This is a genomic window from Streptomyces sp. NPDC093546 (genome assembly GCF_044765045.1).
Classification (GTDB): domain Bacteria; phylum Actinomycetota; class Actinomycetes; order Streptomycetales; family Streptomycetaceae; genus Streptomyces.
In genome coordinates, this window is sequence record NZ_JBIWJG010000003.1 from 386,002 (window position 1) to 613,024 (window position 227,023).

At 71.9% G+C, this 227,023-nt stretch carries 208 protein-coding genes, 1 pseudogene and 1 riboswitch (2 of these 210 running past the window's edge); of the genes and pseudogenes, 137 read left to right on the top strand and 72 right to left on the bottom strand.

All coding sequences use genetic code 11. The annotated features are described in order from the left end of the window. Positions 1-1,124, top strand: partial view of an MMPL family transporter gene (locus tag ACIRNI_RS08245; RefSeq protein WP_403549433.1) — the 3' portion only. The gene continues 1,045 nt to the left of window position 1, outside the view; only the last 1,124 of its 2,169 coding nucleotides appear in the window; its start codon lies off the left edge, out of view; the stop codon is at positions 1,122-1,124. Between the two features lie 36 nt (positions 1,125-1,160). Here ACIRNI_RS08245 and ACIRNI_RS08250 read toward each other — a convergent pair whose 3' ends face one another. After that, on the bottom strand, positions 1,161-1,511 hold the full coding sequence (locus ACIRNI_RS08250) for an SsgA family sporulation/cell division regulator (protein ID WP_403549435.1): 351 nt from the start codon (positions 1,509-1,511) through the stop codon (positions 1,161-1,163). Positions 1,512-1,724: 213 nt separating this feature from the next. Between ACIRNI_RS08250 and ACIRNI_RS08255 the strand changes: the two genes are divergently transcribed. The 5 genes from ACIRNI_RS08255 to ACIRNI_RS08275 are packed head-to-tail and all read left to right on the top strand — an operon-like array spanning position 1,725 to position 6,051. Next, positions 1,725-2,792 (top strand): energy-coupling factor ABC transporter permease, encoded by a 1,068-nt coding sequence (locus ACIRNI_RS08255; protein ID WP_403549437.1) that lies wholly within the window; start codon positions 1,725-1,727, stop codon positions 2,790-2,792. A gap of 1 nt (position 2,793) precedes the next feature. Then, positions 2,794-3,555, top strand: coding sequence for a cobalt ECF transporter T component CbiQ (cbiQ, locus tag ACIRNI_RS08260; RefSeq protein WP_403549438.1), 762 nt, complete (start codon positions 2,794-2,796; stop codon positions 3,553-3,555). Continuing rightward, the gene (locus ACIRNI_RS08265; RefSeq protein WP_403549440.1) at positions 3,552-4,334 is read left to right on the top strand and encodes an energy-coupling factor ABC transporter ATP-binding protein; all 783 of its coding nucleotides are present in this window, start codon (positions 3,552-3,554) and stop codon (positions 4,332-4,334) included. The genes cbiQ and ACIRNI_RS08265 overlap by 4 nt, the downstream gene beginning before the upstream one ends. A 36-nt stretch (positions 4,335-4,370) precedes the next feature. After that, complete coding sequence (locus tag ACIRNI_RS08270) at positions 4,371-5,543, top strand: serine hydrolase domain-containing protein (protein ID WP_403549442.1); 1,173 nt, start codon at positions 4,371-4,373, stop codon at positions 5,541-5,543. Positions 5,544-5,553: 10 nt separating this feature from the next. Continuing rightward, positions 5,554-6,051, top strand: coding sequence for a peptidylprolyl isomerase (locus ACIRNI_RS08275; RefSeq protein WP_403549444.1), 498 nt, complete (start codon positions 5,554-5,556; stop codon positions 6,049-6,051). A gap of 53 nt (positions 6,052-6,104) precedes the next feature. On the opposite strand, the gene ACIRNI_RS08280 is transcribed toward ACIRNI_RS08275, so the two are convergent. Both ACIRNI_RS08280 and ACIRNI_RS08285 read right to left on the bottom strand, forming a co-directional pair. Further along, a complete protein-coding gene (locus tag ACIRNI_RS08280) occupies positions 6,105-6,971 on the bottom strand; it encodes a helix-turn-helix domain-containing protein (protein WP_403549446.1) in 867 nt (288 codons plus the stop codon). A gap of 204 nt (positions 6,972-7,175) precedes the next feature. After that, complete coding sequence (locus ACIRNI_RS08285) at positions 7,176-7,646, bottom strand: ATP-binding protein (protein ID WP_403549447.1); 471 nt, start codon at positions 7,644-7,646, stop codon at positions 7,176-7,178. 141 nt (positions 7,647-7,787) lie between these two features. Here ACIRNI_RS08285 and ACIRNI_RS08290 point away from each other — a divergent pair, with 141 nt between their 5' ends. Genes ACIRNI_RS08290 through ACIRNI_RS08300 form a run of 3 tightly spaced genes read left to right on the top strand, consistent with a single transcriptional unit; the run spans position 7,788 to position 10,144 of the window. Further along, positions 7,788-8,657: a helix-turn-helix domain-containing protein gene (locus ACIRNI_RS08290; RefSeq protein ID WP_403549449.1), complete on the top strand. Its 870-nt coding sequence runs from the start codon at positions 7,788-7,790 to the stop codon at positions 8,655-8,657. Then, a complete protein-coding gene (locus ACIRNI_RS08295) occupies positions 8,654-8,863 on the top strand; it encodes a DUF397 domain-containing protein (protein WP_403549451.1) in 210 nt (69 codons plus the stop codon). Before ACIRNI_RS08290 ends, ACIRNI_RS08295 begins: the two co-directional genes overlap by 4 nt. A 57-nt stretch (positions 8,864-8,920) precedes the next feature. Next, positions 8,921-10,144, top strand: a complete 1,224-nt coding sequence (locus tag ACIRNI_RS08300; RefSeq protein WP_403549452.1) for a PQQ-binding-like beta-propeller repeat protein — start codon at positions 8,921-8,923, stop codon at positions 10,142-10,144. A gap of 9 nt (positions 10,145-10,153) precedes the next feature. Here ACIRNI_RS08300 and ACIRNI_RS08305 read toward each other — a convergent pair whose 3' ends face one another. Then, entirely contained in the window at positions 10,154-10,750 is a 597-nt protein-coding gene (locus ACIRNI_RS08305) for a 2'-5' RNA ligase family protein (protein ID WP_403549454.1), read from the bottom strand. 43 nt (positions 10,751-10,793) lie between these two features. Between ACIRNI_RS08305 and ACIRNI_RS08310 the strand changes: the two genes are divergently transcribed. Together ACIRNI_RS08310 and ACIRNI_RS08315 are read left to right on the top strand one after the other, a co-directional pair. Further along, the gene (locus ACIRNI_RS08310) at positions 10,794-11,420 is read left to right on the top strand and encodes a hypothetical protein (RefSeq protein ID WP_403549455.1); all 627 of its coding nucleotides are present in this window, start codon (positions 10,794-10,796) and stop codon (positions 11,418-11,420) included. A 129-nt stretch (positions 11,421-11,549) separates the two neighbouring features. Continuing rightward, complete coding sequence (locus ACIRNI_RS08315) at positions 11,550-12,047, top strand: phospholipase (RefSeq protein ID WP_403549457.1); 498 nt, start codon at positions 11,550-11,552, stop codon at positions 12,045-12,047. Here the strand turns inward: ACIRNI_RS08315 and ACIRNI_RS08320 are convergent. Continuing rightward, positions 12,022-13,149: an FAD-dependent monooxygenase gene (locus ACIRNI_RS08320; RefSeq protein ID WP_403549459.1), complete on the bottom strand. Its 1,128-nt coding sequence runs from the start codon at positions 13,147-13,149 to the stop codon at positions 12,022-12,024. The two genes, ACIRNI_RS08315 and ACIRNI_RS08320, sit on opposite strands and share 26 nt — an antisense overlap. Before the next feature lie 180 nt (positions 13,150-13,329). Between ACIRNI_RS08320 and ACIRNI_RS08325 the strand changes: the two genes are divergently transcribed. The 3 genes from ACIRNI_RS08325 (at position 13,330) to ACIRNI_RS08335 (ending at position 16,174) form a co-directional block, all read left to right on the top strand. After that, positions 13,330-14,295 carry a TetR/AcrR family transcriptional regulator C-terminal domain-containing protein gene (locus ACIRNI_RS08325; RefSeq protein WP_403549460.1) on the top strand — a complete coding sequence of 322 codons (966 nt, stop codon included), beginning with the start codon at positions 13,330-13,332 and terminating at the stop codon, positions 14,293-14,295. Between the two features lie 39 nt (positions 14,296-14,334). Continuing rightward, a complete protein-coding gene (locus tag ACIRNI_RS08330) occupies positions 14,335-15,477 on the top strand; it encodes a hypothetical protein (protein WP_403549462.1) in 1,143 nt (380 codons plus the stop codon). 85 nt (positions 15,478-15,562) lie between these two features. Further along, complete coding sequence (locus ACIRNI_RS08335; protein WP_403549464.1) at positions 15,563-16,174, top strand: hypothetical protein; 612 nt, start codon at positions 15,563-15,565, stop codon at positions 16,172-16,174. Positions 16,175-16,178: 4 nt separating this feature from the next. Here the strand turns inward: ACIRNI_RS08335 and ACIRNI_RS08340 are convergent, their stop codons facing one another. From ACIRNI_RS08340 to ACIRNI_RS08350, 3 genes are all read right to left on the bottom strand, one after another. Then, complete coding sequence (locus tag ACIRNI_RS08340; protein WP_403549466.1) at positions 16,179-18,968, bottom strand: poly(A) polymerase; 2,790 nt, start codon at positions 18,966-18,968, stop codon at positions 16,179-16,181. Between the two features lie 10 nt (positions 18,969-18,978). Beyond that, positions 18,979-20,661, bottom strand: a complete 1,683-nt coding sequence (locus ACIRNI_RS08345; protein WP_403549468.1) for an RNA ligase family protein — start codon at positions 20,659-20,661, stop codon at positions 18,979-18,981. 233 nt (positions 20,662-20,894) lie between these two features. Further along, entirely contained in the window at positions 20,895-21,347 is a 453-nt protein-coding gene (locus ACIRNI_RS08350) for a hypothetical protein (protein WP_403549470.1), read from the bottom strand. Positions 21,348-21,887: 540 nt separating this feature from the next. Here ACIRNI_RS08350 and rpsJ point away from each other — a divergent pair. The 31 genes from rpsJ to truA all read left to right on the top strand — a co-directional run bounded on the left by rpsJ (position 21,888) and on the right by truA (position 39,117). Continuing rightward, the gene (rpsJ, locus tag ACIRNI_RS08355) at positions 21,888-22,196 is read left to right on the top strand and encodes a 30S ribosomal protein S10 (protein ID WP_003948644.1); all 309 of its coding nucleotides are present in this window, start codon (positions 21,888-21,890) and stop codon (positions 22,194-22,196) included. A gap of 13 nt (positions 22,197-22,209) precedes the next feature. Further along, positions 22,210-22,854: a 50S ribosomal protein L3 gene (gene rplC, locus ACIRNI_RS08360; RefSeq protein WP_315876824.1), complete on the top strand. Its 645-nt coding sequence runs from the start codon at positions 22,210-22,212 to the stop codon at positions 22,852-22,854. A gap of 7 nt (positions 22,855-22,861) precedes the next feature. Further along, complete coding sequence (gene rplD, locus ACIRNI_RS08365) at positions 22,862-23,512, top strand: 50S ribosomal protein L4 (protein WP_355353904.1); 651 nt, start codon at positions 22,862-22,864, stop codon at positions 23,510-23,512. Next, positions 23,512-23,826 (top strand): 50S ribosomal protein L23, encoded by a 315-nt coding sequence (gene rplW / locus ACIRNI_RS08370; protein WP_355353907.1) that lies wholly within the window; start codon positions 23,512-23,514, stop codon positions 23,824-23,826. Before rplD ends, rplW begins: the two co-directional genes overlap by 1 nt. 39 nt (positions 23,827-23,865) lie before the next feature. Next, complete coding sequence (rplB, locus tag ACIRNI_RS08375; protein WP_355353910.1) at positions 23,866-24,702, top strand: 50S ribosomal protein L2; 837 nt, start codon at positions 23,866-23,868, stop codon at positions 24,700-24,702. 12 nt (positions 24,703-24,714) lie between these two features. Next, positions 24,715-24,996: a 30S ribosomal protein S19 gene (rpsS, locus tag ACIRNI_RS08380; RefSeq protein ID WP_041665437.1), complete on the top strand. Its 282-nt coding sequence runs from the start codon at positions 24,715-24,717 to the stop codon at positions 24,994-24,996. Between the two features lie 50 nt (positions 24,997-25,046). Further along, complete coding sequence (gene rplV / locus ACIRNI_RS08385; protein ID WP_030685471.1) at positions 25,047-25,394, top strand: 50S ribosomal protein L22; 348 nt, start codon at positions 25,047-25,049, stop codon at positions 25,392-25,394. Continuing rightward, a complete protein-coding gene (rpsC, locus tag ACIRNI_RS08390) occupies positions 25,394-26,224 on the top strand; it encodes a 30S ribosomal protein S3 (protein WP_355353915.1) in 831 nt (276 codons plus the stop codon). Before rplV ends, rpsC begins: the two co-directional genes overlap by 1 nt. 5 nt (positions 26,225-26,229) lie before the next feature. Continuing rightward, complete coding sequence (rplP, locus tag ACIRNI_RS08395) at positions 26,230-26,649, top strand: 50S ribosomal protein L16 (RefSeq protein ID WP_030494257.1); 420 nt, start codon at positions 26,230-26,232, stop codon at positions 26,647-26,649. Continuing rightward, on the top strand, positions 26,649-26,873 hold the full coding sequence (gene rpmC / locus ACIRNI_RS08400) for a 50S ribosomal protein L29 (RefSeq protein WP_015035581.1): 225 nt from the start codon (positions 26,649-26,651) through the stop codon (positions 26,871-26,873). Before rplP ends, rpmC begins: the two co-directional genes overlap by 1 nt. Beyond that, positions 26,873-27,157 (top strand): 30S ribosomal protein S17, encoded by a 285-nt coding sequence (rpsQ, locus tag ACIRNI_RS08405; RefSeq protein ID WP_039656223.1) that lies wholly within the window; start codon positions 26,873-26,875, stop codon positions 27,155-27,157. Before rpmC ends, rpsQ begins: the two co-directional genes overlap by 1 nt. 143 nt (positions 27,158-27,300) lie before the next feature. Beyond that, the gene (gene rplN / locus ACIRNI_RS08410; RefSeq protein ID WP_003956455.1) at positions 27,301-27,669 is read left to right on the top strand and encodes a 50S ribosomal protein L14; all 369 of its coding nucleotides are present in this window, start codon (positions 27,301-27,303) and stop codon (positions 27,667-27,669) included. Between the two features lie 2 nt (positions 27,670-27,671). After that, positions 27,672-27,995, top strand: a complete 324-nt coding sequence (rplX, locus tag ACIRNI_RS08415) for a 50S ribosomal protein L24 (RefSeq protein WP_031076675.1) — start codon at positions 27,672-27,674, stop codon at positions 27,993-27,995. After that, positions 27,995-28,552, top strand: coding sequence for a 50S ribosomal protein L5 (gene rplE, locus ACIRNI_RS08420; RefSeq protein WP_004984522.1), 558 nt, complete (start codon positions 27,995-27,997; stop codon positions 28,550-28,552). The genes rplX and rplE overlap by 1 nt, the downstream gene beginning before the upstream one ends. A gap of 5 nt (positions 28,553-28,557) precedes the next feature. Continuing rightward, a complete protein-coding gene (locus tag ACIRNI_RS08425) occupies positions 28,558-28,743 on the top strand; it encodes a type Z 30S ribosomal protein S14 (protein ID WP_003956452.1) in 186 nt (61 codons plus the stop codon). A gap of 209 nt (positions 28,744-28,952) precedes the next feature. After that, complete coding sequence (rpsH, locus tag ACIRNI_RS08430; protein ID WP_031076677.1) at positions 28,953-29,351, top strand: 30S ribosomal protein S8; 399 nt, start codon at positions 28,953-28,955, stop codon at positions 29,349-29,351. Positions 29,352-29,372: 21 nt separating this feature from the next. Beyond that, positions 29,373-29,912 (top strand): 50S ribosomal protein L6, encoded by a 540-nt coding sequence (rplF, locus tag ACIRNI_RS08435; RefSeq protein WP_010473939.1) that lies wholly within the window; start codon positions 29,373-29,375, stop codon positions 29,910-29,912. Positions 29,913-29,915: 3 nt separating this feature from the next. Next, entirely contained in the window at positions 29,916-30,299 is a 384-nt protein-coding gene (gene rplR, locus ACIRNI_RS08440; protein ID WP_403549473.1) for a 50S ribosomal protein L18, read from the top strand. Between the two features lie 39 nt (positions 30,300-30,338). Then, the gene (gene rpsE, locus ACIRNI_RS08445; protein WP_355353929.1) at positions 30,339-30,944 is read left to right on the top strand and encodes a 30S ribosomal protein S5; all 606 of its coding nucleotides are present in this window, start codon (positions 30,339-30,341) and stop codon (positions 30,942-30,944) included. Then, positions 30,944-31,126: a 50S ribosomal protein L30 gene (gene rpmD / locus ACIRNI_RS08450; protein ID WP_010473936.1), complete on the top strand. Its 183-nt coding sequence runs from the start codon at positions 30,944-30,946 to the stop codon at positions 31,124-31,126. The genes rpsE and rpmD overlap by 1 nt, the downstream gene beginning before the upstream one ends. 1 nt (position 31,127) lies before the next feature. After that, entirely contained in the window at positions 31,128-31,583 is a 456-nt protein-coding gene (gene rplO, locus ACIRNI_RS08455; protein ID WP_355353932.1) for a 50S ribosomal protein L15, read from the top strand. A gap of 259 nt (positions 31,584-31,842) precedes the next feature. Then, positions 31,843-33,162 (top strand): preprotein translocase subunit SecY, encoded by a 1,320-nt coding sequence (gene secY / locus ACIRNI_RS08460; protein WP_403549475.1) that lies wholly within the window; start codon positions 31,843-31,845, stop codon positions 33,160-33,162. Beyond that, entirely contained in the window at positions 33,162-33,827 is a 666-nt protein-coding gene (locus ACIRNI_RS08465) for an adenylate kinase (RefSeq protein ID WP_403549477.1), read from the top strand. The genes secY and ACIRNI_RS08465 overlap by 1 nt, the downstream gene beginning before the upstream one ends. A 128-nt stretch (positions 33,828-33,955) precedes the next feature. Next, a complete protein-coding gene (gene map / locus ACIRNI_RS08470) occupies positions 33,956-34,792 on the top strand; it encodes a type I methionyl aminopeptidase (RefSeq protein WP_355353941.1) in 837 nt (278 codons plus the stop codon). A 159-nt stretch (positions 34,793-34,951) separates the two neighbouring features. Continuing rightward, the gene (gene infA / locus ACIRNI_RS08475) at positions 34,952-35,173 is read left to right on the top strand and encodes a translation initiation factor IF-1 (RefSeq protein WP_003956442.1); all 222 of its coding nucleotides are present in this window, start codon (positions 34,952-34,954) and stop codon (positions 35,171-35,173) included. A gap of 69 nt (positions 35,174-35,242) precedes the next feature. Beyond that, on the top strand, positions 35,243-35,356 hold the full coding sequence (gene rpmJ / locus ACIRNI_RS08480) for a 50S ribosomal protein L36 (RefSeq protein ID WP_003956441.1): 114 nt from the start codon (positions 35,243-35,245) through the stop codon (positions 35,354-35,356). Positions 35,357-35,567: 211 nt separating this feature from the next. Further along, positions 35,568-35,948, top strand: a complete 381-nt coding sequence (rpsM, locus tag ACIRNI_RS08485) for a 30S ribosomal protein S13 (protein ID WP_064069941.1) — start codon at positions 35,568-35,570, stop codon at positions 35,946-35,948. Between the two features lie 64 nt (positions 35,949-36,012). Beyond that, on the top strand, positions 36,013-36,417 hold the full coding sequence (rpsK, locus tag ACIRNI_RS08490; RefSeq protein ID WP_003956432.1) for a 30S ribosomal protein S11: 405 nt from the start codon (positions 36,013-36,015) through the stop codon (positions 36,415-36,417). Positions 36,418-36,541: 124 nt separating this feature from the next. After that, entirely contained in the window at positions 36,542-37,564 is a 1,023-nt protein-coding gene (locus ACIRNI_RS08495; protein ID WP_023587013.1) for a DNA-directed RNA polymerase subunit alpha, read from the top strand. An 84-nt stretch (positions 37,565-37,648) separates the two neighbouring features. Beyond that, positions 37,649-38,161 (top strand): 50S ribosomal protein L17, encoded by a 513-nt coding sequence (gene rplQ, locus ACIRNI_RS08500; RefSeq protein WP_355353946.1) that lies wholly within the window; start codon positions 37,649-37,651, stop codon positions 38,159-38,161. A gap of 74 nt (positions 38,162-38,235) precedes the next feature. Further along, entirely contained in the window at positions 38,236-39,117 is an 882-nt protein-coding gene (gene truA / locus ACIRNI_RS08505; RefSeq protein WP_403549480.1) for a tRNA pseudouridine(38-40) synthase TruA, read from the top strand. On the opposite strand, the gene ACIRNI_RS08510 is transcribed toward truA, so the two are convergent. Beyond that, positions 39,082-39,996, bottom strand: a complete 915-nt coding sequence (locus tag ACIRNI_RS08510; RefSeq protein WP_403549482.1) for a hypothetical protein — start codon at positions 39,994-39,996, stop codon at positions 39,082-39,084. The two genes, truA and ACIRNI_RS08510, sit on opposite strands and share 36 nt — an antisense overlap. Positions 39,997-40,043: 47 nt before the next feature. Between ACIRNI_RS08510 and ACIRNI_RS08515 the strand changes: the two genes are divergently transcribed. Further along, the gene (locus ACIRNI_RS08515) at positions 40,044-41,672 is read left to right on the top strand and encodes an ATP-binding cassette domain-containing protein (protein WP_403549484.1); all 1,629 of its coding nucleotides are present in this window, start codon (positions 40,044-40,046) and stop codon (positions 41,670-41,672) included. A 36-nt stretch (positions 41,673-41,708) separates the two neighbouring features. Here the strand turns inward: ACIRNI_RS08515 and ACIRNI_RS08520 are convergent, their stop codons facing one another. From ACIRNI_RS08520 to ACIRNI_RS08565, 10 genes are all read right to left on the bottom strand, one after another. After that, complete coding sequence (locus ACIRNI_RS08520; protein ID WP_403549486.1) at positions 41,709-42,563, bottom strand: FAH family protein; 855 nt, start codon at positions 42,561-42,563, stop codon at positions 41,709-41,711. After that, a complete protein-coding gene (locus tag ACIRNI_RS08525) occupies positions 42,560-43,789 on the bottom strand; it encodes an enolase C-terminal domain-like protein (protein ID WP_403549488.1) in 1,230 nt (409 codons plus the stop codon). The genes ACIRNI_RS08520 and ACIRNI_RS08525 overlap by 4 nt, the downstream gene beginning before the upstream one ends. After that, complete coding sequence (locus ACIRNI_RS08530; RefSeq protein WP_403549490.1) at positions 43,782-44,678, bottom strand: alpha/beta hydrolase; 897 nt, start codon at positions 44,676-44,678, stop codon at positions 43,782-43,784. The genes ACIRNI_RS08525 and ACIRNI_RS08530 overlap by 8 nt, the downstream gene beginning before the upstream one ends. Next, complete coding sequence (locus ACIRNI_RS08535; protein WP_403549492.1) at positions 44,675-46,363, bottom strand: GH3 auxin-responsive promoter family protein; 1,689 nt, start codon at positions 46,361-46,363, stop codon at positions 44,675-44,677. The genes ACIRNI_RS08530 and ACIRNI_RS08535 overlap by 4 nt, the downstream gene beginning before the upstream one ends. Before the next feature lie 73 nt (positions 46,364-46,436). Next, a complete protein-coding gene (locus ACIRNI_RS08540) occupies positions 46,437-46,940 on the bottom strand; it encodes a flavin reductase family protein (RefSeq protein WP_403549494.1) in 504 nt (167 codons plus the stop codon). A gap of 122 nt (positions 46,941-47,062) precedes the next feature. Continuing rightward, positions 47,063-48,175 carry an LLM class flavin-dependent oxidoreductase gene (locus ACIRNI_RS08545; RefSeq protein ID WP_355353973.1) on the bottom strand — a complete coding sequence of 371 codons (1,113 nt, stop codon included), beginning with the start codon at positions 48,173-48,175 and terminating at the stop codon, positions 47,063-47,065. Between the two features lie 51 nt (positions 48,176-48,226). Next, positions 48,227-49,510: an ATP-grasp domain-containing protein gene (locus tag ACIRNI_RS08550; RefSeq protein ID WP_403549496.1), complete on the bottom strand. Its 1,284-nt coding sequence runs from the start codon at positions 49,508-49,510 to the stop codon at positions 48,227-48,229. After that, positions 49,507-50,817 (bottom strand): PLP-dependent aminotransferase family protein, encoded by a 1,311-nt coding sequence (locus ACIRNI_RS08555; RefSeq protein ID WP_403549498.1) that lies wholly within the window; start codon positions 50,815-50,817, stop codon positions 49,507-49,509. The genes ACIRNI_RS08550 and ACIRNI_RS08555 overlap by 4 nt, the downstream gene beginning before the upstream one ends. Before the next feature lie 2 nt (positions 50,818-50,819). Further along, the gene (locus ACIRNI_RS08560; RefSeq protein WP_355353982.1) at positions 50,820-51,146 is read right to left on the bottom strand and encodes a YciI family protein; all 327 of its coding nucleotides are present in this window, start codon (positions 51,144-51,146) and stop codon (positions 50,820-50,822) included. A gap of 44 nt (positions 51,147-51,190) precedes the next feature. After that, a complete protein-coding gene (locus tag ACIRNI_RS08565) occupies positions 51,191-51,937 on the bottom strand; it encodes an SDR family NAD(P)-dependent oxidoreductase (protein ID WP_403549501.1) in 747 nt (248 codons plus the stop codon). A gap of 549 nt (positions 51,938-52,486) precedes the next feature. Here ACIRNI_RS08565 and ACIRNI_RS08570 point away from each other — a divergent pair. The 9 genes from ACIRNI_RS08570 (at position 52,487) to glmM (ending at position 62,161) form a co-directional block, all read left to right on the top strand. Beyond that, positions 52,487-53,752, top strand: a complete 1,266-nt coding sequence (locus ACIRNI_RS08570) for an MFS transporter (RefSeq protein WP_403549503.1) — start codon at positions 52,487-52,489, stop codon at positions 53,750-53,752. Between the two features lie 384 nt (positions 53,753-54,136). Further along, positions 54,137-55,162 (top strand): fatty acid desaturase, encoded by a 1,026-nt coding sequence (locus tag ACIRNI_RS08575; RefSeq protein ID WP_403549505.1) that lies wholly within the window; start codon positions 54,137-54,139, stop codon positions 55,160-55,162. Between the two features lie 68 nt (positions 55,163-55,230). After that, positions 55,231-55,692: a cobalamin-dependent protein gene (locus tag ACIRNI_RS08580; RefSeq protein ID WP_355353994.1), complete on the top strand. Its 462-nt coding sequence runs from the start codon at positions 55,231-55,233 to the stop codon at positions 55,690-55,692. Then, positions 55,689-57,065: a methylaspartate mutase gene (locus tag ACIRNI_RS08585; protein WP_403549507.1), complete on the top strand. Its 1,377-nt coding sequence runs from the start codon at positions 55,689-55,691 to the stop codon at positions 57,063-57,065. The genes ACIRNI_RS08580 and ACIRNI_RS08585 overlap by 4 nt, the downstream gene beginning before the upstream one ends. 54 nt (positions 57,066-57,119) lie before the next feature. Then, a complete protein-coding gene (locus ACIRNI_RS08590; protein ID WP_403549509.1) occupies positions 57,120-58,082 on the top strand; it encodes a quinone oxidoreductase family protein in 963 nt (320 codons plus the stop codon). Between the two features lie 21 nt (positions 58,083-58,103). Further along, complete coding sequence (locus ACIRNI_RS08595) at positions 58,104-59,447, top strand: ATP-grasp domain-containing protein (protein ID WP_403549511.1); 1,344 nt, start codon at positions 58,104-58,106, stop codon at positions 59,445-59,447. A gap of 238 nt (positions 59,448-59,685) precedes the next feature. Then, positions 59,686-60,129 (top strand): 50S ribosomal protein L13, encoded by a 444-nt coding sequence (gene rplM, locus ACIRNI_RS08600; protein ID WP_064069935.1) that lies wholly within the window; start codon positions 59,686-59,688, stop codon positions 60,127-60,129. Positions 60,130-60,171: 42 nt separating this feature from the next. Beyond that, positions 60,172-60,690 carry a 30S ribosomal protein S9 gene (gene rpsI / locus ACIRNI_RS08605; RefSeq protein WP_031076704.1) on the top strand — a complete coding sequence of 173 codons (519 nt, stop codon included), beginning with the start codon at positions 60,172-60,174 and terminating at the stop codon, positions 60,688-60,690. A 112-nt stretch (positions 60,691-60,802) separates the two neighbouring features. Next, positions 60,803-62,161 carry a phosphoglucosamine mutase gene (glmM, locus tag ACIRNI_RS08610; RefSeq protein WP_403549514.1) on the top strand — a complete coding sequence of 453 codons (1,359 nt, stop codon included), beginning with the start codon at positions 60,803-60,805 and terminating at the stop codon, positions 62,159-62,161. Positions 62,162-62,224: 63 nt separating this feature from the next. Here glmM and ACIRNI_RS08615 read toward each other — a convergent pair whose 3' ends face one another. Together ACIRNI_RS08615 and coaA are read right to left on the bottom strand one after the other, a co-directional pair. Continuing rightward, positions 62,225-63,163, bottom strand: a complete 939-nt coding sequence (locus tag ACIRNI_RS08615) for a DUF389 domain-containing protein (RefSeq protein ID WP_403549516.1) — start codon at positions 63,161-63,163, stop codon at positions 62,225-62,227. 43 nt (positions 63,164-63,206) lie between these two features. Next, complete coding sequence (gene coaA / locus ACIRNI_RS08620) at positions 63,207-64,217, bottom strand: type I pantothenate kinase (RefSeq protein ID WP_403549518.1); 1,011 nt, start codon at positions 64,215-64,217, stop codon at positions 63,207-63,209. Positions 64,218-64,555: 338 nt separating this feature from the next. Between coaA and ACIRNI_RS08625 the strand changes: the two genes are divergently transcribed. Further along, complete coding sequence (locus ACIRNI_RS08625; RefSeq protein WP_403549520.1) at positions 64,556-71,800, top strand: hypothetical protein; 7,245 nt, start codon at positions 64,556-64,558, stop codon at positions 71,798-71,800. Beyond that, positions 71,797-72,165, top strand: a complete 369-nt coding sequence (locus ACIRNI_RS08630; RefSeq protein WP_403549522.1) for a DUF6086 family protein — start codon at positions 71,797-71,799, stop codon at positions 72,163-72,165. The genes ACIRNI_RS08625 and ACIRNI_RS08630 overlap by 4 nt, the downstream gene beginning before the upstream one ends. Positions 72,166-72,233: 68 nt before the next feature. On the opposite strand, the gene ACIRNI_RS08635 is transcribed toward ACIRNI_RS08630, so the two are convergent. Continuing rightward, complete coding sequence (locus ACIRNI_RS08635; RefSeq protein ID WP_403549524.1) at positions 72,234-72,968, bottom strand: hypothetical protein; 735 nt, start codon at positions 72,966-72,968, stop codon at positions 72,234-72,236. A gap of 201 nt (positions 72,969-73,169) precedes the next feature. On the opposite strand from ACIRNI_RS08635, the gene ACIRNI_RS08640 reads away from it, so the two are divergent. The 9 genes from ACIRNI_RS08640 to ACIRNI_RS08680 all read left to right on the top strand — a co-directional run bounded on the left by ACIRNI_RS08640 (position 73,170) and on the right by ACIRNI_RS08680 (position 82,101). Beyond that, entirely contained in the window at positions 73,170-74,195 is a 1,026-nt protein-coding gene (locus ACIRNI_RS08640) for an ATP-binding cassette domain-containing protein (RefSeq protein WP_403549526.1), read from the top strand. Further along, complete coding sequence (locus ACIRNI_RS08645) at positions 74,192-75,010, top strand: ABC transporter permease (protein WP_403549528.1); 819 nt, start codon at positions 74,192-74,194, stop codon at positions 75,008-75,010. Before ACIRNI_RS08640 ends, ACIRNI_RS08645 begins: the two co-directional genes overlap by 4 nt. A 50-nt stretch (positions 75,011-75,060) precedes the next feature. After that, a complete protein-coding gene (glmS, locus tag ACIRNI_RS08650; protein WP_403549530.1) occupies positions 75,061-76,908 on the top strand; it encodes a glutamine--fructose-6-phosphate transaminase (isomerizing) in 1,848 nt (615 codons plus the stop codon). 12 nt (positions 76,909-76,920) lie between these two features. Then, on the top strand, positions 76,921-77,289 hold the full coding sequence (locus tag ACIRNI_RS08655) for a holo-ACP synthase (RefSeq protein ID WP_403549534.1): 369 nt from the start codon (positions 76,921-76,923) through the stop codon (positions 77,287-77,289). 38 nt (positions 77,290-77,327) lie between these two features. Further along, positions 77,328-78,764: an NAD(P)H-hydrate dehydratase gene (locus tag ACIRNI_RS08660; protein ID WP_403549536.1), complete on the top strand. Its 1,437-nt coding sequence runs from the start codon at positions 77,328-77,330 to the stop codon at positions 78,762-78,764. 57 nt (positions 78,765-78,821) lie between these two features. Continuing rightward, on the top strand, positions 78,822-79,973 hold the full coding sequence (gene alr / locus ACIRNI_RS08665) for an alanine racemase (RefSeq protein ID WP_403549538.1): 1,152 nt from the start codon (positions 78,822-78,824) through the stop codon (positions 79,971-79,973). Between the two features lie 48 nt (positions 79,974-80,021). Next, positions 80,022-81,248, top strand: coding sequence for an alpha/beta hydrolase (locus tag ACIRNI_RS08670; protein WP_355354043.1), 1,227 nt, complete (start codon positions 80,022-80,024; stop codon positions 81,246-81,248). Continuing rightward, entirely contained in the window at positions 81,220-81,774 is a 555-nt protein-coding gene (gene tsaE, locus ACIRNI_RS08675; RefSeq protein ID WP_403549540.1) for a tRNA (adenosine(37)-N6)-threonylcarbamoyltransferase complex ATPase subunit type 1 TsaE, read from the top strand. The genes ACIRNI_RS08670 and tsaE overlap by 29 nt, the downstream gene beginning before the upstream one ends. Positions 81,775-81,936: 162 nt before the next feature. Further along, positions 81,937-82,101 (top strand): hypothetical protein, encoded by a 165-nt coding sequence (locus ACIRNI_RS08680; RefSeq protein WP_403549542.1) that lies wholly within the window; start codon positions 81,937-81,939, stop codon positions 82,099-82,101. Between the two features lie 12 nt (positions 82,102-82,113). On the opposite strand, the gene ACIRNI_RS08685 is transcribed toward ACIRNI_RS08680, so the two are convergent. Next, complete coding sequence (locus ACIRNI_RS08685; RefSeq protein WP_403549544.1) at positions 82,114-82,656, bottom strand: hypothetical protein; 543 nt, start codon at positions 82,654-82,656, stop codon at positions 82,114-82,116. 134 nt (positions 82,657-82,790) lie between these two features. Here ACIRNI_RS08685 and tsaB point away from each other — a divergent pair, with 134 nt between their 5' ends. From tsaB to ACIRNI_RS08715, 6 genes are all read left to right on the top strand, one after another. Beyond that, positions 82,791-83,447 (top strand): tRNA (adenosine(37)-N6)-threonylcarbamoyltransferase complex dimerization subunit type 1 TsaB, encoded by a 657-nt coding sequence (gene tsaB, locus ACIRNI_RS08690; RefSeq protein WP_355354055.1) that lies wholly within the window; start codon positions 82,791-82,793, stop codon positions 83,445-83,447. Positions 83,448-83,476: 29 nt separating this feature from the next. Then, entirely contained in the window at positions 83,477-83,938 is a 462-nt protein-coding gene (rimI, locus tag ACIRNI_RS08695) for a ribosomal protein S18-alanine N-acetyltransferase (protein WP_355354123.1), read from the top strand. Beyond that, positions 83,931-85,028 (top strand): tRNA (adenosine(37)-N6)-threonylcarbamoyltransferase complex transferase subunit TsaD, encoded by a 1,098-nt coding sequence (gene tsaD, locus ACIRNI_RS08700; RefSeq protein ID WP_355354058.1) that lies wholly within the window; start codon positions 83,931-83,933, stop codon positions 85,026-85,028. The genes rimI and tsaD overlap by 8 nt, the downstream gene beginning before the upstream one ends. Continuing rightward, complete coding sequence (locus ACIRNI_RS08705; protein WP_403549548.1) at positions 85,025-85,285, top strand: hypothetical protein; 261 nt, start codon at positions 85,025-85,027, stop codon at positions 85,283-85,285. The genes tsaD and ACIRNI_RS08705 overlap by 4 nt, the downstream gene beginning before the upstream one ends. Before the next feature lie 90 nt (positions 85,286-85,375). Further along, positions 85,376-86,221, top strand: a complete 846-nt coding sequence (locus ACIRNI_RS08710; RefSeq protein ID WP_403549550.1) for a polysaccharide deacetylase family protein — start codon at positions 85,376-85,378, stop codon at positions 86,219-86,221. A 48-nt stretch (positions 86,222-86,269) separates the two neighbouring features. Next, entirely contained in the window at positions 86,270-86,908 is a 639-nt protein-coding gene (locus ACIRNI_RS08715; protein WP_403549552.1) for a hypothetical protein, read from the top strand. A gap of 32 nt (positions 86,909-86,940) precedes the next feature. Here the strand turns inward: ACIRNI_RS08715 and ACIRNI_RS08720 are convergent, their stop codons facing one another. After that, complete coding sequence (locus tag ACIRNI_RS08720; protein ID WP_403549883.1) at positions 86,941-88,119, bottom strand: methyltransferase domain-containing protein; 1,179 nt, start codon at positions 88,117-88,119, stop codon at positions 86,941-86,943. A gap of 109 nt (positions 88,120-88,228) precedes the next feature. Here ACIRNI_RS08720 and ACIRNI_RS08725 point away from each other — a divergent pair, with 109 nt between their 5' ends. From ACIRNI_RS08725 to groL, 3 genes are all read left to right on the top strand, one after another. Then, a complete protein-coding gene (locus tag ACIRNI_RS08725) occupies positions 88,229-89,161 on the top strand; it encodes a polysaccharide deacetylase family protein (RefSeq protein ID WP_403549554.1) in 933 nt (310 codons plus the stop codon). A gap of 225 nt (positions 89,162-89,386) precedes the next feature. Then, the gene (gene groES, locus ACIRNI_RS08730; protein WP_355354073.1) at positions 89,387-89,695 is read left to right on the top strand and encodes a co-chaperone GroES; all 309 of its coding nucleotides are present in this window, start codon (positions 89,387-89,389) and stop codon (positions 89,693-89,695) included. 116 nt (positions 89,696-89,811) lie between these two features. Continuing rightward, positions 89,812-91,440, top strand: coding sequence for a chaperonin GroEL (gene groL / locus ACIRNI_RS08735; protein ID WP_403549556.1), 1,629 nt, complete (start codon positions 89,812-89,814; stop codon positions 91,438-91,440). Between the two features lie 94 nt (positions 91,441-91,534). On the opposite strand, the gene ACIRNI_RS08740 is transcribed toward groL, so the two are convergent. From ACIRNI_RS08740 to ACIRNI_RS08770, 7 genes are all read right to left on the bottom strand, one after another. Further along, entirely contained in the window at positions 91,535-92,593 is a 1,059-nt protein-coding gene (locus ACIRNI_RS08740) for a hydroxyacid dehydrogenase (protein WP_403549558.1), read from the bottom strand. A 17-nt stretch (positions 92,594-92,610) separates the two neighbouring features. Next, positions 92,611-93,474: a carbohydrate ABC transporter permease gene (locus tag ACIRNI_RS08745; protein ID WP_403549560.1), complete on the bottom strand. Its 864-nt coding sequence runs from the start codon at positions 93,472-93,474 to the stop codon at positions 92,611-92,613. Beyond that, positions 93,471-94,394, bottom strand: coding sequence for a carbohydrate ABC transporter permease (locus ACIRNI_RS08750; protein ID WP_403549562.1), 924 nt, complete (start codon positions 94,392-94,394; stop codon positions 93,471-93,473). The genes ACIRNI_RS08745 and ACIRNI_RS08750 overlap by 4 nt, the downstream gene beginning before the upstream one ends. A 4-nt stretch (positions 94,395-94,398) precedes the next feature. Then, positions 94,399-95,724, bottom strand: a complete 1,326-nt coding sequence (locus ACIRNI_RS08755; RefSeq protein WP_403549564.1) for an ABC transporter substrate-binding protein — start codon at positions 95,722-95,724, stop codon at positions 94,399-94,401. A 111-nt stretch (positions 95,725-95,835) separates the two neighbouring features. Next, positions 95,836-96,960 (bottom strand): substrate-binding domain-containing protein, encoded by a 1,125-nt coding sequence (locus ACIRNI_RS08760; RefSeq protein ID WP_403549566.1) that lies wholly within the window; start codon positions 96,958-96,960, stop codon positions 95,836-95,838. Between the two features lie 172 nt (positions 96,961-97,132). After that, on the bottom strand, positions 97,133-97,906 hold the full coding sequence (locus ACIRNI_RS08765; protein WP_403549568.1) for an SDR family NAD(P)-dependent oxidoreductase: 774 nt from the start codon (positions 97,904-97,906) through the stop codon (positions 97,133-97,135). Next, the gene (locus ACIRNI_RS08770; RefSeq protein ID WP_403549570.1) at positions 97,903-98,595 is read right to left on the bottom strand and encodes an MOSC domain-containing protein; all 693 of its coding nucleotides are present in this window, start codon (positions 98,593-98,595) and stop codon (positions 97,903-97,905) included. Before ACIRNI_RS08770 ends, ACIRNI_RS08765 begins: the two co-directional genes overlap by 4 nt. 81 nt (positions 98,596-98,676) lie before the next feature. On the opposite strand from ACIRNI_RS08770, the gene ACIRNI_RS08775 reads away from it, so the two are divergent. Beyond that, complete coding sequence (locus ACIRNI_RS08775) at positions 98,677-99,570, top strand: LysR family transcriptional regulator (protein ID WP_355365990.1); 894 nt, start codon at positions 98,677-98,679, stop codon at positions 99,568-99,570. 87 nt (positions 99,571-99,657) lie between these two features. Here the strand turns inward: ACIRNI_RS08775 and ACIRNI_RS08780 are convergent, their stop codons facing one another. Then, on the bottom strand, positions 99,658-100,014 hold the full coding sequence (locus tag ACIRNI_RS08780) for a WhiB family transcriptional regulator (protein WP_403549573.1): 357 nt from the start codon (positions 100,012-100,014) through the stop codon (positions 99,658-99,660). Between the two features lie 402 nt (positions 100,015-100,416). Between ACIRNI_RS08780 and ACIRNI_RS08785 the strand changes: the two genes are divergently transcribed. From ACIRNI_RS08785 to ACIRNI_RS08800, 4 genes are all read left to right on the top strand, one after another. Then, positions 100,417-101,028 (top strand): response regulator transcription factor, encoded by a 612-nt coding sequence (locus tag ACIRNI_RS08785; protein ID WP_003948568.1) that lies wholly within the window; start codon positions 100,417-100,419, stop codon positions 101,026-101,028. A 233-nt stretch (positions 101,029-101,261) separates the two neighbouring features. Further along, positions 101,262-101,864: a sigma-70 family RNA polymerase sigma factor gene (locus ACIRNI_RS08790; protein WP_403549575.1), complete on the top strand. Its 603-nt coding sequence runs from the start codon at positions 101,262-101,264 to the stop codon at positions 101,862-101,864. Positions 101,865-102,013: 149 nt separating this feature from the next. After that, a complete protein-coding gene (gene guaB, locus ACIRNI_RS08795) occupies positions 102,014-103,516 on the top strand; it encodes an IMP dehydrogenase (RefSeq protein WP_403549577.1) in 1,503 nt (500 codons plus the stop codon). Positions 103,517-103,633: 117 nt separating this feature from the next. Beyond that, entirely contained in the window at positions 103,634-104,758 is a 1,125-nt protein-coding gene (locus tag ACIRNI_RS08800; protein WP_403549579.1) for a GuaB3 family IMP dehydrogenase-related protein, read from the top strand. A gap of 175 nt (positions 104,759-104,933) precedes the next feature. Here ACIRNI_RS08800 and ACIRNI_RS08805 read toward each other — a convergent pair whose 3' ends face one another. Then, on the bottom strand, positions 104,934-106,175 hold the full coding sequence (locus tag ACIRNI_RS08805; RefSeq protein WP_403549581.1) for a nucleotide sugar dehydrogenase: 1,242 nt from the start codon (positions 106,173-106,175) through the stop codon (positions 104,934-104,936). Positions 106,176-106,400: 225 nt separating this feature from the next. Here ACIRNI_RS08805 and ACIRNI_RS08810 point away from each other — a divergent pair, with 225 nt between their 5' ends. Continuing rightward, positions 106,401-108,107 carry a glycerol-3-phosphate dehydrogenase/oxidase gene (locus tag ACIRNI_RS08810; RefSeq protein ID WP_403549583.1) on the top strand — a complete coding sequence of 569 codons (1,707 nt, stop codon included), beginning with the start codon at positions 106,401-106,403 and terminating at the stop codon, positions 108,105-108,107. Between the two features lie 28 nt (positions 108,108-108,135). Here the strand turns inward: ACIRNI_RS08810 and ACIRNI_RS08815 are convergent, their stop codons facing one another. Continuing rightward, positions 108,136-109,188, bottom strand: coding sequence for a serine hydrolase domain-containing protein (locus ACIRNI_RS08815; RefSeq protein ID WP_403549585.1), 1,053 nt, complete (start codon positions 109,186-109,188; stop codon positions 108,136-108,138). Positions 109,189-109,347: 159 nt separating this feature from the next. Here ACIRNI_RS08815 and ACIRNI_RS08820 point away from each other — a divergent pair, with 159 nt between their 5' ends. From ACIRNI_RS08820 to ACIRNI_RS08845, 6 genes are all read left to right on the top strand, one after another. Continuing rightward, a complete protein-coding gene (locus tag ACIRNI_RS08820; RefSeq protein ID WP_403549587.1) occupies positions 109,348-111,771 on the top strand; it encodes a serine/threonine-protein kinase in 2,424 nt (807 codons plus the stop codon). A gap of 134 nt (positions 111,772-111,905) precedes the next feature. Then, entirely contained in the window at positions 111,906-114,428 is a 2,523-nt protein-coding gene (locus ACIRNI_RS08825; protein WP_403549589.1) for a protein kinase, read from the top strand. Between the two features lie 145 nt (positions 114,429-114,573). Next, a complete protein-coding gene (locus ACIRNI_RS08830; RefSeq protein ID WP_403549591.1) occupies positions 114,574-116,211 on the top strand; it encodes a serine/threonine-protein kinase in 1,638 nt (545 codons plus the stop codon). A gap of 27 nt (positions 116,212-116,238) precedes the next feature. Then, positions 116,239-118,368 carry a protein kinase gene (locus ACIRNI_RS08835; protein WP_403549593.1) on the top strand — a complete coding sequence of 710 codons (2,130 nt, stop codon included), beginning with the start codon at positions 116,239-116,241 and terminating at the stop codon, positions 118,366-118,368. A 146-nt stretch (positions 118,369-118,514) separates the two neighbouring features. Beyond that, positions 118,515-120,164: a succinic semialdehyde dehydrogenase gene (locus tag ACIRNI_RS08840; RefSeq protein ID WP_403549595.1), complete on the top strand. Its 1,650-nt coding sequence runs from the start codon at positions 118,515-118,517 to the stop codon at positions 120,162-120,164. 29 nt (positions 120,165-120,193) lie between these two features. Then, positions 120,194-122,002, top strand: a complete 1,809-nt coding sequence (locus tag ACIRNI_RS08845; RefSeq protein ID WP_403549597.1) for a GMC oxidoreductase — start codon at positions 120,194-120,196, stop codon at positions 122,000-122,002. A 69-nt stretch (positions 122,003-122,071) separates the two neighbouring features. On the opposite strand, the gene ACIRNI_RS08850 is transcribed toward ACIRNI_RS08845, so the two are convergent. From ACIRNI_RS08850 to ACIRNI_RS08860, 3 genes are all read right to left on the bottom strand, one after another. After that, on the bottom strand, positions 122,072-123,211 hold the full coding sequence (locus ACIRNI_RS08850) for an LAETG motif-containing sortase-dependent surface protein (RefSeq protein WP_403549599.1): 1,140 nt from the start codon (positions 123,209-123,211) through the stop codon (positions 122,072-122,074). 641 nt (positions 123,212-123,852) lie between these two features. Continuing rightward, positions 123,853-124,569: a hypothetical protein gene (locus tag ACIRNI_RS08855; RefSeq protein ID WP_403549601.1), complete on the bottom strand. Its 717-nt coding sequence runs from the start codon at positions 124,567-124,569 to the stop codon at positions 123,853-123,855. An 88-nt stretch (positions 124,570-124,657) separates the two neighbouring features. Further along, positions 124,658-131,698 (bottom strand): polymorphic toxin-type HINT domain-containing protein, encoded by a 7,041-nt coding sequence (locus ACIRNI_RS08860; protein ID WP_403549603.1) that lies wholly within the window; start codon positions 131,696-131,698, stop codon positions 124,658-124,660. Between the two features lie 433 nt (positions 131,699-132,131). Here ACIRNI_RS08860 and ACIRNI_RS08865 point away from each other — a divergent pair, with 433 nt between their 5' ends. Beyond that, positions 132,132-136,922 (top strand): FG-GAP-like repeat-containing protein, encoded by a 4,791-nt coding sequence (locus ACIRNI_RS08865; protein WP_403549605.1) that lies wholly within the window; start codon positions 132,132-132,134, stop codon positions 136,920-136,922. A gap of 416 nt (positions 136,923-137,338) precedes the next feature. Here the strand turns inward: ACIRNI_RS08865 and ACIRNI_RS08870 are convergent, their stop codons facing one another. Continuing rightward, entirely contained in the window at positions 137,339-137,629 is a 291-nt protein-coding gene (locus ACIRNI_RS08870) for a chorismate mutase (RefSeq protein WP_403549607.1), read from the bottom strand. Between the two features lie 311 nt (positions 137,630-137,940). Here ACIRNI_RS08870 and guaA point away from each other — a divergent pair, with 311 nt between their 5' ends. Both guaA and ACIRNI_RS08880 read left to right on the top strand, forming a co-directional pair. Next, positions 137,941-139,524, top strand: coding sequence for a glutamine-hydrolyzing GMP synthase (gene guaA, locus ACIRNI_RS08875; protein WP_355366035.1), 1,584 nt, complete (start codon positions 137,941-137,943; stop codon positions 139,522-139,524). A 162-nt stretch (positions 139,525-139,686) separates the two neighbouring features. Next, the gene (locus ACIRNI_RS08880; protein WP_403549610.1) at positions 139,687-140,196 is read left to right on the top strand and encodes a DoxX family membrane protein; all 510 of its coding nucleotides are present in this window, start codon (positions 139,687-139,689) and stop codon (positions 140,194-140,196) included. Here ACIRNI_RS08880 and ACIRNI_RS08885 read toward each other — a convergent pair. Continuing rightward, positions 140,103-140,366: a hypothetical protein gene (locus ACIRNI_RS08885; protein WP_403549612.1), complete on the bottom strand. Its 264-nt coding sequence runs from the start codon at positions 140,364-140,366 to the stop codon at positions 140,103-140,105. The genes ACIRNI_RS08880 and ACIRNI_RS08885 overlap by 94 nt on opposite strands. Beyond that, positions 140,353-141,687: a PspC domain-containing protein gene (locus ACIRNI_RS08890; protein ID WP_403549614.1), complete on the bottom strand. Its 1,335-nt coding sequence runs from the start codon at positions 141,685-141,687 to the stop codon at positions 140,353-140,355. Before ACIRNI_RS08890 ends, ACIRNI_RS08885 begins: the two co-directional genes overlap by 14 nt. Before the next feature lie 222 nt (positions 141,688-141,909). Between ACIRNI_RS08890 and ACIRNI_RS08895 the strand changes: the two genes are divergently transcribed. The 3 genes from ACIRNI_RS08895 (at position 141,910) to ACIRNI_RS08905 (ending at position 145,202) form a co-directional block, all read left to right on the top strand. Continuing rightward, positions 141,910-143,184: a PspC domain-containing protein gene (locus ACIRNI_RS08895; protein WP_356646921.1), complete on the top strand. Its 1,275-nt coding sequence runs from the start codon at positions 141,910-141,912 to the stop codon at positions 143,182-143,184. Continuing rightward, on the top strand, positions 143,181-143,879 hold the full coding sequence (locus tag ACIRNI_RS08900) for a LuxR C-terminal-related transcriptional regulator (RefSeq protein WP_403549616.1): 699 nt from the start codon (positions 143,181-143,183) through the stop codon (positions 143,877-143,879). Before ACIRNI_RS08895 ends, ACIRNI_RS08900 begins: the two co-directional genes overlap by 4 nt. A 102-nt stretch (positions 143,880-143,981) precedes the next feature. Then, entirely contained in the window at positions 143,982-145,202 is a 1,221-nt protein-coding gene (locus tag ACIRNI_RS08905; protein WP_403549618.1) for an alpha/beta hydrolase, read from the top strand. Here ACIRNI_RS08905 and ACIRNI_RS08910 read toward each other — a convergent pair. Together ACIRNI_RS08910 and ACIRNI_RS08915 are read right to left on the bottom strand one after the other, a co-directional pair. Next, complete coding sequence (locus ACIRNI_RS08910; protein ID WP_403549885.1) at positions 145,157-145,975, bottom strand: GNAT family N-acetyltransferase; 819 nt, start codon at positions 145,973-145,975, stop codon at positions 145,157-145,159. The genes ACIRNI_RS08905 and ACIRNI_RS08910 overlap by 46 nt on opposite strands. 18 nt (positions 145,976-145,993) lie before the next feature. Further along, complete coding sequence (locus tag ACIRNI_RS08915; protein WP_403549620.1) at positions 145,994-147,085, bottom strand: NlpC/P60 family protein; 1,092 nt, start codon at positions 147,083-147,085, stop codon at positions 145,994-145,996. Between the two features lie 291 nt (positions 147,086-147,376). Here ACIRNI_RS08915 and ACIRNI_RS08920 point away from each other — a divergent pair, with 291 nt between their 5' ends. Next, positions 147,377-147,730: a hypothetical protein gene (locus ACIRNI_RS08920; protein ID WP_403549622.1), complete on the top strand. Its 354-nt coding sequence runs from the start codon at positions 147,377-147,379 to the stop codon at positions 147,728-147,730. Between the two features lie 45 nt (positions 147,731-147,775). Here the strand turns inward: ACIRNI_RS08920 and ACIRNI_RS08925 are convergent, their stop codons facing one another. Continuing rightward, positions 147,776-148,699 carry a C40 family peptidase gene (locus ACIRNI_RS08925; RefSeq protein WP_403549624.1) on the bottom strand — a complete coding sequence of 308 codons (924 nt, stop codon included), beginning with the start codon at positions 148,697-148,699 and terminating at the stop codon, positions 147,776-147,778. Next, positions 148,698-148,855: riboswitch (cyclic di-AMP (ydaO/yuaA leader) on the bottom strand. It overlaps the preceding gene by 2 nt. A gap of 198 nt (positions 148,856-149,053) precedes the next feature. Here ACIRNI_RS08925 and pcrA point away from each other — a divergent pair. Beyond that, on the top strand, positions 149,054-151,537 hold the full coding sequence (gene pcrA / locus ACIRNI_RS08930; protein WP_403549625.1) for a DNA helicase PcrA: 2,484 nt from the start codon (positions 149,054-149,056) through the stop codon (positions 151,535-151,537). Positions 151,538-151,567: 30 nt separating this feature from the next. Here pcrA and ACIRNI_RS08935 read toward each other — a convergent pair whose 3' ends face one another. Continuing rightward, complete coding sequence (locus tag ACIRNI_RS08935) at positions 151,568-152,938, bottom strand: M23 family metallopeptidase (RefSeq protein WP_403549627.1); 1,371 nt, start codon at positions 152,936-152,938, stop codon at positions 151,568-151,570. 228 nt (positions 152,939-153,166) lie between these two features. Next, on the bottom strand, positions 153,167-153,937 hold the full coding sequence (locus ACIRNI_RS08940; RefSeq protein WP_403549629.1) for an esterase/lipase family protein: 771 nt from the start codon (positions 153,935-153,937) through the stop codon (positions 153,167-153,169). Positions 153,938-154,135: 198 nt separating this feature from the next. On the opposite strand from ACIRNI_RS08940, the gene ACIRNI_RS08945 reads away from it, so the two are divergent. After that, the gene (locus ACIRNI_RS08945) at positions 154,136-154,543 is read left to right on the top strand and encodes a cobalamin B12-binding domain-containing protein (protein ID WP_403549631.1); all 408 of its coding nucleotides are present in this window, start codon (positions 154,136-154,138) and stop codon (positions 154,541-154,543) included. Between the two features lie 136 nt (positions 154,544-154,679). On the opposite strand, the gene ACIRNI_RS08950 is transcribed toward ACIRNI_RS08945, so the two are convergent. Both ACIRNI_RS08950 and ACIRNI_RS08955 read right to left on the bottom strand, forming a co-directional pair. Further along, positions 154,680-156,272 carry a DUF5691 domain-containing protein gene (locus tag ACIRNI_RS08950; protein WP_403549633.1) on the bottom strand — a complete coding sequence of 531 codons (1,593 nt, stop codon included), beginning with the start codon at positions 156,270-156,272 and terminating at the stop codon, positions 154,680-154,682. Between the two features lie 24 nt (positions 156,273-156,296). Next, positions 156,297-157,697, bottom strand: coding sequence for an SWIM zinc finger family protein (locus ACIRNI_RS08955; RefSeq protein ID WP_403549635.1), 1,401 nt, complete (start codon positions 157,695-157,697; stop codon positions 156,297-156,299). Positions 157,698-157,816: 119 nt separating this feature from the next. On the opposite strand from ACIRNI_RS08955, the gene ACIRNI_RS08960 reads away from it, so the two are divergent. The 7 genes from ACIRNI_RS08960 (at position 157,817) to sucD (ending at position 166,933) form a co-directional block, all read left to right on the top strand. Continuing rightward, the gene (locus ACIRNI_RS08960) at positions 157,817-158,962 is read left to right on the top strand and encodes an AAA family ATPase (protein ID WP_403549638.1); all 1,146 of its coding nucleotides are present in this window, start codon (positions 157,817-157,819) and stop codon (positions 158,960-158,962) included. After that, positions 158,959-161,358 (top strand): DUF5682 family protein, encoded by a 2,400-nt coding sequence (locus ACIRNI_RS08965; protein WP_403549640.1) that lies wholly within the window; start codon positions 158,959-158,961, stop codon positions 161,356-161,358. The genes ACIRNI_RS08960 and ACIRNI_RS08965 overlap by 4 nt, the downstream gene beginning before the upstream one ends. Beyond that, a complete protein-coding gene (locus tag ACIRNI_RS08970; protein WP_403549642.1) occupies positions 161,355-162,518 on the top strand; it encodes a VWA domain-containing protein in 1,164 nt (387 codons plus the stop codon). Before ACIRNI_RS08965 ends, ACIRNI_RS08970 begins: the two co-directional genes overlap by 4 nt. A 101-nt stretch (positions 162,519-162,619) precedes the next feature. Further along, positions 162,620-163,525 carry a hypothetical protein gene (locus ACIRNI_RS08975; RefSeq protein WP_403549644.1) on the top strand — a complete coding sequence of 302 codons (906 nt, stop codon included), beginning with the start codon at positions 162,620-162,622 and terminating at the stop codon, positions 163,523-163,525. A gap of 115 nt (positions 163,526-163,640) precedes the next feature. Beyond that, positions 163,641-164,555 carry a hypothetical protein gene (locus ACIRNI_RS08980; protein WP_403549646.1) on the top strand — a complete coding sequence of 305 codons (915 nt, stop codon included), beginning with the start codon at positions 163,641-163,643 and terminating at the stop codon, positions 164,553-164,555. 290 nt (positions 164,556-164,845) lie between these two features. Beyond that, a complete protein-coding gene (gene sucC / locus ACIRNI_RS08985; RefSeq protein ID WP_361421118.1) occupies positions 164,846-166,024 on the top strand; it encodes an ADP-forming succinate--CoA ligase subunit beta in 1,179 nt (392 codons plus the stop codon). 24 nt (positions 166,025-166,048) lie between these two features. Next, entirely contained in the window at positions 166,049-166,933 is an 885-nt protein-coding gene (gene sucD, locus ACIRNI_RS08990) for a succinate--CoA ligase subunit alpha (protein ID WP_403549648.1), read from the top strand. A gap of 77 nt (positions 166,934-167,010) precedes the next feature. Here the strand turns inward: sucD and ACIRNI_RS08995 are convergent, their stop codons facing one another. Then, positions 167,011-168,354: a helix-turn-helix domain-containing protein gene (locus ACIRNI_RS08995; RefSeq protein WP_403549650.1), complete on the bottom strand. Its 1,344-nt coding sequence runs from the start codon at positions 168,352-168,354 to the stop codon at positions 167,011-167,013. Positions 168,355-168,470: 116 nt separating this feature from the next. Here ACIRNI_RS08995 and ACIRNI_RS09000 point away from each other — a divergent pair, with 116 nt between their 5' ends. Then, positions 168,471-169,952, top strand: a complete 1,482-nt coding sequence (locus ACIRNI_RS09000) for a DUF6350 family protein (protein ID WP_403549652.1) — start codon at positions 168,471-168,473, stop codon at positions 169,950-169,952. Between the two features lie 7 nt (positions 169,953-169,959). On the opposite strand, the gene ACIRNI_RS09005 is transcribed toward ACIRNI_RS09000, so the two are convergent. Further along, the gene (locus ACIRNI_RS09005; RefSeq protein WP_403549654.1) at positions 169,960-170,751 is read right to left on the bottom strand and encodes a hypothetical protein; all 792 of its coding nucleotides are present in this window, start codon (positions 170,749-170,751) and stop codon (positions 169,960-169,962) included. Between the two features lie 228 nt (positions 170,752-170,979). Between ACIRNI_RS09005 and purN the strand changes: the two genes are divergently transcribed. Together purN and purH are read left to right on the top strand one after the other, a co-directional pair. Beyond that, complete coding sequence (purN, locus tag ACIRNI_RS09010) at positions 170,980-171,606, top strand: phosphoribosylglycinamide formyltransferase (protein WP_403549656.1); 627 nt, start codon at positions 170,980-170,982, stop codon at positions 171,604-171,606. Continuing rightward, complete coding sequence (gene purH / locus ACIRNI_RS09015; protein ID WP_403549658.1) at positions 171,593-173,146, top strand: bifunctional phosphoribosylaminoimidazolecarboxamide formyltransferase/IMP cyclohydrolase; 1,554 nt, start codon at positions 171,593-171,595, stop codon at positions 173,144-173,146. The genes purN and purH overlap by 14 nt, the downstream gene beginning before the upstream one ends. 78 nt (positions 173,147-173,224) lie before the next feature. Here the strand turns inward: purH and ACIRNI_RS09020 are convergent, their stop codons facing one another. After that, positions 173,225-173,809, bottom strand: a complete 585-nt coding sequence (locus tag ACIRNI_RS09020) for a hypothetical protein (RefSeq protein ID WP_403549660.1) — start codon at positions 173,807-173,809, stop codon at positions 173,225-173,227. 239 nt (positions 173,810-174,048) lie between these two features. On the opposite strand from ACIRNI_RS09020, the gene ACIRNI_RS09025 reads away from it, so the two are divergent. From ACIRNI_RS09025 to ACIRNI_RS09045, 5 genes are all read left to right on the top strand, one after another. Then, the gene (locus tag ACIRNI_RS09025; RefSeq protein WP_403549662.1) at positions 174,049-174,909 is read left to right on the top strand and encodes a bifunctional methylenetetrahydrofolate dehydrogenase/methenyltetrahydrofolate cyclohydrolase; all 861 of its coding nucleotides are present in this window, start codon (positions 174,049-174,051) and stop codon (positions 174,907-174,909) included. Positions 174,910-174,932: 23 nt separating this feature from the next. Next, positions 174,933-175,568, top strand: a complete 636-nt coding sequence (locus tag ACIRNI_RS09030; protein WP_403549664.1) for a DUF3017 domain-containing protein — start codon at positions 174,933-174,935, stop codon at positions 175,566-175,568. Between the two features lie 74 nt (positions 175,569-175,642). Then, the gene (locus tag ACIRNI_RS09035) at positions 175,643-176,875 is read left to right on the top strand and encodes an NADP-dependent isocitrate dehydrogenase (protein ID WP_403549666.1); all 1,233 of its coding nucleotides are present in this window, start codon (positions 175,643-175,645) and stop codon (positions 176,873-176,875) included. A 356-nt stretch (positions 176,876-177,231) separates the two neighbouring features. After that, the gene (locus ACIRNI_RS09040; protein WP_403549667.1) at positions 177,232-178,320 is read left to right on the top strand and encodes a DUF2690 domain-containing protein; all 1,089 of its coding nucleotides are present in this window, start codon (positions 177,232-177,234) and stop codon (positions 178,318-178,320) included. Positions 178,321-178,536: 216 nt separating this feature from the next. Then, positions 178,537-179,526: a malate dehydrogenase gene (locus ACIRNI_RS09045; RefSeq protein ID WP_403549669.1), complete on the top strand. Its 990-nt coding sequence runs from the start codon at positions 178,537-178,539 to the stop codon at positions 179,524-179,526. 17 nt (positions 179,527-179,543) lie between these two features. Here ACIRNI_RS09045 and ACIRNI_RS09050 read toward each other — a convergent pair whose 3' ends face one another. Further along, a complete protein-coding gene (locus ACIRNI_RS09050; RefSeq protein WP_403549671.1) occupies positions 179,544-180,704 on the bottom strand; it encodes an acyltransferase family protein in 1,161 nt (386 codons plus the stop codon). Between the two features lie 105 nt (positions 180,705-180,809). Between ACIRNI_RS09050 and ACIRNI_RS09055 the strand changes: the two genes are divergently transcribed. The 7 genes from ACIRNI_RS09055 (at position 180,810) to ACIRNI_RS09085 (ending at position 188,828) form a co-directional block, all read left to right on the top strand. Further along, positions 180,810-181,064 carry a helix-turn-helix transcriptional regulator gene (locus tag ACIRNI_RS09055; protein WP_355363919.1) on the top strand — a complete coding sequence of 85 codons (255 nt, stop codon included), beginning with the start codon at positions 180,810-180,812 and terminating at the stop codon, positions 181,062-181,064. 2 nt (positions 181,065-181,066) lie between these two features. Continuing rightward, positions 181,067-181,633, top strand: coding sequence for a hypothetical protein (locus ACIRNI_RS09060; RefSeq protein ID WP_403549673.1), 567 nt, complete (start codon positions 181,067-181,069; stop codon positions 181,631-181,633). 127 nt (positions 181,634-181,760) lie between these two features. After that, positions 181,761-183,251 carry an aldehyde dehydrogenase family protein gene (locus ACIRNI_RS09065; RefSeq protein WP_403549675.1) on the top strand — a complete coding sequence of 497 codons (1,491 nt, stop codon included), beginning with the start codon at positions 181,761-181,763 and terminating at the stop codon, positions 183,249-183,251. Positions 183,252-183,267: 16 nt separating this feature from the next. Then, complete coding sequence (locus ACIRNI_RS09070) at positions 183,268-184,794, top strand: GMC family oxidoreductase (RefSeq protein ID WP_403549677.1); 1,527 nt, start codon at positions 183,268-183,270, stop codon at positions 184,792-184,794. Further along, a complete protein-coding gene (locus tag ACIRNI_RS09075) occupies positions 184,791-185,948 on the top strand; it encodes a glycine betaine/L-proline ABC transporter ATP-binding protein (RefSeq protein ID WP_403549679.1) in 1,158 nt (385 codons plus the stop codon). Before ACIRNI_RS09070 ends, ACIRNI_RS09075 begins: the two co-directional genes overlap by 4 nt. Continuing rightward, positions 185,945-187,870 carry an ABC transporter permease subunit gene (locus ACIRNI_RS09080; RefSeq protein WP_403549681.1) on the top strand — a complete coding sequence of 642 codons (1,926 nt, stop codon included), beginning with the start codon at positions 185,945-185,947 and terminating at the stop codon, positions 187,868-187,870. The genes ACIRNI_RS09075 and ACIRNI_RS09080 overlap by 4 nt, the downstream gene beginning before the upstream one ends. A gap of 1 nt (position 187,871) precedes the next feature. Beyond that, entirely contained in the window at positions 187,872-188,828 is a 957-nt protein-coding gene (locus tag ACIRNI_RS09085; RefSeq protein ID WP_403549683.1) for an ABC transporter substrate-binding protein, read from the top strand. A 15-nt stretch (positions 188,829-188,843) separates the two neighbouring features. Here ACIRNI_RS09085 and ACIRNI_RS09090 read toward each other — a convergent pair whose 3' ends face one another. Together ACIRNI_RS09090 and ACIRNI_RS09095 are read right to left on the bottom strand one after the other, a co-directional pair. Continuing rightward, positions 188,844-189,371: a DUF1203 domain-containing protein gene (locus ACIRNI_RS09090; protein ID WP_403549685.1), complete on the bottom strand. Its 528-nt coding sequence runs from the start codon at positions 189,369-189,371 to the stop codon at positions 188,844-188,846. Positions 189,372-189,450: 79 nt separating this feature from the next. Further along, positions 189,451-189,763, bottom strand: a pseudogene (locus ACIRNI_RS09095) (pyridoxamine 5'-phosphate oxidase family protein). 364 nt (positions 189,764-190,127) lie between these two features. Between ACIRNI_RS09095 and ACIRNI_RS09100 the strand changes: the two are divergent. The 3 genes from ACIRNI_RS09100 (at position 190,128) to ACIRNI_RS09110 (ending at position 191,829) form a co-directional block, all read left to right on the top strand. Next, positions 190,128-190,631: a DUF3291 domain-containing protein gene (locus ACIRNI_RS09100; RefSeq protein WP_403549687.1), complete on the top strand. Its 504-nt coding sequence runs from the start codon at positions 190,128-190,130 to the stop codon at positions 190,629-190,631. 74 nt (positions 190,632-190,705) lie between these two features. Next, the gene (locus ACIRNI_RS09105) at positions 190,706-191,062 is read left to right on the top strand and encodes a hypothetical protein (protein WP_403549689.1); all 357 of its coding nucleotides are present in this window, start codon (positions 190,706-190,708) and stop codon (positions 191,060-191,062) included. 260 nt (positions 191,063-191,322) lie between these two features. Then, on the top strand, positions 191,323-191,829 hold the full coding sequence (locus ACIRNI_RS09110; RefSeq protein ID WP_403549691.1) for a DUF6624 domain-containing protein: 507 nt from the start codon (positions 191,323-191,325) through the stop codon (positions 191,827-191,829). 30 nt (positions 191,830-191,859) lie between these two features. Here ACIRNI_RS09110 and ACIRNI_RS09115 read toward each other — a convergent pair whose 3' ends face one another. Beyond that, a complete protein-coding gene (locus tag ACIRNI_RS09115; protein WP_403549693.1) occupies positions 191,860-192,702 on the bottom strand; it encodes a nucleotidyltransferase domain-containing protein in 843 nt (280 codons plus the stop codon). Positions 192,703-193,001: 299 nt separating this feature from the next. Between ACIRNI_RS09115 and ACIRNI_RS09120 the strand changes: the two genes are divergently transcribed. Next, positions 193,002-194,396, top strand: coding sequence for a cellulase family glycosylhydrolase (locus ACIRNI_RS09120; RefSeq protein ID WP_403549694.1), 1,395 nt, complete (start codon positions 193,002-193,004; stop codon positions 194,394-194,396). A gap of 55 nt (positions 194,397-194,451) precedes the next feature. On the opposite strand, the gene ACIRNI_RS09125 is transcribed toward ACIRNI_RS09120, so the two are convergent. Then, on the bottom strand, positions 194,452-196,641 hold the full coding sequence (locus ACIRNI_RS09125; RefSeq protein ID WP_403549887.1) for a SpoIIE family protein phosphatase: 2,190 nt from the start codon (positions 196,639-196,641) through the stop codon (positions 194,452-194,454). A gap of 93 nt (positions 196,642-196,734) precedes the next feature. Beyond that, complete coding sequence (locus ACIRNI_RS09130) at positions 196,735-199,665, bottom strand: SpoIIE family protein phosphatase (RefSeq protein WP_403549696.1); 2,931 nt, start codon at positions 199,663-199,665, stop codon at positions 196,735-196,737. A 71-nt stretch (positions 199,666-199,736) separates the two neighbouring features. On the opposite strand from ACIRNI_RS09130, the gene ACIRNI_RS09135 reads away from it, so the two are divergent. Further along, positions 199,737-200,483, top strand: a complete 747-nt coding sequence (locus ACIRNI_RS09135) for an SDR family NAD(P)-dependent oxidoreductase (RefSeq protein WP_403549698.1) — start codon at positions 199,737-199,739, stop codon at positions 200,481-200,483. A 34-nt stretch (positions 200,484-200,517) separates the two neighbouring features. Here ACIRNI_RS09135 and ACIRNI_RS09140 read toward each other — a convergent pair whose 3' ends face one another. After that, entirely contained in the window at positions 200,518-201,036 is a 519-nt protein-coding gene (locus ACIRNI_RS09140) for a carboxymuconolactone decarboxylase family protein (RefSeq protein ID WP_403549700.1), read from the bottom strand. Positions 201,037-201,083: 47 nt separating this feature from the next. On the opposite strand from ACIRNI_RS09140, the gene ACIRNI_RS09145 reads away from it, so the two are divergent. The 3 genes from ACIRNI_RS09145 to ACIRNI_RS09155 all read left to right on the top strand — a co-directional run bounded on the left by ACIRNI_RS09145 (position 201,084) and on the right by ACIRNI_RS09155 (position 204,118). Further along, on the top strand, positions 201,084-202,493 hold the full coding sequence (locus tag ACIRNI_RS09145; RefSeq protein ID WP_403549702.1) for a PLP-dependent aminotransferase family protein: 1,410 nt from the start codon (positions 201,084-201,086) through the stop codon (positions 202,491-202,493). 99 nt (positions 202,494-202,592) lie between these two features. After that, on the top strand, positions 202,593-202,910 hold the full coding sequence (locus tag ACIRNI_RS09150) for a hypothetical protein (protein WP_403549704.1): 318 nt from the start codon (positions 202,593-202,595) through the stop codon (positions 202,908-202,910). A gap of 20 nt (positions 202,911-202,930) precedes the next feature. Further along, positions 202,931-204,118, top strand: coding sequence for a glutathionylspermidine synthase family protein (locus ACIRNI_RS09155; RefSeq protein WP_403549706.1), 1,188 nt, complete (start codon positions 202,931-202,933; stop codon positions 204,116-204,118). Between the two features lie 8 nt (positions 204,119-204,126). On the opposite strand, the gene rocD is transcribed toward ACIRNI_RS09155, so the two are convergent. Then, positions 204,127-205,344, bottom strand: coding sequence for an ornithine--oxo-acid transaminase (gene rocD / locus ACIRNI_RS09160; protein WP_403549708.1), 1,218 nt, complete (start codon positions 205,342-205,344; stop codon positions 204,127-204,129). Positions 205,345-205,576: 232 nt separating this feature from the next. Between rocD and glyA the strand changes: the two genes are divergently transcribed. From glyA to ACIRNI_RS09175, 3 genes are all read left to right on the top strand, one after another. Continuing rightward, positions 205,577-206,854, top strand: coding sequence for a serine hydroxymethyltransferase (gene glyA, locus ACIRNI_RS09165; protein ID WP_403549710.1), 1,278 nt, complete (start codon positions 205,577-205,579; stop codon positions 206,852-206,854). A 103-nt stretch (positions 206,855-206,957) separates the two neighbouring features. Continuing rightward, positions 206,958-207,971 (top strand): tryptophan--tRNA ligase, encoded by a 1,014-nt coding sequence (trpS, locus tag ACIRNI_RS09170; RefSeq protein WP_403549712.1) that lies wholly within the window; start codon positions 206,958-206,960, stop codon positions 207,969-207,971. 141 nt (positions 207,972-208,112) lie between these two features. Beyond that, on the top strand, positions 208,113-208,706 hold the full coding sequence (locus ACIRNI_RS09175; RefSeq protein ID WP_403549715.1) for a 2'-5' RNA ligase family protein: 594 nt from the start codon (positions 208,113-208,115) through the stop codon (positions 208,704-208,706). 15 nt (positions 208,707-208,721) lie between these two features. Here ACIRNI_RS09175 and ACIRNI_RS09180 read toward each other — a convergent pair whose 3' ends face one another. Together ACIRNI_RS09180 and ACIRNI_RS09185 are read right to left on the bottom strand one after the other, a co-directional pair. Then, positions 208,722-209,477, bottom strand: a complete 756-nt coding sequence (locus ACIRNI_RS09180) for a decaprenylphospho-beta-D-erythro-pentofuranosid-2-ulose 2-reductase (RefSeq protein WP_403549717.1) — start codon at positions 209,475-209,477, stop codon at positions 208,722-208,724. Between the two features lie 37 nt (positions 209,478-209,514). Further along, positions 209,515-210,888, bottom strand: coding sequence for an FAD-binding protein (locus tag ACIRNI_RS09185; RefSeq protein ID WP_403549719.1), 1,374 nt, complete (start codon positions 210,886-210,888; stop codon positions 209,515-209,517). Between the two features lie 178 nt (positions 210,889-211,066). On the opposite strand from ACIRNI_RS09185, the gene ACIRNI_RS09190 reads away from it, so the two are divergent. From ACIRNI_RS09190 to ACIRNI_RS09205, 4 genes are read left to right on the top strand one after another with little or no spacing between them, the layout of a single operon-like run. Then, positions 211,067-211,588 carry a phosphatase PAP2 family protein gene (locus ACIRNI_RS09190; RefSeq protein WP_403549721.1) on the top strand — a complete coding sequence of 174 codons (522 nt, stop codon included), beginning with the start codon at positions 211,067-211,069 and terminating at the stop codon, positions 211,586-211,588. Then, a complete protein-coding gene (locus tag ACIRNI_RS09195; protein WP_403549723.1) occupies positions 211,581-212,564 on the top strand; it encodes a decaprenyl-phosphate phosphoribosyltransferase in 984 nt (327 codons plus the stop codon). The genes ACIRNI_RS09190 and ACIRNI_RS09195 overlap by 8 nt, the downstream gene beginning before the upstream one ends. Beyond that, the gene (locus ACIRNI_RS09200) at positions 212,561-212,974 is read left to right on the top strand and encodes a GtrA family protein (RefSeq protein ID WP_403549725.1); all 414 of its coding nucleotides are present in this window, start codon (positions 212,561-212,563) and stop codon (positions 212,972-212,974) included. Before ACIRNI_RS09195 ends, ACIRNI_RS09200 begins: the two co-directional genes overlap by 4 nt. Positions 212,975-212,983: 9 nt before the next feature. Beyond that, positions 212,984-213,904: a YihY/virulence factor BrkB family protein gene (locus ACIRNI_RS09205; protein WP_403549727.1), complete on the top strand. Its 921-nt coding sequence runs from the start codon at positions 212,984-212,986 to the stop codon at positions 213,902-213,904. On the opposite strand, the gene ACIRNI_RS09210 is transcribed toward ACIRNI_RS09205, so the two are convergent. Next, positions 213,837-215,084 (bottom strand): D-alanyl-D-alanine carboxypeptidase family protein, encoded by a 1,248-nt coding sequence (locus tag ACIRNI_RS09210; protein ID WP_403549729.1) that lies wholly within the window; start codon positions 215,082-215,084, stop codon positions 213,837-213,839. The genes ACIRNI_RS09205 and ACIRNI_RS09210 overlap by 68 nt on opposite strands. Positions 215,085-215,178: 94 nt before the next feature. On the opposite strand from ACIRNI_RS09210, the gene ACIRNI_RS09215 reads away from it, so the two are divergent. Continuing rightward, positions 215,179-215,430: an SCO4848 family membrane protein gene (locus ACIRNI_RS09215; protein ID WP_403549731.1), complete on the top strand. Its 252-nt coding sequence runs from the start codon at positions 215,179-215,181 to the stop codon at positions 215,428-215,430. A 17-nt stretch (positions 215,431-215,447) separates the two neighbouring features. Continuing rightward, on the top strand, positions 215,448-216,788 hold the full coding sequence (locus ACIRNI_RS09220) for a metallophosphoesterase (protein WP_403549888.1): 1,341 nt from the start codon (positions 215,448-215,450) through the stop codon (positions 216,786-216,788). Here the strand turns inward: ACIRNI_RS09220 and ACIRNI_RS09225 are convergent. The 4 genes from ACIRNI_RS09225 to ACIRNI_RS09240 all read right to left on the bottom strand — a co-directional run bounded on the left by ACIRNI_RS09225 (position 216,754) and on the right by ACIRNI_RS09240 (position 219,717). After that, on the bottom strand, positions 216,754-217,461 hold the full coding sequence (locus ACIRNI_RS09225; RefSeq protein WP_403549890.1) for a TetR family transcriptional regulator: 708 nt from the start codon (positions 217,459-217,461) through the stop codon (positions 216,754-216,756). The two genes, ACIRNI_RS09220 and ACIRNI_RS09225, sit on opposite strands and share 35 nt — an antisense overlap. 125 nt (positions 217,462-217,586) lie before the next feature. After that, positions 217,587-218,012, bottom strand: coding sequence for a thiol-disulfide oxidoreductase DCC family protein (locus ACIRNI_RS09230; RefSeq protein ID WP_403549733.1), 426 nt, complete (start codon positions 218,010-218,012; stop codon positions 217,587-217,589). Between the two features lie 7 nt (positions 218,013-218,019). Next, on the bottom strand, positions 218,020-218,427 hold the full coding sequence (locus tag ACIRNI_RS09235) for a hypothetical protein (RefSeq protein WP_403549735.1): 408 nt from the start codon (positions 218,425-218,427) through the stop codon (positions 218,020-218,022). 45 nt (positions 218,428-218,472) lie between these two features. Then, positions 218,473-219,717 carry an MFS transporter gene (locus ACIRNI_RS09240; RefSeq protein ID WP_403549737.1) on the bottom strand — a complete coding sequence of 415 codons (1,245 nt, stop codon included), beginning with the start codon at positions 219,715-219,717 and terminating at the stop codon, positions 218,473-218,475. Between the two features lie 70 nt (positions 219,718-219,787). Between ACIRNI_RS09240 and ACIRNI_RS09245 the strand changes: the two genes are divergently transcribed. Beyond that, positions 219,788-220,375 carry a MarR family winged helix-turn-helix transcriptional regulator gene (locus tag ACIRNI_RS09245; RefSeq protein WP_403549739.1) on the top strand — a complete coding sequence of 196 codons (588 nt, stop codon included), beginning with the start codon at positions 219,788-219,790 and terminating at the stop codon, positions 220,373-220,375. Positions 220,376-220,380: 5 nt separating this feature from the next. On the opposite strand, the gene ACIRNI_RS09250 is transcribed toward ACIRNI_RS09245, so the two are convergent. The 7 genes from ACIRNI_RS09250 to ACIRNI_RS09280 form a co-directional block, all read right to left on the bottom strand. Next, positions 220,381-220,572, bottom strand: coding sequence for a ferredoxin (locus ACIRNI_RS09250; protein ID WP_355363816.1), 192 nt, complete (start codon positions 220,570-220,572; stop codon positions 220,381-220,383). A gap of 13 nt (positions 220,573-220,585) precedes the next feature. Next, positions 220,586-221,776: a cytochrome P450 gene (locus tag ACIRNI_RS09255; protein WP_403549741.1), complete on the bottom strand. Its 1,191-nt coding sequence runs from the start codon at positions 221,774-221,776 to the stop codon at positions 220,586-220,588. A 183-nt stretch (positions 221,777-221,959) separates the two neighbouring features. Next, positions 221,960-222,724 (bottom strand): succinate dehydrogenase iron-sulfur subunit, encoded by a 765-nt coding sequence (locus ACIRNI_RS09260; protein ID WP_403549743.1) that lies wholly within the window; start codon positions 222,722-222,724, stop codon positions 221,960-221,962. Continuing rightward, on the bottom strand, positions 222,724-224,478 hold the full coding sequence (gene sdhA / locus ACIRNI_RS09265) for a succinate dehydrogenase flavoprotein subunit (protein WP_403549745.1): 1,755 nt from the start codon (positions 224,476-224,478) through the stop codon (positions 222,724-222,726). Before sdhA ends, ACIRNI_RS09260 begins: the two co-directional genes overlap by 1 nt. Before the next feature lie 22 nt (positions 224,479-224,500). Continuing rightward, positions 224,501-224,980, bottom strand: coding sequence for a succinate dehydrogenase hydrophobic membrane anchor subunit (locus ACIRNI_RS09270; RefSeq protein WP_355363804.1), 480 nt, complete (start codon positions 224,978-224,980; stop codon positions 224,501-224,503). Between the two features lie 8 nt (positions 224,981-224,988). Next, the gene (gene sdhC / locus ACIRNI_RS09275; RefSeq protein WP_355363801.1) at positions 224,989-225,369 is read right to left on the bottom strand and encodes a succinate dehydrogenase, cytochrome b556 subunit; all 381 of its coding nucleotides are present in this window, start codon (positions 225,367-225,369) and stop codon (positions 224,989-224,991) included. Positions 225,370-225,515: 146 nt separating this feature from the next. Next, on the bottom strand, positions 225,516-226,073 hold the full coding sequence (locus ACIRNI_RS09280; protein ID WP_403549748.1) for a 2-oxo-4-hydroxy-4-carboxy-5-ureidoimidazoline decarboxylase: 558 nt from the start codon (positions 226,071-226,073) through the stop codon (positions 225,516-225,518). A 333-nt stretch (positions 226,074-226,406) separates the two neighbouring features. Between ACIRNI_RS09280 and ACIRNI_RS09285 the strand changes: the two genes are divergently transcribed. Beyond that, positions 226,407-227,023, top strand: partial view of a glycoside hydrolase family 20 protein gene (locus ACIRNI_RS09285; protein WP_403549891.1) — the 5' end (the start) only. 970 nt of this gene lie beyond the right edge of the window; only the first 617 of its 1,587 coding nucleotides appear in the window; the start codon lies at positions 226,407-226,409; the stop codon falls past the right edge of the window.

The window sequence follows — 227,023 nt, forward strand, 5'->3', positions numbered from 1 at the left end:
ACGACAAGCCCAACCTGGGCACCCGCTGGGCCCGCTTCGTCCTGCGCCGCCCGCTCGTCGTGCTGCTGGTCGGTGTCGTCGGCCTCGGCGCGGTCGCGCTGCCCGCCGCCTCGCTGGAGATGGGCCTGCCCGACGACGGCTCGCAGCCCACCTCCACCAGCCAGCGCCGCGCGTACGACCTGCTCTCCGACGGCTTCGGCCCCGGCTTCAACGGGCCGCTCATGGTCGTGGTCGACGGCGACAAGGCCGCGGCCGACCGTACGGCCAAGGCCATCCAGGGCCTGGACGGTGTCGCGGCCGTCACCCCCGCCACCCCCAACAAGGCGGGCGACACCGCGATCATCACCGTCGTCCCGAAGGACCGCCCCTCCTCCACGGAGACCGAGGAGCTGGTCCGCTCCATCCGGGACACCACCGGCGACGACGTCCTGGTCACCGGCGCCACCGCGATGAACATCGACTTCTCGCAGAAGATGAACGACGCGCTGCTGCCCTATCTGGCGCTGGTCGTCGGCCTCGCCTTCCTGCTCCTGATGGTGGTCTTCCGCTCGGTGCTGGTGCCGCTGAAGGCGGCCCTCGGCTTCCTGCTGTCGGTCGTCGCCGCGCTCGGCGCGGTCGTGGCGGTCTTCCAGTGGGGCTGGCTCGGTTCGCTCTTCGGCGTCGAGCAGACCGGCCCGATCATGAGCATGATGCCGATCTTCATGGTGGGCGTCGTCTTCGGCCTCGCCATGGACTACGAGGTCTTCCTCGTGACCCGGATGCGTGAGGCGTACGTGCACGGCGAGCGGCCCGGCCAGGCCGTCGTGACCGGCTTCCGGCACGGTGCCCGGGTGGTCACCGCCGCCGCGGTGATCATGATCGCGGTCTTCGCCGGCTTCATCGGCTCCAGCGAGCAGATGGTGAAGATGATCGGCTTCGGCCTCGCCGTCGCCGTCTTCTTCGACGCGTTCATCGTGCGCATGGCGATCGTCCCGGCCGTCCTGGCCCTGCTCGGCCGCGCCGCCTGGTGGCTGCCGCGCTGGCTCGACCGGCTCCTGCCGAACGTCGACGTGGAGGGCGAGGGCCTGCGCGAGGAGCTCGCGTCCGCGCCGGAGGAGGGGGAGCGGGAACTCGTCCGCGCCTGAGCCCCGAGGGGGCTACGGCCCGAGGGGACTACGCCGTCACCGTGTCACGTGCGACGCGGTGACGGCGTACGTGCGCCGCAGGAAGCGCAGCAGCGCCGAGGAGTCGAACTGCACCATGGCGACGTCGCCGGAGGTGTGCAGCTCCACCACGGTCTGCACCCGCCCGCAGGGCCAGACTCCGATGTCGCCGTGGCGGGCGGGGGCGCGCAGGCCCCGTTCCAGTACGGCGCGGGGGAAGGTCCAGGTGGTGCCTTCGGGGAAGACGAGCCGGACGGTGGCGGACCCGTCGTCCTCGGAGTCGGAGGGATCGCAGCGCAGGGCGACGGGAACGGGGCGTGAGAGGGGGCCGTCGTCGACGATCAACCCCTTGGCATGGATTTCGACCATGGGGATCGTGTTCCCCTCAAGAGGGGGTTCCTCGGCGGAGACCATCGTGCGACTCCTCACACTCGCCAGACCTATACCTTATGTCCTATTTGTCTAGCGCGTGCGCCCCGGCTCGTTTCTGTGACGGGTACGCTCTTGCAACTTGTTCGCAAGAAGCCCCATCATCGAACGGTCCACACCGGGCCCCCACCCTGTCCGAAAGCGGTCCCCGCCATGCATGTCCCCGACGGTTTCATCAACGCGCCCGTCTCCGCGGCCGCGGGCCTCGTCGCCGCGGGCGCGGTCGCCGTCAGCCTGCGCGGGGCCCGGCGGGAATTGGACGACAGGACGGCGCCGCTCGCGGGGCTCGTCGCGGCGTTCGTCTTCGCCGTGCAGATGCTGAACTTCCCCGTCGCCGCCGGCACCAGCGGACACCTGCTCGGCGGCGCGCTCGCCGCGATACTCGTCGGCCCCTACACCGGCGTGCTCGTCATCGCCGTCGTCCTGCTGATGCAGGGCATCCTCTTCGCGGACGGCGGCCTGACCGCGCTCGGCGTCAACATCACCGTCATGGGCGCCGTCACCGTCCTCACCGCGTACGTCCTCTTCCGCGGCCTCGTCCGCGTCCTGCCGCGCACCCGCCGCTCCGTGACCGTCGCCTCCTTCGTCGCCGCGCTCGTCTCCGTCCCGGCCGCGGCCGCCGCCTTCACGCTGATCTACGCCGTCGGCGGCACCACCGACGTCCCGGTCGACAAGGTCGTCACCGCCATGGTCGGCGTCCACACCCTCATCGGCATCGGCGAGGCGGCCATCACCACCGCGACCGTCGGCGCCGTCATCGCCGTACGCCCCGACCTGGTGTACGGCGCCCGGGGGCTGTCCGCACCGCTCAAGCTGCGCGTGGGCGGGGAGCTCGTCGACGCCGCCCCGGCCGCGGCCTCGGCCGCCACCGCGCCCCGCTCCACCACGAAGGTGTGGGCCACCGGCCTGGTCACCGCCCTCGCGCTCGCCGGAGTCGTGTCCTTCTACGCCTCCGCCAGCCCCGACGGCCTGGAGAAGGTCGCCGCCGACCAGGGCATCGACCAGAAGGTCGAGGACCACGCCGCCAAGGATTCGCCGCTCGCCGACTACGGCGTCAGCGGCGTCACGAACGCCCGCCTGTCCGGGGGGCTGGCGGGCACCATCGGCGTGGGCGCGACGGTCGCCGTCGGCACAGGCGTGTTCTGGGCCGTACGGCGCCGTCGCGCGGAGGCGACGGCTCCGGCCTCCGGGCCGACCACCGCCGCGCGGGAAACCGTCTGACGTGGGCGCGGGCCACTCGCACAAGCTCTACCGGCACGGGCACTCGCCCGTGCACCGGCTGCCGCCGCACTGCAAGCTCGCCGCCGTCTTCTGCTTCGTCGTGGTCGTGGTCTCCACGCCCCGCGAGGCGGTGTGGGCGTTCGGCCTGTACGCGGTGCTGCTCGGGGCGGTCGCGGCCGCCGCCCGCGTCCCGGCGGGCTTCGTGCTGCGGCGGCTGGTGATCGAGGTGCCGTTCGTCGCCTTCGCGTTCCTGATGCCGTTCGTGGTGCCGGGGCCCCAGACGGAGCTGCTCGGCCTCTCCGTCTCCGTACCCGGCCTCTGGGACGCCTTCAACGTCCTCGCCAAGGGCACCCTCGGCGTCGCCGCGTCCGTCCTCCTCGCCGCCACCACCGAGCTGCGTGCCCTGCTGCTGGGCCTCCAGCGGCTGAAGCTGCCCCCGCTGCTCGTACAGATCGCCTCCTTCATGATCCGGTACGGCGACGTCATCACCGACGAGATGCGGCGCATGTCCGTCGCGCGCCGCTCGCGCGGCTTCGAGGCCAGGGGCGTACGCCACTGGGGCGTGCTCGCGAAGTCCGCCGGTGCCCTCTTCATCCGCTCGTACGAGCGCGGCGAACGCGTCCACCTGGCGATGGTCAGCCGCGGCTACGCGGGCACCATGCCCGTCATCGACCAGGTGACCGCCTCCCGGGCGCAGTGGTCTGCGGCCGCGGCCCTTCCGCTCACGGCCCTGGCCGTCTGTCTGCTGGGATGGACGCTATGAGTCTCAGTTTCGTCCCGTCGCTTCAGGTGCGCGGCCTCGCGTACGCCTACCCCGACGGCCACCAGGCGCTCTTCGGCGTGGACCTGACCGTCGAGCGCGGCGAGCGCGTCGCGCTGCTCGGCCCGAACGGCGCCGGGAAGACCACCCTGGTCCTGCACCTCAACGGTATCCTCGGCGGCGGCGTCGGCACGGTGACGGTGGCCGGGCTGCCCGTCGAGAAGGCGAACCTCGCCGAGATCCGCCGCAAGGTCGGCATCGTCTTCCAGGACCCGGACGACCAGCTCTTCATGCCGACCGTCCGCGAGGACGTCGCCTTCGGCCCGGCGGCGGCCGGGCTGCGCGGCCCCGAGCTGGAGGCCGTCGTCATGAAGGCCCTCGGCCGGGTCGGCATGGAGGCCTACGCCGACCGGCCCCCGCACCACCTGTCCTTCGGGCAGCGGCGGCGCGTCGCCGTCGCGACCGTCCTCGCCATGGAGCCGGAGATCCTCGTCCTCGACGAGCCGTCCTCCAACCTGGACCCGGCCTCCCGCCGCGAACTCGCCGACATCCTGCGCTCCTTGGACGTCACCGTCCTGATGGTCACGCACGACCTGCCGTACGCCCTGGAGCTGTGCCCCCGCTCGGTCATCCTCAGCGAGGGCGTCATCGCGGCGGACGCCCCGACGCGGGACCTGCTGTGCGACGAGGAGCTCATGCGCCGCCACCGCCTGGAGCTTCCGTTCGGCTTCGACCCCACTGCCACCCCCGCCACCCCCACCCGGAATCCGGGATCCCGCTAGCCCGTTGCACCATGGGTGCGAGCGAAAGGGGTGGGCGTGGACGTCCAGGGCACAGTGCAGGCGGGTTTTGAGCCGGTCAGGGACGCTTTCGTACGCAATTTCGAACAGCGTGGCGAACGCGGCGCGGCCGTCGCCGTCTACCGCGACGGCCGCAAGGTCGTCGACCTGTGGGCAGGCACCAAAGACGTGGACGGCACCGCCCCCTGGGCCGTCGACACCGCGCAGATCGTCCGCTCCGCGACCAAGGGCGTGGCCGCCGCCGTCCCGCTGCTGCTGCACCAGCGCGGGCAGCTGGACCTGGACGCGCCGGTCGGCACGTACTGGCCGGAGTTCAAGGCGGCGGGCAAGGAGCGGGCCCTGGTCAGGCACCTGCTGGCGCACCAGGCGGGCGTCCCGGCCGTCGACCGGCCGCTGACCTTCGCCGAAGCCGCCGACCCGGACACCGCAGCGGCCGCCGTCGCCGCGCAGGCACCCGCGTGGGAGCCGGGCACTGCCCACGGCTACCACGCCCAGACGTACGGCTGGCTGCTCGCCGCCCTCGTCCAGCGGGTCACCGGCCGCACCATCGGCCGCTGGGTCGCCGAGGAGATAGCCCGGCCCCTGGGCCTGGACCTGTGGATCGGCCTCCCCGCCGACGAGGCGCACCGCGTCGGCCGCGTCGGCCCGGTCGAGGAGCCCGTCCAGGGCGGTGGAGCGCTCAAACTGCGGCCCAAGCGGTCGGTCGCCGACGCCTACGCCGACCCCGCCTCGCTCACCCGCCGCGCCTTCGGGGCGATCGACCCGGCGCCCGACGAGAACGACCCCGCGTACCGCGCCGTCGAACTCCCCGCCTCGGCGGGCATCTCCACCGCCCGCGCCCTGGCCCGCTTCTACGCCGCCACTCTCGGCCCCGTCGACGGCCACCGCCTCTTCGCCCCGGCGACCCTCGCCATGGCCCGCACGGAGGAGGCCGTGGGCCCGGACCACGTCCTCGTCGTGAACACCCGCTTCGGCCTCGGCTACATGCTGCACGGCCCCGCCTCGCCGCTGCTGTCGCCCGGCTCCTTCGGCCACCCCGGCCGCGGCGGCTCCCTCGGCTTCGCCGACCCGGCGTCGGGCATCGCCCTCGGCTACGTCACGAACGGCATGCGCAAGGGCGTCACGGCCGACCCGCGCGCCCAGGCGCTGATACGGGCGGTCCGTGCGGCGATCGCCGGAGACGTCACCTAGGGTGATTCCCATGACTGACAACAGCAACGTCTTCTTCGACATCACGATCGACGGCAAGGAGGCCGGCCGGATCGTCTTCAAGCTGTACGACGACGTCGTGCCGAAGACGGCCCGCAACTTCCGCGAGCTCGTCACCGGCGAGCACGGCTTCGGCTACGAGGGCTCCAGCTTCCACCGCATCATCCCGAACTTCATGCTCCAGGGCGGCGACTTCACCGCCGGTAACGGCACCGGCGGCAAGTCGATCTACGGCGAGAAGTTCGCCGACGAGAACTTCCAGCTCAAGCACACCCGCCCGGGCCTGCTGAGCATGGCCAACGCCGGCCGCAACACCAACGGCTCGCAGTTCTTCATCACGACGATCGTCACCGACTGGCTCGACGGCAAGCACGTCGTCTTCGGTGAGGTCGTCGAGGGCATGGACCTGGTCAAGAAGATCGAGGCCCTCGGCTCCCAGTCCGGCGCGCCGAAGGCGAAGGTCACCATCGCCAAGTCCGGCACGGTCTGAGCCCCAGACCCCACAGGACCGGCCGCCCGGCGGCCGGTCCGTGCGACTGCCCCTTACGTGGCCTCGGTGGCCCGGCAGTCACGGCACGTGCCCGGTTCCGGGGCACGGAAGCCCCGTCCGCAGCCGTCGCAGCACTGGAGCGGATGAGGGCGCGGCGGACGGGCGGCGCGGAACGTCGGGGGCGGCGGGAGCTGGGTCGTCAGCCGGTGGGCGAGCAGGGCCGCCGGGCGGTGCAGTGGCCCGGTCGGCAGGCACGCGGTCAGGGCGGCCCGTACGAGCTCGGGGCCGACCTCCCGCTCCAGCCACGCGACGACCCCTGGGGCCAGGACCTCCGCGTCCCGCTCCGACAGCAGCAGACGAGGGTCGTGGTGGCGCAGCCCGGCCAGCAGGTCGAGGGCCTGCCGCAGCAGTTCCGCGTTCGAGTGGCCCGGCTGCGGTACGGAGAGGGGCCTCGGCTCGCGGCGGGGGCCAGGCACGGTCTGCGGCTCGGACATCGGCTCCGGAGGGGCCTCCGCAGGGTCCCGCAGAGCGGCCTCGCGGCGCGCGGCGGCAGGCATGTTGCAGGAGATCGTCCGGGTGATGATCTGCCCCTCGGGCGTGCGCTCACGTTCCCGCCGGATGTACCCGTGCTGCTCCAGCTCCCGCAGCGCCGCCGCGATCCGCTCCCTGCCCTCCGGGAAGCGGGCTGCCAGGGTCCTGATGTCCACCGGGGCGCCCGTGGGCAAGGACTGGATGTGCGCCGAGAGCCCGATCGCGACGAGGGACAACTCCCTGTGCTGGGCGAGATGGTTGCCGATGACCGTGTACCGGGCGTGCTCCCGGTTGTTGTCGTGAATGACGCCGCCTCGTGAGTGGTGCGTACGGGTGCGGACGTTCCCGCGCCGGGCGCGTGAGCGCGCGCTAAGGTGCTTCGTATCCATCAGGAAGGGCCTTTGCTTCCTCGGTGGTCAGGCCCTCGCCCGGGATTGCCCGTCCCGGCGGGGGCCGTCGCATGTCTGCGGTTGTGTGTCGCCGTGAGCGTAAGACACCCAACCGCCCGTTATGCCACTCCACTTGTCATATTCACTCGCGTGAGTGAGGCGGCTCGACGGGAGGGAGGGGTGGGGTTTGGTGGGGGTTCTTTCTCATGGGTTCTTTGGATTGGTAAGAGCTCCCGACGCCCCGGAGCCAGGGTTCCCGGGACCCGGTACGAGCCCGATCTCCGCCCACACCGTCTTGCGCGGAACCGGCCCTTCCACCACCCCCCAGCGGTCGGCCAGCGCTTCGACGAGGAGGAGGCCGCGCCCCGTCTCGCTCCGGCACGGAAGCCGGTTCCCGCGCGTGTCCGTCACCTCGACACGGAGCGCCTTGTCGCCCTCCGTCGTCCGCAGTTCGAGGAGGAAGTCCCGGCCCGGCACCTTGCCGTGGGTGACGGCGTTCGCGGCCAGCTCGGCGACGACCTGCGCGGCCGTTTCGGCCACCCCGTACGGCAGGTCCCACGCGTGCAGCCGCTCGGTGGCGAGCAGGCGGGCGAGGCGGGCGCCGCGTGGGGTGGGGGACAGCTGGATGCTGAAGTGGCAGGTGGACGGGGCCAGTTCAGTGGCTTTGTGGTTCACGTCATAAAGCCTGGCGGCGGCGGACGGGCTCGCGCCAGTCACGTTATGCATGCGTACGGTGACTGTCCGGAGCTTGTCCGGTGCTGTCCGGCCTGTCCGGAATGGCGTACGGGCAGGGAGGTACGTCGGAGGTGGGCGCGCATGAGCGTGGACGAGAACAGCAGTAAGAGTGAGGCCGACGAGCCGGGTTGGGAGGTGGACCCGGACGACGAGTCCGGCGCGGCGGTCGTCGCGACGGTGGGGCGCCAGCTGAAGCTCTGGCGCGAGGCGGCGGGCATGCGGGCCGGCGAGTTCGGCCTCGCGATCGGGTACGGCGAGGACCTCGTCTACAAGGTGGAGGCGGGGAAGCGGATCCCGAGGCCCGAGTACCTGGACAAGGCGGACGAGGTGCTGCGGGCGGGCGGGCGGATCTCCGCGATGAAGAAGGACGTTGCGGAGGCCCGCTATCCGAAAAAGGTGAGGGACCTGGCGCGGATGGAGGCGCAGGCAGTTGAGGTGCTGGCGTACGGCAACCACAACTTGCACGGGCTGTTGCAGACGGAGGAGTACGCGCGGGCGCTGCTGGGGACGCGGAGGCCCGCGTACTCCACGGACGAGCTCGATCGGATGCTGGGAGCTCGGATGGCACGGCAAACCATCTTCCAGCGAACGCCCGCCCCGGACTTCAGCTTTGTCTTGGAAGAAGTGACGCTGCGCCGCCCTATCGGAGGGAGAATGGTGCAGCGCCGACAGCTCGAACGCCTGTTGGAGGTGGGCGAAATGCGGAACGTCGACATTCAAGTGATGCCAACGGACCGCTGGAGCCATCCCGGAACGGGTGGACGGGTCCAGCTGCTCAAGTTCGGCGACGGCTCCGCAGTGGGCCGGACCGACGCGGAGTACGGAGGCCGCCCGGTCTCCGATCCGAAACAGCTCCGGGTCCTTGAGCTGCGCTATGGCATCATCCGGGCTCAGGCTCTCACGCCAGGGGAGTCGCTGGCCTTCATTGAGCACGTGCTGGGAGAGACATGATCCGCAAGACCTCCGCCGGGGAGCCCGGCATGCTCGTCTGGTTCAAGAGCAGCTACAGCGACAGCAGTGACGGCAACGACTGCGTCGAGGTCGCCACCACCCCCGGCATCGTCCACGTCCGCGACTCCAAGGACCCCGACGGCCCCCACCTCGCCCTCACGCCCGGCGCGTGGGCCGGATTCATCGCGGACACGACAGCGCGCTGATCACGGATCCCCTACCCTCGGGGCGTTCGACGACTGTCGCAAGGGGTGGGGATCCGCATGGCAACTGGCACGTCCACGTCATCACCAGGAAGCTGGTGGCAGACACTGCTCGCCCTTCTGGTGGTCCTCGCCGTCGGGCTCGCCGTCTTCGTCGGCCTCCCCTACGTCTTCCTGGGCAGCACCGGCTACATGCCCTTCATCTCCATGAAGCAGGCCTGGGAGACCCCGGTCGACCGCGCGGCGGGCGAGTACGGCAACGGCGCCTGGGTCGCAGGAGACACCGTCGTACGGAGCCGCTACGACGCCGTCACCGGCTTCGACGCGGGGTCGGGGAAGGAGCGCTGGGAGTATCTCCCGCCCCGCCGGGCCGAGATCTGTACGGTCAGCTCCCGCGCCGACGACTCCGTCGCGCTGATCGTGTACAGCGAAAAGGACAAGGACTGCGTCAACGTTGCCGCGATCGACCTCACGGACGGCCGGGAACTGTGGCGCACCGTCACCGCCCAACCCGCTGCCGTGGCCACCGGCGGAGGGCTCGCCGTTGTGGAGGAGGGCACCAAGGCCGTGCGCGTCTTCGACCTGCGCAGCGGTGCCGCGCGCTGGAAGGCGGCCGTGCCCAAGGGCTGCACGCCCGACACGGCCACTGCCGCCAAGAAGCAGGTCCTCGCCGTCCTCACCTGCGGCGACGAACTGAAGCTCGCCGCGTTCGACCCGGCCGACGGCGCGGCGCGGTGGACCGTGCCCCTCGACGAGCGGCAGGGCATGCCCGCCGGGGCGTACGCGGGCTTCGCGTCCGCCGATCCGATCGTGCTGAGGGTCATGAACGGTCAGGAAGGCTCCACTCTCTCCTTCACAGCGGACGGCCGCCCGCAGGGGCGGATCGAGCGCGTGGGCGACTACGGCACGATCAAGGACGTGGCCGTCGCCGGCGGGCGGCTCTTCGCGGTCGCCACCTACCAGGGCAGCCAGAGCACGTTGGATCAGATCGTCGCCTTCGACCTCGCGAGCGGGGACGAACTGTGGCGGGAGGACGGCGGGGGCGGCGGGACGACCCCCGGCGCGTTCCACGCGGAAGGCGACCGGGTGATGTACACGGTCAACTCCCGGAAGTACGGAGACCGGCTGATGGTCTTCGACGCCGCCACGGGCGACGAGGAGGAGGACCGCGAATTCCGCGAGGAGCCGGTCGAGGCCGATGACCTGCTCACCTACAAGGACCTGGTCATCGCCGTCCGCTCGGGCGTGGGGGTACGGCCCTTCACGGCGTACGAGCGCTGGTGACGATACGGCCTACTCGGCACCTGAGCCGGCCGACCACCGCAGCTCTCCCGCCCCCAGCGCCACCGTCGCCCGCGCCCGCATCGGGCCGTCGGCGCGGCGGGAGAGGAGCGTCAGCTCGGCGACCCGGGTCGTCGCGGTGCCGAGCAGGGCGGCGCAGTGGGCCGCGAGCTCGTGCGGGGCGCGGCTGCGGCCGAGGGAGAGGTGCGGGGTGAAGCGCTCGTGGCGGCCCGAGCAGAGGGGGAAGCGGAGCTCCAGCGCGTCGTACAGCCGCGTCCAGGGCTCGTCACCTCCCGCCGCCGGATCCAGCCAGACCGTGGCGTCGTGGCGGTGGCGGAACCAGCGCACGCCTTCCAGCCGCGCCGGGAAGGGCGGCACCTCCGAGGCGGCCGCCGCCAGGAGCGGGGCGGCCCGCTCGAAGTCGGTCTCCGGTACGAAGCCGAAGAGGACGTTCACATGCGGAGGCCAGCGGTGGAACTGGCGGTCGTGCTCGCGCCGGATGTGCTGGATCGGCGGCCACAGCTCGGGCGGCGGGAGCCAGGCCACCGCCGTACGGGCCGTCGGCGGCACGGCCAGGAGGCGCTTGTCGTCGTCGGTCGTGTCTCTCATGCCCATGGACGTACCACCCCGTGATCAGGAAGGAGACCTGTCAGTGGTCCTCGCTCCCTACCGGCTCGTCTGGCTGGCCCTGTGGGCCCAGGCCCCGCCCGAGGAGAGCGCGGCGCTCGCCGCACACCTCCGCGCGGCCCTCGCGCCCCACGGCGAGGTGGTCGCGCATGCTCGTGGGCCCTTTCCCCGTACCCCGGACACGCTGCACTTCGACGTCGAGCTGACGCCGCACGGAACCACCTCCGCGTGCCTGCACGCGCTGGGGTTCTCGTGGCGCGAGGACTTCGGGTGGAGCGACTGGGAGCGGCCGGTCGACGGCGGGGTGTTCCTCCACCCCGCCGTGTACGGGGCTCGGGCGGGGGAGTTGGAGGCGGCGGCCGCGCCCCTCTTCGGCACGGGAGACGTCGTAAGGGTCCGGGACTCCGGGGAGGCCCGCGCGCTCGGCCTCGTCGGCGCGGAGGTGATCGTCGGGCACCCGGCGTACGACACGGACACGGACATCGGCCCCGCGTACCGGACATGGCGCTACAGCGTCCACGTCGAAGCGCGGGACGAGACGGAGGACCTCCACGAGCGGGACCTGGAACCGGTCGGCCGGCGCGTAGAGCTGTACGGGGCGAGTCTCAGGGTCGGCCCGGACGGTGTCGTACGGGGCACGGCGGAGACCTGAGCGCTCACGCCGGGCCCGGCGGCGCGAACAGGTTCACTCTTCGGCACGCGCGTCGCTGACGGCCCCCGGCGGGCCGCGAGCGGAGGCTATGGGCGCCCGTGATCGCTCGCGCCCTTCCGGAGACCCCGTATGCGCCGTCGCCGTCTCGCCCTGCCGCTCGCGTCCGCCCTGCTCGCCCTCGCCTCGCCCGCCTACGCCGTCGCCGTACCGGCCGTGCCCGCCGACAAGCCGCTGTTGCTCAGCGCCTGGACCCAGCCCAGCGCCGCCAGCTACAACACCTGGTGGGCGGCGCGCCAGAACCAGTCCGCGTGGAGCTCCTACGCCTTCGACTGGTCCACGGACTACTGCTCCGGCGCGCCCGACAACCCCCTCGGCTTCCCCTTCCAGTACTCCTGCGCGCGGCACGACTTCGGGTACCGCAACTACAAGGCGGCCGGGCAGTTCGAGGCGAACAAGGCGCGGCTCGACACGGCGTTCCACGAGGACATGAAGCGCGTGTGCGCGCGGTACGCCGGCGATGCCGTACGCCTCTCGTGCCACACGATGGCCTGGACGTACTACCAGGGCGTGTCGGCGTTCGGTACGCCGGCCAAGGACGCGGTCACCGGGGCGCGTGCGGCAGTGTGATCGCGTTCTTGGCCCGGGTCATCGACTCCTCGGACGCCGGGCCACCCGGGTTCTCGGTGGCCAGGGCCTGGTTCGCCTCGACGAAGGGCCGCATGGCCGACTCGTAGCGGGCGAAGGCGGTGCGGTGGTCGTCGCCCGGCGCCGCCCGACCGGCCAGCGCGTCGGCGAGGACGTACGCGCCGACCAGCGCGAGGCTCGTGCCCTGCCCGGAGAACGGCGAGGCGCAGTAACCGGCGTCGCCGAGGAGGACGACCCGGCCGTGTGACCAGCGGTCCATCCGGATCTGGGCCAGGGCGTCGCAGTAGAAGTCGGGCGCTTCCAGCGCGGCCTTCGTCAGCCGGTCGGACTCCCAGCGCAGGGCGGAGAGGCGGTCGACCACGAGCCGCCGCAGCCACTCCGTGTCCCGGTGGTCGCCGTCCAGCGGCGCGGACTCGAAACCGAAGGCGATCCGCAGCTCCCTGTTGTCGCGGACCGGCATGATGCCGAAGCCCGCGTCGCCGTCGCGCAGCCAGACCTGCCAGTTGTCCAGGTCCAGGAAGTTCTCGGCGCTGAAGACCGAGAGGTAGCTGCCGAGGTGGTGGGTGTGGTCCTCGGCGGGGCCGAAGGCGAGGCGCCGGACCGCCGAGTGCTGGCCGTCGGCGCCGACGACGAGGTCGACGTCCCGCGCCGGGCCGTGCGCGAAGCCCACCCGGACTCCGGCCTCGTGCTCCTCCAGCGACACGATGCTGTCGCCGAAGACGTACTCCACTTCCTCATGTGTGTGCGTGTGGAGCAGGCGTACGAGGTCCTCGCGCAGGATCTCGATGTCGTCGCCGTCGAGCCGCCCGCTGCTGAGCGCGTACTCCGTCGTCCGCTCGACCTCCGTGCCGTCGGCGTCGAGCATCGACATGCCGCGCATCCGGGTGCGCATGCGCCGCGCCTCCGTCAGCAGGCCCATCCGGTCCATGACCTCCAGGGCGACGCCCCGGATGTCGACGGCCTGGCCGCCCGCGCGCACGCCCGGCGCCCGCTCGACGACCACCGGCGCGAAGCCGCGGCGGCGCAGCAGGAGCGCGAGTGCGGCGCCCGCGATGCCGCCGCCGGAGATGAGGACGGTCTTCATGTGGTTCCCCCTTCGGTACGGTGTACGCCGCTGAATGTATGGCGTACGCACATGGTGTGCCAACAGGCATTTTCGGCTGTCTGTACTAGGTCAGTGGGCAGTTGGGCGGTGTCGTCGCTGGTAGCGTCTGCCCTAGTACAGGCGTACGCGCAGTGGAAAAAAGTCGAAGGGAGTCCGCGCATGGCCGAGGCCACCGCCCCGCCCCCCTACCAGCGCATCGCGGCCGACATCCGCCGCCGGATCGCGAGCGGGGAGCTCGGCCCGGGCGACCGGGTGCCGTCGACCCGCCGTATCGCCCAGGAGTGGGGCGTCGCCCTCGCCACCGCCACGAAGGCCCTCACCACCCTGCGGCTGGAGGGTCACGTGGAGGCCAGGCCCCGCGTCGGCACGGTCGTCGCCGCCGCGTCACGGGACACGGCAGCCCAGGCTCCGTCGAAACCGCCCGCGCCCTCGCCCGAGCGCGAGCTCACGCGGGAGCGCATCGTGCGTACCGCCATCGAGATCGCCGACGCCGAGGGGCTCGCCGCCCTCTCCATGCGCTCGATCGCCGCCCGCCTCGGGGTTGCGGCGATGTCCCCGTACCGCCATGTCGGCAGCAAGGACGACCTCGTCGCGCTGATGGCCGACACCGTCTACGGCGAGGCGCCGGCCTACCCCGCCGTACCGCCCGAGGGCTGGCGCGCCCGCCTGGAGCTGGGCGCGCACACCCTGTGGCAGGTGTGCCGCCGCCACCCGTGGGTCGCCCACATCGGCCCGCTCGGCCGGCCTCTCGTCCTGCCGAACCTGATGGCGCACGGCGACTGGCTGCTCGGCGCCCTCGAAGGCCACGGCCTCGACGCCGAGACCAGGTTCGACATCCACCTGCTGATCTACAGCCACGTACAGGGCCTGGCCGTCAACCTGGAGCGCGAGGTGCAGGCGCGGGCCTCGACCGGCCTGACCGACGAGGAGTGGATGGACCGGCAGGGCGAGGCGCTGCGCGAGGTCGTCTCCTCGGGGCGCTTCCCCGCCGTCTCCCGCACACTCACCGGCTTCCCGAACGGCGCGTACGACCTCGACCTGGACGCCCTCTTCTCCTTCGGGCTGCGCGCGCTGCTCGACGGCATCACCGGGCTGGTGGAGGGACGAGCCGACCCGAACGCGTGATCCAATGTCCATGGCAGACGCACGACTTGGGGTGGGGCAATGGGCAAGCGCGGCGACGAGCCGTCGGTGTCGGACGAGGAATGGGCGGAGTTCCTCCGCACCGCGCAGGAGGACGGCGGGCGCGGCGCGCCCAAGGAGCCGTCCGCCGCCGACCGGCGCGCGGGACAGCGCGCCGGGAAGCCCGCGGGGCAGCGGGCAGGGGAGCCGGAGGGGTGGCGCACCGGCCCCGCGTGGCGGGAGATGAACGGCGGCGGCCGCACGCGACGGCGGCGCTGGGCCGCGCCGCTCGGCGTGCTGCTGGCGCTCGGCCTCGCGGTCGTCGCCGTACGGCCCGAGCTGGTCACGGACCGGCTGCCGGGCCGGGACACCGGCAGCGAGGCGGGGGCGCTGCCCGCCGAGACCGCACGGCCCACCGGCGCGCCGCCGGAGGAGCCCTTCCCGGACCAGCCGACGCTTGAGGAGCCGTTCCGGGGCTCGCCCGCGGCGGCGTGGGAGGACGGCGCCGCCGGGATCCACGTGCCCGAGGCCAAGGCCGTCGGCGGCATGAGCAAGGAGCAGGTCGCCCACGCCCTGACCAGCACCAGGCAACTGCTCATCACCGCCAACCTCGACCCCGCCACGCTGCGGGGCGAGCGGCCGAAGGCCGCGCTGGAGCTGCTGGACCCGCTCCAGACGGACGGGCGCCGGCTGATCGAGAAGGCACTGTCCGCGCCCAGCGCCGAGCAGAACCCGCTGTGGGCCTTCAGCCGCTTCGACCCGTCCGAGGTGCGGCCGGCGGGCACGATCGTCAAGACGCGCGGACGCATGACGTACGAGAAGGGCGAGCGCGACGGCCAGGTGCTGGTCCACGCCGACTACACCTTCGTCTACCCCGTGGTGCGGGCGAGGCCGGGCGCCACGGAGGTCGCGCGGACCGTCGTACGCCGTGAGATGACGTTCGCCCTCTACGACCCCGCCAAGATCCAAACGACGCCCGGAAAGCTGTACGTCCTGCGCTGGCTGGAGTCCGCAGGCAACGACGACTGCACGCGCGACGCCGACGGTTTCCTCCACCCGCAGTTCGCCTCCGAGCTCCCGCACACCGACGGCGCCGGCCCCGAGGTCGACCCCTACGACCGCAGCACGCCCCTCGCCGACCAGTCCGACCAGTCCGAGGAGTGCGGGACCGTGACGAGGACGTGAGCAGGCGGCCCGTGCGTTGTGTTGCGTACGTTCATGAGTACGGCTACTCACGCGCGCGGGCCCGGCCGCTCGTAGCGTCGGCTCCATGAAGAAGAAGCGCGTGGGGCTGACGATCCTGGCGGCCGTGGGGGCCCTGGCCCTCCTGGCCGTCGGTGTGGACGCCGGGGCCAAGAAGGTGTCCGAGCTCTGGAACGGGAAGCCGTACCCCTCGGCCGACCCGGCGGCCGTCGCGCAGCTGCTCCAGGAGCGGTCCCAGTGGGCGTACGACGGCCTCGGCCTGCCACCGGCCACCGCCGGCGCGGTCCACTCGTCCGGCATGGACACCGGCGCCTGCTACTACCGCGGGCTGCGGGGCTTCGGGCACATCGACGACGCGCGCCTCGACGTCGTCGACTTCTCCCTGCGCTGGGAGGTGCCCGGGACCCCGGAGAACACGGCCCGCGAGGCCGAGCAGCGGCTGCGGCAGCGGCTGGAGCGGGCGGGCTGGAAGCTCACCCACGACGGGAACCGCACGATCGAGGACTTCGTCGAGCTCGGCTACCGCTACCGGCAGCCCGGCGCCGAGGACCACATCGACGTGCGGTGGAACAACCGGACGACGACCCTGGTCGTCAGCGTCTACGCCCCCTGCGGCCAGGTCCGGCCCGGGTCCCTCGACACCGATGCGGCGAAGGCCGGCTGGACCCCGGCCGCCTGACGGCTCAACGCAGAGTCGGTACGTCGCCGCCGTCCGCACGCGTCAGCGTGACACCGGCGAGGCCCCGCAGCCGGTGCTCGGCGACACGGGCCAGGGCCGCCTCGTCCGGCGGGGTGGCGCCCAGGCCGATCGCGTAGCGGCCGGGGGCGAACGGGCGCGGCCACGCGTGGGCGTCCGGGGCGCCCGCGGCCTCCAGGTCGGACAGCAGGGCGCGCATCCGCCCCCGAGTCCGGCCCAGTTCGGCGTCCGGCACGGTGAGGACCGCCCACGCCGCGTGGCGGCGGTGCAGGGGCGGCGGGGCCGGCAGCTCGGACCACGCGGCGGACGCGGTGGGGGAGGCCTCCAGGATCTCCCAGGCGCGGAAGAGCTCCTGCGTCAGCAGGTCACGGCCGCCCGGGCTCACCTGCTCCGTGCAGGGCCGCACCGGCGCGGTCGGCGTGAGGACCACCACCGGCGGTCGCGGGGCCGTGACCGGGCCGTCGCCCACCGGCTCGCGCCAGTCCCAGGCCGCCCACGTGGCGAAGAAGCGCCGGAGCAGATCCTCCGGTGACAGGCCGTCGTCCCCTGCCTCCCGTACCGTACGGGCCGCCAGGACGCACCACGCCAGGCCCGGCAGGCCGCCGAAGGGCGCCGCGTCCAGACCGCGCGCCCGCGCCCACGCCTTCACCTCGCGGGCGAGGCGTACGAAGGCCTCCCGGCGCGGTCCCGGTGCCGGGAGCAGCGCGTCCGCGTCGCTCACCGCGCTCAGCGCGACCGCGGCCGCTTCCGAGGGCCGAGCCGTGTCCACGAGCACCAGGTCGACACCCAGGTCCCCGACCCGCAGCCGCAGGCCCGGCACCCGGGCGCCGACCACCTCCCGTACGCCGTCGGCCTCGGGGAACGCCGCCACCAGTCGGTCGCGTACGTCCCGTGCGTCCCGTACGCCGGTGAGCCCCGGCGCCGCCGCCACCAGGTCCAGGTCGGCGCCCTCCAGGGCGCAGCCCATCCGCCGCGAGCCGACGACGTGCACCGCGGCCTCGGGCAGCGCCTCCGACACGCGGGCCGCGACCTCGCGGGCGTGCTCGGCGCGGCGCGGGTCCTCCGGCCGCGGGACACCCGGGCCGGGGTCCTCGGCCCAGCGCACCTCGCCCGTGCCCAGCGCGACCGTCGCCCGTACCCGCATCGGCTCGTCGCCGCGCCGGGACAGCAGCACCAGCTCGCCCACGCGCGCGGTCAGCGGCCCGGGCAGGCGGCGCGCGCACGCGGCGGCGACGGCCTGCGGGTCGGCGGTCCTGCCCAGAGTGAGATGGGGCGTGAAACCGGACCGGCGATCCCGGCAGCGCGGGAAGCGCCGCTCCAGTTCGCTCCGCAGCCTCGCCCACGGCTCCTCGCCCGCCGCGGCCGGGTCCAGCCACACGGTGGCGTCCTCCCGGTGCCCGAAGGTGTGCACGCCCTCCAGCCGGGCCTCGAAGGGCGGCACGGCGGCCGCCGCCTCGGCGAGCAGGGGTACCGCGCGCTCGAAGGCGTACTCCGGTACGAACCCGAAGAGCAGGTTGACGTGCGGTGGCCGGCGGTCGATGTGCGGGTCGTGGTCCTCGCGCACGGCCTGGACCGGCGGCCACAGCTCGCGGGGCGGCAGCCAGGCCACCGCCGTGCGGGCCGTCGGCCGCGCGTCGAGGACACCCGAGACGGCCGGTCCGTCGAAGCCTCCGTCGAAGCCGAGGTCGGCCTGGACGGCGTAGTGGTCGGAGACGTACAGCCCGTCCGCCGTGGGGGAGTCGCCGCGCAGCACCGCCGCGTCCACCCGCAGCCCGTCGGCGCGCAGCAGTACGCGGTCCAGCCGGGAGGCGCGGCCGGTGAGCGACGAGACGGCCGCCAGGGGGTTGACCCCGGGGTCGAACGTCGGCGTACCGTCCGCCGCGCCGTGCACCTCGCTCCAGGCGTCGCGCATGCCGAGCGTGCGGGCGGGGGTCTCGCCGCCGTCGTTGAAGTCGCCCACCAGGACCACCGGGGCCTCGGTGCCCGCGAGCCCCTCGGCGATCCGGGCCAGCTCCGCGTCCCGCCGCGCCGCGCCGTCGGGCGAGTGGTCGCTGCTGAGGTGCGTCGCGGCCACGACCAGCGGACCCGTGGCCGTCTCCACGACGACGGCCGCGACCGCCTTGTGCGGCCCCAGCACGTGCAGGCCCGCCTCCCGCACGGGCAGCCGGCTGAGCAGCAGCAGCCCGCACTCGGCGACGTCCGGCCCCGCCGGGTCGGTGCCCAGCGTGTACGCCTCCCGCACCCACGGCGCGTCCAGCAGCAGGCGCAACAGCCCGGCCTCGACCTCCTGGAGGGCGATGACGTCGGCGTCCGCCTCCTCCAGCGCCGCGAGCAGCAGCGGGCGGCGCCGGGCGCTGTCGATGCGGTCGCTGTCGTACCGGTCCCACAGGGTGTTCCAGGTCAGCACGCGCAGCCCGGCCGCGGCGGGCGTGCCGCGCGGCGCCGTGGCGGACCAGTCGCCGTCGTCGCCGTCGTACGCGTACGGCGTCCGCGCCGCGAAGAACGGCGCCCGCAGCAGCCGCGGATCGCGCACCCGCCCGGCCTCGGTCGCGTCGATGCGGTCCACGCCCGTGGAGCGGTCCCAGACGATCTCGCCGTCGGCCTCGAAGAACAGCACCCGGTGCCACGGGATGTCCCCGCCGGGGACGAACGCGGACAGCGGCATCCGCTTCGGGCCCACCCCGGGGTCCCGCCGCCGCACGCCCACCACGAACCGTGCCGGGTCGAACCGCGCGTCCCACAGCACCCGGTGGTAGATCTCCTCGCTCGTACGCATGCCTCTTGCCTCACGCCTCGTCTTCCACTGTGCCGCTCGCCCCGACGTACCAGGTGCGGTGCGCCTGGCCCGGGTACGGCGGCACGAACCGGCGCAGCTGGCCGGCGAGCACCTCAGCCGGCACCGCGTGCGTCCGGTGCGCGTTGCGGCGCGCGAGCTCGGCCTCGTCGACCAGCGCCACCACGTGCGTGACGAGCGCGTCGCGGCGGTGCGCGACCGCGTGCACCAGGGACCGCTGGTGCGGGTTGAGGGACGTGGCGTCCCACACCACGGTGCCTCCGGCGGCGAGGGCCGTGTCGAGCCGGTCGAGGCCCTCGCGCAGGACGGCGCCGTTGTCCCGCTGGTCCGCGCGGGAGCCGCGCGCCGCGCGCAGTTCGTCGAGCGACACGTACGCGCCCGGGGCCACGCCCGGCAGCCGGTGTCCGAAGGTGCTCTTCCCGCTGCCCGACGGCCCGACCAGGTGCACCAGCCTCGGGAAGTCCCCGGACCGCCACCGCCAGGTCGCCGCGACCGCCTCCTCGACGGTCGCGATCCGCCCCAGCGCGTACGCCTCACGGGCCTGCGCCACGCAGCGGTCGGCCGCGTCGGGGTCGGCCAGGTCGGCGAAGGCCTCCCGCAGCCCGTCGAGCGGCTTGGCCTCTTCGGAGTGGAGCGCGGACCACTCCACCTGCTCGCGCGCCTCGGCGGTGTCCGCGAGCGCCCCGGCCACGGCGTGCAGGACGCCGAGGTCGGCGGCGTACGACAGCCGCAGGAGCCCGGCGCGCCGCTCCTCGTCCGGGTACGGCCGCTGCAGCCCCGGGTACAGCCCGACCAGATCGCCGACGCGCCGCGCCAGCGGCATGCCCAGCGGCGCGACCAGCCCCGCCGCGAGCCGCGCCCTCGGATGCCGGTGCAGCAGCGCGGCGAGCACCCCGGCGAGCCGGTCGTCGCCCGACCGGCCGAGCCCGTCGAGCCGCGCGGCCGCCTCCGAGGCGGCCCGGCCGTCCGCGCCCTCCGGAAGGCCGACCGCGGCCGCGAGCGCCTCGCCGTCGGGCGCCGCCCCCGACCGGACGTCCCACAGCGCGGCGCGCGGACCGAGCCCGTTCTCCACGACGGCGGCGTACATCCAGTGCGCGTCGGTCGTCACGTGCCGGGGCCGCACCCACTTCGCCACCCGCCGCGCGAACTCCCCGTACCCGAAGCCCTCGACCGTCCGCACGACGTACCCCTCCTGGCGGCCGGTGTCGAGGCTCCGGCTCAGCGCGCGCAGCGCCCGCTCGTCGAAGGTGCCCCGCCACAGAACCGGCGGCGCGGGAACCCCCAGCCGCCGCAGGAACGCCACGGTCCGGTCCCAGTCCAGACACCGGTCCCGGTCGTCCCACACCGAGAATCCGTAGAACCAGCTCTCCAGATCGCCGTACGCGATCGAGTGCCGCGCGTACGTGTTCTCCCCGCACACCCGCCACCCCGCAGGGATGCGGGCGGCGATCCGCCCCTGCAGGCCCTTGACCCAGGCCCGCGACGGATGGTGCGCCGAGTCGAGGGAGCGGGCGTGCAGCCCGTCGGCGTACAGGGTCGTGTTCTCGCCGTCGAGCTTCTCGGTGACGACGACCTCCCGGCCCACCAGCCCGGCGAGGTCCCCAGCCCGCACATCGTCGGCGGCGGCGCCGGGGGACCAGGGCAGGTGGGGCGTGCGGGGGTACGACGTACGCACGCTTCCCCCCGGTTTCCTCGCTTGATCGCCGACTCCGTACCGTAAGCGCCCTCTCCGGCGCCGCGCACGCGGATATCGGCGGCCACCGTCAGCGTTCGCGCTCCCACGTGGGCCCCGAGGGCTCCCCGAGGGCTCCGCGCGGTGTCCACCTCGAGCGGTCGACGCCTCGCGCCCCGCGCTCGGCAGGGACCGGGCGCGGGGCGCGAGGGGTGGTGCCGTGGAGTGCGGGCGGGCTACTTCAGCTTGTACGAGCAGGGCTTGGCGATCTTGCCGCCCCCGTTGTCCGCGACCTGCTTGCCGTCCACCGTGATCGTGCACGCCGCGGCCGTCAGCGTCCCGTCCTCGCCCTGCGAGTGGCCCGGCGTGACGATCACCAGCCGGCCGACCTGCTTCTCCGCGCCCTCGGGCGTGATGGTGGCGGTCTTCTTCCAGGGCAGCGTCACCGTCTCGGTCTTCGACTCGTCGAGGGTGTACATGATCATCGTCTGACCCTTGCCGGTCACCTCGATGGTCACCTCGTGCGACGCGCCGCCCTGCTCGGCCGGCTTCTCGGCCGGCTGCCCCGCCGGCTGCGACGCCGCCGGGTCCTTCCCGGCGTCCGTGCCGCCCTTGCCGCTGCCGCCGCAGCCCGTCAGCAGTGCCGCCGCCAGGGCGAGCGCGACCGCCGTCGTCGTCTTGCGCACCATTTCCCCCATGATCCGGTTTCGGGTTTCCGGGCGGTGACCCCGCCCGGGACGGCCAGCGATCATAGTGGGAGCTCCGTACGAGGCCGGCCCCGGCCGCCCCGGCCGGACCGCGGGGTTCCGCGTGCCGCGGTTTGACACGCAACCCCCGCGGGGTAATCTCTTCGGCTCGATTGGCGTCGGCCAGGCCCGGTGTGGCAGACTGTCCGGGTTGCTCGGTTGAGTGCCGATGCTGCGCGCCTCCCGCCGGGAGGACCGGAAGCGAGTCCCACAGTACTCGTCGCCTCTGATCAGGGGCGGACGTACGGGAATCTTCCGGGAAGCGTCAGCGGGGCGCCGACCAGGCACCCGGTGGCCAGACGCGTCCATACGTCGATCCCCGGTCTCGCGGTCCACAGGCCCGCACCCCCTCGGTTGGGAAATCCTTCGGGATATCTGCGTAGAGGGAGTGCGACACGCCCGACCGCGTGGGTCGGAGATCAGGACAGGGCGCGGACCCACCAGGTACCAGAGCGTTACGAGAGACAGGACTACTGAGTAGCCATGGCGGGACAGAAGATCCGCATCCGGCTCAAGGCCTACGACCACGAGGTCATCGACTCTTCGGCGAAGAAGATCGTCGAGACGGTGACCCGTACCGGTGCGTCGGTCGCGGGCCCGGTGCCGCTGCCCACTGAGAAGAACGTGTACTGCGTCATCAAGTCGCCGCACAAGTACAAGGACTCGCGCGAGCACTTCGAGATGCGCACGCACAAGCGCCTCATCGACATCCTCGACCCCACGCCGAAGACGGTTGACTCGCTCATGCGCCTCGACCTGCCGGCCGGCGTCGACATCGAGATCAAGCTCTGAGGTGACGCGCGAGATGGCTAAGAACATTAAGGGCGTCCTGGGCGAGAAGCTCGGCATGACCCAGGTCTGGGACGAGAACAACCGGGTTGTCCCGGTGACCGTCGTCAAGGCCGGGCCCTGCGTCGTCACCCAGGTCCGCACGAACGACACTGACGGCTACGAGTCGGTCCAGATCGCCTTCGGCGAGATCGACCCGCGCAAGGTGAACAAGCCCCTCAAGGGTCACTTCGCCAAGGCCGACGTCACCCCGCGCCGCCACCTGGTGGAGATCCGCACCGCTGACGCCTCCGAGTACACGCTCGGCCAGGAGATCACCGCTGAGGTCTTCGAGGCGGGCGTCAAGGTCGACGTCACCGGCAAGAGCAAGGGCAAGGGCTTCGCCGGTGTCATGAAGCGCCACAACTTCCGTGGCCTGGGCGCCGGACACGGCACCCAGCGCAAGCACCGCTCGCCCGGTTCCATCGGTGGCTGCGCCACCCCGGGCCGTGTGTTCAAGGGCCTCCGCATGGCGGGCCGCATGGGCAACGAGCGGGTCACCACCCAGAACCTGACCGTCCACGCCGTTGACGCGGAGAAGGGTCTGCTCCTGATCAAGGGTGCGGTCCCCGGTCCGAACGGCGGCCTCGTCCTGGTCCGTACCGCGGCCAAGGGGGCCTGAGGTAACGATGAGCACCATTGACATCCTTTCGCCGGCAGGCGACAAGGCCGGTACCGTCGAGCTCCCCGCGGAGATCTTCGACGCGAAGACCAGCGTTCCGCTGATCCACCAGGTCGTCGTCGCACAGCTGGCCGCTGCCCGCCAGGGCACGCACAAGACCAAGACCCGTGGCGAAGTCCGCGGTGGCGGCAAGAAGCCGTACCGCCAGAAGGGCACCGGCCGCGCCCGTCAGGGCTCGACCCGCGCCCCGCAGTTCGCCGGCGGTGGCGTCGTCCACGGCCCCGTGCCGCGTGACTACTCGCAGCGCACCCCGAAGAAGATGAAGGCCGCCGCCCTCCGCGGTGCCCTCTCGGACCGGGCGCGTCACTCCCGCATCCACGTCGTCTCCGGCGTGGTCGAGGGCGAGATCTCCACCAAGGCCGCGAAGACGCTGTTCGGCAAGATCTCGGAGCGCAAGAACCTGCTCCTGGTCGCCGAGCGCTCCGACGAGGCCGCGTGGCTGTCCGCCCGCAACCTGCCCCAGGTGCACATCCTGGAGCCGGGCCAGCTGAACACGTACGACGTGCTCGTCTCCGACGACGTGGTCTTCACCAAGGCCGCCTTCGAGTCCTTCGTGTCTGGCCCCAAGGCCGCTGACAACGAGGGGAGCGAGGCCTGATGGCCGAGATCACCAGCAAGACCTTCACGGACCCGCGCGACATTCTCGTCAAGCCGGTTGTCTCCGAGAAGAGCTACGCGCTGCTGGACGAGAACAAGTACACGTTCATCGTCGACCCGCGCGCGAACAAGACCCAGATCAAGCAGGCCGTCGAGGCGGTCTGGTCGGTCAAGGTCGTTGGGGTCAACACGATCAACCGCCAGGGCAAGCGCAAGCGCACCCGCACCGGTTTCGGCAAGCGCGCCGACACCAAGCGCGCCATCGTGACCCTTGCCGAGGGCAGCCGAATCGACATCTTCGGCCAGGCCTCCTAACGGAGTGCCCTGGTCCGAATATCGGACGAGGACTGAGAAATGGGTATCCGCAAGTACAAGCCGACGACTCCGGGCCGTCGTGGCTCCAGCGTCGCCGACTTCGTCGAGATCACGCGGTCCACGCCGGAGAAGTCGCTGGTCCGCCCCCTGCACAGCAAGGGCGGCCGTAACAACACCGGTCGTGTGACCGTCCGTCACCAGGGCGGTGGCCACAAGCGCGCCTACCGCGTGATCGACTTCCGTCGTCACGACAAGGACGGCGTGCCGGCCAAGGTCGCTCACATCGAGTACGACCCCAACCGCACCGCGCGCATCGCTCTGCTCCACTACGCGGACGGCGAGAAGCGCTACATCATCGCTCCGCGTGGCCTGAACCAGGGCGACCGGATCGAGAACGGCCCCGCGGCCGACATCAAGCCGGGCAACAACCTGGCCCTGCGCAACATCCCGGTCGGTACCACGATCCACGCGATCGAGCTCCGTCCCGGTGGCGGCGCCAAGTTCGCCCGCTCCGCCGGTGCCTCCGTGCAGCTGCTCGCGAAGGAGGGCTCGATGGCCCACCTGCGCATGCCGTCCGGTGAGATCCGTCTGGTCGACGTCCGCTGCCGCGCCACCATCGGCGAGGTCGGCAACGCCGAGCAGTCGAACATCAACTGGGGCAAGGCCGGCCGCAAGCGCTGGCTGGGCGTTCGCCCGACCGTCCGTGGTGTCGCCATGAACCCGGTCGACCACCCGCACGGTGGTGGTGAGGGCAAGACCTCCGGTGGTCGCCACCCGGTTTCCCCGTGGGGTCAGAAGGAGGGTCGTACTCGTTCTCCCAAGAAGGCGAGCAACAAGTACATCGTCCGCCGCCGCAAGACGAACAAGAAGCGCTAGGAGCGGGTTTAGATGCCGCGTAGTCTCAAGAAGGGGCCCTTCGTCGACGACCACCTGATCAAGAAGGTGGATTCTCAGAACGAAGCCGGCACCAAGAACGTCATCAAGACCTGGTCCCGTCGCTCGATGATCGTCCCGGCCATGCTCGGCCACACGATCGCGGTGCACAACGGCAAGACCCACATCCCGGTGTTCGTCACCGAGTCGATGGTCGGCCACAAGCTCGGCGAGTTCTCGCCGACGCGCACCTTCCGGGGTCACGTCAAGGAAGACCGGAAGTCGAAGCGCCGCTAGTAGCGGGGTGAAAGACCATGACGAACGTGTCAGACACTGAAGGGACAACCATGGAAGCCAGGGCCCAGGCGCGGTACATCCGCGTCACGCCCATGAAGGCCCGCCGCGTGGTGGACCTCATCCGTGGCATGGACGCCACGGAGGCTCAGGCGGTCCTGCGTTTCGCCCCGCAGGCCGCGAGCGTGCCGGTGGGCAAGGTGCTGGACAGCGCCATTGCCAACGCCGCGCACAACTACGACCACACGGACGCCTCTTCGCTGTACATCAGCGAGGCGTACGTTGACGAGGGCCCGACCCTGAAGCGGTTCCGTCCGCGTGCTCAGGGCCGTGCCTACCGGATCCGCAAGCGGACCAGCCACATCACCGTGGTCGTCAGCAGCAAGGAAGGAACCCGGTAATGGGCCAGAAGGTAAACCCGCACGGGTTCCGGCTCGGCATCACCACCGACTTCAAGTCGCGCTGGTACGCCGACAAGCTGTACAAGGACTACGTCAAGGAAGACGTCGCCATCCGTCGGATGATGACGTCCGGCATGGAGCGCGCCGGCATCTCGAAGGTGGAGATCGAGCGCACCCGTGACCGTGTCCGCGTGGACATCCACACCGCGCGTCCGGGCATCGTCATCGGCCGCCGTGGCGCCGAGGCCGACCGCATCCGCGGTGACCTCGAGAAGCTCACGGGCAAGCAGGTCCAGCTGAACATCCTCGAGGTCAAGAACCCCGAGGTCGACGCTCAGCTCGTGGCCCAGGCCGTTGCCGAGCAGCTGTCCTCCCGCGTCTCCTTCCGCCGCGCCATGCGTAAGAGCATGCAGTCGGCGATGAAGGCGGGCGCCAAGGGCATCAAGATCCAGTGTGGCGGCCGTCTCGGCGGCGCCGAGATGTCCCGCTCGGAGTTCTACCGCGAGGGCCGTGTGCCGCTGCACACGCTCCGCGCGAACGTCGAGTACGGCTTCTTCGAGGCCAAGACGACCTTCGGCCGCATCGGCGTGAAGGTCTGGATCTACAAGGGCGACGTCAAGAACATCGCCGAGGTCCGCGCCGAGAACGCCGCTGCCCGCGCCGGCAACCGCCCGGCCCGTGGTGGCGCTGACCGCCCCGCCGGCCGTGGTGGCCGCGGTGGCGAGCGTGGCGGTCGCGGTCGCAAGCCGCAGCAGAACGCCGGCGCCGAGGCCCCCAAGGCCGAGGCTGCCGCCGCTGCTCCGGCTGAGAGCACCGGAACGGAGGCCTGACCGACATGCTGATCCCCCGTAGGGTCAAGCACCGCAAGCAGCACCACCCGAAGCGCAACGGTATGTCCAAGGGTGGCACGCAGGTTGCGTTCGGCGAGTACGGCATTCAGGCCCTCACCCCGGCCTACGTGACCAACCGCCAGATCGAGGCCGCGCGTATCGCGATGACCCGCCACATCAAGCGTGGCGGCAAGGTCTGGATCAACATCTACCCGGACCGTCCGCTCACGAAGAAGCCTGCCGAGACCCGCATGGGTTCCGGTAAGGGTTCCCCGGAGTGGTGGATCGCGAACGTCAAGCCTGGTCGGGTGATGTTCGAGCTGTCCTACCCGAACGAGAAGATCGCGCGTGAGGCCCTGACTCGTGCCGCCCACAAGCTGCCGATGAAGTGCAAGATCGTCAAGCGCGAGGCAGGTGAGCTGTGATGTCGGCCGGTACCAAGGCGTCCGAGCTGCGCGAGCTGGGCAACGAGGAGCTTCTCAACAAGCTCCGCGAGGCCAAGGAAGAGCTGTTCAACCTCCGCTTCCAGGCGGCGACCGGGCAGCTCGAGAACCACGGTCGGCTCAAGTCCGTCCGTAAGGACATCGCCCGGATCTACACCCTGATGCGCGAGCGCGAGCTGGGCATCGAGACGGTGGAGAGCGCCTGATGAGCGAGAGCAACGTGACTGAGAACAAGGAAGCGCGCGGTTTCCGCAAGACCCGTGAGGGTCTGGTCGTCAGCGACAAGATGGACAAGACCGTCGTCGTCGCCGTCGAGGACCGCGTCAAGCACGCGCTGTACGGCAAGGTCATCCGCCGTACGAACAAGCTCAAGGCGCACGACGAGCAGAACGCCGCGGGTGTCGGCGACCGCGTCCTCCTCATGGAGACCCGGCCGCTGTCCGCGACGAAGCGCTGGCGCGTCGTCGAGATCCTCGAGAAGGCCAAGTAATTTTGCGGGGGACTGACGCCCTCACCGGCTCAGTCCCCGCATGCCCCTCGCTGAGGCGTCACTGCCCCAGCATTTAGTTCCGCCAGGCTCGGCAGGGCCTTCGCAGGCCCTGCCGGGAACCGGCAGACGATCAGGAGATAGACGTGATCCAGCAGGAGTCGCGACTGCGTGTCGCCGACAACACTGGTGCCAAGGAGATCCTTTGCATCCGTGTTCTCGGTGGTTCCGGTCGCCGCTACGCGGGCATCGGTGACGTCATCGTCGCCACCGTCAAGGACGCGATCCCCGGTGGCAACGTGAAGAAGGGTGACGTCGTCAAGGCGGTCATCGTTCGCACCGTCAAGGAGCGCCGCCGCCAGGACGGCTCGTACATCCGCTTCGACGAGAACGCCGCCGTCATTCTGAAGAACGACGGCGACCCTCGCGGCACCCGTATCTTCGGCCCGGTGGGCCGTGAGCTGCGCGAGAAGAAGTTCATGAAGATCATCTCGCTCGCGCCGGAGGTGCTGTAAGCATGAAGATCAAGAAGGGCGACCTGGTCCAGGTCATCACCGGTAAGGACAAGGGCAAGCAGGGCAAGGTCATCGCGGCCTTCCCCCGCGAGGACCGCGTCCTGGTCGAGGGTGTCAACCGGGTCAAGAAGCACACCAAGGCCGGTCAGACCGCTCGCGGTTCGCAGACCGGTGGGATCATCACCACCGAGGCCCCCATTCACGTGAGCAACGTTCAGCTCGTCGTGGAGAAGGACGGCAAGAAGGTCGTGACCCGCGTCGGTTACCGCTTCGACGACGAGGGCAACAAGATCCGCGTTGCCAAGCGGACGGGTGAGGACATCTGATGGCTACCACCACCACTCCGCGTCTGAAGACGAAGTACCGCGAGGAGATCGCGGGCAAGCTGCGTGAGGAGTTCTCGTACGAGAACGTCATGCAGGTCCCGGGCCTCGTCAAGATCGTGGTCAACATGGGTGTGGGCGACGCCGCCCGCGACTCCAAGCTGATCGAGGGCGCCATCCGCGACCTCACCACGATCACCGGTCAGAAGCCGGCCGTCACCAAGGCCCGCAAGTCCATCGCGCAGTTCAAGCTGCGTGAGGGCCAGCCGATCGGTGCCCACGTCACGCTCCGTGGCGACCGCATGTGGGAGTTCCTGGACCGCACCCTGTCGCTCGCGCTCCCGCGCATCCGCGACTTCCGCGGCCTGTCCCCCAAGCAGTTCGACGGCCGTGGCAACTACACCTTCGGTCTCACGGAGCAGGTCATGTTCCACGAGATCGACCAGGACAAGATCGACCGTGTCCGGGGTATGGACATCACCGTGGTGACCACGGCGACCAACGACGAAGAGGGCCGCGCGCTCCTCCGTCACCTCGGCTTCCCCTTCAAGGAGGCGTAAGCGAGATGGCGAAGAAGGCTCTCATCGCGAAGGCTGCCCGCAAGCCCAAGTTCGGCGTGCGCGCGTACACCCGCTGCCAGCGCTGCGGTCGTCCGCACTCCGTCTACCGCAAGTTCGGCCTGTGCCGCGTGTGCCTCCGTGAGATGGCTCACCGTGGCGAGCTGCCGGGCGTGACCAAGAGCTCCTGGTAATCCCTTAGTTGGGATGACCGGAGTCTCTCGGTAAGCATCTGGTCCGGCAGGAGCCCTTCCCCGCATGTCGTAGGCTTGTGGGGTTGGGCGCCTGCCGCCCGTACGACTTACTACGCCGTAGGTCCCCGCGCCGCACCCGTCCCGCCCATGAGTGGGGAGAGGGATGGCGCACATAGGAAACCCCGGCGAGAGAGGCCGAAGGCCAATTCATGACCATGACTGATCCGATCGCAGACATGCTTACGCGTCTGCGGAACGCGAACTCGGCGTACCACGACACCGTGACGATGCCGCACAGCAAGATCAAGTCTCACATCGCGGAGATCCTCCAGCAGGAGGGCTTCATCACGGGCTGGAAGGTCGAGGACGCCGAGGTCGGCAAGAACCTCGTCCTCGAGCTCAAGTTCGGCCCGAACCGTGAGCGCTCCATCGCGGGCATCAAGCGGATCTCGAAGCCCGGTCTCCGGGTCTACGCGAAGTCCACCAACCTGCCGAAGGTCCTCGGCGGCCTGGGCGTGGCGATCATCTCCACGTCCCACGGTCTCCTGACCGGCCAGCAGGCGCAGAAGAAGGGCGTGGGTGGGGAAGTCCTCGCCTACGTCTGGTAGTCGGGAACGGAGGAAAAGCCAATGTCGCGTATCGGCAAGCTCCCCATCACGGTTCCCGCCGGTGTGGACGTCACCATCGATGGCCGTACGGTCGAGGTGAAGGGCCCCAAGGGCACCCTCACCCACACCGTCGCCGCCCCGATCGAGATCGTCAAGGGTGAGGACGGCGTTCTGAACGTCACCCGCCCGAACGATGAGCGTCAGAACAAGGCCCTCCACGGCCTGTCCCGCACGCTGGTGGCCAACATGATCACCGGTGTGACCCAGGGGTACACGAAGGCGCTCGAGATCAGCGGTGTCGGTTACCGCGTCGCCGCGAAGGGCTCCAACCTGGAGTTCCAGCTCGGTTACAGCCACCCGATCCTGGTGGAGGCCCCCGAGGGGATCTCCTTCAAGGTCGAGTCGCCGACCAAGTTCTCGGTCGAGGGCATCGACAAGCAGAAGGTCGGCGAGGTCGCCGCGAACATCCGCAAGCTGCGCAAGCCCGACCCGTACAAGGCCAAGGGCGTGAAGTACGCGGGCGAGGTCATCCGCCGCAAGGTCGGAAAGGCTGGTAAGTAGGCCATGGCATACGGTACGAAGATCGCCAAGGGCGACGCTTACAAGCGCGCTGCTAAGGCGCGTCGCCACATCCGTATCCGCAAGAACGTCTCGGGTACGGCGGAGCGTCCGCGCCTCGTCGTCACCCGGTCCAACCGCGGCATCACCGCTCAGGTCATCGACGACATCGCGGGTCACACCCTGGCGTCGGCGTCCACCCTGGACGCGTCCATCCGCGGCGGCGAAGGCGACAAGTCGGCGAAGGCGAAGCAGGTCGGCCAGCTCGTGGCCGAGCGTGCCAAGGCCGCCGGCGTCGAAGCTGTCGTGTTCGACCGTGGCGGCAACCGCTACGCCGGGCGCATCGCCGCCCTGGCGGATGCCGCCCGTGAAGCCGGCCTGAAGTTCTGAGCCGGTTCCGCACGTAGGAAGACTAGGAAGGAAAGTCCAATGGCTGGACCCCAGCGCCGCGGAAGCGGTGCCGGTGGCGGCGAGCGGCGGGACCGGAAGGGCCGTGACGGCGGCGCTGCTGCCGCCGAGAAGACCGCGTACGTTGAGCGCGTCGTCGCGATCAACCGCGTCGCCAAGGTTGTGAAGGGTGGTCGTCGCTTCAGCTTCACCGCGCTGGTCGTGGTGGGCGACGGTGACGGCACCGTGGGTGTCGGTTACGGCAAGGCCAAGGAGGTGCCGGCCGCCATCGCCAAGGGTGTGGAGGAGGCCAAGAAGCACTTCTTCAAGGTCCCCCGTATCCAGGGCACCATCCCGCACCCCATCCAGGGTGAGAAGGCGGCGGGCGTCGTCATGCTCAAGCCGGCGTCCCCCGGTACCGGCGTTATCGCCGGTGGCCCGGTGCGTGCCGTGCTCGAGTGCGCCGGCGTTCACGACATCCTGTCGAAGTCGCTCGGCTCGTCCAACGCGATCAACATCGTGCACGCGACCGTGGAGGCCCTGAAGGGCCTGCAGCGTCCCGAGGAGATCGCGGCTCGCCGTGGTCTGCCCCTCGAGGACGTCGCTCCCGCGGCTCTCCTCCGTGCGCGTGCCGGGGCGGGTGCGTAATGGCTCGCCTCAAGATCACGCAGACGAAGTCGTACATCGGCAGCAAGCAGAACCACCGCGACACCCTGCGTTCCCTTGGTCTCAAGGGCATCAACACGCAGGTCGTCAAGGAGGACCGCCCCGAGTTCCGCGGCATGGTGCACACCGTCCGCCACCTCGTGACGGTCGAGGAGGTCGACTGACATGGCGGAGCAGAACCCGCTGAAGGTCCACAACCTCCGTCCCGCCCCGGGCGCCAAGACCGCCAAGACCCGTGTGGGTCGTGGTGAGGCGTCGAAGGGTAAGACGGCCGGTCGTGGTACGAAGGGCACGAAGGCCCGTTACCAGGTTCCGGAGAGCTTCGAGGGTGGCCAGATGCCGCTCCACATGCGTCTCCCGAAGCTGAAGGGCTTCAAGAACCCCTTCAAGACCGAGTACCAGGTCGTGAACCTGGACAAGCTGGCCGCGCTCTACCCCGAGGGTGGCGAGGTCACCGTTGCCGACCTGGTCGCCAAGGGTGCCGTGCGCAAGAACCAGCTCGTCAAGGTCCTGGGCCAGGGCGACATCTCCGTGGCGCTGCAGGTGACGGTCGACGCCGTCTCCGGCTCCGCCAAGGAGAAGATCACCGCCGCGGGCGGTACCGTCACCGAGCTCGTCTGAGACGACTCGATGGCTTGAACATCCGACCGGGGATGCCTCTCAAAAGGGGCATCCCCGGTTGGTCGTTCCTAGGGGGGCATGTCCGCCGGTAAGGTGGCGTGCACTGTGTTGCTGTAATGACTTGGGGCCTGTGCCCCGGGCCGCGCGGTCAGTCCTCAGGACTGTCCACGCGGTTTTTACTGACCGTTGACTGATTCGTATTCGTCGATCCTCAAGACCGTCACCTCTGACGCATAGCGCGGGGGTCGCAGGAGGCACCGTGCTCACCGCGTTCGCCCGGGCGTTCAAGACGCCCGACCTGCGCAAGAAGCTGCTCTTCACGCTCGGCATCATCGTGCTGTACCGGCTCGGGGCGCACGTCCCCGTGCCCGGGGTCAGCTACGAGAAGGTCCAGATGTGTGTGGACCAGGCCCAGCAGGGGAACAACAGCCTGTTCGGCCTCGTGAACATGTTCAGTGGCGGGGCGCTGCTGCAGATCACGATCTTCGCGCTCGGCATCATGCCGTACATCACGGCGAGCATCATCCTGCAGCTGCTGACCGTGGTCATCCCACGTCTGGAAGCCCTCAAGAAGGAGGGGCAGTCCGGGCAGGCGAAGATCACGCAGTACACCCGCTACCTCACCGTCGCGCTGGCGATCCTCCAGGGCACCGGCCTCGTGGCCACCGCCCGGACCGGCGCCCTCTTCAGCAACTGCACCGTGGCGAGCGAGGTCGTCCCGGACCAGTCGATCTTCGTCACCATCACCATGGTGATCACCATGACCGCGGGTACGGCGGTCGTGATGTGGCTCGGCGAGCTGATCACCGACCGCGGCATCGGCAACGGCATGTCGATCCTGATGTTCATCTCGATCGCGGCCGGCTTCCCGGGCGCCCTGTGGGCCATCAAGGAGAGCGGCAAGCTCGCCAAGGGCTGGATCGAGTTCGGCACGGTCATCCTGATCGGCTTCGTCATGGTGGCGCTCGTCGTCTTCGTCGAGCAGGCCCAGCGCCGGATCCCCGTGCAGTACGCGAAGAGGATGATCGGTCGGCGGTCGTACGGCGGTACGTCCACGTACATCCCGCTCAAGGTGAACCAGGCGGGTGTGATTCCCGTCATCTTCGCGTCGTCGCTGCTCTACATCCCGGCACTCATCGCGCAGTTCTCGAACTCCACCGCGGGCTGGAAAACCTGGATCGAACAGCACTTCGTCAAGGGTGACCACCCGTACTACATCACCGTGTACTTCCTGTTGATCGTGTTCTTCGCGTTCTTCTACGTGGCCATCTCGTTCAACCCCGAGGAAGTCGCGGACAACATGAAGAAGTATGGTGGCTTCATCCCGGGCATCCGGGCTGGTCGACCTACTGCCGAGTACCTGAGCTACGTGCTCAACCGGATCACCTGGCCGGGCTCGCTGTACCTGGGTCTGATCGCTCTCGTGCCGACGATGGCGTTGGCGGGCTTCGGTGGCGCGAACCAGAACTTCCCGTTCGGCGGGACGAGCATCCTGATCATCGTGGGTGTGGGTCTGGAGACCGTGAAGCAGATCGAGAGCCAGCTCCAGCAGCGCAATTACGAAGGGTTCCTCCGCTGATGCGAATCGTCCTCGTCGGACCGCCCGGTGCCGGGAAGGGAACGCAGGCCGCGTTCCTTGCCGGGAACCTGTCGATTCCGCACATCTCCACGGGCGACCTCTTCCGTGCCAACATCAGCCAGGGCACGGAGCTGGGCCTGAAGGCCAAGTCCTACATGGACGCCGGCGAGCTGGTACCCGACGAGGTCACCATCGGCATGGCCAAGGACCGCATGGAGCAGCCCGACGCGGTGAACGGCTTCCTGCTGGACGGCTTCCCGCGCAACGTGTCGCAGGCGCAGGCGCTGGACGCCACGCTGGTCGCCGAGGGCATGAAGCTTGACGCGGTGCTGGACCTGGAGGTCCCCGAGGACGAGGTCGTCAAGCGGATCGCGGGCCGCCGCATCTGCCGCAACGACAGCGCGCACGTCTTCCACGTGACGTACTCGCAGCCGAAGACCGAGGGCGTCTGCGACGTCTGCGGCGGCGACCTGTACCAGCGCGACGACGACTCCGAGGAGACGGTGCGCAAGCGGCTGGAGGTCTACCACACGCAGACCGAGCCGATCATCGACTACTACAAGGCCCAGGGCCTGGTGGTCACCATCTCCGCGCTCGGCAAGGTCGAGGACGTGACCGCGCGCGCGATGGAGGCGCTGCGGGGCCGCGGCGAGCAGGCCGCCTAGCACCCGTCGTACCTTCCGTACGTGTAGTACACCGGCCGCGGTGCCCCTCGGGGGCGCCGCGGCCGGTGTCGTACCGCCGTATCGTTGTCAGGTCACCCCGTTCTCCGTTTGGAAAGGCGTCAGCCGTCATGGTGCAGATCAAGACTCCCGAGCAGATCGCGAAGATGCGCGAGGCGGGGCTGGTCGTCGCCGCCATCCACGCGGCGACGCGCGAGGCGGCGGTTCCCGGCGCGACGACGAAGGACCTGGACGAGGTGGCCCGCAAGGTGCTCGCCGAGCACGGCGCCAAGTCGAACTTCCTCGGGTACGGCGGGTTCCCCGCGACGATCTGCACCTCGGTGAACGAGGTCGTCGTCCACGGCATCCCCAGCGAGGACGTCGTCCTCAAGGACGGCGACGTCATCTCCATCGACTGCGGCGCGGTCGTCGACGGCTGGCACGGTGACGCGGCGTACACCGCCTTCGTGGGCTCCGGTCACGCCCCGGAGCTGATCGAGCTCTCCCGGGTGACGGAGGAGTCGATGTGGCACGGCATCGCCGCGATGCGGAACGGCAACCGGCTGGTCGACATCTCCCGCGCCATCGAGACGTACATCCGCCGCCAGCCGAAGCCGGGCGGCGGCAAGTACGGGATCATCGAGGAGTACGGCGGCCACGGCATCGGCACCGAGATGCACATGGACCCGCACCTGCTGAACTACGTCTCCCGCAAGCGCGGCAAGGGACCGAAGCTGGTCCCCGGCTTCTGCCTGGCCATCGAGCCGATGGTCTCGCTGGGTACGCCGCGCACGGAGGTGCTGGAGGACGAGTGGACCGTCATCACGACGGACGGCACCTGGTCCTCCCACTGGGAGCACTCGGTCGCCCTCACGGAGGACGGCCCGCTGGTGCTGACCGCTCCCGACGGGGGCAAGGCCAAGCTGGCGGAGCTGGGTGTCACGGCGGCGCCGGATCCGCTGGCATGACCGGATCCTCTTGCATAGTGATCTTCCGGCATGGGCAGACTGGGCCCGATTCGTCTTTTCGAATGCCCTGACGTAGACTGATGCGTCGGCTCTCGTGTACCCGTGTGTCCACACGCGGAGAGGAGAGTCGATCAAGGTAGCCGATTCGAAGGGCGAAGCGTGGCCAAGAAGCAAGGTGCCATCGAGATTGAGGGCACCGTGATCGAGTCCCTGCCGAACGCCATGTTCAAGGTGGAGCTCCAGAACGGTCACAAGGTCCTCGCGCACATCTCCGGCAAGATGCGGATGCACTACATCCGTATCCTCCCGGACGACCGGGTCGTGGTGGAGCTCTCTCCGTACGACCTGACGCGTGGCCGGATCGTCTACCGCTACAAGTAGATCTTGCCCGCACCGGCGCGGCGTTCTTCCGCGCGGGTGGTGGCACCGACCCGGAGAACCTCACATCCCATGAAGGTCAAGCCGAGCGTCAAGAAGATCTGCGACAAGTGCAAGGTGATCCGCCGCCACGGCCGGGTCATGGTCATCTGCGACAACCTGCGCCACAAGCAGCGCCAGGGCTGACGCACGCCAACCTGCACCTCGCAGTATCTTCGCGCGACGCGAGCAAATTCGTACATACGCAGCGCCCGTCCAAGCCCTGACAGGGCTGACGACACCTCCGGCGGGGGCCGGGGACCTGGACGTACCACTTCTTTCGATCCCTTTGATCGCAAGCGGTCGGCGGCCATGGAGCGGTGCTGTGGAAGACCCCCGAACACACAGGAGCCATTGAATGGCACGCGTTTCCGGTGTTGACATCCCGCGCGACAAGCGCGTGGAGGTCGCACTCACCTACGTCTTCGGCATCGGCCGCACCCTGGCGAAGGAGACCCTCGCCTCCACCGGTGTGAACCCGAACACCCGCGTTCGTGACCTGTCCGAAGAGGACCTGGTCAAGATCCGCGAGTACGTGGACGCCAACCTCAAGACCGAGGGTGACCTCCGTCGCGAGATCCAGGCCGACATCCGCCGCAAGGTCGAGATCGGCTGCTACCAGGGTCTGCGCCACCGTCGCGGTCTGCCGGTCCACGGCCAGCGCACCAGCACGAACGCTCGTACCCGCAAGGGCCCGCGTCGCGCCATCGCCGGCAAGAAGAAGCCGGGCAAGAAGTAGTCCGCAGCGGACGACTGTCCACGGTCTTCGCTGTAGGACCGACCACCTCCCGTAGGAGTAAGACATGCCCCCCAAGGGTCGTCAGGGCGCTGCCAAGAAGGTGCGCCGCAAGGAAAAGAAGAACGTCGCTCACGGCCACGCGCACATCAAGAGCACGTTCAACAACACGATCGTGTCCATCACGGACCCGAGCGGCAACGTGATCTCCTGGGCCTCCGCCGGCCACGTCGGCTTCAAGGGCTCGCGCAAGTCCACCCCCTTCGCCGCGCAGATGGCCGCCGAGTCGGCCGCCCGCCGCGCGCAGGAGCACGGCATGCGCAAGGTCGACGTCTTCGTCAAGGGTCCCGGCTCCGGCCGTGAGACCGCGATCCGCTCCCTCCAGGCCACCGGCCTCGAGGTCGGCTCGATCCAGGACGTCACCCCCACCCCGCACAACGGCTGCCGTCCGCCGAAGCGCCGCCGCGTCTGACGCACGGCTGCTGCTTGTCTTGTGAGGTTCCGGGCGGTACGGCTCTTCGGGGGCGTGCCGCCCGTACCCTTGCAGTATCAGAGGACGTCAAATAGCGGGCGTCCACGACTGAAGGAAACACACCATGCTTATCGCTCAGCGTCCCTCGCTGACCGAAGAGGTTGTTGACGAGTACCGCTCGCGGTTCGTCATCGAGCCCCTGGAGCCGGGCTTCGGCTACACGCTCGGCAACTCGCTCCGCCGTACGCTCCTCTCCTCGATCCCGGGTGCGGCCGTCACGTCCATCCGCATCGACGGTGTCCTGCACGAGTTCACCACCGTGCCGGGTGTCAAGGAGGACGTCACCGACCTCATCCTCAACATCAAGCAGCTGGTCGTGTCGAGCGAGCACGACGAGCCGGTCGTGATGTACCTGCGCAAGCAGGGCCCGGGCCTCGTGACCGCGGCCGACATCGCCCCGCCGGCCGGTGTCGAGGTGCACAACCCCGACCTGGTGCTCGCCACGCTGAACGGCAAGGGCAAGCTCGAGATGGAGCTGACCGTCGAGCGCGGTCGCGGCTACGTCTCCGCCGTTCAGAACAAGCAGGCGGGCCAGGAGATCGGCCGCATCCCGGTCGACTCCATCTACTCGCCCGTCCTCAAGGTCACCTACAAGGTCGAGGCGACCCGAGTCGAGCAGCGCACCGACTTCGACAAGCTGATCGTCGACGTCGAGACCAAGCAGGCGATGCGTCCGCGTGACGCCATGGCCTCCGCCGGTAAGACCCTGGTCGAGCTCTTCGGCCTGGCGCGCGAGCTCAACATCGACGCCGAGGGCATCGACATGGGTCCGTCCCCGACGGACGCCGCGCTCGCCGCGGACCTGGCGCTGCCGATCGAGGAGCTGGAGCTCACGGTCCGCTCGTACAACTGCCTCAAGCGTGAGGGCATCCACTCCGTGGGTGAGCTCGTGGCGCGCTCCGAGGCCGACCTGCTCGACATCCGCAACTTCGGTGCGAAGTCGATCGACGAGGTCAAGGCGAAGCTGGCCGGCATGGGCCTGGCCCTCAAGGACAGCCCGCCCGGATTCGACCCGACCGCCGCCGCCGACGCCTTCGGCGCCGACGACGACGCGGACGCGGGCTTCGTCGAGACCGAGCAGTACTGATGGATTGCTGCCCGTAGGCGACCGCCTGCGGGGTCCTGACCCCGGTACCTGATACGGCCGGGGCAGATCACAAGGAGAAACACCATGCCGAAGCCCGCCAAGGGTGCCCGTCTGGGCGGCAGCGCCGCGCACGAGAAGCTGCTTCTCGCGAACCTCGCGAAGTCGCTGTTCGAGCACGGCCGCATCACCACGACCGAGGCCAAGGCCCGCCGCCTGCGTCCGGTCGCCGAGCGCCTGATCACCAAGGCGAAGAAGGGCGACATCCACAACCGTCGCCTGGTGCTGCAGACGATCACGGACAAGGGCATCGTCCACACGCTCTTCACCGAGATCGCCCCGCGCTACGCCGAGCGCCCGGGTGGCTACACCCGCATCACCAAGATCGGCAACCGTCGTGGCGACAACGCCCCGATGGCCGTGATCGAGCTGGTCGAGGGTGAGATCGCGAAGAAGGCGACCGTCGCCGAGGCCGAGGCCGCGACGAAGCGCGCGGTCAAGGAGGCCGACGAGGCCAACGCCAAGGTCGACGAGGCGAAGGCCGACGAGGCCGAGGCCAAGGCTGCCGAGGCTCCGGCCGAGGAGTCGAAGGACGCCTGAACCGCGTTCTGAACGGCTTGCGGGCCCGTCCCCCTCGTGGGGGCGGGCCCGTTCCGCTTGAGAGGATGGATCGCGTGAGCGATGAGGTGAAGCCCGGTTTCGTACGGGTGCGGCTGGACCTGTCGTACGACGGCAAGGACTTCCACGGCTGGGCCAAGCAGGCCGGCGGGCAGCGGACCGTGCAGGGCGAGATCGAGGACGCGCTGCGGACGGTGACGCGCTCCTCGGAGACGTACGAGCTGACCGTGGCCGGGCGGACCGACGCCGGGGTGCACGCGCGCGGGCAGGTCGCGCACGTCGACCTGCCGGATGCGCTGTGGGCCGAGCACCGGGACAAGCTGCTGCGGCGGCTGGCCGGGCGGCTGGCGCACGACGTGCGGATCTGGCGCGTCGAGGAGGCGCCGGCCGGCTTCAACGCGCGGTTCTCGGCGATCTGGCGGCGGTACGCGTACCGGGTCACGGACGACCCGGGCGGCGTGGACCCGCTGCTGCGGGGCCATGTGCTGTGGCACGACTGGGCGCTGGACGTCGACGCCATGAACGCCGCCGCCGAGCGGCTCGTCGGCGAGCACGACTTCGCGGCGTACTGCAAGAAGCGCGACGGGGCGACCACCATCCGCACGCTCCAGGAGCTGCGCTGGGAGCGGCTGCCGTCCGGGGTGCTGGAGGCCACGGTCAGGGCCGACGCCTTCTGCCACAACATGGTGCGCTCGCTGGTGGGCGCGCTGCTCTTCGTCGGCGACGGGCACCGGCCGGTGGAGTGGCCCGGGAAGGTGCTGGCCGCGGGCGTGCGGGACTCGGCCGTCCATGTCGTACGGCCGCACGGGCTCACGCTGGAAGAGGTCGGCTACCCGGCCGACGAGCTGCTGGCCGCCAGGAACCTGGAGGCCCGCAACAAGCGGTCACTGCCGATCTCGGTGTCAGCCGGCGGGCGCGGGGGAGGCGGCTGCTGCTGAGGCCTGGGCGCGGCCGCGGGCGTAGATCTGGTTGAAGGCGAAGGTGCCGACGTCGTCGCTGGTCTTGTAGACGACCGCGTCCGCCTCCGTCACCTTCTTGCCGCTGGTGTACCCGGCCTGGGTGAAGTAGGCGTACCGGCCGAGGGAGTTGGCGCGGCGCAGGCAGACCGTCTTGACCTGGCAGAAGCCGCCGACGCCGGATCCGGCGAGCGGGGTGATGCCGCCCTGGACCTGCTCCTTGGCCTTGAGCGCGGCGGCCTGGGCGTCGAAGAGCGCGACGCCCACGGTGATGGCGACGCCGTCCCTCTCGTACGTGGCGCGGATGACGCGCGTGCAGCCGTGCTTCTGGAGGACCGGGCCGAGGCCCGCCATGGCGGCGGTCGCGCAGTTCGTGGTGGAGCTCGTCGCGCCCTTCTTGTAGACGCGTTCGCCGACCGTGAGCTGTTTGCCAGGGAAGAGGGACTCGGGGGTGAGGGGGGCCTTGTCCTTCTGGACGGTGGAGATGAAGTCCATCGGGTTCGGCGGGGGCGGGGGAGCGACGGAGGAGAAGGACGGCTGCGGCTTGGTGGTGTCGGTGGGCAGCTCGGGGGTGGTGCTGCCGGTGGCGGACGCCTTGTTGTCGTCACCGCCCTTGTTGGCCGAGACGATCGCGACCGCGATGATCGTGCCGATGGCGGCGGTGGCGAGCGCGCCGCCGCCGATGAGCAGCCAGCGCCTGCGCCGGGCCCGGGCCTCGGAGGCTTCGGCGAGCGCGCTCCAGTCCGGGGTGCCGGTGTCGTACGACTGCTCGTACGGCGGCTGCTGCTGGTACGGCTGCTGAAACGGCTGGTGCTGCTGCTGGTGCGGCTCCTGCGGCCACTGGGGTCCCCCAAAGCTCATGCCGCGCATCCTAATCCGGTTGGGGCAAAGCCTCGTCCCCGGAGACAATGCGCTCCATGGGTCATGTAGAGGTCGCGCATCTGGAGTACTACCTGCCGGACGGGCGGATCCTGCTCGGTGACGTGTCGTTCCGGGTGGGCGAGGGCGCGGTGGTGGCCCTGGTGGGGGCCAACGGCGCCGGCAAGTCGACGCTGCTGAAGCTGATCGCGGGGGAGCTCCAGCCGCACGGCGGTGGCGTGACCGTCGGGGGCGGCCTGGGCGTGATGCCGCAGTTCGTCGGGTCCGTACGGGACGAGCGGAGCGTGCGCGACCTGCTGGTGTCGGTGGCGCCCGCGCGGATCAGGGAGGCGGCGGCCGCGGTGGACGCCGCCGAGCACCGGATCATGACGGTTGACGACGAGGCCGCGCAGATGGCGTACGCGCAGGCGCTGAGCGACTGGGCGGAGGCGCGGGGGTACGAGGCCGAGACCGTCTGGGACATGTGCACCATGGCGGCGCTGGGAGTGCCGTACGAGAAGGCGCAGTTCCGCGAGGTGCGCACGCTCAGCGGCGGCGAGCAGAAGCGGCTGGTGCTGGAGGCGCTGCTGCGCGGGCCCGAGGAGGTCCTGCTCCTGGACGAGCCGGACAACTACCTGGACGTGCCGGGCAAGCGGTGGCTGGAGGAGCGCCTCGCCGAGACCCGCAAGACGGTGCTGTTCGTCTCGCACGACCGGGAGCTGCTGGCGCGGGCCGCCGAGAAGATCGTGGCCGTCGAGCCGGGGCCGGGGGGCTCCGACGTGTGGGTGCACGGCGGTGGCTTCGGGACGTTCCACGAGGCGCGGCGGGAGCGGTTCGCGCGCTTCGAGGAGCTGCAGCGGCGCTGGGAGGAGAAGCACGCGCAGCTCAAGCAGCTGGTCAACACCCTGAAGAACAAGGCCGCGTTCAACGACGGGCTGGCCTCCCGCTACCAGGCCGCCCAGACGCGGCTGCGGAAGTTCGAGGAGGCGGGCCCGCCGCCGGAGCCGCCGCGGGAGCAGGACATCCGGATGCGGCTGCGTGGCGGGCGGACCGGGGTGCGGGCGGTGACCTGCTCCGGGCTGGAGCTGACCGGGCTGATGAAGCCCTTCTCGCTGGAGGTCTTCTACGGCGAGCGGGTCGCCGTCCTCGGCTCCAACGGCTCCGGGAAGTCGCACTTCCTGCGGCTGCTGGCGGGGGAGGACGTCGCCCACACCGGCATGTGGAAGCTCGGCGCGCGTGTGGTGCCGGGGCACTTCGCCCAGACCCATGCCCACCCGGAGCTGATGGGCCGGACGCTGGTCGACATCCTGTGGACCGAGCACGCCAAGGACCGGGGTGCGGCGATGTCCGCGCTGCGCCGGTACGAGCTGGAGCGCCAGGGCGACCAGGGCTTCGACCGGCTGTCGGGCGGTCAGCAGGCGCGGTTCCAGATCCTGCTGCTGGAGCTGTCGGGCACGACGGCCCTGCTGCTCGACGAGCCGACGGACAACCTGGACCTGGAGTCGGCGGAGGCCCTGCAAGCGGGCCTCGAGGCGTACGAGGGCACGGTCCTCGCGGTCACGCACGACCGGTGGTTCGCGCGGGCCTTCGACCGCTTCCTGGTGTTCGGCGCGGACGGTGTCGTGCGGGAGGTGCCGGAGCCGGTGTGGGACGAACGGAGGGTGGACCGGGCGCGGTAGCGCTTCCCGGTCCGCCCCGCGCAGGCGTCCAGGTCCTTACGGAGCCGACACCGGGTTCGACAGCCGTACGCCGTGCGTGGTGAACCGCATCTCGACACGGTCGCCGTCGGCCATGGTGAAGCCGCTGTGGAAGCTGCTGCGGTCCGCGCCGAGGTAGACGTAGTGCACCCGGCCGGGGTGGAGCAGGGCCTCGTGGGCGAAGAGGCCGGACATCATGTCCCGCAGGCCGTAGTGGAGGGCCTTGATCCCCGTGGTGAAGGTGCCCTCCCAGGCCGGCACGCCGTCGCGTGCGATGGTGACGTCGCCGGTGACGTGGCGGGGCGGGGTGCCCAGGAACAGCCAGGGGGCGACGCCCGCGTCGCAGAGCTTGGCGTACGACAGGTGGCCGTTGTGGCGCTTGAAGCGGCCGATGTCGGTGAGGTCGTTGCCGAAGGTGTACCCGGCGTACTGCGGGGTGCGCTGCTCGTCGGTGACGTAGACGAGCACGACCTCCGCCTCCTCCGTCAGCGCCACGGAGCCGGCCGGGGCGCGCAGCGGTTCGCCGGGGACCTTCAGGACGTCGCCGAGGCCCTTGAAGAACCAGTTGGGCTGCGTCTGCGTGCTGTCGTCGATCTTGACGTTGTGGGTGGCCATGAAGCCGCTCACCATGGCGTCGCCGACCGACTCCGGCAGCAGCGGGGGCCGGAAGTGTACGTCGGCGGGCGGGACCTCGACCGGTGTGCGGCCCTCGGTCACGGCGGCGATGAACGCCTCCGTGTCGCCGCCCGCCGCGAGCAGGGCGGCCCGCAGGTCGGTGTCGCCCAGCGGGTACAGGCGCAGGACGGTGTCCTCGGGCGCGCCGAGACCGAAGTGCCGCTCGCCCTGGTGGACGCACTCGTACAGGACCGTCATCGTGGGTTCTCCTCGGGGGTGATGGGGGACCAGCGGCCATCGGCCCAGGTCAGGGCCGCCCAGGGCGCGGCCGAGGGGGTCAGGCGCATCCCGAATCCGGGACCGGGGGGCGGAGCGAGGGTGTTGGCCCGGCGGTCCACCAGGGGGCGCGGCGAGACGATCATCTCGGGGCCGGGGAAGAACCGGTCGGACTGGCCCGCCTCGACGGTGAGGGCGTCGGGGCTGCGGAAGGCCAGCGCGCGGCCGGCGTTGATCAGCGGGCCGGTCTCCGCGACCTGCACGCCGATCTGGAAGGCGAGGCCCGCGCTGCGGGCGTACGCGACGAGGCGGGCGGCGTTCAGCAGACCGCCGTTCTTCGCGACACGTACGTTGACGGCGTCGCACGCCTCGGCGGCCACCGCCGCCCGGGCGTCCGCGAGCGTGCAGACCGACTCGTCCAGCATCACGCGGATGCCGGACTCGCGGCGCAGCGTACGCAGGGCGTCCCAGGAGCGGCGGGGCAGGGGCTCCTCCACGAGCTCGGCCCCGGCGTCGCGCAGCCGCCGCGCGTACGGCACGGCGGTGGCGGGGGTCCAGCTCATGTTGGCGTCGACCATGACGGGGACCTTGGGGCCGAGCCGGTCCCGGATGGCGACGACCGTGCGGACGTCGCGGTCGATGTCCTCCGAGGCCTTCACCTTGACGAAGTGGAAGGGGCCCCGGGTGTCCAGGAACGTGTCGACACCGAGGCTGAGGTCGAGGACCTGCGACACGGGCAGGGTGGCGGGCTCCGGGAACCCCGCGTCCGGGAGGAGGTCCGTGGCCGGGACGGAGAGCCGGTGGGCGAGGAGGTCGAGGACCGCCGTCTCCAGCAGGCAGAGGAGGTTGTTGCGCGCGCCCTCCGCGCCCTCCGCGCCCTCCGCCTCGGCCCCGGCGGCCGTCACGTCCAGGCCCAGCGCCGCCTCGAAGCCGTCCGCCCGCAGCCGCGCCAGGAGCTTCTCCGGCGGGACCTCGCGCAGCCGCGCGAACAGCCGGTCCATGGGGACCCGGTGCAGTGCCTCCGTGACGCTCGCGGTCGTCTCGCCGGTGACGTACGCCCGCGGCGCGCACTCCCCGAGGCCGGTGACCCCGTCGACGGTCAGGCTCAGGACGAGGCTGTCGCTGGTGGAGCGGCGGGCCGCCGGGTGGTCGAAGCCGACGCGCATCGGCAGCGCCACCCGGTACAGCCGGGCCTCGGCCTCAGACATCGCGGTCCACGGCCTGGAGCAGGGTGTAGGCCGACGCCCAGTCGACCACGTCGTCGCGGACGTCGGTGTAGAAGAGGTAGTGCCGGTCGGTCGGGAACTTGATGATCATGCCCCGGTCGGAGACCATCCGGTTGAACACCCGGTGGGTGTCGTCGAGGTCGATGATCGGGTCGGTCAGGCCGGACACGAACGTCGCGGGGATCTCCGGCAGTTCGCGCCGGTCCGGGTGGTGCGGGTCCAGGTAGAGGCGCTCCAGGCCGAGCAGGGTGGCGCGGGAGCGGCGGGTGATCTCCCGCAGCGCCAGGTCGTCGTGGTCGATGAAGTGCCGGTACCGGGGGTCGTCGGTGAAGTCCTCGGACTTCAGCCCGGCGTCCCACAGTTCCGTGGAGCGGTCGGCGGCCAGCGCCGCGCGCTCCTCCCCGCCGAGCAGCGAGTGCAGCCGGCCCAGCCAGGTCGAGCAGTAGACGGCGGCGTCGTAGCGGACGTCGAAGGCGGAGTGGTGCAGCAGGGCGGCGAGGAAGGAGCCGCCCAGGCAGTGCCCGAACAGGGTCAGCGGGACGTCGTCGCCGATCAGCTCGCGTACGTGCGCGAGCGCGCCGGTGTAGTCGGAGACCACCGTGTCCACGTCGGGTATCTCGTGGCGCGGTCCGCCGCTGATGCCGCTGCCGCGCCGGTCCAGGACGAAGAACGCGACGTCGTTGTCGGCGAACCGCGGCCCCACCTCCCACAGCCATCCGGCGTGGCTCTGCAGCCCGTGGAAGTAGAAGATCGCGCCCTTGGTGCGCTCCCGGGGCCGCCACAGGTGGAGCGCCAGTTCGGTGCCGTCGTCGGCCGCGAGCGTGATGATCTCCCGGCGGAGGTTCTGCGGCGGCCTCTTGGTCTCGATCACCGGTGCGCTCCCGTCGCTGCCGTGACGCCGAGGAGGTCGGCGGCGAAGTCCGTGTCCTTCTGGAAGGGCTTGTACTTGTACTGGGTGGCGTTGCCCTGCTGGCGGCGCGCTTCGGTGTAGGCGGCGATGGCGCCGTGCGGGACCGTGGCGAAGGAGAGCGGGCCGAGCCGGCCGCTGCTCCGCTTGGACGCGTACTCGATGTTGATGACGCCCAGCGCGCGGTCCACCGCCTCCGACAGCGTCCGGTCCAGGTCCGGTCCGGGCTCGGTGGCCTCGCCGACCACGACGTAGTAGGGCGGTTCGGCCCACTGCGGTCCGCACATGTAGAGCCCGACGGGCATCCCGCGGTCCGCCAGGGCCTGCTCGATGGCCTGGGTGACCTGCACCTCGGTGATCTTCTCGCCGGTGAAGGAGTGGTAGATGTCGTCGCGCTGGACGAAGTGCACCCACGGGGTGCCGTCCACGATCCGGTCGACGCGGTAGACGTCCCCGCTCCACAGCCGGTGCAGGCCGTTGGCCTGCGTCATGATCAGGTGGTAGTCGCGGCCCTCCCGCACCTCGTCGAAGAGCAGCGTGTCGACCCGCTCGCCCGCGTCCAGCAGCGCGCCCAGCTCCACCTCGGCCGGTACGAACTCGAAGAAGGCCTGGTTGACGGCGAGGGGCTGGCTGTCCAGGGAGTCGTCGACCGGGATGGTGGTCACGCCCTCGGTGCCGCAGCTCATGAACGGCATGGCGGCGACGCCCGGCAGCACCGTCTCCAGCCGGGACTGGTAGAGCCCCGCCGAGGACGACAGCCAGCAGCTGTAGAGCCGCAGCGAGGGCCAGACGTCCGTGAGGGCGAACTCGCCGCGTTCCAGGACGCCTTGGAGGTGGCGGGCCGCCTCCGGGTCGGGGTCGGTGTACGGCTTGCCCTCCAGCGTGCCCTCGGCGAGGTCGCGGACCAGGTCGGGGCCGTGCTCGGCGACCAGGTCCCGCAGCGAGATCAGGGTGCTCGGGTTGATCGCCGAGATGAAGTGCAGGTCCTTGCCCACGAGGTGGCGGATCCGGTGGTACATCCGGCCGGCGTGCGAGGACGGCGCCTCGGTGCCGAACCACGGGGCCGCGGACCACGGCGGGTTCCAGTCCCGGCTGTTGATCCTCGGGTGGCGGTTGCTGATCGCCTGGTACTGCACGCCGTACAGGAAGTCGTCGACGTTGTCGTACACGGTCTGGGTGTCGAGCGTGGCGTGCGGGTGGGCGAGGATCTCCGGGTGGTGCTCCATGTACGTGCCCCACATGGCCTGCATCGCCGGGATGCGGTAGGTCAGCAGCCAGTGCAGGGTGTACGGGATCCGCTTGGGGACGTCGGTCGTTCCGCTCGTCTTCAGCCAGCGCAGCACGGGGCTGCACGACAGGACGCCGCCCTTGGTGCGGGTCTCGCGGTCGATGTCCGCGGTGAAGTCGGCGTACCGCATCACCGGGACGACGTCCCGGAAGGCCGCCGGGTCGGCGGCGACGGCGTCGTACCCCCGCTCCTTCCAGCGCAGCGAGTCGGCGCACAGGGCGATGATGTCGTTCAGGACCCGCTGCTGCGCCGCGTAGGGGTCCTTGAGGTCGGCCAGCAGGGTCGCGCGGGCCTGCCGGCACTCCTCGACGAAGGGGCTGCGGCGCGCGTTCCAGTGCTCGTGCCAGTGCGAACTGCCCACGGCTTCGGTATCTCCCTCAACTCGTTCTGACAGTGGTGCCGGTGAGTCATGGCTCCGGTGGCCGCCGGACGGGTCAGGCGACGAGCCCGCGGAACCGGCCCGCGTGGAACACGAGCGGCTCCGCGGTCTCGGCCAGGGCGCCCTCGGCCGCCGACGCGACGACCAGTTCGTGGTCTCCGGTCGGGTGGATCGCGGTGATCTCGCAGTCCAGCCAGGCCAGTCCGTCGGCCGGGATCGGGTGCCCGGCCCTGGTGTACGCCCAGTCGCGGCCGGTGAACCGGTCGGCACCGCGCTCGCTGAACAGGCGGCACAGCTCGGCGTGGCGTTCGCCGAGGATGGTGACCGCGAAGCTCCCCGTCGCCCGGATGTCCGGCCAGGTGGTCGAGGTGTACGCCGCGCACAGCGCGATGAGCGGCGGGTCGAGCGAGACGGAGGTGAACGAGTTGACGGCCATTCCCACGGGGCCGTGCGCCGCCTGTGCGGTCACGAGCACGACTCCGGTGGTGAAACGGCCCAGAATGTCACGGAACGAGCGCTGATCCAGGGGGTGTTGTACCGGCTCGGTCTGTTGCAGCATGCGATGCGTTTCCACTCGGTCCGGCGGACGGTCTTGGTCGGCGGTGAGGGCTTGGGTGACGGCGGCGCGGGCGTCCCGGGATTGCCGGGACGCCGCGCTCGCCGCGAGACGCAAGGGTTCGGCTACCGCGCGGCGCGGCTGGCGATCGCCCAGTCGACGGCCTCCTGGGGGCGGGCCGCGGCGCCGGTGATCTGCGGGGCCACGTGCCGGGCGAGCAGCTCCAGGCTGCGGTTGGTGTTCTCGTACGTGGTCCAGTCCGCCACGTACACCAGGAGGGTGCCGAAGCCGCCGGTGGCCTCCTGCATGCGGCGGATGCCGGCGACCACCTCGTCGACGGAGCCGACCAGGGCGCCGCCCGCCTCCACCCGGGCCTCCAGGAGCTTCTCGCGCGGGGTGCCGGGGGGCTGGACCTCACGGCCGGCGGCCTTGCCGAAGTACTCGAAGAGCCAGCGGTCGTAGCCCTCGCGGACCTCGTCGAACGCCTGCTTGCTGGTCTCGGCGACGTGCACCGGAAGGGCGATGCGCCAGTCCTCGCGGCGGATGGTCTGCCCGAACTCGTCGGCGGCCTCCTCGGCGTGCTTCCACTGCTGGGCCAGCCCGATGTGGTCCGGCGCGCCCGGGGTCATCAGGGCGAACGGCAGCGCGAAGGAGGTCATGCTCAGCCCGTACCGGCCGACGAGGCGGGGGCTGGTCACCGAGGTGCCGGAGGTGGCCATGGCGACCTCGATGGGGCCGGGGCCGAAGCGGGGCAGCTGGAGCTTGGCGTCCTTCAGCTCGTACCAGTCCGTCTTCTGGGTGACGCGCTCCTCGCCGTTGACCAGCTCGAGGACGGTCGGCAGGGCCTCGTCGAGGCGCTTGCGCTGCACCTTCGGGTCGAGGCCGAACATGCCGGCGTCGAAGGGCACGCCCGGGCCCACGCCCAGGATGTAGCGACCCCGGGCGAGGTGGTGCAGGTGCACCGCGCGGCTGGCGACGTGGAAGGGGTGGTGTCCGGAGAGCGGGACCACGCCGTGGGCGAGCTTGATCTGCCGGGTGCGCTGGCTCGCGGCGGCGATCATGGTCTCCGGGGCGCCGACGAGACCCCAGCCCAGGGTGTGGTGCTCACCGAACCACGCCTCGTCGAAGTTCAGGCGGTCGGCGTGCTCCACCAGGTCGAGATTGCGGTGAATCGCCAGATGCGGGTCCTGACCCGTCTCGTGGACGGGTGACAGGAAAAGGCCGATACGGCTGTGCACTGCTGTCCTCCAGCATGGGTGGTGTGGTGAGGAAGGCGAAGGGGGGCGCGGTCACGCCAGGCGGTAGACCGAGTCCTTCAGCTCGCGGGCCGTCTCGTAGTCGGCGGCGAGCTGCCGGTCGTCGTCCGAGGTCAGGTAGATCCTCATGGCGGCCGTCAACAGGTCGATGGTGGGGCGGATGCGGGCGCCGGGCGCGTACTTGACGCTGGTGAGGAACACGCTGGGCAGCGCGTTGATGCGGGCGACGACGTCCTGGTCGACCTCCGCCACGACACCGTCGAGGGTGGTGCCCGGGTTGTAGCTGTACGCGGATCGCAGCTTGCGGTAGATCCGGCCGGCGTACTCCCGGTCGAACTCCTCCGGGCGGGTGTAGGCCAGCGCGGTGAGCCCGGCCTGGTCGTTGCCCAGGCAGAGCTCCTGGAAGCCGGGGTTGAGCTGGCCGTTGAGGCGCGTGGCGATCTCGACCAGGACCGGGCCCCGCTCGGTGACGATGACCTCGGCGTGGGCCGGGCCCCAGCGGACGTCGAGCGCGTCGAGGACGTCGTGGATGTACGCGATCAGCGCGGGGACGGGCTCCTCGTCCTGGGAGACGAGGATGTCGCGGTTGTAGATGTTCTGGCCGGAGGGCAGCAGGATCTTGTCGTACTTCCAGACGCCGGAGACGTACCGCCGGCCGTCGCAGCTGACCGTGTCGACCACGTACTCCTGGCCCCGGAGGTACTCCTGGACGAGGACCTCGGTGTTGGCGGTGCCGAAGATGTCGCGGGTGCCCAGGACGCGGCGGGCGGCGGCGCCCACCTCTTCGGCGCTGTCGCAGACGAACACGCCGTCCGAGGCGGCGGAGCTGATCGGCTTGACCACCACGGGCCAGGTGCCGTGGTCCTGCGCCCACTTGACGATCAGGTCCGCGTCGTCGCTCTTGAACTGCTCCGCGCAGCGCACCCCGGCGCGGCGCAGCGCCTCGATCATCTCGTACTTGTCGCGGCGGGCGGCGGAGAGCGCGGTGCCGTTGGACTTCACGCCGAGCGCCTCGGAGAGGCGGTCCGCCAGCTGCACCGCGGACTCCTGCCCGGGCACGACGGCGACCGGGGCGTACGGGCGGAGCAGCTCGACGAGCCGCTCCTCGTCGGAGCAGACGATGTTCTCGGCGTACGCGGTGAGGTCGGGCGCGAGCATCGTCGGGATGAGCTCCGGCGTGCTCTGTACGTGGATGACGCGGGCGCCGGCGGCGGTGAAGGCCGCGGGGTAGAAGTTGCCGGCCGAGTAGCCGTCCACGACGACGGCGGTCGGCTGCGCGGCGGCCGGCTGCGGGGTGGTCGGCTGTGCGGTGGTCATGCCCGCACCTCCGGGGTCTCGCGCGGGGTCTCCTTGATGAAGCGGGCCAGGCGGGCGATGCCCTCGCGGATCGCCTCAGGTGCCAGGTTGCTGAAGCCGAGCCGCATCTCCCGGTCGCCGCCGCCGTCGAGGTAGAACATGCTCATCGGCGCCCAGCTCACCCGGTAGTCCCTGGCGGAACGTTCCATCGCGGTGAGGTCCGCGGTGAAGGGGACGGTCAGGGTGAGGAAGAAACCGCCGCGCGGGGTGTTCCAGGTGACCCCGTGGTCCTCGCCGGCCGGGAAGTGCTCGGCCAGCGCCTCCAGGGTGGCGTCCAGCCGCTCCAGGTAGACCGCGGCGAGCTCGCGGGTGGCGGAGCGCAGGTCGTAGCCGTTCTCGACGAGGATGCCGCCGATCACCGCCTGGGAGAGGGTGGAGGACCCGACCGTGAACATCGCCTTGGCCTTGGAGAGGCTCTGGGCCAGGGTGCGGGTGGCCCCGGTGGCGTCGGTGACCTCCTGGTCGGCGACCAGGTAGCCGAGCCGGGCGCCCGGGAAGGCCGACTTGGCGAACGAGCCCAGGTAGGCGACCCGGCGCTCGGTGTCCAGGGACTTCAGGGTCGGCATCGACTCGCCGTCGCGGGCGAAGAGCCCGTACGGGTTGTCCTCCAGGATCACGAAGTCCTCTTCGGCCGCCACCTCCAGGAGCCGCTTGCGGGCCTGAAGGGGCAGCACCGTGCCGGAGGGGTTGGAGAAGTCGGGCACCAGGTAGAGGGCGACCGCGCGCTTGCCCTCGGCCCGTACGGCGCGGGCGGCCTCGGCCACGGCCTCCGGGTCGAGCCCGTCGGGGCCCTCGAGGATGCCGCGGACCGGGACGTCCAGCATGCGCGCGGCGCCCCGGATGCCGACGTACGCGGGGGAGACCGACAGCAGGACGTCGTCGGGGGAGGCGCACAGGCCGCGCAGGGCGACCAGGGCCGCCTCCTGGAAGCCGTGCGTGATCATGATCGCCTCGGCCGGGACATCGATGTCCTCGTCGTGCTTCAGCATGCGGGCGACCTCCTCCTGGATCAGGCCGTTGACCGGCCCGTACTGGAAGAGGAGGCGGGTGATGCGCTGCTCCGGCACACCCTTGTCCCGCAGATGCTTGATATAGCGGTCCACGTAATAGGTGAGATTGGCCAGGTCGTGGTTCCCGTCGTACGGCGCGCCCGACGAGAACGACAGCGCGTCCGGGAATCTGAGCGCCGTCTCGCTGAGGATCCGCATGGAATCCATTTCGGGATCGGCGATTCCCCCGTGCAGCGAGTCCTGCTGGAACGAAAGCATGGTCAGCGGTTTCCTTCCGTGCTGGGGGCTTCTTCCGACGGGTTCAGCACGGATATCCAGCTGCCTTTACCCGGGTTCCATTCGCGGATGCGGGTGCTCGCCACGATTCCGCCTTTGACATAGGGCTCGTCGTCCAGAATCCGCTGGAGTTCGTCGCGGTCGGCCGCCTCATAGAGCAGGAGTCCGGCGTTCTCTCCCACGAGCGGGCCACCGAGCAGCAGGACACCGCTGTCGGCCAGCCGGTAGAGGTTCTCGGCATGCGCCGGGTGCAGGCCCTGGCGGCCGGCCCGGTCGACGTTGTACTCGAATTCGACGACAAACTTCGCCACACCAGCTCCTTGTGCGCTTTTTCTTACGAGGGTGGGGATGGCCCTCACATGTAGAGGCCGCCGTTGATGTCGATGACGGAGCCCGTGGAGTAGCCGGCGCTCTCCGAGCACAGGTGCAGCACGCTGCCCACGGCTTCGGCCACCGTGCCGTAGCGGCCCATGGGAAGCCGCGACAGCACGGCCTTCTTGGACTCCTCGTCGCGCCGCTCGAAGGCCCCCGCCACGCGCTCGGTGGCGATGGGGCCGTGGGCCACGACGTTCACGACCACACCGGTTCCGGCCAGTTCGTAGCCCATCTGCTTCGTCATGCCGATGACGGCCGCCTTGGCCCCGACGTAGGCGGCGTTGTTGAAGTGGCTGTACGTACGGCCGCCCGCGGAAGCGAAGTTGACGATGCGTCCGTAGCCGTCCTGGACCATCCGCGGCGCACACACCTTGATCGCGATCCAGGTGCTGACCACGTTCTCCAGGTACGTCTCCTCGAAGTGGGAGCGCTGCAGGTCGGCGTAGCCGATGACGCGGGTGTCGCCCCCGACGCCGTTGACGAGGATGGAGGGGGCGTGCTGCTCGACGACGGAGGTCAGCAGGCGCTCGGCGGCGGGGATGTCGGTGATGTCCCCCACGACCACCTCGACCTTGGTCTGCGGGGCGAGCTCGTCCGCGAGGCGCCGGACGGCCTCCTCGTTCTTGTCGAAGAGGACGAGCGAGTGCCCTTCCTTGGCCAGTCCTCGGGCGGTCTCCGAGAGAATTCCACCGGCGGCACCGATCAGGAGCGCAGTACGTGCGGTCACTCTACTTCTCACCTGGCTTGTCTGGGTTCGTGACCCTGAACGGGCAGTGCAGGGCCCTTTGTGGGGGGTTGGACAGCGCCTCATGCCGGTACGACCGATTTGCCGTCGAGATCACATTGGCGGAATGCAGGCTTCCCGATTTCCGCGCATGGCAGCAGGCCAGGGGAGGGTAAACCGCCCCCCGGTCGGCACCTCCCAGACCATCACACCAACCCCAGTGCATGTCAACGCGTTAAGACGGTTCGTTCGTCCAATGTTCGTAAAGGAGTCAACAACACCGGGCCCGTGACACAGGTCTCTTGCGCAAGACCGAGATATCGTCAATCCTTGCCGACTGACGTGTCCGAGTAACGACGGGACTGGGCAAGGGGGTGGGTGTGGCCGAATCTTTACGGCGCAAATTCAGCCATCCATCCGCTCTTTTCAGCCGCTTCTGTTTTCGGCCATCTTCCGTACCCGAAAAGCCTGGCGAAACGGGGCCCACCCTCCCCGCTCCGATGGAATCTCCGCACAACGGCGGTTCCGGACCAACCACCGGATGAACGGACCATGCGACCCAACTCTCCGTGGCGAATACGTGACTTCCGTACCCTTTTCACCGCGTCCGCGCTCAGCCAGCTCGGCACCAACATCGGCTACGTCGCCGTGCCGCTCGTCGCCGTGGCCGCGCTGGACGCACGCCCCGGCCAAGTGGGTGCGCTGGCCACCCTGAGCACCATCGCCTTCCTGGTCATCGGCCTGCCGGCCGGGGCCTGGGTGGACCGGCTCAGCCACCGGCGCGTACTGATCACGGCCGACCTGTGCCGGGCGCTCCTCTTCGCCACCGTGCCGCTGGCCTGGTGGCTGGATGTGCTCACTCTCGGCCAGCTCTACGCCGTGGTCCTGCTCAACGGCTGCGCCACCGTCTTCTTCGACGTGGGTTCGCAGAGCGTGCTGCCCCAACTCGTCGGGCGGGACAGTCTGGTTCAGGCCAACGCCGACATCAACACGCTGATCGCCGCGGGCAACGTGGCCGGGCGCGGTGCGGGCGGCGGACTGGTCGCCCTGCTCACGGCGCCCGTGGCCGTGCTCGTCACCGCCGGGGCGCATCTGGCCTCGGCGCTGCGGCTCACCGCCATCCGGCAGACCCCGGCGGCCGCCCCGGCCGCCACCCCGCCCGGGCAGAAGGCCGCCGGGCTGCGGACCCAGATCGCGGAGGGCGTACGGCACGTCTTCGGCAACCCGGAGCTGAGGGCGCTCGCGCTCACCGCGGCGCTGGGCAACCTGGGCTCCGCGATCGTGAACACCATGCTTCCGGTCTGGTTCGTCCGCGACCTGGACCTCTCGCCCGGCGCGCTCGGCCTCTTCTGGGCGGCCGGCGGGGCCGGGCTGCTGGTCGGGGCCCGCTGCGCCCGGCCCGTCGCGACCCGCCTCGGCTACGGGCGGACCCTCGGCCTCGCCGGGCTGTGTTTCGCCCCCGCCGGCCTGCTGGTCCCGCTGGTCGACCGGGGGTTCTGGCTGTTTCTCGCCGGGGCCGGATGGTTTCTGGCCATGTTCAAGGTCGGCATGGACAACGTCATCGGCGTCAGCCTGCGCCAGCGGATGACGGCCGATGTCCTGCTCGGCCGGATGAACGCCACCTTCCGGTTCCTGCTGACCGGTGCGCTCGCCGTCGGCGCCGCGATGTCCGGCGCCCTGGGCGAACTGGCCGGCGTACAGGCCACCCTGTGGGTCGGTGGAGTGTTCATGGCCACCGCCTTCCTGCCGGTCTTCCTTTCCCCGGTGCGCTCCCGGCGGGAGCTGCCCGAGCAGCAGACCCATAACACGGCGGCGTGAATTCGCGTCGAATTGATTATGGCGACCCGGTGGGGAGGAATCCAGACCTCTCAATAACGTGTTGACCTTGGCGGCAACCGCCTGCAAAGATCAACGACGCACCCAGTCACAGACTTTATGTGGCGCCGATACCGGACGCGCTGGACAGCGCCCCCTCTCTCCGGCGCCAATTTGATCCTGACCTTGAGGAGTGCGATGGCGGCCATCGAAAGTGGCTTCCGAACCGAAGGCATTGCGGATTACTCGGATCCTCGCGAAACCATGCGTGCCCTGCCTCGGTTCCTTCAGTATCCGCTCACCATATTCACGGGAAAGCCGATAGCAGGACAGCACCCCCTGTCCTGGTGGACTCCCGGATTCCACCTGACCACCGCCGGGCTGTCCATGCTGCTCGGCCTCGCGATCAGCTGCACCGGCATGGGCCTGGGCGGCCCCTGGCTGCTGCTCCTGCTGCCCGGCTGGGCCGTCACCCTGCACGGCATGCGCAACCTGCGCATGATGATCTACCACCAGTGCTCGCACCGGAACATGTACCGCAAGCGCCGTCTGGACGCCGCGATCGGCCGGGCCACCTCCAGCCTGCTGATCATCCAGAACTTCGCCCGCTACAGCCGCGAGCACGTCAGTGACCACCACGCGGCGCACCACATGACGCTGCGCGACCCCACGGTCCAGGCGTTCCTGGTCAGCCTGGACCTGCACCCGGGGATGACGCGCCGGCAGATGTGGCGGCGCGTCCTGGGCAAGATCTTCTCGCCCTGGTTCCACCTCAACTTCGCGGTGGCGCGCGCCCGTTCCTTCTGGCACGACTCGGACACCAGCGAGAAGGCCATCAGCGTCGGTCTCTACGGCACCGCCGTGGCCGCCACCGTCGCCACCGGCACCTGGCCGGTGCTGGTCGTCGCCTGGCTGGTGCCGCTCTTCCCGCTCTTCCAGGTGAGCAACACCCTGCGGCTGTGCGTGAAGCACACCTTCCCCGCGGCGGACGTGACCGAGCGCCGCGGCAAGGAGTACTTCGGCAGCCTGACCAACGCCATCTTCATCGGCGAGGCGGCGCCCTCCCCGGCCCTCCCGCCGGTGCGGCGCATCGCCGCCTGGGGCAGGTGGGCGACGCGGATGCTGTTCGTGCACGCGCCCGCGCGCTACCTCGTGCTGACCGGTGACACCGTCGTCCACGACTTCCACCACCGCTACCCCTCGACGCCGAAGTGGGCGAATTACATCTTCGAGCGCCAGGCGGACGCCGACAAGGGAAGCCCGGGCTGGCCGGAATACCGCCATGCCTGGGGTCTGGTACCCGCGATCAACCTCGTCTTCGACTCGCTGTCCGTCGCCGACCCGGAGGAATACAGCGTCACCCGGCTGCGTGAGGTCAGCAAGCGCGAACTCTTCGCCGCATTCGACGACTGATATCGACCGGTATCCCAGTCCGCCGTTCTGAGAAGCAATTCCGTCCACAAGACTTCCGGGGGTTCTCCATGCGGCACGAAAACACCACCCGCACCGTCATCATCGGTGTGGCGGCCAGCGACGCCCATGTCGTGGCCAACCAGCTCATCGCCCACGCCCTGCGCGCCCAGGGATTCCACGTCGTCAATGTCGGCACCTGCACCTCGGTCGCCGAATTCGCCGCCGCGTACGCCGAGCACCCCGAAGCCGAGGCGGTGATCATCGGCAGTCTCAACGGACACGCCTACGAGGACCTCCAGGACCTGCCCGCGGCCCGCGCCCAGGGCCTCCTGGACTGCCCGGTGATCCTGGGCGGCAACCTCTCCGTGGGCAGCTACAAGGATCCCGCTCACCTCGAACGGTTCTACGGACTCGGCGTCGACGTCATCCTGTCCGACCCGGAGCTCCTGCCGGCGACCCTGGACGAACTCCGGGCCCGTACCCGTACCGCACGGCCGACCGCTGCCTCATCGGTCTCGTCGGCCTCATGAGCGACGCCGTACCACCGGCTGTGCCACCCGAGCTCCCCACGCTCGCCGAGTCCGTCGCCTACGTCCGGCAGCTGGGGAAGCCGACCGCCGCCGAGGTGCTGCACGCGGCCCGCTCCGCCGGGCGGGTCGCGCTGCAGCCCCGCTGCGGCGTCGGCTCGCACGCCCAGATGATGACGCTGCTGCGGGACCTCGAACGGCACGCCAAACCGGACATCCTCACGCTCACCATCGACTCGCACACCCGGCTGAAACGATTCGACAACGCCCGGGCCGCGCTGCTGCGCAACTCGGCGGAGCTCAACGGCTACCCCCTCGTCACCCACGGGTGGCAACGGGGCCGCGAGCTGAACGAAGCCGTGTCCGCACCCCTGGAGGTGCGGCACGGCTCCCCGGACGCCCGCCTGCTGTTCGAGACCTCGGTGGCGTCCGGCATCACCTCCTTCGAGGGCGGCGGGATCTCGTACAACCTGCCGTACTCGAAGGCCGTGCCGCTGAGCGAGTCGCTGTCCGCCTGGCGGGAGGTGGACGCCCTCTGCGGCGACCTCGCCCGGCGCGGACTCGTCATCGACCGGGAGCTGTTCGGCACGCTCACCGCCGTGCTCGTGCCGCCCTCCATCTCGCTCGCCATCAGCGTCCTGGAGGCCGTGGCCGCCGCGCGCGAAGGGGTGCGGTGCATCTCGGTGGCGTACCCGCAGGGCGGCCACTTCGAGCAGGACGTGGCCGCGTTGCGGGCGATCCCCGCCCTCGCGTCCCGCTACCTCCCCGAGGGCGTCGAAGTCCACGCCGTCCTGCACGAGTTCATGGGCGTCTTCCCCAAGGAGCGGTCGCACGCCGAGGACCTCATCCTCTACGGCGCGCTGGTCGCCCGCCTCGGCGGCGCCAGCAAGCTGATCACCAAGACGTACCTGGAGGCGTACGGCATCCCCGACACCCGCGCCAACATCGACGGGCTGCTGCTCGCCTCCCGCGCCAACTCCCCGCTCCTGGACTTCATCGCGCTCGACGAGGACCGGGTGGGCCGCGAACTGGAGTGGATCCTCGAGGAGGTGGCGGAGATCGTGGAGCCGGTCCTCGCAACAGCCTGCATCCACAAGGAGATCGAGGCCGCGTTCGCGGACGGCCGGCTGGACATCCCCTTCAGCGCCAGCCGTTACGCCCGCTCCGAGGTGATCCCCCGCCGCACCGCGGACGGTGCCATACGCTACTTGGATCCGGGGTCACTCCCCTTCTCCGACCGTACGCGCCGACGCAACGAAGCCGACCTCGCCGCCACGGGAAGCGGCACCCGCATCGGCGACATGGTCAAGGGGCTGACGTCGGACATCAACTACTTCCTGAACGTCTTCGGCGAGAGCCCCGCAGCACCGTCCTGAACCGGCGGCGGCCGGCACCCGGCAGCCACAGCACGACCTGGAGCGGATACGAGCATGCAGTCCATCACCGTCACCAGCCCCGGCGGACCCTCCGCACTCACCCTCAGCGAGCGCGAGGTGCCCGTACCGGGCAGGGGCGAGGTCCTGGTCCGCAACACCGCGGCCGGCGTCAACTTCATCGACGTCTACTACCGCAACGGCAGCTACCCCGCCGAGCCCCCCTTCACCCCGGGCCAGGAGGGCGCCGGCGTGGTCGCGGCCCTCGGCGAGGGCGTCACGGCCTTCGAGGAGGGCGCCCGTGTCGCCTACGCCTCCCAGCTGGGCGCGTACGCCGAGTACACCGTGGTCCCCGAGGACAAGCTCATCCCCGTACCCGACGGCGTCGACCTGACCGCGGCGGCCGCCGTCACGCTCCAGGGCCTGGCGGCGTACTACCTCACCCACGAGACCCACCCGGTCGCCGAGGGCGACACGGTGGTCGTGCTGGCGGCGGCCGGCGGGCTCGGGCGCTTCCTGGTCCAGCTGGCGGCGGCCCGCGGGGCGACGGTGATCGCGGTGACCTCCACCCCCGAGAAGGAGAAGGCCGCGCGCGACGCCGGCGCCCACCACGCCATCGGGTACGACGGCTTCGACACCGCCGTACGCGAACTGACCGGCGGCCGCGGCGCCCGGGTGGTGTACGACTCGGTCGGCGCGGCGACGTACCGCACCAGCCTGAGCGCCCTCGCCCGGCGCGGCCTGCTCGCGCTGTGCGGCCTGTCCAGCGGCCCCGTACCGCCCTTCGACATCGAGCTGCTGCGCGCCGCCGGCTCGGCGTTCGTCACCCGCCCCACCATGCGGGACCACGTGTACGACGCCGAGACCCTGCGCGCCGCGGGCGCCGCCGTCTTCGGTCACCTGGCGGACGGCGTCCTCACGCCGCACCTCCACGCGACGCTGCCGCTGCGGGAGGCCGCCGAGGCGCACCGGCTCCTGGAGGGCCGGGCGACGACCGGGAAGCTGCTGCTCGCGCTCTGACCAACCTCCACCGACCTGACCGTGTCCGTACGCATCACCACTCCGGGAGCACAGATGGCCGAGCCGGCCTCCCCCCAGCTTCTCTTCGTCGGCGGCGCCGGGAACGCCACCCTCGCCGTCGACGTCGTCGAGACGGCGATCCGCCAGGCCCGCAAGCGCGGCCTGCGCATACACGTCACCAACCAGGAAGCCACCCTCGCCGCCACCCCGGCGATCACGGCCCTCGCCGACGCCGCGTCGGCCGTCGACTTCGAGGCGCCCGGCGCGACCGCCGCGTGGGCGCGCGAGCGGGCCGCGGCCGGCGAGAGCTTCGACGTCGTCTTCGGCGTACGGGAAATGGCGCAGGAGGCGGTCGCCGAGGCCGCGGACGCGCTCGGACGGCCGGGCAACCCGCCGCACGCCGTCCACCGGGTGCGTACGAAGGACGAGGCGCGCGCGGCCCTGGCCGCCGCCGGCTTCCTCCAGCCCGCTTTCCGGGTCTGCGCGGACGAGGCCGAGGCCCGCGCGTTCCTCGACGGGTCCACCGGGCCGTGGGTGGTCAAGCCGCGCGACGCCATGGGCAGCGAGGGCGTCACCCGGATCGACGGCCCGGACGAGCTCGCCGCGGCGCTGGACTTCCTGCCGGAGGACGGCCGGGGCTCCTTCATCGTCGAGGAGTTCGTGGAAGGGCCCGAGTACAGCGCCGAGGGCGTCTTCGTGGACGGCGTGCCGCGCGTCCTCGCCCTCACCTCGAAGGAGCTGCTGCCGCCGCCGAACTTCTTCGAGATCGAGTACGTCATCCCGGCGATCCTCCCGGAGGACACCGCCCGGGAGATCGAGCGCCAGGTCGTCGCCGCTCTCACCGCGCTGGAGCTGCGCTACGGGCAGTTCCACGTCGAGCTGTGGTGGACCGAGCGGGGCGTCGTCCTCGGCGAGGTCCACGTGCGCAACGCGGGCGGCTGGATCCACCGCATGCTGGCGCACGTGATCCCCGGCCTGGAGTGGTTCGGTCTGGTGTTCGACGACGTCCTCGGCAACCCCGTCGACGCGGAGGCCCTCAAGCCGGTGCGCGGCTCCGCCATCCGCTTCCTCACCCCGCCGCCCGGCCGGCTGGTGGCGGTCGAGGGCTGGGACGAGGTGCTGGCCCACCCGAACCTGATCCACGCGGAGCTGGCCCTCGCCCCGGGCGACGTCATCGCGGAGCACCGCTCGGTCGGCAACCGCGTCGGCCACATCGCGGTCGGCGCGGACACCTCGGAGGAGGCGCAGGCGCTGGCCCGGAAGCTGGAGGCGTCCGTACGCTTCATTACGGAGCCGGTGGCGGCCGAGCCGGCGGGCGACACGGCGGAGGCCGTCGCGGAGCCGGCGGAGGCTGCGGCTCCGTAAGGGGGGAGCGGCCCGGCGGTAGGGGGCGGTTTTGACCCCGGCGGGGGCGCACGAGTATTCTTCTGGTTCGTTATGCGTATTGGCTTCGTCGTTCTCACGCGAAGGGGCCCTACGCAGGTTCCCTGGAGCAGTTACCAGTGGCTCGCATACGGGCGGTGTCCCGGCAGTGTGGGCCCCAGCTGCATGATCGCTTCAGGTGTGTCTGGACTCCATCCACTGAAGAAGCGAAGGCTACGAAGTGCGTACGTACAGCCCCAAGCCCGGCGACGTGACTCGCCAGTGGCACATCATCGACGCGCGGGACGTTGTCCTGGGCCGTCTGGCGACCACGGCTGCGAACCTCCTCCGAGGCAAGCACAAGCCCGTGTACGCCCCCCACATGGACATGGGCGACTTCGTCATCATCATCAACGCTGACAAGGTCCACCTGTCCGGCAACAAGAAGACCCAGAAGATGGCCTACCGCCACTCCGGCTACCCGGGTGGTCTGCGCTCCGTCCGTTACGACGAGCTGCTGGACAAGAACCCGGAGAAGGCCGTCGAGAAGGCCATCAAGGGCATGATTCCCAAGAACTCCCTCGGCCGTCAGATGCTCTCGAAGCTGAAGGTCTACGCGGGCGAGAACCACCCGCACGCTGCCCAGCAGCCGGTCCCGTTCGAGATCACCCAGGTCGCGCAGTAGTTCCGGCCACCCCCTAAGAACGAAAGAAATCTGAGGAGCATCGTGGCCGAGACCACTGTTGAGAACCCCATCGAGGGCGAGGAGACCTACGCGGAGGTCACCACCTTCGAGTCCGAGGTCCCCGTCGAGGGTGAGTACACCTCCGAGTCCCTCGCGTCCCGCTTCGGCGAGCCGCAGCCGGCCGCCGGCCTGGGCCGTCGCAAGAACGCCATCGCCCGCGTCCGGATCGTCCCGGGCACCGGCAAGTGGAAGATCAACGGTCGCACCCTCGAGGACTACTTCCCGAACAAGGTGCACCAGCAGGAAGTCAACGAGCCCTTCAAGGTGCTCGAGCTCGACAACCGCTACGACGTCATCGCCCGCATCTCGGGTGGCGGCGTCTCCGGCCAGGCCGGCGCCCTGCGCCTCGGCGTGGCCCGCGCGCTGAACGAGGCGGACGTGGACAACAACCGCGGCCCGCTGAAGAAGGCCGGCTTCCTGAGCCGCGACGACCGTGCCGTCGAGCGCAAGAAGGCCGGTCTGAAGAAGGCCCGCAAGGCCCCGCAGTACAGCAAGCGTTAATCACGCCTGCTCGGTCTGCTCATTCGTACGCCCCGGCGGCACCTTTTCGTGCTGCCGGGGCGTACGTCTTTACGCTTCACCTTGCTTTTTCGGAGTAACTCGGAGGACAGCTGTGGGACGACTCTTCGGCACGGACGGTGTGCGCGGTGTCGCCAACGCGGACCTGACGGCGGAGCTCGCGCTCGGCCTGTCGGTCGCGGCGGCGCACGTGCTCGCCGAAGCGGGGACGTTTGAAGGACATCGGCCGACCGCCGTGGTCGGTCGGGACCCGCGTGCGTCGGGAGAGTTCCTGGAGGCGGCCGTGGTGGCCGGCCTCGCCAGCGCGGGCGTGGACGTCATGCGGGTCGGCGTGCTGCCGACCCCGGCCGTCGCGTACCTGACCGGTGCGCTCGGCGCCGACCTCGGCGTGATGCTCTCCGCCAGCCACAACGCCATGCCCGACAACGGCATCAAGTTCTTCGCGCGCGGTGGCCACAAGCTGGCCGACGAGCTGGAGGACCGCATCGAGGCCGTGTACGAGCAGCACCGCTCCGGTGAGCCGTGGGACCGCCCGACCGGCGCGGGCGTCGGCCGCGTCGCCGACTACACCGAGGGCTTCGACCAGTACGTGGCCCACCTGCTGTCCGTCCTGCCGAACCGCCTCGACGGGCTGAAGATCGTCCTCGACGAGGCGCACGGCGCCGCGTCCGGCGTCTCCCCGGCGGCGTTCACGCAGGCCGGGGCCGATGTCATCACCATCGGCGCCACGCCGGACGGCCTCAACATCAACGACGGCTGCGGCTCCACGCACCTCGACCTGCTGAAGGCCGCCGTCATCGAGCACGGCGCCGACTTCGGCATCGCGCACGACGGCGACGCCGACCGCTGCCTGGCCGTGGACCACACCGGCGCCGAGGTCGACGGCGACCAGATCCTCGCCGTGCTGGCGCTCGCCATGCGGGAGGCCGGCACGCTGCGCGGCAACACCGTCGTCGCCACCGTCATGTCGAACCTGGGATTCAAGCTCGCCATGGAGCGCGAGGGCCTGCAGCTGGTCCAGACGGCCGTCGGCGACCGCTACGTACTGGAGTCGATGAAGGAGCACGGGTACGCGCTCGGCGGCGAGCAGTCCGGGCACGTCATCGTCCTCGACCACGCCACCACCGGCGACGGCACCCTGACCGGCCTGCTGCTGGCGGCGCGCGTCGCCGCCACCGGGCGGTCGCTCGCCGAGCTGGCCGGGGTCATGGAGCGCCTGCCGCAGGTCCTGATCAATGTGAAGGACGTCGACAAGACGCGCGTGAAGACCTCCGCCGAGCTGGGCACCGCCGTCGCCGAGGCCGAGCGCGCGCTGGGCTCCACCGGGCGCGTCCTGCTGCGTCCCTCGGGCACCGAGCCGCTGGTGCGGGTGATGGTCGAGGCCGCCGACATCGAGCAGGCCCGGACGGTCGCGGGGCAGCTCGCGGACGTGGTGAAGTCCGCGCTCGGCTAGCCAGGTGTGGTGAGGGGCGCTCCGCCGGTACACCGGTGGGGCGCCCCTTCCGCGTGCCCGGCCTCAGGCCCGCTGGGTACGGCGGCGCTCCCGTGTCCAGAAGAACTTCTGCGTCAGCAGCGTCAGCGTCCCGGCGAGCAGGATCGCCAGCAGGTTCAGCAGCAGCTGCTCGACCGAGCCCTTGGTCTGGCCGAAGTCCCCGTAGCCCAGCGCCACCGCCGCGTTCGCCGCCGCCGGGACGGTGGTGACCGAGATGGCCACGCCCACCAGGGCGCCCGACTTGGCCGAGGTGAGCGACAGCGTGCCGGCGGCGCCCGCGAGCAGGCCCACGACGAACGAGAACCAGTCGGGCGCGTAGATGAAGCCGGTGTTGGGGCGCTCGCCGTTCAGCTTGGTCTCGGTGAACAGCCCGAGCGCGTCCATCGCGAGGCTGAAGGCCACCGTCAGCGCCATGGCGACGGCGAATCCCACCACCAGGGCGACCAGCGCCCGCACCGCCAGCTTCGGCCGGCGCCGCACCAGCGCCGTACAGATGCCGGCCAGCGGGCCGAACTCGGGGCCGACGGCCATCGCTCCCACGATGAGGATGGCGTTGTCCAGCACCACACCGCAGGCCGCGATCATGGTGGCGAGGGTCAGGAACGCCACGTAGGTGACGGAGAGCGTGGACTCCTCGTGCGTGGCCTCCTGGAGCTGGTCCCACAGCACGGCGTCCGCGCCCTCGCCCGGCGCGTCCTCCTCCGCCTTCTCGGCGTGCTTCGACAGCGACAGGCCGATGTCCTCGACGGCGATCGAGCCCGTCTTGTCGATGCCGAGCGCGCACAGGTCCGCGATCAGCTCGTCCCCGGCCTCGCGCGCCACGTCGCACAGCACCAGGTCGCCCGCCGGGTCGCGGGCCGCGCCGGGGACGACGGCGAGGTGCGTGGTGCCGACCGTCTTCTCGATGGTGCGCACCACGTCGTCGGTGCGGTCCGTCGGCACGATCAGGCGGAGATGCAGCACGGGTGCGCGTCCCTTTCGGAGCTTGCGGATCTGAGCTTGCGGATCAGAGCTTGCGCAGGGAGAGCCGCTGGACCTTGTGGTCCGGGCCCTTGCGCACGACGAGGGTGGCACGGCCGCGGGTCGGTGCGACGTTCTCGAGGAGGTTCGGCTTGTTGATGGTCCGCCAGGTCGTGCGGGCGTACGCGAGCGCTTCCTCCTCCGACACCTGGGTGTACTTGCGGAAGTACGACGACGGGTTCTGGAAGGCTGTCTCGCGCAGCTTGCGGAAACGATTCAGGTACCAGGACTCGATGTCCTCGGTGCGCGCGTCGACGTACACCGAGAAGTCGAAGTAGTCGGCGAGGGCGACCCGCGTGCGGCCGTCCTTGCCGGGCAGCGCGGGCTGCAGCACGTTGAGGCCCTCGACGATGAGGATGTCGGGGCGCCGGACCGTGAGCCGCTCGCCGGGCACGATGTCGTAGATGAGGTGCGAGTAGACGGGCGCGGTCACCTCGTCCTTGCCCGCCTTGATGTCGGCGACGAAGCGCGTCAGCGCGCGCCGGTCGTACGACTCGGGGAAGCCCTTCCGCGACACCAGGCCCCGCTCCTTGAGCTCCTTCATGGGCAGCAGGAACCCGTCGGTGGTGACCAGCTCGACGCGCGGGTGCTCCGGCCAGCGGGCGAGCAGCGCCTGGAGGAGCCGGGCGACGGTCGACTTGCCGACGGCGACGGAGCCCGCGACCCCTATGACGAAGGGCGTGCCGCGCTGGGAGCCGCGCTCGCCGGCGTCGCCGAGGAAGGTGTTGAGCGCGCCGCGCAGGTTGGCGGTGGCGCCGACGTAGAGGTTGAGCAGCCGCGAGAGCGGCAGGTAGATGTCGCGCACCTCGTCGAGGTCGATGACGTCGCCCAGACCACGCAGCCGCTCGACCTCCGCGGCGGTCAGCGGCAGCGGCGTCTTGTCCCGCAGCGCGCTCCACTCCTCGCGGGTGAGGTCGACGTACGGCGTGGCCTCCGCGCGACGCTGGGCGGAGGCGCTCCGGGGCGCGGTGGCACTTCGGGACGGCGAGGTGATCACCTGGCCATTGTCGGGGCTGGAGGGCCGCTGGGGGGCCTCTGCGGGGGGTGGGGTCGGTCACGCGCGAGCGGGGCACGGCGTCGCGGGGTGCGTGCTTTACGGCGGGTAACAACATGATCAAGAGGCGGTTCCGTTTGTCCGTCGCTAGGACTCCGTGCCCACTTGGTGAAGATTATGTGGCCTTCATTTGCAGGGTCTGTTGTGACATGGTCGCGACGTAAGCGGCAGTGCCGACTCGTGGGAGGGGCGAGCACACCGGCACTGCGCTGTGCCGGGGTGGGCCTGCTGTCATGCCCATGGCTGGGCTGCCGGACGATCGCGAGATTGCAGGGCAGACCATGTCACTGTTCCGAGACGTCGGCAGACGCCGGCGTCGCCTCCGGTCCACACTGGCCGGGGCCATCAGCGCGACGGCGCTGACGACCGCGTCCGCGGTCCTGCTGGGACTGATCCAGGCCGTGCCCGCCGCGGCCGAGACGGTGCCCGAGGAGGACACGGGGTACGAGCGCAACACCATCGGCCAGCAGCGGCGGCTCGACCGCTGTCTGGCCGGAGTCGCGCTGCACGTCGGCGGCCCCCAGATGAAGGCCAAGGCCATCGAGGGCCTGACCGGCACCGATCAGCAGCTCCGCGACGTCGTCGGGAACATCGGCTGGATCGGCTACGGCCCCCTCGGTCAGGCCAAGGACGCCGACGAGGAGGCGGGCAGCGCCTACATCGACGCGGCCACGGCCCGCACCAACGGCCTCAACGCCGCCAACAAGCCCTATGTCGATTCGGCCTGGGCCGACGACGGCATGGAGCTGCACGCGCCGGAGTTCGGCGAGGACGTCGGCCACTTCACCAGCGTCACGCAGAGGGAACTCGCCTGGCGCCTCGGCTGGGACGGCCACAGCAACCCCAGCCCCGAGGCCGTCGCCCGCGCCAAGGCGATCACCGAGGAGAACCGCGGCAAGGACGACTGGCACGACGCCGCCGCGCACTCCATGCTGATGGACAGCGAGGTCAACAACACCCGCTACTCGGGCGGTACGACCTCCAGCGACATCGCGTCCTACCTGCGGCGCGGCGGCTTCGCGGTCGAGGCGCCGGCCAAGGACTCCGCCGCGTACCGCGTCGAGGTCGAGGACCTGAAGCAGGCCTGGGCCGCCTGTGACCACCAGAACCCGGTCGACCCGCGGCGCAAGCTCAACGAGCCGGTCATGGCCGCGATGGTCGAGTGGGAGCTGGAGTACGCCGGACAGGCCGCGCAGCGCGCCACGATCATCCAGGCGGAGGCCGACGCCTACGCCGCGACGCGGGCCGCCGCCGACAACATGGTCGAGGCCATCGGCCAGGCCTGGCTCGTCGAGCAGATCCTGACCTGGCAGAAGTACTGGCAGGACCACCTCGCCCAGGATCCCGACACCATCTTCGAGAAGCCCGACCAGGCGATGTACGACCAGGCCGCGGCCGACCTCGCCCGCTACCGCTCCAACGTGGCGGCCCTGGTCACCTCGGCGAGGGGGCACGCCGCCTCGGCCGCCACCGCGGCCCAGAAGGCCGCGACCGCCCAGCAGGAAGCCTGGGCCGTCGCGGACACCACCCACGTGCCGCGCGGCCGCGGTCTGATGTACGCGCAGCAGTCGGTCCAGGTCGCCCGCGCCTCCAGCGCCGCCGCGGCGGCCGCGGCCAAGGCCACCGAAACCGCGCTCGGTGCCGCCAACGCGACCATCGCCGACGCGGACGCGCTGCTCGCCAAGGCGCAGACCCAGTCGCACGCGATCAGCACGGAGTTCCGCCGCGTCGCCGCGGAGGAGGCCGCCGCTCAGGCGAAGGCCGCCGCCGACAGCGCCGAGGCCAACGCCACGGCCGCCGCCGCGAGCGCGACCACGGCCAAGAACGCGCAGACCACGGCCGAACAGAAGCGCGACAAGGCCAAGACCGCCGCCGCCACCGCCGCCGCCGAGCGCGCCAAGGCCCAGGCGGAGCAGGCCACCGCCGTCGCCTCCCGGGCCAAGGCCGCCGCCGAGCGCGCCAAGGCGCAGGAAGCCGAGCAGCGGGCCGCCACTCAGCAGACGGCGGCCAAGAGCGCCGACACGGCCGCGAAGACCGCGACCACGGACGCGACGGCCAAGCGCAAGGTCGCCGACGAGAAGGCGAAGGCCGCGCAGACCGCGCGCGAGAAGGCGATCGCCGCCCTCCAGGCGCGGCAGGCCACAGCGGCCCGCGCCGCCGCCCTCGAAGCCGCGGCCGCCGCCGCCGAGGGCACCGCAGCCGCCGCCGAGACCCGCGCGGCGGCCACCACCGCCCGTACGGCCGCGAACCAGGCCGCCGAGGCCGCGACCGCCGCCCAGACGGCCGCGGACGAGGCCACCACGGCCGCCGTCGCCGCCCGCGCCGCCGCCACCACGGCGGAGGGCGCCGCCGAGCGCGCCGAGGCCAACGCGAGCAGCGCGTGGTCGGCGTACCACACTTCCCTCAGCGCCGCCTCCGCCGCGCACGCCGCCGCGGCCACCGCCCTGGACGCGTCGCAGGACGCCGCGACCCGCGCGGACCTCGCCGCCACGGCATCGGCGAACGCCACCGAGCTCGCCAAGAAGGCCCAGCAGGAGGCCGTCGCCGCCGGGACCGGCGCCGCGGAGGCGGTGAAGTCGGCCGCGACCGTGGTCGGCCGCGCCTACGCCGCCGGCCAGGCCGCGCTCGCCGCCCGTGACAGCGCCAAGGAGGCGGTCGCCGCCGCCGGTGAGGCCGTCGTCGTCGGCAGCGCGTACCAGGAGAAGGACAGCGCCGCCGCGTTCGCCGTGCTCGTCGGCCAGTCGTCGAAGACGATCGCCGAGCAGCAGGCCGCCGCCGCCGAGGCCAAGGCCGTCGAGGCGGCCGCCGCCGCCGAGGCAGCACAGCAGGCCGCCGCCCAGGCCACCGGCGACGCGAAGCTCGCCGCCGAGGCCGCCGCCCGCGCCGCCGCGGACTCGGTCCGCGCCGTCGAGGCCGTGACCCGCGCCCAGGCGTCCGCGGCCGAGGCCGCCGGCGCCCAGCAGGGCGCCAAGGCCGCCGCCGACACCGCCGCGGACCACGCCCAGCAGGCCGGGAACGACGCCGCCAGCGCCCGCCTCGTCGCGGACGAGACGAACAGCGTCGCCCTCGAGGCGGACCGCGAGGCCACCGACGCCGAGCGGCACGCCGCCGAGGCGAACGAGAAGGCCGGCCGGGCCGGCGAAGCGGCCAAGGACGCGGCCGGGAAGGCGTCCACGGCCGAACAGGAGGCCAAGACCGCCGAGACGAACGCGGGCGACGCACAGGGCCACAGCACCGCCGCCGAGGAGGCCGCGAAGAAGGCCGAGCAGGAGCAGCGCGAGAAGAACGAGGCCGCGCACAAGACAGCGCTCGCCGAGGGCACCACGCCCATCAAGGGCGGCGCGAACAACTGGCCGGTGCTGGGTGAGCGCGAGGAGAAGATCCTCCTCGACGCCTGCGGCCAGACCTGCGTCGACGACTACCGCAAGGGCCTCGCGGCCGTCTCCGTGAACGTCGTCGAGTGGGCCGGCGCCAACGGCGGCCAGATCCTCTTCGAGCAGCTCGACCCCGCCAAGGTCAAGCAGTGCCTGGCCGCGTCGGACGTCGAGGAGTGCCTCTGGGCGCTCGTCGACATCCCTTCGTCCGCCGTGATCGTGGGCCGTATGCCCGCGCTCGCCCAGGCGATCGAGAAGGTCTCCACCGGCATGCGGCAGATCTTCGTCGACGCCGACAACGCCCTGCGCCGGCTCAACGAGCTGACCGCCGTCATCCGTGACGTCCGCAGCACCCCGCGCCTGGAGCGCTGCGTCGCGGGTGTCGCCCTGCACGCGGGCGGCGCGAAGATGAAGGCCAAGGCCATCGAGGGCCTGGGCGGCACCAACGACCAGCTGCACGCCGTCGTCGGTGACATGGGCTGGATCGGGTTCATGCCCCTGGGGCAGGCCAGCGACCAGGACCGCGAGGCGGGTTACGCCTACGTGGACGCCGTCGCGGCGCGCAAGGCCCTCCTGGAGGACGCCAACCGCCCGTACGCGATGAGCTCGTTCGACGACGGGATCACGCTGCACGCACCGGAGTTCGGCGCCGACGTCCTCGGCTTCACCCTCTCCACGCAGGCGAAGCTGGCCTCCCGCCTCGGCTGGGACGCCCACACCAACGCCAGCCCGGAGGCGATCGCCAAGGCCCGCCAGATCACCGAGCAGAACCGGGGCAAGGACGCCTGGCACGATTTCGCGGCGGACTCCATGCTGCGGGACTGGAACCTGAACCAGACCCGGTTCGCCGGCGGCACCACCTCCGCGGACATCGCCACCTATCTGCGGCACGGCGGCTTCCCCGCCGGGAAGGTCACCGAGGGCTCGGCGGCGTTCCGCATCGAGGTCGAGAACCTCAAGCAGGCCTGGGCCTCCTGCAACCACCAGGACCCGGTCGACCCGCGCAACGCCCTGAGCGAGGCCGTCTCCCAGGCCTCCGCCGAATGGGAGGCGGAGTACGCCGGCCAGGCCGCCCCGCGCGCGGTCATCATGCAGGCGGAGGCCGACGCCGCCGCCGCGACCCGCTCCGCCGCGGACACCATGGTCGAGGCCATCGGCCAGGCGTGGCTCGCCGACCAGATCCTGCGCTGGCAGAAGTACTGGCACGACCAGCTCAAGAACGACCCGGGCAGCATCTTCAAGCCGAAGCAGGCCCTCTTCGACCGGGCCAACACGGACTTGGCGAAGGCCCGAGGCAAGGTCCAGGCCCTGCTCACCACCGCCAAGTCGCAGGCCGGTCTGGCCAACGCCGCCGCCCAGCGTGCGGTCACGGCCCAGCAGGAGGCCTGGGCCATCGCGGACGCGGCCGGCGTGCCGCGCGGCCGTGGCCTGATGTACGCCCAGCAGTCGGTCCAGGTCGCCCGCGCCTCGGGCGCGGCCGCCACGGCCGCCGCGAAGGCGACCGAGACGGCGCTGAACGCGACGAACGCCACGGTCGCGACGTCCCAGACCCTGCTGGCCCTGGCGCAGACCCAGGCGCACGCGCTGAACACCGAGTTCCGCAGGATCGCCGCACAGGAGGCCGCCGCCCAGGCGAAGGCCGCGGCGGACAGCGCCGACAAGCAAGCGGCCGAGGCCGAGGCGAACCTGAAGATCGCCCAGCAGGCCCGGACCACCGCGGAGAAGGAGGAGCAGGAGGCCAAGGCGGCCGCGGCCACGGCGCAGAACCAGCGGGCCGTCGCCGAGCTGGAGCGCGCCAAGGCCGCCGCAGCTCGATCGACCGCCGAGTCCGAGCGCAACAAGGCGGGGGCTGCCGAGGGCCGGGCCCAGACCGAACGGACCCGGGCCGGTAACGCGCTGAACGACGCCACCACGGCGGGCGGCACGGCGGCCTCGAAGAGGGCCGTGGCCGAGCGGGCCGAGCTGGACGCCGCGGACGCGCGGGACCGAGCCGTCGAGGCCGAGAAGCACCAGCGCGCCACCGACTCCAGGGCCGCGGCCCTGGAAGCGGCAGCGGCAGCGGCCGAGGGCACAGAAGCCGCCGGGGAGACCCGTGCGGCCGCGACCGAGGCCCGTACGGCGGCGAACGAGGCGGCGGCCGCCGCCACGGCGGCCCGTACGGCGGCGAACGAGGCGTCCCAGGCGGCCATCAACGCGCGAGCGGCGGCCACCGAGGCGAAGGTCGCCGCTGCCAACTCCCAGAAGGCCGCGGACAACGCCTGGTCCGCGTACTACACCGCCCAGGGGTCGGCGGCTGCGGCCCACTCGGCTGCGGCCGTCGCCATCGACGCCTCCGAGGCAGCGGCGCTGAACGCGAAGCAGGCCGAGGAGGACTCCAAGAGGGCGTCCGCCGCGGCGGCCGTCGCGAAGCAGGAGGCGGCCGCGGCCCAGAGCGAGGCGGTCAAGACCGCCCAGTGGGCGGCCAAGACGGCCGGCTACGCCTACGCCACCGCCCAGGCGGCGAGCGCGGCACGTGACACCGCGACCCAGGTCGTCAAGCCGGCACAGGAAGCCATCGCCATCGGAACTCCTTACCAGGAGACCGACGCGTCGGCGGCCTTCGCCGTGCTCACCGGCCAGGGCGCGCTGACCCTGTCGCAGCAGCAGGCGGCGGCGGCCGAGGCCAAGGCGGCCCAAGCGGCCGCGTACTCGGCCGAGGCCCAGCGCCTCGCCGAGCAGGCGGCGGCCGATGCCAAGCTGGCGGCTGAGGCGGCCGCGGCGGCGGCCAAGGACGCGGAGCGCGCGGCACGCGCCGTGCAGCGCGCCCAGGCCGCCGCGGCGGCGGCGGAGGAGGCGGCCAAGGCCGCGCAGGCCGCGGCCAAGCGGGCCGACGGCTACGCCATGCAGGCGGGTACGGACGCCGTCTACGCGTCGTTCGCCGCCAACGAGGCGTCCACCGACGCGGCCGCGGCCGACCGGGAGGCCACCGAGGCGGAGCGGGACGCGGCGAGCGCCCGTACCGCGGCCGACGACGCCCAGACCGACGCCAACGCGGCCGACCGCATTGCGACGGTGTCGGAGAACGACGCCGTCCGCGCGGAGTCCGCGGCGGCCAACGCGCGGGAGTCCGCCACCCAGGCGGACTCCGCGGCCACCCGCGCCGAGGAGGAGGAGCGCAAGCGCCTGGAGGAAGAGCGCAAGCGGGCGATGGAGTCGGGTGACAAGGGCGTTCTCTTCGATCCCGGTATCCCGCTGACCGCCGAGGAGCAGGCCATCCTCCTGGAGGCGTGCGGCCAGCGGTGCGTCGACGACTACAAGGCCGCGTACGCCGCGGTGTCGCAGACCGTCGTCGACTGGATCAAGGCCAACGGCGCCGACGTGCTCCTGGAGCTCATCGGGGTCAACGACCTGAAGCGCTGCTTCGGCGAGGGCGACGTAGAGAGCTGCCTGTGGAGCCTGGTCAACGTCGCCAGCCTGGTCGTGGTCGTGGGCAAGCTGCCCGCGGTGGCCAAGGCGATCGCGACCGTGGTCTCGGGCGTCTCGAAGTTCTTCTCGCGGGCCGAATGGGGCAAGAAGACCATCGACCGGCTCCGGCAGGTCATCGAGAACTTCAAGAAGGAGCCGGAGCCCAAGCCGGACCGCTCACCGGACTGCCTCACCGTCCCGGGCACCAGGTCCTCGGGCACGTCCGGCCTGTCCACGATGGGCTTCTCCTCCGCGACCTCGGCCGGCGATCCGCTCGATTGCGACGAGATCGAGGTCCTCGACGGGTACATGGGGCGCAAGCGCCTCGGCTCCGACATGAGGTACCACCTGAAGGAGGGTGACACCGAGATCCAGATCGACGACCCGAACGACCTCTCCAACACGATCACCGACATCGATCTCGTGCGGGGCGGCGTGCTCTGGGAGAACAAGACCGTGACCGCGCGGAAGCTGACGCAGGAACAGCTGCAGAAGTGGGTGGACAAGCACGTCGGGAAGAAGATCAAGGGCTACAAGACGGCTCGCCCCCTGCTCGCGGGCTACGAGGACGCGCCCATCGGAATCCGGTTCGAGGACCCGGCGATCCTGCAGATCAATCCGGGTCTGAAAGACCTTGTCGCCCAGCGCATGCAGGAACTCAAAGCGATCCATCCGGACGTGGACATCCGCCTAGACTGGCCGTCATGAGCTATACCTTCGACATCGGTGATGACACGATCTGGGGCCCGGCCAATTCCGTCGCGCGCATCTTCCTGGGAACGGTGAAGACGCTTTCGGAGGAATACCGTGTCCCGTCCGGAGTCGGGGACGACCTCATGGGAATGGTCGAAATCGATCCCGGGGAGTTCGCCGCTTTCGTGCAGCGGGTTCTCGCCGAACGGGCGCAGAGCCTGCACATGTACAAGAGCATGATGCTGGACGGGATCCTTCCCATCCTCATCGCCATGGCGGACCGAGGAAATCTGGGAATCACCGCCCGTACGCCGGAGGAGAGCGGTTACCTCGAAGAGGTCAGGGCGCGGAAGCTGCCCATGCTCGCACCGTCGGACTAGCGGAAGCGAAGGAAAGCGCCCGGCCGGGTCTCCCGGCCGGGCGCTTTCACGTGGGTGGCGCAAGGGGTTCAGCCCAGCTGGTCCAGCTGCGCCTTGACGACCGCCTCCGGGATCGCACTGTTCTTCGGGGTCAGCATGTTGACACCGTAGAAGACTGCGACCACGCCGTCCTTGCGGACCACGGTGTACGTCATGGGGACGCTCTGCTTGGCGACGGTGCTGGTGATGCGGTACCCGAGGGACTCGTCACCCAGGGAGGGGGCCTTCACCGGCTCGACCGCCGTGTAGGTCAGGCCCAGGGTCTTGAAGCCGCTTGGGCACTTCTCGAGCGAGGTCCGCAGGTCCGTCATGACCCGCTGGGCGTTCTTCTCCGAGTGGGAAGCGAGCCACATGGAGCCGATGGTGGCGTTCTTCGCCTCGGTGGGTTCGAGGGAGCGGTGTTCCACGCTCACCGCCGGTATGTGGGTGAATCCTCCGGCGACACTCGCGAGGGGCTGGCACTCGGCCTTGTCGGCCTTCATGTCCCGGCCTGCTTCCACCTCGGCCTTGGCGACCTTCTTGACTTCGAAACCGTTCTTCTTTCCGGAGAGCGTCGCTTTTTCGAGGGTCTGCGGATCCACGGCGCCGATGCGCTTGGCCTCGGCGGCCGCCTTTTCGTCCGCTCCCCCGCCCGTCGTGCTTGTCGCGCTTGCTTTCGGCTTCGGCTTCTTATCGCCGGACTCGGCTGATTCTCCGCTGCACGCGGACACCGCGAGCAGGGCCGGCAATACGGCGGCGATCGGGAGGACCCTGCGCAGTCTCATGTTTTTCTTTCCTGGCGTCTCTCGCGGCTGAAGAATGAGCGAAATGATCTTACCGGCGGTAGGGGGCCTTCATTATTACGTTTTGATGTCGGCGGACGCCGGGAATGTCAGTGGCGTGCGTCACAGTTGTGGGAAGGGTGGGCGTCGGCCGGCCGCCGTCCGCCCGCGTCAGCGCGACGACCCCGATCCGAGGGGAAACCCATGACGTACGCGTACGCGATCCAGGCCGAGGGCCTGGCCAAACGCTTCAAGGAGACCCGGGCGCTGGACGGCGTGGACCTCGCCGCGCGGACCGGGACGGTGCTGGGGCTGCTCGGGCCCAACGGTGCCGGGAAGACCACCGCCGTCCGCATCTTCGCCACGCTGCTCCAGCCCGACGCGGGCCGGGCGACCGTGGCCGGGCACGACGTGGTGCGGGAGGCGGGCCTCGTGCGGTCCATGGTGGGCCTGACCGGGCAGTACGCGGCGGTCGACGAGAACCTCACGGGCACGGAGAACCTGCTGCTCATCGGGCGGCTGCTGGGCATACCGCGGCGCGAGGCCCGGGCGCGGGCGGCGGAGCTGCTGGAGCGGTTCCACCTCACCGACGCGGCCGGGCGCGCCGTGAAGACGTACTCCGGCGGCATGCGGCGTCGGCTGGACCTGGCGGCGAGCCTGGTCGGGCGGCCGCGGATCCTGTTCCTCGACGAGCCGACGACCGGGCTCGACCCGCGCAGCCGCGGCGAGCTGTGGGACATGGTGCGCGGCCTGGTCGCCGACGGCGTGACGGCCCTGCTCACCACGCAGTACCTGAACGAGGCGGACATGCTCGCCGACGACATCGTGGTGATCGACAGGGGCCGGGTGATCGCCGAGGGCACCCCCGACGAGCTGAAGTCCCAGGTGGGCGGCCAGGTACTCCAGCTGCGGCCGGTGCGGGAGGCGGACCTCGCCGCGGCGCACGCCCTGGTGGAGCAGGCCGCCGGGGCGCAGACCCAGATCGAGGGCGATGTGATCACCGCACCGGTCAACGACCCGGAGCTCATGCCCGCCGTCGTACGGCGGCTGGACGGGGCGGGCATCGCGGTCGGCGAGCTGACGCTGCGCCGCTCCTCCCTGGACGAGGTGTTCCTCGCGCTGACCGGCCACCGCGCCGAGCCGGAGCCCGGCAAGGAGCCCGGCGAGGAGGGCGAGCGGCCGCCGGAGCCCGACGACAGCGACATCGACAAGGTGGTGAGCTCGGCATGACCGCGACCACCGCCACCACGGTGACCGCCCCGGTGACGGCGAGCGGCCGCGTGCGGCCCGGGGCCGCCGTGCGCCAGACCGCCACCATGGCGTGGCGGAGCCTGGTGGCCGTCAAGCACAACCCGCTGGAGCTGGTGGACTACAGCATCACGCCCATCATGTTCGTGTTCCTCTTCACGTACGTGATGGGCGGCCAGATGGCCGGCTCGCCGGACGCGTACCTGCGCTACGCGCTGCCGGGGATCATCGTCCAGAACACGCTGTTCATGACGATCTACACCGCGATGGCGCTCAACACCGACCTCACCAAGGGCGTCTTCGACCGGCTGCGGAGCCTGCCGATCGCCCGCTCCGCGCCGCTGATCGGCCGGATCGCCGCCGACCTGGCCAAGCACCTGTGGGCGGTGCTGCTGATGATCGCCCTCGGCCTCGCGCTCGGCTTCCGGCTCACCGGCGGGCTCGGCGGCTTCCTCGTGGGGGTGGCGCTGGTGATCGCCTTCGCGGCGGCCGTGTCGTGGTGCGCGGTGCTCATCGGGATGCTGGCGGGCGACGCGGAGAAGGTGCAGGCCTTCGGCTTCACGCTCATCTTCCCGATCACCTTCACCAGCAGCGCCTTCGTCCGCGTCGACACCATGCCCGGCTGGCTCCAGGCCTGGGTGGACATCAACCCCGTGACCCATCTGTCGGACGCCTTCCGCGGGCTGCTGCTGGGTGGCGAGGTGGGGCGGCCGGTGCTGTGGTCGCTGGTCTGGGCGGCGGGCATCGCCCTGGTCTTCTATCCGCTGGCCATGCGGGCGTACCGGGCGAAAGCGTGACGCGTGCGGGTCTACTGCCCGGCGCGGGCGGCCTCCCCTAGGCTGCCGACATGTGCGGAATCGTGGGTTACGTCGGCGGGCAGTCGGCGCTCGATGTGGTGATCGCGGGCCTCAAGCGCCTGGAGTACCGGGGCTACGACTCGGCCGGTGTCGCGGTGCTCGCGGACGGCGGGATGGCCGCCGCGAAGAAGGCGGGCAAGCTCGTCAACCTGGAGAAGGAGCTGGGCTCCCGGCCCCTGCCCACCGGGGCGACGGGCATCGGGCACACCCGGTGGGCCACGCACGGCGCCCCCACCGACGCCAACGCCCACCCCCACCTCGACAACGCCGGGCGCGTGGCCGTCGTCCACAACGGCATCATCGAGAACTTCGCCGCCCTCCGCGCCGAGCTCGCCGAGCGGGGCCACGCGCTGGAGTCGGAGACCGACACCGAGACCGTCGCGCACCTGCTGGCCGAGACGTTCTCGTCCTGCGGCGACCTCGCCGAGGCGATGCGGCTGGTGTGCCGCCGCCTCGAGGGCGCCTTCACGCTGGTCGCGGTGCACGCCGACGAGCCGGACGTGGTCGTCGGCGCGCGGCGCAACTCCCCGCTGGTGGTGGGCGTCGGCGAGGGCGAGGCGTTCCTCGCCTCGGACGTCGCCGCCTTCATCGAGCACACCCGCTCCGCGATCGAGCTCGGCCAGGACCAGGTGGTCGAGGTGCGCCGGGACGCCGTGACGGTGACCGACTTCGACGGGGCACCGGCCGAGGTGCGGGCGTACCACGTCGACTGGGACGCCTCGGCGGCCGAGAAGGGCGGCTACGCCTCCTTCATGCTCAAGGAGATCGCCGAGCAGCCGAAGGCGGTCGCCGACACCCTGCTGGGCCGGATCGACGAGGGCGGCTTCCTGACGCTGGACGAGCTCCGCATCCCGGACGAGGTGCTGCGCGAGGCGCGCAAGGTCGTCATCGTGGCCTGCGGCACCGCCTTCCACGCGGCGCTGATCGCCAAGTACGCCATCGAGCACTGGACCCGCGTCCCGTGCGAGGTGGAGCTGGCGAGCGAGTTCCGCTACCGGGACCCGATCCTCGACGCGCAGTCGCTGGTGGTGGCCATCTCCCAGTCCGGCGAGACCATGGACACCCTCATGGCGCTGCGCCACGCCCGCGAGCAGGGCGCGAAGGTGCTGGCGATCTCCAACACCAACGGCGCGACCATCCCGCGCGAGTCCGACGCCGTGCTGTACACGCACGCCGGGCCCGAGGTGGCGGTCGCCTCCACCAAGGCGTTCCTCACCCAGCTCGTGGCCGTCTACCTGCTGGCGCTCTACCTGGGGCAGGTACGCGGCACCACGTGGGGCGACGAGATCCGGGCCGTGGTCCGCGACCTGGCGAGGATCGGCGAGGACGTCGAGCGGGTCCTGGAGACCATGGAGCCGGTGCGCGAGCTGGCGCGCTCGCTCGCCGACGCGAACACCGTGCTGTTCCTCGGCCGGCACGTTGGCTTCCCGGTGGCGCTCGAAGGCGCGCTGAAGCTGAAGGAACTCGCGTACATGCACGCGGAGGGGTTCGCGGCGGGCGAGCTCAAGCACGGGCCCATCGCGCTGATCGAGAAGGGCCTGCCGGTGGTCGTCGTGGTGCCGTCGCCGCGCGGCCGCTCCGTCCTCCACGACAAGATCGTGTCGAACATCCAGGAGATCCGGGCGCGCGGGGCGCGGACCATCGTGATCGCGGAGGAGGGGGACGAGGCGGTCGTGCCGTACGCGGACCACCTGATCCGCGTCCCGGTGACGCCGGTCCTGCTCCAGCCGATGGTGTCGACGGTGCCGCTCCAGGTCTTCGCCTGCGAGCTGGCGACCGTCCGCGGCAACGACGTCGACCAACCGCGTAACCTCGCCAAGTCCGTGACGGTGGAGTGAGCAGGGAGAGCAATGATCATCGGGGTGGGGATCGACGTCGCGGAGATCGACCGGTTCGCGGCGGCGATGGAACGGACACCGCACCTGGCGGACCGGCTCTTCCTGGAGCGCGAACTGCTCCTGCCGAGCGGCGAGCGGCGGGGCATGGCCTCGCTCGCCGCCCGCTTCGCGGCCAAGGAGGCGATCGCGAAGGCGCTCGGCGCGCCCGGCGGACTGCTGTGGACCGACGCCGAGGTGTACGTCGAGGACAGCGGCCGGCCGCGCCTGCGGGTACGCGGCACGGTCGCGGCCCGCGCGGCCGAGCTGGGCGTACGGCACTGGCACGTGTCGCTCAGCCACGACGCGGGGGTGGCGTCGGCCGTGGTGATCGCGGAGGGTTGACCGCTGAAGTCCACGAGCCGTCGCTGAGGGGTGATCGGATGCGTACCGCTTACCGGGTGGAGACCGTACGGGCCGCCGAGGCCGAGCTGATGGCGCGGCTGCCGCCCGGCGCCCTGATGCAGCGCGCCGCGGCCGGACTGGCGGCCGCCTGCGCCGGGCTGCTGGGCCGGGTCTACGGCGCGCGCGTGGTGCTGCTCGTCGGCAGCGGCGACAACGGCGGCGACGCGCTGTACGCGGGCGCCCGCCTGGCCCGGCGCGGGGCCGGGGTGTCCGCGGTGCTGCTGGGCTCCCGCGCCCACGAGGGCGGGCTGGCCGCGCTGCGCGGCGCGGGCGGGCACGTCGCCGAGGACCCGTACGCGGTCCTCGCCCGCGCCGACCTCGTCCTCGACGGCATCACCGGCATCGGCGGGCGCGGCGGGCTGCGGCCGGACGCGGTACCCGTGGTGCGCGCGGCGCGCGACGCGGGCGCGGCCGTCGTCGCCGTGGACCTGCCCAGCGGAGTGGACGCCGACACCGGCGAGGTCGCGGGCGAGGCGGTGCGCGCGGACGCGACCGTGACCTTCGGGGCGTACAAGCCCGGGCTGCTGATCGACCCGGCGCGCGCGTACGCGGGCGCCGTACGGCTCGTCGGCATCGGGCTCCGCCTGCCGGACGAGCCCGAGCTGGAGGCCCTCCAGCACGCCGACGTGGCCCGGCTGCTGCCGGTCCCGTCCGGCGAGAGCGACAAGTACCGGCGCGGCGTCGTCGGCGTGGTCGCCGGCTCCGCCCGCTACCCCGGCGCGGCGGTGCTCGCGGTCTCCGGCGCGCTGCGCGGCGGGGCCGGGGCCGTGCGGTACGTCGGCCCGGCCGGCGACGCCGTCATCGCGCGTCACCCGGAGACGCTCGTCCACTCCGGGCCCCCGGCCAAGGCGGGCCGCGTCCAGGCGTGGGTCATCGGCCCGGGCCTCGGCGACACGCCCGGCGTCGACGACGTGCTCGCCTCGGACGTGCCGGTCCTGGTCGACGCCGACGGCCTGCGGCACCTCGACCCTGCGGCCGTCCGCGCCCGCCCCGCGCCCACCGTCCTGACCCCGCACGCGGGCGAGGCCGCCGCGCTGCTGGGCGTGGCCCGCGAGGACGTCGAGGCCCGGCGGCTGGACGCGGTCCGGGAGCTCGCGGGCCGGTACGGCGCGACCGTGCTGCTCAAGGGCTCGACGACGCTGGTCGCCGCCCCGGAGGGGCCGGTCCGCGTCAACCCCACGGGTACGGCGTGGCTCGCCACCGCGGGCAGCGGCGACGTCCTGTCGGGCCTCGCGGGCTCCCTGCTCGCGGCCGGCCTCGCGGCCCGGGACGCCGCGTCGGCGGCCGCGTACCTCCACGGCCTGGCGGCCCGCCACGCCGCGCGGGACGCCCCGATCGCGGCGTACGACGTGGCGGAGGCGCTCCCGGCCGCGTGGCGGGGGGTTTCCCCGGACACCGGGCCCGCGCGGGCGTGACGGGTATGACATGAGCGCGCGGCAAGGGCGACGGGCGCACCTGAGAGACTGGGCGCGATGAGTGAGACACCGCAGACCCTTCGCGCCCGCGCCGAGATCGATCTCGGGGCGTTGCGCGCCAATGTGCGTGCCCTGCGGGGGCGCGTGGGGACGGACGTCCAGGTCATGGGCGTCGTGAAGGCCGACGCGTACGGGCACGGGGCCGTGCCCTGTGCCCGGGCGGCGCTGGAGGCGGGAGCCACCTGGCTCGGGACCGCCACGCCGCACGAGGCGCTCGCGCTGCGGGCGGCCGGGATCGACGCGCCCGTCCTGTGCTGGCTGTGGACGCCCGGCGGCCCCTGGGACGAGGCCATCCGGGCCGACGTGGACGTGGCCGTGAGCGGGATGTGGGCCCTGGACGAGGTCATCGAGGCGGCGCGCCGGACCGCACAGCCGGCGCGCGTGCAGCTCAAGGCCGACACGGGCCTCGGCCGCAACGGCTGCCAGCCCGCCGACTGGCCCCGGCTCGTCGGCGAGGCGCTGAAGGCCGAGGCCGACGGCCTGCTCCGGGTCACCGGCATCTGGTCGCACTTCGCGTGCGCCGACGAGCCCGGCCACCCCTCCATCGCCGCCCAGCTGGACGCGTTCCACACCATGCTGGAGTACGCGGAGAAGGCGGGCGTCCGGCCCGAGGTGCGGCACCTGGCCAACTCGCCGGCCACCCTCACCCTGCCCGATACCCACTTCGACCTCGTACGGACCGGCATCGCCATGTACGGCGTCTCGCCGATCCCCGAGGTCGGCGCACCCGCCGACTTCGGGCTGCGGCCCGTGATGCGGCTGCTCGCCAACCTCGCGCTGGTCAAGTCCGTACCGCCCGGGCACGGTGTCAGCTACGGACACCACTACGTCACCGACCGCCCGACCACCCTCGGCCTCATCCCCGTCGGGTACGCCGACGGCATCCCGCGCCACGCGTCCGGCCGCGGCCCCGTGCTGGTCGGGGACCGGGTGCGGACGGTGGCCGGCCGGGTCGCGATGGACCAGTTCGTGGTGGACCTGGAGGGCGACGCCGTCGAGCCGGGCGCGCAGGCCGTGCTGTTCGGCCCCGGCGACCGGGGCGAGCCGACCGCCGAGGACTGGGCACGGGCGGCGGACACGATCGCGTACGAGATCGTGACCCGGATCGGATCGCGGGTACCACGCGTCTATACGAACGTGACCACCTGACGACCGGACACCCCCCTCGTTCCCCACGATCCCGCGAGGAGCAGCCGCGTGAGTGAGACCAGTGCCGTGGAGGCCGCGGCCGCCGGCAATTGGCGACGCGCCGGTTTCGCCGGCGCGGCGATAGGAGTGGTCGCGGCCGGTGCGGCCGCCGGTGTCGCCATAGAGCGCCTCACCGTCGGCCGCGGCATGCGCAGGAAGGCCCGCCTCGCGCTGGACGCGGCGGGCCCGTACGGCGCGCTGCGCGGCACCCCCGGCAAGGCGACGGCGGACGACGGCACGGAGCTGTACTACGAGGTCGACGAGGTGGCCGACCCCGACGAGATGGACGCGGGGGGCGGCGTCCCGCGCCGGCGCCGCCTCTTCGGCTCCAAGGCCCCCGCGCCCGTCACGGTCGTATTCAGCCACGGCTACTGCCTCAACCAGGACTCCTGGCACTTCCAGCGCGCGGCCCTGCGCGGCCTGGTGCGCACCGTCCACTGGGACCAGCGCAGCCACGGCCGCTCCGGGCGCGGTGTCGCCCAGCGGCGCGGCCCGGACGCCGTGCCGGTCTCCATCGACCAGCTCGGCCGCGACCTGAAGGCCGTCATCGACGCGGCCGCGCCCGAGGGGCCGCTCGTGCTGGTCGGGCACTCCATGGGCGGCATGACGGTGATGGCGCTGGCCGACCAGTACCCCGAGCTGATCCGCGAGCGGGTCGTCGGCGTCGCCTTCGTCGGTACGTCGTGCGGCCGGCTCGGCGAGGTGAACTACGGCCTCCCGGTGGCGGGCGTCAACGCCGTACGCCGCGTGCTGCCGGGCGTGCTGCGGGCGCTCGGCTCGCAGGCGGAGCTGGTGGAGCGGGCCCGCGGGGCGACCGCGGACCTCTTCGCGGGGCTCATCAAGCGCTACTCGTTCTCGTCGCGGGACGTGGACCCGGCCGTCGCGCGGTTCGCGGAGCGGATGATCGAGGGCACGCCGATCGACGTGGTCGCGGAGTTCTACCCGGCCTTCACGGACCACGACAAGGCGGCCGCGCTCCGCGTCTTCGCCGAGGTGCCGGTGCTCGCGCTCGCGGGCGACCAGGACCTGGTCACGCCCAGCTCGCACACCGAGGCGATCGCCGACCTCCTCCCCGACGCCGAGCTGGTCATCGTCCCGGACGGCGGGCACCTGGTGATGCTGGAGCACCCGGAGGCGGTGACCGACCGGCTCGCGGACCTGCTGGCGCGCGTGGGAGCGGTGTCCGCAGCGGCTAACGTTGGCGGGTATGGAAGCACCGCACAGCCCGGCGGCTGAGGCCGAGGCCGCCGCCACCACCGCCACCGCCACCGCGCGTTTCACCCTCCACGCGCCCGAGCAGACCCAGGAGCTCGGCCGCGCACTGGCGAAGCTGCTGCGCCCCGGCGACCTGGTCCTGATGACCGGCGAGCTGGGCGCGGGCAAGACGACCATGACCCGCGGGCTCGGCGAGGGGCTCGGCGTGCGGGGGGCGGTCACGTCCCCGACGTTCGTCATCGCCCGCGTCCACCCGTCGCTGACCGGCGGCCCCGCGCTCGTCCACGTCGACGCCTACCGCCTCGGCGGCGGCCTCGACGAGATGGAGGACCTCGACCTCGACGTGTCCCTGCCGGACTCGGTGGTCGTCGTGGAGTGGGGCGAGGGCAAGGTCGAGGAGCTGTCCGAGGACCGGCTGCACGTGGTGATCCACCGCGTGGTCGGCTCGACGGACGACGAGCGGCGCGTGGTGACGCTGTCCGGGTACGGGGCGCGCTGGGCCGACGCCGACCTCGCGGGCCTGGGGCTCGGCCTCGACCTCGGCTGAGCGTCGAGGCGCCGGGGCGCCGGGGCGCCGCCGGGCTCCGTACTTTCCGACAAGGTGTCGGCACGATGTTGCGCCGTACCTCCGGGGCGTGGTCCCATGGATACCCGTACGTGGTTAGGTCTACCTAACCACGCCTGCCCCCGGAGCCCCAGGAGGCAACCGATGCCGACGTCCGAGCAGGATGTCTCGATGCGCGATCTGCTGGCGTCGTGCGCGGCGGCCAACGCCGTGTCCACGCCGCCCCGGGCCGAGGACGAAGCCGCTTCCGACGACGGCGCCGACGCCGCGGCGCCGGACGAAGACGCGGTGTCGTCCGACGCCGCGTGACCGCGTCACGCCTTACGGGACGACGACGACCTTCGAGTTGACCGCCGCGAACGTCCACAGCGCGTCGCCGTCCGCCCGCTTCATCCGGATGCCGCCCGTCTTGCGCGTCGGGTCCGGGCTGGCCATCGAGCCGTCCACCGCCGCGCTGAAGCCGATCGTCACCCCGTCGACCCGGGCGAACCGCACCACGTGCTCGATCCGCACGCCGTCGGAACCGGCCACGCTGCCCGAGCGGGTCGTCACGGCGTACGTGCCCGGCTTCGGGTGCACCGTGCTCGGCATCACCTCGAACGTCCGTGCCACCGTGCCGTTCGCGGCCACCAGCCAGACCCGCCGGGCGCCGAGCGCGTACACCACCCGCATCCCCGTGCCCGACTCCTCCGGCAGGGCCAGCGGGTCCGCGGCCTTGGTTCCGCCGCCCGGCGCGGGGGCCGGGGTCGCGGGGCCGCTCGGCGTCGCCGAGGGCTTCGCCGCGAGGTCGGCCGGGACGTTGGCCGACGCCTGATAGGCGAGGAAACCGACCGCGGCCAGCGCCGCCACGGTGAGCCCGGCCACGAATCCCGAGCTGCTCCTTGCCACCCTGCTGCCCACCTCTCGCGCGTACGCGTACGTATGAGGTGACGGTAGCAGCAGCGCGCGGAGGGACCGGGGCGGCCGTGCGCCCGCCCCCGGAGCCGTAGGCTGTTTGCGTGCTCTTGCTCGCCATGGATACCGCCACACCCGCCGTCACCGTCGCCCTCCACGACGGGGACACCGTCCTCGCCGAGGCCGCCCAGGTCGACGCCCGCCGCCACGGGGAGCTGCTGCTGCCCGCCGTCGACCGGGTGCTCCGGGAGGCCGGCCGGAAGCTGGACGCCGTGACCGGCATCGTCGTGGGCGTCGGACCCGGCCCGTACACCGGGCTGCGGGTCGGCCTGGTCACCGCCGCCACCTTCGCGTCGGCGCTCGGCGGCGTACCGGTGCACGGCGTCTGCACGCTCGACGGGCTCGCGTACGCCTCCGGGATCGACGAGCCGTTCGTCGTGGCGACGGACGCGCGCCGCAAGGAGGTCTACTGGGCCCGGTACGACGACTGCCGTACGCGCGCGACCGGCCCCGCCGTCGACCGCCCCGCCGACATCGCCGACCAGGTCGCCGGCCTCCCGGCCGTCGGCGCCGGAGCGCGCCTGTACGGCGAGGTCTTCCCCGACGCCCGCGACCCCGAGCACCAGTCGGCCGCGGCCCTCGCCGCGCTCGCCGCCGAACGGCTGCGGGAGGGCGGGTCGTTCGAGGACCCGCTGCCGCTGTACCTGCGGCGCCCCGACGCCCAGGTGCCGAAGAACTACAAGGTGGTCACGCCGAAGTGACCACGGTGACCACGGCCGCGCTTCGCGAGATGCGCTGGTGGGACATCGAGCCGGTGCTGGCGCTGGAGCGGGAGCTGTTTCCCGACGACGCCTGGTCGGCCGGCATGTTCTGGTCCGAGCTCGCCCACGCGCGCGGCCCGCACTCCACCCGCCGCTACGTGGTGGCCGAGTCCCCCGACGGCCGGCTCGTCGGATACGCCGGGCTCGCGGCGGCCGGCGGGCTCGGCGACGTACAGACCATCGCCGTCGCCCGCGACCAGTGGGGGACCGGGCTCGGGGCGCGGCTCCTGACCGAACTGCTGCGGCACGCCACCGCCTTCGAGTGCGACGAGGTGCTCCTCGAAGTGCGCGTGGACAACACCCGCGCCCAGAAGCTGTACGAGCGCTTCGGCTTCGAACCGATCGGCTTCCGCCGCGCTTACTACCAGCCGGGCAACATCGACGCGCTGGTGATGCGCCTGACCGTACAAGGAACTGAGAGTGATGGCTGACGAACCCCTCGTCCTCGGCATCGAGACCTCCTGCGACGAGACCGGCGTCGGCATCGTCCGGGGCACGACCCTGCTCGCGGACGCCGTCGCGTCGAGCGTGGACGCGCACGCGCGGTACGGCGGCGTGGTGCCCGAGATCGCCTCCCGCGCCCACCTGGAGGCGATGGTTCCGACCATCGAGCGCGCCCTGGAGCAGGCGGGCGTCTCCGCCCGCGACCTCGACGGCATCGCGGTCACGGCGGGCCCGGGCCTCGCGGGCGCGCTGCTCGTCGGCGTCTCGGCGGCCAAGGCGTACGCGTACGCGCTGGGCAAGCCGCTGTACGGCGTGAACCACCTGGCCTCGCACATCTGCGTCGACCAGCTGGAGCACGGGCCGCTGCCCGAGCCGACGATGGCGCTGCTCGTCTCCGGTGGCCATTCGTCGCTGCTGCTCGCCCCGGACATCACCTCCGACGTCCGCCCGATGGGCGCGACGATCGACGACGCGGCGGGCGAGGCGTTCGACAAGATCGCGCGCGTGCTGGACCTCGGCTTCCCGGGCGGGCCGGTGATCGACCGGCTGGCGAAGGAGGGCGACCCGACGGCGATCGCGTTCCCGCGCGGCCTGAGCGGGCCGCGCGACCCGGCGTACGACTTCTCCTTCTCGGGCCTGAAGACGGCGGTCGCCCGCTGGATCGAGGCCAAGCGCGCCGCGGGCGAGGAGGTGCCGGTCCGGGACGTGGCGGCGTCCTTCCAGGAGGCCGTCGTCGACGTCCTGACCCGCAAGGCCGTACGCGCCTGCAAGGACGAGGGCGTCGACCACCTGATGATCGGCGGCGGTGTGGCGGCCAACTCGCGGCTGCGCGCGCTGGCCGAGGAGCGGTGCGAGCGGGCCGGCATCCGGCTGCGCGTGCCCCGGCCGGGCCTGTGCACGGACAACGGCGCGATGGTCGCGGCGCTCGGCGCCGAGATGGTCGCCCGCAACCGGCCGGCCTCCGACCTGGAGCTGCCCGCCGACTCCTCGCTGCCGGTGACCGAGCCCCACGTGCCCGGGAACGGCCACAGCCATGACCATGTGCACGAGATCAGCAAGGACAACCTCTACTCATGACCGCGGTCACCCTGATGTGGGAGGCCCGCGCCGCCGAGGGCCGGGGCCCAGAGCTCCTGGCGTGGGCGCGGGCGGCCGGGCTCGCCGTCGTACCGCGGCGCCGGGAGACCTTCACGGCGCCGGGTGACCGGGTCCTCGTCCTGACGTGGTGGGACGCGCCGTACGACGCGGACCTGCCCGAACTGCCCGAGCCGCCGGCGGACCTGGTGACGCGGCCGGTGCACCGCTGGCGGTTCACGTCCCACGGGACGGACTGACACGGTCACGGCCTGACGGAACCTCCGGCCTGATTCAGCCGTCAAGCAGGACGCAGCTGACGATCAGGTGTTCGGACGTGAGGTTCCAGGGTGGGGAAGTACATCGCGCGCGCGGCGGCGTTGGCCGCGGCGTTGCTCATATCGGGCTGTACGGCGTCGGATTCCGGTTCCGCCACGGAGCCGGGGCCGGCGCCGAGCACGACCGCCGCCGCGCCGCCGCGCCAGGCTCCGGACGCCTCGAGCTCCTCGGAGGCCGCGTACGCGAAGTGGGGCCTGAAGCCCTTCCCTGCGCCCCCGGCCCCGCCGAAGGTCAAGCCGGTGCGGACGGGCGCGGGCGGCCCCGTACCCGTCATCAGCGAGATACCGACCAACGACAAGGTCGTCTTCCTCACCTTCGACGACGGTGCCGAGAAGGATCCCGAGTTCGTCGAGATGATGCGGGAGCTGAAGGTCCCCTTCACGATGTTCCTGACGGACGCGGCCATACGCGACGACTACGCGTACTTCACGCGCCTGCGCGACCTCGGCGGCGGCACGGGCGTCGCCAACCACACGCTCACCCACCCCAACCTCCGCACCCTCGGCGCCGCCGCGCAGCAGCGCGAGATCTGCGGCCAGCAGGACAAGCTCGAGCGGACCTACGGCACCGCGCCGCGCCTCTTCCGCCCGCCCTACGGCAACTGGAACGAGGACACCCGCGCGGCCGCCGCGCGGTGCGGCGTCGAGGCCATCGTGCTGTGGCGCGAGTCGATGCAGATCACCAACATGCAGTACCAGCGCGGCGACCGGAAGCTCCACCCCGGCGACATCGTCCTCGCCCACTTCCGCGGCCCGCAGGACCTCAAGGGCACCTCGATGACCGAGATGACGGCGAACATGCTGCGCCGCATCCAGGAGCAGGGCTTCACGGTCGCCCGCCTGGAGGACTACGTCTGACGCAGGGTGCCGTGCCGCACGCGTGATCACGGTCGCTAGCCTCGGAGCATGTCTCCACGCCGCCCCTTGCCCCCGCCCCCTCCGCCCGCGCACCTGCGCACCTGGCCCCACCGCGAGGCGCTGCTCGCCGACCGGAACCGGGCCATGGGGGAGCTGACGTGGCGCATCCTGGGCGGCAGGCGGCTGGTGCTGTTCCTGCTGACGCTGGCGGCCCTGCAGGCGGGCTGGCTGGCGGTCGGCGGATCCCTGATGTCGGTGACCGACGGCATGGTGGACCCGCTCACGGCGGTGGCGGGCGCCCTGGGCGTCTGCGTGGGCCTCGCCGTCGTGATCCCGGCGGTCTTCGCCGTGGCCTTCGCCGTCCGCCGTGACCACGCGGCGCGCGAACTGCTCGTCCAGTGGGCCGCCTTGGACACCGACCCGCCGCGCGACGCCGCCTTCCGGGTGCCGGTGCTGAGCCTGGTCTGGTTCCTGCTCGCCTTCGCGCTGTGCGCCCCGGGCCTGTGGCTCTGCTTCGCGGTCCCCGCCTCGGCCCGCCCGGGCACCACGACGTACGCCGAGGTCGCCGCCCTCATGGGCGTCGGCCTCATCCTGTGGGTGCACGGCCTGATCGCCCTGACCAAGGCGGTGGGCCACTACCGCTGGGCGGTACGGCTCGGGGCGCGCCGCCCGGAGCCCGTGCGCTGAAGCGACTTAGGGCCTGATCCGAAAGGCAGGCCCTACGCGGGGCGCCCGATCAGCATCGTCGGCGCTCCCGCGACCCGGGTCAGGAAGACCGTCGCCGCGTTCGGGCCCTTCGGCTTCAGCTTGCGGCGGAGCTCCTCCGGTTCGACCGCCGAGCCGCGCTTCTTGACCGTCAGGTTGCCCACCTCCCGTTCGCGCAGGAGGGACTTGAGCTTCTTGACGTTGAAGGGGAGCCGGTCGGTGATCTCGTACGCGGTGGCGTACGGCGTCGGGCGCAGCTCGTCCGCCGTGATGTAGGCGATCGTCTCGTCGAGCAGCCCGCCGTCGAGCTCCTCGGCGACCTCCGCGACCAGGTGGGCGCGGATGACCGCGCCGTCGGGCTCGTACAGGAAGCGGCCGACCTCGCGGACCGGCGGGTTGGGCAGGCCGCGGCCGGTGAGGGTGTGCGGGCCCGGGAGGAGCGTGGCGGTGACCGCGCCGGGTCGGGTGCCGAACCAGAGGACGGCCTCCTTCACGTCGCCGCCGTCCGAGATCCACTCCGCCTCGGCCTCCGGCGGCACCGTCTCGTGCGGGATGCCGGGGGCGATCTTCAGCGCGGCGCGCGGCGCCTCGAGTGCCGTGCCGACGGCCCAGGACAGGGGCGGCGAGTACGCCTCGGGGTCGAACACGCGGCCCCGGCCGCCGCGCCGGGCCGGGTCCACGAAGACCGCGTCGTACGCGGAGGTGTCGACCTCCGTGACGTCCGCGCAGCGCACCTCGATCAGGTCGGCCAGGTCCAGCGCCTCGGCGTTCGCGCGGGCGGTTTCGGCGGTCAGCGGGTCCCGGTCGACGGCCAGGACCCGGATCCCGGCGCGGGCCAGCGCGATCGCGTCGCCGCCGATGCCGCAGCACAGGTCCGCGACGCCGCGTACGCCCAGCTCCCGGAAGCGCGCCGCGCGGTGGGCGCCGACGGATGCCCGGGTCGACTGCTCGACGCCGTTCGGCGTGAAGTACATCCGGTACGCGTCCGACGCGCCGAACTTCGCCACCGCCCGCTGCCGCAGCCGGGCCTGCGCGAGCGCCGCCGTGACCAGGTCGGCGGGGTGGTCCCGGCGCAGCCGGGAGGCGACGGCGAGCTCCTGGGACGGGTCGTAGTCGCGCAGGGCGGCCAGCAGGGCCTGGCCCTCGTCGGTGAGGAGCGCGGAGAAGGCGGCGAGATCGGTCACCCGCCCCATTGTGGGCCAGGTGGGCGATGGTGCGCGCGGGGCGGCGGTGTCGCCCGGGCGGCGAGGCACGGCGCTGACAGGATGCGGCGCCATGCAGCTAGTACGACAAACAGAACAAATGCCGTCGGCCGCGAGGGGGAGGCGGCCCCGCCGCGCCGCCGCCGTGCTCGCCGCTCTCCTCCTCGCCGCACTCGCCGCCTGCGGTGACGCCGACCCCGGGCGGGACGTCGCCCCCGCCGGCAAGCAGCCCGAGCCGCAGCAGGGTGCCGCCGCCGCGGCCGCCGGTCCGGCCGGCGCGCTGGCCGCGTACGTCGAGAGGGTCAAGCGCGCGCAGGCCGCCCGCGCCGTCGCCGCCCGCAAGTGGGGGCTGAAGCTCACGCCGCTGGCCGCGCCGCCGCCGCCCACGGCCGCCGAGAAGCCGAAGATCACCTTCCGTAAGGGCTTCGGCGTGGGCGACCCCACCCTGCCGCCCGTCTTCACGACCGTCCCCACCAAGGAGCGGATCGTGTTCCTCACCATCGACGACGGCGCCGAGAAGGACCCCGAGCTGGTGCGGATGATGGACGAACTCGACATCCCGTACAGCGCGTTCCTCAGCGACTACCTGGTCAGGGAGGACTACGGCTACTTCGCGAAGATGCAGAGGACCGGCGTCGCCCTGCACAACCACACCCTCAACCACCGCTACATGCCCGCCCTCTCCTACGCGGAGCAGAAGCGCGAGATCTGCGGCCAGCAGGACGTCATCGAGAAGCGCTACGGCACGCGCCCGCCGCTCTTCCGCCCGCCGTACGGCAACTACAACGCCGACACCCTGCGCGCCGCCCGGTCCTGCGGCGTCAAGGCCGTGCCCCTGTGGTCGGCCGAGGCGTTCCCCGACCACATGGAGTGGCGCGAGTGGGACCGGGACCTGCACCCCGGCGACATCATCCTCACGCACTTCCGGGGCCGGGAGGACTGGAAGGGCAGCATGCCGGACATGATCCGGTACGTCATGAACGTCGTGACGGCGAAGGGCTACGCCGTCGCGAAGCTCGAGGACTACGTATGAGGGTCGTCCGGGGGCTTTTGGGGGCGTACGGAAAACGCCGCGCCGTCGTGAATTGGCACTCCGCTTGACCGAGTGCTAACCGCGGTCATAGTCTCGGCTCTGGCACTCCCCACCGGAGAGTGCCAACACAGCGACGGGCAGGTCCGGCACCCGCGACGACGGATCCACCTGGTCGCCACCTCAGACAGTTAACCCCGTGAGATCTCCGAAGGGGGAGGTCGGATCGTGACGACCACCAGCTCCAAGGTTGCCATCAAGCCGCTCGAGGACCGTGTCGTGGTCCAGCCGCTCGACGCCGAGCAGACCACGGCCTCTGGCCTGGTCATCCCGGACACCGCGAAGGAGAAGCCCCAGGAGGGCGTCGTCCTCGCCGTGGGCCCGGGCCGCTTCGAGAACGGCGAGCGCCTGCCGCTCGACGTCAAGACCGGCGACATCGTGCTGTACAGCAAGTACGGCGGCACCGAGGTGAAGTACAACAACGAGGAGTACCTCGTCCTCTCGGCTCGCGACGTGCTCGCGATCGTCGAGAAGTAATTCACCCCGCTTCACCCGAAGCAGAGATGCTTTGAGCTGCGCCCCTGGCCGCCCCACTGACTTCACAGTGCCGGGCGACAAGGGGCGCGGTTCGTTCGAGAGGACTGACTCAGCCCATGGCGAAGATCCTGAAGTTCGACGAGGACGCCCGTCGCGCCCTCGAGCGTGGCGTCAACAAGCTCGCTGACACCGTCAAGGTGACCATCGGCCCCAAGGGCCGCAACGTCGTCATCGACAAGAAGTTCGGCGCGCCCACCATCACCAACGACGGTGTCACGATCGCCCGCGAGGTCGAGCTCGACGACCCGTACGAGAACCTCGGTGCCCAGCTGGTGAAGGAGGTGGCGACCAAGACCAACGACATCGCGGGTGACGGCACCACCACCGCCACCGTGCTGGCCCAGGCGCTGGTCCGCGAGGGCCTGCGCAACGTCGCCGCCGGCGCCTCCCCGGCCGCCCTGAAGAAGGGCATCGACGCCGCGGTCAAGGCCGTCTCCGACGAGCTGCTCGCCACCGCGCGCCCGATCGACGACAAGGCCGACATCGCCGCCGTGGCCGCGCTCTCCGCGCAGGACCAGCAGGTCGGCGAGCTCATCGCCGAGGCGATGGACAAGGTCGGCAAGGACGGTGTCATCACCGTCGAGGAGTCCAACACCTTCGGCCTGGAGCTCGACTTCACCGAGGGCATGGCCTTCGACAAGGGCTACCTGTCCCCGTACATGGTGACCGACCAGGAGCGTATGGAGGCCGTCCTCGACGACCCGTACATCCTGATCCACCAGGGCAAGATCTCCGCGATCGCCGACCTGCTGCCGCTCCTCGAGAAGATCATCCAGGCCGGCTCCTCCAAGCCGCTGCTGATCATCGCCGAGGACGTCGAGGGCGAGGCCCTGTCCACGCTGGTCGTCAACAAGATCCGCGGCACCTTCAACGCGGTCGCGGTCAAGGCCCCCGGCTTCGGCGACCGCCGCAAGGCGATGCTCGGCGACATGGCCGCCCTCACCGGCGCCACCGTCGTCGCCGAGGAGGTCGGCCTCAAGCTCGACCAGGTCGGCCTGGACGTGCTCGGCACCGCTCGCCGCGTGACCGTCACCAAGGACGACACCACCATCGTCGACGGTGGCGGCAAGTCCGAGGACGTCACCGGCCGCGTGGCGCAGATCAAGGCCGAGATCGAGAGCACCGACTCCGACTGGGACCGCGAGAAGCTCCAGGAGCGCCTCGCGAAGCTGGCCGGCGGCGTGTGCGTCATCCGCGTCGGCGCCGCCACCGAGGTGGAGCTGAAGGAGCGCAAGCACCGTCTGGAGGACGCCATCTCCGCGACCCGCGCCGCGGTCGAGGAGGGCATCGTCTCCGGTGGTGGCTCCGCTCTGGTCCACGCCGTCAAGGTGCTCGACGGCAACCTCGACAAGACCGGCGACGAGGCCACCGGTGTCGCGGTCGTCCGCCGCGCCGCGGTCGAGCCGCTGCGCTGGATCGCCGAGAACGCGGGCCTCGAGGGCTACGTCATCACCGCGAAGGTGGCGGAGCTCGACAAGGGCCAGGGCTTCAACGCCGCGACCGGCGAGTACGGCGACCTGGTGAAGGCCGGCGTCATCGACCCGGTCAAGGTCACGCGCTCCGCGCTGGAGAACGCCGCGTCGATCGCCTCCCTCCTCCTGACCACCGAGACGCTCGTGGTCGAGAAGAAGGAAGAGGAGCCGGCGGACGCGGGCCACGGCCACAGCCACGGCCACTCCCACTGAGCCGCTCGTAGCAGTACGCAGTACTGAAGTACGCCAGAGGCCCGGTGCCCCCGTCGCGGGGGCACCGGGCCTCGGTGTTGTGCGCGCTGTTCCGCTACGCCGACCTGGTCAGCTGCGAGGGGCGCACGGGATCGGCGAACGGCGCGCCCGTCGCGTACCGCTCCAGCTCGTCCAGCGCCTGGTCCGCCATCCGGTGCAGCTCGTTGCCGAGCGACCCGGCCACATGGGGTGTGAGCAGGACGTTCTCCAGCTCGTACAGCGGCGAGTCCGGCGGCGGAAGCTCCGGGTCCGTCACGTCCAGGACGGCGCGCAGGCGGCCGGAGCGCAGGTGCGCGAGGAGCGCCTCCTCGTCGACGAGCGAGCCGCGCGAGGTGTTGATCAGCGTCGCCCCGTCCGGCATGGCCGCCAGCTGGCGCGGCCCGATCATCCGGTACGTCGACGGCAACTGCGGCGCGTGGACGGAGACGACCGACGCGCGGGCGCACAACTCGTCCAGCTCCACCGGCTCCACGCCGAGCCCCGCCGCCTCGGCGGCGTTCACGTACGGGTCGTACAGCAGGACCCGCAGGTCGAAGGGGCGCAGCAACTCGATCACGCGGCGGCCGATGCGCGAGGCGCCGACGATGCCGACGGTGCGGCGGTAGTTGCCGGCGGTGGCGAGCTCCTGGTGCCAGTCGTGCGCGGCGCGCAGCTGCGCGTACCGCCGGGCCGAGGGCAGGACGTGCTTGCCGGCGAGGAGGATCGCGGCGAGCGTGTACTCGGCGACGGGCAGCGCGTTGGCCGCGGCGGCCGAGGTGACGGCGATGCCGCGCGCCCAGCACGCGTCGGTGACGTGGTGCTTGACCGAGCCGGCGGCGTGGACGACGGCGCGCAGGCGCGGGGCCCGGTCGAGGACGGCGGCCGTGAGCGGGGTGGCGCCCCAGCAGGTGAGGAGGACTTCGGCCTCGGCGAGCGCGGCCGCGATACGGGGGGTGGGCGCGGTCAGGTCGTGGGCGACGAGGTGCGGGTCGGTGCGCGACAGGGCGGCGAGGCGGGCCCGGTGCGCGTCGGTGAGCAGGCGGTCGGCGATGCCGGGGCCCATCGCGAGGAGGAGGGCGGGCCGGTCGGGGGAGGGGCGGTTGCCCGAGGGCCGATTGTCAGTGGCGTGGTGCATGGTGGAAACCGAGCTCCTCACTTGACGCTGCCGGCGGTCAGACCGGCTTTCCAGTGGCGTTGGAGGGAGACGAACGCAACGACCAGGGGGACGACGGCGAGCAGGGAGCCGGTGACGACGAGGGGGTAGAAGTCCGGTTCGGCATGGGCGTTGCTGTTCCATGCGTACAGGCCGAGGCTCAGCGGGAAGAGCTTCTGGTCCGAGAGCATCACCAGGGGGAGGAAGAAGTTGTTCCAGATGGCGGTGAACTGGAAGAGGAAGACGGTCACGAAGCCCGGCATCACCATGCGCAGCCCGATGGACCAGAAGGCGCGCAGCTCGCCGGCGCCGTCGATACGGGCGGCCTCCAGCGCCTCGCCGGGTATGTAGCCGGCGCTGAAGACGCGCGAGAGGTAGACGCCGAAGGGGTTGACCAGCACCGGGATCAGCACCGCCCAGTAGGTGTTGACGATGCCGGTCTCGCTGGCGAGCAGGTACATGGGCAGGGCGAGCGCGGTGGTGGGGACGAGCACGCCCAGCAGGACGAGGCCGAAGAGCTTCTCCTTGCCCCGGAAGTCGTACTTGTCGAAGGCGTAGCCGGCGGCGACGCAGATCAGCGAGCAGGCGAGGGCCCCGCCGCCCGCGTACAGCAGGCTGTTGAGGTACCAGCGGAAGTAGACGCCGTCGCCGTACGCGGCGAGGCGGGTGAGGTTGCCGGCGAGGTCGAAGCCCTCGAAGGAGAGGGCGTCCCCGCCGAGCAGTCCGCCCGCGTCCTTGGTGGCGGCGGTGACCAGCCAGGCGAGGGGGAAGAGCATGTAGGCGGTGGCCAGCAGCAGGACGCCGTTGACGGCGGTACGGGACAGCCAGCGGTTCGGCGGCCCCGGGCGGGTGGTCGCGGTCATGCGTGCTTCTCCTTGCGGCGACGGCCGGTGAGGCGGGTGACGGCGAAGGACAGCAGCGCGGCGGTGAGCGCGAGGAGGACGGAAGCGGCGGCGGCGAGCCCGTAGTCGTTGCGGTCGAAGGCCGCGGAGTACGCGTACATGTTGGGCGTCCAGGTGGAGGTGACGGCGGAGCCCGTGCCCTTGTTGAGGATCAGCGGCTCGGTGAACAGCTGGAGCGAACCGATGAGGGTGAACAGCGCGACCATGGTCAGCGACGCGCGGATCAGCGGGAGTTTGATGCTGAACGCCACGCGCCAGGCACCGGCGCCGTCGACCGTCGCCGCCTCCAGGACGGAGCGGTCGATGGCCTGGAGGGCCGCGTAGAAGATCACCATGTTGTAGCCGAGCCATTCCCACAGCGCGATGTTGACGACGGAGGGGAGGGCGCCTTCGGGGGAGAAGAAGTCGAAGCCGATCCCGCCGGACTCCATGGCCTTCACGACCGGGCTGAGCTGGGGCGTGTAGAGGTAGACCCAGATCAGCGCGGCGATGATGCCGGGCACGGCGTGCGGCAGGAAGAGCGCGAGCTGGAAGAAGCGGCGGGCGCGGGCGAGCGCCGAGTCGAGCAGCAGGGCGAGGGTGAGGGCGCCGCCGAGCAGCAGCGGAAGGTAGAACAGGCAGTATCCGAGCAGCACGCCGAAGCCCTCCAGGAAGGCCCGGTCGGCGAGCGCGGCGGCGTAGTTGTCGAGCCCGGTGAAGACGGTCTCGGTGCCGCCGAAGCCCAGCCCGGACTGCTTCTCGCTGAACAGGCTCAGCCAGACCGCGTATCCGACCGGCACCACCATCACGGCGGTGAACAGCGTGAAGAAGGGGGCCAGGAGGACGGCCGCGGCACCGTGACGGGCACGGGTTCCGCCGGCGCGCGTGACGCGGGCCTTCATCGGCTCAGCCCTCGACCGTCAGGCCGCGCTTGGTCAGCTCGGCGACCGTCGCGTCGTGCCCGGCCTTCACGGCGTCGGCGAGGGTGACGCCGCCGCTCGCGACCTTGCCGAACCGGTCCTTGATGGCGGTGTTGGTGGTGCCGGTGGCCGGACCCCAGGCCCAGTGCGGGCTGATGGAGGCGCCGGCCTGCTCGAACAGCTGGTAGATGTCCTGGCCGCCGTAGAAACCGGCGTCGAACGACCGCTTGGCGACCGGGCGCAGGGCGGTGGCGGCCGGGAAGGCACTGGAGGTGCCGGAGGAGATCCGGGCCGTGACGCCCTCCTCGGTGGTGGCCATCCACTTCGCGAACTCGACCGCCGCCTCGGTCTTCTTGCTGCCCTTGGTCACGGCGAAGGTCGAGCCGCCGAGCATGCCGCTGGCGGGCTTGCCGTCCCAGCTGGGCATCGGGGCGACGGCCCACTTGCCGCTCTGCTCGGGCAGGGTGCCCTTGAGGACGCCCGCGCCCCAGGAGGCGCCGAGGTAGCCGAGGGTGGTGCCGTTCTTGAGGGAGCCGGTCCACTCGGGGCTGAACGAGGCGTTGTTGTGGACGAGGCCGGCGTCGAGGAGGCCCTGCCAGTAGGCGGTGACCTTGGTGGTGGCCGCGTCACGGGTGTCGATCTTCCAGGTGTCGTCCTCGGCCTTGAACCACTGGGCGCCGGCCTGCCAGGCCATCGCCTGGAAGGTGCTCGGGTCGTCGGGGAAGAAGGTGGCGATCCTGGCCTTGGCGTCGGCCTTCTTGACCTTCTCGGCCGCCGCCTTGAACTCGTCCCACGTCGTGGGCACGGCGACGCCGTACTTCGCGAAGAGGTCCTTGCGGTAGTAGAAGGCCTGCGGCGCGGCGTCGAAGGGCACGGCCCAGGTCCTGCCGCCGAGGGTGGTGAGGTCGACGGCCTGCGGCAGCAGCTTCTTCTTCTCCTCCTCGGAGAAGTGCGCGCCGATGTCCTGGAGCGAGCCCTGGCTGACGAACTCGGGGAGCGAGGGGTACTCGATGGAGACGAGGTCCGGGGCGTTGCCGGCCTTCACCGCGTTGGAGATCTTGGCGTAGCCGCCGGCGTTGCCCGAGGGGATCTCCTCGAACGTCACCTGGATGTCCTTGTGCGAGGCGTTGAAGGCGTCGACGACCTCCTTCGACCCCTTGGCCCAGCCCCAGAAGGTGAGGGTCACGGGCTTGCCGTCGGCCCCCGGGGCCGACGCTTCGTCAGCGCCGCCGCCGCACGCCGTGAGGACGGCGAGGGCGGTGGCGGTGACGGTGGCGGCTATGGCGGCGGACGTTCTCCGGCTGCGGCTCATGGCGGGGCTCCAGCTTCGTACGAAGGGCGACAGGGACGGACCTCGTGGCCGAGATACTTGAGCCCCTCTTGAGCGAAGTCAAGAGCGAAAGATTGTTTGATCGAAAAAAGATCAGATCGGTTTCGGTTCCTCAGCCGCCGCGGACGCACCGCACGAGGCCCGTACGCGCAGTCTCGGCAGCAGCGCCAGATGCCGCCGCGGCTCCTCCTCGCCGTCCCCGGCCCCGGCCGCAGCTCCCGCGAGCCGCTCCAGCAGCAGCTCGGTGGCGAGCCGCCCCACCTGGCGCTTGGGCGGCGCCACGGCGGTCAGCGGCGTATCGGCGAGCGCCGCGACCTCGTCGTCGTACGCGATCAGCGCCAGGTCCTCCGGCACCCGTACGCCCAGCTCCGCGAGGTGCTGCACCATCTGGATGGCGTCCACGTCGTTGTGCACCAGCGCCGCCGTGGCGGCGCCCGACGCCACCGCCTCCGACAGCGCCCGCACCGCCTCCTCGAACCCCTCCGGGTCCAGCTCCGCCGGCACCGAGTCGATCACCGGGCCGGGGCCGGTCAGGCCCAGCGCGCCCAGCGCCTCCGCGTACCCGGCGCGCACCGCGAGCGCCGTCGGGCTGTCCGCCCGGGCCACCAGCAGCGGCGCCCCGTGCCCGAGCCCGACCAGGTGCCGTACGGCGAGCACCACCCCGTGCCGGTGGTCCGACGACACCCGGTCCAGGGCGTCCAGCGGCGAACCCGGCGTGGCCCGCCGCTCCAGCAGCACCGCCGGGACCGGCAGCTCGGCGATCCAGTCGCTGTGCTCGGCCTGGTCGCCCGGCGCCCGCCAGCCCGGCGCGATCAGCAGCCCCTCGGCGCCGGCCGCCAGCAGGCCCTCGGTGCGCGCGCGGTCGTCCTCCGGCCGGTAGTCCGAGATCCGCAGGATCAGCCGCGCCCCGGCCCGGGCGGCCGCCTCGCGCGCCCCGCGGATGATCTCCGCGAAGTAGTACGTCGCCGACGGCGCGAGCAGCCCCAGCACCGGGCCGCCGTCCTGCCCCGGCCCCTCGGGGCCGGACTGCCGCTCGGGCCAGGACACCTGGCCGTGCACCCGGTCCAGCAGCCCCTTGGCCGCCAGCGCCTCCACGTCCCGGCGCGCGGTGACGGGGGAGACGCCCAGCTGCGCGGCCAGGTCCGACACCCGGGCCGTGCCCCGCTCCCGTACCAGGGCCAGCAGCCGGTCATGACGTTCAACAGCACTCTCGCGCACGCGGAAGTCCCCCTTGAGGTGTGGTGGCCCTTCAGACCCTAGTCCAGCTGATCGAAACGCGGGAAGTTTCGATCATTCGGTCAGAAACAGCGCCGTCCGAGCGCAGGCCCCATGACCGGCCGCTCGACACCGACCCCTCGGCCGGGCTCGCGACCGGCTGGGCGACCGCGGCCTACTTCGGCCCGTACTTGCGCCCCGCCCGCGAGCTCACGCCACCGAGCAGGCCGCGCGGCGCCAGCTTCACCACACCCATCAGCGCCTTGTACCGCGGGTCCGGGATGGACAGCGTCTTGCCGCGCGCCAGGTCCGCCAGCGCCTCCCGCACCAGCTTGTCGGCGTCCAGCCACATCCAGCCCGGGATGTTGTCCGTCCCCATCCCGGCCCGCTGGTGGAACTCGGTCCGCACGAACCCCGGGCACAGCGCCATCAACCGCACCCCGCTGCCCGCCAGATCGCGCGCCGCGCCCTGCGTGAACTGCACGACCCACGCCTTCGACGCCCCGTACGTGCCCCGCGGCACGAAGGCGGCCACCGACGCGACGTTCACCACGCCGCCCCGGCCCCGCTCGCGCATCGCCCCGGTCGCCGCCGCCGTGAGCCGCAGTACCGCCTCGCAGTGGACCGTGAGCATCTTCAGCTCGTCGGCCATCGACACCTCGAGGAACCGGCCCTTGTTGCCGAACCCGGCGTTGTTGACCAGCAGGTCCACCGGCCGCTTCGGGTCGGAGAGGCGGGCCTCCACGGCCGCGATGCCCTCCTCCGTCGACAGGTCCGCGGCCAGCACCTCCGCCTCGACACCGTGCCGGTCGTGCAGCTCGGTCGCCTGTTCCCGAAGCCGCTTCACATCGCGCGCCACCAGCACCACGTCGCGGCCATCCGCCGCCAGCCGCCGCGCGAAGGCGGCCCCGATTCCCGCCGTCGCGCCCGTAATCAGTGCAGTCGTCATACGGGCACGTTAGTGCCCGCAGGTGACGTGTTCGTACGCACGTACTTGACCGCCGCCTCGCGGAGCTCCGGGTCGAGCGCGTCCCCGGCCGCCAGGACCCCCGGCAGCAACTCGCGCCGCACGGTGGAGGCCTGGAAGGCGAGCGCCACGGTGACGTCGTGGTCCGGCCGGTGCACCACCTCCACCGGGTCCCCGGCGCGGATCTCGCCCGGCGCGACGACCCGGAGGTACGCGCCCGGAGCGCCCTGCTCCGTGAACCGCTTGACCCAGCCCTTCTCGTCGAGCCAGCTCGCGAACGTACGGCACGGGATGCGCGCCGACGCCACCTCCAGGACCAGGTCGGGACCGATCCGCCAGCGCTCCCCGATCAGCGCGCCGCTCACGTCGAGGCCCGAGGTGGTCAGGTTCTCGCCGAACGCGCCGTTGGCCACGGGGCGGCCCAGCACGCCCTCCCAGTGGTCGAGGTCCTCGCGCGCGAACGCGTACACCGCCTGGTGCGTCCCGCCGTGGTGGCGCAGGTCGCAGACCGCGTCCCCGGCCAGGCCGCTCGCGCCCTCGCCCTTGGGCCCGGGGTCCGACACGCGCACCGGGCCCTCGGCGGGCCGCTTGTCGATCCCGGTGGTCCCGCTCGGGGCGTCGGTGTACTCGACGGCTTTCGGCCGCCCCACGTTCACGGTCAGAATCCTCATGGCCCGGCAGGCTAATCCGCACCCCCCAAAGTGGCCACTCGATATTGCGCCGAATATCCAAGCAAGCCTTATATTCGGAGGGTGATCGAAGCCCGCCATCTCCGCGTCCTGCGTGCCGTGGCCGCCACCGGCTCCTTCTCCGCGGCCGCCCGCGAACTGGGCTGTACGCAGCCCGCCGTGAGCCAGCAGATGAAGGCCCTGGAAGCCTCCGCGGGCACACCGCTGCTGATCCGCACGGGCCGCGAGATGCGCCTCACCCAGGCCGGCGAGGCGCTCGTGCGCCACGCCTCCGGCATCCTCGCCGGGCTCACCGCCGCCGAGGAGGAGATCGCCGCCATCGCGGGCCTGCGGGCCGGCCGGGTCCGGCTGGTCTCCTTCCCCAGCGGCAGCTCCAGCCTGGTCCCCGGTGCCCTCGCCGCCCTGCGCGCCGCGCACCCCGGCACCCGGGTCTCCCTGGTCGAGGCCGAGCCGCCGCGCTCGGTGGAGATGCTGCGCGAGGGCGACTGCGACGTGGCGCTCGCCTTCCGCTACCGCCCGGTCGTCGCCGAGTGGGACGACCTGGTCGTCCGGCCCCTGCTCGCCGACCGCCTGGTCGGCCTGGTCCCCGAGGGCCACCGCCTCGCGGACGCCGGTTCCGTCGCCATCGGCGACCTGGCCGAGGAGTCCTGGATCGCCGGCTGCCCGCGCTGCCGCCGCCAGCTGGTCAGCGTGTGCGAGAGCGCCGGCTTCACCCCGCGCATCGACTTCGCGACCGACGACTACCCGGCGGTGGTGGGCCTGGTCGGCGCCGGTCTGGGCGTCGCCGTCCTGCCGGAGCTGGCCATCGAGTCCGTACGCCCCCGGGGCGCCCGTACGGTCGCGGTCGAGCCCGCCCTGGAGCGGGAGATCGTCGCCCTGACCCTGCCGGACCTGGCGAACGTCCCGGCCGTCGCGGCCACCCTGGACCACCTGGCGCGCACGGCGGCCCGGGTCTGATCACGTCAAAGGGCGGCCCGGTGGGCCGCCCTGAATCCTGCCGCGTGAGGGCCTGGTGAGGTGAAGGTCTGACGAAGAAACGTTCCTTCAGTGGTGTGCCGCCGATGCCGCCGATGCTCCCGAGCCCCCCGTTGCCGCCGATGCCGCCGACGTCGTGACCAGACGGTTGCGAGCCCGCCCCATGAGCTCCTCGCGCTCGTCCTCGGTGAGGCCGCCCCATACGCCGTAGGGCTCCCGCACGGCCAGCGCGTGGGCCGCGCACTGCGCACGGACCGGGCACCGCATGCAGACCTCTTTCGCCGAGTTCTCGCGCGCACTCCGCGCCGCGCCGCGCTCCCCCTCCGGGTGGAAGAAGAGCGAACTGTCGACCCCCCGGCAGGCCGCGAGGAGCTGCCAGTCCCACAGGTCGGCGTTGGGTCCGGGAAGGCGGGAGAAATCTGCCATAGCGCATGTCCCCTTGAAACCGGTGCTGAGCGGATAGCTGGGCTGATGCCTGGGCTGATACAGCCACGACCGTACAACTACTGTCTAAGTAGATGTAAATATGACTCATTGCGAATCTAGCTACAGACACCGACAAAGTGAAGGAAAAGCCGCTAAATGGGGCATAGCTCTGGGTGAAGCAACGGTGACCTGCGCCGCTCTGCTCCGTACGCGCTCCCTCACGTAGAGTGCCGAACCGGGCGGGCGGACCCGTAACTCTTTCGAGTGACCGTCGTTGAGAGTGCGGAAGTGGTTGACAGAACAAGCGCTCGGGCGGACGCCCGGGCGCGTCAACCGCACAGGTGACGATACGTAACCAGCCTGGAGGCCCAAGGTGACGCGCATCAGCTGCGGAGGACGGCCATGACATCCGTCCTCGTCTGCGACGACTCCCCGCTTGCCCGAGAAGCGCTTCGCCGCGCCGTCGCCACAGTGCCCGGCGTCGAGCGCGTGACGACCGCCGCCAACGGCGAGGAAGTCCTCCGCCGCTGGGGCGCGGACCGCTCGGACCTGATTCTGATGGACGTACGCATGCCCGGTCTGGGCGGCGTGGAGACCGTCCGCCGGCTGCTCTCCGCGGACCCCGGCGCCCGCATCATCATGCTCACCGTCGCCGAGGACCTCGACGGCGTCGCGCTCGCCGTCGCCGCCGGCGCCCGGGGCTATCTGCACAAGGACGCCTCGCGTGCCGAACTGCGCGCCACCGTCACGCAGGCGCTCGCCGACCCGACCTGGCGGCTCGCCCCGCGCCGGCTGCGCTCGGCCGAGATGGGCGCCGCGCCCACGCTCACCGCGCGCGAGATCCAGGTCCTCGAAGGCATGAGCCACGGCCGCTCCAACGCGGAGATCGGCCGCGAGCTGTTCCTCTCCGAGGACACGGTCAAGACCCACGCCCGGCGGCTGTTCAAGAAGCTGGGCGCCTCGGACCGGGCGCACGCCGTCGCGCTCGGATTCCGCTGGGGTCTGGTGCGCTAGCACGTGACCGTATCGATCCCCGTCCGCCGCCCGGCGGACGGGGCGGCGGAGGCCCGATGTCTGTTTCCGGCTCGATGCCGCATCCTTGAGATGTGGAGTTCCTCGGGGACGAGTCGATCGAGCGGGAGGGGAGGGCGCAGGAGATGACGTCCGGCGCACCTGCTCATAACGCTTCGGTGCACAAGTACGCACACGGTGCCACCGAGCGGCAGACGTCAAGGCACGATGGACCGATGCGCGATGACGAGACGCAGGGGTCCGCCCTGTCCCCAGGGGCGGGGTCGATCGGCGCGCTGGTCCACCGTGCCGTCGAAGGCGACGAACAGGCCACCCACGACCTCCTGGCGCACGTCCACCCGCTGGCCCTGCGCTACTGCCGTACGCGGCTGAGCAGGCTCCCCGGGGACGCGCGCCACTTCGTCGAGGACCTGGCCCAGGAGGTCTGCGTCGCCGTCCTGATGGCGCTGCCGCGCTACAAGGACACCGGTCGGCCCTTCGAGGCGTTCGTCTTCGCCATCGCGGGCCACAAGGTGGCCGACCTCCAGCGGGCCGCGATGCGGCACCCGGGGTCCACCGCCGTGCCCTCCGACGAGATGCCCGAGCGCCCGGACGACTCGCTCGGACCGGAGGAGCGGGCCCTGCTCAGCGACGACGCCGAATGGGCCAAGAGGCTCCTCGCCAACCTCCCGGAGAACCAGCGCGAGCTGCTGGTCCTGCGGGTCGCCGTCGGCCTCACCGCCGAGGAGACCGGCCAGATGCTCGGCATGTCCCCCGGCGCCGTGCGGGTCGCCCAGCACCGCGCCCTCAGCCGCCTGCGCGCCCTCGCCGAACAGTGATTCCCGCGGGCGCCGTACGGCCCCGTGCGGCCGCGTCCGTCCGTGTGAACGTACAAACCTTCCGGGTGATCTTGCTCGTGGAATGAGACACGCGCTCAGCCCGTTAGCATGGACATCCGCACCGATCAAGGCCATTTGGGGAAGGTGTCATGACTGCCAACGTCGACGGAGTGCCCGAGAAATTCGCGACACTCGGGCTGACCTACGACGACGTGCTGCTGCTGCCGGGCGCGTCGGACATGGCGCCCGACCAGATCGACACTTCCTCGTACATCTCCAAGAACGTGCGGGTGAACATCCCGCTGCTGTCCGCCGCGATGGACAAGGTCACCGAGTCCCGCATGGCCATCGCCATGGCCCGCCAGGGCGGCGTCGGTGTCCTCCACCGCAACCTCTCCATCGCCGACCAGGCCAACCAGGTCGACCTGGTGAAGCGCTCCGAGTCCGGCATGGTCACCGACCCGATCACGGTCCGCCCGGAGGCCACCCTCGCCGAGGCCGACGCCATCTGCGCGAAGTTCCGCATCAGCGGCGTACCGGTCACCGACCCGGCGGGCAAGCTCCTCGGCATCGTCACCAACCGCGACATGGCCTTCGAGACCGACCGCGACCAGCAGGTGCGCGACGTCATGACCCCCATGCCGCTGGTCACGGGCAAGGTCGGCATCTCCGGCGTCGACGCCGTGGAGCTGCTGCGCCGCCACAAGATCGAGAAGCTGCCGCTCGTCGACGACTCCGGCATCCTCAAGGGCCTGATCACGGTCAAGGACTTCGTCAAGGCGGAGAAGTACCCGAACGCCGCGAAGGACAAGGAAGGCCGGCTGATCGTCGGTGCCGCCGTCGGTGTCGCGGGCGACGCGTACGAGCGCGCCCAGGCGCTGATCGAGGCGGGCGTCGACTTCATCGTCGTCGACACCGCGCACGGTCACTCGCGGCTCGTCGGCGACATGGTCGCCAAGATCAAGTCGAACTCCTCGGTGGACGTCATCGGCGGCAACGTCGCCACCCGCGACGGCGCCCAGGCGCTGGTCGACGCCGGTGTGGACGGCATCAAGGTCGGTGTCGGCCCCGGCTCCATCTGCACGACCCGCGTCGTCGCCGGCATCGGCGTCCCGCAGGTCACCGCCATCTACGAGGCCTCCCTCGCCGCCCGCGCGGCCGGCGTCCCGGTCATCGGCGACGGCGGCCTGCAGTACTCCGGCGACATCGCCAAGGCCCTGGTCGCCGGCGCCGACACGGTGATGCTCGGCTCGCTGCTCGCGGGCTGCGAGGAGTCGCCGGGCGAGCTGATGTTCATCAACGGCAAGCAGTTCAAGTCGTACCGCGGCATGGGCTCGCTGGGCGCCATGCAGTCCCGCGGCGAGCAGCGGTCCTTCTCCAAGGACCGGTACTTCCAGGAGGGTGTCGCCTCCGACGAGAAGCTGGTCCCCGAGGGCATCGAGGGCCAGGTGCCCTTCCGCGGCCCGCTCTCCGCGGTCGTCCACCAGCTGGTCGGCGGCCTGCGCCAGTCGATGTTCTACGTCGGCGGGCGCACCGTCCCCGAGCTCCAGGAGCGCGGGAAGTTCGTACGGATCACGTCGGCGGGCCTCAAGGAGAGCCACCCGCACGACATCCAGATGACCGTCGAGGCGCCGAACTACAGCAGGAAGTAACAGCGGGAAGCAGGCGTACGCATGTGAGGGGCGGTTCCGGGATACGGCCGGAACCGCCCCTCACGCGCGTGTCGGGGATACTGGTAGGCGCAGACGTAGAGGGAAAGGCCACACATCGTGACTGAGATCGAGATCGGGCGCGGCAAGCGCGGCCGCAGGGCGTACGCGTTCGACGACATCGCCGTCGTACCGAGCCGGCGCACCCGGGACCCGAAGGAGGTCTCGATCGCCTGGCAGATCGACGCCTACCGCTTCGAGCTGCCGTTCCTGGCCGCCCCCATGGACTCGGTGGTCTCGCCCGAGACCGCCATCCGCATCGGGCAGCTCGGCGGCCTCGGCGTCCTGAACCTCGAGGGCCTGTGGACCCGCTACGAGGACCCGCAGCCGCTGCTCGACGAGATCGCCGAGCTGCCGTCCGAGACCGCGACCCGCCGTCTGCAGGAGATCTACGCGGCCCCCATCCAGGAGGAGCTGATCGGGCGGCGCATCAAGGAGGTGCGCGACTCGGGCGTGGTCACCGCGGCCGCGCTCTCCCCGCAGCGCACGGCGCAGTTCTCCAAGGCCGTCGTGGACGCCGGTGTCGACATCTTCGTCATCCGCGGCACCACCGTCTCCGCCGAGCACGTCTCGGGCGCGGCCGAGCCGCTGAACCTGAAGCAGTTCATCTACGAGCTGGACGTCCCCGTCATCGTCGGCGGCTGCGCCACCTACACCGCCGCCCTGCACCTGATGCGTACGGGCGCGGCGGGCGTCCTGGTGGGCTTCGGCGGCGGCGCCGCGCACACCACGCGCAACGTGCTGGGCATCCAGGTCCCGATGGCGACCGCCGTCGCGGACGTCGCGGCCGCACGCCGCGACTACATGGACGAGTCCGGCGGCCGGTACGTCCACGTCATCGCGGACGGCGGCGTCGGCTGGTCCGGCGACCTGCCCAAGGCGATCGCGTGCGGCGCCGACGCGGTGATGGTGGGCTCCCCGCTGGCGCGCGCGACCGACGCGCCCGGCAAGGGCCACCACTGGGGCATGGAGGCCGTCCACGAGGACGTGCCGCGCGGCAAGCTGGTCGACCTCGGCATGGTCGGGACGACCGAGGAGATCCTCACCGGTCCCTCGCACTCGCCGGACGGGTCGATGAACTTCTTCGGCGCCCTGCGCCGGGCGATGGCGACGACGGGCTACAGCGAGCTCAAGGAGTTCCAGCGCGTCGAGGTGACGGTCGCGGACGCCCAGCACAGCCGCTGACCGCCTTCCGCGTGTCTACGCGAAGGGGCCCGCACCATGCCGGTGCGGGCCCCTTCCGCGTCCTCGGGGACGTGTCCTCGGAGGCGTCTCGGGTGGGTTTCACCCGTCCGGCCTAGGGGGTGTCTTGTCGATCAGGCCAGACCCCGCGAGCCCGGCAAGATCGGCAAGACACCCCCTAGAGGCGGTGCGCCGCTCCGACCGGGGTGACGCCGCGGGTGTCCAGGAGGAGCTGGGCCTTCACGGCCAGTCCCTGGAGGTCGTACGTACGGTGGTGCTGGAGAAGGATCGTCAGGTCGGCCGCGGCCGCCGCCTCGTAGAGCGAGTCCGCGCGCGGGACCGGCAGGTCGCGGACGCGCCAGTCGGCCACGTACGGGTCGTGGTAACTGACCGCGGCCCCCATGTCCATCAGGCGGCGGGCGATCTCGGTGGCGGGGGAGCCCTCCTGGTCGGCCAGATCGGGCTTGTACGTGATGCCCAGCAGCAGCACGCGCGCGCCGCGCGCCGATTTGCCGTGCTCGTTGAGGAGGGTGGCGCAGCGCTGGATGACGTACTGCGGCATCCGCTCGTTGATGCGCGTCGCCAGTTCGACCAGGCGCAGCGGCCGGTGGGGGCCGATGGTGTCGACGGGGGTGCCGTGGCCGCCGACGCCGGGGCCCGGGCGGAAGGCCTGGAAGCCGAAGGGCTTGGTCTCGGCGCACCGGATGACGTCCCACAGGTCGACGCCGAGGTCGTGGCAGAGGACGGCCATCTCGTTGACCAGGGCGATGTTGACGTGGCGGAAGTTGGTCTCCAGCAGCTTGACGGTCTCCGCCTCGCGCGGCCCGCGGGCGCGGACGACCTTGTCGGTGAGGCGCCCGTAGAAGGCGGCGGCCGACTCGGTGCAGGCGGGGGTGAGGCCGCCGATGACCTTCGGGATGTGGGCGAAGTCGTGGGCGCGGTTGCCGGGGTCGAGGCGGCCGGGCGAGTACGCGAGGTGGAAGTCGCGGCCGGCCCGTAGGCCCGAGCCCTCTTCGAGCAGCGGGCGCAGGACGTCCTCGGTGGTGCCGGGGTGGACCGGGGATTCCAGCAGGACGGTGGTGTGCGGGCGCAGCCGGGCGGCCAGGGCGCGGGCGGCGCCGGTGATGGACGTCAGGTCCAGGGACTGGTCGGCACCCAGCGGGGTGGGCGCGCAGATGACGGCGGTGCGGACCCGGCCGAGCTCGGTGGGGTTGGTGGTGGGCCGGAAGCCCCCCGAGAGCATCCGGCGGATCTCGGACGCGGTCAGGGAGCCGTCGACCGGGGGGCGGCCGGCGGCGAGCTCCGCGACGGGGCGGGGGTCGGTGTCGAAGCCGATCGTGCCGATTCCGGCTGCTGTGGCGGCTTGGGCGAGGGGCAGTCCGAGGTGGCCGAGGCCGATGACGGCGAGGTCTGCGGGCATGGGTGATGCCGTCCTTTCCCGGTAGCCGGAGTGGACGCGACGTGCAAGTCCTGTGGACAGAACGAGCGGGAGCAATGTCAGACTAGGCGTAAATATGACCGTTATGTGGCATTGCCAGCGTTTGGACGTCCGAGTGTTGTCCACAGGCGGTGGCTGAAGTCGGAGCCCCGGGACAGAATCGAAGCTGTGAGCCCGACCACACACGGGGGACGACGGGAGGCAGCGGTGAGGACAGCGACACTGGGACCCGCGGAGCGCGCCGAGGCGCTGGCGGGTATGACCGAGGGCGAGCTGGACGTGCTGGTGGTCGGCGGCGGAGTGGTCGGCGCCGGGACCGCCCTCGACGCGGCGACCCGCGGGCTGGCGACCGGGCTGGTGGAGGCGCGCGACTGGGCGTCCGGCACGTCGAGCCGGTCCAGCAAGCTCATCCACGGCGGTCTGCGCTATCTCGAGATGCTGGACTTCGCGCTCGTCCGCGAGGCGCTGAAGGAGCGCGGGCTCCTGCTGGAGCGGCTCGCGCCGCACCTGGTCAAGCCGGTGCCCTTCCTCTACCCGCTGCAGCACAAGGGCTGGGAGCGGCTTTACGCCGGGTCGGGCGTGGCCCTGTACGACGCGATGTCGGTCTCCTCCGGGCACGGGCGCGGGCTGCCCCTGCACCGGCACCTGACGCGGCGGCACGCGCTGCGGGTGGCGCCCGCGCTGCGCAAGGACGCGCTGGTGGGCGCGTTGCAGTACTACGACGCCCAGATGGACGACGCCCGCTTCGTGACCACGCTGGTGCGGACGGCCGCGAGCTACGGCGCCCGGGTCGCCAGCCGGGCCCGGGTCATCGGCTTCCTGCGCGAGGGCGAGCGCGTCGTCGGCGCCCGGGTGCAGGACGTGGAAGCGGGCGGGGAGTACGAGGTCCGTGCCAAGCAGATCGTCAACGCGACGGGCGTGTGGACGGACGACACCCAGGCGCTGATCGGGGAGCGGGGCCAGTTCCATGTGCGGGCGTCGAAGGGCATCCACCTGGTCGTGCCCAAGGACCGGATCCACTCGAACACCGGGCTGATCCTGCGCACGGAGAAGTCCGTGCTCTTCGTCATCCCGTGGGGCCGCCACTGGATCATCGGCACCACCGACACCGGCTGGGACCTCGACAAGGCGCACCCGGCGGCCTCCAGCGCCGACATCGACTACCTGCTGGAGCACGTCAACAGCGTGCTGGCGGTGCCGCTCACCCGGGACGACGTGGAGGGCGTGTACGCCGGTCTGCGACCGCTGCTGGCCGGCGAGTCGGACGCGACGAGCAAGCTGTCGCGCGAGCACACGGTGGCGCACCCGGTGCCGGGCCTGGTCGTCGTGGCGGGCGGCAAGTACACGACGTACCGCGTGATGGCCAAGGACGCCGTCGACGAGGCGGTGCACGCCCTCGACACGCGGGTGGCGGACTGCGTCACCGAGGACGTGCCGCTGCTCGGCGCCGAGGGCTACCGCGCGCTGTGGAACGCGCGGGCGCGCATCGCGGCCCGGACGGGCCTTCACGTGGTGCGGGTGGAGCACCTGTTGAACCGGTACGGCTCGCTCGTGGAGGAGGTGCTGGAGCTGATAGCCGCGGACCCGTCGCTCGGCGAGCCGCTGGCCGCGGCGGACGACTACCTGCGCGCCGAGGTCGTCTACGCGGCGTCGCACGAGGGGGCGCGGCACCTGGACGACGTGCTGACCCGGCGGACCCGGATCTCGATCGAGACCTTCGACCGGGGGACGCGCAGCGCGCGGGAGTGCGCGGAGCTGATGGCACCGGTGCTCGGCTGGGACCGGGACCACATCGACAAGGAGGTCGAGCACTACGACAAGCGGGTGGAGGCGGAGCGCGAGTCCCAGCGCCAGCCGGACGACCTGACGGCGGACGCGGCACGGCTGGGCGCGCCGGACATCGTGCCCATCTGAACCGGCGTCGGCACCATCTGAAGGCCCTTCAGCGGCCCGGTCGGCGCCCGCAGAACTCGGCCTCCAGGAGCGCCGGTTCCAGAACCGGGAGCGTCCCGGCCGCCAAGGTGTCCGTGTTGACCCGGAAGGTGAAGGTGTGCCGCCCGTCGGTGGTGGCGGCGGTGCGGACGTAACTGCCGGTGATGTGTCCGTTGTGGCCCCACACGGTGGTGCCGCAGGACAGGGTGCGCGGGTAGACGCCCATGCCGTACGTGCCGTGGGAGGGGCGGGTGTCGAGTAGTGCGCGCAGCTGGGGCGAGGGGAGCAGGCGGCCGCCGAGGAGGGCGGCGTAGAAACGGTTCAGGTCGTCGAGCGTGCTGATCAGCTCGCCGGCCGCGCCCGCGTGGCGCGGGTCGAGGGCGGTGACGTCACGGCCCCGCGCGTCGTACGCACGGCCGTGCGGGGCGGGGAGGGTGGTCCGGGCGCCGGGGAACGAGGTGCCGGTGAGACGGAGGGGATTGATGATGCGGCGTCGGGTCTCGTCCGCGTAGGAGCGGCCGGTGACCCGCTCGACGACCATGCCCAGCAGGGCGTAGTTGGTGTTGGAGTACGCGTACGAGCCCGGGGGGCGCGGTGGGCGGGTCAGGGCGCTGCGGACGGCGTCCGCCGGGCGGGTCGGCGCGGGGCCCGTGACGGTGGCGTAGTCGGGGATGCCGCTGGTGTGGGTCAGCAGGGCGCGCAGGGTGACGCGGCTGCCCATGGGCCCGGGGAGCACCCCGGGCAGATGGCGCGCCACCGGGTCGTCCAGGCGCAACCGGCTTTCGGCGCCGAGCTGGAGGACCACCGTCGCGATGAACGTCTTGGTGACGCTGCCCGCGCGGAAGTGGTCGGCGCGGTCGATGTCCGGACCGGTGGTCAGGAAACGGGAGGAGAGCGGTGAAGCGGACAGCAGGGCGGCGGCAGGCGCGTGTCCGTCGGACACGAGCCGCTGCAGGACGGGGGAGTCGGGCGCGGGGTCCGGTTCCGGGGACAGGGGCCGCGCACCCAGCGCGAGCAGGACCGCGGCCACGACGACGGCACTGCGCTTCCAGGGCGTTGGCATGGTCCGGGTCCCTTCCTCCGGGGCCATCCTGACGCACGATGGACCCGGAAGAATCGCCGGTCCCGGAGTGAGGGACAATGGACGCTCTTCCAGGGCGGGTTACCGCATCGCGCGGAAGCGGCAGGCGCGGGCGAGGATCAGGGATCGCAGAGGGGACGCATGTCGGAAGCGGAGCAGTCGCGGGGCGCGGCGCGGAAACCTCAGCGGGACGAAGCGAAGCCGGGCGCCGAGGCCGACGTCAAGCCGGACGACGGCCGGGCCGGTGACGCGGTCGACGGCGCGGTCGACGGCGCGGTCGACGGCGCGGTCGGCGGTGCGGGAAAGAGCCGGAACAGCGGGCCGGATGACGGTCCGGGGGCCGGGGCGGAGGACAGGCCGGACGTGAAGCCGGGTGTCGAGACGGGCAAGGGTGCGGCCGTGGAGTCGGGCGTCGGACAGGACGGGAAGCGGAATGGAACCGCCGAAGCGGAAGCCGGAGCGGCAGAGGTGAAGAGCGGTGCCGCATCGGATGCGGCGCGTGCGGCGGTCCCCGCCGCACGGTCGGGCGCGGCGGACGACGACGCCAAGCCCTCCAAGTCCTCGAAGCCTTCGCAGTCCGCGCAGTCCGGGCCGTCCTCGGAGCCCTCGCGGCTCGACAAGCCGTCCGTGCCGGGTGCCCGGCAGCCCGGCGACGCGCACAAGAAGGGTGCGGCGGGCACGGGGGCCAAGACCACCGAGGGCCGCCTCCTGGCGGGCCGGTACCGGCTCGGCGTCGTGCTCGGGCGCGGCGGCATGGGCACCGTCTGGCGGGCCGTCGACGAGACTCTCGGCCGGACCGTCGCCGTCAAGGAGCTGCGTTTCCCCAACAGCATCGACGAGGAGGAGAAGCGCCGTCTCATCACGCGCACCCTCCGCGAGGCCAAGGCGATCGCGCGGATCCGCAACAACGGCGCGGTGACGGTCTACGACGTCGTCGACGAGGACGACCGCCCCTGGATCGTCATGGAGCTCATCGAGGGCAAGTCGCTCGCCGACGTCATCCGCGAGGACGGCGTGCTCACGCCGAAGCGCGCCGCCGAGGTCGGCCTCGCCATCCTCGACGTCCTGCGCTCCGCGCACCGCGAGGGCATCCTCCACCGCGACGTGAAGCCGTCCAACGTGCTCATCGCCGACGACGGGCGCGTCGTCCTCACCGACTTCGGCATCGCCCAGGTCGAGGGGGACCCGTCCATCACCTCGACCGGCATGCTCGTCGGCGCGCCCTCGTACATCTCGCCGGAGCGCGCCCGGGGCCACAAGCCGGGCCCCGCGGCGGACATGTGGTCGCTCGGCGGCCTGCTGTACGCGTGCGTGGAGGGCTGCCCGCCGTACGACAAGGGCTCCGCCATCGCGACGCTGACCGCCGTGATGACCGAGCAGCTGGACCCCCCGCAGAACGCGGGCCCGCTGGAGGAGGTCATCTACGGCCTGCTGCACAAGGACCCCGAGAAGCGGCTCGACGACGCGGGCGCGCGGGTGCTGCTCAACGACGTGATCCACGCGCCCGAGGTGCCGGTCGTGCCGGTCCCGGAACCGTCGCCGGAGGCCACGCGCGTGGTGCCGCTGCCGCCCGTGCCCGCGCCCGGCCCGAAGGGCAGGGAGGCGGCCGACGCGGCGGCCGAGCGGGTGCGCGGAGCGCTCCGTTCCGTACGCAACGCGGCGACCAAGCCCGAGCCCGCGCCCCGGCCCGCGCCGGCGGCGGAGCAGCGGCCGCAGGCCCCGGTCCGGGCGCCGCTCACCGACGTGGTGTCGCGCCGCACGCTCGTGGTCATCGCGGTGGTGGCCGTGCTCGCGGTGGTCGCCGTCGTGCTGGCCTTCACGCTGGGCGACGACGAGAAGACGGTCACGGGCGGGCAGGGCAAGCCGCAGGGCGGTACGACCGCGTCCGCCGGAGCCACCGGCGGGGCCCAGGGCCAGGACGGCGGCAAGGAGCAGGGCGGTCAGCAGCCGGCCACCGGCGGCGGCCAGGGCGGCGGTGGCCAGCAGGGCGCCGGCACGGGTACGAGCACCGGTACGGGCACGAGCACTGGCACCAGCACCGGCACGGGTACCGGCACCAGCACCGGCACCGGCCAGTCCTCGGGCGGCACCGGCAACGGCGCGGCCCTCCCGCCGGGCTACACCATGGTCACGAACGACCGCTTCCACTTCTCCATGGCCATGCCCTCCACGTTCCGCATGACGGGCATAGCCGGGCAGAACTCCGGCGGGATATTCAGCGCCAACGGCGGCTTCCCGCGCGTCCAGGTCGACTTCAACAGCAGCCCGAAGGACGACGCCGCAAGCGCGTGGGCCGCGGCCGTGGGAGCCGTCTCGGCCACCAGCAACGGCTACAAGCACCACGGCATCCAGAAAGTCGACTACAACGGCTACCCGACCGCCGCCGACTGGCAGTTCGAGCGCAATCAGGGCGGCGAGCGGGTATGGGTGCTCAACAGGGGCTTCAAGGTCGACGCCAAGCGCGGCTACTCGATCATGATCACCTGCAAGTCCAGCGAGTGGAACGGCGCGGAGTGCACGACGCTGCGCAACACGGCGTTCGCCACGTTCCGCCCCAAGGACTGACCGGGGACACGTATCGTGAGAGCGCGAGGACCGTACGATGCCGGATGGGTCGATAACGGAACAGGTACTGACCGGATCTGACGGTCTCGCAGGGCATTGCGGACCGGGGGGCAGCGCGCTCGTGGGGAGGCGTCGTGGAGGACTACGCGGGGAGGGTGCTCGCCGACCGCTACCGCCTGCCCTTGCCGCCCGCGGACGAGTACGACCTCGTCGAGACCCGCGCCTTCGACACCTACAGCGGCCAGGAGGTGCTGATCCGGCAACTCCCGTTGCCGGAGGTCGTCGAGGCGGAGGTGCTCGACGCCGCCGACGGCACGGCTGCGGGGCGCGCCCGGTCCACGGGGTCCGCGGGGTCCGGCGCGCAGCGGCGCGGGACGCCCGGCCGGGCCACCCGGCGGCCCGGTGATCCGGCCGTACGGCGGGCCGTCGAGGCGGCCCAGGCCGCGGCGCAGATCCCGGACCACCCACGCCTGGACCAGGTCTTCGACGTGTTCACGGAGGCCGGCTCCCTGTGGATAGTGAGTGAGCTCGTGCCGGCCCGCCCGCTGGCCGCGCTGCTCGCCGAGGAGCCGCTGAGCCCGTACCGGGCGGCCGAGATCGCCTCGGACGTGCTGACCGCGCTGCGCGCCCTGCACGCGCACGGCTGGGTCCACCGCAACATCACCGCGCGTACGGTGCTCGTCTGCGACGACGGCCGCGTCGTCCTGACGGGCCTGGCGGCCGGCGCCGCCGAAGAGGCCCTGTGCGGGTACGCGCCGGTACCCGTGGCGGACGACGACGAAGAAGAGGACGCACCGGAGTTCGCGGAGGTGCCGGAAGCCCCGGGAGCCCCCGAGCCCGGGCCGGGCGTCGAGCCCGGATTGCCGTACGGCACGCGGCCCTACGGCACGGACCCGTCCGGCGCCTCCACGGCGGACCCGCGCGCCGTACGGGCCGGGGCCATCGCCGCCTACCGCGCCGGGGCACGCGCCGCGAGCCGCGCCCACGAGGCCGGCGCCGCCGCGCTGCCCCCCGGCGGCACGCTGCCCCCCGGCTACGAGCGCCACCAGGTCCACCAGGTCCAGGGCGCGCTGTACGACGAGGACCACGAAGACCACGAAGACTTCGAGGACCTCGACAACCTTGACGACCACGGCGGCGAGGCGCCGCGCGCCCTGCTGACCGGCACCTGGCACGACGGCCCGGGCTCCACCGGCCCGGTACCGTCCGGTGGCGGCCACGTGCCCGTGCCCCGGCCCTCGTGGGAGCCCGAGCCCGCCTCCGCGCCCGCCGGCCGCTGGGACGACGTCGTCGCGGACACCCGCCCGGCCGCCCCCTACCGAGGCCCGGCCACGCCCCTCGCCGCCGAGCGCGCCCGCCAGGCGAGGATCGCCGTCGTCGGAGCCGTGACGGAGCGGTGGGCGCCGGAGCAGGCCGGTCCCGTCCACGGGACCTGGCAGCTGGCCCCGCCCATCGGCCCCGCCACCGACCTGTGGGCGCTCGGGGCGCTGCTTTACCGCGCGGTCCAGGGGCATGCCCCGTACCCCGAGGAGAACGCCGCCGAGCTGGTGCAGCTCGTGTGCGCGGAGCCGCCCGCGTACGCGGAGGAGTGCGGTCCGCTGCGCCCGGTCGTCGAGTCGCTGCTGCGCCAGGACCCCACCGAGCGCCCCGACTTCGAGGAGCTGCGCGGCTGGCTGCGGTCGCTCGTCCGCTCCGCGCCCGAGCCGGACGCGGGCGTCGGCGTCGTACCCATGCCGTCCGTACCGGCCGACAGCACGCGGCTGCCCGTCGTACGCCGTCGCGGTGAGCTCGTCCGCAAGCGCCGCGGCCGCCGCACGGGCACCGGCATTGGCGCCGTGGACCCGGCGGGCCCCGGTCGCCACCGTCACAAGAAGCCCAGGGCGGCGACCCGTGAACCGAGACCGGGGCGAGCCCCCAGGGAGCGGCAGGAGAGCGCCCGGCGCCCACGTGCGCTCGGCCGCATGCTCCTGCTGCTCATCCTGCTCGCGCTCGCGGCCGCCGTCGCGTACGCCGTGCTGTTCATGCCCAAGGCCGAGCCCCAGGAGCGGCAGCAGGGTGCGGCGCCCCGGCCCACCGCGCCCCAGCAGACCGGCCAGGACGGGCAGACCGGGCAGGACGGGCAGACCGGCCGGCCGACACCCACGCCCACCCCCACCACCCCCGCCCCGTCCCCCAACGCCGTGACCCCGACCACCCCCGCCCTCGCCGACGGCTACACGGTCCGTGAGGACCCCGAGGGGTTCCGGATCGGCGTCGACAAGGACTGGCGCCGCAGCCCCGTCAACGACGTCGGCCAAGTCCGCTACACGGGCGGCGACTACACCCTGATCGTCGTCCCCGGCCGCGACACCGTGCAGGCCAACGGCAGCGACCCGATGGAGTACCAGCGCACCAAGGAGCGCGAGCTCCAGCCCTGGCGGGACTCCTCCTGGGCCTCCGTCACCGGCATGCGCCGCGTCGACGTCGGGCGGCAGGTCATGGCGGAGGGCCAGTTCACCTGGCAGGACGTCAACAACCGCGAGGTGTACGTCCGCAACCTCGCCCTCATCGTCGGCGACCGCTACCACGTCATCCAGGTCATCGGCCCGGACGGCCAGCGCGACAAGGTCAACGAGATCTACGAACAGGCCGTCACCGCCTACCGCGCCACCCGCTGAGCCCCACCGGGGGGCAGCAGGACAGCAATACGGCACCAGCACGGGGGTCGTACGCATCACGGTGCGGTCTCCGTGGTGGCCCCGAGGTTCCCCGTCGCCCACCACCCTCCGTAACCTTGGCCTCCTGAGCAACGGGCGGGGGCAAGTGGAACACTCTGAGGAAACGGCCAAGGGTCTGGTACTGGCCGGGCGTTACAGATTGGCCGAATCCATCGGTCGCGGCGGCATGGGCAAGGTATGGCGGGCCCATGACGAGCTCCTCCACCGGACGGTCGCCGTCAAGGAACTGACGGCGGGCCGTTACGCGTCGGAGGCGGACCGGATCGTCCTCCACGCCCGTACGCAGAAGGAAGCGCGCGCCGCCGCCCGCATCAGCCACCCCGGCGTCGTCACCGTCCACGACGTACTGGAACACGACGACCGGCCCTGGATCGTGATGCAGTACGTCGACGGGCCGTCCCTCGCCGACGCGGCCAAGGAGGCCGAAAATCGCCGTATCGAGGCGTGCGAGGCGGCCCGCATCGGCAGGCACGTGGTGAGCGCGCTGCGTGCCGCGCACGCCGCAGGCGTACTCCACCGGGACGTCAAGCCCGGCAACGTCCTGCTGGCCCGCGACGGCCGCGTGCTGCTCACCGACTTCGGGATCGCCGCCATCGAGGGCGACGCGACCATCACCCGGACCGGGGAACTCGTCGGCTCCATCGACTACCTGGCGCCCGAGCGGGTACGGGGCGGCTCCCCCGGCCCGGCCTCCGACCTGTGGTCGCTGGGCGCCACGCTGTACGCGGCGGTCGAGGGCGCCTCACCCTTCCGCCGCTCGTCCCCCATCAGCACCATGCAGGCCGTCGTGACCGAGGAGCCGCCGCCCGCCGCGCACGCCGGGCCGCTCGCGCCCGTCATCACCGCGCTGCTGCGCAAGGACCCGGCGGACCGCCCGGACGCCGCCGAGACCGCACGCATGCTGCTGGAGGCCATGGAGGGCCGCACCCCGGCCGCCGCCCAGGCGTACGTGCCGACGCGGCGCGTCGACGAGGCGGACCGCGCCGCCGCGACGGAGGCGACGGAGGCTGTGGAGGACCGGCGCGACGCGCCCACCACGGTGGACGCGCGGCCGGGCGAGGAGGCCTCCGGGTCGGCCGGGTCAGCCGGATCCGCCGAGTCGGCCTCGGCCGCCACGGCCGCCAAGGACGGGGGTGCGGGGCGCCGCCTGCGTACGGCCGTCCTCGTCGTCGCCCTGGCCGCCGTCGTCGGCAGCGCCGCCGGCTTCGCCGTGACGCGGTACGGGGACGAGGGCGGCAGCCACCCCGAGCACGCCCTGCCGACGGCCGTCCCGGACGGCTGGGAACGCGTCAAGGATCCGGAAGGTTTCAGCCTTTTTGTGCCCGAGGGATGGGAGCGGCGCATGGAGGGGGACCAGATCGACTACACCCCTGACAACGGCCGCCACCTCATCCGGATCAGCAAGGACCCGGCGCCCGACTTCGAGACGCCGTGCCTGCACATGAGCGACATCGAGAAAAGCCTGCGGAAACGGCTGCCGCAGTATGCACGGAAGCAGCTGCAAACGAACACGTTCCGTGATCAACTGGAATCCTGTCTGTGGGAGTTCACCTGGGTGGAGACCAAGGACAACGCGGGGGAGCGACGCGCGATCGACCAGGTGTACTACACGGACGACGGAACCGAGTACGCGCTGTACATGTCGTCCCCGGCCGAGGACTGGGCGACCACTCGGGAGCAGTTCGACATCGTGCTGCGCGGCTGGCGTCCCGCCGAGGAGTGACCTCGGCACGAGCAGAGGGGATGTGCCGTGTCCGGACTGGGGCAGCAGCGGCGGATCGCCGATCGTTACCGGTTGGAGTCCCGGCTCGGCCGCGGCGGTATGGGGACGGTCTGGCGGGCGTACGACGAGCTCCTTGGCCGCCGGGTGGCCGTCAAGGAGATCCACGTCGACGCCGGCGCCACCCCCCACTCCTCGCTGCGCGAGGCGCGCGCCGTCGCCCGCGTACACCACCCGAACGTCATCTGCGTCCACGACGTGGTCGAGGAGGACGGCACCCCGTACATCGTGATGGAGCTCGTCGAGGGCCTCTCGCTCGCCGAACTGCTGGCGGTACGCGGCCCGGTCGACGCGCCGGAGGCGGCGCGCATCGGGCTCGCGCTGCTGGGCGCGCTGCGCGCCGCGCACGCGCTCGGGGTGCTGCACCGCGACCTCAAGCCCGCCAACGTCCTGCTGGAGGACGGCACCGGACGGGTCGTCCTCACCGACTTCGGCATCGCACACCTCGCGGGTGCGACGACGCTCACGGAGGCGGGGATGTTCGTCGGCTCGCCCGAGTACACCGCCCCGGAGCGGATGCAGGGCGCGCTGGCGGGACCGGAGACGGACCTGTGGTCGCTGGGCGCGCTGCTGTGCGCGGCGCTGACCGGCCAGTCGCCGTTCCACCGCGACTCGTTGGGCGGGGTGCTGCACGCGGTCGTGGAGGAGGAGGTCCGGCCACCGGCGGCGGCCGGACCGCTGATGCCGCTGGTACGCGGGCTGCTGGAGCGCGACCCGGAGCGCAGGATCGGCGCGGCGGAGGCGGAGCGGCTGCTGCGGGCGTACGCGGCGACGGGGACGACCCCGCTGTACGAGCCGCCGCCACGGGCCGGGCGGCCTCCGGAGCCCGGCCACGCCCGAGCGCGGGACGAGGCGGAGGACGGCAGCGAGCGGCCCCGGAGCAGGTGGTCGCACCGGTCACAGCGGTCGCAGCGGTCCCAGCGTGCGCGCGATGCCCAGCGGTCCCGAGGGACGGAGGGGCCCCCGGCCCGGGGAGCGGAGGGATCCGAGGGACCCGAGGGACCCGAGGGATCAGAGGGGCGTCAGCGGTCGGAACTGCTGCACTGGCCGCACCGGCCCTTCCGGCAGGCGCCGGGCGGCTCCGGCGGCTCGGGTCGCTCCGGTGGCTCCGGTGGCTCAGCCGTCGCACCGGGCTCCGGCGGCTCTCCGAGCACGCCCGGCACCAGCGCCTCGGACGCCTCACGCGACACCAGCCCCTCCAGCCCCTCCAGCGCCACAGAGGCCTCCGACGCCTCCGACGCCTCCGACGCCGCACCCGGACGTACCGGCTCCAGCGACCCCGCTGACGCAGCCCCCGCGCCTCCTTCCCCCGCCGGGAGCGCCACGACGGCCGCGACGACCCCCAGCGCCCCCACCATCCCCCCAGCCTCCGCCACCCCCTTCCCCCCACCCCACTCCGGCGTCACCCGCCCCACGCCCACCGCCTCCCGCACGGGCCCCCTCCGCACCCCCGTCGTCGCCGCCAGCGTGCTGGCCGCCGCCGCCGCGCTCGCCGGGGCGGGAGCGGCAGGCGTGCTCGTCCTGCGCGACGACCCCGGCGACACCGGCGGCGGCAGCGCCGGGCCGCCCGTGGCGACCGTCACCGCCCCGCCGCAGAGACCTCAGGACAGCCCCACTCCCGCGCCCTCCCCGGACCCGTCCCGCTCCACCCCCGTACCCGCCGGGTACCGCGCCGTCTCCGATCCCGAGGGCTTCTCCCTCGTCGTCCCGGAGGGATACCTCCGCAGTACCGACGGCCAGCGCGTCTACTACGTGTCCCCCGACCAGGCGTACCGGATCGGCATCCGGGTCCGCCGCCCCGTCGAGGGCGGCCCCTTGGCGGCGATGCGCCGCGCCGACGCCAACGGGCCGGCCGCCAACCCCGGTTACCGCGACGCCAAGGTCACCCCCACCACGCACAACGGCCTCTCCGCCGCCCTCCGCGAGTTCACCTGGAACGGTTTCGCGGACGGCCAGGGCCCCCGGCGTACGTACGACATCTGCTGGGACGAGGGCGGCCGCCTCTACAGCGTGTGGGTCTCGGCGCCGCTCACGCGCCTCGACGAGCTGAAGCGCCATTTCGACACGGTCCTGGATTCTTTCCGGGTACGGCACGCCTGACGAGTCCCTGACTCCCTGCGTCCCTGAGCCTCTGAGCCCCTGATCAGGGCTTATTTGCCAGTGATCACTGGCGCGGTGTGAGGGTCCCGCGAAAAGCTGTTACCGGCGGGTACCGCGCGCCCCGCATTCCGCATACCCTCGCCCCCATGACGGACACGACCGACACCACGGAGACGCGGGCCACCACCGCCCCCACCGCGACGAAGGGGCTCGGCACGAACCCCGTGGCCCCCGCCCCGGCGGGCGCCCGCACCGCCGCCGATGTGGTCACGCCCGAGGTGGTCGCCCAGCTCACGCGCGGCGTCGTCGGCTCCGGCCGCACCGCCAACCACACGCCGTTCACGGGTGAGAAGCTGGCCGACCTGCCGGAGTCCACCCCCGAGGACGTCGCCGAGGCGTTCGCGCGCGCCCGCGCCGCCCAGCCGGTCTGGGCCGCGACCCCGGTCCGCGCCCGCGCCGCCGTGCTGCTCCGCTTCCACGACCTGGTCCTCCAGCGCCAGGCCGAGGTCCTCGACCTGATCCAGCTGGAGACCGGCAAGGCGCGCCTGCACGCCCACGAGGAGGTCCTGGCCGTCGCCGTCGCGGCCCGCCACTACGGCCGCCGCGCGGGCGCGTACCTGAAGCCGAAGCGCCACACCGGAGTCGTACCGACGCTCACCAAGGTGACGGAGCTGCGTCAGCCGCGCGGGGTCGTCGGCCAGATCGCCCCCTGGAACTACCCCCTCGAACTCTCCGTCGGCGACGCGCTGCCCGCCTTCGTCGCCGGCAACGCGGTGGTCATGAAGCCCGACACCGAGACGGCGCTGACCGCCCTCTGGGCGCGGGACCTGCTCATCGAAGCCGGTCTCCCGGCCGAGGTCTTCCAGGTGGTGCTCGGGGACGGCCCGGTCGTCGGCCCGGAGGTCGTCAAGCACGCCGACTACGTCTCCTTCACCGGCTCCACCCGCACCGGCCGCGAGGTCGCGCAGGGCGCCGCCGCCCGGCTCGTCGGCGTCTCCCTCGAACTCGGCGGCAAGAACGCCATGCTGGTCCTCCATGACGCGGACGTGGAGAAGGCCGCCGCCGGCGCCGTCCGCGCCTGCTTCTCCTCCGCCGGCCAGCTGTGCATCTCCATCGAGCGCCTGTACGTCCACGCGTCCATCGCCGACGACTTCATCGAGCGCTTCGCCGCCCGTACGAAGGCGATGCGGCTCGGCAACTCCCTCGCGTACGGCGCCGACATGGGCTCCCTCGTCGGCGAGCGCCAGCTGGAGACGGTGACCCGGCACGTCGACGAGGCCGTCGCCAAGGGCGCCACGCTCATCGCGGGCGGCGTCGCCCGCCCCGACATCGGCCCGCTCTTCTACGAGCCGACCATCCTGGAGGGCGTCCAGGAACCGATGTCCGTCTGCGCCGAGGAGACCTTCGGCCCGGTCGTGTCGATCTACCGCTTCACGGACGAGGACGAGGTCGTCGAGCGGGCCAACGCCACCGCGTACGGCCTCAACGCGTCCGTCTGGACGAAGGACGGCCGCCGCGGCCACGCCGTCGCCGCCCGCCTGCGTACCGGCACGGTCAACATCAACGAGGGCTACGCCCCGGCGTACGGCAGCGTCCAGTCGCCCATGGGCGGCATGAAGGACTCGGGCCTCGGCCGCCGCCACGGCTCCGAGGGCATCCTCAAGTACACCGAGGCCCAGACGGTCGCGCAGCAGCGGCTGATGCCGCTGGCGCCGTCCTTCGGCATGGACGACGAGAAGTACGCGGCGTTCATGAGCCACAGCCTGCGACTGATGAAGGCGTTCCGCTTCCGCTAGAAGTCCCCTTTTCGGTACGAGGAGAGCCCATGCCCCAGGTCCCCCCTGCCCAGAATCAGGATGAACCGGCTGACGCGTACGACTACGACGTCATCGTCGTCGGCTCCGGCTTCGGCGGCTCGGTCTCGGCCCTCCGCCTCACGGAGAAGGGCTACCGGGTCGGCGTCCTGGAGGCGGGCCGCCGTTTCACGCCGGAGACCCTCCCCAAGAGCTCCTGGGACGTGAAGAACTACCTCTGGGCCCCGGCGCTCGGCCTCTTCGGGATCCAGCGCATCCATCTGCTCGGCAACGTCATGGTCCTGGCGGGTGCCGGTGTCGGCGGGGGCTCCCTCAACTACGCCAACACCCTCTACGTACCGCCCGCGCCCTTCTTCCAGGACAAGCAGTGGGCGTCCATCACGGACTGGCAGGCGGAGCTCGCCCCGTACTACGACCAGGCCAAGCGCATGCTGGGCGTACGGCTCAACCCGACGATGACGCCCTCGGACGTCCACCTCAAGGCGACGGCCGAGGCGATGGGGGTCGGCGACACCTTCCACCTGGCGCCGGTCGGCGTCTTCTTCGGAGACGGACGGGACGCCGACGGTACGGCGAAGACCACCCCCGGTTCGCAGGTGCCCGACCCCTACTTCGGCGGTGCGGGCCCCGCCCGGCGCGCCTGCACGGAGTGCGGCGCCTGCATGACCGGCTGCCGGCACGGCGCCAAGAACACCCTCACCGAGAACTACCTGCACCTGGCCGAGAAGGCCGGGGCGGTCATCCACCCCATGACCACGGTCACCGCCCTCACCGAGTCCGCCTCGGGCGACGGCTACCTGGTCTCGACCGTCCCCACGCACCGCCGCCGCAAGGCCGCCCCGCGCACGCTGCGCTGCCGGTACGTCGTCGTCGCGGCGGGCACGTACGGCACGCAGACCCTGCTGCACCGCATGAAGGACGAGGGGAAGCTGCCCCGCATCTCCAGCCGCCTCGGCGAGCTGACCCGTACGAACTCGGAGGCGCTGGTCGGCTCCCAGACCACGGACCGCCGCTACCGCAAGCGCCACGGCCACCGCCGCGCCGACTTCACGCGCGGCGTCGCGATCACGTCCTCCATCCACCCCGACGCCAACACCCACATCGAGCCGGTCCGCTACGGCAAGGGCTCCAACGCCATGGGGTCCCTCTCCATCCTCCAGGTGCCGTACTCCGACCACCGCGTCGCGGCCTGGCTCGGCAACGTCGCCCGCCACCCGCTGCTCGCGCTGCGCTCGTTCTCCAACCGCCGCTGGTCGGAGAAGACCATCATCGGCCTGGTCATGCAGTCGCTGGACAACTCCCTCACCACCTACCGCAAGCGCGACGGCATCGGGAAGGGCCTCCTCACCGCCCGCCAGGGCCACGGCGCCCCGAACCCCAAGCAGATCCCGGAGGGCACGCGCGCGGCCTCCCTCCTCGCCGAGGAGATCAACGGCTTCGCCGGCTCGAACATCGGCGAGCTCATGGGCACCCCGCTCACCGCGCACTTCCTGGGCGGCTGCGCGATCGGCGCGACGGCCGAGGACGGCGTCATCGACCCGTACCACCGCCTCTACGGCCACCCGGGCATCTCGGTCGTCGACGGCGCGGCCGTCTCCGCCAACCTGGGCGTGAACCCGTCCCTCACCATCACGGCCCAGGCCGAGCGCGCGATGTCCTTCTGGCCCAACAAGGGCGAGGAGGACCCCCGCCCCCACCAGGGCGCCGCCTACGCACGCCTCACCCCGGTCGAACCCAAGTCCCCCGCGGTCCCGGCGGACGCCTTCGCGGCTCTGAAGCTCCCGTTCCTCGGCATCCCCACGGTCCCGCCGAAGTCCTGAGCGTCCCCGGACACACGAGAGGCGCTGCACCCCCCTCCGAGTGCAGCGCCTCTTGTCTATGCGTGCTGGTTACGCGGTGGCGCCGCTGTTGCGACGACGCATCGCGAAGACGACACCGGCACCGGCGACGATGGTGATACCACCGGCGATACCGATCACCGGCAGCATCGACGACGAACCGGTCTCGGCGAGGTTGCCGGTGACGGGCAGCGGCTTGGCCTCACCCTGCGGCTTGGCGCCGCTCGGCTTGCCTTCCGGCTTCTGGCCGCTCGGCTTGGCGTCCTCCACATCGCCCGGCTTGCTGCCGGCGGCGACGACGGTGAACTTGTACTCGTCACCGTTGCCGTTGCAGGACGAGTCCTTGCCGGCGTAGATGGCGCTGCTGAAGGCGAACGAAGAACCGGCCGGAGCCTTGGCGTCGACACGGACGCGCAGCTCCATGTCGACCGTGGCGCCCTTCTCGATCTTGTCGATCACGCCGACGAAGCTGCCGGTCGAGACATAGTTGCCGTCCTCGTCCTCGTAGGACTCCTGGAACGAGTCGGTCCACTCGTCGGTCTCGGGGTCCTTGTACTGCAGCTCGGCCAGGCCGTCGTTCAGGGTCTCCGGGGTGTCGTCGCCGTACTCGGTGAACGTCTCGACATAGACGTTCTTGAGGTCGGCGTCCGAGGAGTTCTTCACCGTGAACTTGAAGTCGTGCCAGCCGGAGCCCGCCACGATCTTGTTGGGCAGACCGTTGACGCTGACCTCGAGGTTCTCGTCGAGGTTGAACTCGGTGCAGTCGTAGGGGGACCACTCGTCGCCGCTGCCCGGCTTGCCCGACGAGTCCTTGTCCTCGGCCGGCTTCTCGCCCTCGGCGGGCTTCTCGGCGGGCTTCTCGGCCGGCTTCTCGCCCTCGGCCGCGGGCTTCTCGCCCTCGGTGGCCGGCTTCTCGTCCTCAGCGGCCGGCTTCTCGGCCTCGGCGGCGGGCTTCTCGGCCTCGGTGGTGTCCGTGCTCTCCGGGGTCGTCGAGCCGGACGTGGTGCTGTCCTGGTTCGCGGTGTCCGGCGTCGTCGTGTCGGGCGTGGTGGTGCCCTGCTCACCGGCGCCGCCGGTAGAGGTCGTGCTGGTGGTGCCTTCCGTCGCGTACGCGGCCGGAGCCGCCAGGAAGGCGGCAGGGGCGATGACGGCGGTCGCGGCGGCGACCGCCATGGCGCGGCGAAGCTTCATTCAAGACCTCTGTGGTCTGGGCGTGCCGCATCACACGGCACGGAGTCTGGCGGGCCGCCTCCCGAGGTGGGGGTGTCACGGGTGTGGCCGTTGTTTCCGCATGCATGACCCGTGACTCGAGGGGATGGTTGTGCGCCAATTGACGAAAACCTTATGTGTCCTGCATCACTCGCATGGCCTAGCCTCCGGCCTTCGCCCGCCGGGCTCCGTGCCCGGACCCCTTGTCGGCGTTGATCTCGACGTACGGACGGGCTCACCGCCACGCAGCTCCTGCAGCACCGCGGCCCACCCCCCTTCTTAGGGGCCGCCGACGGCGAGCCGGAGGTGGATCACAGAACCGCGATCCCGTCGCCGCGGAGTGACCAGGTGCCCGCCCCTGAGCGCGGGCCCTCCCCGGCGGGACGGTTGAGCACGCCGAAGGCGTCGCGCGGAATACCGAACATCTTGAACTGCCCGTCCGCGCCACCGAAACCGCGACGGCGATCGCGCACCCGCGAAGGGCCTTCAGCGGGCCGACCTGCGGATTCTTCTCTTCGTCAGGGTCCACCACCCCTACCGGGCCCACCTCGCACGGAGGCGCAGCCCCACCAGGGAGTTTGCCCCTCAGCCAACCAGCTGGCTAGGCCTCGTGCTCCTCAACATCAACTGCGGCTGAGGGCTCTAGCGTGTTGGGAGACTTGCCGCACCTGCGCCGCAGGCAGATGCCGCACGTCCCAGAGCAGCGCTGCCGTGTCGGCAATCTCTCCCGGCAACCCGCGACTGGGCGGCACGTCCTGCATACCGGTCAAGGTTGCCAAAACAGAGACCCTGACGCCGAACACAGCCGCGAAGCCATTGAGGAGCTCACGGTCGAGTTCCTTGACGCCACGCCCCACTGCCCCGATGGTCGCAGCTGATAGATAGACATCGGACATCAGATACATGACCTTGGCTGCCGAGGACCACCCCAGATTGCGGAGAGCGAGCATCCGCACAAAGAGCGAACCGAAACATGGGGGGTACTGCTCATAAGAGTGTCGCTTCCTGGGCGATGCGGTCATCGGTCGCTCGGTCAGGGGTCGGGCGTAATCCCGCAGCTGCTGCCTGGAGGAAGCAGGCAAGGGGAGTGCATGCCGGACCAGTCGGGGGAGTTCGCGGCTGGCACCCTCATCGAAAGGCCATGCCTGGTCCGGAATGGAAAGGCCCGCGATGAGGAAAAGGTCGTGGCTTTGCATGCCGATCTGCTCTGCTAGCCGATGAAGGAACTTCTCGGTCGGGGGTTTACCCATGGAAGTCGGAGGAAGCTCCATGTCTTGGCTACGCGCAAGACGCGCCAGAAGAACGTCGGAGCCGGGGTACGTCGGAAATTCCATCGCCACCGTCGCATCAGAGGAGCACTTATTCAAGGTGTGTGCAACGTCCGCTGGGGGCAGCCTCCACGGGGATGCCCCCAGCGAACATCGCCGTTCAGTGGCCTGGTGGTCCAGCGTAGTAGTCCCAGGCGCTGTCGGAAAAGTCCCAACCGTGCCGTCGGAAGGCTCCGCGGGTGATATCCAGCAATGGAGTTAACCCCGGGCTGTCTGTCGGTTGGTAATGACCGGAGAAGTTGTCGACCCTGGAAATCACACCGTTTGCATCGACGTCGAAGGTGCCTGCCATGAGCACCCCTTTACGGTCACCCAAGGAGGTGTGCCCGGCATCCGGATTTAGGTCCCACATCGATTCGTTCTGCATGGCACGCAGTGAACCATCCCGGCGGACGACGAAGTGATACTCACCCGCACCTAGGGGCGACCCTGCCGAAATCCCTGCGTCTGCGGGAAGGGCTCCCTGGTCGGCGTGGTCGACGCCCTCGCGGAAGGGCTCCCAGACCTTATCCCCGCAGTTGTGAACCAGAACCGGCGCAGCCCCCACCAGCACGTAGTACGTGTGGATATCAGCCACTGTGAGGTTGTGAACCGTCGCCTGCTGCGTCCAGCGCTGCACAGCCGTGATTTGGACGCGCGTACCGGCGCTGGTGGTGAGCCACTGGCCTGACTTCAGGTCGGTGGCGTCGATCCATTCGCCCAGTTCGGGGACCCAGAAGGGGTGCCCGTCGGTGGCGGTAACGGTCGCCGACTTGTCGCCCTTCTCGCCGTCGATGTCGACGGTGACCTCGACCAGGTTCTTGGACCCCTTGCCGATGATGGTCGCGGAGACATCCTTGGCCGACGTCTCGCCGGTCTCGGGGTCCGTTGCTATGACCTTGTCGCCGGGCTTCAGGTCCTTGATGGCCTTTTTGCTGCCGTCGGCCATGAGGACGAGAGTCTCGGGCGTGAAGCTGTTGGCGGTACAGGCTTCACCGGCACCGCCATTTCCTCCGCCGCCTCCTCCCCCGCCGTCACCGCTGTCGGCCTTCTTTGCGGCTACCGCTGCCGCTTCGTCGGCCTTGGCCTTCTTCGCCGCTACGGCCGCATCCGCCTGTTTGGTCCACGCCGCCATGTCCTCCGTGTACTTGGCCATGGCGTCGGCGTCGGCATCGGCACGTCGGACGATGCCGACGGCCCACTGGACGTCGTCCTCCCACTTGCGGTAGGCGCTCCAGGCCTTGTCGAGGGCTTTGAGAACGCGTTTCGCGCTACCCGCCCACGGGACGGCGGCCTCGAGCGCAAGCATCGCGCAGGTGCCCACGTTCCCGCCGAGACAGGCGGTGATGTCGTCCCAGCCCGTGGCTCCCTTCAAGGCTTCTTTGGCCACCTGCAGTGCAACATCGGTCTTGCTCTGCTGCGTGAACGCGCGAGCGCGCTCGACGTCCTTCTTGCTGACGCTCGGCACTGGCTGGGAGGGAGCGGGCGGAACGCCAGCGTCAGCGTAAGCAGCGGACCTGGCTTTTTGCTGTCTGATCCATTCCTTGAAGTTGATCCACTCGCCAGACGGGTCGCTCAAGGTGATCGGACTGTTGAGTGCATACGCGTACGGGTTCATCGTCTGCGACTCGGCAAAGTCCATCTTCGGATCCACCGAGATGAACCGCCCCAACCCCGGGTCGTATTCGCGCGCCCCGAGATGAGTGAGCCCCGTGGACTCGTCGACCGTCCCGCCGACGAAACCCTTCTCGCCCGGCCAGATCGAGGGCTTCTCGCCCCGTGCCTCCCCGAAGGGTGTGAATTTCCGCCGCATGACCGCCTGGGTGGTGGCGTCCACTGAAGTGGTCGCCGTCCCGTTGCGGTCGCTGAGCAGGTACGACGTCGTGATCTTGCCGGCTTCGGCGACCTTCACCATGCCGGGTCCCGCCGGGTGGGCGAAATAGCGAGTGCCCTTGACGATGTTGCCGTCCTTGTCGAGCTTCACCTCGGTGCCCGGCAGGTAGAGCGTCGTTCCGGTGGGGTCGCGGCGTATGAGCCGGTTACCGCCCGCGTCGTAGACGTATGACGTCGTCTCGGCGCCCTGCGTCACGCTCTGCAAATGGCCCTCTACGTCCCAATCGAGGGTCTGAGTGTTCCCCTGGACGACGCGCTTCGTGGTGTTGCCGGCCGTGTCGTACGCGTAGAGATCCTCGCGCTCGCCCTGTGGCCCCTTGGTGTGCACCTTGGACAGGCGACTGGTGGTGCTGCCCCCAGTTTCGTACGTGTAGGTGCGGGTGACGTCCTTGGCAGTGTCGCCGGCGGTGTCGTGCTTGACCTCGGTCTTGCGGTTGCCGACCGCGTCAAAGGTGTACGACGTCCAGTACGGGCCCGGACCGCCCACCTTCGGCGCCGAGCCCGGTCCCGCGCTGCCGGGCTTGGCCGCGCAGTCGTCCGTCGCCGTCCAGGCGTCTGTCATGCGCCGCAGGTAGTCGTAGGCGAAGCACTGCGTGTCGGTCGTGGCTTGCGTCGGGTTGGCACCCTGCGCATCCGTGATCTTCAGGACGTTGCCGACGTCGTCGTAGGCCGTACGCACATCACTGATGCGTGCCGTGCTGGTCAGGCCGACTTCCTGGTCGTGCACCGACCGGGTCGACCGGCGGGTCTGCTCGTCGAACTCGTAGCTGGAGATCAACTGCTTGCCGGCCGGGCCAACCTTCGTACGGACCACGTCGCCCAGGGGCGTGTACTGCGTCTGCGCGACGAAGGTCTTGCCCGCGACCGACATCGTGTCGATCTGATCGAATCCGTTGTAGCCGAGACTCACCCGCTCGGAGGGCAGGCCGCCCGCCGCCGGATGCGTGACCGTCTGCGGGAGGCCGGTCGTCTTGCTGTAGGTGTTGATGTAGACGTAGTCGCCCGCCAGGTTCTTCTCGGACGCCGGAATGGTGACCTTGTTGCCCAGCGGCCGGTATTCGGTGTCGTAGCTGGTGACCGCCTGGGTGTAGGCGTTCCCGTCGACGTAGCGGGTCGACGCCACCGGCAGCCCGAGCGCGTCCGGGAGGGAGTCGTACGTCTGCTCCGTCAGCTTCGGCCCGCTGAGCGAGCCCTCGTGGGTGGCGGTGACGCGGCCGAGGGTGTCGTACGCGAAGGCGATCGTCTTCGCCGGGACGCGGCCGTCGGTGACGGTCAGCACGCGGTCGCCCTGGTCGTACGTCGTCTTCGACGTCCCCTTGTCGGGGTCGGTCGTCTCGTACGCGCGGCCTCGGATGTCGTACTTGTACGACCACCTGTTGCCCGCCTGATCGGTTACCGACTCCAGCAGCCCCCGCCGTTCGTACGTGTAGTCGATCTTGTCAAACGTTCCCGAAGGGCTGTCGCCCTTGAACTGCTGGAGCTGGGTCTTGCGGCCCTTCGCGTCGATCAGTGCCTTGGTCGGGATGTCGCCCTTGGGCGGGTCGACCGCCACCCAGTCGCCTCCGTACGACGTCGTCGTACGCCACGTCTCCGTACCGAGCTTCCGGGCGATCGTCGCGACCGGGCGCCCCATGCCGTCGTACTCCATGCGCGTGGACGCCGGCACCTTGTTGTCGTCCGAGATCCACAGACCGGCCGAGGGAGCCTGGTCGTTGAAGTGGGCCCCGTTCTCCTTCCAGATCAGCCCTCGGCTGTCGTAGAAGGTGTCCGTGATGACCCGGCCACCATCCAGCGCCGGTTGCTGCGTCTGGCGCAGACGCAGTGCGCCGTCGTAGATGTCGTAGCTGGTGCGGTAGGTGCCCCTCTCCAGCAGCTTCTTGGTGGTGATGACCACCGGAGCGTCCGGGGTCACGCTGTAGCCGAACTCGGCGTCCGGGATCGTCGTGGCCGGGTCGCGGTCCGGTGACCACACCTTGAGCAGGCGGCCGAGTGCGTCGTACTGCATCGTGGAGCGGCGCTTGTTCGCGTCCTCCTGCACCAGGGGCAGACCACGGCCGGCGTCCAGCTCCGTGGAGCTGGTGTGGCCGAGCGGATTCGTGGTCGTGATCTTCGTGACGACCGAGCCGGACGCAGGGCTGTAGGACGTCTTCGTGACGTTGCCGTACACGTCCGTCGCCGAGGTCGGGCGTCCGTACGCGTCGAAGGTCGTGGACCCGACCAGCGTGTAGACCGGCTGACCGTCCTTGTAACCCGACAGCGACTCGGCCTTGCTCACATTGCCGACGGTGTCGTAATGGACGAGCTTGTCCGACCCGACGTCCTGCGGACGCTGGATCGTCGTCGCGTCACATGCCTTGGTGAGGGACTCCACCCGCTTCTGGAGCGACAGCATCCACTTGGAGGTGTCCTCGACGTACTCGTAACGGACACACGTGTCGTCGTCCGACTTACCCGTGTCGCCGCGGTCGGTGGTGCTCAGCACCCTGCCCCGGGTGTCGTAGGTGTGCTCGACCGCCGTACGGCGCTGGCCGCGGCCGTCCGAAAGAACGGTGCGGGAGGCGACCTTCGTCGTGCCCTGCACCCACGCCTGCAGGGGCTGCGCACCTTCCTCGCCACGCTTGCGGGACGCCGTCGGGCCGTGGACCCATGGTGTGTAGAGCGTCGCCGACTCGAGTGCGCCGCCCTCGCCGTTGTAGTAGAGGGTTTCGCGCGTCTGTCCGGCGTACAGCTCGTGGTCGGCGACCTCGCCGCCCTCGCTGTCCTTCACCTTCGCCGACCGCCGGGTACTGCCGGCCAGCTTGTCGCCGTCCATGCCGCGGAAGTAGAGGTTCTCGACCATCGTGCGCTTGTCCGGCGCGACGCCCACCAAGGTCCGTACGCGCTCGTAGCCGCGCCACTGCGACCATGTGCGCGCCCGCTGGCTCAGGACCTCGGACTCGTCGTCGTAGGCCCAGGCCGGTGCGCCGAGGTAGACGTAATTGGTCTCCTTGGTCGGCGACGTGCCGTTCTTGTCCTCCTCGCGCACCTGGTCCACGCGGTGCTTGTGGAACCAGTCGGTGAAGTAGAGCTTCTTCATCCCGGTCGGGTCGGTGGGGTCGGGGACCTCGTTGATCACCGGGTAGCAGCGCAGCGTGTTCGTGTCGGGGGTGGCGGGGAGCTTCTTCGGCTCCACGGTGCTGCACTCCGGCGCGGCGTACTTCACCGCCAGCCTCGCACCGGTCTCCGTCTGGATCGTCTCCACACGCCAGCGCAGGAAGGGCGGGTTGCCATCGGTGTCGTTGTCCACGCGGTTGGGCAGCTGCTTGCCCTCGAAGACGACCGGGGGCATCGCGACAGGCGTGCCGTTCTTGCCCGTGTGCTGGATCTTCGCGAGCCACAGCGGGTAGTCCCCCGCCACCCCGCCGTCACCGGTGGACCTGAAGTCCTGGGTGAGGGTCCACGTGTCGACCGGCTCCGGCTTCCCGGCTTTGAGCACCCAGGTGTTGACGGCCGTCAGGCGCTTGCGGGAGAAGAAGGTCGGCGAGTAGCGGTCCTTGCACTCCTTGCCCCCCTCGCAGAGCATGTCGGCGGGCACATCGGGCCAGTTCCGAGTGGCCTCCCACTGCGCCTCCGAGGTCAGCTTGGCCTCGGCGCAGTCGAAGGTGCCGGTCGTAAGACAGCGCTCGGCCACGTCGAACGTGATCTGGGCCGGCGCCGCCGCGAAGAGGGCGTCGCTTCGCAGACCGTACGAGATGCGGGTCAGCCAGCCGCCCCGGTCGTAGCCGCGGGCGGTGGACTTGCCCAGTTCCGTGACGTTGGAGCCGTAGTGGTTGCGCTCCTTGGCGTACCAGTAGGTCATCGCGTTTCCGCGAAGGTCGACCACGTAGTCGAGGTTCCAGCGCCACGCCTGATCGCACACCGACTCGGCGTACGCCGTCTGGTGGCAGTCCTCGCCCGGGTGGTTGCCGTAGACCGGCACGGTCCACACGGAGTTCGTCTCGGAGCTGCCGGCCGCCCAGCCGTTCAGCCGGTTCACGCCGAAGTGGTACTGCACGCCCTGCATGTTCGTGACGCGCCAGTACTCCTTCTCCGTGTCGCCGTTGACGGCACCCTTGACCAGCTCGACTCGCGAGCCGTCGTCCGTCTGCGGCCGCCACTGCTTGGTCGCGTCGTCCAGGACAAGCTGGGTGGACGAGCCGTTGAGCGACATCGTCACCATCGGCGGGCCCTGGCACAGGTCTCCGGTGGGGTTCTTCGGGTTGTTGTGCCCGGAACCCTCCTTCCGGTCCTCCGAACAGGGCAGATACGTCCGCTCGATGAAGTTCGAGGCCAGGTCCCAGCCGTCCCCGACCCAGCTCGGCTGCTGGGAGGTCGCCGACGAACGGCCGTCCACGCTCGCGGAGGAGTAGCTCAGCTCCAGGGACGGGCCTGGGCCACCCAGTGACGCCGGGATCTCCATCGGGTACGACCATGAGAAGTCACCGGAGGAACCGCCGCCCTGCCAGGAGCCGGAGGGGCTCAACGACGTGGCGCGGTAGTCGCCGTTGGCGCCGCTCGCGCCTGCTGTGGCGGCGAGCACCATGGGGGCGGGTGCCGTCGGCGCGGCCTTGGCGCCGGACGGCTTGGTCCGAGAGGCCGTGGCCTCGGACGGCTTGGTCTGCGGCTGGATCGTCGCGGTGACGGTGCCCGCAGCCGCGTTGTTCGTCGTGGCGACCGGCGTACGCGTCTGACAAGCCGGCTTCTGCGGGGTCGTCAGAGCGCACGCGGGGAGCGCGACGAACGTCAGACGTGAACCCCAGTCGCCGCCGTAGGCGTTCCGGAATTTCCGGTAGTCCAGCTCCACGGCCAGCGGGCTCGTCGACGCGCCCGAGTCCGTCCGCCGCACCTGCAGAAGGACTCCGTCCACTCCCGCACGCTGTGCGGTCGCCCGGTCCTTGACCTCGACCGTGGCGCGCACCGGAGCGGTCGCCGCGGTGGGCTTGGCGACGGCGAGCCGTACGGGCGACGCACCGGCCTTCACCGCCGCTCCGGCTACGGAAGCGGCGAGGCGCGATTTCACGGGAGCCGTGGTCGACGGAAGTGTGACGTCGGCGGTGCCTGGTTTCGGCCAAACCACTGACGGCGCGGCCTTCCAGGTCCGCTCCGTGGACAGTTCCTTGACGGAAGCATTCTTGGCGGGCTTACCGGGAACATTTGTGAGTCTCTGCAGCCCGGGCAGAGAATTTTCCGGCGCTGCCACGGCGACCGGGATCGATGGCAGGCCGGTGACGAGGACGGTGGACGCGAGCACCGGGACTGCCCAGCGCGTGATCGGCCGAAAACGTATGCGCCTTCTTGCCTGTCCACTCTGTGAACGTGGTCTCAAAATCCCCCCTGCATTCGCGAAAAACACACAACGGCCGGAGAACGTATCACTCGCTCTCGGCTCCGTCAGGGCTTTTTAAAGACAAGCGAAATGGCGAAATCGCAAGGGGAGGCTCGATTCACTCGGATTCGGGACAAAGGGGCGTAATGGGGCGCCCATGGTGTTGCCTGAATCTCCTCGCACAGGCCCCCCTTCGCCTGATACAAACGGGATTTGCCGCAGGCGTGGTGCCACGTTGAGTGACTGCCGACCAGGGCTTCTCGGCCCCCTGCGGAGCGCTTCACGAGCTGGAAAGAAGGCAGTGAATGAACCAGGGGGGATTTTGAGAAAGCGAATATCAGTCGTCGCCATCGGGGCGATGTTCGCAGGGCTTGTCACCTTGCGGCCGGATATGGCTGTCGCCGAAGATGGCGATGTGCACGCCCGCGCCGATAGTGCGTCCGAGTCGAGCCTGACGGACAAGCGGAGGGCGGAAAGTGCGGCTGCCGAAAGGAAGGCGGCGAAGACCGGAAAGCGCGTCGAAATTATTTCGATGCGTACGGAAACCGATGAGACGTTCGCGAATCCGGACGGCACGTTCAGCGTGGACCGTGCCATTGTTCCGGTGCGGGTCCGGCAACAGGGCAAGCTGGTCCCCGCCGACCCGGCACTCACCGTCAAGAGGGACGGGCGTATTTCTCCCGGGGCCACCGCTCTGCAGGTTTCCTTCTCGGGTGGAGGGGACGGGACCTTCGCGACCATGAGGCAGGACGGCCGCGAGCTGTCCTTGTCCTGGCCCGGAACGTTGCCCAAGCCGTCGGTGAACGGAAACACCGCGACGTATGCGGAGGTGCTCCCCGGCGTCGACCTGACAGCCACGACGACCGTGGACTCGTTCTCGCACGCACTGGTCGTCAAGAACGCCAAGGCTGCCAAGAACCCGGCGCTGGCCTCGGTCAGCTTCGGCCTGAAGGGCGAGGGCCTGGACGTGAAGTCCAGTCCCGACGGAGGTCTCCGCGCCGTCACGCCCAACGGTGATGCCGCGTTCTCCGCGCCGAAGCCCCTCATGTGGGACTCGGCAGGGTCCGAGGCCGTCACGTCCTCGCCGACGGCGAAGCGCCCCCTCGCAGCGGTGCTCACCGGGGCGACGGAGGGATCGCGTCAGGCGCCGATGGGCATGAAGCTGACGAAGCACGCACTCACGCTGACGCCGGACAAGAAGCTCCTCAGTGACCCCGGAACCGTCTTCCCCGTCGTCATCGACCCGGCCTGGGGGAAGGACGCCTGGAAGAACGCCTGGTCGATCGCGTACAAGCACACCGGCTACCCAGGCACCGAGAACACGGTGTACTGGAACGGCGGCACCATCTCCGACTTCGCTCGCGTCGGCGTCGCCAACGACCCCAACGGCGGGACGGTGAGCGCGAACACGTACTTCCGCGTTGCCACGGGGGACGTCCGGGACAAGCAGATCATCAAGTCCACGCTGCGCATCAAGCAGACGCACGCGGGCTCGTGGTCGTGTAAATCCGGTGACATTCTTGTGAAGGATGTCGGGAAGGCTCTCCCTTCGAACATCACGTGGAACAACCAGCCCACGTGGCTCTCCACGGTCGACTCCTCCGGAGAGTCGTTCGGAGGTCGCAACTGCCCCGCCGACACGGCCGGGCTGGTCGAATTCGATGTCACCTCGGCCATCAGCAAGGCCGCCAAAGGCAAGTACCCCGCGTGGGCCTTCGCTCTGACGGCACGGAGTTCCACGGTCGATCATTCCTGGCGCAAGTTCGATCCCCACTCCGTACGTGTTTCGACGTACATGAACACTCTGCCGGTCAAGCCGAGCAACCTGTCCACGAACCCGTCGGTGCCCTGCACCGGCGGCACGTTCGGCATCACCGACTACGTCACTCTCCGTGCCAAGGTGGACGACGCGGAGGACAGCAACCTCACGGCCCAGTTCCAGTACGCGATGGTGGGCTCGACGGCTGCTCCCGTCCGTCCGGCCAAGGTCAACGCGAGCCGGGGCTCGGTCGCCTCGCTGCGCATTGATACGCGGAACCTGGCCAGCGGCACCTACTGGTGGAACGTGGTCGCCGGCGACGGCACGGCCAACAGCCCGGTGAGCGACACCTGTCGGTTCACGTTCGACAAGAACGCCCCCTCTGCGCTCCCCGGCGTGGACTCGAAGCAGTTCCCGGCCGAGACGGACGGCAACCCGGCGCGCACGAAGGGGGAGTTCTTCCTCACCAACGGCGGCGTCAACGACGTCACCCACTGGATGTGGTGGTCCGACTCCGACTCCAGGGAACGCTTCGTGTACGCCAAGGACTTCCCGGATCCGCTGAAGCCGCCGAAGATCGAGTACACGCCACTCAGCGCGGGACCGCAGTACCTGTACGTGCGCAGCGTCGACGCGGCCGGCAACCGCTCAGCCCTGCGCGCCTATCTCTTCATCGCGACGCGCGCGCCTGAGCGCGACAAGCCGGGCGACCTCAACGGCGACGGGACCGTCGACCTGTGGAGTGTCGACCCTGGCGGCGGCGCGCTGTGGACGCACCCGGGCCAGGGCAACGGAAAGTTCGGCCTCGGCCAGCAAGCCGACGACGAGTCGTTCGGCGAGGCGGTCATCGCCCACCGTGGCAGCTGGAACGAGGACTACTACGAGGACCTGGTGGCGCTCCGCCCCGGTGCCGAGGACCCCGCGCGCAAGGAACTGTGGACCTACAGCAACGAGGGCAACGGCCGGCTGGCCGGAACGGAGTTCGGACGCCGCGAACTCCAGGTGCTGTCCGTCGACGCCAACCACTGGCACGACGCCGACCAGATCCTGTCGGTCGGCAGCATGAACGACGACAACGGCGACGGCACGTTGACCGACGTCGACACTCCGGACCTGCTGGTCAAGTCGGGCGGTCAGCTGTGGCTGTACCTCGGCGCCCAGGGCAGCCCCTTCCTGGACGAGTTCTCCGAGCCCATTCCGCTCGGCAACGCCGACTGGCAGAACATGACCCTGCTGGGTCCCGGTGACCTCAACAAGGACGGGCTGCCGGAGCTGTGGGTCCGCGACACCAAGGCCGGCACGGTGCACCAGTACACCAGCCGGCTCAATCCCGTCGCCGGCGATCTCACCGTCGCGGATCTGACCGTCTACGGTGACGCGGCCGTCCGCGCCACGTCCATCGGGTCGGGCTTCACCTCCGCCGCGTACCCGCACCTGTCCACGGAGGGCGACTTCGAGGGGGACGGATTCGCGGACCTGTGGGCACGGGACGGCGTGGGCGCCTCGGTCGAGTTCCCGGGCAGGGCGCCGGTGAACCACTCCGCCTTCGGTGCGGCCCGCCCGCTCGTCACGGGCGGCACACCGTGGGGCACCTGTGAAGTCTTCGAGTCCACGGCCACCGGCAAGCGGTCCTTGTGCGGTCCGATCCTGGCGAAGTACAAGGCGCTCGGCGGGCCGGCCAAGTTCGGCTACCCGACCAGCGACGTCAAGACCGCCGGAGACGGCGTGGGCCGCTATGTCCACTTCCACCAGCCGGGGACGGCGACGGAGAACCGGTCCATCTTCTGGAGCCCGGACACCGGCGCCTGGTCGGTGCACGGCAGCATCTGGGTCAAGTGGAACGAGATGGGCCGCGACACCAGCGTCCTCGGCTACCCGACCTCGGACGAGCGTCCCACCAGCGACGGGGTCGGCCGTGTCACCACGTTCAGCAAGGGCGGCAGGACAGGCGCCATCTACTACGCCCAGGGCATCGGCGCCTTCTCGATCCACGGTTCCGTCTACACGAAGTACCTGGAGCTCGGGGCCACGGCCGCCCTGGGATACCCGACAACCGACGTACGGGCCACCAACCCCAAGGCCGGCTCCTTCCAGCGGTACCGCTTCCGGCACGAGACGGCAGACAGCTCGTCCATCTACTGGAGCAGCGCGACGGGCGCCTGGCCCGTGTCCGGTCAGATTCGGACGAAGTGGATTTCCCTGGAGTCGGAGAACAGCTGGCTCGGCTTCCCGACGTCCGATGAGTACGAGGTCACCGGCGGGACGCGGACGGACTTCGAGAGCGGTTACGTGCGGTGGAACCGGGCGAGTGACATCGCTACCGAACACAAGCCGAACGCGATGACCAGTGGTCTGCGCACGGAACTCGCGGGCGATGTCAACGGTGACGGCCGCAGCGACATGATCACCATCTACAACTATGGCGGCGCCACTACCGGGATTCACGTCCTACCCGCCACTCCCGCAGGTGGCTTTGGCCCGCCGAAGGAGGCATGGACAAGCGCGAAGGGCGGCTTCGACTACGCCCGGAGCAAGTGGGTCTCCGGCGACTTCAACGCCGATGGCCATGCCGACGTCGCCGCGTTCTACGGCTATGCCGATGGCTCCGTCGCGACATGGAGCTTCTTGGGCGAGTCCGATGGAACCTTCAAGCGCACTCTCAAGAGCACGGCCAATCCGAGTAGCTGGTCGTGGGGTGCCAGTCAGGTGCGAGGTGGCGACTTCAACGGGGACAAACGCGATGATCTCGCGATCCTCTACGACTACGGCAGTGGCACGTCTGGCCTTCACACGTTGGTTGCGAAGGCGGACGGTACCTTCAATGCTCCGCTCGCCAGCTGGAAGTCCGGAGCTGGGGGCTGGGATGCGACCAAGGCCGAGATGCTTGCGGGGGACTTCGACGGAGACGGCCGTGCTGAGCTGGTCGGGTTGTACCAGTACGAGAACGGTGCTGCGGCTCTGTGGCGTTTCAACACCTCGTCCACGGGTTCATTCACCAGCGGCGGCCGGGCGTGGGCCTCGGGAGCAGAGACCTGGAATGCTCCCGAACGGTTGACCAGCGGTGACTTCAACGGTGACAAGAGAACGGACATCGCAGCCCTCTACGGCAACCTCGTCAGCCTCCAGCTGGAGACCTTCACGGCCTCTCCGGAAGGCGGATTCAGCCCGCCCCGGGTCAACTGGAAGGCATCTCTTTGGAGCGAGAGGTGGAAACTTGGCTTTGCCGGTGACGTGATATCCGGCGATTTCAATGCCGACGGCGTGGAGGATGCTGCGATGATGTTCAGTGAAATCGGCGGAGCCAGCCGTGCCTACACCTTCATCGGTAAGAGCGACGGCGACTTCGACAGCCCCCAGCCCTCCTGGCACGCCGAACCCGGCACCTGGTAGTGGCAAGACGACAAGTCCCACCAAGTAAGTGACACACCAAGGCCCCGCGGTCATCCCCACCGCGGGGCCTTGGTCGTCGGCGTACACCATCTCGGCGTACAGCATCGGCGTACATACGGGGACCGGGACCGGGACCGGGACCGGGACTGCGGTCCGGACCGGATGCGGTCGGCTCCGGGCGTCCCCGGAGCCGACCGCCTTTTCGGGTGACCGGGCTGCTGTCCCCTGCCGTCCGGTCACGCACGCTGGAGCGAGGTCCCACGACGTACCCGACGGGTACGCCACACGCTCCAGCGGAGCCACGCGTGGTTTCTTCGGCCCGCCCCTGGCTGACACGGACAACCGATCCAACGAAGGCCGGTACCGCGCGGTCACGCGCCGTACGGGTGAGGGTGCGCCCGAACTCAGATACGGCCTCAGATGCGGCCCCGGCACAGCTCCAGCATCGTCATCGCGAGCGCGGTGCCCGGCTTGCCCAGCGCGGAGCGGTAGTGGGCCAGGATCTCCATCTCGCGGGCCAGGTTCACGCGGCGGCCGCCGGAGGAGATCCGGGACTCCTGGATGACGGCCGAGATGGCCACCCGTTCCTGGATCAGGCCGATGATCCGGTCGTCGAGCGCGTCGATGCGCTCGCGCGCGTCGGCGATCAGTTCCGCGGCGTCGTCCGTGCGCGCGCCGGTCTTGTCGAGCGAGTCGAGTGCGGTCATGGCGGGGGCTCCTCGTTCGGTGAGCGGTGCCCCGGGGCGGCATGGCCCGGAAACGACAGGCGCCCCGGACCTTGTCGGCCCGGGGCGCCTGGGAAGTCGCTTGTCAGTGGCTCAAGCAGCACGACCATGGCAGCCGGACGGGCCCGGTGCCATAGGTAAAGACGTAGATCGGCTGCTTGTGCATGGGGGCAAGTATGGTGCATCCGACCATCCGGGCAACCGTGGGTTCGGATGGTGAGACGAAAGGTCGCGCGGACACGCCGGTAGAATTGGCGTACAGCCCCTCCTCCCACCGCCGGAAGGCCGCCGTAGTGTCATCAGCGAATCCCGCTGCCGCGCCCGACGCCGTACTCGTCGTCGACTTCGGCGCGCAGTACGCCCAGCTCATCGCCCGACGCGTCCGTGAGGCGCGGGTCTACAGCGAGATCGTCCCGTCCACCATGCCGGTGGCCGAGATGCTGGCCAAGAACCCCAAGGCGATCATCCTCTCCGGCGGCCCGTCCTCCGTGTACGAGGAAGGCGCCCCCACCCTCGACCGCGAGATCTTCGAGGCCGGCGTCCCCGTCTTCGGCATGTGCTACGGCTTCCAGCTGATGGCCACGACCCTCGGCGGCACCGTCGACAACACCGGCGCGCGCGAGTACGGCCGTACGCCGCTGCACGTCAGCAAGGTCTCCTCCACCCTCTTCGAGGGCACCCCCGCCGAGCAGCCGGTGTGGATGTCGCACGGCGACGCCTGCTCCGCCGCGCCCGAGGGCTTCACCGTCACCGCGTCCACGGACGTCGTGCCGGTCGCCGCCTTCGAGAACGACGAGAAGAAGCTGTACGGCGTGCAGTACCACCCCGAGGTGATGCACTCCACGCACGGCCAGCAGATCCTGGAGCACTTCCTCTACCGCGGCGCGGGCCTGCGCCCCGACTGGACCACCGGGAACGTCATCGAGGAGCAGATCGAGGCGATCCGCGCGCAGGTCGGCGACAAGCGCGCGATCTGCGGCCTGTCCGGCGGCGTCGACTCGGCCGTGGCGGCCGCGCTCGTCCAGAAGGCCATCGGCTCGCAGCTGACCTGCGTGTACGTCGACCACGGGCTGATGCGCAAGGGCGAGACCGAGCAGGTCGAGAAGGACTTCGTGGCGGCGACCGGCGTCCAGCTGAAGGTCGTCGACGCGCAGGAGCGGTTCCTCGCCGCGCTCGCCGGGGTCTCCGACCCCGAGGAGAAGCGCAAGATCATCGGCCGTGAGTTCATCCGGGTCTTCGAGCAGGCCCAGGCCGAGATCATCGCCGAGGCGCCGGACGACCAGCCGGTCGAGTTCCTCGTCCAGGGCACCCTCTACCCGGACGTCGTCGAGTCGGGCGGCGGTACGGGCACGGCGAACATCAAGTCCCACCACAACGTGGGCGGGCTCCCCGAGGACCTCGAGTTCAAGCTGATCGAGCCGCTGCGCAAGCTGTTCAAGGACGAGGTCCGGATGGTCGGCCAGGAGCTGGGCCTGCCGGAGGAGATCGTCCAGCGCCAGCCCTTCCCGGGCCCCGGCCTCGGCATCCGCATCGTCGGCGAGGTCACCAAGGACCGCCTGGACCTGCTGCGCGAGGCCGACGCCATCGCCCGCGAGGAGCTCACCGCGGCCGGCCTGGACCGCGACATCTGGCAGTGCCCGGTCGTCCTGCTCGCCGATGTGCGCAGCGTGGGCGTCCAGGGTGACGGGCGCACGTACGGCCACCCGATCGTCCTGCGGCCCGTCTCGTCCGAGGACGCGATGACCGCCGACTGGACGCGGATGCCGTACGACGTGCTGGCCCGCATCTCGACGCGCATCACCAACGAGGTGCGCGACGTCAACCGCGTGGTGCTGGACGTGACCAGCAAGCCGCCGGGCACCATCGAGTGGGAGTGACCCCACTCCGGGCGTAGCCGGATGAAGCCGCCGTCCCCCCGAGGGGGCGGCGGCTTCGTCGTACGACGCCGAATGCCGAGCGCTGAACCGGTGGTCCTTCCGTCGCGTATCCATGGGGTGGGGCCGGACAATCGGTTCATGCGGTGGAGAGGCAGGTCGGGGATGGGTGGGCACACGTACCGGACGACGGAGACGGGGGCGCCCCGGGGGATGCGGGCGGCGGCCGCGCGCTACGCGCTGCTGCCCCTGCGGATCTTCCTCGGCGTCACCTTCGTCTACGCCGGGCTCGACAAGCTCACCGACGACCGGTTCCTGGCCGCGTCCGGCGCCGGCTCGGTCGGGGAGCTCATGCGGTCCGTACGGGACTCCTCCGCCGTGCCGTGGCTGGTCGACGTGGCGCTGAAGAACCCGGAGGCGTTCGGGCAGGGCATCGCCTTCGGGGAGCTGGCCGTCGGGGCCGGGACGCTCCTCGGGCTGTTCGCGCGGCTCGCGGCGGCCGGTGGGGCGCTGATCTCGCTGAGCCTGTGGCTGACCGTGAGCTGGCAGTCCGACCCGTACTACTACGGCAACGACCTCGCCTACCTCATGGCGTGGCTGCCGCTGGTGCTCGCCGGGGCGTCCGTGCTCTCCGTCGACGCGGTGCGCGCCACGCGGCGCCGGCGCAGCCGGTAGGCGACCCAGGCGGCCGCGCCCGCGAGACCCAGCCCGCCGCAGAGCAGCGGTAGCACCGCGTACCAGGGCGTGTGCCAGGAACCGGCGGCGTCGCCCGCGTACAGGACGGCGATCGCCATGCCCGTGGCGCCCGCGATCAGCCGGCCCGGGCGGAACTCATGACGCAGCACGGGTGACCTCCACCAGTCCGAGCGCGGCGTTCAGCGTGAGGTGCAGGGTGCCCGCCGGGGGCACGCCCCGGGGCGGCGGGATCGTACGGGTCGTGTCCCGGTCCGGCGCGATGTCGACGTCGTCGGCCGGCTCGGCCGGAAGCCGCACGTCACCGAGGCCCACCTGGGCGTGCACCGTCACGGTCACGTTCCGGGGGACGACCACCTCCAGGCGGCCGGCGCCCACCTCCGCCGAGGTGCTCAGGGTGCGCTTCGGGGGGACGGCCACCTTGGAGAGGTCCACCGTGCCGACGCCGCTGCCCACGGCGTACCGGGGTTGGACGTCCGCGACCGTGGCCGGCCGCCACGTCGTACGGGTCCACTCGGTGTCGATCTGTCGTGGGACGAGGGAGGCGCCCGCCAGCAGCAGCGCCGTCACGACCGTCATGAAGACCGTGCCGAAGCCGGTGCGGCCCAGGAACGAGCTGACCGCGAGGCCGAGGGCGAGGACGCCCAGCGCGCACGCGAAACCCGTCTGCAGGCACGTACCGAGCGGCTGCGACCCCCAGGGCACAGCTGTGCCGAGTGCGCCCGCCAGGAGCGCGAGCAGGAAGACCAGGCCGCCGATCGAGCGCGGGGCGGTGGTGGGGGGTGCCGGTCGCCAGGCGCTCCTGGCCGGGCGGCCGTGGACCGCGCCCTGGGCGCCCGCCGCGTCCTCGGGCCCCCACAGGTAGCCCAGCGGCAGCGGCCCCGTCGTACCGTCCTTGACGATCGGGTCCCGCCACCACGACGGCGCAGCGGGCGGCGGCGGGGCCTGCGTCTCGGGCGGCGCCTCCGCGACGGCGTGCGCCACCGCGTGCGCCGCCGCCGGGGCCTGCGGAACCTCCGCGTCGACCGCCAGCCGGCGCCGCTGGGACCAGACGGCCGCGCCGCTCACCGCTATGACCAGCAGCAGGGAGAAGGAGATGGTGCTGCTGTTGCCCAGCATCGACAGGAACAGCCCGCAGCCGACGAGCGCCATCAGCACGGCCGTCAGCGAGGCGCCGTCGACGCGGCCCGACAGCAGCCGGCGCGCCTCGTTCTCCTCCTCGCCCTCGGCGGTGATCAGCAGCCAGGCGAAGCCGTAGAAGAGCAGGCCGAGGCCGCCGGTGACGGCGAGGACGCCGACCGCCACCCGGAAGATCACCGGGTCGAGGTCGAAGTGCCGGCCGAGGCCGCCGCACACCCCGGCCACCACCTTGTGCCGGCGACGCGCGCGGCGCAGCGGCGGATGGGGGGCGGGCGCGGGCACGCCCGACCCTTCGGGCGCCTCCTCGGGCGGCACGGGAGTCGTGCTGGTCATACGTCCATGGTGGCGGCCCGCGCGCCCCGGCGGCACCGGGGCCGACCCTGGCCCGTCCCTGATATCGCCCCCGAGCCCCGGAAGGCGTTTCCGCGGAGGCGTTTCCGCGGGGAGTGCCCACGGAGGCCTTCTCGGGGAGGCGTTCCCACGGAGGCCTTCTCAGGGCCGCGTAGGGGATCGACCCTGATGTGGGGAGGCCGGATGCCGTGTGACGATCGGACCATGCCCGCCGCCACCCGTCCGCCCGAGACCGACGAACCGCCCGTGCGCAAGCTCTACCGCAGCGCCGACGGGCGGATGCTCGGCGGTGTCGCGCGGGGCCTCGCCGGGCACCTCGGGCTGCCCGTCATCTGGGTGCGGTTCGTCTTCCTCGCCCTCTTCATGGCCGACGGACTCGGCGTGCTGCTGTACGCCGTCTTCTGGATCGTCGTCCCGCTCGGCGTCGGGGGCAGGGCCGCCGAGCCGCGCTCCGTCTTCGAGACCACCTCCGACGGGCGGCGCCGCCTCCGCAAGCCCGACAAGGGCCAGATCGTCGCCCTCATCGCGCTGACGATCGGCGCCGGCGCCTTCGTCAGCAGCGTCAACCTGGGCGGCGAGGCGAACCGGTACGTCTGGCCGATCCTGCTCGTCGGGGTGGGTGTCGTCCTGGTGTGGCGCCAGGCGGACAACGCGCGCCGGGCCCAGTGGACCCGTTCCGGCCGCCGCAAGCGCCTCTTCCAGCTCGCGCGCGGCCTCGCGGGGGTGGCCCTCGTCGGCATGGGCCTGACCGTCTTCATGGTGGTGCGCGGCTCGGCCGCGCAGCTGGGCACCGCGCTCACCGCCGCCATAGCCGTACTGGCCGGCATGGCCCTGCTCGCCGGGCCCTGGCTGGTGCGGATGTCGCAGGACCTCTCCGAGGAGCGGACCATGCGCATCCGCGCCCAGGAGCGCGCCGAGGTCGCCGCCCACGTCCACGACTCCGTCCTGCACACCCTCACCCTCATCCAGCGCAACGCCGACGACCCGGGCGAGGTCCGCCGCCTCGCCCGCGCCCAGGAGCGCGAGCTGCGCAACTGGCTGTACAAGCCGGAGGGCACCGGCAAGGACGAGGACCAGGAGCCCGAGACCCTCGCCGAGGCCGTGAAGCGCACCGCCGCCGAGGTCGAGGACACGCACGGCGTCCCCCTGGAGGTCGTGGTCGTCGGCGACTGCCCGCTGGACGAGAGGCTGGCCGCGCAGATGCAGGCCGCGCGTGAGGCGATGGTCAACGCCGCCAAGTACGGTGGCGGGGGCGGGGCCGTACAGGTGTACGCCGAGGTGGAGGGCCGTACCGTCTTCGTCTCCGTACGGGACCGGGGGCCCGGCTTCGACCTGGACGCGGTGCCCGCCGACCGGATGGGCGTACGAGAATCGATCATCGGCCGGATGCAGCGCAACGGCGGCACGGCGCGGCTGCGGTCGGTGCCCGGGGACGGCACCGAAGTGGAGCTCGAGATGGAGAGGGCGGACGACGCATGACCGAGGAGACGACGGCTTCCACGGAAGCTGCGGAGCGGCGGGTGCGGGTGGTGCTCGTCGACGACCACCGGATGTTCCGCACCGGCGTCCGGGCCGAGATCGGGCGGACCGAGACGACCGGCGTCGAGGTGGTCGGGGAGGCCGCCGACGTCGACGAGGCCGTCTCCGTGATCACCGCGACCCGCCCCGAGGTGGTCCTCCTCGACGTCCACCTGCCGGGTGGCGGCGGCGTCGAGGTGCTGCGCCGCTGCGCGCCGCTGATGGCCGACGCCGAGAACCCCGTCCGCTTCCTCGCGCTGTCGGTCTCGGACGCCGCCGAGGACGTCATCGGCGTCATCCGGGGCGGCGCCCGCGGGTACGTCACCAAGACGATCACCGGCACCGACCTGGTCGACTCCGTCTTCCGGGTGCAGGACGGCGACGCGGTGTTCTCGCCCCGGCTGGCCGGGTTCGTGCTGGACGCCTTCGCCTCGACGGACGCCCCGCCCGTCGACGAGGACCTGGACCGGCTGACCCAGCGGGAGCGCGAGGTGCTGCGGCTGATCGCGCGCGGGTACGCGTACAAGGAGATCGCCAAGCAGCTGTTCATTTCGGTGAAGACGGTCGAGTCGCACGTCTCGGCGGTGCTCAGGAAGCTCCAGCTGTCCAACCGGCACGAGCTGACCCGCTGGGCGACGGCGCGCCGCCTCGTCTGAGTCTCCCGGGTCTCCCGAGTCCCCGGTCCGCGGGTCCGTCCGCGGATATCGGTACATAACCGGGGCAACCCGCACGGTTCCGGTCCCCTCCTACAGACCGTGATGAGCCTGACGGGTACGCCCTTCTTCGTGACCGCGATCCTGCTGGCCGTGATCGCGGTCCTGCTGCCGCTGGCCCTGTGGACCCGGCTGCGCGGACCGGCGCTCGTGCGGGGCGCGCTGCGGCTCGGCATGGTCGCCTTCGCCCAGCTCACCGCGATCGTCGTGGTCTTCGTCGCCGTCAACAACGCCAACCGTCTGTACGACGGCTGGGGCGACCTCCTCGGCACCAGCGACCACGTCGACGCGGCGATCGACCTCGGGCCCGACGGCACGGGCGGCAAGCGCGTCGCCGACCTGCCGCAGGTGCGGCAGGCCTTCGAGCCGGTCGACGACCCCGGCATGGGGGAGGGCGTCCGGCGCACCACCCTGAAGGGCCGGATCTCCGGGGTGGAGGCCGAGGTGTACGTGTGGCTGCCGCCGCAGTACGACGACCCGGCGTACAAGGACCGGAAGTTCCCGGTGGTCGAGCTCCTCTCCGGCTTCCCCGGCTCCCCGAAGTCCTGGTTCGGCAGCCTGCACGCGAGCAGGCAGCTGGAGCCGCTGATGCGGCAGGGCACGGTCGCGCCGTTCATCCTGGTGTCGCCGCGCACCACCCTGCTCGGCGACACCGACACCGGCTGCGCCAACGTCCCGGGCAAGGTGAACGCCGACTCGTGGCTCAGCATCGACGTGCGCCGGATGGTCGTGGACACCTTCCGCGCCCTCGACACGCCCGACGGCTGGGCCGTAGCCGGGTACTCGGCGGGCGCGCACTGCGCCGCGAAGCTGGCGGTGGCGCACCCGGACCGGTACGGGTACGCGATCAGCATGTCCGGCTACAACGACCCCGCCGCCGAGCCGTCCTCACTCACCGGCCGCGATCCGGAACTGCGGCACCGGCACAACCCGCTCACCCTCCTGAAGGCGGCCGCGACGCCGCCCAGGATCACGATGCTGTTCACCGGGAACGGGAACGACGGCTTCCAGCAGGGCCTGGACCTGCGCGCCGTCTCCCGGCCGCCGACCCGGATCGACGTCCGCCAGGTCGCGGGCGGCCACCGCACGGCCTCCTGGATGCGGGAGGTGCCGTCGGTTTTCGAGTGGCTGACGGCACGGATGGGGGCCGGCGCTTCCGGGGCAGGGGCGCAGGGTCCCGGAGGTCCCGGCGGCACCGGAGGTCCCGGCGGCACCGGCCGTCAGGGAGCCAGCGAGATGTCCACCTTCTCCGACACCCGCCGGTAGCCGATCCCGGCGTAGATCCGCTCGATCGACGCGTCAGCCGGCTCCAGCCACACCAGCCGGCAGCCGCGCGCGAAAGCCGTCGCCGTCAGGTACGCCGAAAGGTTCCCGCCGATGCCCCGCCGCCGGTGGCTCGCCGCGACCGCCAGCCCGGCGAGCTCGCTCAGCCCGTCCACCGGCACCGAGCAGCCGCCCGCCCCCACCGTCGTACCGTCGGCGGTGTCCGTGGCGATTCCGGCGACACCGCCGCCCGCCGCCGCCGTGCGCAGCCAGCGGATCGCGCCCGCGTTCGCCTCGCCGGTCCCGCCGTACGCGAGGTTCTGCACCGAGGCGGCCGCGGCGTACGCGGCGTCGTCCGCCGGCTCGTCGAAGGCGATGCCCTCGACGGGCCCCGGTTCCCGCAGCCCGCCCGGCGCGCACGCCATCAGCGGCGCCCGCCGCTCGACGGTGAACCCGGCCGCCAGCAGCGCCGGTTCGAGCTCCGGCGCGCAGGCCGGCTGGAACTCCAGGCGCGGCACCCGCTCCAGCTCCCGGAAGGCCGCCACCAGTTCGTCGATCTCCGCCTTGGTGGGGGCGGCGCCCGCGTCGGGGATGGCGTAGTTGGCGGGCGGGATGTCCCAGTCGGGGTTGTAGCGCAGGACGAAGGGGCCCACGCGGCGGTGATCGGGGGACCGCAGCGCCAGCGTGCGGACGCAGTCCTGGAGGTCGTCGGCGATGCCTTCGGGGATGCCTTCGCGGGTGCCTTGGGGGATGCCTTCGGGAGTGTCGCGATCCATCGTCATGGATCCGGGACCCTACGCGACCCGGGTCGCCCCCGCCCACGGCATTTCGTCGATCGGCGCGATCCTCACGGGTGCGCCGGGCCGCGGGGCGTGGATCATCTTGCCGTCGCCGATGTAGAGACCGACGTGACTGACCCCGGAGTAGAAGAACACCAGGTCACCGGGGGCGAGCGCGGAGCGTGGGACGCGCTGTCCGGCGTTGATCTGGGTGTACGTGGTACGGGGCAGGGCCACCCCGGCGGAGCGCCACGCGGCCTGCGTGAGCCCCGAGCAGTCGAAGGCCGACGGCCCGGTCGCGCCCCAGACGTACGGCTTGCCGAGGGCCCCGTACGCGTACGACACGGCCTGCGCGGCGCGTGCGTTGGGCGCCTGCCGTGCGTGCGTCGGCGGGGGGTTCCCGGCCGTCGGGCCGGAGTCCGTGTCCGTGCCCGCGCCCGCGCCGGGGTTCTCGTACCGGGCGCGTTCGGGGGCGGACAGCCGGCCCAGGAGGCGCTCGGCGGCGGCGAGCTTCTGCTGGACCATGGCCTTGTGGCGGCGCAGTTCGGCCTGGCGGGCCTCCAGTTCGCGCAGGTGGCCGCCGGATTCGGCGCGCAGCTGCGCGATCCCGGCGAGCTCGCGGCGCACGGCGGCGATGGCGTCGGCCTGGCGGGTCCCGGCGCGCTCGGCGAGGGCGGCGCCCTCCAGGTAGGCGTCCGGGTCGGTGGAGAGGGCGAGCTGGAGGGCGGGGTCGAGCCCCCTGTGCCGGTACTGGGCGGTGGCCACCGAACCGAGCGCGTTACGGGTGGCGGCGAGCCGCTCCGTCCGGCGGGCGGCCTCGTCCCGCAGGGCGTCCAGCGAGGAGCGTGCCTTGTCGGCCTGCTCCTTGGCGCCGTTGTACCGCTCGGTGGCCTCCTCGGCCTCCCGGTGCAGCCGGTCCACCTCGGTCCTGATCTGGGCGGGGGAGAGGCGGGGCTCCGCGTGCCCGGTGCCGCCGAGGACGGTGGCGGTCGCCGCCCCGGCGAGGACGAAGCCGGCGGCGGTGCGCCCGGCCGCCGATCCGTTCAGGGATCTCTGCCGGGGCTTGCGGTGCTTGCGGTGCTGCGGAGGTTCTGGGTGAGCTGCCACGAGGGCGGGTCACTTCCCTTCCCTGTCACGTGTGGGTGGGGTGGCCGGCCGCCGCCCGGGAGTCGGAAGACGGCGGTGGGAGAACCGGCCACCTGGGGGAGGACGCTAAGCCCGCCGGTCACGGCGGTGAGGGGGAGTGACCGCAATTGCCCGCAGGTGAGAGTTCGGAGGCGGCTTCCGTCGGCGGCGACGCACCTGGAACCGCGCATTCCGTATCAACTGTGACCGAGGCGACGAATGAGGCAACCCCGGCCGGGGGCCGGTGCTATGGCCCCGGTTAGGCTCCGGCGCATGGACGTACTCATCAATGTCTTCGTCGCGCTGCACATCATCGGTATCGGCGCCCTGCTGGGCGGCTTCCTGTCCCAGATGAAGGCGATGGGCGCGGGCACGGCGCGCTTCAGCCCCGGCATGCTGCACGGCGCGCTGACCATGCTGGTCACGGGCGTGGCCCTGGTCGGGCTGAACCAGGCCGACGACCAGACCGTGAACAACATCAAGATCGGCGTGAAGCTGGCGATCCTGGTCGTCATTCTCGGCCTGGTCTACGTCAAGCGGGACGAGGAGACGGTCGAGAAGCCGCTCTTCGGCGCCGTGGGCGGCCTCACCGTCGCCAACATCTTCATCGCGACGCTCTGGACCTGAGGCCTGAGGTCTGAGGTCTGAGCCCGGGGTCTTTCGGGGTCTCTCTTACGCGGGGCGCACGCAGCCGGACACCGGCATGGAGTGGACCGGCTCCTCGCGTACGTTCATCCCGGGCCGCGGGGCGTGGATCATCACGCCGTCGCCCTGGTAGATGCCGACATGGCTGATGTCGTCGTAGAAGAACACCAGGTCGCCGGGGCGCAGCTCGTCCATGGAGACGCGCGTGCCGACGTGGGCCTGTTCCCAGGTGGTACGCGGCAGGTCGACACCCGCCGCCTTCCAGGCCGCCTGGGTCAGGCCGGAGCAGTCGTACGAGCTCGGGCCGGCCGCGCCCCACACGTACGGTTTGCCGAGCTGGGCGCGGGCGAAGGCCAGCACCTTGTCGGCTTTGGCCGCGGCGCGATCGGGGCCGGTATCGGCCTCGCGGGCTTCCGGTGCGTACGTCGGCTCGTGCGCCGGTTCGTACGACGGCGCCTCCGCGCGGGTTTCCGCGAGGGCCTCCGTCCGGGCCAGCAGGGCGCGCGCCTCCGCGAGCTTGCGCTGCACCGTCCGCTTGCCGGCCCGCAGCGCGTCGGGGGTCTTCGCCGACTCGCCCTGCCGCGCGGCGGGCTCCGCTTTCGCCACCTCGACGACTTCGACGCCATCGCCGACGGGCTGGACGGGCTGGACGGGCTGGACGGGCTGGACGGGCTGCACGGGCTGCACGGGAGTGGCGTACCGCTGCGCCTGCGTACCCGTGCCGGCCTGCCGGTAGAGGTCGTCGACCTTTCTCTGCACCTCCTCGACCGTCGGCCGGCCCGGTGCGACTTCGGCGGACTGGGCGGACTGAGCGGACAGCAGGGTCGTGACCGAGGCGATGGCGGCCGTCGTGACCCCGACGGCGGGGGAATTCGTACCAAACGAACCAAACGTACCGAACGTGCGGGTGGTGCTGCTGCGCGGCTTGCGATGCGACGCCAAGGCCGGCATCTCCTTCCGTAGGCCGCCTACCGGGTCAGCCGGCGGGTTCGGGCGAACGGAAGGTGCCCTACGGCCTGCGGAAACGGCCGATTCACCCCATGGTGCATGGTTGGGTCCCCGGTTCCAACTCCCGTGCGGGGAGAGCGGATTCGGCGTGGGCGGTCCGATCGGCGTGGTTCGCCGATGAGGGAACGGTCCGCTTGGTCGGCACGCTAGCCAACGTGTGGTGGTGCTGTGAAGGATGATGTTCGATATGCCGGATACATTTTCGTGACCTTTACCCGGCGCTTATGTGTGGTCGCGGTGAGCGACGAAACCGGTTCGGCCCCGACTGTCAGTGGGGCGGCCTAGACTCGATAGGCGATGAGCAGCCTCTTTGACGACAGCTTCCTGGCGGACCTGCGGAACCACACCTCCGAGGAACCGCCGCCGCCCCCCGAGGACGCCGAGGACCACGCCCCGGCCCCGGAGGAGGTCCCGCACGACCTCTTCGGGGACCGCTTCGACGTGCCCCCGGCCCGGGACGCGTACCACCGCGACGGCGCGCCGCGCACCGTCGTGGACCCCGCCGCGCTGCTGGAGGGGCTGAACGACCAGCAGCGCGCCGCCGTCGTCCACACCGGCTCGCCGCTGCTCATCGTCGCCGGTGCCGGCTCCGGCAAGACCCGGGTGCTGACCCACCGCATCGCGCACCTCCTGGGCACCCGGCACGTGCACCCCGGCCAGATACTGGCGATCACCTTCACCAACAAGGCCGCGGGCGAGATGAAGGAGCGCGTCGAGCAGCTCGTCGGCCCGCGCGCCAACGCCATGTGGGTGATGACCTTCCACAGCGCGTGCGTGCGCATCCTGCGCCGCGAGTCGAAGAGGCTCGGCTTCACGTCGTCCTTCTCGATCTACGACGCCGCCGACTCCAAGCGCCTCATGGCGCTGGTCTGCCGCGACCTGGACCTCGACCCGAAGAAGTTCCCGCCGAAGTCCTTCAGCGCCAAGATCTCCAACCTGAAGAACGAGCTGATCGACGAGGAGACCTTCGCCGACCAGGCCGCTGGGGGCACCTCCCAGGCCGAAGGCCTAGGGGGAGGCTTCGAGAAGACGCTCGCCGAGGCGTACCGCATGTACCAGGCGCGGCTGCGCGAGGCCAACGCCCTGGACTTCGACGACATCATCATGACGACGGTCCACCTGCTGCAGGCGTTCCCGGACGTCGCCGAGCACTACCGCCGCCGCTTCCGCCACGTCCTCGTCGACGAGTACCAGGACACCAACCACGCGCAGTACACGCTCGTACGCGAGCTGGTGGGCACCGGTTACGAGGACCTGGACCCGGCCGAGCTGTGCGTCGTGGGTGACGCCGACCAGTCGATCTACGCCTTCCGCGGCGCGACCATCCGCAACATCCTCCAGTTCGAGGAGGACTACCCCGACGCGACGACGATCCTGCTGGAGCAGAACTACCGCTCCACGCAGACCATCCTCTCCGCCGCCAACGCGGTGATCGAGCGCAACGAGAGCCGCCGCCCCAAGAACCTGTGGACGAACGCCGGCCCCGGGACGCGGATCATCGGGTACGTCGCGGACACCGAGCACGACGAGGCGCAGTTCGTCGCCGACGAGATCGACCGGCTGACGGACGCGGGCGAGGCGAAGGCCGGCGACGTCGCGATCTTCTACCGGACGAACGCCCAGTCCCGTGTCTTCGAGGAGATCTTCATCCGCGTCGGCCTGCCGTACAAGGTCGTCGGCGGCGTCCGCTTCTACGAGCGCAAGGAGGTCCGGGACGTCCTGGCGTACCTGCGCGTGCTGGCGAACCCGGAGGACAGCGTCCCGCTGCGCCGCATCCTCAACGTGCCCAAGCGGGGCATCGGCGACCGCGCCGAGGCGATGATCGAGGCGCTCGCGCTCCGCGAGAAGATCACCTTCCCGCAGGCGCTGCGCCGCGTCGACGAGGCGTACGGCATGGCGGCGCGCTCCGCGAACGCCGTGAAGCGGTTCAACACGCTGCTGGACGAGCTGCGCACCATCGCCGAGTCCGGCGCCGGACCGGCCGTGGTCCTGGAGGCGGTCCTGGAGCGCACCGGATACCTCGCCGAGCTGCAGGCCTCCACCGACCCGCAGGACGAGACCCGCATCGAGAACCTCCAGGAGCTCGCCGCCGTGGCCCTGGAGTTCGAGCAGGAGCGCGGCGACAACCCCGGTACGCTCGCCGAGTTCCTGGAGCAGGTGGCGCTGGTCGCCGACTCCGACCAGATCCCGGACGAGGACGAGGAAGGCTCCGGCGTCATCACGCTGATGACGCTGCACACCGCCAAGGGCCTGGAGTTCCCGGTGGTGTTCCTGACGGGCATGGAGGACGGCGTCTTCCCGCACATGCGCGCCCTCGGCCAGACCAAGGAGCTGGAGGAGGAGCGGCGCCTGGCGTACGTGGGCATCACGCGCGCCCGCGAGCGGCTCTACCTCACGCGGTCGTCGATGCGCAGCGCGTGGGGCCAGCCCTCGTACAACCCGCCCTCGCGGTTCCTGGAGGAGATCCCGGCCCAGCACCTGGAGTGGAAGCGCACGGGCGCGATGGCCAAGCCGTCGTCCGGCGGCCCGGCCTCCGGGATTACGGCCTCCCTGTCGTCCTCGCGGTCCCGTTCCGGCCCGTCGGGCTTCGCCACGCGGCGTACGACCGACAAGCCGGTGATCGCGCTGGCGGTCGGGGACCGGGTGACGCACGACCAGTTCGGGCTCGGCACCGTGATGGCGGTGACGGGCGCGGGCGGGGACGCGCAGGCGACGATCGACTTCGGGGACGACAAGCCGAAGCGGCTGCTGCTGCGGTACGCGCCGGTCGAGAAGCTCTAGCCGGCTGAACCGGCTGAACCGGCTGCCGGTTCAGCCGGTCGGGTCGAGACCGTGGCTGCGCAGCCACGGCAGCGGGTCGATCGGGGAGCCGCCGCCGGGACGTACCTCGAAGTGCAGGTGCGGTCCGGTGGAGTTGCCGGAGTTGCCGGAGTACGCGATGACGTCACCGGCCTTGACCTCGCCGGACCGGATCTTGGTGCTGCTGAGGTGGCAGTACCAGGTCTCGGTGCCGTCCTTGGCGGTCACGATCGCCATGTTCCCGTAGGCGCTGTTCCACTGGGTGCGTACGGTGCCGTCGGTGGCGGCCATCACGGGCGTGCCGTACTGCACGGGGAAGTCGATCCCGCTGTGCAGGGACATCCAGTTGACGCCGGCCTGCCCGTAGTACGCGCTGAGCTGGTGCAGCTTGACGGGGAGCGCGAACTTGGGGCGCAGCGCCTCGCGGCGCGCGGCCTCCTCCTCGCGCTTCTTGCGCTCGGCCTCCTGGCGGTTCTTGAGGTCGATGCGCTCCTGGGTGCGACTGGCGCGGTCGCCGAAGTCGCGGGCGTCGGCGCTGAGCGCGGCGAGCTGGGTGTCCAGGGCGCTGTTGGCGGCGGCGACGGTCTTGACGGAGGAGGGGTCCTCGGCGGTCACCGGCTTGGCCTCGGCCTTCTGCTCGCCTCCGGTGAGGCCGCTGACGGAGGCCGCCGCGATTCCGGCGACACCCATCACGCAGGCGGACGGCACGGCGACGGTCAGGAGCGCGGAACGTTTCGCGGGGGTACGCCGTCGGCCACGGCCGCCGCCGCCTCCGCCGGAGCGGCGGGCGGGACGGGGGACGACGGGCGCGGCGACGGTCGCGGCGTCGGCCACGGCCTCCGCGTCGTGCGCCGGTTCCTGCTCCGGTTCTTGCTCCGGCTCGGGGGCTTCGTGAGGAGCTTCCGGCTGGAGGGCCTCTGCCGAGGCGTAGTCGTACTGCTCCGGTACGAACGTCTCGGTGGGCGCGTAGTGCCAGGCGGTGGCGTCGTAGGCGGCGGTGTCGTACTGCGGCTGTGCGCTCTGCGGCTGTTCGGTCTGCTGCTGGTCGTTCTGCGGCTGGTTGTTCCAGGCGCCGGCGTCCCACTGGCCGGTGTACTCGGAGTACTCGACGTAACCGGTGGTGGCGTCGTCCCACTGCGTGGTGTCGTACTGGCCGCTGTGGCCCGCGTCGTAACCGTTCTGGTAACCCGCGGTGTCATAACTCGCCTGCTGGGTACCGTCATAGGACCCGGGGAGGGCGCCGAAGAGCGGGTCGGTCGCGAAGGCACCGGTGTCATAGGCACCGGTGTCGTACGTGCTGGTGGTGTAACTGCCAGTGCCGTAGCTGCCCGTGGTGTAGGCGTCGTCTCCGACGTACCCGGCGTGGGGGTGCTGGTCGTTCACCAACTTCTCTCTCGCCTCGGCAGCAGGACCAGGTCTGGGCGCGGCCCCGGGATGGGGAACCCCAGAGGGGAAAGCAGTGGGCGCGACTGTACCCGGCGGTACGCGCAAGCGACAATCTTCCGAGAGTCTCGGGTCCGAGGGAAACGGGCATTCAGCCGCCTTTCGGCGGAGTACACACAGAGCCTTGGCCGTACGTTCGAAATCCGTTCGATGGTTGTGGCGTTGCGTTCACGCCACCGACACGGAATCCGCCATTCCGGCGGTCGGCTCCTCGGACTCCAGCACCTGGCGGACCGAGGCGGCCACCGCCGGGTGGACCGGGAGCGCCAGGTGGCCGATCCCGGTGACGCGGACGTTCTCCGTGATCAGGTCCGGATGGCGCAGGCACGCCGTCTCGGCGGGGACCATCACCTGGTCGAGATCGCTCCAGAAGCTCACGAAACGCGTACGGCACCGGGGCGCGGGCTCGTCCAACTCCCGCAGGACGGACGAGCCGGGACGCATCTGCCGGACCAGGGAGTGGGCGCCGGCCAACGGGGCGAAGGCGGTGCCCGCGTGCGGTGTGCCCAGCGTGACCAGCGTGCGTACGCGCCGGTCGCCGCCGAGCCGCTGCACGTAGTAGCGGGCGATCAGCCCGCCGAGGCTGTGCCCGACCACGTCCACCTCGGGGTGGCCGGTGCGGGCGCAGACGTCCTCGACATGGCGGCCGAGCAGGGCGGCGGCGGTGCGCAGATCGCAGGTGAGAGGGGAGTAGTTGAGCGACTCCAGGTGCTGGAGCGGCCAGCCGGACCGGGCGAGGGAGCGGCGCAGCGGCACGAAGACGGAACGGTTGTCGATGAACCCGTGCAGCAGCACGACGGGCGGCCGCCCGCCCGCGACCGCGGGCGGAGGAGCGGGGCGGCGGCGTTCCGGGGCGACACCGGTGGGGTAGAGGACCAGGTGGCAGGCGAGGATGGCCAGCTCCAGGGCCGTGGCCTTGAACAGCGCGATGACCCTCATGGCCGACCTTGCCCTCCCGCACCGGCACACGAGGCACCGCGCCACGCCGCGCCGACGTGAGGATTCCCCTCACAAGCATGTCCCACGTGTGATTTCCCCCTCGGTATTGACCGTGAAACGGCTGCTTGCGGGATGCTGTCGATAACGTTCGTTCACCTCCCCGGGATATACCCACGGGGGACGCATGTGGAGGCAGTGATGGGTGTGACCGGTCCGATCCGCGTGGTGGTGGCCAAGCCGGGTCTCGACGGCCACGATCGCGGGGCCAAGGTGATCGCGCGGGCCCTGCGTGACGCCGGTATGGAGGTCATCTACACCGGCCTGCACCAGACGCCGGAGCAGATCGTGGACACCGCGATCCAGGAGGACGCGGACGCGATCGGCCTCTCGATCCTCTCGGGCGCGCACAACACGCTGTTCGCGAAGGTGCTCGAGCTGCTGAAGGAGCGGGACGCGGAGGACATCAAGGTCTTCGGCGGCGGCATCATCCCGGAGGCGGACATCGCGCCGCTGAAGGAGAAGGGCGTGGCGGAGATCTTCACGCCGGGTGCGACGACGGCGTCGATCGTCGACTGGGTCAACGCCAACGTCCGCGTAGCCGCGTAGCCGCGTAGGCGGGTCGGCCACCGTCCACCCCGGCCCGCATGGCACCCACCGGGGGATGCGCGCACGGGCGGTGGATCGGTCCCGGCCCCCGCCCCGCGCCCACCGGCACAAGCCACGGCCGGCCCCGTGCCCCCAGCTACGGCGTGAGCTCCGTCCGCATCGTCGCGCGGAGCCGGAGCGTCGACACCAGCCGTTGGAACGCCTCCGACCAGTAGCCGCCCGCGCCGGGGGACGCGTCCTCCGCTTCGTCGGGCACGGCGGTGAGGACCTCGAGGCGGGCCGCCTCGGCAGGGTCGAGGCAGCGTTCCGCGAGGCCCATCACGCCGCTGAAGCTCCACGGGTAGCTTCCGGCGTCGCGGGCGATGTCGAGGGCGTCGACCACCGCGCGGCCCAGCGGCTCCGCCCAGGGCACGGCGCAGACGCCGAGCAGCTGGAACGCCTCCGACAGGCCGTGCGCGGCGATGAAGTCGGCGACCCACCGGGCCCGTTCGTCCGCGGGCAGGGCGGACAGCAGCTTGGACCGTTCGGCCAGCGAGGCCGGCGGCGTCGCGGGCGGCCCGAGCAGGGCGCGCGACCATGCCGCGTCCCGCTGCCGGACCGCCGCCCGGCACCACGCGGCGTGCAGCTCGTCGCACCAGTCGTCGGCGACGGGCAGCGCGACGATCTCCTCGGGCGTGCGCCCGCCGAGCCGTGCGGCCCATGCGGAGAGCGGCGTGGCCTCGACCAGCTGGCCGAGCCACCAGGACCGCTCGCCCCGCCCGGCGGGCGGGTTCGGCAGGACGCCGTCGCGCTGCATGCCGGCGTCGCACTCGTGCGGTGCCTCGACCGAGATCACGGCGGTGTCGCCGGTCCGGTCGAGGCTGACGCACGACGCCGCCCGCGCGGCCATGCGCCCGGCCAGCGCCGAGTGCGGCAGCGCGGACAGCAGCTCGGCGGCTGTCGCGCGGACGTTGCGGCTGCGGTCGGAGAGCGCCTCTTCCAGGAAAGGCTCGTCGGCGTCGGAGAGGCCGGTGCGCAGGGAGTCGAGGAACATGAGCCGGTCCTCGGCCCGTTCGGTCGGCCAGGTGGAGCGCAGCAGCTCGAGCGCGGCGCCCGGCTCGTGGGCCCGTACGGCCGCCAGCAGGGCGACGCGCTCGGCGAAGAGGCCCTCCTCCCACAGACTCCGTACCGCCTGGGCGTCGTCGGGCGCGGGCAGCGCGGCCACCCCCGAGGCGCCGCGCAGGGCGAACCGCCACTCCGGGTTGAACCGGGCGAGCCACAGGCCGCGCGGCCCGGCGAAGGTGAGGGCCTGGGGCCGCAGGTCGGTGCGGGCACGGGCGGCGTCCAGCAGGGCGGGGAGCGCGGAGGCGGGCGCCCGGTATCCGTGCTCGTTCGCGGTCGCGAGCCACTGGGGCAGGAGCTCGGTGAGGTCGGGTGCCGCGCCGCGCCGGCCGCCGCCCTGGGAGGGCCCGGATCGGTCGGCGAGCAGCTGGGTGAGCCGGCGGCGGGCCGCTTCGGGGACGGGCGGCCGTGGATCGTGCGGCGCCGGTTCGGGCGGGGCGGCGGCGGGCGCGGGCAGCAGACCGGCTCTGCGCCGCACGGTGTGCAGGGCGGCGGCGTCCAGGAGCGCGACCGGCGCGTCCTTCGCGGGAGCGCCGCCGGGCGGCATGACGTCGGCACCGGGCGGCCGCCGCTCGGTGCCCAGAAGTGCCGAGGTGACGAGGTCTTCCCAGGCTGGGGTGGTGGTCATGGCGTCGTCCTCCGTAGGCCGGCGTCAGGTGAGCGGAACGGTCTCGGGCGGAACGGTCTCGGGCGGAACGGTCCCGGGTGGGACGGTCCCGGGCGTCTCCGCCGACCAGGCGGCGAGCGGGGTGAAGCCCCGGTGCCCGCACTCGCCGAAGACGGTGACGGGGCCGCCGCCGGAGAGGGCGACCAGCCGCCACAGGCCCGCGCGGCCGAGCGCGGCGGGGGAGACCGGCAGTGCGGCCGCGCCGTCGGCCGCGGCCAGTTGCCAGGTGCCGTCCTGTGACGGCACGGGTATGACGTCGGTGAGCGTCACCGGCCAGGCGTCCAGCCACGGATCCTCCCGCAGGGCGCGTCCGTACGCGGCGAGCGCGTCCGTGACCGTGCCGCCGGGCGGCGGCCCTCCGGCGGGGACCGGGGGCGAGAACTGCGGGCCGAGCTCGGCCCGCAGCTGCCCGGCGCCCGCGTGCGGCGTGACTTCGGCGTCGATGACCACGCCCACGGGCAGCGCGAGCTGCGGTGCCCGTCCCGCGGCGCCGAAGGAGAGGAGCAGGGCCGTGCGCCCGCTGTCCCGCCCGTGCAGCCAGATGCGGCGCGTGGTGAGCTTGCCGTCCGTGGTGTCGTACTGGGCGAGGACCGTCCAGTGGTCGCGTACGGCCGGGCCGTCGGCGGGGGCGGTGAGCCCGACGCGGGTGCGTACGGTCGCGGCGAGGGGCTCGGGCAGCCGGTCGATGCCGAGCCACGCCTGGTCGAGGAGGTGCGTCAGCGCGCACTCCTCCAGCAGCCGCACCGGCCAGCCCGGGCCCGAGCCCGGTATCGCGCCCAGCTCCCTGACGCGGCCGGCCAGTCCGGGGGCCTGCGCGTCGACCATGCGGGCGGCCGTCTCCTCCCACAGCCCGTACCCCGCCTGGTCGGTGGAGGCGAGCCCGCCGCGCAGCAGATCGGCGAGCCGCTGCTCCAACTCCCGCGCGCCCGCGGTGATCCGGGCCGACCGGCGTGCGGCGCGGCGCCGCGCCGCCTCGGGGTCGGCGGACTTCGGGGTTTGGGCGCCGGCCGCGTCCCCTCCTTCGCGGCCGGCGGCCCGCTCCCGGCGCCCGGCGAGCCACTGCTCGGCCCACTCGGGCGCGGTCTCGGCGTGGGGCACGGCGTGCTCGTCCGACGCCCAGAGCACCAGCAGCCCCAGCGCGTGCTTGCACGGGAACTTCCGGCTCGGACAACTGCACTTGTACGCCGGGCCGGTGGTGTCCACGATCGTCTGGTACGGCTTGCTCCCGCTGCCCTTGCACAGGCCCCAGACGGCCCCCGCGCCGCCGGCGCCCGCGTCGGACCACGGTCCGGCCGTGCCGAGTTTGCTTCCCGCCTTGCGTGAGGCGTCGTCAGGAGCCAGTGCCAGCACCTGTTCCGCCGTCCAGCGCACCCCCTGCTGATTCATGTCCCCGACGGTATGCCCCACCACTGACAATCGGCCCTGACCTGCGCGGACGACCGATTGTCAGTGGCATGGTGCACGGTGGACACCACACCCGGTCGCAACGATCTGGAGGGGGATCCATGACCGTGCCCGAAACCACCGAAGCCACCGCGCCCACCGGCGCCGAGGCCGCCGCGCCCACCGCCGCGGAGCCTCTGCGGCCGCACGCCGAGGACGCTTTCGCGGACGAGCTCACGGCGCTCGCGGCGGTCGACGACCGGCCCCGGCCCGCCCGCTGGCGCCTCTCGCCGTGGGCCGTCGCCACCTATCTCCTCGGCGGCACCCTCCCCGACGGCACCGTCATCACACCGAAGTACGTCGGCCCGCGCCGCATCGTCGAGGTCGCCGTCACCACGCTCGCCACCGACCGCGCCCTGCTCCTGCTCGGCGTGCCCGGCACCGCCAAGACCTGGGTCTCGGAGCACCTCGCCGCGGCGGTCAGCGGCGACTCCACGCTGCTCGTGCAGGGCACGGCGGGCACACCCGAGGAAGCCATCCGGTACGGGTGGAACTACGCGCAGCTGCTGGCCCACGGCCCCAGCCGGGACGCGCTGGTGCCCAGCCCCGTCATGCGGGCCATGGCCGAGGGCATGACGGCCCGGGTGGAGGAGCTCACCCGCATCCCGGCCGATGTGCAGGACACGCTCATCACCATCCTGTCCGAGAAGACGCTCCCCATCCCGGAGCTGGGCCAGGAGGTCCAGGCGGTACGGGGATTCAACCTGATCGCCACCGCCAACGACCGCGACCGCGGCGTCAACGACCTGTCCAGCGCCCTGCGCCGCCGCTTCAACACCGTCGTCCTGCCGCTGCCCGCGACACCGGACGCCGAGGTCGACATCGTGTCGCGGCGCGTGGACCAGATAGGGCGCTCGCTCGACCTGCCCGCCACGCCGGAGGGGATCGACGAGATCCGCCGGGTCGTCACCGTCTTCCGCGAGCTGCGCGACGGCGTCACCACCGACGGCCGCACCAAGCTCAAGTCCCCGTCGGGGACGCTTTCGACGGCCGAGGCGATCTCCGTCGTCACCGGCGGCCTCGCGCTCGCCGCGCACTTCGGCGACGGCGTGCTCCGCCCCGCCGACGTGGCCGCGGGCGTCCTCGGCGCGGTCGTCCGCGACCCGGCGGCCGACCGCGTCGTCTGGCAGGAGTATCTGGAGACGGTCGTCCGCGAACGGGACGGCTGGAAGGACTTCTACCGCGCCTGCAGGGAGGTCTCGGCATGACGGCGACGGTGACGGCGACGGTGCGCGCGGCCGCCACGAAGCCGCTGCTGCTCGGCGTGCGGCACCACGGCCCGGGATCCGCCCGCGCGGTCAGGGCCGCCCTGGACGCCGCGAAGCCCCCGGCCGTCCTGATCGAGGGGCCGCCCGAGGGCGACGCGCTGCTCCCGCTCGCCGCCGACGAGCGGATGCGCCCGCCCGTCGCCCTGCTCGCGCACGCGGTGGACGACCCGGCCCGGGCCGCCTTCTGGCCGCTGGCGGAGTTCTCACCGGAATGGGTCGCCCTCCGCTGGGCGCTCGAGCACGGCGTGCCCGTCCGCTTCATCGACCTGCCGGCCACCCACTCGCTGGCCATGGCGACGGACCCCACCTGGGGCGACGGGGACGAGGAGGAGGCCGACGGCGTACGTGTCGACCCGCTCGCCGTGCTCGCCGAGACCGCCGGGTACGACGACCCGGAGCGCTGGTGGGAGGACGTCGTCGAGCACCGTGGCCCCCGCGGCCCGGTCGCGGCCCGCCACGGCCCCCCGGGCGGCGACGACGGAGGTGCCGACCCCGTCGCCGTCTTCGACGGTCTCGCGGAGGCCATGTCCGCGCTGCGCGAGGCGTACGGACACGGCGGCCACCGCCGCGACCTGATCCGCGAGGCCTACATGCGGCTCCAGCTGCGCGCCGAGCGCAAGACGTACGGCGACGGCGTGGCCGTCGTGTGCGGCGCCTGGCACGTGCCGGCGCTCGCGGCGAAGAGCACCGTCACCGCCGACCGCGCCCTCCTCAAGGGCCTGCCCAAGGTCAAGGCAGAGATCACCTGGGTCCCGTGGACCCACCGCCGCCTCGCCCGGCACACCGGTTACGGCGCGGGCATCGACTCTCCCGGCTGGTACGGGCACCTGTTCGGCGCGCCCGACCGGCCCGTCGAGCGCTGGCTGACCAAGATCGCCGGGCTGCTGCGCGAGGAGGACCGGATGGTGTCCTCCGCCCATGTCATCGAGGCCGTACGGCTCGCCGGGACGCTCGCCGCCATGCGGGGCCGCCCGCTCGCCGGGCTCACCGAGACGATGGACGCCGTACGAGCGGTGATGTGCGACGGGTCCGACGTGCCGCTGGACCTCATCAGGGACCGCCTGATCGTCGGTGACGTGCTCGGCGAGGTGCCGGACAGCGCGCCCGCCGTCCCGCTGCAACGGGACCTGACCCGGCTTCAGCGCAGCCTGCGCCTCAAACCGGAGGCGCTGGAGCGCGAGCTCGACCTCGACCTGCGCAAGGAGACGGACGCGGAGCGCAGCCGGCTGCTGCACCGGCTGCGGCTGCTCGGCGTCGACTGGGGCGAACAGGCCGGCGGGCGCGGCTCCACCGGCACCTTCCGGGAGAGCTGGCGGCTGCGCTGGCAGCCGGAGCTGCACGTGCGTGTGGCGGAGGCCGGCGTGTGGGGCACCACGGTGCTCGCCGCCGCCACCGCCAAGGCCGAGTCGCTGGCGGTGTCGGCCACCGTGCTGGCCGAGGTCACCGCGCTCGCCGAGCGGTGCCTGCTGGCCGGGCTGCCCGACGCGCTGCCCGTGGTGATGAAGGCGCTCGCCGACCGGGCCGCGCTCGACGCGGACGTCGGCCACCTCGCCCAGGCGCTGCCCGCGCTGGCCCGCTCCCTGCGGTACGGCGACGTGCGGGCCACGGACACGGCCGCGCTCGGCGAGGTCGCCACCGGCCTCGCGCTGCGCGTCTGCGTCGGCCTGCCGCCCGCCTGCGCGGGGCTCGACGCGGACGGCGCCGCCGAGATGCGCGGCCACCTCGACGGCGTCCACACCGCGATCCGGCTCCTGCCGGAGGCCGAGGAGGTCTTCGCCCGCTGGGGCACCGTCCTGCGCGGGCTCGCCGACCGGGACACCGTGCCCGGAGTGATACGCGGGCGGGCCGCGCGGCTGCTGCTGGACGACGGGCGGCTCGCCGAGGAAGAGGCGGCCCGGCTGATGGGCCTCGCCCTCTCGCCCGGCACGCCACCGGCCGAGGCGGCCGCCTGGATCGAGGGGTTCGTCGGCGGCGGCCCCGGAGCCGGTTCCTCCGGCGGCGGCATGCTCCTCGTCCACGACGAGCGGCTGCTGGGCCTGGTCGACGCCTGGCTGACCGGAGTCCCGGCGGAGGCGTTCACCGATGTGCTGCCGCTGCTGCGGCGCACGTTCGGGGCGTACGAACCGGGTGTGCGGCGCACGCTCGGCGAGCTGGTGCGGCGCGGCCCGGCGGCGCCCGGCACAGCGGCGGCGGGCACCGCCGCCGAGCCCGGCGCGCCGGGCTTCGGCCCGGGCCTGGACGAGGAGCGCGCCGACGCCGTGACGGGGCTGGTGCGGCTGCTGCTCGGCGAGCCCGGAGAGAACGAACGGAACGACCTGGTGGGGGCGGGACGATGAACGACCGTGACGACGAGCGGCTGCGGCGCTGGCGGCTGGTGCTCGGCGGGGGAGCGGCCGACGGGACCGGCCGCGCGCTCGCCGGGACCGACGCCGCGATGGACGGCGCCCTGGCCGCCCTCTACGGCGAGAGCGGCGGCCGGGGCAGGACCGGGCGGGACCGTTCGGCGGGGCTCGGCGCGTCGGCGCCGTCGGTCGCGCGCTGGCTCGGCGACATCCGGACGTACTTCCCGAGCTCCGTCGTCCAGGTCATGCAGCGCGACGCCATCGACCGCCTCGGTCTGTCGACGCTGCTGCTGGAGCCGGAGATGCTCGAGGCGGTCGAGGCCGACGTCCACCTCGTCGGCACGCTCCTCTCGCTCAACAAGGCGATGCCCGAGACGACGAAGGAGACGGCCCGCGCCGTCGTCCGCAAGGTCGTCGAGGACCTGGAGAAGCGGCTCGCCACCCGTACCCGCGCCACGCTCACCGGCGCGCTCGACCGCAGTGCGCGCGTCAGCCGCCCCCGCCACCGGGACATCGACTGGGACCGGACGATCCGGGCGAACCTCAAGAACTACCTCCCCGAGCACCGCACCGTGGTGCCCGAGCGGCTCATCGGCTACGGACGCGCCTCCCAGTCCGTCAAGAAGGACGTCGTCCTGTGCATCGACCAGTCCGGGTCGATGGCGGCGTCCGTCGTCTACGCCTCGGTCTTCGGCGCGGTGCTGGCCTCCATGCGCTCCCTCGCCACCCGGCTCGTCGTCTTCGACACCGCCGTCGTCGACCTCACCGACCAGCTCGACGACCCGGTCGACGTCCTCTTCGGCACCCAGCTCGGCGGCGGCACGGACATCAACAGGGCGCTGGCGTACTGCCAGTCGCGGATCACCCGCCCCGCCGACACCGTCGTCGTCCTCATCAGCGACCTCTACGAAGGCGGCATCCGCGACGAGATGCTCAAGCGGGTGGCCGCCATGAAGGCGTCCGGCGTGCAGTTCGTGGCGCTGCTCGCGCTCTCCGACGAAGGGACCCCGGCGTACGACCGCGAGCACGCGGCGGCGCTCGCCGCGCTCGGCGCCCCGGCGTTCGCCTGCACCCCGGACCTCTTCCCCGAGGTGATGGCCGCCGCGATCGAGAAGCGCCCCCTGCCCATACCGGACATGGCGACTCATCAGTAACACCGGACTTGCGTAACCCCCCGAGGCTCGTGCAAGCATCAGCGCGCCGTATGCGGAGTCCGAACCTCGACTTCCGCCGCCCTGGAAGGACTCCGAACGCCGTGACCGCCGCAGCAGCCGTGCCGGTTGCCGCCCTGCGCCTGGTGCGCGGAGCGGCCCGGCGGCACGCGCCGCTGCGCCGCGCGCTCGGCTCATGGACGGTGAAGGCCGCGCTGTTCCTCGGCGGTCTGCTCGCGCTCGGCCTCCTCTGCGCCGGCCAGGCGTACGCGGCGGAGCCCACGGCGGGGACGGTGGGCGTGGCGGTCTCCGGCGAGCGGCTCCGCGCCGCGGCGCCCGAGACCACCGCGCCCGAGACCACGGCACTCGAGACCACCGTGCGCGAGACCGTCGGTCAGGTCGCCGCGCCGGCCGCAGCCGTGGTGCCCGCCGCCGAGCGGGTCGTCGGCCGGGCCGTCACCACCGCCACCGAGACCGTGCGGGACCCGGGCCCGGGCCTCACCGGAGCGCTTCCGGCACCCGATCAGGGCCCCTCGGCGCCCGGCCTGCCGGCGCTCCCGCCGGCCCCCGAGCTGCCGCAGGCTCCGGCCCCGGTCGGGGCCGCGCGCGCCGACGCCGCAAGCCCCGCCGCCGCGACCGGGTCCGCCGCGACCGGCGCCTCCGTCCGTACCCACGGCGAGGACCACCGGGCCGCCACGGCGGGCAGCTCCGCCGCCGCCACCACCGCCACCACCGCGCTTCCCGCGCCGCCGGCCCCGGCCCAGGCCCAGGTATCGGCCCCGGTCCCGGTCCCGGCCCAGGCCCCGGCTCCCGAGCCGTGCCACGGCGGCGCGTGCTTCCACACCTCCGGTGTGGGCGCTGGTGACAGCGGCTCGCCGCGCGGCGGCGACCAGCACGCCGTGGCGTCGGTGGCGCTCCCGTACCCCGGGCCCGTACGCGGCGCAGGGCTGCCGGCGACCGTCGCGCCGACCCAGGACCGGCCGCACGACGTCCTCGAATTCCCCGGCTAGGGCAGACCGTCCCCCGTCAGGACGCCCGGACCTGCCGCGCGGGGGCGGGACAGGTCTGCCCGCCGTCACCCATCGGTGACGCCACACACGGAATTCGAAGGAACCGACGCACCCCATGAACAAGAACATCCGCCGTTCCATAGCCGTCGCCGCCACCGCCACCGGCATGTGGGCCATCGGCACCGCGGCCGCCAGCGCCGCCGAGGTGAACGTCACCGTGCCGCTGTCCACCCCGGACAAGGTCGTCGACGCGGTCGCGGACACCGCACAGGACACCGCCCAGGACACGGCCCAGGCCACCGTCCAGGACGTCACGCGGGACGCCACGACCGATGTGAACACCGTCGCCGCCACCGCCGCGCCCGCCGTCCAGAGTGTCCAGGGCGTCCAGGCCACCGCCGCCACGGCCGTCGACTCCACCGTCGACTCCACCGTCGACACCGCCACGGGCGAGATCGACTACCTCTTCGGCCCCCTCGCCTCCTTCGCCCACGAGGTCCACGGCGACCCGGTCGGCACCGCGACCCCGATCCTCGACGGCGTCGCCCAGGACGTCCTGCCGCCCATCGCCGACCGCGCCGTCGACGGAGCCGTCCCGGTCGCGGGCCAGGCCGTCGGTGACGCCGGCTCCCTCGCCCAGGGCGCCGTCTCCGGCGTGCAGCCCTTCGCGGGCGGCGTCGCCGCGGACGTCCAGCCGCTGGCGTACGGCGTGACGGGTGAGGTCCAGCCGTTCGCGTACGGGGTCACGGGCGCCGTGCAGCCGTTCGTCCAGGCGGTCGTCGACACCGTCGCCGACCACGTCCAGCCGGTCGTCGACGGCGTCGGCGGCAGCACCACCGGTCTGGCGTACGGCGTGACGGGCGAGGTCCAGCCGTTCGCGGGCGGCGTCAGCGGCGACGCGCAGACGTTCGGGCAGGCCGTCGTCTCGCACGTCACCGCCGACGTCCAGCCGCTCTCCGCCAACGCCGTCACCGGCGTCCAGTCCACCGTCCAGTCGGTCACCCCGGACTACCTCCCCTACGGCGGCTGATCCGGTCGTACCGACCCGGTACGAAATCCGTAGCTACGGGCGGTCTCACAACACGTGGGGCCGCCCGTTTGAGGTCTGTGCCTGTGACAGGTATCACCGCGCGGGTGTGAGCTGTGATTTAGGGACCCAGCTCCTACGGGGATAACCTGCGAGACGGACATGCCGCGTCCACGGACACCGTGTACGCCTCCCTTGTGACAGCGCAGTCACGTTGCCCTCCGCCCGGTCCGGGCGCGCGGCACGCCCACGCAGAAAACGAACCGCGATCACCAGAAAAGGGACGGACGCGCGTGGACCTGTTCGAGTACCAGGCGAGGGACCTCTTCGCCAAGCACGGTGTACCGGTGCTGGCCGGTGAAGTCATCGACACGCCTGAGGCGGCGCGCGAGGCGACCGAGCGACTGGGCGGCCGTTCGGTCGTCAAGGCGCAGGTGAAGGTCGGCGGCCGCGGCAAGGCCGGCGGCGTCAAGCTGGCTGCCAGCCCCGACGAGGCCGTCGCCCGCGCGACGGACATTCTCGGCATGGACATCAAGGGCCACACGGTCCACAAGGTGATGATCGCCGAGACGGCACCCGAGATCGCCGAGGAGTACTACGTCTCGTACCTCCTCGACCGCACCAACCGCACCTTCCTCGCCATGGCCTCCGTCGAGGGCGGCATGGACATCGAGGAGGTCGCGGCCACCAAGCCCGAGGCCCTGGCGAAGATCCCGGTCGACGCCAACGAGGGCGTCACCGAGGCCAAGGCCCGCGAGATCGTCGAGGCCGCGAAGTTCCCGGCCGAGGTCAAGGACCAGGTCGCCGAGATCCTCGTGACCCTGTGGAAGACCTTCGTCGCCGAGGACGCCCTCCTCGTCGAGGTCAACCCGCTGGCCAAGGTCGCCGACGGCCGGGTCATCGCCCTCGACGGCAAGGTGTCCCTGGACGCCAACGCCGACTTCCGCCACCCCGAGCACGCCGAGCTCGAGGACAAGGCCGCAGCCAACCCGCTCGAGGCTGCCGCCAAGGCCAAGGGCCTCAACTACGTCAAGCTGGACGGCGAGGTCGGCATCATCGGCAACGGCGCCGGCCTGGTCATGTCGACGCTCGACGTCGTCGCGTACGCCGGTGAGGCGCACGGTGGCGTCAAGCCGGCCAACTTCCTCGACATCGGCGGCGGCGCGTCCGCCCAGGTGATGGCGAACGGCCTGGAGATCATCCTCGGCGACCCGGACGTCAAGTCCGTCTTCGTCAACGTCTTCGGCGGCATCACCGCCTGCGACGAGGTCGCCAACGGCATCGTCCAGGCGCTGCAGCTGCTCGCCGACAAGGGCGAGGAAGTCACCAAGCCGCTGGTCGTGCGCCTCGACGGCAACAACGCGGAGCTGGGTCGCAAGATCCTGTCGGACGCCAACCACCCGCTGGTGCAGCGCGTGGACACCATGGACGGCGCGGCCGACAAGGCCGCCGAGCTCGCGGCTGCGAAGTAAAAGGGACGAGGTCACAGACACACCATGGCTATCTTCCTCACCAAGGACAGCAAGGTCATCGTCCAGGGCATGACCGGCGCCACGGGCATGAAGCACACCAAGCTCATGCTCGGTGACGGCACCAACATCGTCGGTGGCGTGAACCCGCGCAAGGCGGGCACGACGGTCGACTTCGACGGCACCGAGGTGCCCGTCTTCGGCTCGGTCGCCGAGGCGATGGAGAAGACCGGGGCCGACGTCTCCGTCCTCTTCGTGCCGCCGGCCTTCGCGAAGTCCGCCGTCGTCGAGGCCATCGACGCCGAGATCCCGCTGGCCGTCGTCATCACCGAGGGCATCGCGGTCCACGACTCCGCCGCCTTCTACGCGTACGCCGTCGAGAAGGGCAACAAGACCCGGATCATCGGCCCGAACTGCCCCGGCCTCATCACGCCGGGCCAGTCCAACGCGGGCATCATCCCCGGCGACATCACCAAGCCCGGCAAGATCGGTCTGGTGTCCAAGTCCGGCACGCTGACGTACCAGATGATGTACGAGCTGCGCGACATCGGCTTCACGTCGTGCGTCGGCATCGGTGGCGACCCGGTCATCGGCACCACCCACATCGACGCGCTCGCGGCCTTCGAGGCCGACCCCGAGACCGAGCTGATCGTGATGATCGGTGAGATCGGTGGCGACGCGGAGGAGCGGGCGGCCGACTTCATCGCCAAGAACGTCACCAAGCCGGTCGTCGGCTACGTCGCGGGCTTCACCGCCCCCGAGGGCAAGACGATGGGCCACGCCGGTGCGATCGTGTCCGGTTCGTCCGGCACCGCGCAGGCGAAGAAGGAGGCCCTCGAGGCCGCGGGCGTCCAGGTCGGCAAGACGCCGACCGAGACGGCCAAGCTGGCGCGCGCCATCCTCGCCGGCTGAACCACCAGCTGAAACCGCACTGCCGCACAGCGGATGGGCCCGCTCCCGGATCTTCCGGGGGCGGGCCCATCCGCGTCTCAGCGGGTGTCCGGCACGAGGCGCGGCGGGCCGCCGAACGGCTGGGCACGCAGCGCGTCGCGCAGCTCCTCGTCCTCCGGCGTCAGCCGCTGCGGCCCGCTCAGCACCGGTACGCCGCTGACCGCCTCGCCCGGCGCGAGCGGGGGCTCGTACGCGGTCGGCGCCGTGGCCAGCGTGAACGCGGTCGCACCGACGATGAGCGTGGTCAGCCCGATCGCCGCCCGCGTCCAGAGCCGGGCGCGGCGTTCGCTGCCCGTGCGTACGGTGCGGGGGGCCGCCAGCACCATCGTCGGGCCCTTGGCCAGCAGCTCCGCGAGGCGTTCGTGGAGGGCGGCCGGGTCCGTCAGCTCGGGGAGCCGCTCGGCGACGGCGGCGCGTGCGCCGAGGATGCGGTGCGCGGCGGCCGGGGTGCTCGCCTCCAGTTCGGCGGCGGTCTCGGGCAGGTCGATGCCGAGGCCGTCGTAGAGCAGCAGGGCGCGGCGGTACGGCGGCGGCAGGTCGAGCACCGCGCCGCGCAGCGTCCGCGCCGCGCGGTCGGTGGTCGGCGGGTCGGGGTGCCGGTGGGAGCGGCGCAGCCGGTGCCAGGGGGAGAGGGCGTACGCGTGCGCCGCCGCGCGCACCCAGCCCGCGGGGTCCGGGTCGACGGCGACCACCGGCCAGCGCTCCCAGGCGTGGTGGAAGGCGTACTCGACGGCCTCACGCGCCAGCCGGCGCCGCCCGGTGAGCAGGTACGCCTGCTGAAGGATGACGGGGGCGGCGCAGGCGTACAGCGCGTCGAAGGCGTCGGAGGCCGTGGCGGGCGCCTCGTCGGCCTCCTCCGCATCTTCAGCCTCGGATGCCCCCGACTCGTCGTCAGCCTCGTCAGCCTCTTGTGCCTCCACCGCCTCGGGCGCGGCTTCCTTCGCGGTTTCCTCCGAAAGCTCCGGCTCCCGCGGCTGCTCCTGCGCCTCCTGTGCCTCCTGCCAGTCCTCCGGCTCCGGCTCCGGCTTCCGCGCGTGTGACGCGTCCGGCGCCGTGGCGCTCTGCGGGCGTCGGCGCTCGGCGCGCGGCGCCTGCTTGGAGGTGCGCGGCCGGGTCTGGCCCTTCGCGGCGGTCGCGGACTTGTTGGCGGGCTTCGCCGCCGCCGTGGCGGCCTCGTGCGCGCGCAGCAGCTTCACGTACGCCTCGCGCTTGCGCCCGCGCGGGCTGGCGCGGCCCGTCTCCCAGGAGCGTACGGTCGCCGTGGTGACGCCGAGGACCTCGGCGACCTGGCTCTCGCTCATCGATCTCGCCTCGCGCAGTCGTCGCCGCTCCTTGGGGGACGGGAGCGGCGGCGCGGAGCGGGTGGTGGTGCTCTGGGTCATGGGAGGCTCCCCGCGGCGCTGCACGCGACGAAAAAGTACATAACCGTATATTGAGCGACACAGCGGGCAATCTCCCGTTACGCAGAGAAAGCGCGTGTCGTTGGCAGCATGGCGCCGTGACTCGCGCGACGGCCGTGACGGCCATGACCAGGATCACCGTGTGCGGTGTGCGCGGCGCGCTCGCCGCAGGGCTCGGGCTCGGCTCCGTCACCGTCCTGGTGATGGTGATGTGGATCAGCTCGCCCTACCCGGACCGGGGCCCCGGCGGGGCGCTGCACGTCGCCGCCGCGGTGTGGCTGCTGGCCCATGGGACGGAACTGGTGCGGGCGGCCGGACCGCCGCCGGCCGGGGCGCCCGCGCCCGTCGGCGTCGTACCGCTGCTGCTGCTGGCGCTGCCGGCGTGGCTGGCGTACCGCACCACGCGCGACGCGTCGCCCGGCCCGGCGGCGGGCGTGGTCGGCGGGGTGACCGCGGGGTACGCGGTCGTCGGCGCGGCCGCCGTGGCGTACGCGGCCGGCGGCCCGCTGGCCCCGCAGCCGCTCAGCGCGGCGCTGCACCTGCCGCCGCTCGTCGCGCTCGCGGCGGCGGCCGGGGTGTGGACGGCGAACGGCCGCCCGGCCGGGCCGCTGCCGCGCCGGCTCCCCCGGTGGCTGCGGGTGGAGCTGGCGCGCTCCCGCACGGGCGTCGCTACGCGTACCGCGGCGGCCGGCCTGGTGGCGCTGGTGGGCGGCGGAGCGCTCGTGGTGGCGGTGTCGCTGGTGTGGCACCTGGGGGCCGTGCGGGACGGGTTCGTGGGCCTCTCCGACACCTGGGCCGGGCGGACGGGGGTGCTGGTGCTGGCCCTCGCGCTGCTGCCGAACGCGGCGGTGTGGGGCGCGGCGTACGCGCTCGGCGCGGGATTCGCCCTCGGTACGGGCGCGGTGGCCACGCCGCTCGCGCTGGCGGGGGACCCGGCGGTGCCGCTCTTCCCGCTGCTCGCGGCGGTACCGGGGGAGGGGCGCGGTACCTGGCCGCACTGGGCGGCGGCGGGGGTCCCGGTGGTGGCGGGGCTGGTGGTCGCCTGGTTCGCGGGGCGCGCGGAGGAGCTGCGCCGCGCACGGGAGACGGTGCTGGCGGCCTGTGCGGCGGCGGTGCTGTGCGGTGCGGGCGCGGCGGCCCTGGGCGCGGCGGCGGGCGGGCCGCTGGGAGTGGGGCGGCTGGCGGAGTTCGGGCCCGTGGGGTGGCGCGTGGGCGCGGCGGCGCTGGCGTGGACGGCGGCCCTCGGCGTCCCGGGCGCGCTCGTCGTACGGGCCTGGCGCCTGCGGGGCACCGCCGCACTCCCGGTGCCTCTCCCGGCCCCGGCTCAGGCTCCCGTGCCCGCTGTGGTCCCCGTGCCGGGGCCTTCCGAGCAGGAGCGGACCGACGCCGACGAGGACTCCTTCGAGCCGTACGGGGTGCTCCCGGCGGCCTGGGAGACGTCCGGCGAAACCGACGCCCACGCCCCGGACGCCGACGAGGCGGCCCCGGAGGAGGACACCCCCAACCCCCGGGACGCCCCCGACCCCGCGGCCGCTGCCGAGGGCCCGCCGACAGGCGAAGACCCGCCGACCGGCCCCTGAGCGCTCGCTACTCCTGTACGCCGAAGACGTCGCGCAGCGGCGTCGGCAGCAGTTCGTTGCAGGAGAGCTGACCGGTCTTCGTCAGGGCGTCGTCCACGCAGGTGTAGTAGTCGCGGTAGACCAGCTGGACCGTGAAGGTCGCCGCCACGATCGCCAGGGCCAGCGTCGCCGTCACCAGGCCGCTGAGCGCGGCGGTGCGCTGCGGGCGGGCCCCGGGGCGCGCGCCTGCGGGGCCGGCCGGGGCTCCCGGAGCCGCCGGAGCGGCGGCAGCCGCCGGGGCGGGGGCACCCTCGGAGGCGGCGGCGGAGGCGGCGGCCGGCGAGGCCGCGGGCTTGGCGCGCAGGGAGCTGACGCCCCAGTAGAGGGCGAGGGCGCCGAGCAGCAGGGCGATCTCCGGGAAGTCGAAGAGCGCGAAGAAGAACGCCCACATGCCCGACAGGAGCGCGTAGCGGGCGCGCCGCTGGGCCGGGTCCGTCGGGTCCCAGCGCAGCGCCGGGCCCTGCTGGTCACCGCCGGGCTTGCCGGGGCCACCGCCCTGCTGCTCGCCGTTCGGGCGGCTGCCGAAGCCGCCGGAGGAGCGGCCCGGCTGCCGCGGGCTCCACTGGCTGCCCCAGGCGGGCCGCTCGGACTGGTCCCCCGGGTCCTCGTCGCCGTTGTCGGGGCGGCGCGGCTGCCACGGCTGGTCCGGCCGGCCCTCGGGCGGCGGCGCGAACGGATTGTTCTCGTCCCCGGACGTCGACGCGGGCGTGGACGCGGGCGTGGACGTGGACTCCGTGGACGGGCGGCGGCGGTCCGGCATGTGGTGAACGTCTTCCCCTCAGGCCCCGTGTGCGCGAAGGGCCTTGTGTTGTCGTGTCCGTCCGTTCGGGACGGCTCCCTCCCAGACGCTACCCCCCGGCTCCGCCCCCGTCCCGTGGGGGCGGCTCGGTGTGCCGGTATCGTTGCTGACGGTCGGCTCGTTCGTAGAGTTCCCCGTGTCGAGGGGCGCGATTCTTTCGTACGACCACACAAACAAGGAGTTTCCCCCGTGGCTGCCGCCCGCCTCGTCGTCCTTGTCTCCGGGTCGGGGACGAACCTGCAAGCCCTGCTCGACGCCATCGGTGACGACCCCGAGGCGTACGGAGCCGAGATCGTCGCCGTCGGCGCCGACCGCGACGGCATCGCCGGTCTGGAGCGGGCGGAGCGCGCCGGGCTGCCGACCTTCGTGTGCAGGGTCAAGGACCACGCGAGCCGCGCCGACTGGGACCGCGCGCTCACCGAGGCGACCGCCGCGTATGCGCCGGATCTGATCGTCTCGGCCGGGTTCATGAAGATCCTCGGCAAGGAGTTCCTGTCCCGGTTCGGCGGGCGGATCGTCAATACGCACCCGGCCCTGCTGCCCAGTTTTCCCGGTGCCCACGGAGTGCGGGACGCGCTCGCGCACGGCGTGAAGGTCACCGGATGCACCGTCCACTTCGTCGACGACGGCGTCGACACCGGCCCGATCATCGCCCAGGGCGTGGTCGAGGTGCGGGAAGAGGACACGGAGGAGGGCGAAGCCGCCCTCCACGAGCGCATCAAGGAAGTCGAGCGCACGCTGCTCGTCGAGGTCGTGGGGCGTCTGGCCCGGCACGGCTACCGCATTGAGGGACGAAAGGTTCATGTCGGTGAATAAGCCCATCCGTCGCGCGTTGATCAGTGTCTACGACAAGACGGGGCTGGAGGAGCTCGCCCGCGGGCTGCACGAGAACGGCGTCGAGCTGGTCTCCACCGGCTCCACCGCCGCGAAGATCGCCGCCGCCGGGGTCCCGGTCACCAAGGTCGAGGAGCTCACCGGCTTCCCCGAGTGCCTGGACGGCCGCGTCAAGACCCTGCACCCGCGCGTGCACGCCGGAATCCTTGCCGACCTGCGCCTGGACGCGCACCGCGAGCAGCTCGCCGAGCTGGGCGTGGAGCCGTTCGAGCTGGTGGTCGTGAACCTCTACCCGTTCCGCGAGACCGTCGCCTCCGGCGCCACGGCCGACGAGTGCGTGGAGCAGATCGACATCGGCGGCCCCTCCATGGTCCGCGCCGCCGCCAAGAACCACCCCTCCGTCGCCGTCGTCACCTCCCCGGCGCGGTACGGAGACGTCCTCGCCGCCGTGCAGGCGGGCGGCTTCGACCTGGCCGCCCGCAAGCGCCTGGCCGCCGAGGCGTTCCAGCACACCGCCGCGTACGACGTCGCCGTCGCCTCCTGGTTCGCCGACGACTACGCCGCCGCGGACGACAGTGGTTTCCCCGACTTCCTCGGCGCCACGTACACCCGCGAGAACGTCCTGCGCTACGGCGAGAACCCGCACCAGGGCGCCGCGCTGTACGTCGACGGCACCGGCGGCCTCGCCGAGGCGGAGCAGCTGCACGGCAAGGAGATGTCGTACAACAACTACACGGACACCGACGCCGCGCGCCGGGCCGCGTACGACCACACCGAGCCCTGCGTCGCGATCATCAAGCACGCCAACCCGTGCGGCATCGCGATCGGCGCCGACGTCGCCGAGGCGCACCGCAAGGCGCACGCCTGCGACCCGCTGTCGGCCTTCGGCGGCGTGATCGCCGTCAACCGCCCGGTCTCCGTCGCCATGGCCGAGCAGGTCGCCGAGATCTTCACCGAGGTCATCGTCGCGCCCGCCTACGAGGACGGCGCGGTCGAGGTGCTCGCCCGCAAGAAGAACATCCGCGTGCTGCGCGCCCCCGGTGCCCCGTCCGCCCCGGTCGAGGTCAAGCCGATCGACGGCGGCGCGCTGCTCCAGGTCACCGACCGCCTCCAGGCGGACGGCGACGACCCGGCCCAGTGGACCCTCGCCACCGGTGAGGCGCTCTCCGCCGACGAGCTCGCCGAGCTGGCCTTCGCCTGGCGCGCCTGCCGCGCCGTGAAGTCCAACGCGATCCTGCTCGCCAAGGACGGCGCGAGCGTCGGCGTGGGCATGGGCCAGGTCAACCGCGTCGACTCCGCCAAGCTCGCCGTCGAGCGGGCGGGCGAGGAGCGGGCGCGCGGCTCGTACGCCGCGTCGGACGCGTTCTTCCCGTTCCCCGACGGTCTGGAGATCCTCACCGCGGCGGGCGTCAAGGCCGTGGTGCAGCCGGGCGGTTCGGTCCGTGACGAGCTGGTCGTCGAGGCGGCGCAGAAGGCGGGCGTGACGATGTACTTCACCGGCACGCGCCACTTCTTCCACTGACGCGGCAGACGGCTGAAACGGCGAAGGCCGTAACCCGCCCGGAGAGGGGGGTTACGGCCTTCGGCGTGCCGGAAGGGATCAGTACCGCGGGCGGTTGAACCAGGCGGCACCGTCCGCCTTGCCGACGAACACGGCGATCAGGATGGCCAGCACGGTGTGCACCAGGCCGATGAGCACGAACGGGTAGATGCCCAGCACGGCCGTGATGATGCCGAACACCAGCGCGGCGATGCGTATGCCGTTGCCGCCGGAGCCGAACTTGGCGCCCAGCACGATCGCGAAGATGCCCCAGGCGAGGATGAGCACGGTGACGAGCCAGATCGCGCCGACCGACATGTCGGCGAGCTGCTGGAACTGGATGTCGTCCTTGAGCATCGGGTCGTTCTTGGCGGCGGCCATACCGACGGCGCCCAGGCCCGCGAAGATGGCGCCGATGATCTGGAAACCGGCGATGACGAAGAGCATGACGCGGGCGGCCTTGACGCCACCCGGCATCTCCTGCGGCGCACCGGCGTAGCCGCCGCCGTACGCCGGGGCCGGCGGGGCGGCCGGGTAGCCGTAGCCGGGCTGCTGCGGCTGGCCCTGCTGCGGGTAGCCGTAACCCGGCTGCTGGGGCTGGCCCTGCGGCTGGCCGTAGGGGTTGTTCGGGTCGCCGAAACTCATGGCGTGTTTCCTCCGTTGATGGGTGCGGGGACGGCGCGGCCCGCGCGGAGGAACGAACTTTCACATGTATTGAGCGGTTTGGCCCCCCGGCACTGCCCGCGGCACTGCGCGGCTCATCGTGGTCGTACCCTCTCCTTTTTGTCCAGTCGGAATCGCTATGTGTTGTGCAAGTGCAACCTGGCGTTCCACTGGCGTCGGCGAATTGGAACCAGGGCGGGTTCATCCGCGAGGATGGGGCCATGACCGCCCAGATTCTCGATGGCAAGGCCACCGCAGCAGCGATCAAGTCCGACCTGGCCGCCCGCGTGGCGGCCCTGAAGGCCCAGGGCGTCACGCCCGGCCTCGGCACCATCCTGGTCGGCGACGACCCGGGCAGCCAGAAGTACGTCGCGGGCAAGCACCGCGACTGCGCCGAGGTCGGCATCGCCTCCATCCAGCGGGAACTGCCCGCCACCGCCACGCAGGACGAGATCGAGGCGGTCGTACGCGAACTGAACGAGGCCCCGGCCTGCACCGGGTACATCGTGCAGCTGCCGCTCCCCAAGGGCATCGACGAGAACCGCGTCCTGGAGCTCATGGACCCGTCCAAGGACGCGGACGGCCTCCACCCGACGAACCTCGGGCGCCTCGTGCTGAACGAGCCCGCCCCGCTGCCCTGCACCCCGAACGGCATCATCACGCTGCTGCGCGCGCACGGCGTCGAGATCAGCGGCGCGGAGGTCGTCGTCGTCGGCCGCGGCACGACCATCGGCCGCCCGATGCCGCTGCTGCTGACGCGCAAGTCCGAGAACGCGACGGTCACGCAGTGCCACACGGGGACGCGGGACCTCGCCGCGCACCTGCGCCGCGCCGACATCATCGTGGCCGCGGCGGGCGTGCCGCACCTGATCAAGCCCGAGGACGTGAAGCCGGGTGCCGCCGTCCTGGACGTGGGCGTCAGCCGCGACGCGAGCGGCAAGATCGTCGGCGACGTCCACCCCGGTGTCGCCGAGGTGGCCGGATGGCGCGCCCCGAACCCGGGCGGCGTCGGCCCGATGACGCGGGCCCTGCTGCTGGTCAACGTCGTCGAGGCGGCGGAGCGCGCCGCCGCCGCGAGCTGAGCCGGACCGGAGAGGGCGACCCCATGGGCGTACGGGCGAACGACGACCCCGCGACCGCCGCGACCCCCGCGGCGGCGGCCGGACGCGCCGAGGACCAGGCCCCGGCCGGGCCCGTCGGCGGCGACTCCCCGGCCGCGGCAGAGCCCCCGGCGGCCGAGCCTGACGACGGCGAAGCCGCCGCCGACGGCGCTCCCGGCACGGACGCCGCCGGGCCTGCCGGTACCGCCGGAGGCGCCGCGCAGGACGACGCTCCCGCCCCGCGCCCCACGCGGCGGCCGCCCTCCCTGACGCGCGACACCGCGCGGCCCGAGGGCGGCGGGCGGGCGGCGTCCGGGGACGCGCCCGCGCCCGCGCGGCAGTGGCCGCTCCTGACCGTGCTCGGGATCGCCACGCTCGGGCTGGTCGTCGTCGGGCTCGACCCCTTCCCGCAGGCGCCGCGGATCGGGGCCATCCTGATCGGCCTCGCCCTGCTCACCGGCGCCGCGCTGCGCCGCGCCGTGCCGTCCGTCGGCATGCTCGCCGTACGGTCGCGCTTCACCGACATGGTCACGTACGGCCTGCTCGGCGTGGTGATCGTGCTGCTGGCGCTGATGACGCAGCCCAATCCCTGGCTGGAGATTCCGTTCCTGGAGAAAGCCGTCCGGTTCACGGTGCGTTAGAGGCGCGTACCTTCCGTGCACACATGGGGTGACAGACACGACCCAGCCCCGCGCGCGAGAGGGACGTTCGCCCCATGGTCAAGATCAAGGTGGCCACCCCCGTCGTCGAACTCGACGGCGACGAGATGGCCCGCATCGTCTGGCGGTTCGTCAAGGAGCGGCTGATCCTGCCGTACGTGGATGTCGAGCTGCGCTCCTTCGACCTCGGCGTCCAGCACCGCGACGCCACCCGCGACCAGGTGACGGCCGACGCCGCGCGGGCCGTCAAGGAGTACGGCGTCGGCGTGAAGTGCCCCACGATCACGCCGGACGAGGCGCGCGTCGCCGAGTTCGGCCTCCGGGCGAGGTACCGCTCGCCCGGGGCCACCCTCCGCGAGGCGCTGGGCGGCGCGGTCTTCCGCGAGCCGGTCCTCATGGGCAGCGTGCCGCGCCCGGTGCCCGGCGGGACGAGACCGGTCGTCATCGGCCGCCACCCCTTCGGCGACCAGTACCGGGCCACCGAGCTCAGGGTCCCCGGCCCCGGCACGCTCACCCTCACCTTCACCCCCACCGGTCCCGCCGGTTCCGCCGCCGACCCGGTCGAGCTGGAGGTGTACGCGTTCGAGGGCCCGGGCGTCGCGCTCGCGATGTACAACGTCGACGCGTCGATCCGCGACTACGCGCGCGCCTGCTTCCGCTACGGCCTGGCCCGGGGCTACCCGGTGTACCTCTCGACGAAGAACACGGTCCTGAAGAAGTACGACGGCCGCTTCAAGGACCTCTTCCAGGACGTCTTCGACACGGAGTTCAAGGACGACTTCGACGCCGCCGGGCTGACGTACGAGCACCGGCTCGTCGACGACCTGGCCGCCTCGGCGCCCGAGGGCGAGGGCGGCTACGTCTGGGCGTGCAAGAACTACGACGGCGACGTCCAGTCCGACGCCCTGCTGCGGTGGGCCGGCTCGCCCGGCCTCATGAGCTCCGTACTCATGGCGCCCGACGGCCGGACGGTCGTGACGGAGGCCGCGCACGGCACCGTCACCCGCCACTACCGCCGCCACCAGCAGGGCAAGGCGACGTCCACCAACCCCATCGCCTCCGTCCACGCCTGGACCCGGGGCCTGGCGCACCGGGGCAGGCTGGACGGCACGCCCGAGGTCGTCGACTTCGCGGGGGCGCTGGAGGAGGTCTGCGCCGAGACGGTCGAGGGCGGCCAGATGACGAAGGACCTCGCCGCCCTGGTCGCCCGGGACCAGCCCTGGCTGACCACCGAGCAGTTCCTGGAGACCCTCGACACCGGGCTGCAGAAGAAGATGGCGGCCCGCTGACGGAGGACGGTGACGGCGACCGTCCCCTCCCCCGAGCAGGACGGGCGCCGCCACCTGCGTAAAGAGTCATGGACGCGCCAAGGGACGGCAAGGTATGTCCGTTTCCTGTAGCGCGGAGGTGACCATTCCGGCATGGTGTGATCGACCCGCAACGGATGCGAAACTGGGGCGGCGACAGGACGACCCGGCGTGTGGGGGCACAAGGGACCGTCCCGTTCGCGCCCGTGCGCCCCCGCCCGAGGAACTGACATCCTGGCTCCGCGCATCCCCCTCGGTGGCACCCGGTCCGGGGGGCGGCAAGGGGGCACGCGGCGCGGGGAGCACATCAGGCACGTACGGGGGACAAGGGGGAGGCAATGCCTCGTTGGAAGGCGCTACCGGAGGAGCTCGACCCACAGGTCAAGGAGTTCGCCCATCAGCTGCGCCGACTGGTGGACCGCAGCGGACTGAGCATCGCCGCGGTCTCGGACCGCACCGGTTACAGCAAGACGTCGTGGGAGCGCTATCTCAACGGGCGCCTGCTCGCGCCCAAGGGGGCGATCGTCGCCCTGGCCGAGGTCACCGGCACGAACCCGGTGCACCTCACGACCATGTGGGAGCTGGCGGAGCGGGCCTGGAGCCGCGCCGAGATGCGCCACGACATGACGATGGAAGCGATACGCATCTCGCAGGCGCGCGCCGCGCTCGGCGAGTTCGGCGGCGACGCCGGCCCCGGTGCCGACGGCTCGTCCCGTACGAAGCCCGCGAAGGCGGCACAGGCGGCACAGGCGGCCCAGGAGGCCCCGGCCGGCCGCGGCGCGGGCGGCGACCGACCGTCCGTCATACCGCCCGACGGGGGCCCCAACGGCCCCGCCCGGCGCGGCCCGGCGTGGCCCGCGCCGCCTGTGGACTCGGCGCCGGAACCCGCACCCGCAGCCGCGCGGGCGCGTCGCCGGGGCGGCAAGAGCAAGGTGCCCATGGCCCTCGCGGGCGCGCTCGGTGTGCTGCTGGTGGCCGTCGGGGCGTATCTGGTCTCGGGCCTCGGCGGCGACGAGGACGGCCAAGGCGGCACCCCCGTGGCGAAGTCGCCGTCCGCCCCGCCCAGCACCAGCGCCTCCGCGCCGCTGCCCGAGGGCGTCAAGTGCGCCGGCGGCGACTGCACCGGCCAGGACCCGGAAGCCATGGGCTGCGGCGGCCAGTACGCCACGACGGTCGCCTCCGCGGCGGTCGGCACGGCGAAGGTCGAGGTCCGCTACAGCAAGACGTGCGGCGCCGCGTGGGCCCGGCTCACGCAGGCGAAGGCGGGCGACACCGTCCGGATCACGTCCGGCGACGCGACGCAGAACGGCGCCGTGAAGATCGACACCGACACCTACACGCCCATGGTCGCGGCGGCCGGGGCCGCCGACGTGAAGGCGTGCGCCACGCTGGCGACCGGCACCCAGGGCTGCACCACCCCGCAGTGAGCGGGGCGCGGGCGATTTCAGTGAGCCGCGACACAAGGGGGCGGGGGTTGAGGGGGGGCCGGGTCGGATAGCCTGACCGCTGGATATCTCTTCACGTCGAGACACCGATCGATCAGATGGTCGATCGCGGCCGATCAGCCGGTCGGCTCAACGGAGAAGGGGTGTCCAGCACCCGGGGCAGGGACCCCCACCGCCAGCTGTCTTACGGAGATCGCCATGACCCGCACTCCCGTGAATGTCACCGTGACCGGCGCGGCCGGCCAGATCGGTTACGCGCTGCTCTTCCGCATCGCCTCCGGCCACCTGCTCGGCGCGGACGTGCCGGTCAAGCTCCGCCTCCTGGAGATCCCGCAGGGCCTCAAGGCCGCCGAGGGCACCGCCATGGAGCTCGACGACTGCGCCTTCCCGCTGCTGCGCGGCATCGACATCACCGACGACCCGAACGTCGCCTTCGACGGCGCCAACGTCGCGCTGCTCGTGGGTGCCCGCCCGCGTACGAAGGGCATGGAGCGCGGCGACCTGCTGGAGGCCAACGGCGGCATCTTCAAGCCGCAGGGCAAGGCCATCAACGACCACGCCGCGGACGACGTCAAGGTGCTCGTCGTCGGCAACCCGGCCAACACCAACGCGCTCATCGCGCAGGCCGCCGCCCCGGACGTTCCGGCCGAGCGCTTCACCGCGATGACCCGCCTGGACCACAACCGCGCGCTGTCGCAGCTGGCGAAGAAGACCGGCGCCCAGGTCTCCGACATCAAGAAGCTGACGATCTGGGGCAACCACTCCGCCACCCAGTACCCGGACATCTTCCACGCCACCATCGCCGGCAAGAACGCCGCCGAGGTCGTCGACGACGAGAAGTGGCTGGCCGACGACTTCATCCCGACCGTCGCCAAGCGCGGCGCCGCCATCATCGAGGCCCGTGGCGCCTCCTCGGCCGCCTCCGCCGCGAACGCCGCGATCGACCACGTCCACACGTGGGTGAACGGCACCGCCGAGGGCGACTGGACCTCCATGGCCATCCCGTCGGACGGCTCCTACAGCGTCCCGGAGGGCCTGATCTCCTCCTTCCCGGTCACCTGCAAGGACGGCCGGTACGAGATCGTCCAGGGCCTGGACGTCAACGAGTTCTCGCGCACGCGCATCGACGCGTCGGTGCAGGAGCTGGTGGAGGAGCGCGACGCGGTGCGCGGCCTCGGCCTGATCTGAGCCTGAGACGGCATCACTCACCGCCCCCGGTAGCCCGCCCGCTGCCGGGGGCGCGGTGTTTCCGCCGCGCTCGCGGTCTCCACGTACGGGCGCCGCAGTCGCAGGAACGGCAGTTCGATGGCGTGGTACGTCACGAACGACACCGCCACCGTCAGCGGCAGCGCGACCAGCAGCGTGAGCAGGAACGCCTCGCCCACCGGGGGCAGGACGCCGGGGAACCAGGCGTACTCGCACAGCAGCGTGAGCACCATGAAGTGCGTCAGGTACACCGAGAAGCTGACCTCCCCGAGCCGGGCCAGCCACCGGGACACCCGGCCGCCCCCGCCGCGCCCGGCGCCCGCCACGTACGCGACGACCACCAGCGCCCACACCGCCCCCTCGATGCCGCTCCACGCCAGCTTCAGCGGGCTGTCGGAGACGTACCCGTGGAGCTGGTTGTACGACCAGAGCACCCCCAGCGCGAGGCTCAGCGCCACCGGCGCCAGCCACCGGGCCGCCGCCCGCAGCCGCTCGCGGTGGTGCACGTACACCCAGGCGGCCAGCATCCCCAGCAGGAACTGGTCGATGCGCCCCGCCAGGCCCAGGTAGAGCGCCGCCGTGTGCGGCGCGGGCGCCGGGCTGCTGAGCCACACCAGCGCCCGCAGCAGGGCGACCGCGGCCAGCAGGCGCAGCAGGGCGCCCGGCCCACGCTCCGTCAGGAGCCGGTTGAGCAGCGGGAAGACCAGGTAGAACTGCATCTCCACGCAGAGCGTCCAGAACACGCCCCCGTAGGGCAGGCTCGGCGTCGCGAACGTCAGGACGCGCAGCAGGTCCTGAAAGGTCGGCAGGGAGACGTGGGTGGCCAGGCCGAGGACGGCGATCACCAGGTACAGCGGGTAGATGCGCAGCAGCCGGTTGGTGAGGAAGCGGCCGTAGCGGATCGGGCGGCCGTGCGTGCCGACGGTGAAGATGAAGCCGGACAGGACCATGAAGAGCGCGACGCCCGTGTGGCCTTCGAAGACGAGGGTGGCGGCGGGGTTCGTCGAGTACAGCCAGTCCGTGCCCGCCACGAAGCGCGGCCGCCCCTCGATGCGCGCGCTCAGCAGCTGGCACCCGTGGTAGAGGACGACGAGCACAGCGGCGACGGCCCGCAGGTGGTCGACGGGGGCGAGATAGACGCGGTCGTCGCTGCTGCGCATGGACGCACCCTAGGTCGGCCCGGCCGCCGGGCCGGGGAGCGACGCCCCTGCCGGTCATCCATTCGGATTATTGCGAAGCATGATCGAATGTAGTACTTCTTATACATGAGCGAGCAGGTGCACAACAGGCTGGCAGTGGTCCGGGCCGAGCGGAAGGTGTCGCGACAGGCACTCGCCCAGGCCGTGGGCGTCCACTACCAGACCATCGGTTACATCGAGCGCGGGCAGTACAACCCGAGCCTCGACCTGGCGTTGAAGATGGCCCGCTTCTTCGGGCTGCCGGTGGAGGCGCTGTTTTCGCTGGAGCCGTTCCAGCCGCTCACCAGTGAGATCTACGGGGCAAACGGGAGGAAGCAGTGAGCATGACCAGGTCAACGATCACGACCGGGACCACGACCGGGACCGCGACGGCGACGCGCTACGACCGGCGGATGTACGCGCTCATGAACAGGCGCGAGGCGGCCGCGCTGTACGCCACGGCGGCGCGCAGGCGCGCGGTGGTGGGGGCCCACGTCCTGATGACGCTCGCCTCCATCGCCGTATGGCTCCTCATGGTCCTGGACGCCGACGCGCTCTGGCCCGCCTTCGTCCTGCTCGCGCTGGTGCTGCCCTGGTGCGTCGCCACCGGCGCCATCAACGCCGCCACGCGGGGGCTGCTCGAACTGCGCGGCCGGATGCTCGACGAGCGCCAGCTCGCGGAGCGTGACCGGGTGCGGGCGCTGGCCCACCGGATCACCACTGGGATCCTGCTGATCGCCGCCGCGGTCATGGGCGCCGTGACGTGGTTCGCCGACGTGCGGTTCGAGGGGCTCGCCTTCGCCGCGCTGTTCAGCGCGCTCGTCATCCACTGGGTGATGCCGCTGTGGGTGGCCGGAATCCGCGCCGAGGACGACGAGCCCGACCTCTACGGGGACCCCGTAGCGGAGTGACCAAACCCACTTTCGCGTACTGATCCCGCATGCTTTCCGCCGCTCCGGGCAGGGTCCCCGGTCGCCGACCACCGTCGGTGACGACCACCCGACCAGGACAGGCACGACCGGAAGGCAGAACGCGACCGTGGCGGAACAACAGACCATCCACGTGGGAGGAGAGTGGCGCTCGGCCACCTCCGGAGCCACCAGGGACATCCTCGACCCGGCCGACGCCACGACCCTCGCGGTCGTGGCGGAAGGCGGCACCGAGGACACCGACGCCGCCGTCGCCGCAGCCCGCACGGCATTCGACGGGGGCCGCGGCGCCTGGCCGCGCACCCCCGTCGCCGAGCGGGCCGCGCTGCTGCACCGCGTCGCCGACCTGCTGCGGCGCGACCGCGAGAAGCTCGGCCTGCTGGAGAGCCGCGACGCGGGCAAGACCCTCGAAGAGGGCCGGGTCGACATCGACTGCGTCGCCGACGCCTTCCGCTACTACGCCGACCTCGTCGCCGCCGAGAGCGGCGGCCGCGTCGTCGACGCCGGCTCGCCCGACATCCACAGCGTCGTCGTCCACGAGCCCGTCGGCGTCTGCGCGCTGATCACGCCGTGGAACTACCCGCTGCTGCAGGCCAGCTGGAAGATCGCCCCCGCCCTGGCCGCGGGCAACACCTTCGTCGTCAAGCCCAGCGAGATCACCCCGCTCACCACCGTCGCCCTCATCGAGCTGCTGGTGGAGGCGGGCCTCCCGGCCGGCGTCGCCAACCTCGTCACCGGCCCCGGCGACCCCGTCGGCGCCCGCCTCGCCGAACACCCCGACGTCGACCTGGTCTCCTTCACCGGCGGACTCGTCAGCGGTACGAAGGTGATGCGCGCCGCCGCCGACACCGTCAAGAAGGTCGCCCTCGAACTGGGCGGCAAGAACCCCAACGTCGTCTTCGCCGACGCCTGCGCGACCGACGAGGGCTTCGACACCGCCGTCGACCAGGCACTCAACGCCGCCTTCATCCACAGCGGCCAGGTCTGCTCGGCCGGCTCCCGCCTCATCATCGAGGAGTCGGTGCGCGAGCGCTTCGTCGCCGAACTCGCCCGCCGCGCCGAGCGGATCCGCATCGGCCGCGGCACCGACGAGGGCGTCGAGTGCGGCCCGCTCGTCTCCGCCCGGCAGCTCGCCCGCACCGAGGAGTACGTCGCCTCCGCCCTCGCCGAGGGCGCGGTCCTGCGCGCGGGCGGCGAACGCCCCGACGGCCCCGGCTACTTCTACCGGCCGACCGTCCTCGACCAGTGCCACCGCGCCATGCGCGTCGTCCGCGAAGAGGTCTTCGGCCCCGTCCTGACCGTCGAGACCTTCCGTACGGAGGACGAGGCGATCACCCTCGCCAACGACACCGAGTACGGTCTCGCGGGCGGCGTCTGGACCGCCGACCCCGGCCGCGCGCGGCGCGTCGCCGGGCGGCTGCGCCACGGCACCGTCTGGATCAACGACTTCCACCCCTACCTGCCGCAGGCGGAGTGGGGCGGCTTCGGCAAGAGCGGCATCGGCCGCGAGCTCGGCCCCTCCGGGCTCGCCGAGTACCGCGAGTCCAAGCACGTCTACCAGAACCTGGCCCCGCGCCCCGTGCGCTGGTTCGCGGGCTGACCAGCGGGAGAACCTTGTGAACACCCACGCGTACGACTACGTCGTCGTCGGCGGCGGAACCGCCGGCTCCGTCATCGCGCACCGCCTCACCGCCGACCCCGACGTCACCGTCGCCGTCATCGAGGGTGGCCCCAGCGACGTCGACCGCCCCGACGTGCTGACCCTGCGCCGCTGGATGGGCCTGCTCGGCGGCGACCTGGACTACGACTACCCCACCACCCCGCAGCCACGCGGCAACTCCCACATCCGGCACAGCCGCGCCCGCGTGCTCGGCGGCTGCTCCTCGCACAACACCCTCATCTCCTTCAAGCCGCTGCCGTCCGACTGGGACGAGTGGGAGGAGGCGGGCGCCGAGGGCTGGCACGCGGCCGCCATGGACCCGTACTACGACAAGCTCCTCAACAACATCGTGTCGGTCGACGAGAAGGACCGGAACGCCATCGCCCGCGACTTCGTCGACGCCGCCCAGGCCGCGCTCGGCGTCCCGCGCGTCGAGGGCTTCAACGACAAGCCCTTCCACGAGGGCGTCGGCTTCTTCGACCTCGCCTACCACCCCGAGACCAACAAGCGTTCGTCGGCGTCGGTCGCGTACCTCCACCCGATCATGGAGCAGCGGCCCAACCTCCATCTGATGCTGGAGACCTGGGCGTACCGGCTGGAGTTCGACGGCACCACCGCGCGCGGCGTCCACGTCCGCACGAAGGACGGCGAGGAGCGGCTCGTCACCGCCCGCCACGAGGTCGTCGTCTGCGCCGGCGCCGTCGACACGCCCCGGCTGCTGCTGCACTCCGGCGTCGGCCCCAAGGCCGACCTGGAGCAGCTCGGCATCCCGGTCGTGCACGACCTGCCGGGCGTCGGCGAGAACCTCCTCGACCACCCCGAGTCGGTCATCGTCTGGGAGACGCACGGGCCGATCCCCGAGAACTCCGCCATGGACAGCGACGCGGGCCTCTTCGTCCGCCGCGACCCGCAGTCCCCGGGCCCGGACCTGATGTTCCACTTCTACCAAATCCCCTTCACCGACAACCCGGAGCGCCTCGGCTACGAACGCCCCGCGCACGGCGTGTCGATGACGCCGAACATCCCCAAGCCGCGCAGCCGCGGACGCCTCTACCTCACCAGCGCGGACCCCGAGGTCAAGCCCGCCCTCGACTTCCGCTACTTCACGGACGAGGACGATTACGACGGCCGCACGCTCGTCGACGGCATCCGCATCGCGCGCGAGATCGCGAAGACCGAGCCGCTGGCCGGCTGGCTCAAGCGCGAGGTGTGCCCCGGTCCGGAGGTCACCGACGAGGAGGAGCTGAGCGCGTACGCCCGGCAGGTCGCGCACACCGTCTACCACCCGGCCGGTACCTGCCGGATGGGCGCCGAGGGCGACGACCTCGCCGTCGTGTCGCCCGACCTGAAGGTCCGGGGCCTGGACGGCATCCGGATCGCCGACGCGTCCGTCTTCCCGACCATTCCGGCCGTCAACCCGATGATCGGCGTGCTGATGGTCGGGGAGAAGGCCGCCGATCTGCTGCGAGGTGACGCCCGATGAGTACCACTGTCAGTAGCGCTGTCCGTACCCCTGTGAGTACCCCCGCCGGTACCGCTGCCGGTGCCCCGGCCAGTACCCCCGTCTTTTCCGTCGACGGCCTGTGGAAGGTCTTCGGCCCCAAGGCCGACCGGATACCCGGCTCTCCCGAGCTCGCCGCCCTCCCCGCCGCCGAACTGCGCGAGCGCACCGGCTGCACCGCCGCCGTCCGCGACGTCTCCTTCGACGTGCGCAAGGGCGAGGTCTTCGTCGTCATGGGCCTGTCCGGCTCCGGCAAGTCCACCCTCGTCCGCTGCCTGACCCGGCTCATCGAGCCGACCTCCGGCACCGTCGCCATCGACGGCGAGGACGTCACCGCCATGGACAGGAACCGGCTGCGCGAACTGCGCCGCCACCGCGCCGCCATGGTCTTCCAGCACTTCGGCCTGCTGCCGCACCGCACGGTCCTCGACAACGTCGCCTACGGCCTCGAGATCCAGGGCGTCGCGCGGGCCGAGCGCCGCGCCAAGGCCGCCGAGGTCGTCGCCAAGGTCGGCCTGGAGGGCCTGGAGGACCGCACGCCCGCCCAGCTCTCCGGCGGCCAGCAGCAGCGCGTGGGCCTCGCCCGCGCCCTCGCCGTCGACCCCGAGGTGCTGCTCTTCGACGAGCCGTTCAGCGCGCTGGACCCGCTCATCCGGCGGGACATGCAGGAGGAGGTCGTACGCCTCCACCGCGAGGAGGGCCGCACGATGGTCTTCATCACCCACGACCTGAACGAGGCACTGCGCCTCGGCGACCGGATCGCCCTCATGCGCGACGGCAGGATCGTGCAGCTCGGCACGCCCGAGGAGATCGTGGGCGCGCCCGCCGACGACTACGTACGCGACTTCGTGCGCGACGTGCCGCGCGAGCAGGTGATGACGGTACGCACCGCCATGCGGCCGCCCTGCGACGCCGACGACACCGCCGAGTCGGCGGCCGCGGTCGCCCCGGACGCCACCGTCTCCGAGGCCATCGAGGCCGTCGCCCGCAGCGGCGGCCCCGTCCGCGTGGTCGACGGCGGCCGGTGGGTCGGGGTCGTGGACCACAAGGACCTGCTGTCGGTGGTGGCGGGAATCCCCACCAGCGAGGCGGTACCCACGGGTGACCCCGCCGCCGGGCGGAAGGCGGCGGCATGACCGCAGCCGTCACCACCCCCGTGCAGCAGCCCCGGCTGCCGACCGCCGTACGCGCCCTGCGCAGGTACTGGCCGCTGGCCGCCGCGCTCGTCCTCCTCCCGCTCGGTGCCCTCTTCGCGGGCGGCGGCGACTGGCCCACCGCGCTCTCCGTCGACCTGTCCGGCCCGCTCGGCACGACCAGCGACTGGATCATCGACCACCGCGACAGCCACCCCCTCTTCCTGTACTTCTTCGGGCACATCAGCAACGCCGTCGTCCTCTCCGTGCGCGCCGTGTACCTCGTGCTGCTCGCCGCCGGATGGGCCGGTGTCACCGCCGCCGCGGGCGTCATCGCCTGGCGCGTCGCCGGGTGGCGCCTCGGGCTCACCGCCGTCGCCGCGTTCGCCGTGTGCGGGCTGCTCGGCATGTGGGTGCCGACCATGCAGACCCTCGCCCTGATGGTCGTGGCCGTCGCCGCGTCCGTCGCGCTCGGCGCGCTGCTCGGCCTCGCGGCCGGACTGTCGGACCGTACGTACCGGGCGCTGCGGCCCGTGCTCGACACGATGCAGGTGCTGCCCGCGTTCGCGTACCTGCTCCCCGTCGTGCTGGTCTTCGGCATCGGCGTACCGGCGGCCGTCCTCGCGACCGTCGTCTACGCCGCACCGCCCATGGCCCGCCTCACCGCGCTCGGCCTGCGCGGCGCCGACGCGGGCGTGCTGGAGGCCTCGGCCTCGCTCGGCGCGACCGGGCGGCAGCGGCTGCTGACCGCGCGCCTCCCGCTGGCCCGCAAGGAGCTGCTCCTCGGCGTCAACCAGTCGATCATGATGGCGCTGTCCATGGCGGTCATCGCCTCCGTCATCGGCGCCGGCGGCCTCGGCGACCGCGTCTACCAGGCGCTCGCCTCCGTCGACGTGGGCGCCGCGCTCGCCGCCGGCATCCCGATCGTGCTGCTGGCCGTGGTGATGGACCGTACGGCGACGGGCGCGCGGGCGTCGGCACGCGGCCGCCGCGACTCGATCGCCTGCGCGGTGGGCGTGGTGGCCGCCGCCGTGACCGGCCGCCTGGTCGGCGGGCTCAGCTGGCCCGAGGCGTGGCACCTGGACATCGCCGGGCCCGTCAACCGGGCCGTCGACTGGATGACCGCCCACCTCTACTCGGGCGTCCCCGTCATCGGCGGCACGGCCGACTGGGCGGGTCACTTCACCCAGTGGGTGCTCGACCCGCTCCGCGACGGCCTCCAGGCGCTGCCCTGGTGGACCCTCCTGCTGCTGGTCGGCGTACTGGCACTGCTCGTCGGCACCTGGCGCACGGCGCTGACGGCCGTCGCCGCGATGGCGGCCATCGGTGTGCTCGGCGTCTGGGACGCGTCCCTCGACACGCTGTCGCAGGTGCTCGCCGCCGTGGCCGTCACGCTGGTGCTGGGCTTCGCCGTCGCGGTCGCCGCCGCCCGCAGCGCGCGGGTCGAACGCTGCCTGCGCCCGGTCCTCGACGTCTTCCAGACGATGCCGCAGTTCGTGTACCTCATCCCGGTGGTGGCGCTCTTCGGCGTGGGCCGCGCCCCGGCGGTCGCCGCCGCCGTGGTGTACGCGCTGCCCGCCGTCGTCCGCATCACCACACAGGGCCTGCGGGGCGTTGACCCGGTGGCGCTGGAGTCCGCGCGGTCGCTCGGCGCGACGAGCTGGCAGCAGCTGCGCCAGGTCCAATTCCCGCTCGCCCGGCCCGCACTGCTGCTGGCCGTCAACCAGGCGGTCGTGCTCGTCCTCGCCGTCGTCATCATCGGCGGCCTGGTGGGCGGCGGGGCGCTCGGCTACGACGTCGTCTTCGGCCTCGCCCAGGGCGACCTGGCGACCGGCCTGGTCGCGGGCGCCGCGATCGTGTGCCTGGGCCTGATGCTCGACCGGGTGACCCAGCCGACCGTCCAGTCGACCGGAAAGGAGGCCTGACATGCGCAAGCGCGTCATGGCCCCCCTGCTCGCCGCCCTGACCCTGCTGCCGCTGACCGCCTGCGGCGCGGCGGACATGACCAAGCAGGCGTCCCCGTACGCCGCCGCCCAGGGCGCGAAGACGGTCACGCTCTCCGTCCCGTCGTGGGTGGGCGCGCAGGCCAACGTGGCCGTCGCGAAGTACCTCCTCGAACACGAGCTGGGCTACCGCGTCGACACCGTCCAGATCGACGAGGTCCCTGCCTGGGACGCGCTCAGCCAGGGCCGGGTGGACGCCCTCATGGAGGACTGGGGCCACCCGGACGAGGAGAAGCGGTACGTCGACGACAAGAAGACCGTCGTACGCGGCGGCGACCTCGGCGTGACCGGCCACATCGGCTGGTACGTCCCCACCTACTTCGCCGAGGCCCACCCGGACGTCACCGACTGGAAGAACCTCAACAAGTACGCCGACCAGCTGCGGACGGCGGAGAGCGGCGGCAAGGGCCAGCTGCTCGACGGCTCCCCGTCGTACGTCACGAACGACAAGGCGCTCGTGAAGAACCTCGGCCTGGACTACAAGGTCGTCTTCGCGGGCTCGGAGGCGGCGCAGATCACCCAGATCGAGCAGTTCGCCAAGGAGAAGAAGCCGTTCCTGACGTACTGGTACAAGCCGCAGTGGCTCTTCGAGAAGGTGCCGATGACGGAGGTGAAGCTGCCCCCGTACAAGGAGGGCTGCGACGCCGACCCGAAGAAGGTCGCCTGCGCGTACCCGCACACGCCGCTGCAGAAGTTCCTGAACGCGGACTTCGCGAAGAAGGGCGGGGAGGCGGCCGCCTTCCTGAAGAACTTCCGCTGGACGACGGAGGCGCAGAACGACGTCGCGCTGATGATCGCCGCGCAGAAGCTCTCGCCGGAGGAGGCCGCCGAGAAGTGGGTCAAGGCGAACGAGCCGACGTGGCGGGCGTGGCTTCCGTAGCCGCCGTGGCCGCCGTCACCGGCGGCGGCGCACTTCGGCCATGAAGCAGCCGAAGAGCACGGCCCGCACGTGCACCAGCGCCACCGCCGGATCGGCGAACACCTCGCGCAGCGCGTGCTCCACCTCGGCGGCACGCTCCTGGGGAAGTTCCAGGAGTGTGCCCCCGAGGATGTGCCCGCGTACGTCGTAGGCGCGCAGCACCCGCAGCGCGCCGTGCATCTCGACCGGGTAGCCCCCGCCCGGGGCCGGCCCCGCGCACTCCTCGGCGTGGATGAACACGGGCCCGCACTCGTCGTACGCCCCCGGCTCGGCCCCGGTCTCCGCGGCCCAGCGCCGCAACGGCGCGTACGCCACGAGCACCAGCCGCTCGCCCGCCTCGCTGTGCCGCAGACAGCAGCGCAGCGGGGCGCCGCCCTCGGCGTCGGTGACGCTCTCCCGCGCGACCCCGGCGTCGTCCCGCTCCCGCAACTCCCGCAGGACGGCGGGCGGGATGGCCCGCACTTCGTAGGTGCTGGTGCTGGTGCTGGTGATGGCTGTGGTCATGCCTTCAGCATCGGAGGCCCCAGGTCACCGCGCTGGCGGGAATCGGACGTCGCACTGCCTGGAGTGGCTGTGACCAGTCTCAGCCGTTGATGTCGAGTGCCGTCCCGTACAGCCGAGACACCTTCAGCCGGAGGACCACACGGCGCTCGGCGACCAACTGCTCCAGGAACGCGTCCTCGTCCTCGGGGCGCGCGGCCTCAGGGATCATCGCCAGCAGCTCTCGCCCGGTCGCGTCCCCGGCGTGGTGGTGATGCGTCCCAGCTGTAGAGCATGGTGGTGAGATGAGGATGGCCACTGCGCTTGTTGGTGGCGAGGGTGCCGAACTGCTGAGTGCTCAGCAGTTCGGAGAGAGCGTCGTCGGACAGGGACCGGGGTGCGGGGCCTTGAGTCATGACGTGCTCAACTCGCGGGCATGCGGGGGCATTCCAGGCCAGTCGGAAGTCCATCCACCCATGGCGCAACAGGCCCTACAGGACCCGGTACCGCACAACCGCCAAGGTCGCGCGATCCGCGGCGCCGTAGCGGTCAATGAGCCGTGCACGAGGCCACTTGGGCAGGCAAAACGCAACTTCGACAGGGCCCGCAGAGGGAGCTACCTTCACCTGGTCTTCGGCGATCGCCCACGATCGCGCAGGAGTTCCTTCGGGCTGAGCCATCCGCGACAGGGCTGAGCTGTCCACACCCCATGAGCCCTCGCCCTCATGCGTAAGCGACCGAAGCGGACCCACACCAGGCACCCCGACCAGGGAGAGACGAATGTCCCAACTCGCGCTGTACACCTTCGGCGTCCTGAAGTCACCTCTCGCCGATCCCGCACCTCTCACGCGCGAACTCCACGAGAGCGGCGAGGCCATCTACCCGGAGATCAGCAAGCACCCCGGGTACCTCGCTCACGCTGAAGCGGCAGACGGTGAACGCGGCACACACTTCGACTTGGACTGGGGTGCATGGGGCGAGTTCGCCGTACCGGCCTGGTACGGCAAGGGCCGTACGGCGGAAACCACCGCCCTGGCGACGACCCTCTCCCTCTGGACCGACCTGCGCTCCGCCTTCGACGCCATCTACACAGGCCTGCACCGCAAGGCGCTGAACAGGCGTTACGACTGGTTCGAGAGGACAGGACACCCGAGTCACGCGTTCTGGTGGGTCGCCGACGGCACGATACCCACCTGGCAGGACGGGGTTTCCAGGCTGGAACACCTCCACGACCACGGCTCCACGCCGCACGCCTTCACCTTCCAGAAGCCCTGTGCACCCTAGCCGTTGACGTGATCATGACCTTCCTGTTTGTCTGGGTTCAGTCACTCGACGAGTCGACCTACGGGGGTAGTCACATGAGGAACGTGCTTCGGGCGACAGTGGTCGCCGGTGCCACGCTGATGCTCGGCGGAATGACGATGGCCGGTACCGCTCAGGCGGCGACGGCCGGCTTCTTCCTCGGGGACGGAGTGAACATCCGTACCTGCGCCTACACCTCCTGCACGGCGGTGGGTCAGGGGCAGCGTGGGCAGAACTTCTACGTGGACTGCTGGACGGACGGCACGAACGTGTCCGGCAGCACGGTGTGGGTGCGCGGACGGAACACCGCCACCGGCGTCTACGGCTACGCGTCCGCCGTGTACGTCAACTCCCTGGGCAACGGCACGCCCGGCTCCGGGGACAGGTGGCGCTACTACGTTTCGCACTGCTGATACCAGGCAGGTCGGCCCGCCGAACCCCGACGGTTCCGGCGGGCCGTCTTGCTGAGTGCGATCCTGCTCGCATGGGCCCCGGTAACGACTACTGGCAGCGCTGGGTCGCACCCTTGCTGGGCAGCCTGCCGGGGTAGTTCCATTATCGCGGTGCGCCGAGGCGCCCGTCACCGTCCTCCGGAATGATCTTTAGGTCCGATGTGCGCTCCTAGGGTAGGCAGGCAGGAAGCAACGCCTTGAGGACCAAACGGAGTTGATGAGTGGTGCAGGACCTTGCCGCGCCGGCGCAGGAGCTCACAGCCATGGCCGCCGCCGATCACCGGGCCTCCGTCCACGCGAACAGTGACGACCCCGCCGAGCAGCTGGCCTGGAGGCGGCTGACCGTCCGCCACGGTGACCGGCTCAACGAGATCATGGACGAGTACGGCTGGCCGACGGCGGACATGGTCGGCGAGGAGGCCGCACGCGCGGCCTGGCTGATCGCCCAGCACGCCGACCGGCAGCTCGACGTGCAGCGACGCGCGCTCCGGCTGATGCAACAGGCGGTGTCGGCGGGCTCGGCCGGACCGCGCGAGCTGGCCTTTCTGCGCGACCGCACGCTGGTCAACGAGGGCCGCAAGCAGATCTACGGCACTCAGATCGCCGGCGTGAAGGACGGGGCGCCGGTTCCGTGGCCCTGCGAAGAGCCGGAGCGCGTGGACGAGCTGCGCGCGGAGGTCGGCATCGAGCCCTTCGACGCGTACGTCGCCAAGTTCGCGACGGCCTGACGCTCCGGCCCTCCCTCGGCCCCGCTGGGCTCAGTGACGGGCGTCCAGCAGCTCGCCGATCCGCTCGTGCAGCTCCCGCGGGAGACGGATCCCCCAGCGGGCCGCCGCCTCGGAGGCCAGGTCGCGGCTCCAGCGCCAGCTGGTGCGGGCGGCGACGCGTACGTCCTCCTCCAGAGCGGCAGCGGTGGTCGCGGTGTAGCGGGCGCGGTCCGTGGCGGGCAGGTCCTGTTCCAGGGCGCGGCTCGGCGTGAGCCAGTGGGACGTGCTGCCGCGCAGCAGGCGGCAGAGCTGGAGCTGCTGCGGAGCGATCACCGTGTGCAGCAGGGCGTGGGAGCGCGCGACTTCGCCGCGGGCCAGGACGTGGGCGAGCATGAGCGTCCAGTTGGCGAGCTCGTCGGCGAGCCGCTGGGCGGTGCCGATGGGCTCGGGCGGACGGAACGCGGACAGGTGCCGGGCGGCCTCGGTCAGGCGGCCGGTGCGGTCGAGCAGGACCGCGTCCCCGGGGTACGGGAGGTGCACCATGCCTTCCCAGGTGGGGACTTCGTCGATGCCGGGCCCGGCGGCCGCGATGTGGAACTCGCCGCGCATCAGGTCGTCGAAGACGACCGCGAGGACGCCGTACATGTTGGTGTACGCGAGCGCCAGCGGCGCGAGCTGCTCCAGGAAGGCGGTGCCGTCGAAGGTGTCGACGTGCTCGTCCTGGACGTACAGGTACGCCTCGATGTCGGAGTGGGCGTCGGCCTCGCCCACGGTCCAGGAACCGTAGAGCAGGACGCCGTCCAGGCGGGGTTCGGCCTGGGCGAGCCGCCGCAGCCGGGCGATGCGGTCGTCCAGGGCGGGGGAGGCGGAGTGGGCGGAGTGAAGGGACTTCATGGGGTCGGCTTCTCCTGAGCTGAGCTGAGCTGGGCGTGCGGGCACGCTGACGGAGCCCGTAGCTGCGCCGGGCCGATGGCCGCGTAACACCACGTCGGTCAGGAGAAGTTGCCCATGGCCCCGATTCTACGGAAGGCGCCCGCCCGGCCGTCGGGCCCCAGTCGAATCGCCGTCGAATCGCTGTCGAATCCCCCGTCGAATGCCTATACGCGCATTGCCCCACCGGTGTACCGTCCGGGCCGATGGGTTTTGGGAGCGCTCCCATCGTGCTCGTATCCGCTTCGCACGAGGAGAACGCGATGAAACGCTTCGTGGCCTTACTCGCCACCTGCGCGACGGCTCTGGGCCTCACCGCACTGGCGAGCCCCCCGGCCGCCGCGGCCACCGGCTGCAAGGTCGACTACACGATCACCAACCAGTGGCAGGGCGGCTTCCAGGCCGGGGTGAAGGTGACCAACCTGGGCGACCCCCTCACCGGTTGGACGCTCAAGTTCACCCTGCCGGACGCCGGGCAGAAGGTCGTCCAGGGCTGGAACGCCACCTGGTCGCAGTCCGGTTCCACGGTCAGCGCCGCCGGTGTCGACTGGAACCGCACCCTGGCCACCGGCGCGGCCGCCGACCTGGGGTTCACCGGCTCGTTCACGGGCAGCAACCCCAAGCCCACGGCCTTCACGCTCAACGGCGTGGCCTGTACGGGCTCCGTCGGAGGCGAGGAGCCCCCGCCCGACCCGGACCCCAACCCCAACCCGGGCACCGGCACCCCCGTGAGCATCAACGGACAGCTGCGCGTCTGCGGGGTGTACCTCTGCAACCAGTACAACCGCCCCATCCAGCTGCGCGGCATGAGCACGCACGGCATCCAGTGGTTCGGCAAGTGCTACAACAACGCCTCCATGGACGCGCTGGCGAAGGACTGGAAGTCGGACCTGTTCCGCATCGCCATGTACGTCCAGGAGCAGGGCTACGAGACCGACCCGGCGGGCTTCACCAGCCGTGTGAACAGCCTCGTCGACATGGCCGAGGCCCGGGGCATGTACGCGATGATCGACTTCCACACCCTGACGCCGGGCGACCCGAACTACAACCTCGAGCGCGCGAAGACGTTCTTCGCCTCCGTCGCCGCCCGCAACGCCGCCAAGAAGAACGTGATCTACGAGATCGCCAACGAGCCCAACGGCGTGAGCTGGGCGGCCATCAAGAGCTACGCCGAGCAGGTCATCCCGGTGATCCGGGCCGCCGACCCGGACGCCGTCATCATCGTCGGCACCCGCGGCTGGTCCTCGCTGGGCGTCTCGGACGGCTCCAACGAGACCGAGATCATCAACAACCCGGTCAACGCCACCAACATCATGTACGCGTTCCACTTCTACGCCGCGAGCCACCAGGACAACTACCGCGCCGCCGTGAGCCGGGCGGCCTCGAAGCTGCCGCTGTTCGTGACCGAGTTCGGCACGGTCACCTACACCGGCGGCGGAGCGGTGGACCAGGCCAGCAGCAAGGCCTGGCTGGACCTGCTCGACCAGCACAAGATCGGCTACGCGAACTGGACCTACTCCGACGCCAATGAGGGCAGTGCCGCCTTCAAGCCCGGCACCTGCAACGGCACCGACTACAGCAGCAGCGCTGTCCTGACCGAGTCCGGCGCGCTGCTCAAGAGCCGGATCAGCACCCCCGACTCCTTCCCGACCAGCTGACCCGACGCTCGAAAAGGGGCGGGGCTCCGGCGGACCGCCGGAGCCCCGACCCCCTTTACGCGCCCGTCGCCCGCAGCAGCATCAGTGCGACGTCGTCGGTGCGGTGGTGCGTGGGCCGGGCGTGGTGGAGCAGGGCGGCCAGGACCTGTTCGAGATCCTCGTCCGCGGGCCGTTCGTCGAGGTGGGCCGCGACCTCGGCGATGGCGTCCTCGATGTCCGTGCCGGCCGTTTCGACCAGGCCGTCCGTGTAGAGGACCAGCAGGGTGCCGGAGTGGAGCGGGATGTCCGTCACCGGGTACGTGGCGTCCGGGGCGACCCCGAGGACCGGGCCCGGCGGGACGTCCAGGGGGTGGGCGGGGCCGTCCGGGTGGCGCAGCAGCGGCGGCGGGTGGCCCGCGCTGACCAGGCGGGCGCGGCGGTTGCCCAGGTCGAGGTGGGCGTACAGGCAGGTGGTGAAGAGGCCCGGGTCGAGGTCGAGGAGCAGGCGGTTGGTGCGCGCCAGCACCTCGTCGGGCGCCGCACCGGCGGTCGCGTGGGTGTGGACGGCCGTACGGACCTGGCCCATGAGCGCGGCGGCGGAGACGTTGTGGCCCTGGACGTCGCCGATGACGGCCGCCGCCGTGGTGGCGTCGAGGCGGATCAGGTCGTAGAAGTCGCCGCCGATGTCCATGCCCCGTGTGGCGGGCAGGTAGCGGGCGGCGACGCTCAGGCCCGTCACGGCGGGCAGGGTGTGGGGCAGCAGTGCCTGCTGGAGGCCGTGGGCGAGCTGGTGCTTGGCGTCGTACAGCCGTGCCCGGTCCAGCGCCTGCGCGATCAGCCCGGCGAGCGAGGTCAGGACGGCGCGCTCCTCGGCCGGGAAGGGCCTCGGCTGGTCGTACGTGAGGACGCAGATGCCGACCGGACGGCCGGAGATGATCAGCGGCAGGAACGCCCACGCCTGCTTGCCGCTGATGAGCGGCGCCTCCGGGTAGATGCGCGCCATCTCGTCGGGGTGCGTGAAGAACGACGGCACCCCGGTGGCGAGGGCCCGCCCCGCCGGGGTGAGGCGCGTGTCGAGGGGGAGGCCGTCGAGGCGGTCGATGACGTGCTGGGGGTACCCGCGTGAGCCGGTGATCCGCAGCCGCCCGGAGTCGGCGGTGGACAGCACCAGGCCGTGCGCCCCGAAGGCCGGCATGATCTGGTCGGCGACCTTGTCCACCACGTCCTGCACCCCGACGGCCTCGGTCAGCGCGGCCGCCAGGTGCAGCAGCTGGTACAGCTGCCCCGCCCGCGCCGGTGCCGCCGCCGGAAGCGGCTGTTCCGGGTCCGGGCCGGGCTCCCGCCCCGGCGTGGCGTCGGGTGTGGGGCCCGCCGCCGGACGGGGCCCGGTGCTCGACGGGGTGATGCGTACGCTGATGCCGCTCGCGTCCGGGTACAGCCGGAAGTCCAGCCACTGGTCGGGCGGGCGGCAGGCGGTGAACGACACGGGCCGGCGGCTCAGGACCGCCGCGCGGTAGCGGTCCTCGTACACCGGGTCATCGAGCCACGGCAGCGAGTGCCACGGCATGGTGCCCAGCAGGCTCTCGGCGCCGCGCCCGAGCAGCTCGGCGCCCCTGGCGGTCAGGAACGTGACGCGCCCCTGGAGGTCCAGCCCGCAGCAGCCCTCCGGCAGCCGCTCCGCGAAGTCGGCGGCGGCGAAGTCGGCGGCGGCGAGCGCGGGTTGCGCCGCATCCGCTCGGGGAGCATCCGGTCGGGGAGCCGCCGGACGCGCTGCCCCCGGTTCCGCAACCGCAGGCGCAGCCGGCCGGACCGAGGAGTCGGCGGGCAGGACGCGCGGCTTCTCGGGCGCCGTCACCGGGCGGCCCGCGTGCGCGGCCTCGTCGAGCAGGCGGGCCAGCCGGCGGCTGCTGGAGGTGATGTGGCCGCGTTCGCGCCGGGTCGTGCGCGGCGGATGGTTCCCGGGCCACATCAGCAGCAGGGCACCCCAGCAGCGGTCGCCGGCGACCGGCACGGCGGCCAGCGCCAGCGGGTACGGCAGGGCCACCGCGGTACGCGGATACGTACGGGTCATCTCCTCCTGCCCGCCGATCCAGATGAAGCGGTCCTCCCGGACCGCGTCCGCCACGGGCGCCGGGGCCGCCGTCGCGACCCGCGTCCACGGCCCGACCAGCTCGCCGGGCACACCGCCCACCACGACCAGCCGCAGTACCTGCTCCTCCGGGAGCAGCAGGTAGAAGGCGCCGATGGACGCGCCGGTACGGCGCATGGTCTCGCCGAGCGCCGCGTCGAGGTCCGCGCCGGGGTCCGCGGTCACGAGGCCCTCCCGGCGGCTTCGGCGGAGCCGGTGCCCGCCCCGGGCTCAGCCCAGGTCGTCGAACATGTCCAGCAGCGCATGCTCGTCCGCCTCCGGCAGCCGGCGCTCGGTGTGCGCGACCTGCTCCGCCCATACCGTCTTTCCCTGCGGCATGTAGCGGGCGCCCCAGCTCTTGGTGAACTGCGCCACCAGGAACAAGCCCCGCCCGCCCTCCTCGGTGGTGGCGGCGCGCCGGATGCGCGGGGACGAGTTGCTGTGGTCGGACACCTCGCAGATCAGCGTCCCGTCGCGCAGCAGCCGCAGCGCCACCGGCCCCTTGCCGCCGTACCGCACGGCGTTGGTCACCAGCTCGCTCACCACCAGTCCCGTGGTGAACTCCAGGTGCGCGAGGTCCCAGTCGAGGAGCTTGCGGCGTACGAGCGACCGGGCCTCGGCCACCACGGAGGGGTCGGCGGGCAGCTCCCAGCAGGCCACCCGGTCCTCCGGGAACGCGTGGACGCGGGCCAGCAGCAGCGCCACGTCGTCGCGCGGCCCGCCGGGCAGCAGGGTCTCCGTGATCCGGTCGCACGTCCGGTCCAGCGACCCCGGTCCCCCGTCGCTCAGCGCGGCCAGCAGCCGGCTCGTGCGCGCGTCGGAGATCTCGTGGCCGCGCTCCTCCTTGAGCAGGCCGTCGGTGTACAGCGCCAGGAGGCTGTCCGGGGCGAGGTCGACGGAGGCGGACTCGTACGGCTGGAGTCCGCCGAGTCCGAGCGGCGGGCCGGCCGGGAGGTCGATCAGGCGTGCCGTGCCGTCCGGCGCGACCACGGCGGGCGGCGGATGCCCGGCCCGGGCGGCCGTACAGCGGCAGGTCACCGGGTCGTACACCGCGTACAGGCAGGTCGCCGCCATGGCGGGGTCCACCTCCTCCACCGGGGTGGAGCCGGGTGGCGTGTCCGACGGCGTCTCGGAGGAGCGGCCGATCAGTTCGTCCAGGTGGGCGAGGACCTCCTCGGGCGGCAGGTCGAGTCCGGCCAGGGTGCGTACGGCGGTACGCAGGCGGCCCATGGTGGCCGCCGCCTGGAGGCCGTGCCCGGCGACGTCCCCGACGACCAGGGCCACGCGCATCCCGGACAGCGGGATCGCGTCGAACCAGTCCCCGCCCACCCCGACGCCGGTGCCGACGTCGGCGGGCAGATAGCGGAAGGCGAGCTCGGCGGCGGTCAGCCGGGGCAGGTCGCGGGGGAGCAGGCTGCGCTGGAGGGTGAGGGAGGCGTTGCGCTCCCGGCTGAAGCGACGCGCGTTGTCCACGCTGATCGCGGCGCGGGCCGCGAGCTCGCCCGCCAGGGTGAGGTCGTCCTCTTCGAAGGGCCTGTCCCGGCCGCGGCGGTAGAAGCCCGCGAGCCCGAGGATGGCACCCCGGGCGCACAGCGGCGCGCCCAGGTAGGAGTGCACGCCCTCGCCGAGGAGCTCGACGGGGTGGGCGCCGCCCACGGAGGATGCCGCCACGGCCGCGGCCGGCACCGAGTCGGCGGCCGGCTGCCCGGTGCCGAGGCAGCGGGCCTGCGGGGTGCCGGGCGCGTAGTGGACGGGCCGGCCGACGCCCCGCGCGGGGGCGTGGCCCGCGGCGCCGGTGGCCTCGGCGGCGTCCTCGGCCGTCCAGGCGGCGGTCCGGGACAGCCCGGCCTCCGGGGCCAGCGGGCCCGGTGGTGGCTCCTCGCCCGCCAGGACGCTGTCGACGAGGTCCACCACGACGAGGTCGGCGAAGCGCGGTACCGCGATCTCGGCCAGCTCCTCGGTGGTGCGCCGCATGTCGAGCGTGGTGCCGACGCGTACGCCGGCTTCGTTGAGGAGGCCCAGCCGCCGGCGTGCTTCGGCGGCGAGGCGGCCGACGCCCGGTTCGCCCACCAGCAGGAGCCACGCGTCGGGGCGGCTGCCCACCGGCTCCTGTGGTTCCTGTGATTCCTGTGGCTCGTGCGGCTCGTGCCGCTCCTGGGGTTCCGGAGGACCGGCGGGGGCGGGCGGCCGGTGGAGCAGCGGCACCTCCCGCCCGTCGGGGGCGGTCGCCACGCTCGTGGCGGCTGAGGGGGTGGCGGTCGCCGTCGACCTCGCCGTCGTCACCGTCGGCAGGGACGTACGCCGTACGTCGGGCAGGAAGCTCACCTCGACCGCCGCGCCCTCCGCGTCGCCGTGCCGCAGCGACCTGCGGCGCAGCGCGGCGACTTGGCCGCCCGCCAGGGTGACCTCGGCGAAGGACTCGTCGTTCGAGGAGATCAGCTGGACCGCGGCCTCCAGCAGGGCGAGCCGTTCCCGCCGGGCCAGCCGGGGCGCCTCACCGCCGGGTCCGGCCAGCTCGCCGGAGTGCAGGTCGAGGCGGGCGTGCGCGCCGCGCTGGCGGTCCCGGAGGAAGGAGCGCACGAGCTCGCGCTCCTTCGCGGAGCCGAGCTCCAGCAGCCGCTCGGCGATGCGGTCGGTGGCCTCCTGGAGCAGGACGGCCATGCCCGGCTCGGCGAGCTCCTCGGGGACGGAGACGTTCACGGCGCCCTGGACCGTGCCGCCCACGGGGTCGAACACCGGGGCGGCCATGCAGGTCAGGTTCTTGAGGTTGTGCAGGAAGTGCTCGTGGCCGACGACCACGAAGGGCGACCGGGTGCTCAGGACCATGCTGACGCTGCTGGTGCCCATGAAGCGCTCGTCGACGTTGGCGCCCGTGATCAGGGACGCCTCGTTCATGAGCTCCAGGCCGACCGGGTCGCCCCACCGCTCCACGATGTTCGCCCGGGCGTCGGCCAGCACCACCGTGACCGGCAGGCCCGCGAACCGGCGGCACAGCCCCTCCAGCACCGGCGCGGCGGCCCTGACCAGCCGCGAGTCGGGGTCCAGGTCGCTCTCGACGGGCAGCGCCACGCCCTCCGTGTCGATGCCCAGCGTCTGCGATCGCTCCCAGGAGGCGAGGATCTCGGCGCGTACTCCACCACCACGGGTCGGATACGAGTCCACAAAACTAGGTTAATCGGGCAAATGGTGCGGTGCTAACGTCGGGCTCACGCAAGCGATCTTGGGAGGGGCACGTGGCACGTCCGGTCACGGTCATCACCGGCGGCAGCCGGGGCATCGGCGCGGCCACCTGCGTCCGGCTGGCCCGCGACGGACACGACCTCGTCCTGGGGTACGTCCGCGACGCCGACGCCGCCGAGCGGACCGCGGCCGCCGCACGCGCGGCCGGGGCGCGGTGCGTCACCGTACGGGCCGACACCTCCGCCGAGGCGGACGTGGAGCGGCTCTTCGACACCGCGGCGGCCGAGCTCGGCCCGGTCACGGGCCTGGTGAACAACGCGGGCGTGACGGGCCCGCTGGGCAGGCTCGCCGACGCCCGCACCGAGGACCTGCGGCGGGTCGTCGAGGTGAACCTCCTCGGCTACCTGCTGTGCTGCCGCAGGGCCGCCCGCGAGATGGCGGCGCCCAGCCGGTCCGGCGGCGCCATCGTCAACATCTCCTCGGCCGCCGCGACGCTCGGCAGCCCCGGCGACTACGTCCACTACGCCGCCACCAAGGCCGCCACCGACGCCCTGACCGTCGGCCTCTCCAAGGAGCTGGGCCCGTCCGGCATCCGGGTCAACGCGGTCGCCCCCGGCATCATCGACACCGACATGCACGCCGCCATGGGCGACCCCGACCGACCGGCCAAGGCCGCCGCCGCGATCCCGCTCGGCCGCCCCGGCGAACCGTCCGAGGTCGCCGCCGCCGTCGCCTGGCTGCTGTCGCCCGACGCCTCGTACACCACCGGCACGGTCCTGCGGGTCTCGGGCGGCCGCTGAGCCGGCCGGCTCGTATCACGCCCCGGCCGTCCCCTCAGTGGTTGAACTGGCCCGGGGTGTAGTGGCCCGGGACCTGGCGGGTGGCCACGCCGAAGCGGTTCCAGGCGTTGATGACCGTGATCGCCGCGATGAGCTGCGCCAGTTCGGCCTCCTTGAAGTGGAGCGCGGCCTTCTCGTACACCTCGTCCGGTACGAAGCCGTCCGTCAGGACCGTGACCGCCTCGGTCAGTTCCAGCGCGGCCAGCTCCTTCTCGGTGTAGAAGTGCCGCGACTCCTCCCAGGCGCTGAGCTGGACGATCCGCTCCACCGACTCGCCCGCCGCCAGCGCGTCCTTGGCGTGCATGTCGAGGCAGAGCGCGCAGCGGTTGAGCTGCGAGGCGCGGATCTTGACCAGTTCGAGGAGGAGCGGGTCGAGGCCCCGGCGGGCCGCCGCGTCCAGCCTGACCATGGCCTTGTAGACCTCGGGCGCGTGCGTGGCCCAGTCGAGGCGGGGGGTGTGCTCGGGGGCGTAGTCCTTGGTGCCCGGGGTGTCTTTGAAGTCGTCCGTCGTCATGGCTTCGACCGTACGGGCCCGGTGGCACGGCGCTATGGTCCATTTCCATGACGGATCCCTGGGCCACTTTCGGTGCCGACCTGCACCTTGAGCTGCGCGGTCCCCGGTTGCGCGCCGGACTCATGGACGCCCTGCGCGACGCCGTACGCACCGGGCGGCTCGCCCCCGGCACCCGGCTGCCGTCGTCCCGCTCGCTCGCCGCCGACCTGGGCGTCGCCCGCAACACGGTCGCCGACGCGTACGCCGAGCTCGTCGCCGAGGGCTGGCTGACCGCCCGCCAGGGCTCCGGCACGCGCGTCGCCCGCCGCGCCGCCCCGCGGGCCCGGCCCCGGCAGGCCGCCCCCGCGGTGGCCGCGTCCGCACGGGTCCGGCCCCGGCGCGCCGCCCGCCACAACCTGCACCCCGGCGTACCCGACCTCGGCTCCTTCCCGCGCGGCGAGTGGCTCAAGGCGGCGCGCCGCGCGCTGACGGCCGCCCCGCACGACGCCTTCGGCTACGGCGACCCGCGCGGCCGGATCGAGCTGCGCACCGTCCTCGCCGACTACCTCGCCCGGGCGCGCGGCGTCCACGCCCACCCCGACCGGATCGTGATCTGCTCCGGCTTCGTCCACGGGCTGATGCTGATGGCCAAGGTGCTGCGCGCGCGCCGCGTACGGGACGTCGCCGTCGAGTCGTACGGCCTCGACGTCCACTGGGGCATCCTCGCCGAGGCCGGGCTGCGCACCACCGCGCTGCCCCTCGACGAACAGGGGACCCGCACGGACGCGTTGGGCGCCCAGGGCGCGGTGCTCATCACGCCCGCCCACCAGTTTCCGCTGGGCGGCGCCCTGCCGCCCGAGCGGCGCGCGGCGGCCGTCGACTGGGCGCGGCGCGCCGGTGCGCTGATCCTGGAGGACGACTACGACGGCGAGTTCCGCTACGACCGGCAGCCGGTCGGCGCCCTCCAGGGCCTGGACCCGGAGCGGGTGGTCTACTTCGGCACGGCGAGCAAGTCGCTGACGCCGGGCCTGCGGCTGGCGTGGATGGTGCTGCCCGAGGCGCTGGCGGGCGAGGTCGCGGAGGCGAAGGGCCCCGTCGACTGGGCGTCCGGCGCGCTGGACCAGCTCACGCTCGCGGAGTTCGTCTCCTCGGGCGCGTACGACCGGCACGTACGGGCGATGCGGCTGCGCTACCGGCGGCGGCGCGACCAGCTGGTCGCGGCGCTCGCCGAACGGGCCCCGCACATCGAGGTCAGCGGCATCGCCGCCGGGCTCCACGCCGTGCTCGAACTGCCGCCCGGCACCGAACGCTCCGTCGTCCAGGCCGCCGCCTGGCAGGGCCTCGCCCTCCAGGGCCTCGACGGCTTCCGGAACCCGCACGTCCAGCGGACCCGGGACGGGCTGGTCGTCGGGTACGGGACGCCGACCGACAGCGCGTGGGCCGGCGCACTGGACGCGCTGTGCCGCGTACTGCCCTGAGCCGCGTCCATTCCCCGGACCCGGCCTCGGAGCCGCGGGAACCGCCCTCTAATCTGTGCCGTCCATGGTCGTGTTGGTCAGTAACGGGAGGGTGGGCGCATGCGCAGGCTGAGGTCGAGCACGGTCGTGCTCGGCGGTATGGGAGTGCTCGCGGCGACGCTGACCTCCTGCGGCTCCGAGCCGGACAAGCGCTGCGTCGACCCCGTCACGCGCGAGAAGCTCCCCAGTTACGAGTGCGAGAGCGGCAACGGAAGCGGGAGCGGAAGCAGCGGGAGCAGCAGCACCGTCATCCCCCGCGGCCAGTACTACTACGGCGGCTCCGTCGACAACGGCAAGGTCTCCGGCGGCAGCTTCGACAAGTCGGCCGTCGAGCGCGGCGGCTTCGGCTGCTCCTCGTCGGGCTCCGGCGGCGGCTGAGCCCGGGGACGAGGTCACCGATGAAGCGTTTCACCATCGAGCCGCGCCCCGACTGGCAGCGGACCGTCGAGGAGCAGGGGCTCGTCTACCCCCTCACCCGCTTCCCCGACGGCTCCCTGCACCCGTACTGGGACGAGAGCGCGTACTACGTCTTCTCGCTGCCCGAGGTGGAGGCGCTGGAGGAGGTCGTCGAGGAGCTGCACGCCATGTGCCTCGCGGCGGCCGCCCACATTGTGGAGCACGACCGGTTCGCCGACCTCGGGATCACCAACCCGCGCCTCGCCGGGCTCGTCGCCGAGTCCTGGCGCCGCCGTGCCGAACTGCCGTCGCTCTACGGGCGGTTCGACCTGCGCTACGACGGTACGGGCCCGGCCAAGATGCTGGAGTACAACGCCGACACGCCCACCTCCCTCGTGGAGGCGGCCAGCCCGCAGTGGTTCTGGATGGAGGACCGCTTCCCCGGCGCCGACCAGTGGAACTCCCTCCACGAGCGGCTCGTCGACGCCTGGAAGCGGCAGGCCGCCCTGCTCCCGCCGGGCCCGGTCCACTTCGTGCACTCGGACGGCGACGAGCTCGGCGAGGACCTGATGACCGTCGCGTACCTGCGCGAGACGGCCCAGCAGGCCGGGCTCGACACCGAGGCGCTGTCGGTCGAGCGGATCGGCTGGGACCGGCTCTCCGGCCGCTTCGTGGACGACCGGCTGCGCTTCATCCGCAGCTGCTTCAAGCTCTACCCGTGGGAGTGGCTGACCACCGACCCCTTCGGCCGGCACGTCATCGACACCCTCGACAACGGCGGCGGCACCGGCACCACCTGCTGGATCGAGCCCGCCTGGAAGATGCTCCTGTCCAACAAGGCGCTGCTGGCGATCCTGTGGGAGCTGTACCCGGGCCACCCGAACCTGCTCCCGGCCTATCTCGACGGCCCCCGCGAACTGGCCGGCCCCTCCGGTCCCGGTTACGTCGCCAAGCCGCTCCTCGGCCGGGAGGGCGCCGGGGTCACGATCCACGAACCCGGCGCCGAACCCGTCGTACGGGACGAGCCGTGCTGCTACCAGGAGTTGGCCCCGCTGCCCGACTTCGACGGCAACCGCGTCGTGCTCGGCGCGTGGGTCGTCGAGGACGAGGCGGCGGGGCTCGGCATCCGGGAGTCGTCCGGGCTGGTCACGGACGAGTACGCCCGCTTCCTGCCGCACGTCATCCTGTAGGGCCTGCCTTATCCCGTAGGGCCCGCCTGCAGGACGGCACGCAGCTGCTCCAGCGCCCAGTCCAGGTCCTCTTTGCCGATCACCAGCGGCGGGGCGATCCGGATCGTCGACCCGTGGGTGTCCTTCACCAGCACCCCGCGCTCCATCAGCCTCTCGGAGATCTGCCGGCCGGTGCCCAGGCTCGGCACGATGTCGACGCCCGCCCACAGGCCCCGCCCCCGCACGGCCTCCACGGCGCCGCCGCCCACCAGCAGGCCCAGCTCGTGGTGGAGATGGTCGCCCAGCTCGGCCGCCCGCTGCTGGTACTCGCCGGTGCGCAGCATCGCGATCACCTCCAGCGCCACGGCGCACGCCAGCGGGTTGCCGCCGAACGTCGAGCCGTGCTCGCCCGGCCGGTGCACCCCGAGCACCGCCGCGCTCGACACCACCGCCGACACCGGCACCACGCCGCCGCCGAGCGCCTTGCCGAGGACGTACATGTCGGGCACCACGCCCTCGTGCTCGCAGGCGAACGTCCGGCCCGTGCGCCCGAGACCCGACTGGATCTCGTCCGCGATGAACAGCACGTTCCGCTCCCGGGTCAGCTCCCGGACCCGGGCCAGGTAGCCGGGCGGGGGCACCAGCACCCCGGCCTCGCCCTGGATCGGCTCCAGGAGCACGGCCACGGTGTTGTCGGTCATCGCCTCCTCGAGCGCGGTGGCGTCGCCGTACGGCACGATCTCGAACCCCGGCGTGTACGGGCCGTAGTCCGCGCGCGCCTCCGGGTCGGTCGAGAAGCTGACGATCGTGGTCGTCCGGCCGTGGAAGTTGTCCGCCGCCACGATGATCTTGGCCGTGCCGTCGGGGACGCCCTTGACGCGGTAGCCCCACTTGCGGGCGGTCTTCACGGCGGTCTCGATCGCCTCGGCGCCCGTGTTCATCGGCAGGACCATCTCCATGCCGCACAGGTCGGCCAGCTGCGCGCAGAAGTCCGCGAACCGGTCGTGGTGGAAGGCGCGGGAGGTCAGCGTCACCCGCTCCAGCTGGGCCTTGGCGGCCTCGATCAGCCGCCGGTTGCCGTGGCCGAAGTTGAGCGCCGAGTAACCGGCGAGCATGTCGAGGAAGCGGCGCCCCTCGACGTCCGTCATCCACGCCCCCTCCGCCGAGGCGATGACGACGGGCAACGGGTGGTAGTTGTGCGCGCTGCGCGCCTCCGCGGAAGCGATCACGTCTTGCGTTCTCGACACGGGATCTCCGTTCGTCCTGCGGCCGGGTGCCTGGGTGCACCCCTCTCTATCGTCGCTCGGGATGTGGACCGGGAAACCTCCGTGCGACGCGCCCGCTAAGGTGGGCCGTACGCACGGCGACTGGCGTACGGGGAAGCGACCCCGGGGAAGTCGTGCGCGGCAGACCGCTCGAGGTGCCGCCCGCCTGGGGACCTCGTTGGATGTGAGTGCTGCCGGCCCCTTGGAGGACGCCATGACCGACGTTTCCCTTCCCCCGCACCACCCGGCCCTTTCCGCCGCCGATCCCGAACTGGCCGCGCTCGTCGGTGCCGAGGAGCGGCTGCAGGCCGAGACCCTGCGCCTGATCCCCAGCGAGAACTACGTCTCCGACGCGGTGCTGGAGGCCTCCGGCACCGTCCTGCAGAACAAGTACAGCGAGGGCTACGCCGGGCGCCGCTACTACGAGGGCCAGCAGAACATCGACCAGGTCGAACGGCTCGCCGTCGGCCGCGCCAAGGCCCTCTTCGGCGTCGACCACGCCAACGTCCAGCCGTACTCCGGCTCCCCGGCCAACCTCGCCGTGTACCTGGCCTTCGCCCAGCCGGGCGACACCGTGATGGGCATGGCCCTCCCGATGGGCGGCCACCTCACCCACGGGTGGGGCGTCTCCGCGACCGGCACCTGGTTCCGCGGGGTGCAGTACGGCGTACGCCAGGACACCGGGCTCATCGACTTCGACCAGGTGCGCGACCTCGCCCTCGCGGAGCGGCCGAAGATCATCTTCTGTGGCGGCACCGCGCTGCCCCGGACCATCGACTTCGCCGCCTTCGCGGAGATCGCCCGGGAGGCGGGCTCCGTGCTCGTCGCCGACGTCGCGCACATCGCGGGCCTGATCGCGGGCGGCGCCCACCCCTCGCCCGTGCCGCACGCGGACGTCATCTCCACGACCACGCACAAGACCCTGCGCGGGCCGCGCGGCGCGATGCTGATGTCCCGCGAGGAGCACGCCAAGGCCATCGACAAGGCGGTCTTCCCGGGCCTCCAGGGCGGCCCCCACAACCAGACCACCGCGGCCATCGCCGTCGCCCTCCACGAGGCCGCCCAGCCGTCCTTCCGGGACTACGCCCACGCGGTCGTCGCCAACGCCCAGGCCCTCGCCGCCGAGCTGCTCGCGCGCGGCTTCGACCTCGTCTCCGGCGGCACCGACAACCACCTGATCCTGATGGACCTCACCCCCAAGGACGTACCGGGCAAGGTCGCCGCGAAGGCCCTCGACCGCGCGGGGATCGTCGTGAACTACAACACCGTCCCCTTCGACCCGCGCAAGCCCTTCGACCCCTCCGGCATCCGCATCGGTACCCCGTCCCTGACCTCGCGCGGTCTGGGCACCGACCACATGGCGGCCGTCGCCGACTGGATCGACCGGGGCGTCACCGCGGCACGGACCGGGGACGAGGACTCCCTGGCCAAGATCCGCGCCGAGGTCGCCGACCTCATGGCCGCCCACCCCGCCCCGGGCCTGCCGGTCTGACGCGTACCGGCCCGCCTGCCCGCCCGTTCCCTGTGTTCTTCGTCGCAGGGGGCGGGCGGGATCCGTTCACCGGCTGTCGGTGGCACCTGCGAGAATGAGGGGCATGGCCTCGCAACGTCCTCGTGTGCTCTCCGGAATCCAGCCCACCGCCGGCTCGTTCCACCTCGGCAACTACCTCGGCGCGGTCCGCCAGTGGGTCGCGCTGCAGGAGTCCCACGACGCCTTCTACATGGTCGTCGACCTGCACGCGATCACCGTCCCGCAGGACCCCGCCGAGCTGCGCGCCAACACCCGGCTCGCCGTCGCCCAGCTCCTCGCGGCCGGTCTCGACCCGGAGCGCTGCACGCTCTTCGTCCAGAGCCACGTCCCCGAGCACGCCCAGCTCGGCTGGGTCATGAACTGCCTCACCGGCTTCGGCGAGGCCGGCCGGATGACGCAGTTCAAGGACAAGGCCGCCAAGCAGGGCGCCGACCGTGCCACGGTCGGCCTGTTCACGTACCCGATCCTCCAGGTCGCGGACATCCTGCTCTACCAGGCCAACGAGGTGCCGGTCGGCGAGGACCAGCGCCAGCACATCGAGCTGACCCGGGACCTCGCCGAGCGGTTCAATGCCCGCTTCGGTGAGACGTTCACCATCCCGGCGCCGTACATCCTGAAGGAAACGGCGAAGATCTACGACCTCCAGGACCCGACCGCCAAGATGAGCAAGTCGGCGTCCACCCCGAAGGGCCTGATCAATCTGCTCGACGAGCCGAAGACGACGGCGAAGAAGGTGAAGAGCGCGGTCACGGACACCGACACCGTGATCCGCTTCGACCCGGAGGAGAAGCCGGGCGTCAGCAACCTCCTGACCATCATGTCCACCCTCACCGGCACCTCCGTCGCCGACCTGGAGCGGTCGTACGAGGGCAAGCTGTACGGCGCGCTGAAGACGGACCTCGCCGACGTCGTCGTGGACTTCGTCACGCCCTTCCGGGCCCGTACGCAGGAATACCTGGACGACCCGGAGACGCTGGACTCGATCCTGGCCAAGGGCGCGGAGAAGGCGCGGACCGTCGCCGGCGAGACGCTGGCGCGGACGTACGACCGGATGGGCTTCCTGCCCGCCAAGCACTAGCGGAGCCGAGCGGGCCCGCGCGGCGGCCCGACGGCTCTGGCCACGCGGCGGGTGCAGCCGCCACACTGGCGCTGCACCCGCACCGCAGCGCACCGCACCGCAGCGCACCGGACGACTGAACCGAGGAGTGAGGAGAACGACGTGGGGACCGTAACGCTCGGCGTTTCGATCGCGGTCCCGGAGCCCTACGGCAGCCTGCTCCAGGAGCGGCGCGCGGGCTTCGGGGATCCCGCCGCGCACGGCATCCCCACCCACGTCACGCTCCTGCCCCCGACCGAGGTCGACGCGGCGCGGCTGCCCGAGGTCCGGGCGCACCTCGCCGCCGTCGCGGCGGCCGGCCGCTCCTTCCCGATGCGCCTCAGCGGCACGGGCACGTTCCGGCCGCTGTCGCCGGTCGTCTTCGTCCAGGTCGTGGAGGGCGCGTCGGCGTGCTCCTGGCTCCAGCAGCAGGTCCGGGACCCGGCCGGGCCGCTCGCGCGCGAGCTGGCGTTCCCGTACCACCCGCACGTCACCGTGGCGCACGGCATCCCCGACGAGGCGATGGACCGGGCGTACGACGAGCTCGCCGGCTTCGAGGCGGCGTGGACCGTCGGCTCCTTCGCGCTCTACGAACAGGGCGCGGACGGGGTGTGGCGGCAGCTGCACGCGTACGAGTTCGGCGCCGGCCGCCCGTCCAAGGGCGGCGTCCCCGCGCAGGGCTCACCGGTCGACGAGCCGGCCGCCTCGCGCGGCTGACCTACCCGGCACCCCCTAGAACGGCAGCCGGCGGAAGACCGGCCGCGGCAGGTGCCGCAGGACCGACATGACCGCGCGCAGCGCGCCCGGCACCCACACCGTCTCCGCGCGCCGCCGCAGCCCCTGCTCGATGGCGTACGCGACCGCCTCCGGGGTCGTCGCGAGCGGCGGCTCGGCGAGCCCGGCCGTCATCCTGGTGCGGACGAAACCGGGCCGGACCACCATGACGTGCACGCCCGTGCCGTGCAGGGCGTCGCCCAGGCCCTGGGCGAAGGCGTCGAGGCCCGCCTTGCTGGAGCCGTAGACGAAGTTGGCGCGGCGGGCCCGTTCGGCGGCCACCGAGGAGAGCACGACGAGCGAGCCGTGGCCCTGCGCGCGCAGGGCGTTCGCGCAGGTCAGGGCGGAGGACACGCCGCCGGTGTAGTTGGTCTGGGCGACCTGCGCGGCGGCCGTCGGCGCGGCCTCGTCGTGGGCCTGGTCGCCCAGCACGCCGAAGGCGAGCAGCACCATGTCGACGTCGCCCTCCGCGAAGACCTTGCCGAGCGTCTCCTCGTGCGAGGCGGTGTCGAGGGCGTCGAACGGCACGGTGTGCGCCACGGCCCCGAGCTCCCTCAGCGACGCGGCGGCCGCCTCCAGGGCGGGGGAGGGGCGCCCGGCGAGCCACACCGTGCGGGTGCGTCCGGCGATCAGGCGGCGGGCGGTGGCCAGGGCGATCTCCGACGTACCGCCGAGGAGGAGCAGGGACTGGGGGGCGCCGAAGGCGTCCTTCATGGCGACGTACTCCTTACATGCCGAGGTGCGGGCCGAGTTACATGCCGAGGCGGCGGGCGAGGTCCGAGGTGAAGACCGCGTGCGGGTCCAGGCGGCCCCGCAGCGCGAGGAAGTCGGGCAGCCGGGGGTACATGGCGCGCAGGGTGTCCGGCCGCATCCGGGAGTCCTTGGCGAGGTAGACCCGGCCGCCCGCCTCCGCCACCTCCTCGTCGAGCTCGTCGAGGAACACGCTCAGGCCCGGCAGCCCCGCCGGGATGTCCAGCGCCAGCGTCCACCCCGGCATCGGGAAGGACAGCCAGCCGGTACCGGCGTCGCCGAAGCGCTTCAGCACGGCGAGGAAGGAGGGGCAGCGGCGGCGCGCGATCCGGTGCACGACGCGGCGCAGGGCGTCCTCGCGGCCGTACGGGACGACGAACTGGTACTGGACGAAACCGGCGCGGCCGTAGACCCGGTTCCAGTGCGGCACGCCGTCGAGCGGGTGGAAGAAGGCCGGGATCGGCTGGAGCTGTCCGGTGCGGGGGCGGCGCGGGGCCTTGCGGTACCAGAGCTCGTTGAAGGCGCGGACGCCGCAGCGGCCCAGCAGCCCGTCGCGGAAGGGCAGGTGCGGCGGCGGGGGCAGCTGCCCGGTGCGGAAGGCGAGCGGACGGCGCCGCGCGCGGGCCGGGAGGGCGTCGTACGGGGCGTGGTCGCCGCGCGTGAGGACGGCGCGGCCGGTGGCGGCGCCGCGCGCGAGGAGGTCGATCCAGGCGACGGAGTAGCGGTAGCGGTGGTCGGTCGCGGTCAGGCGGGCCATGAGGTCGTCGAGGTCGCGGGCGCGCTCGGTGTCGACGGACATCAGGGACGTCTCGACGGGGAGCAGCCGGAGGGTGGCGGAGAGGATCACGCCGGTGAGGCCCATGCCGCCGGCGGTGGCGTCGAACAGGTCGGTGCCGGGCGGCACGGTGCGGATCTCGCCGTCGGCGGTGAGGAGTTCGAGGGCACGTACGTGGTGGGTGAAGGAGCCGGAGACGTGGTGGTTCTTGCCGTGGATGTCGGCGGCGACGGCTCCGCCGACCGTGACCTGGCGCGTGCCGGGGGTGACGGGGACGAACCAGCCGAGCGGGAGCAGCACGTCCATCAGGTGGTGGAGGCTGACGCCCGCGTCGCAGACGACGACGCCCGCGTCGGCGTCGAGCGAGCGGACGCGGTTGAGCGCGGTCATGTCGAGGACGGCGCCGCCCGCGTTCTGCGCGGCGTCGCCGTAGGCCCGGCCCAGGCCGCGGGCGATGGACCCGCGGGCGCCGCAGTCGCGGACGGCGGCGGCGGCCTCGCCGTACGTGCGGGGGCGTACGACGCGGGCGACGGTGGGGGCGGTGCGGCCCCAGCCGGTGAGGGGCTCGGGCCTGGACTCGGTGGCGGACTCGCTGGGCATGGGGTGACGGTAAGCCGTTCCATGTGGCTTTCCGATGATTTGGCGCGTGATGCGCTCTGTATCACCACACTCCCCGAAATGGGTGATTAAACGAGTGTCAGGAAAGATGTCCGTGCGATGAGACGCCCGGCGGGCGACAGTCGCCTCTGATGCAGAGGGGTGCAGAAAGGGGTGGCAGATGCGATACGTCGACCACCGGCTGCTCGCCGCCGCACGCGACGCGGGCCGCCGCAGTCCCGGCGTGGCGGCGGCCGCGCGGGCGCTGTCGGCCGGTGGCGAGCACGCGGCGCTGTGGCTCGCGGCCGGGCTCGCGGGCGCGGCGGCCGACCGGGAACGGCGCACGGCGTGGCTGCGGGCCACCGCGCTCGTCGGCGCGGCGCACGTCGTGAGCATGGGTGCCAAGCGGGTGGTGCGCCGGCCGCGCCCCAGCGACGCGCCCGCGCTGGTCCGCACCGCCGGGAGGCACTCCTTCCCCAGCTCCCACGCCACCTCCGCCACCGCCGCGGCGCTCCTCTACGCCGCCCTCCGCCCCCGCGCCGGCCGCGTGACCGCGCCGCTGGCCGCCGCGATGTGCCTGTCCCGCCTGGTGGTGGGCGTCCACTACCCGACGGACGTGGCGGCGGGCGCGCTGCTCGGCGCGGCGACGGGGCTCGCGGGCGCGGGTTGGGCGAGGGACGGGCGGGCGGTGCGCGATGCGTGAGGCCCGCAGCGGACTGACACCCCCCGCCCCGCCCCCACCCCGCGCGGCACGCGGCGCCGCCCACCCGCCCGGACCGCGCGCGACGGCCCCCCGCCCGGTGCGGCAGCCCGCGCTGCGCACCGTGGGGTTCGGGGTGCTGCGCGCGGCGCGCCCGCGCCAGTGGGTGAAGAACGTGCTCGTCGTCGCGGCCCCCGCGGCCGCGGGCGAGCTCGTCTCGCGGCACACCGCGCTTCAACTCGGCGTGGTCTTCCTGCTGTTCACGGCCACCGCCTCGGGCGTCTACCTGGTCAACGACGCCCGCGACGCCGACGCCGACCGCGCGCACCCCGTCAAGTGCCGCCGCCCCGTCGCCGCGGGCGAGGTGCCCGTACCGGTGGCGTACGCGGCGGGCGGCGTGCTCGCGGGCGGCGCGGTCCTCGCCGGGGCCGTGCTGTGCAACGCCATGACGGCCGTGCTCCTCGCCGCCTACCTGCTGATGCAGCTCGCCTACTGCCTGCGCCTCAAGCACGTCCTCGTCGTCGACCTCGCCGTCGTCACCACCGGCTTCGTCATGCGCGCCATGATCGGCGGCGTCGCGCTCGCCATCCCGCTCTCCCGCTGGTTCCTCATCACCACCGCCTTCGGCGCCCTCTTCATGGTGTCGGCCAAGCGGTACTCGGAAGCCGTGCAGATGGCGGGCCGGAACGGCACCACGCGCGCGCTGCTCACCGAGTACACCACCGGCTACCTCCGCTTCGTCTGGCAGCTTGCCGCCGGGGTCGCCGTGCTCGGCTACTGCCTCTGGGCCCTGGAGAACAGCGGCACCTGGCGCCAGCTGTCGATGATCGCCTTCATCCTCGCCGTCCTCCGCTACGCCGTCTTCGCCGACCGCGGCACCGCCGGCGCGCCCGAGGACGTCGTCCTGCGCGACCGGCCGCTCGCCGTCATCGGCCTCGTATGGACGGCGATGTACGGACTGGCGGTCGCCGACCTTTGAAGCGGACGACGACGCGGACGACGAAGCGGGAGGTCCTGAGCTTCCTCGGCGTCGGCGCCGTCGCGTACGCGGCCGACCTCGCCGTCTTCCTCCTGCTGCGCCGGACGGCCCTCGACCCGCTGGCCGCGAAGGCGCTCTCCTTCCTCGCCGGCTGCACCGTCGCCTACCTGGGCAACGCCCTCGGCACGTACCGCCGCGGGGCCTTCCACGTCCGCCGGTACGGGGTGTTCTTCGGCGTCAACCTCGCCGGAGCCGCGGTGCAGTTGGCCTGCCTCGGCGTCTCGCGCCACGGCCTCGGGCTGACCTCCCCGCTCGCCGACACCGTCTCCGGTCTCGGCGTCGGCATGGTTCTCGCCACGGGCGTGCGCTTCTGGGGGACGAGAACCCTGGTCTTCGGGGTACGGGGGTAGGCGGGTCCCATGGACTGGCTCACCAAACTCCCCGTCATCGGCCCGTGGGCGGCGCGGTTCCTGCGGACGCACGCGTGGCGTTCGTACGAGACCCTCGACCGCGCCCACTGGACCCGCCTGGCCGCCGCGATCACCTTCACCAGCTTCCTGGCGCTCTTCCCGCTGATCACGCTCACCGCCACCGTCGGCGCGGCGCTCCTCAGCGACGAGCAGGTGCGCCGCCTGGAGGGCGAGCTCGCCGAGCAGGTCCCCGGCATCTCCGGCCAGCTCGACCTCGACACCCTGATCGCCAACGCCGGTACGGTCAGCCTGGTCGCCGGTGCCCTGCTGCTCTTCACCGGCATCAACTGGGTCGGCTCCGTGCGCGACTGCCTGCGCGCGGTCTGGCGCGTCGACGACTGCGACGAGGGCAACCCCTTCGCCCGCAAGGGCAAGGACGCGGTCATCCTCGCGGGCCTGGGCGCCATCGGCCTCGCCTCGCTCGCCGCCTCGGCCTTCGGCTCCACCGCCGTCGGCTGGACCGCCGAGCGGCTCGGCATCCCCGAGAGCGGCGCCGGCGGCGTCCTCCTCCAGGCCGGCGCGCTCGCGGCCGCCGTCCTCGCCGACTTCCTGATCCTGCTGTACGTCCTGACGCTGCTGCCCGGCGTGCAGCCGCCGCGCCGCCGCCTCGTCGTCGCGGGGCTGATCGGCGCGGTCGGCTTCGAGGCGCTGAAACTGCTGCTCGGCGGCTACATGAGCGGCGTGGCGGCGAAGTCGATGTACGGCGCCTTCGGCGTGCCGGTCGCGCTGCTGCTGTGGATCAACTTCACCGCCAAGCTGCTGCTGTTCTGCGCCGCCTGGACGGCGACCGGCTCGAAAGACGCTAAAGAGCTGAGTCCTCCGGCTGACGACGACGGCGTACGAGCTCCGGGAGCGGCCAGCGGCGGTTGACCAGGAACACCGCGCCCGCCAGCAGCATCAGCGCGCCACCGGCCACCGCCAGCGCCGTCCCGGCGCCACCGCCGCCGGTCTGCGACGCGGTGACCGGCGCCTTCGTCGCCGCCTCGCCGGTGCCCGTCTCGATCTGCTGCTGCGCCGAGGTGCCCGTACGCGCCGACTTCGGCGGCACCAGCTCACCGACCGGCCGCACCTTCCCGGCCGCCGCGAAGCCCCAGTCCAGCAGCCGCGCCGCCTCCTTGTAGACGGCGTGGCCCTCCTTCGCGGACGGGTTCATGACCGTCACCAGCAGCACCTTGCCGTTGCGTTCGGCCACCCCGGTGAAGGTCGCGCCCGCGTGTGTCGTACTGCCGTTCTTCACGCCCGCGATGCCCTTGTACGGCAGGACGCCGAGGTCGCCGGTGAGCAGCCGGTTGGTGTTCTGGATCTCGAACGTCGCGCGCTTCTTGTCCCCGGGCTTCAGCTCCCCGGGGAACTGCGCGCGCGGCGTCGAGCAGTACTCCCTGAAGTCCTTCTTCTGCATGCCGCTGCGCGCGATGAGCGTGAGGTCGTACGCGGACGAGACCTGGCCCTCGGCGTCGTAACCGTCCGGCGAGACGACGTGGGTGTCGAGCGCCTGGAGCTCGTCGGCGCGGTCGTTCATGTCCTTGACGGTCCGCTCGATGCCGCCGTTCATCCCGGACAGGACGTGCACGGCGTCGTTGCCGGAGCGCAGGAAGACGCCGAGCCACAGGTCGTGGACGGTGTACGTCTGCTTCTCCTTGATGCCGACCAGGCTGGAGCCCTCGCCCACCTTCGCCAGGTCCTGCTGGGTCACCAGGTGCGTCTTCGCCTTGTCGAGCTTGGGCAGCAGCGTGTCCGCGAAGAGCATCTTGAGCGTCGAGGCGGGGGGCAGCCGCCAGTGCGCGTTGTGCGCGGCCAGCACGTCGCCGCTCTCCGCGTCCGCGACGATCCAGGAACGGCCCGTCACCTCCTTGGGGAGGACCGGTACGCCGGGGGCCAGGTTGACCTGCGTGCCCGGGCGGCCGAGCGCCTTGCCACCGACCGTGGACATGATCGCGGGCGGCTTGGGCTGCTTGTCCTCCTTGGTGTCCGCCGACGCGGGGACGGCGGTGAGGGCGGGGAGCAGCGCGGCGGCGGTGACCGTCAACGCGGTCTTTTTCAGAGCGGGCACGATCGAGAACGTACAGGGAACGTTCGCGGTTGGTGATACCACCCACACCCGACCCGGCGCACGGCACGCCGTCCGGGGTGGCGATACTTGCTCCATGAAGCTCAGCCGCTCCGCCTCCTGGTTCCTGCTCGCGTTCGGGGTGTGGAGCTGGGTCATCTGGATCACTTTCATCAAGAACCTGTGGAAGGACGCGAGCGGGCTCGCCTTCGACGACGCGGGCGACCCGACGGCGTACTTCTGGGTTCATCTGCTGCTCGCCGTGACGTCCTTTGTTCTGGGGACGGTGGTCGGGGTCATCGGGTTGCGCGGCGTGCGCGCACTGCGTCGCGGCTCACGCCGCGTCTAGGGGGTAGGGCCGTGTCCGTGCTGCTCGTCTCGCTGTCGATCGTCGTGGTGCTCGGCCTGCTGGGCGGGGTGCACTGGTACGTGTGGCGGCGCCTGGTGCGCGATGTGACGGTGCCCGGGAGCCTGGCGCGGCGGGCGGGCACGGTGGCGGCCGTGGTGCTGCCGCTGCTGTCGCTCGGCGCCCTGACGGCGGGCCGGGCCGGTGCGCCGTTCTGGCTCCAGCGGGTGCTGGCCTGGCCGGGCTTCCTGTGGCTGGCGCTGCTGCTGTACGTGGTGCTGGCGCTGGTGGTGGGCGAGGCGGTACGGCCGCTGCTGCGGCGGTGGCTGGAGCGGCGGGCGGGCAGGGCCGCCGCGGCTACCGGGCCTGCGGAACCTGCCGAAGTCGCGGAACCCGTCGCAGCGGGAGCAGCAGCCGGAGCCGGGGCCGCGGCGGGTGCCGGAGGCCCCGCGCCCGCCGCGCCCACCGCCGCGCCTACCGAGGCGCCCGCCCCTGCGCCCGAGGAGCGGCGCGAGGCCCCCGCACGGGCATCCGCCCTCTCCCGCAGGCTGTTCGTCTCGCGCGTCGTCGGCGGCGCGGCGGCCGGGGTCGCGCTCGGCACCGTCGGGTACGGCGCCCACGGCGTCCTGAGCGGGCCGCGCGTCAAGCGGGTGACGGTGCCGCTCGCCAAGCTGGGGCGCCGGGCGCACGGCTACCGGATCGCGGTGGTGAGCGACATCCACCTCGGGCCCATCCTCGGGCGCGGCCACACGCAGCGGATCGTCGACGCGATCAACGCCGCCCAGCCCGACCTCGTCGCCGTCGTCGGCGACCTCGTCGACGGCAGCGTGGCGAACCTCGGCCCCGCCGCCGAGCCGCTCGCGCAGCTCCGCGCCCGCGACGGCTCCTTCTTCGTGACGGGCAACCACGAGTACTTCTCCGGCGCCGAGGAGTGGGTCGACCACGTACGCGAGCTCGGACTGCGCCCGCTGCGCAACGAGCGCGTCGAGATCGCGGGCTTCGACCTGGCCGGGGTCAACGACGTCGCCGGCCAGAACTACGGCGACGGCCCCGACTTCGTCCGGGCCCTCGGCGACCGCGACCGGGCCCGCGCCGCCGTGCTGCTCGCGCACCAGCCGGTCGTCATCCACGACGCCGTACGGCACGGGGTGGACCTCCAGCTGTCCGGCCACACCCACGGCGGTCAGCTCTGGCCCGGCAACTACCTCGCGGACCTCGCCAACCCCACCCTCGCCGGGCTCGAACAGTACGGCGACACCCAGCTGTACGTGTCGCGCGGCGCCGGGGCGTGGGGCCCGCCGGTCCGCGTCGGCGCGCCCTCCGACATCACGCTGGTGGAGCTGGCGTCGAAGCAGGCGTGACCCCGCCGGGCAGGAACTCCTCCAGCACCTCGTGCACCTGCCGCACCAGCGGCCGCAGCAGCCGGAAGCGCGAGAGCGCGATGGCGCGGGCGGCGATGGGCGCCGTGCGCTCGACGAGGCGGCGGCTGCGCTCGGCGCGGTCCGAGCGGTCGTACACCCAGTACAGGACCAGGCCCATGTGCATCAGCCACATCAACTGGGGGAGCAGCTCCTCCAGCTCGGGCGCGGTCTTGGTGTCGGAGCCGGCCAGGACCCGCCGGTGGATGGAGATCACGGCCTCGCGCGCGGCGACCGACTCGGGCGAGAAGGGGCTGAGCGGGCTCTCGGGGTCGGCGGCGTTCTTGAAGAACTGGGCGGCGAAGCGGTGGTACTGCTCCGCGACGTCCAGCCAGGTCAGCAGGGAGTCGCGGATGCGGACGGCCAGGTCCGGGTCGCCCGCGAGGACCGGCTGGACGGCGCCTTCGTGCTCGGCGGCCAGCCGGTCGTAGAAGCCCTGGACGAGGTGCTCCTTGGACGAGAAGTAGTAGTACGCGTTGCCGACGGAGACGCCCGCCTCCTGGGCGATGGCCCGCATCGTCGTCTTGTCGTACCCGCGCTCCTGGAAGAGCCGGAGCGCGGTTTCGAGGATGAGGGTGCGGGTCTGCTCGCTGCGCGGACCCTTCGCCTTCGCCATGGCGGCCTTGGCCGTGGCCTTCGCCGGCTTCGCGCCCTTGGATTCCGGAGCGATGGCCCTGGCCGTCACGTCGGTCCCGTCCTTCTCGCGCTTCTCGTCCTTCTCGTCCATCACGGTGACCGAGCCTAACCGGGCATCCCCGGCACCTCGCACCGCCCGCCCTCGCAGCCGGACCCGGCCGTCGACGCACGCCACTTGGCGGCGGCGAGGACGGTGGCCCGGGCGAACGGCAGGCCGGCGGGGGTGGCGAGCCAGTTGGCCTTGGCCCGGTACTCCGCCAGCGCCCAGAGGCAGACGATGAAGGCGGCGGTGGAGCGGTAGACCTGGCCGGCGTCCCCGATGACGGTGATCTCCTTCAGGGTCGACCGGTGGTCCAGCCCCGGGAACCGGCGCACCGCCTCCTCCGAGGCGGCGGGCACCAGGTCCAGCGGGACGAGCTGCGGCTGGCGCAGCAGCCAGTGCCGCAGGTGGACGCAGAGCGAGCACTGCGCGTCGTACAGCACGGTCAGCCGCTTCACGGGCGTGCGCGGCGCCACCCGGACGGTCGTCACGGCCGGCTCACGCGCCGGCCACGGGCGCGGTCCAGCCCTGCGGCGGCACCGGCGGCACCATCTGGCGCTCCATGGCACCGCGCCGGCGGATCTTGTTGAGCACGTACACGTTGCCCAGGTGCATCACGCCGAGCACGAGCAGGACGACCCCGAGCTTGACCGAGAGCGCCTCGAACAGCGTCCGGGCGTTGGCGACGGCTTCGTCCTGGCTGAGGTACAGCGCGACGAAACCGAAGTTGACCAGGTAGAAGCCGACCACCAGCAGGTGGTTGACGGCCTCGGCGAGCTTCTCGTCGCCCTTCAGCACATCGGCGAGGAAGATCCGCCCGTTTCGGCTGAGGGTGCGCGCCACCCAGATGGTGAGCGCGACGCTGATCAGCAGGTAGACGACATACGCGACGACAGTGAGGTCCATGCCCCACCCTCCCTTGAACGCGTTCAAAAGCTGGCAGGACTGACTCTAGACCTGTGTTTGAACACGTTCAACGCCGGGGTGGGTGACCGTCGTCACCCGCCGGACCCCCGGTACCAATGCCGTGCCGGCGCACAGCGCCGCCACGGCCAGCGCCGCGGCCGCGAGGGGGATCTCGGGCCCCCACAGCGCGGCGGCGGGCGGCGCGAGCGCGTACCCGAGCGGCATGGCGGCGAGCGAGAGCAGCCAGTCGTACGACGTGACGCGGGCGAGCGCGTGCGGCGGTATGGCCCGCTGGACGGTGGTCTGCCACACCGGCGACAGGAAGCCGAGACCCATGTGGGCGACGCCGTACGCGGCGATGGTCAGCGGCGCGGGCGCCGCCACCGCCAGCGCCACCAGGGGCAGGGCGTACGTGGCGAGGCCCAGGTTCGCCGTCAGCACCGGGCGACGGGGGTGCACGCGCCCCGCCAGCAGCGAGCCGAGGAGCAGTCCGACCGCGCCGGCCTGGAGGAACGCCACCCAGGTGCCGGCGCCTCCCAGCCGGGTCAGTGCGACGGCCGGTCCCAGGGTCATGAGTACCGCGGCCGCGCCGTTCCAGGCGGCGTGCGCCACCAGGCTGGTCCAGTACCAGTCACGACTCCGCACCTCCTGCCACCCCTCCCGCAGATCCGCCAGGAACGGCCGCCGCCCCACCGGTACGTGGGCGACGCGTACGGCGGCGAGCAGCGCGGCGCTGGCCGCGAACGTCGCGGCGTCCAGGACGAACGCCCAGCCAGGGCCGCTGGTGAGGACGAGCAGCCCGGCGAGGGCGGGCCCGCCCAGGCGGGCGACGCTTCCCGCCACTCCCATGGCGGCGTTGGCGCGCGCCAGGCCGTCCGGCGGGACGGTCCCCGTGACCAGCGGCGAGGTCGTCGGCATCGCGAACGCTCCGGCCGCGCCGCCCACCGCCCCGGCGGCGGCGATGACCCACAGGGTGGGCCGGCCGCTGAGCAGTTCGACGCCGACGAGGAGTTGGGCGGCGCAGCGTACGAGATCGGTGGTGAGTGCGACGGTGCGGGCGTTGAACCGGTCGCCCACCACGCCACCCAAAGGCAGCAGGAGCAGCTTGGGCACCATCGCGCAGGCGAGGACGAGCGCGAGCGCGGAGGTGGAGCCGGTCGCCTGGTGGACGGCGATGGTGAGGGCGGCCGGGATGACGGCGTCGCCGACGAAGGACAGGGCTCGTCCGGCGAAGAGCAGGCGGAAGGGGCGCGTCCTCAGGGGATGCGGCGGATGCGGGGTGTGCGGCATGAACGGGAAAGTACTTCGGTACCGAATAATTCGCCACCGAAATACCGATGCCGCATCGTACGATCACCGCATGGAGCCGACGAACCGCGAGGAAGCCCCGGCCTCCGGCCCCGGCCGCGACTGGACCGACGCGCACGTGGCACGGTGGCTGCCCGTGCTCCCCGGCCTGGACCCGGACATCGAGGGCGCGGTCACGCGGATGGCGAAGCTCTCCGTCCATCTGCGCCGCGTGCGCGAGCAGTCGCTCATCGACTTCGGCCTGGAGCGCCACGAGTTCGACACCCTGCACAAGCTCGCCGGCCGCGGGGGCAGTGCCGCGCCCTCCGAGCTCGCCGCCGACCTGGACCTCGCGCCCGCCTCCGTCACCGGCCGCCTCGACATCCTCGAACGCCGCGGCCTCATCCGGCGGACCCCCTCCACCACCGATCGCCGCCGCGTCGTCGCCGAGCTCACCGCCGAAGGGCGCGCGACCTGGCGGGGTGCGATGGACGTGGTGGGCCACGAGGAGTACCGGCTGCTCGGCGTGCTCAGCGAGGAGGAGCGTGCCGGCCTCAACGCCATGCTGCGGCGGATCATGCTCCTCGCCGAACAGCCGCATCCCGAAAAGGGCGAGGCGGCGGCCCGGGAACCCAAGGCCCCCGGGCCGCCGCCTCCCTGAGCCTCCTAGTCCGAGACGGTGATCGCCTGCACCGGGCAGGCGCGGGCCGCCTCACGGACCAGGGGCTCGCCGGCGCCGTCCTCGGCGCCCGGCATCAGTTCGCCGAAGCCGTCGTCGTCCTGGGTGAAGACGCGTGGCACCGTCAGCGCGCACTGGCCCGCTCCGATGCAGACGTCCTTGTCGATGGAAATTCGCATACCGGACATCAACTCACCAGGTCACGGGGAGTTCCAGCATCCCCTGGATCGTGTCGCCCGGCTTGAACGGGATCTCCTCCGCCGGTGCCGCCAGCCGCAGCCCCGGCAGCCGGTCGAAGAGGGAGGCCAGCGCGATCTCCATCTCCGCCCGCGCCAGGTTCTGCCCCAGGCACTGGTGGATGCCGAAACCGAAGGCCACGTGGTGGCGGGCCGAGCGGTGCCAGTCCAGCGCGTCCGGGTCGGCGTACGCCGCCGTGTCGCGGTTGATGACGGACGTGGAGAAGACCACGCCGTCGTTCGCCCGGATGGTCACCCCGTCGACGTCGATGTCCTCCGTGGCCACCCGCAGCATCCCGTCCGCGATCGACAGGAACCGCAGCAGCTCCTCCACGGCCGCCGGCATCAGACCCGGGTCGGCCTTCAGCTCGGCCAGCTGCTCCGGGTGCCGCAGCAGCGTGTACGTGCCCAGCGAGATCATGTTCGCCGTGGTCTCGTGACCGGCGATGAGCAGGATCGAGGCCAGCTCGACGACCTGCTGCTTGTCGAGGTGCCCCGCCGCGAGCTGCTGCGCGACCAGGTCGTCCAGCACGCCGTCCCCGGGATTGGCGCGTTTGTGGTCAACCAGATCGCCGAGGTAGCCCTCCAGCAGGTCGCGGGCCTCCACCGTGTCCTCGCCCGTCGGGCCCCGCAGGAGCCGGCGCGACTGGGCCTCGAAGAACTCGTGGTCGGCGTACGGCACCCCGAGCAGATCGCAGATCACGATGGACGGCACCGGCAGCGCGAACGCCGACACCAGCTCGGCGGGCGGCCCCTGCTCCACCATCGCGTCGAGCAGCTCGTCCACGGTCCGCTGGATGCGCGGCCGCAGATCCGTCGTCCGCTTGAGCGAGAAGCTGGGGATCAGCATCCGCCGCTGGACGTTGTGCTCCGGGTCGTCGTACCCCAGCAGCGCCGCGCGGCGCCGGTCCCGTACGGCGGCGAAGCGTTCCGTCGGTATCGGGAACGCCTTGTGCGTGGAGTCGGTCGACAGGCGCTGGTCGGTCAGCAGCCTGCGCGCGGCGGTGTGTCCGGTGACGACCCACACCGAGCGGCCGTCGTAGAGCGTGACCCGGGACAGCGGCCGCGCCTCGCGCAGCGGGTCGTAGGCGGTGGGCGGGTGGTAGGGGCACGTGCGGTCCTGAGGGAACGCGACGGTTTCCGTCATGGTGGCCTCACAAGCGGGTATCGGCGCGGAGCGGTCGTGCTCCGTGCCGATCTCCACTACATGCCCGAGGCACCTAATTGGTCTACGCGCAGTTCGGCCAAACCACCGGAACGGACGAAGGCCCGTCCCCGTACGCGTCCACGTACGGAAACGGGCCTTTCGCCACCTACGGAATCTCGGAGATCAGTAGCGGCGCGTGATCAGCGCGCGCTTGACTTCCTGGATCGCCTTGGTGATCTCGATACCGCGCGGGCAGGCCTCCGTGCAGTTGAACGTGGTGCGGCAGCGCCACACACCGTCCTTGTCGTTGAGGATCTCCAGCCGCTGCTCCCCGGCCTCGTCACGCGAGTCGAAGATGAAGCGGTGCGCGTTGACGATCGCGGCCGGACCGAAGTACTGGCCGTCGTTCCAGAACACCGGGCAGGACGACGTGCACGCGGCGCACAGGATGCACTTGGTGGTGTCGTCGAACCGCTCGCGGTCCTCGGCGGACTGGATCCGCTCACGCGTCGGCTCGTTGCCCTTGGTGATCAGGAACGGCATCACGTCGCGGTACGCCTGGAAGAACGGCTCCATGTCCACGACCAGGTCCTTGAGGACCGTCAGGCCCTTGATGGCCTCGATCGTGATGGGCTTCTCCGGGTTGATGTCCTTGATCAGCGTCTTGCAGGCGAGCCTGTTCTTGCCGTTGATCCGCATCGCGTCGGAGCCGCAGATGCCGTGCGCGCAGGAGCGCCGGAAGGTGAGCGAGCCGTCGACGTCCCACTTGATCTTGTGGAGACCGTCGAGCACGCGCTCCTTCGGGTCGATCTCGATCTGGAAGTCCTGCCACTGCGCCTCGTCGGAGATCTCCGGGTTGAAGCGGCGGATCCGGAAGGTGACCGTGATGTACGGCGAGGCGGCCGACTTGGCCACCGCCTCGGCCTTGTCCATGACGGGGGTAGCCATCAGTACTTACGCTCCATCGGCTGGTAGCGGGTCTGGACGACCGGCTTGTAGTCGAGGCGGACGGTCTCGGTGCCGTCGTCGCCGACCTCGCGGTACGCCATGGTGTGGCGCATGAAGTTGACGTCGTCGCGGTTCGGGTAGTCCTCGCGGTAGTGACCGCCGCGCGACTCCTTGCGGGCCAGGGCGGAGACGGCCATGACCTCGGCCAGGTCGAGCAGGTTGCCCAGCTCGATGGCCTCCAGCAGGTCGGTGTTGTACCGCTTGCCCTTGTCCTGGATCGCCACGTTCTTGTACCGCTCGCGCAGCTCCGCGATCTTCTCGACCGCGGTCTTGATCGTCTGCTCGGTGCGGAACACCATCACGTTGGCGTCCATCGTCTCCTGGAGCTCCTTGCGGAGTACGGAGACCCGCTCGGTGCCGGTGGAGTTGCGCAGCCGCTCGACCTGCTCCTGGACGAAGGAGGCGGGGTCCTCCGGCAGCTCGACGTAGTCGGCCTTCGCCGAGTACTCGGCGGCGGCGATGCCGGCCCGCTTGCCGAAGACGTTGATGTCGAGCAGCGAGTTGGTGCCCAGGCGGTTGGCGCCGTGCACCGACACGCACGCGACCTCGCCGGCCGCGTACAGACCCGGCACGACGGTGGTGTTGTCGCTGAGGACCTCACCCATCACGTTGGTCGGGATGCCGCCCATGGCGTAGTGCGCGGTGGGCTGGATCGGGATCGGGTCCGTGTACGGCTCGATGCCGAGGTACGTACGGGCGAACTCGGTGATGTCCGGCAGCTTGGCGTCCAGCTGCTCCGGCGGCAGGTGCGTCAGGTCCAGGAAGACGTGGTCGCCCTCGGGACCGCAGCCGCGGCCCTCGCGGATCTCCGTGTAGATGGACCGGGACACGACGTCGCGCGACGCCAGGTCCTTCATGACGGGCGCGTACTTCTCCATGAAGCGCTCGCCGTCCTTGTTGCGCAGGATGCCGCCCTCACCGCGGGCGCCCTCCGTGAGCAGGATGCCCATGCGCCAGATGCCCGTCGGGTGGAACTGGAAGAACTCCATGTCCTCCAGCGGGATGCCCCGGCGGTAGCAGGCGGCCTGGCCGTCACCGGTCAGGGTGTGCGCGTTGGACGTCACCTTGAAGAACTTGCCGGTGCCGCCGGACGCGTAGATCACGGCCTTCGCCTGGAAGACGTGGATCTCACCGGTGGCCAGCTCGAAGGCGACCACACCGGCGGACTTCTTGACGCCGTCGACCTCGGTGATCAGCTGGTCCAGGACGTAGAACTCGTTGAAGAACTCCACGCCCTCCTTGACGCAGTTCTGGTACAGCGTCTGGAGGATCATGTGGCCGGTGCGGTCCGCGGCGTAGCAGGACCGGCGGACCGGGGCCTCGCCGTGGTTGCGGGAGTGGCCGCCGAAGCGGCGCTGGTCGATGGTGCCGTCCGGCGTCCGGTTGAACGGCAGGCCCATCTTCTCCAGGTCGAGGACGGCGTCGATGGCCTCCTTCGCCAGGATCTCGGCGGCGTCCTGGTCGACCAGGTAGTCACCGCCCTTGACCGTGTCGAAGGTGTGCCACTCCCAGTTGTCCTCCTCCACGTTCGCCAGCGCGGCGGCCATGCCGCCCTGCGCGGCGCCCGTGTGGGAGCGGGTCGGGTAGAGCTTCGTCAGCACGGCGGTACGGCTGCGCTTCGTCGCCTCGATGGCGGCGCGCATGCCCGCGCCGCCGGCGCCGACGATGACGGTGTCGTACTTGTGGATCTTCATGCGGATTTCCTCAGCCCCGTGCCTAGCGGATGTTCGGGTCGAAGGTGAAGATCACCAGCGTGCCCAGAAGGATGGTGAACACCGTGGCGGTGTACAGCAGGCCCTTGAGCCACAGGCGCGTGTTCGGGCGCTCGGCGTAGTCGTTGATGACGGTACGCAGGCCGTTGGCGCCGTGCAGCATCGCCAGCCACAGCATCAGCAGGTCCCAGACCTGCCAGAACGGGGACGCCCAGCGGCCGGCCACGAAGGCGAAGCCGATCTTGGAGACGCCGCCGTCCAGCACGAGCTGGATCAGCAGGTGGCCGATGACGAGGACGACGAGGACCACGCCGGACAGGCGCATGAAGAGCCACGCGGCCATCTCGAAGTTGCCGCGCGTCGACTTCGGCGTCTTCTTGGTGCGCTGGCGCGGCGGCTCGATGAGCGGGGCGGGGTGGTCGACGTCGTAGAGGCTCACGCCCTCGACGGGACCGACCGCGGAAGTGGGGGTGTCAGTGGACATGTCTGGCGTCAGCTCCCGAACAGTTCACGTGCGGCGTGGCCGAGGACGGGGTAGATGGCGCCCGCCATCAGCACCACCCAGACGGCCATCACGGTCCAGAGCATGTGCTTCTGGTAGCGGGTGCCCTTGGACCAGAAGTCCACGGCGATGACGCGGAGACCATTGAGCGCGTGGAAGAGGATGGCCGCGACGAGGCCGTACTCCAGCAGCGCGACGAGCGGCGTCTTGTACGTGGCGACGACATCGTCGTAGGCCTCGGGCGAGACGCGGACGAGAGCGGTGTCCAGTACGTGTACGAACAGGAAGAAGAAAATGAGGACGCCGGTGACTCGATGAGCCACCCACGACCACATGCCTTCCCGGCCGCGGTACAGCGTTCCAGCCGGCACGGAAAAACCCTCCGGGAGCGGGATTGGGGCCGGCCGGCTTCTCTGTCGGTCTGGCCCGGCCGGGTACGGTCCACCGGCCCCGGTCATCGTAGCGACGCTTTGTCGGTTCGCTCGCGCGGGGTCCGCCAGTGTGATCAAACAGGCAATCAAACGAGCACGGACGGGCTACCGGGGCGCCCGGAATCCGCCACAAGGCGGGACAATCTTGCACGAACCAGGCGGCGCAGCTCGTCGGCGGCGACGGCGCGCTCCTCGTCGGGCGCGTGGCCCAGCCGGCAGCGGATCGCGGCCAGCACCTGGTCGACGTGCTCCTCGGGGCGGTACCCGTCGAGGCAGATCACGAAGGCGTGCCCGAAGCGCTGCTCGTACGCGGTGTGCGCGGCCTCCAGCGCGGTGTGCGCGGCCCCGGGCGTGCCGGGCGGGAGCACGGGCGGGGTCTCGTCGGCGAGCGCCTCGTCCAGGTCGGCGGCCGACAGGTCGTACCCGGCCTCGTCGGCGGCGGCGAGCAGCGCGTCGAGCGTGGGGTACGGCCGGTGCGCCGCGACCCGCCGCCCCCAGAGGCGGCTGCCGCAGCAGGCGAGCAGCGCGGCCTCGACGTCACGGGGCGCGGCGGCGTTGAACGCGGCGAGTCCGTCGGCGGCGGGGCGGCCGCGGGGTATGGCGAGGGGGCGTTTCGGGGTGCCTGCGGTGGATTCGGTGGCCATCGTGGGCTCCTCGAACGAGCAGCGGGAGGGGTGTGCGGGGCTGATGTGAGGGGTGGTCACAACGTTACACAGGGTGAGCGGAAGGTGTCCGAGAGATGCAAGAACTTCACCCGGACGGGAGAGTTTCCGTGGAGATGCTGGACGAAAGCGACAGGAGATGGTCGCGTGAGCGGCGTGACTCGGCACCAGACGTGGCACCTGGCGTGGCACTCGACACGGAACTCGGCGCGGAACTCGACGGACGGCTTCGGTGACGGCGCGGACGGTGGTCCGACCGCCGCCCGCCCCGGCGGACGCCCGCCCCGGCGCCGGGCCCCGCGGTGGACCGGCGGGCTGGCCGGCCTGGTCGCGGTGTCGCTCGCCCTCGGGGGGTGCGCGGACGGCGACGGCGGGCCCGCCGCCACCACCGGGGCCACCCGCGCGCAGCCGGGCACCACGACGCCCGGGCAGCCCAGGACTCCGTCCCCGACCCCCAGCCCCACCCGCAGCTTCCCGCTCTCCTCCGAGCCTCGTACCATCCCCGCCGTACGCGACCACGAGCCCGCCCGCGGCCCCGGCTGGAAGCCCCGCTCCGGCACCGCGGTCGTCCTCGCCAAGGGCAGCGGCGCCCTCGCCGACGAAGGGCGCCTCCTCGCCCGCGAGCTCAAGGCGGCCTACCGGGGCGAGACGGCGGCCCGCGCCGGGGACGTCGAGCTGGCGCTGCGCACCGGGCAGAGCGGCGGCGCCGAGTCGTACACGCTCACCGCGCGCGACGACCGCGTACGCATCAGCGGCCCCGACGAGGCGGGCGTCTTCTACGGCACGCGGACCCTGAAGCAGGCCCTGCGCTCCGGCGGCGCCGTGCCGGAGGGCGTCATCCGCGACCGGCCCGGCAAGCCGCAGCGCGGCCTCATGGTCGACATCGCCCGCAAGCACTTCAGCGCCGCGTGGATCGAGGCGCGGCTGCGCGA

Coding starts and splice junctions, on each gene's coding strand:
- ACIRNI_RS08250 (WP_403549435.1), bottom strand. CDS start 1,511: ATGGTCGAAATCCATGCCAAGGGGTTGATCGTCGACGACGGCCCCCTC.
- ACIRNI_RS08255 (WP_403549437.1), top strand. CDS start 1,725: ATGCATGTCCCCGACGGTTTCATCAACGCGCCCGTCTCCGCGGCCGCG.
- ACIRNI_RS08265 (WP_403549440.1), top strand. CDS start 3,552: ATGAGTCTCAGTTTCGTCCCGTCGCTTCAGGTGCGCGGCCTCGCGTAC.
- ACIRNI_RS08275 (WP_403549444.1), top strand. CDS start 5,554: ATGACTGACAACAGCAACGTCTTCTTCGACATCACGATCGACGGCAAG.
- ACIRNI_RS08280 (WP_403549446.1), bottom strand. CDS start 6,971: ATGGATACGAAGCACCTTAGCGCGCGCTCACGCGCCCGGCGCGGGAAC.
- ACIRNI_RS08290 (WP_403549449.1), top strand. CDS start 7,788: ATGAGCGTGGACGAGAACAGCAGTAAGAGTGAGGCCGACGAGCCGGGT.
- ACIRNI_RS08295 (WP_403549451.1), top strand. CDS start 8,654: ATGATCCGCAAGACCTCCGCCGGGGAGCCCGGCATGCTCGTCTGGTTC.
- ACIRNI_RS08300 (WP_403549452.1), top strand. CDS start 8,921: ATGGCAACTGGCACGTCCACGTCATCACCAGGAAGCTGGTGGCAGACA.
- ACIRNI_RS08305 (WP_403549454.1), bottom strand. CDS start 10,750: ATGAGAGACACGACCGACGACGACAAGCGCCTCCTGGCCGTGCCGCCG.
- ACIRNI_RS08315 (WP_403549457.1), top strand. CDS start 11,550: ATGCGCCGTCGCCGTCTCGCCCTGCCGCTCGCGTCCGCCCTGCTCGCC.
- ACIRNI_RS08320 (WP_403549459.1), bottom strand. CDS start 13,149: ATGAAGACCGTCCTCATCTCCGGCGGCGGCATCGCGGGCGCCGCACTC.
- ACIRNI_RS08325 (WP_403549460.1), top strand. CDS start 13,330: ATGGCCGAGGCCACCGCCCCGCCCCCCTACCAGCGCATCGCGGCCGAC.
- ACIRNI_RS08330 (WP_403549462.1), top strand. CDS start 14,335: ATGGGCAAGCGCGGCGACGAGCCGTCGGTGTCGGACGAGGAATGGGCG.
- ACIRNI_RS08335 (WP_403549464.1), top strand. CDS start 15,563: ATGAAGAAGAAGCGCGTGGGGCTGACGATCCTGGCGGCCGTGGGGGCC.
- ACIRNI_RS08340 (WP_403549466.1), bottom strand. CDS start 18,968: ATGCGTACGAGCGAGGAGATCTACCACCGGGTGCTGTGGGACGCGCGG.
- ACIRNI_RS08350 (WP_403549470.1), bottom strand. CDS start 21,347: ATGGTGCGCAAGACGACGACGGCGGTCGCGCTCGCCCTGGCGGCGGCA.
- rpsJ (WP_003948644.1), top strand. CDS start 21,888: ATGGCGGGACAGAAGATCCGCATCCGGCTCAAGGCCTACGACCACGAG.
- rplC (WP_315876824.1), top strand. CDS start 22,210: ATGGCTAAGAACATTAAGGGCGTCCTGGGCGAGAAGCTCGGCATGACC.
- rplD (WP_355353904.1), top strand. CDS start 22,862: ATGAGCACCATTGACATCCTTTCGCCGGCAGGCGACAAGGCCGGTACC.
- rplW (WP_355353907.1), top strand. CDS start 23,512: ATGGCCGAGATCACCAGCAAGACCTTCACGGACCCGCGCGACATTCTC.
- rplB (WP_355353910.1), top strand. CDS start 23,866: ATGGGTATCCGCAAGTACAAGCCGACGACTCCGGGCCGTCGTGGCTCC.
- rpsS (WP_041665437.1), top strand. CDS start 24,715: ATGCCGCGTAGTCTCAAGAAGGGGCCCTTCGTCGACGACCACCTGATC.
- rplV (WP_030685471.1), top strand. CDS start 25,047: ATGGAAGCCAGGGCCCAGGCGCGGTACATCCGCGTCACGCCCATGAAG.
- rpsC (WP_355353915.1), top strand. CDS start 25,394: ATGGGCCAGAAGGTAAACCCGCACGGGTTCCGGCTCGGCATCACCACC.
- rplP (WP_030494257.1), top strand. CDS start 26,230: ATGCTGATCCCCCGTAGGGTCAAGCACCGCAAGCAGCACCACCCGAAG.
- rpmC (WP_015035581.1), top strand. CDS start 26,649: ATGTCGGCCGGTACCAAGGCGTCCGAGCTGCGCGAGCTGGGCAACGAG.
- rpsQ (WP_039656223.1), top strand. CDS start 26,873: ATGAGCGAGAGCAACGTGACTGAGAACAAGGAAGCGCGCGGTTTCCGC.
- rplX (WP_031076675.1), top strand. CDS start 27,672: ATGAAGATCAAGAAGGGCGACCTGGTCCAGGTCATCACCGGTAAGGAC.
- rplE (WP_004984522.1), top strand. CDS start 27,995: ATGGCTACCACCACCACTCCGCGTCTGAAGACGAAGTACCGCGAGGAG.
- ACIRNI_RS08425 (WP_003956452.1), top strand. CDS start 28,558: ATGGCGAAGAAGGCTCTCATCGCGAAGGCTGCCCGCAAGCCCAAGTTC.
- rpsH (WP_031076677.1), top strand. CDS start 28,953: ATGACCATGACTGATCCGATCGCAGACATGCTTACGCGTCTGCGGAAC.
- rplF (WP_010473939.1), top strand. CDS start 29,373: ATGTCGCGTATCGGCAAGCTCCCCATCACGGTTCCCGCCGGTGTGGAC.
- rplR (WP_403549473.1), top strand. CDS start 29,916: ATGGCATACGGTACGAAGATCGCCAAGGGCGACGCTTACAAGCGCGCT.
- rpsE (WP_355353929.1), top strand. CDS start 30,339: ATGGCTGGACCCCAGCGCCGCGGAAGCGGTGCCGGTGGCGGCGAGCGG.
- rpmD (WP_010473936.1), top strand. CDS start 30,944: ATGGCTCGCCTCAAGATCACGCAGACGAAGTCGTACATCGGCAGCAAG.
- rplO (WP_355353932.1), top strand. CDS start 31,128: ATGGCGGAGCAGAACCCGCTGAAGGTCCACAACCTCCGTCCCGCCCCG.
- ACIRNI_RS08465 (WP_403549477.1), top strand. CDS start 33,162: ATGCGAATCGTCCTCGTCGGACCGCCCGGTGCCGGGAAGGGAACGCAG.
- map (WP_355353941.1), top strand. CDS start 33,956: ATGGTGCAGATCAAGACTCCCGAGCAGATCGCGAAGATGCGCGAGGCG.
- rpmJ (WP_003956441.1), top strand. CDS start 35,243: ATGAAGGTCAAGCCGAGCGTCAAGAAGATCTGCGACAAGTGCAAGGTG.
- rpsM (WP_064069941.1), top strand. CDS start 35,568: ATGGCACGCGTTTCCGGTGTTGACATCCCGCGCGACAAGCGCGTGGAG.
- rpsK (WP_003956432.1), top strand. CDS start 36,013: ATGCCCCCCAAGGGTCGTCAGGGCGCTGCCAAGAAGGTGCGCCGCAAG.
- ACIRNI_RS08495 (WP_023587013.1), top strand. CDS start 36,542: ATGCTTATCGCTCAGCGTCCCTCGCTGACCGAAGAGGTTGTTGACGAG.
- rplQ (WP_355353946.1), top strand. CDS start 37,649: ATGCCGAAGCCCGCCAAGGGTGCCCGTCTGGGCGGCAGCGCCGCGCAC.
- ACIRNI_RS08510 (WP_403549482.1), bottom strand. CDS start 39,996: ATGAGCTTTGGGGGACCCCAGTGGCCGCAGGAGCCGCACCAGCAGCAG.
- ACIRNI_RS08515 (WP_403549484.1), top strand. CDS start 40,044: ATGCGCTCCATGGGTCATGTAGAGGTCGCGCATCTGGAGTACTACCTG.
- ACIRNI_RS08520 (WP_403549486.1), bottom strand. CDS start 42,563: ATGACGGTCCTGTACGAGTGCGTCCACCAGGGCGAGCGGCACTTCGGT.
- ACIRNI_RS08525 (WP_403549488.1), bottom strand. CDS start 43,789: ATGTCTGAGGCCGAGGCCCGGCTGTACCGGGTGGCGCTGCCGATGCGC.
- ACIRNI_RS08540 (WP_403549494.1), bottom strand. CDS start 46,940: ATGCTGCAACAGACCGAGCCGGTACAACACCCCCTGGATCAGCGCTCG.
- ACIRNI_RS08550 (WP_403549496.1), bottom strand. CDS start 49,510: ATGACCACCGCACAGCCGACCACCCCGCAGCCGGCCGCCGCGCAGCCG.
- ACIRNI_RS08555 (WP_403549498.1), bottom strand. CDS start 50,817: ATGCTTTCGTTCCAGCAGGACTCGCTGCACGGGGGAATCGCCGATCCC.
- ACIRNI_RS08570 (WP_403549503.1), top strand. CDS start 52,487: ATGCGACCCAACTCTCCGTGGCGAATACGTGACTTCCGTACCCTTTTC.
- ACIRNI_RS08575 (WP_403549505.1), top strand. CDS start 54,137: ATGCTGCTCGGCCTCGCGATCAGCTGCACCGGCATGGGCCTGGGCGGC.
- ACIRNI_RS08580 (WP_355353994.1), top strand. CDS start 55,231: ATGCGGCACGAAAACACCACCCGCACCGTCATCATCGGTGTGGCGGCC.
- ACIRNI_RS08585 (WP_403549507.1), top strand. CDS start 55,689: ATGAGCGACGCCGTACCACCGGCTGTGCCACCCGAGCTCCCCACGCTC.
- ACIRNI_RS08590 (WP_403549509.1), top strand. CDS start 57,120: ATGCAGTCCATCACCGTCACCAGCCCCGGCGGACCCTCCGCACTCACC.
- ACIRNI_RS08625 (WP_403549520.1), top strand. CDS start 64,556: ATGTCACTGTTCCGAGACGTCGGCAGACGCCGGCGTCGCCTCCGGTCC.
- ACIRNI_RS08630 (WP_403549522.1), top strand. CDS start 71,797: ATGAGCTATACCTTCGACATCGGTGATGACACGATCTGGGGCCCGGCC.
- ACIRNI_RS08635 (WP_403549524.1), bottom strand. CDS start 72,968: ATGAGACTGCGCAGGGTCCTCCCGATCGCCGCCGTATTGCCGGCCCTG.
- ACIRNI_RS08640 (WP_403549526.1), top strand. CDS start 73,170: ATGACGTACGCGTACGCGATCCAGGCCGAGGGCCTGGCCAAACGCTTC.
- ACIRNI_RS08645 (WP_403549528.1), top strand. CDS start 74,192: ATGACCGCGACCACCGCCACCACGGTGACCGCCCCGGTGACGGCGAGC.
- glmS (WP_403549530.1), top strand. CDS start 75,061: ATGTGCGGAATCGTGGGTTACGTCGGCGGGCAGTCGGCGCTCGATGTG.
- ACIRNI_RS08655 (WP_403549534.1), top strand. CDS start 76,921: ATGATCATCGGGGTGGGGATCGACGTCGCGGAGATCGACCGGTTCGCG.
- ACIRNI_RS08660 (WP_403549536.1), top strand. CDS start 77,328: ATGCGTACCGCTTACCGGGTGGAGACCGTACGGGCCGCCGAGGCCGAG.
- alr (WP_403549538.1), top strand. CDS start 78,822: ATGAGTGAGACACCGCAGACCCTTCGCGCCCGCGCCGAGATCGATCTC.
- tsaE (WP_403549540.1), top strand. CDS start 81,220: ATGGAAGCACCGCACAGCCCGGCGGCTGAGGCCGAGGCCGCCGCCACC.
- ACIRNI_RS08680 (WP_403549542.1), top strand. CDS start 81,937: ATGCCGACGTCCGAGCAGGATGTCTCGATGCGCGATCTGCTGGCGTCG.
- rimI (WP_355354123.1), top strand. CDS start 83,477: ATGCGCTGGTGGGACATCGAGCCGGTGCTGGCGCTGGAGCGGGAGCTG.
- tsaD (WP_355354058.1), top strand. CDS start 83,931: ATGGCTGACGAACCCCTCGTCCTCGGCATCGAGACCTCCTGCGACGAG.
- ACIRNI_RS08705 (WP_403549548.1), top strand. CDS start 85,025: ATGACCGCGGTCACCCTGATGTGGGAGGCCCGCGCCGCCGAGGGCCGG.
- ACIRNI_RS08715 (WP_403549552.1), top strand. CDS start 86,270: ATGTCTCCACGCCGCCCCTTGCCCCCGCCCCCTCCGCCCGCGCACCTG.
- ACIRNI_RS08720 (WP_403549883.1), bottom strand. CDS start 88,119: ATGGGGCGGGTGACCGATCTCGCCGCCTTCTCCGCGCTCCTCACCGAC.
- ACIRNI_RS08725 (WP_403549554.1), top strand. CDS start 88,229: ATGCCGTCGGCCGCGAGGGGGAGGCGGCCCCGCCGCGCCGCCGCCGTG.
- groL (WP_403549556.1), top strand. CDS start 89,812: ATGGCGAAGATCCTGAAGTTCGACGAGGACGCCCGTCGCGCCCTCGAG.
- ACIRNI_RS08740 (WP_403549558.1), bottom strand. CDS start 92,593: ATGCACCACGCCACTGACAATCGGCCCTCGGGCAACCGCCCCTCCCCC.
- ACIRNI_RS08745 (WP_403549560.1), bottom strand. CDS start 93,474: ATGACCGCGACCACCCGCCCGGGGCCGCCGAACCGCTGGCTGTCCCGT.
- ACIRNI_RS08750 (WP_403549562.1), bottom strand. CDS start 94,394: ATGAAGGCCCGCGTCACGCGCGCCGGCGGAACCCGTGCCCGTCACGGT.
- ACIRNI_RS08755 (WP_403549564.1), bottom strand. CDS start 95,724: ATGAGCCGCAGCCGGAGAACGTCCGCCGCCATAGCCGCCACCGTCACC.
- ACIRNI_RS08765 (WP_403549568.1), bottom strand. CDS start 97,906: ATGACGACTGCACTGATTACGGGCGCGACGGCGGGAATCGGGGCCGCC.
- ACIRNI_RS08770 (WP_403549570.1), bottom strand. CDS start 98,595: ATGAGGATTCTGACCGTGAACGTGGGGCGGCCGAAAGCCGTCGAGTAC.
- ACIRNI_RS08780 (WP_403549573.1), bottom strand. CDS start 100,014: ATGGCAGATTTCTCCCGCCTTCCCGGACCCAACGCCGACCTGTGGGAC.
- ACIRNI_RS08785 (WP_003948568.1), top strand. CDS start 100,417: ATGACATCCGTCCTCGTCTGCGACGACTCCCCGCTTGCCCGAGAAGCG.
- ACIRNI_RS08790 (WP_403549575.1), top strand. CDS start 101,262: ATGCGCGATGACGAGACGCAGGGGTCCGCCCTGTCCCCAGGGGCGGGG.
- guaB (WP_403549577.1), top strand. CDS start 102,014: ATGACTGCCAACGTCGACGGAGTGCCCGAGAAATTCGCGACACTCGGG.
- ACIRNI_RS08805 (WP_403549581.1), bottom strand. CDS start 106,175: ATGCCCGCAGACCTCGCCGTCATCGGCCTCGGCCACCTCGGACTGCCC.
- ACIRNI_RS08815 (WP_403549585.1), bottom strand. CDS start 109,188: ATGCCAACGCCCTGGAAGCGCAGTGCCGTCGTCGTGGCCGCGGTCCTG.
- ACIRNI_RS08820 (WP_403549587.1), top strand. CDS start 109,348: ATGTCGGAAGCGGAGCAGTCGCGGGGCGCGGCGCGGAAACCTCAGCGG.
- ACIRNI_RS08840 (WP_403549595.1), top strand. CDS start 118,515: ATGACGGACACGACCGACACCACGGAGACGCGGGCCACCACCGCCCCC.
- ACIRNI_RS08845 (WP_403549597.1), top strand. CDS start 120,194: ATGCCCCAGGTCCCCCCTGCCCAGAATCAGGATGAACCGGCTGACGCG.
- ACIRNI_RS08850 (WP_403549599.1), bottom strand. CDS start 123,211: ATGAAGCTTCGCCGCGCCATGGCGGTCGCCGCCGCGACCGCCGTCATC.
- ACIRNI_RS08865 (WP_403549605.1), top strand. CDS start 132,132: ATGTTCGCAGGGCTTGTCACCTTGCGGCCGGATATGGCTGTCGCCGAA.
- ACIRNI_RS08870 (WP_403549607.1), bottom strand. CDS start 137,629: ATGACCGCACTCGACTCGCTCGACAAGACCGGCGCGCGCACGGACGAC.
- ACIRNI_RS08880 (WP_403549610.1), top strand. CDS start 139,687: ATGGGTGGGCACACGTACCGGACGACGGAGACGGGGGCGCCCCGGGGG.
- ACIRNI_RS08890 (WP_403549614.1), bottom strand. CDS start 141,687: ATGACCAGCACGACTCCCGTGCCGCCCGAGGAGGCGCCCGAAGGGTCG.
- ACIRNI_RS08895 (WP_356646921.1), top strand. CDS start 141,910: ATGCCCGCCGCCACCCGTCCGCCCGAGACCGACGAACCGCCCGTGCGC.
- ACIRNI_RS08900 (WP_403549616.1), top strand. CDS start 143,181: ATGACCGAGGAGACGACGGCTTCCACGGAAGCTGCGGAGCGGCGGGTG.
- ACIRNI_RS08905 (WP_403549618.1), top strand. CDS start 143,982: ATGAGCCTGACGGGTACGCCCTTCTTCGTGACCGCGATCCTGCTGGCC.
- ACIRNI_RS08910 (WP_403549885.1), bottom strand. CDS start 145,975: ATGGATCGCGACACTCCCGAAGGCATCCCCCAAGGCACCCGCGAAGGC.
- ACIRNI_RS08920 (WP_403549622.1), top strand. CDS start 147,377: ATGGACGTACTCATCAATGTCTTCGTCGCGCTGCACATCATCGGTATC.
- ACIRNI_RS08925 (WP_403549624.1), bottom strand. CDS start 148,699: ATGCCGGCCTTGGCGTCGCATCGCAAGCCGCGCAGCAGCACCACCCGC.
- pcrA (WP_403549625.1), top strand. CDS start 149,054: ATGAGCAGCCTCTTTGACGACAGCTTCCTGGCGGACCTGCGGAACCAC.
- ACIRNI_RS08940 (WP_403549629.1), bottom strand. CDS start 153,937: ATGAGGGTCATCGCGCTGTTCAAGGCCACGGCCCTGGAGCTGGCCATC.
- ACIRNI_RS08945 (WP_403549631.1), top strand. CDS start 154,136: ATGGGTGTGACCGGTCCGATCCGCGTGGTGGTGGCCAAGCCGGGTCTC.
- ACIRNI_RS08950 (WP_403549633.1), bottom strand. CDS start 156,272: ATGACCACCACCCCAGCCTGGGAAGACCTCGTCACCTCGGCACTTCTG.
- ACIRNI_RS08955 (WP_403549635.1), bottom strand. CDS start 157,697: ATGAATCAGCAGGGGGTGCGCTGGACGGCGGAACAGGTGCTGGCACTG.
- ACIRNI_RS08960 (WP_403549638.1), top strand. CDS start 157,817: ATGACCGTGCCCGAAACCACCGAAGCCACCGCGCCCACCGGCGCCGAG.
- ACIRNI_RS08965 (WP_403549640.1), top strand. CDS start 158,959: ATGACGGCGACGGTGACGGCGACGGTGCGCGCGGCCGCCACGAAGCCG.
- ACIRNI_RS08970 (WP_403549642.1), top strand. CDS start 161,355: ATGAACGACCGTGACGACGAGCGGCTGCGGCGCTGGCGGCTGGTGCTC.
- ACIRNI_RS08980 (WP_403549646.1), top strand. CDS start 163,641: ATGAACAAGAACATCCGCCGTTCCATAGCCGTCGCCGCCACCGCCACC.
- sucD (WP_403549648.1), top strand. CDS start 166,049: ATGGCTATCTTCCTCACCAAGGACAGCAAGGTCATCGTCCAGGGCATG.
- ACIRNI_RS08995 (WP_403549650.1), bottom strand. CDS start 168,354: ATGACCCAGAGCACCACCACCCGCTCCGCGCCGCCGCTCCCGTCCCCC.
- ACIRNI_RS09005 (WP_403549654.1), bottom strand. CDS start 170,751: ATGCCGGACCGCCGCCGCCCGTCCACGGAGTCCACGTCCACGCCCGCG.
- purH (WP_403549658.1), top strand. CDS start 171,593: ATGTCGGTGAATAAGCCCATCCGTCGCGCGTTGATCAGTGTCTACGAC.
- ACIRNI_RS09020 (WP_403549660.1), bottom strand. CDS start 173,809: ATGAGTTTCGGCGACCCGAACAACCCCTACGGCCAGCCGCAGGGCCAG.
- ACIRNI_RS09025 (WP_403549662.1), top strand. CDS start 174,049: ATGACCGCCCAGATTCTCGATGGCAAGGCCACCGCAGCAGCGATCAAG.
- ACIRNI_RS09030 (WP_403549664.1), top strand. CDS start 174,933: ATGGGCGTACGGGCGAACGACGACCCCGCGACCGCCGCGACCCCCGCG.
- ACIRNI_RS09035 (WP_403549666.1), top strand. CDS start 175,643: ATGGTCAAGATCAAGGTGGCCACCCCCGTCGTCGAACTCGACGGCGAC.
- ACIRNI_RS09040 (WP_403549667.1), top strand. CDS start 177,232: ATGCCTCGTTGGAAGGCGCTACCGGAGGAGCTCGACCCACAGGTCAAG.
- ACIRNI_RS09045 (WP_403549669.1), top strand. CDS start 178,537: ATGACCCGCACTCCCGTGAATGTCACCGTGACCGGCGCGGCCGGCCAG.
- ACIRNI_RS09050 (WP_403549671.1), bottom strand. CDS start 180,704: ATGCGCAGCAGCGACGACCGCGTCTATCTCGCCCCCGTCGACCACCTG.
- ACIRNI_RS09055 (WP_355363919.1), top strand. CDS start 180,810: ATGAGCGAGCAGGTGCACAACAGGCTGGCAGTGGTCCGGGCCGAGCGG.
- ACIRNI_RS09060 (WP_403549673.1), top strand. CDS start 181,067: ATGACCAGGTCAACGATCACGACCGGGACCACGACCGGGACCGCGACG.
- ACIRNI_RS09075 (WP_403549679.1), top strand. CDS start 184,791: ATGAGTACCACTGTCAGTAGCGCTGTCCGTACCCCTGTGAGTACCCCC.
- ACIRNI_RS09080 (WP_403549681.1), top strand. CDS start 185,945: ATGACCGCAGCCGTCACCACCCCCGTGCAGCAGCCCCGGCTGCCGACC.
- ACIRNI_RS09085 (WP_403549683.1), top strand. CDS start 187,872: ATGCGCAAGCGCGTCATGGCCCCCCTGCTCGCCGCCCTGACCCTGCTG.
- ACIRNI_RS09090 (WP_403549685.1), bottom strand. CDS start 189,371: ATGACCACAGCCATCACCAGCACCAGCACCAGCACCTACGAAGTGCGG.
- ACIRNI_RS09100 (WP_403549687.1), top strand. CDS start 190,128: ATGTCCCAACTCGCGCTGTACACCTTCGGCGTCCTGAAGTCACCTCTC.
- ACIRNI_RS09105 (WP_403549689.1), top strand. CDS start 190,706: ATGAGGAACGTGCTTCGGGCGACAGTGGTCGCCGGTGCCACGCTGATG.
- ACIRNI_RS09115 (WP_403549693.1), bottom strand. CDS start 192,702: ATGAAGTCCCTTCACTCCGCCCACTCCGCCTCCCCCGCCCTGGACGAC.
- ACIRNI_RS09120 (WP_403549694.1), top strand. CDS start 193,002: ATGAAACGCTTCGTGGCCTTACTCGCCACCTGCGCGACGGCTCTGGGC.
- ACIRNI_RS09125 (WP_403549887.1), bottom strand. CDS start 196,641: ATGCGCCGTACCGGCGCGTCCATCGGCGCCTTCTACCTGCTGCTCCCG.
- ACIRNI_RS09140 (WP_403549700.1), bottom strand. CDS start 201,036: ATGACGACGGACGACTTCAAAGACACCCCGGGCACCAAGGACTACGCC.
- ACIRNI_RS09145 (WP_403549702.1), top strand. CDS start 201,084: ATGACGGATCCCTGGGCCACTTTCGGTGCCGACCTGCACCTTGAGCTG.
- ACIRNI_RS09150 (WP_403549704.1), top strand. CDS start 202,593: ATGCGCAGGCTGAGGTCGAGCACGGTCGTGCTCGGCGGTATGGGAGTG.
- ACIRNI_RS09155 (WP_403549706.1), top strand. CDS start 202,931: ATGAAGCGTTTCACCATCGAGCCGCGCCCCGACTGGCAGCGGACCGTC.
- glyA (WP_403549710.1), top strand. CDS start 205,577: ATGACCGACGTTTCCCTTCCCCCGCACCACCCGGCCCTTTCCGCCGCC.
- trpS (WP_403549712.1), top strand. CDS start 206,958: ATGGCCTCGCAACGTCCTCGTGTGCTCTCCGGAATCCAGCCCACCGCC.
- ACIRNI_RS09180 (WP_403549717.1), bottom strand. CDS start 209,477: ATGAAGGACGCCTTCGGCGCCCCCCAGTCCCTGCTCCTCCTCGGCGGT.
- ACIRNI_RS09185 (WP_403549719.1), bottom strand. CDS start 210,888: ATGCCCAGCGAGTCCGCCACCGAGTCCAGGCCCGAGCCCCTCACCGGC.
- ACIRNI_RS09190 (WP_403549721.1), top strand. CDS start 211,067: ATGCGATACGTCGACCACCGGCTGCTCGCCGCCGCACGCGACGCGGGC.
- ACIRNI_RS09195 (WP_403549723.1), top strand. CDS start 211,581: ATGCGTGAGGCCCGCAGCGGACTGACACCCCCCGCCCCGCCCCCACCC.
- ACIRNI_RS09205 (WP_403549727.1), top strand. CDS start 212,984: ATGGACTGGCTCACCAAACTCCCCGTCATCGGCCCGTGGGCGGCGCGG.
- ACIRNI_RS09215 (WP_403549731.1), top strand. CDS start 215,179: ATGAAGCTCAGCCGCTCCGCCTCCTGGTTCCTGCTCGCGTTCGGGGTG.
- ACIRNI_RS09225 (WP_403549890.1), bottom strand. CDS start 217,461: ATGGCGAAGGCGAAGGGTCCGCGCAGCGAGCAGACCCGCACCCTCATC.
- ACIRNI_RS09235 (WP_403549735.1), bottom strand. CDS start 218,427: ATGGACCTCACTGTCGTCGCGTATGTCGTCTACCTGCTGATCAGCGTC.
- ACIRNI_RS09240 (WP_403549737.1), bottom strand. CDS start 219,717: ATGCCGCACACCCCGCATCCGCCGCATCCCCTGAGGACGCGCCCCTTC.
- ACIRNI_RS09245 (WP_403549739.1), top strand. CDS start 219,788: ATGGAGCCGACGAACCGCGAGGAAGCCCCGGCCTCCGGCCCCGGCCGC.
- ACIRNI_RS09250 (WP_355363816.1), bottom strand. CDS start 220,572: ATGCGAATTTCCATCGACAAGGACGTCTGCATCGGAGCGGGCCAGTGC.
- ACIRNI_RS09255 (WP_403549741.1), bottom strand. CDS start 221,776: ATGACGGAAACCGTCGCGTTCCCTCAGGACCGCACGTGCCCCTACCAC.
- ACIRNI_RS09260 (WP_403549743.1), bottom strand. CDS start 222,724: ATGGCTACCCCCGTCATGGACAAGGCCGAGGCGGTGGCCAAGTCGGCC.
- sdhA (WP_403549745.1), bottom strand. CDS start 224,478: ATGAAGATCCACAAGTACGACACCGTCATCGTCGGCGCCGGCGGCGCG.
- ACIRNI_RS09270 (WP_355363804.1), bottom strand. CDS start 224,980: ATGTCCACTGACACCCCCACTTCCGCGGTCGGTCCCGTCGAGGGCGTG.
- ACIRNI_RS09280 (WP_403549748.1), bottom strand. CDS start 226,073: ATGGCCACCGAATCCACCGCAGGCACCCCGAAACGCCCCCTCGCCATA.